We start from the raw sequence: 230686 nt of genomic DNA on the forward strand, positions 1-230686 counted from the left end.
TACCGCTAACACAAAAGAAACTGCTTTGTTTTCTCTTAAAAATTGAATAACCATATCTTCCTCCTAAAGTTGTAATTAAGTTAGTTACAGATAATATAATAACATTAGTTACTTATTTTTCAAACGTTAATTATGAATAATCCGTGACATGTGTATAAAACATTAAAAACTAACGTTTATATAGTAACTTTTATTACCTGTAAAAACTTGAACATATCATACCATAAGTGATAATGGTTTTCATTGAAGAAAATGTAAAAAAAATGTGAGTTAAATGTGAAACACGTTTATTCGAATATAGAATAAACGTGTTTCACACTACTTATATAATTGAAATGTATGTGTCTCTTTATCAATTAACCGTGCTTCTTCAAAAGCCTCTCCTAACGTTTTTTCATGGTTAATAAGCCCGTAAAATAAGCGTATTGTAAACATAAGTGCTGCATTCCCATCTACATAATCTATTGATCCAATATACGATTTTGCGCCACTACGTAAGAAAGATTCTGCTAATTTTCGCTCCCCTAACGTACACCCACTATTTACAATATTTACATTATGCAATTTTGCATATTTATAAATTTCTGCTGCACCAAAGTATCCCCGCGGTTCATCTTGTTCATATATATCTTCACCTAACTCTTCCATGACAAATTTTCCTTCCTCGCCATGGAAGCAAAAGACAACATAATCGATATCATTATATAAACCGTTTCCAGAAAGAATATCGACGAACTCTTTCGGTCTACCGATCCAGTACGTTATAACTTTCGCCCCAAAATATTCAAGTGATGCTCTGATTGATTGCGCCTCTAAATCCGAATTAAAGCCAACTACTAGTGCAACATTCAACATACACCCTCCATCCTATCATTAGATCTCCTCAATCCAACTTTTAAGGGATACATCCATTTCATATATACCCGTTTCTTGCAAAAAATCAGCTCTAGTTAAAACGACCTTCTGTAAATATTTCCTATATGCTGTAATTGTCCCGTCGTGAGATACAATGCAAACTCTTTCCGCACCGAGCTCATAACATAAAAGAAGAAATTCATCTACTATTTGCTGAAAGCTATGTTCTGAAATAGTATTTATACCTTCCGTCCATAACTGCTGATTTGTGTTTTTCTCTATCGAAAAATGTGGAAATGAATTTGTTATTATTCCCTGATCTACTATGTGATCACATGGTAATGTTTTCGCTCCTTCTCGATAAGGAAAAATACGCGGGGATACATATGGATGGACAATTTTTTGACAAGCTACCTTCTCACTCCATATCGCCGCCGTTTGCAAAGTTCTAAGTGTAGGGCTAGCGATTAATATATCCGTTTCTTGCAAGGGTACATTGCATTGAAGTAATTTAGCTTGATTCCTTCCCTCATCTGTTAATGATGGATTCAACTTTTGTAAACTTGCCGGCAAATCTTTTGTATGTTCTCCTTCACCGTGCCGAACAAAGACGAATTTCATGCCCATCCTCCTCTCACTATGAAATTCTCTCACATATTTCTTCCCTATTTGATCCTTTATTCCTGCTATATACAAAACCGATATGTAAAAAATATTTGACATAAATAATTGGAAAACATTACAATTGTATATGTCAAATATTTTTTACAGGGGAGAGGAGAAGCATACATATGAAATGGATAACCATCTTAATTGGCATGATTATATGGGGATATATAAACGGATTTTTCAGCAGTGATAAAACTGCTAATCCTTGGATTACAGATGATGAACGGGAAACAAAAATTAAACAGAAAGCAATTATTGCAAGCTGGTCTGGTGTTTTTATGTTTTGTACCATTAACCTCTTAAACAAATGGTTAGGTGCAGGAACGAGCGATACATCACCTTACTTACCATCTTCTATCGCAACTATTTTAAAAGAAAATGTAGAATTACAAATTTTATTTATGCTATTTATTACGTATGGTATATTTTACGTATACTATCGAAGAAAACTAAGTGCTTAACTTTCATCTCATGATTATCCTCCTAAATGGTTATAGTAATTAGGACGAAATGAAAGGAGCGATAGAAAAATGAGTAACTCGAATGATTTTTTAGATACACTGCATGAAAAACAAGCAAAAGATGAACAGAACAGAAAGCGTCAGGGAAACGGCAACCCAGCGAAAAAAAAGCCAAATAAAACGCATAAATAACCAATAAAAAATGTGCCTAAAATTATCTTTTAGGCACATTTTTTATTCTTCTTTTACCGAGATAACATTTCCCCAATTCCATTTCTCATAATACCACTCTGGTACATCTATATTTTCAATCCACTTCATTTCATGCTTTCCATCTCTATGAGCAAGCCATACATCTGCTTTCTTACGGTCTGAACGTATCCATATTAATTGATTGCTCTTCTTCATAAAGATTGGATGATAATCACCCTGCTTATGAGGTGGCTTTGTGATTCGATGCTGTACATTGCTTGTACTATCAACCTCATATAAAGATGGTAGTGGCCTTTTTTCTGGCAATGTTTCAAATCCTCCCTCTTTTGCTCGAGAGACGATAATTATGTTATCGTTCTTCCATGCAAAATCCCAATCGACATATCCTTTCGGCGTAAAAGTATTTTGCTGAAGTGCCGGCAGTTCTTTTACTTTTAAATGTTTATTCTCTAACGCAACTCTTCCGCTCCCTTCAATATAAGCTAATATATTTTTTGATGGTGACCATTGAAACCATTGTGCGTTTAATAACATTTGATCTACTTTTTCAAACCGACTGCCATCTGCACGAACTAAGCAAAGCGTATTACTATCAGCTGACCATGAAGCTGTCGGTACTGCTAAAAATGAAATCCACTTTTGATCTGGTGACCACTTAAAGCCACTTGCAACTAGCGCTAGGAAATCATCATGTTCATTTGGCAATGCATACAAATGTTTCATTTTATGAGGGTTCATATGGGCATCTTTTTGCACTTCATATAGCTGTGCTCCTGTCCATCCTGTTGGAAGTAAGTGTGCTTCAGAGGATACAAAAAACTTCTTTCCATCAGGATACCATGCATAATCTCCTACACCTGCCGATACATTTTCAAAATCCACATTCTTTTTTTGAACATCAAACGTATTTAACGTATTCGCAAATACAAATGCAATTGTATTCTCTTTCGGTGACCATTGATAATTTGATACTTCAGATTGCAATGGCCTAACTTTTTTTCCATCTTCCAGTCGGTACAATTCCAAGGTGTTTTGTTTCTTCCCTTTAACATAGGCAATCCATTCTCCATCATGAGACCATTTCGGCCCTATTATGTATTCACCTTTTGTTATTTGTTTTTCCTTTCCATCAATTTTAATCCAAAGGTCATGATGACGAACAAAAGCAATTTTCACACCACTATTTTCTGCTTTAATAATAGTAATTGAACTTAAAAATATAAATAATACTACGATGGCACTTACTATAACCTTTTTCATAACACCCCTCCATTTCCTTCCTAGCATTCCTCAATGTCCACCTACAATATGTAAAAAATACCTATTCGACATAATCAGAAAAAATTTCCCAAGAAATTTCAAATTCATAGAGGATTGGTATGAATTATGTCGAAAATATAGTTTAGCTAACATCCGATTATGTAATTCGGGATAAAGTGAAACTTTAATCAGTGGGGGTTTTCTTCATCCCCCACTGATTATTAGTTGAACCAATCGGACTTTTATGGGCAGCCCGGCCCCCACCTAACTTCTTTGCTTTCGCTGCATTTTGAGGTGGGGGTCTTACTGCCCATTAAAGTCGGATAAATTTGCAAGGTTATTTTTCTGAATATTAGCACTTTTTATCAGGGGGAGTTTCAATGAAAAAAACTACATCTACACTATTAAGTATGGCGCTCGTCTTTTCCAGTTTTGGAGCTTTAAGCGCACATGCTGAATCACTGCAAAAGGAGAAGCAATTTAGTCCACAACTAAAAACAACGATTGAACAGTGGGGAGAAAATAAAATTGCGCAAAATGTTGAAACAAAAACTGCAAAAGAAATTTCAGTCATTGTAGAATTGCAACATGCACCTCTCGCAGCACAAGGTAATATTCAGCATGCTCCAGATTTACAAAGTAATCATGCACAGTCTTATCATGCCGAGCTAAAAAAAGCACAAGAAGATACGACTAAGAAAATAAAAGAAAAAGCACCTGGTGCAAAAATTAAAGAAGTGTATAATACGTTATTTTCCGGATTCTCTATTTCAGTTCCTGGAGATCAAATTACTGCTCTTGCTTCTTTACCTGAAGTAAAAGCAGTCTATCCGAACTTAACATATAAACTACATGAAACATCAAAAAGTACTACTAATGAAGAAGCACCAAACATCGGCGGACCGACAATTGGTGCAACTGAAGCGTGGAATTTAAAAGACCCATCTGGCAAACCTCTTGATGGAAAAGGGATGAAAGTAGCAATTATCGATTCTGGCGTAGACTATACACATCCTGACTTAAAAGCAAATTATATTGGTGGATATGACACAGTCGATGAAGATAATGATCCTATGGATGGTAACGTACATGGTACTCATGTAGCAGGAATTATTGCTGGTAATGGAAAAATTAAGGGCGTTGCTCCAAACGCTTCTATTTTAGCCTATCGTGTCATGAATGACGGTGGAACTGGTACAACAGACGATATTATTCAAGGTATTGAACGAGCAATTCAAGATGGTGCTGATGTGTTAAATCTGTCTCTTGGACAAGATTTAAATGTACCTGATCAACCTGTAACTTTAACGTTAGAACGTGCAGCAAAGCTTGGGGTTACTGCAGTCGTTTCAAATGGAAATGATGGCCCAAAACCGTGGTCTGTTGATGCCCCCGCCAATGCAAGTAGTGTTATATCAGTTGGAGCATCTACAGTTTCTATCCCGTTTCCAACATTCCAAGTAGCTGGTTCTACCAAAACATATCAAGGATTACCGTTATCAAGATCGGATTTCCCAATAGGTAATGATTCTCCACTTGTATATGTTGGCTATGGTAATCCAAGCGATTATGCAAAACAAGATGTGAAAGGAAAGTTTGCACTTGTTTTACAAGGTACTTCAAGTACGTTAGTAAAAGCTGAACAAGCGAAACAAGCTGGTGCAATTGGTGTACTATTAATTTCTAACGAAAAAGAAATCAATATTATGCCTGAATACTTTGCACGAGAAAATCTAGCTCTTCCAGTTATGCAATTATCAAATTCAAATGGTGAAGAGCTAAAAAACTTAATTACAAAGCGCAAGAAAAATATAAAAATTGGACAACCAGTTCCAACTGAATTAATTGGTAACTTTAGTTCTAGAGGACCATCACAAGGTAGTTGGCTTATAAAACCAGATATCGTTGCACCAGGAGTACAAATTACGAGTACTGTACCTAGAGGTGGCTATGAGTCTCACAACGGAACCAGTATGGCTGCCCCTCAAGTAGCTGGAGCTGTTGCTTTATTACGTCAAATGCACCCTGATTGGACGCCAGAACAATTGAAAGCATCTCTTGCCAATACAGCAAAAACTTTAAAAGATGTAAATGAAAATACATATCCTGTCATGGCGCAAGGATCTGGTTTAATTAACATCCCGAAAGCAGCTCAAACAGATGTATTAGTCAAACCTAACAATGTGAGCTTCGGTCTTATTAAGCCAAACAGTGGTAAAGTAAAACTGACGCAAAATATTACGTTACAAAATCTATCTAGTAAAAAGAAAAGTTTTTCAACTCGTGTGGAATTGCTAGATGCAAACACAAAAACAAAAGTAAAAACTTCTGTACCTTCATCGATTAGCATACAGCCGAATAGTAGTACCGAAAAACCATTTACTATCACTGTCGATAGTTCGCTACCCCAAGGTGTATATACTGGAAATGTGTATGTAAAAGAACAAGGTAAGAATGAAGAAACTCGCATTCCATTTACATTTAGTATCGATCCTAAAGATTACAAACGTATAGATGGACTCGAAATTATTAATTCTACTTTTAGTCCAAATGGTGACCAAATATTAGACGATAATCTCATCAACTACTATTTAGTTGCACCTGTAGATGATGTAACATTGCATGCAAATTTAGTTACAAAAGAACGTGTAACGTACCAAGGGATTATCCATCAAGCTAAAAATGAAACAGCTGGATACAAACCTTTCAAATGGAATGGTACAAAAACAGATGGTACTCCGTTAGCTGACGGTCTATACCAAATCGAAGCAGTTGCCTCTAATTCTGGTGGGGAAACGAAACAAACAGCTGCTGTATTTCTTGATCGAACTGCACCTAAGTTAACATACGAAGTTGACCAAGAAAACCTTGTAATTACAGGAAAAGTGGATGATATCCTGCTAGATTGGATGACAGAATCTGGTTGGGTAGCACCTGGTATTCCAGTGAGAATGCAATATGAAATCAACGGAAATGGTGTATGGGAAAGTGTGTTCCTAAATCCTTGGGAGAAAAATTACAGCATTTATTTCGATCGTAGTCAATTACAAGAAGGAAAGAATACAATTCATATTGTAGCAACTGATGCAGCTGGAAATACATCTAATTTAAATGTTGATTTAGATGTGAAATAAAAAATTATTGTTGACAATTTTTTTAATATAGTTTTATAATACAAAACATAGTTTAGTTGAACGAATTATATATCGGCTTTGAAGGAATACTAGTAGCGACTTATATCCCTGTCTCAGAGAACTGATGGTTGGTGCAAATCAGTACATATACAAGCGTGAATTACAATTCTGGAGCTTCTTTCCCGTAATGCTTTTTATGCATGAAGAGAAAGACGGATCTTTCCGTTATCTTAAAGTGAGTGGTAAACAATTACTTGTTTACAAATAGGGTGGTACCGCGATTTTTATCGTCCCTATCGGATTTTCCGATAGGGACTTTTTTGCGTCCATCCTTTTACATAATTTCATAATATACGCGTTGAAAGAATCGCAGTAGTGTCTTATATCCCTGTTACAGAGAGCTAATGGTCGGTGGAAATTAGCACATATATAAGTATGAATTACAATTCTGGAGCTTCTTTTTCGTAGTGCTTATAGGCATGAAGGAAAAGACGGAGTTTTTCCGTTATCATTAATTGAGATGTAAGTATATTTTCACTTACAAATAGGGTGGTACCGCGATTCTTTCGCCCCTATCGGATTTTCCGATAGGGGCTTTTTCTATTTCTCACAGAAACAAATGTTAAATAATTCCGAATCTTATGATAAAATTTTATAAGCGCTTACAATTTTGAAAGGGGGTGATACAAGCTATACGAAACCGATACTTAATTTTATTTAAAAAAAGGAGGATGTCTAAATGACAAAGAAAACAGAAATTCCATCGCATTTAAAACCATTCGTATCCACACAGCATTATGATCAATATACACCGGTGAATCACGCTGTGTGGCGTTACATTATGAGACAAAATCATAGTTTCTTAAAAGACGTTGCTCATCCAGCCTATGTGAACGGATTACAATCATCTGGTATTAATATAGATGCAATTCCAAAGGTAGAAGAAATGAATGAGTGTTTAGCACCAAGCGGCTGGGGTGCTGTAACGATTGACGGGCTTATTCCTGGCGTAGCCTTCTTCGATTTTCAAGGACACGGATTATTACCAATCGCAACAGATATTCGCAAGGTAGAGAATATCGAGTATACACCAGCTCCAGATATTGTACACGAAGCAGCAGGACACGCACCTATTTTACTTGATCCTACATATGCAAAATATGTGAAACGATTTGGACAAATTGGTGCAAAAGCTTTCTCAACAAAAGAAGAACATGATGCATTCGAAGCTGTTCGTACATTAACAATTGTAAAAGAAAGCCCTACTTCTACTCCTGATGAAGTTACAGCTGCTGAGAATAATGTACTTGAAAAACAAAAGTTAGTTTCTGGCTTATCAGAAGCGGAACAAATTTCACGTCTTTTCTGGTGGACAGTAGAATATGGATTAATCGGAAATATAGATGTTCCAAAAATATATGGTGCTGGTCTCCTTTCTTCTGTTGGCGAAAGCAAACATTGCTTAACAGACGCTGTAGAAAAGGTTCCATTCTCTATAGAGGCATGTACAAGTACAACTTATGACGTAACAAAAATGCAACCACAACTATTTGTTTGCGAATCATTTGAAGAATTAACAGAAGCACTTGAGAAATTCTCTGAAACGATGGCCTTTAAAACAGGTGGTAAAGAAGGATTAGAAAAAGCAATTCGCTCTGAAAATCATGCAACTGCTGAATTAAATAGCGGATTACAAATTACAGGCACATTTACCGAGACAATTGAAAACGATGCAGGTGAATTGATCTACATGCGAACGAGTTCGCCAACAGCATTAGCAATTCACAATAAACAGCTAGCGAATCATTCTACGTCTGTACACAGTGACGGGTTTGGAACACCAATTGGATTACTCACTGAAAATATTGCATTAGAAAATTGTACAGATGAACAATTACAATCATTAGGAATTACAATTGGAAATGTTGCTGAGTTTACTTTTGCAAGTGGTATTCATGTAAAAGGAACAGTGACTGATATTGTAAAAAACGATAAAAAAATTGCGCTTATTTCCTTTATCAGTTGCACAGTTACTTATAACGACCGCGTTTTATTTGATGCTTCATGGGGCGCATTTGATATGGCTGTTGGTTCAACAATTACTTCGGTATTCCCAGGTGCCGCAGATGCTGCAGCATTTTTCCCAACGGATGAAGAAGTTCAAAAAATACCTGCTCCACTTGTACTGAATGAACTTGAACGTATGTATCAAACCGTTCGTGACATTCGAAATGAAGGTATTTTACACGACGCGCATATCGAGCAATTAGTAGCAATTCAAGAGGTATTAAATAAATTGTATCCGAAAGAATGGTTACTTCGCCTTGAAATATTAGAATTGCTTTTAGAACATAACAAAGGGCATGAAACATCAGAAGCATTATTACAACAACTTTCTACTTTCACAACTGATGAAGCTGTGACACGTCTTATTAACAATGGTCTTACGCTACTTCCAGTAAAGGATGTGAAAAATGATGCTACGATTAACTGAAGAAGAAGTTCAAGAGGAATTATTGAAGTTAGATAAATGGGTAGTAAAAGATGAAAAATGGATTGAAAGAAAATATATGTTTTCCGACTACTTAAAAGGAGTCGAATTTGTCTCTGAAGCCGCCAAACTATCAGAAGAACATAATCACCACCCATTTATCCTTATCCAGTATAAAGCAGTCATTATTACTTTGTCATCTTGGAATGCAAAAGGTTTAACGAAACTCGATTTTGAGCTTGCGAAGCAATTTGATGAGCTATTTGTCCAAAATGAAAAAGCCATTATAAGAAAGTAAAAAGGAGAAGCCTTTATTAGGCTTCTCCTTTTATTTTGAAATGGATACAATGTCCAAATGGATCCTCTACTTGTAATATTCCATCTTTGTACGTAGCAATCTTGCCAATATTTTTTAAGCTTTCACATACTTGCTCTTTTTGTTTTTCATTTGCTAATACAATTGTGAAATATTTCAAGCCAACGGAATTTGGCATTTGCGGTAGTATTCCTTCACCTTGCCACGTATTTAAACCGATATGGTGATGGTAGCCACCTGCCGATACAAAGAGCGCCCCATTACGAGCTGGGATCGTTACTTCAAAACCAAGACCATCCACATAGAAACGTTTCGCTTCTTCCAAATCAGCTACATGGAAATGAATATGTCCCATCACAGTACCATCTGGAAATCCGTTCCATGTACTTCCTTGCTGCAATAATTCTTCACCAGCTAACGGGTTACTAACAAATGGTAGCTCTCCATTCTCATCACGCCAAACTTCTTTTTGACGATCATGATAAATTTCAATCCCGTTTCCATCTGGATCAGCTAAATAAAGGGCCTCACTAAAGTAATGGTCAGCTCCGCCGTGCAGTGGATATACCATTTCTACAAGATGACGAAGGATATTCGCTAAATCCTGTCTGCTCGGTAATAAAATTGCGTAATGATATAAACCCGTTCTCCCTCTTTGCTTTGGTAAGGCTTCTTTCTTTTCTTCAATGATCAGGAGTGGTTCGTTATTTTCATTCCCAAATGTAACGACCATTTCATCTTCTTTTAGTATTTTCATACTTAGTACTTCTGTATAAAACTCTAGTGATTTCTTTATATTTGATACATATAAATGAACAACATCAAGTGTTGTATCGGGATGAAGTTGAAAACTCATCTTGTTAGCCTCCCATTTAAATTAGTTCTTCTTTGACATTTTCTCTTTTAAGAAATTATCTACAAAACCATCCACTTTCGCAACAAATAAGTAAGCACCCATTGCTAACAATGCAAGCTCTAATTCGAAGCCAGGATTTTTTCCATCTCCTAATAAACCAGCTGACCATTTTACTTTTACAATTGCTCCAACCATAACTAGTGCAAATAATAATCCAATATATCTTACACCTAAACCTAGAATTAATAATAGACCGCCAACTAATTCAACTGTTGCTACACCGTATGCAAGTCCTCCTGGTAAACCAATGCTTGTGAACCACCCTGCAATATTGTCAATCCCTGATTGGAATTTTGTTAAACCGTGCATAAAGAACGTTACCCCTAACACGATACGAATAATTAAGTTACCAATATGTTGATTCATTTCTTTCTCTCCTTTATAGTTTTCTTATACAAAACTTTTATTTACATTACAAAACATACACTAATTTTTTTTATTCGTCAATTCATTTTCACTGGGAAAATATATATTTTTTTTGCTATGATACAAATAGTTGTTTATAAAAAGGAGCTTGATTTTATGAATATTGGTTCTGCAATACGTGAAATTCGTCAGCGTAGAGGCATAACAATCGCGCAAATTTGTGAAGGAACAGGTCTTTCTAAAGGGTTTATGAGTCAGGTTGAAAATAATAAAACATCACCATCTATCTCAACTTTAGAAACGATCTCCAATTTTTTAAACGTTCCTCTTCCCTATTTATTGTTAGAACAAAAAGATCGATTGAAAGTTGTCAAAAAGGTAGAACGTAAATATAGTGTATACGGAAAAGATGAACAAAGAATTGAGCATGTTGCAGAGCAAGGTGGCCTTCGCCTAAATCTCGTAGAAATTCCTGCTGGGTTTCCGAAAGAAAACACACCAAATGCCCATGAAGGGGAAGAATGTCACCTTGTATTACGTGGAAAACTAGAAGTTCAACATGGAGAAGATGTTGCAATTGTAGAAGAAGGAGATTCTTTCTCCTGGAATGCATGTGTTCCTCATATCGTTCGTAATATAGGAGAAGAAACTGCATTATTACTCATCTCTAGTCATGCAGAAAATCGAAAACGTGTTTATTAAACAAAAAGAAGCCTGTAAATCAGGCTTCTTTTTATCCTCTTATAACTCCATAGCTTGTCCCAACTAGTACAGTCTTTTCGTGTTGATTGCGATAAACTGACTCGATTGAAACCTTTTTGTATCCTTCCATTTGTTCAATATTTGTTAAAGTTAATTCACAAGTGATCGTATCTCCTGTAAAAACTGGTCTAATAAACTCACTTACTAATTCTCTTGCTATGTAATGTAATTCTTCGCCTACTTTCGTTCCAATACTAGCAGTCAATAAACCATGAACCATTAAACGTCCATTTTCATCATATTCCATATGATGCCTGCCTTTATCCCCTGTAATATTTGCAAATTCAAAAACCTCTTCCTCAGTAAATCTTCTTTCATATTTAAATACATCCCCAACTTTTATACTCATTTTTATCCCCCTAATAATAAACAGAATTTTCTTTCATTTTATCATAAAATGAGTCTCAATTCATTTTCTATTATAAAAAGAACGAAAAATACTTATAGCTGTACTATTTCCTTACTTTTCGCTCCTTTACCGATGCCCATCTCTTTTTGCAGCTTGGTATCCATAGTACGCACATGTTCCATTTCTCGATAATTCTCTCACCTCAAAACCACAACTTCTATAAAAATCAAAATTACTCGCAGAAGTATGCGCAAACCAGTCACCATGTGGCAATTTTTGCAAACAAAGAGCAACAAGTTTCTTACCTAATCCCTTCCCTCTATATTCACATTTCACAACTAAATTTACTATGTTGGCGACCATGATTCCATCAGAAATGACCCTAACCATCGCAATCATCTCTTCTTCATCCCAAATTGTGAATGCCCATGTTGAATTTTCAAATGCTATCGTGAATTTTTCAATTTGCCAAGAAGGGATATTATCATTGCTCCAACCGGCATCTTCGAATAAAGTTTTAATTGCATATGCAGGTACACCATTCGTTCCCTCACGAATAATAAGTCCATTATGATAAATGTACATGTAATCCCCCCTTTATTTTTATATACCATTCTTCAAAAGATGCAATTAACCTTTTTTCATCCAATGCGCCTAATGGAATAAACGAGAACATCCATCCCATGAAATGAAGTTGTTTTCTCATAACTAAGCCCCGTTTTTCTAGCAACAAAGATTGAGGCGGGGTGATCCGGATTAATAAGAGAAATTAATTTATTCATTCGTAACGCTTGGAAGCCATAATCTCGAAATGCTGCCGCTGCTTCTTTCGCATACCCTTTTCCCCAATACCGAGGTAATAACCAATAACCAATTTCAATTTCCTCTTTTCCATCTATTTGCTGCTTTACTAATCCTGCATGACCAATTCGTATTCCCGTTTCCTTTTCAATCAATACAAATAAACCGAGACCGTTTTTATAGCTAGGAATCACCCACTCTTCCAAACTTTTTTTACACTGCATATATGTTTTTAACGTCCCATTTCCAATATAGCGCATTACCTTCTCATTTCCCCATAATGAAGCGTAGAACTGTAAATCATCCATTGTATATTTACGAATTTGTAAACGATCTGTATGAAACATTTCTGCACTCCTTCCCACGAATTTGTACTTACCTACACGATCATGTTTTGGATATATACTTAATGTTACTATCTATTATAAAGGAACTAAAGGCAAAATACAGAATATTCAATCTATAAACGTTTTAAAAAAGGCAGTAGACAAATATTGTCTACTGCATCCATATCATAACTAGCATAAAGAAAACTACAATTGAGGGGGGGGTAGGCTTTTCAAATATACTAGATACTTATCCCGTTCTAACGGGCGGTAAACTTTCCAATTATATGAAAGTGAAAAGTTTACCGCACATAAGAACTTTGGCGATCATTAAGAAAGCACCATTAAGTAGTCAAATACACGCTGTGCTTTTTCTCCGCCCATTCTTGCATGTTGAAGAAGAGAAATACCATGAGGGCCAGATGCACGTAATGCTTCTGGTTGTGCTACTAAAATAGCTTGTACAACTTCTAATTCTCCAAGCATAGCGGCCGCGAAAATATCCATTCGAGCACCCTTTTCTAATAAATAAAGAGCAATATCTTTACGCCCTACATGTGCCGCTGCTCCTAACGCACTTTCCCAATCTGATCCGCCCCAATTGTAAGAGGCATGAAGTAAACTTGGCGATTCAGCCAACAGTTCTTGTACTTTTTCTAAATCTCCGTGAGCTGCCATAACAAATTCCCTTACTAACTCAGTGGTAATACGTTCTTCTGTTCGCATCTTGCTCCTCCTTTTTTAGAAATTCGCTTCGGTGTAAAAAATGGCTTGTCGCTTCCTTGAAAAATATCTACATCTATGCCAAATACATGTTGAAACATTTCATGACATAACACTTCTTCTGGTATACCGTCATACTGAAGCTTCCCTCGCTTTAATACGAGTAAACGATCACTATATTGAGCCGCTTGGTTAATATCATGTAAAACCATTATAATTGTCATGCCAAATTCCTCGTTTAATCGTTTCACAAGTTCCATTACTTCCAACTGATGAACGATATCTAAAAAAGTTGTTGGCTCATCTAATAATAAGACGTTCGTACGTTGTGCTAGCGTCATTGCAATCCAAGCACGTTGTCTTTCCCCTCCTGATAAAGATTGTAAAAGACGATATTCATACCCTTCAAGATTTGTAACAGACAATGCCCAATCAACAATTTCTTCATCTTCTTTATTTAAGCGATCTCTCCATGATTTATGAGGGCCTCTTCCAAATTCAATTAATTCTTTCACTGTTAAATCTAATTGATGATCATGCATTTGTGGTAACATCGCTAATTGCTTCGCTACATCGGCACTTTTCATCGTATGAATACTTTTTCCATCTAAAACGATATCCCCTTCGCTTTGTTTAAGTAGTCTTGCTATTAAACGAAGCAAAGTAGATTTCCCAGATCCATTCGGTCCAATTAAACTAACGACCTCTCCAGCTTTAATATGTACATTCATATTTTGCATTTGAAATCTTTCAGGATGTGCGTAAAACACTTTATTAACGGAAATCACGCTGTTTCCCCCCTCTATGAATTAAATATAAGAAGAACGGACCGCCTAAGAAGGATAATAAAATACCGACAGGCAATTCAATTGGATCAAACCAACTTCGAGCTATCGCATCCGCGAAAACAAGTAATATCCCTCCACCAAGGCATGATAATGGCAGTAAATATTTATAGTCATTTCCAACTAATAAACGTAACATATGTGGTACAACAAGGCCGACAAATCCAATAAGACCAGAAACACTAACTGCTATTCCAGCTAATAATGTGCTTACTACTATTAAATAAAAACGGCTTCTCTCCACGTTATGACCTAATAATTTCGCCATTTCATCTCCAAGCATTAATACTCGAATATGCTTGATACCGAAGAAGGCCAATATAATAGCGAATATTGCATAATAAATAATCATGTTTAAATGTGCCCAACTTACACCGCCAATACCACCCGCTAACCACGGTAACACGGATTGTACTTTGTCACTATGTAATAACATTAATGCTGACGTCGCTGCACCTATTAATGCATTAATTGACACACCTACTAAGACAATTCTTGAAGGTGGTGCCCCTTTTTGCCATGATAAAGCATAAATGATCATCGCCGTTATGAAAGCTCCTAAAAACGCACCAAGTGGTAAAAACGCCATATGCTGAGGGAATAAAATCATAATTACAATTGCGACAAGGCCTGCTCCAGATGACACCCCGATAATACCAGGGTCTGCAAGAGGATTTCTCATCACTCCTTGCAGCAGTGCACCAGATGCAGCTAAACATGTTCCTACTATAAATCCAACGAGCACTCTCGGTATACGAAGGTCCCATACAATTCGATGAACTGTCGAACCCTCATCTTGTATCCCTGTTACAATATCTCGTAAAGAAAAGGATAGGCTTCCTGCGAAAAGACCGTAAAAAAGACATAAAACCGTTAATACAACTAAAGTAACTGCTATTCCCCCTCTTTTTTTCGCAAAAGGATGTTCCTTTTCCCTTACTACTTCACTACTTTCCATACTTATCATTTCCTTACATCTTGTATACTTTTATACATAAAGTCCATCGCTTCTGTAACTTTTGTTCCAGGATTTGATCCAAATAAGTCTGGTGGCAAAATAACTACGCGATTTTGTTTTACTGCATCTAAATTTTTCCACGCTTCATTTTTCATCATTTCGCCTTCAAATGCTTTTTTAACGCTATTTGGATCTCCATGTGTAATTAAATAAATTACATCAGGATTCGCTTCAATAATGCGTTCTACACTTAGCTGTGCATATTGCGGATATTCCTTCATTTCTGGAAAATCAGCTGCAATATTTTTCCCACCTGTTTTTTCTAAAATATCACCTGATAAAGAGGTTGGTAATGCTGCTAAATAAGTACCAGGTGCTCCATACACTAGCAATGCTTTCACATCACTCTTTTTCTCATATGTCTTCATTTGATTCGTAATTTTTTGGTTAAGTTCTTTCGCTTTATCTTCTTTCTTCATTATCGTTCCGTATAGTTCAATATTCTTTTGAATATCTTGTACAGAATTCGCAGAAGAAATCATTACTTTCGTTCCTTGCCCTTCAACCGTTGGAACATTCTTTTGGAACCCATTATTAGCAATAAGTACATCGGGCTTTAAGCTAGCAATTTGCTCAAAATTCGGCTGATGTGCATTCCCGATTACTTGTACTTTCTTTATATCCTCTGGAAGAGTTATTTTTGCATCCGGACGACCCACTATTTTTCCGCCTAAAGCATGAATAATATTCATGTCTCCCATACTTAATGTTGCAAAACTCTCTGGCACTTTATCGAATGTTACCTTTCTTCCTGACAGGTCGGTAACTTCTATTTTCTCTTTTCCTTTTTCTGTTTTTGTTGCCGCTGCTTTTTCGTCTCCTTTTGCACTGCAACCTATTAATAAGAAAAAAACAGATAAAATCGCTGTAAATAGCGTAATAGATTTTTTCATTCTTCCACCTCTAATTGATAATGATAATCATTAACTACTATTCTACTTTAATTGATAAGGATTATCATTGTCAATATAAAACGCATACATTTTCTAGAAAAAAACAAAAAGCGTTACAAAAAAGATTCCTTCTTTTTGTAACGCACTATTTATCAATATTATTCGCATTCGTTTCCCTCTAACTTGTCTCGCATCACTTTCACACGCTGAAAGAAAAAGAAAGATAAACTTAAAAATATAACGATGCTCCCCATCATAACAAAAAATTGTATCGTTTCTTTTGCTCCAGTCGGAATCAATAAGCCAACCATTAACAATGTACTGACAGCGAGAAGAATTTGTCCGAACCGAGTATAATCTTCTATCTTTTCTTGTAATTCCTTCATTATATTCTCACTCCTCCATCTCACTGTATCATATTCTATTAAACTGAAAGACAAGTAAATACAGCCATTCTGGGAGATGTTTTCCAAAAGAAAAAGAGCCGCTTTATGGCGACTCTTTCATAATCATTACTCACCTTTATATGCTTTCATATAAATTTCTTTCAGCTCTGAAATGAGAGGTAATTTTGGGTTAGCTGTTGTACATTGATCTTCAAAAGCTCTTTCTGCCAATAATCCAACAACCTCTTCAAATTGGTCTTTAGCAACTCCTTGTCCTGCAATACTCATATTTATATTTAAACTTTTTCCGAGCTCAATAATTGCTTTGACAAGTGATTCCACACCTTCTGCAGTCGAACTTGCTGGAAGCCCGAGCATTCTCGCAATATGTGCATAGCGTTCATCGGCTACAAAGTGCTCATATTTTGGGAACAATGCGTGTTTTCTTGGCTTAATAGCATTATAGCGAACTACGTGCGGCATAAGAATTGCATTCGCACGCCCATGTGGAATATGAAATTCTGGTCCAATTTTATGTGCTAAGCTGTGATTAATACCTAGAAAGGCATTTGCAAATGCCATTCCTGCGATTGCAGAAGCATTGTGCATTTTTTCTCGTGCTTCTTCATCATTTCCATCTTTAAATGCTCTTGGTAAATATTTAAATACGAGATCAATGGCCTTTAATGCTAATCCATCTGTATAGTCATTCGCTAAAACAGACACATACGCCTCGATTGCATGCGTTAATACGTCCATGCCAGTGTCTGCTGTTACATGTGGTGGTACTGTCATTACAAATTGTGGATCAACAATTGCTACATCTGGCGTTAATTCATAATCCGCGAGTGGATACTTTATATTATTTTTCTTATCTGTAATAACCGCAAATGGTGTCACTTCTGATCCTGTTCCAGATGTTGTTGGAATGGCAACAAACTGCGCCTTACTTCCTAATTCCGGATATTTACATGTTCGTTTTCTTATATCTAAAAACTTCTGTTTAATTCCATAGAATGTTGTTTCTGGATGCTCATAGAAAAGCCACATCCCTTTCGCGGCATCCATCGCTGAACCACCACCAAGTGCGATAATTACATCTGGCTGAAAACTTCTCATCATTTCTGCACCTTTAAACACAGTTTCATCTGATGGATCCGGCTCAACCTCAAAGAAAACTTCAACTTTCACATCATTTACATGTTTACGTAAATAATGCGTGACCGTATCTACATATCCGTGCTCAACCATTCCTGGATCCGTTACAATAAATGCACGTGAAATGTTAGGCATATTTGCTAAATATGCTGTCGCATGTTTTTCAAAATAAATTTTTGGTGGTAATTTGAACCATTGCATATTCTTTTTTCTATTTGCCAACCTTTTTATATTTAATAAATGCGTCGCTGTTACGTTTTGAGAAATCGAGTTTTTCCCGTAGGAACCGCAGCCAAGCGTAAGTGATGGAATAAATCCATTATATATGTCACCGATTCCACCTTGTGATGAAGGGGCATTTACAATAAGGCGGCAAGCTTTCATACGTAATCCAAATTGCTTTTGCACTTCTTTATTTACAGAATGGATAACTGCTGAATGTCCTAAACCACCGAGGTTTAACATTTCTTCACAATATGTAAATCCTTCTTCTAATGAATTTGCTTTTACACAAGCTAATACTGGACTTAACTTCTCACGAGATAGTGGATATGCGGCTCCGATGCCTTGTATTTCAGCTACAAGCATTTTTGTATTTTTAGGTACAGTAATTCCAACTAATTTGGCAATATACTGTGCGGATTTCCCTACAATATCACTATTTACTGCACATGTATTTTCATTAATAACAAGCTTTTCTAATTTACTTCTCTCTTCCTCGGTTACAAAATAACAATCATTTGCAATCATTTCTGTTTTCACATCATCATAAATTTCCTTGTCTACAATAATTGCTTGTTCTGATGCGCAAATCATACCATTATCAAATGTTTTAGATAAAATCAAATCATTAACCGCTCGTTTTATATGCGCTGATTTCTCTATATAACATGGTACATTACCAGGACCTACACCTAGCGCTGGTTTTCCAGTAGAATAAGCTGATTTCACCATACCAGCCCCTCCAGTTGCCAAAACAAGCGCAACACCTTCATGGTTCATTAATTGTTTCGTTGCTTCGACAGAAGGCTTTTCAATCCACTGAATACAATATTTTGGTGCCCCCGCCTTCACCGCTGCATCGTATACTGTTTTCGCAGCTGCAATAGAACAGTTTTGTGCGGAAGGATGAAATGCGAAAATAATTGGATTTCTCGTTTTTATCGCAATTAATGCTTTAAACATTGTTGTCGATGTTGGATTCGTTACTGGTGTTACCCCAGCTACTACACCGACAGGCTCCGCAATTTCTATTATTTCTTCATGAGGATCTTCGTGAATAATCCCTACTGTTTTATCTTTCTTTATGCTATGCCAAATATATTCAGTAGCAAAAATATTTTTAATACATTTATCTTCGTATACACCACGACCTGTTTCTTCAACAGCCAACTTCGCAAGTGGCATATGTTGATCAACACCTGCTAATGCCATTTCATGAACAATGTTGTCAATTTGCTCTTGTGTAAAACTTTCTAATGCTTGTAAAGCCTTTCGACCGTTATTCACTAACGTATCAATCATCTCTTTTACTTCCTGCATTTCATTTACAATTTTCTCTTTGACTACCATGTAAATTCCTCCTATTCTGCTATCTTGGACTAAATAAGGCCCTATAGGTCATAATTAGTCCCGATTAGCGTAAAAAAATAGAATTGCTTTCCTACATGAACTTCATTGTTTGTGAAACATTTCACAAGTTTGTTCGTGAGTAACACTTCATGAATTCAATATACATGAAATCATTTTATTTGTGTATGTCTATTTTGTGAAATATTTCACAAAATAATGTAGTAAAAATGCACTGCCTATACTAGCAGTGCATCTTTACTACGCTAACGCTTGTGCTAAATCTTCAATTAAATCTTCTCCGTCTTCAATACCGACAGAAATTCGAATTAATGTATCTGTAATTCCTAATTCTTTGCGACGATCTGCTGGGATTGATGCATGCGTCATTTGAGAGGGGATAGAAATTAAACTTTCTACTGCTCCTAAACTTTCAGCCAGCGTAAAGTATTGTAATTTCTCAAGCACTTTATTTAATGTTTCTTCGCTATCTACATCAAATGAGATAATAGCACCAAATCCATTTGCTTGTTCTGTTGCCAGTTCATGGTTTTGATGTGACTCAAGGCCTGGGTAATATACTTTATTTACTTTTGGGTGGTTATTTAAAAACTCAGCAATTGCACGTGAATTCGTTTCATGCTCTTCCATTCGAATTCCTAATGTTTTTAAACCACGAAGTAGTAAGAAACTATCTTGCGGGCCAAGAATGCCGCCTGTTGAGTTTTGTACAAAGTGAAGGTCTTCTGCTAATTGCGGGCTATTTACAACTACTAGACCTGCAACTACATCACTATGACCTCCTAAATATTTCGTTGCACTATGAAGTACAATGTCTGCTCCTAAAGAAATCGGCGACTGCCAATATGGCGTCATGAATGTGTTATCAATAATTGTTAATAAATCTTTCTCTTTAGCAAGAGTAGATATTTTTTTAATATCAGTAATTTTTAGTAACGGATTCGTTGGTGTTTCTACATAAATCGCTTTCGTATTTGGACGAATCGCTTCTTCAACTTCCTCTAAGTTTGTTGTATCTACAAATGTATGCTCAATACCGAAGCGGTTTAATACTTTCGTAATCACGCGGTACGTTCCGCCATACACATCATCTGTTAAAATAACGTGGTCACCTTTTGAGAACAACATAATCGTAGCTGTAATAGCCGCCATTCCTGAACCAAATGCGAAACCAGCATGGCCGTTTTCTAATACCGCAATCATTTCTTCTAAAGCTGCACGTGTTGGGTTTCCTGTACGTGAATATTCATATCCTTGATGCTTACCAACTGCTTCTTGTTTGTACGTACTCGTTTGATAAATCGGTACATTTACAGATCCAGTTGAAGGTTCTCCTATGCGAATACCATGAATTAACTTTGTCTTTGCTCTCATTTTTTATTCCCATCCTTTGTATATGTCTTTACTTAAATAGCGCTCACTACTATCAGGAAAAATCGTTACAATATTTGTACCTGGCGCCGCTTTCTCTGCTTCAAGTAAACTTGCATGAAATGCTGCTCCTGAAGAGCTCCCAACAAGAAGTCCTTCTTTTTGCGCTAATTCTTTCACTCGTAAAAATGCATTTCGATCAGAAATCGTATGAATTTCATCAAAATAAGATGTCTTCAAAAATGGCGGGATAAATTCCAGTCCAATTCCTTCGGTCTCATGTGAACCAGCCTTACCACCATTTAAAATAGATCCTTCTGGCTCTACGATAACTGTTTTAATATCTATATTTTTTTCTTTCAAGTAAGATGCAGTCCCCATAAACGTACCGCCAGTTCCTGCTCCAGCAACAAATATGTTAATCTCTCCATTCAATGCGTCCCACAGTTCAGGTCCTAATGTTTTAAAATATGCACGAGGATTCGCCTCATTTGCGAACTGACTTGGAGAGTATGAATTCGGTATTTCATTTACTAACTCTTTTGCTTTTGCAATTGCACCGGTCATTCCTTGCTCAGTCGGCGTATGCACAACCGTTGCGCCTAGTGCTTTCATTAATTCTTGTTTTTCAATGCTAAATTTCTCTGGTACACAAACGATAACGTGTAAATCATGTTGTAACGCTGCGAGTGCCAGTCCAATACCAGTATTTCCAGCTGTCGGTTCAATAATTGTTCCGCCCTCTGTAACAAGCCCTTTTTCTAGCGCATCTTCGATTAATTCTCTTCCTAATCGGTCCTTAACGCTTCCGCCTGGGTTATAAAATTCCAGCTTTGCAAATAAACGGACCCCTTCTGGAAGTGAAAAACGAGTAATTTCCACAATTGGTGTATGACCAATTAACTCATGAACTCCACGATATACATTCATCGTGTTCTCCCCCTTATTTGCCAATAAAGAAAAGGCAACTGTATGTATTTTCTTTATATGAGACAGTTGCCTTTTTGTTACATTACTTTAACTCTTCTAGTACTTTTACGATAAAGTTTGTAGAATGAAGAGCTGCTTGATCTAAAAATTGATCAAATGAAACATTTGATTCTTTACCAGCAATATCAGAAAGTGCACGAATGATAACAAACGGAACTTCATATTGGTGGCATACTTGTGCAACAGCTGCTGCTTCCATTTCTACTGCATAAAGGTTTTCAAATTTATCACGAATTGCTGCAACTCGGTTCGGATCACTCATAAATGAATCACCTGTTGCAATCATACCTTTTACAACTTGAATATTTTCTTCTGCCTGCATACATTTTTCAGCTAATGCAACTAATGCTTCATCAGCTTTAAATCCAGGCGGCATTCCTGGTACTTGCCCATACTCATAGTTAAATGCTGTTACATCTACATCATGGTGACGAACTTCTGTTGAAATAACGACATCCCCAACATTTAGAGAATGATGGAATCCACCAGCTGAACCAGTATTAATGACTTTTTCAGGCTTATATCTTTCTAATAAAATTGTCGTTGACATCGCTGCATTTACTTTACCAATACCAGACTTTAACAAGATTACTTCATGTCCTGCTAATTGTCCTTTCGTAAATTCACAACCCGCAACCGTTTCTGTTTCTGCTTGTTCTAATTTATCACGTAAAATACGTACTTCTTCTTCCATTGCTCCAATTACAGCAATTCTCAATCTAATCCCTCTTTCTATTGCTTAGTTGCCTCCATTACCCAAACGAAATGATTTAATCTCGTAAACGTTACATGGAAGCCATTGTTTTCAAAAATAGTCTGCATAATTGGAATACGTGTATAGTATTCTGTTTGCAAATCATTTGCTAACTCATGAAAACCTCTTTGTTTTGCTGCTTCAACAGTTTTATCATATGCATCTTGATCTGCAAATATCGTATCAGCAAACACTATTTTACCACCTTTGTTTAGCAATTGACTATACTTCGCAATCGCTACATTTTTTTCATCATCTGTTAAATGATGAAATGCATAGGTGCTTACTATGGTATCAATGGAATTCGGGACTTCAAACGAAAGAAAATCACCTTCTGTAATGGAAAACTCTTTTGGCAATTTCTCTTTTGCAATCATGCGCATTTCACGTGACGGTTCTATACCGTAAACTGTGCGGCCAGCAAGTAATAATTTATTTGTTAAATTACCTGTACCGACACCAAATTCTAATACGTTACCAAATGACTTGTTAACTACATCCTCTAGAATGTCCTCATAATGGGCGAAAACTTCTTTATATTGTATATCTTCGCCTTGTACAAATGAGTCGTACGTATGAGCCCACTCATCAAATAAACCATTAAATTCTGTACCCATAAAAATTCCCCTTTTTCTTATCGGTTTTATCAGTATGATATTCCCTCTTTCTAAAAATGTCAATTGAAATGTACATGGTATTTCCTTCTTTTCTTTGTTACACTATAGTTGATTACATAGGAGAGGGGCCGTCTTCATGTCATTTACCTTTGAAATGTTAGAAGATAAAGTAGAATTTTTTGAAGCGGGAGACTTAGCTTCTTTAGAACGAAAAATCAGTGAACAAATCGATAATAATAAAGCACTTATGCTTGAAGTTCATCACATCTCGCATCAAATGGTTATGGATCCTGAAAGTAAAAGACCATATTATAGCGCGGTTGTTCATTTTAAATTAAAGAAATTACGCTAACTAAAAAAGAGAAGCTCCTAAGGAGCTTCTCTTTTTTAGTTTAGAGTTTGAACAAGTACTGGTTTCCAGCCTTCATTGTCTACCCAATCAATATTTACATAATATCTTTTACCTGTTTGTTTATCTTGTACGTTACCGTAAGCTTTATTCTTACCGTTATTTCCGATTCGATGAATAATTAATTGCTCTACTGGAACGTCAATTGCAGCTGAAATCGCTTGATTCATCTCATTCCAATCTGCTGTACCTTTTTTAAACGTCATCGCAGGTGTTGCACCTTGCTCTGTGCCTACTGGCTTCCAAGAAGGTTTCGTATAAGCGTCAGTTGCCTTTGGCTGTGTTTTTTCAGCTGGTACTTTCTCGTTAGCTTTCGCTTCTTCTTCAGCTTTTTTCTGTTCTTCTTCAGCCTTTAGCTTCTCTTCTTCTTCTTTCTTCTTAGCCTCTGTTTTCTCTTGTTCATTCTTCTTCGTCTCTTCTTTGCCTTTAGCTTTCTCAGACTTATTCTCTTTCGTTGTTTGCTGAGCTACCTTTTTATCGCTAGAAGACGCTTGCTCTTTCGTGTCAGGAACAAACAATTGATATGCTACAATAGCTACTGCTACTAGTACAATAGCGATTGCAATATTTAAAACACCGTTTTGACGACGTTTTTGTTGTTTCTGTTGGAATCTAGATCCTCCTGCCATTCTTCAAACCTCCATGCAGTTTTTCATACTTGCTATTGTAACATTAAATCTAGAAAGGTTGAACATTTACAATAATATTTTCATGAAATGAAAACATTTTACTATAAATTGCAAGATTACTTTTCATTCTCTAATCGATAGATTGATTCTACGATAGATTTGAAAATAGGTGTAACTTTATTTACATCGCTATTCGTTTCTATATCCACGACAACTAAAGCATACCTTGGATTTTCATATGGAAAATAACCTGCAAACCATCGATTCTCTTTCGTTCCTTTTCCTGTTTGTGCTGTCCCAGATTTTCCAGCGACACTTAGTGGTAACGACTTGAATGCTGATCCTGTGCCTTTTTCCGTTGTTACAACGCTCCTTAATAACTGTTGTAATGTTTTCACTGTTTCATATGAAAGCTGTTTTCCACCTAATGTATGGTCTTCAAATGTATAAAAATCCGTTCCATTTTTATACATTATTTTTTCAACAGCTTTCACTTCCATCTTTTCTCCCCCTCTAGCAATCGTCGCCATCATATTTGCAATCGCTAGAGGTGACATACGTACATCTTTCTGTCCAATTGCTGTTTGCGCTACCGCTTTTTTACTATTCTTATTTCCTTCACTCCCCCAAATCGTAACACTTTTCTCCTCTGGCATTTGCTCAAAATGAGTTGTATGAAATACAGAACCTCTCCATCCAACCTTCTCAGCGCCTCCTAAAGCCGCTACATAAGTTTCTAACACCATCTTATCCTTTTGTATTAGCTCATTTCCTAACTCTGAGAATGTCCTGTTACAGCTTCTAGCAAAGCTCTCTTTAAAACTAAGTGTCCCCATCTTAACTTGTGGGTGATCTTCACCATATAAATCTTTATTACAATTAAATACGCGATTAAAAACATTTTCATTTTGATCAATCGCTGCCGCCGCAATTATTGTTTTAAAAACAGAACCGGGAAAGTGTGGTGTTAACATTTGATTTTCAAGTGTAGTTTTATATAAACTCTCATCTTTCACCTGTACAGATGGTTTGCTAACCATTGCTAAAATTTCATTTTTCTTTACATCAAGTAGCACTACTCCTCCCTTCTTAATCTCACTTGCTTCAACTACTTCTTCTGCTTTTTTCTGTAACTCGTTATGTAAAGTAGTTTGAATCGTCACTGGATAAAACGGATTTCCAGGCGATGTATATTTCGCTTGTTTTCCAAATATCGGTTCTCCTTGCCGATCCACTTGATACAATACTTTTGCCTCTCCATCGGTCAAAAGAAATTCATCAAATGATTGCTGCAATCCTGAAATGCCAATCGGTGTTTGTTTTGAAATTTTTCTAACTTCTCCGTATCGTTTTTGAAATTCTCGTTCATTCTCACCCACATTGCCAATTAAATGATTCATCACGCTAGTTTGCCGCAAACGAACTTCAGCTGCTACAATGCCTAATACATTTAATTGATTCACCTTCTCCATCTGCTCTCGTCCCAAGCGAAGTGGTTCATTTCCTCTTTGCAGGATAAATGCACTTTTCTTATGTTTCATTTGACTTTCAATCTCTTGTCTCGACATACCAATGATATGCGCAATTTTCTCCAACATGTCATTTTTTAATTGTAGAAATGGAAAAACAATTAAAACAGGATACTTTTTCTCACCTATCTCCTTACCATTACGATCTATAAAATGGCCGCGTCCATCATCTACTGTAATGGATTGCGTCCGTTGTGTAACACTTTTTTCAATTAAGTTAATCTTACGATCCGTAAATGATTCCGTATCTATAATTTGTATTTGAATTAAACGACAAAGCAACATAAACATGACACATATAAAACAAATTAAAACAATTGTAATTCTCTGTTTTATTTTCATAAAAAAAACACCTCGTCTACTATAGTTTGGACGGAGTGTTTCATTTTTTATACAAATAAAGTGAAACTTTAAGCAGCCCGACCCCCACCTAACTTCTTTGCTTTCGCTGATTTTTGAGGTGGGGGTCTTACTGCCCGTTAATGCGGGATAAAAAAATCACTCGCTTTTACACGAGTGATTTTTAATTATTTTACAGAGATAATCTCTACTTGCATTTCTCCACCTGGAGTTTGGATTGCTACCTTTTCGCCAATTTGCTTACCTAATAAGCTTTTTGCGATTGGAGAATCGTTAGAAATTCTTCCTTCAAATGGATCTGCTTCTGCGCTACCTACGATTGTGTAAGCTTCTTCATCTCCATCTGGTAGTTCTTTAAATGTTACTGTTTTACCTAATGTAACAACTGTAGATTCTTCACCGTTATCTGTGATGATAACTGCGTTACGAATCATGTTTTCTAATTGTGTAATACGTCCTTCTACGAACGCTTGCTCATCTTTCGCTGCATCATACTCAGAGTTCTCAGAAAGATCTCCGAAGCTACGTGCAATCTTAATGCGCTCTACAACTTCTTTACGTTTTACCGTTTTTAAATCCTCAAGTTCGTTCTCTAGCTTTTGCTTACCCTCTTGCGTCATAGGGTATGTTTTTTCTGTTGCCATATTTTCCACTCCTTTTATATACCAATCCCCCGAAAAAAAGAGGAGTTCCATATGAAAACTCCCCCGCTTATATGTAAAGCGGAGGTTTCTAGCACGCCTGTACTAGCGGAGTTGTCACATACAACCCCGTATTCCCAATTCTTCTTTATATAAAGAAGATATGTATGGAAAGTTGATATAAATATGCCCTCACCTATATATAGATGAGGTTGCATGTTTCATTGTATTCGATAGGAAGGGAAAAAATCCCTTCCTATCGTATATCTTTTACTATGCTATTACAAATTTACTTTTTGTTCAAGAATTGTTGCAATTTTTGTAACCATAATATCAATTGCAACGTGGTTTTGTCCACCTTCAGGGATAATAATATCCGCAAATTTCTTAGAAGGCTCAATAAATTGATTGTGCATTGGACGTACAACATTTACATATTGATCAATAACTGAATCCATCGTACGACCACGTTCTTTAATATCACGCTGCATGCGGCGTAAAATACGAAGGTCAGCATCTGTATCAACGAATAACTTAATGTCCATTAACTCACAAAGACGTGGGTCTTCTAAAATAAGAATTCCTTCTAAAATGATTACATCTTTCGGCTCAACTGGAATAATTTCATCTGAACGCGTATGCAATGTATAGTCATATACAGGTTTCTCTACTTGTTTATATGCAAGCAACTGCTGCAAATGTTCAATTAACAAATCATTATCAAACGCTAATGGATGATCATAATTTGTTTTTAAACGCTCTTCCATTGGTAAATGGCTTTGATCTTTGTAATAATAATCTTGCTCTAAGATTAAAATGGAATGACCTTTAAAATGGTCAAAAATCGCTTTCGTTACACTTGTCTTACCTGACCCTGAACCACCAGCAATTCCAATTACAACAGGCTTATTCGTCCCCATTCGACTATCACTCTTTCTTATTGAAGTATGCTTTTGCGCATCATATTATTCACATACACTGGTTGATCCACTTTGAATTTCACGATTTGCAACGGATGTCTCGCTGCATCTAATTCGTTTCCATCCTCATCCCAAATTTTCTCCACCGTTTGCGTAAAGTTTTCTATTTCTGGCCCAAAGAACTCCACTTCATGTCCTGGTTTGAAATGATTACGTTGCTCAATCGTTACGATGCCCGTTTCTTCATTATAATCTAACACTAAACCAGCGAAATCATACGTTGTTTTCTTACTATGATTTCCAAACATTTGCTCTTGATGTCCTGGAACCCCTTCAAAGAATGCAGGAGCTGTATCACGATTTGCACATTTATCAAGCTCATCTAACCATTCTTGTTTAAACTCAAAGTTATCAGGATCCGCACAATATGCATCAATTACTTTACGGTATACTGTCGCTACAGTCGCTACGTAATGGATTGATTTCATACGTCCTTCAACTTTTAAGCTATCAATTCCAATTTCAATCATTTTCGGAATTGATAAAATTAAATTTAAGTCTTTTGGACTCATTGCAAAGTGAGCATCTTCTTCTTGGAATAGAGGAAGCTCTTTTGCATCTTTATGTTGTGATACTGTTTGAACTAAATCATAATCCCAGCGACAAGATTGACAACAACCACCACGGTTAGAGTCACGCGCTGTCATATGGTTACTTAGCGTACATCTTCCTGAATATGCGATACACATTGCACCATGGACGAATGCTTCAATTTCAATATCCACTTTTTCTTTAATCTCTTTCATTTCTTCATAGCTTGCTTCACGAGCTAATACAAGACGATGTAAACCTTCTTCTTTCCAATACTGTGCTGCTTTCCAGTTGGATAGTGATTGCTGTGTGCTTAAATGCACCTCAACAGAAGGCGCTACACGTTTACAAGTCTCAATGATAAGCGGATCAGCAACGATAATTCCCGTTACGCCAGCTTTTTCAATCCCTTTTAAATATTCCTCTAGCCCGTCCATATTTTCATTATGTGCAAAGATATTTGTTGTTACATATATTTTTGCTCCATATTTCTTTGCAAATTCCACACCTTCTGCCATTTCTTCCAGTGTAAAGTTACCTGCATTCGAACGAAGACCAAATTCTTGTCCACCTAAATATACAGCATCTGCCCCGTAATGGATAGCTACTTTTAATTTTTCTAAGTTACCCGCAGGGATTAACAGTTCAGGTTTCTTCACAATAACGCGTTTGCCATCGATCACTCGTGAAATTTCTTGTACAGTCATTTCCTACACCCTCCTCGTTTAGTAAACCGTCTCTTTAAAGAAGAATCCTGTATCTAACGGACGATTCACCGGTTGCATTTCTTCTATCTCTTTATATAAGTCGTCTTTCACGTCGTAATACGCATCACGATCTTCTACACATAAATCAATTGCTTTACGATATTTCTTCGTTACCTCAATAATGTATGCAGAGCTTTTTAGTACACCATCAACTTTTAAACTATCAATTTCAGCATCAATTAGCTCTTCTAACTCATCGATGAAACAAATATCATTTGGACTCATAATGTGAGTACCATTTTCATCTTCATAAATTGGATATTTATTGTTACGCTCTGGGTCATATAAGAACATATTCTCTTCATATTTTTTCTTTTCGATATCAAGATGACGTCCTTGATACTCAAAGTAGTTTCCTACTAACGAACGCTTCGATTGGAACATACAAGTCATACCGTGAATTTGCACTTCAAGTTCCACTTCAGCATTTTCTTTTAATTCAACAATTTCATCTAAGCTAAGCTCGCGAGCTAATACAGCACGTTTTGCTCCTCTTTCTCCCCAGTAGTTACAAGTAAACCAGTTTGTTGCTGTTGTTTCTGTGTTCCAGTGCAATTGCATATTTGGCGCTACTTCGCGAACCGCCATTAATACTGCTGGATCTCCGAAAACAATTGCATCTACATGTACTTCGTTTAAAAATGCAACATAGTCCGTTAATTCTTCTACTTTATCGTTGTGGAACATAGCGTTCATTGCTACGTATACTTTTACACCATTTTCATGTGCAATCTTCACAGCTTGTTTCACATCTTCACGTGAAAATTCCCCTGCTAAACGTAAACCAAACTTTTGCTCACCGATCATTACCGCATCTGCTCCTGCTTTCGCAAGAGGTTCGATATCCGCCACTGCTTTTGGCGTTACTAACAATTCTGGTTTCTTCATACCTTGGTCACCCTTTCTTTTTACTAACAGCTACTCCATCACCAATTGGGAAAATCGTTGTATCATATCCTTCATGGTTCATAAGCCATTCATTGTACGTCTTAATACGACGGATTAAACCACGTGTACGTCTGTTTTCAATTTTCTCTTTCGTCGTTACAAGGCCATGGTACATAACATTATCTGAAATAATTACGCCACCAGGATTTAATAACGGTTCATATAAGTCAAAAAAGCGACGATATTGTCCCTTTGCTGCGTCAATAAAAATAACGTCAAATGTTCCATGTTCTTCTACTTGCTCGCCTGTTTCTAACGCATCACCGTAAATAACGGAAATACGCTCTTTAACTGGTGAACGTTCTATATATTCAAGTGCTTTTTCATATCGATCGCGATTGCGCTCAACTGTCACAATGCGAGAATTTGGAATAGCTTGCATCATACGAATACTAGAATAGCCAATTGCTGTACCTAGCTCTAAAATGCTCTTCGGTCCAATTAAACGTAAAAATTGCAACATAAATTCCATTCCAAGTCGATCCATAATTGGCACATGATTTTCTTTCGCATAGTCTTCCATTTCAAGAATTAATTTATCTTTCGGATCAATAAATGATAATAGGTACTCGTTAACTGCATCCTCCATAATGGTCCTCCTTATTTACATGGAGAAGTGCCTCTATGACGTCTTTTCACACATAGAATGCAATAAAAATACAAGCCAGCTTTACCCTTAGCTTGTACGTCCCGTTTTGATATTAAAAACGATTCTTCTGCCAGTTTTTAACCCGATATATTTTACCACAAAAAAGAGGGATGTGCGACCTTTTTCGCTATCCCTCCCCATTTCACTGTTTTTTCGTAATATATTTTTGCTTTAGTGCATTATGCTCTTCCAATGTTTTCGCATAGTACACTTCACCAGTTGGTGCAGCTAAGAAATAATAATAATCTGTTTGCGCAGGCTCTAGCGCTGCTTCCACTGAATGTTTACCAGAGTTTGCAATCGGGCCCACCGGCAATCCTTTCACAACGTACGTATTGTACGGTGAGTTTATCTTTAAATCTTCGTATAATACACGTTGTTTATGCTTTCCAAGTGCATATAATACCGTTGGATCCGTTTGCAGCGGCATACCTTTTGCTAAACGATTATAAAAGACACTAGAGATCTTTTGACGATCTGTAAAGCCTGTTGCCTCTTCTTCAATAAGTGAAGACAATGTTAAAAGCTGATGAACATCCCAGTTTTTCGCTTTCATTTTTGCTTCGTTTTGAACAATGATTGCATTCGTTTTCTCAAGCATTGGAATGACAATTTCTTCTAACGTCGTATCTTTTTTATAGAAAGAGTACGTCGCAGGATATAAATAACCTTCTAATGGATATTTAATATTGCTATCAAAGATTTTATCCGTCAACAGCTTGGGATACTTTTGCTGCATTTTTTGAATAAATGCTTTATCGTTTAATTGACGTACAACATCATCTTTATTCCACTTTAATTCGTTTGCAACCGTTTCTGCAATTTCAGTTACTTGTGCCCCTTCTTTTACCGTCACTTTATAAAGAGCTGGACGATGTACATTACCAGATGACATTTGCTCAATAACATCTTTTGCACTCATTGAAGGATTTAATAAATATGTACCCGCTTGTAAATTTTTAGATTTAGCCTTTGTATAAAAACTAAAAACTGTACCGTTTTTCACAGCACCTTTTCCTTCTAAAATCTCACCAATTTTACTAGTAGATGATCCCTTTGGAATTTCTACTTCAATCTCTTTTTTATTCCCGCTATCAACCGGTCCTAATGCGGATGAAATATACGCATAGACTGAACCACAAACTAAAAGCAGTGCAATTATCGAGAATAAAAAAATGCGTCTACGCTTCTTTTTCACTTGATTCTCTACCAAAACTCTTCCTCCTTATTCAATTGTAGGCCATATGTACATCTTTCTATACAACACGATAAAAAATCACAATACATTTACCTATCATTTTTGACAGATACTTTATTTTCTACAATCCGTCTCATTATACTACAAAGGATTACGCAGTTTCGACAAAAAATCTTTCATTTTACATATAAAAAAGGCGGACGATATACCGTCCACCTTTTCAGTACTTATTATTCAGCTTCTTGCTCATCAGCTAGAGTGTTGAACATTTCTTGTACCATTTCCCACTCTTCTTCAGATTCGATTGGAAGTAAAGTTCCGCCCTCTTCTTCATTTTGCTCATAAGCCATTGCATCATAAATTTGGTCTCCATCTTCGTCTACTTCACCGATTGGAGAGAAGACTACGTATGATTTTTTGCCAAATTTTTCAGCGTCAAAAGTGAAAATAATTTCACATAAATGTTCGTTACCTTTTTCGTCTACAATTGTAATTTGATTTTCTTCCATTTTGGTCACCTCTTATTTACTATCTAAAAATCCTTGTAAGATTACGACTGCAGCCATCTTATCAATTACTTGCTTTCGCTTCTTACGGCTTACATCGGCCGAAATGAGTAGACGTTCCGCTGCCATCGTTGACAAACGCTCGTCCCACATTACAACGTCTAATTGTAACAGCTCTCGTAGGTTTTCTGCAAATTGTTGGCATGCTTCACCACGTGGGCCAATTGTACCATTCATATTTTTAGGTAAACCTACTACTATCTTGTCCACATCATACTGTTTTACTAACTCAGAAATGCGGTCAAAACCAAATTGACCTCGTTCTTCGTTAATCTTGATTGTTTCAAGCCCTTGCGCTGTCCAGCCCATTTCGTCACTAATTGCAACTCCGACTGTTTTTGTACCTACATCTAAACCTAATATCCGCATAAATTACTCCTCACGATGATGTTTCAAGTAAGACTTCACAAGCTCTTCAATTAATTCATCACGTTCAAGCTTGCGAATGATGCTTCGCGCATCTTTATGGCGAGGTATGTATGCTGGGTCTCCACTTAATAAATAACCGACGATTTGGTTAATCGGATTATAGCCTTTTTCTTGAAGTGCATCATACACAGTTAAAAGTACATCATTTACATGGACACTCTGTTTTTCATCTTGAATGCTAAACTTCATTGTTTTATCAAAACCGTCCATTTCAAGCACCTCACTTATATAGTAAGTATAGGGAGAAGAACTTCTCCTCTCCCTACCATTGTACACTACTATCTCTTTATTTTGAAACAGATTTAACGTACTCTTGTACAAACGCTAAAGCTTCCTCAACTTGCGCTGGGTTTTTACCGCCCGCTTGTGCCATATCAGGACGGCCACCACCGCCACCGCCACAACGAGAAGCTACTTCTTTCACAAGTTTACCAGCATGGTATCCTTGGCTAATTAAATCTTTCGTTACGCCAGCTAAGATGTTTACTTTATCATCATTTACAGACGCTAATACGACAACTGCAGATTGTAATTTATTTTTTAGGTCATCCATCATCGTACGTAAGTTGTTCATGTCTGCAACATTTACTTTTGCCGCTAATACGTTCACGCCATCAACTGTCATTACTGAATCAGTTAAGTTTCCAGCTTCAATATTGCTTAATTTTGCTGCAAGAGATTCGTTTTCTTTTTGAAGTTGTTTTACTTCAGCAAATAAACCATCTACTCTTGTTAAAATGTCTTTTGGATTTGTTTTCATTTTTCCAGCTGCTTCTTTTAATAAACCTACTTGATCGTTCATTAATTCATAAGCAGACTTACCAGTTACTGCTTCAATACGACGAGTTCCTGCACCGATACCAGACTCAGCAACGATTTTGAAAATACCGATAGAAGCTGTGTTATCAACGTGACAACCACCGCAAAGCTCTAAGCTATAGTCGCCAACTTGTACGACGCGTACAACATCACCGTATTTTTCACCGAATAATGCCATTGCGCCCATTTCTTTCGCTTCTTCGATTGCTTTTTGAGAAATCTCAACATCAATACTTTCCCAAATTTTCTCGTTTACGATACGCTCAATTTTTTCTAATTCGTCAGCTTGTACTTGACCAAAGTGAGAGAAGTCAAAGCGTAAACGTTCAGAAGTTACAAGAGAACCCGCTTGGTTAACGTGCGTTCCAAGTACGTCTTTTAACGCTTGGTGTAGTAAGTGAGTTGCTGTATGGTTCTTCACAACACTACTACGGTTTTTCGTATCGATAATAGCTTTTACAGCCGCATCTTTCGTTAATGTACCTTCTTCAACTACAACTTTGTGCAAGTTTTGGCCGTTTGGTGCTTTTTGTACGTCTTTTACAAGAACTTTCACGCCGTCAGCAAGAAGGTAACCACGGTCTGCAATTTGTCCGCCGCTCTCAGCATAGAATGGTGTTACATCAAGCATTAATTGTCCTTCTTCACCTGCTTGCAAGCTGTCTGCGTATTCACCGTTTTTCACAAGTGCAACAACGTTACTTTCTGTTGCAACCGTACCGTAACCAACGAACTCGCTCGCTACTTTCACTTCTCCAAGGACACCGCCTTGAACTTGCATAGAATCAACGTCTTGACGAGCAGCACGTGCGCGCTCACGTTGTTTTTCCATTTCATTTTCAAAGCCTTCATGATCAACTGTCATACCAGCTTCTTCTGCATATTCTTCTGTTAATTCAATTGGGAAACCGTATGTGTCATATAGACGGAACGCATCTACTCCAGAAATAACAGTTGTTTTTTCTTCTTTCGCTTTTGCAATAACTTCAGCTAAAATTGCTTCACCATCATGAAGTGTTTCGTGGAAACGCTCTTCTTCATTTTTCACAACTTTTGCGATGAAATCTTTCTTTTCAAGTACTTCTGGATAGAAGTCTTTCATTACTTCTCCAACAACCGGTACTAATTCAAACATGAACGGACGGTTAATGTTTAATTTCTTAGAGTAACGAACAGCACGGCGTAATAAACGACGTAATACATAACCACGGCCTTCGTTAGATGGAAGAGCGCCGTCACCAACAGCGAATGTTACTGTACGGATATGGTCAGCGATTACTTTAAACGCCATATCTTTTTCTAAGTCACCATTACGATATTTCTCGCCAGAGATTGTTTCTGTTGCACCAATCATCGGCATGAATAAGTCCGTGTCAAAGTTTGTAGGTACATCTTGAACGATAGATGTCATACGCTCTAGACCCATCCCTGTATCGATGTTTTTCTTAGGAAGTGGTGTATATGAACCATCTGGATTATGGTTAAATTGAGAGAATACAAGGTTCCATACTTCTAAGTAACGCTCGTTTTCTCCGCCTGGATATAATTCTGGGTCACTAAAGTCATTACCGTAAGCTTCTCCACGGTCATAGAAAATCTCTGTATTCGGTCCACTTGGTCCTTCACCGATATCCCAGAAGTTTTCTTCTAAGCGGATGATACGCTCTTTTGGAACACCCATTTTCTCATTCCAAATTGTGAATGCTTCTTCATCTTCTGGATGGATTGTAACGGATAATAATTCTTTATCGAATCCGATCCATTTGTCGCTCGTTAAGAATTCCCAAGCCCAAGTAATTGCCTCTTCTTTGAAGTAATCGCCGATTGAGAAGTTCCCTAACATTTCAAAGAATGTATGGTGACGAGCTGTTTTCCCTACGTTTTCAATATCGTTTGTACGAATTGATTTTTGAGCATTTGTAATACGTGGATTTTGCGGGATTACACGTCCATCAAAATATTTTTTTAATGTTGCTACACCACTGTTAATCCATAAAAGAGATGGATCCTCATGTGGAACTAGTGATGCACTAGGTTCTACTGCATGTCCTTTTTCTTGGAAAAAGTCTAAAAACATTTGACGAATTTGTGCGCCTGTTAGTTGTTTCATTGTATTTTCCTCCTTAAATATAAAAAACTCCCGTCCCTATAAAAGGGACGAGAGTTAACTCGCGATACCACCCTAATTATGAATTGATTGCTATACGAATCAATTCATCACCTCATGGTGCCGTAACGTGGCAAGACGGCAGTGATTAGCTGCTCTCAGGATTAGCTTTCTGTTACCCTTCATTTAAAGCTTCTTTCAGCCATATGGAAGCTTCTCTCTATAAATGGACTGTAACGTACTTGTTCCGTCATTGATTTAATGTATTATATGACTAAATATAATAGAATTCTCTTAAGTTTGTCAATGTAGATAATCATTTTACACATCTTCTTTTTTCCAAAGAGGCCTTACATGAACGATTACTGTACGAATAACCGCTAAAATAGGAACTGATATTAATAACCCTACAATTCCTCCCACTTCTCCCCCAACTAGTAGTGCAAGCATAATAATGACAGGATGCATGCGAAGGGACTTACCAACGATATAAGGGGATAAAATGTTACTTTCTACGAATTGCAAAATAGCAATCGCAATCCCCGCTTTAATGAGTAAACTTGTTGATACCGTTGCCGCAATCATTAATGTCGGAATCGCCCCTAAAATAGGGCCAAAGTACGGTATTATATCCGTCACCCCAATAATAATACCGAGTAACAATGGATATTTCATACCGATAAACCAAAAGGAAAGAGCAGATACGCCCCCTAATACTAAACAAACAAATAACTGTCCTCGAATATAACTTCCAAGTGATTTATCAATTTCTTTCGCCAGCATTTGCCCCGTACTACGCCACTTACTCGGAACTAGTTTCCAAAAAATATGATAAAACTCGCCGTAATCTTTTAATATGTAAAATACAATGAACGGAATTAAGAAAATAATGAGTAACGAATCCAGTACACCGCGAGCTGTGCTCATCACTTTATTTAAAAGTGCTTGTATCTTCGTCTCTACTCCAACAAAAATTTGTTTCACCTTTTCATGAATAAATGACGGGAAGTTTGCTGTTTGTTCTGTAACACCATCCATCCAAGAATCATACATTTTTGTAAACTGCGGGAATTGTTCATTGATTTCTTGTAATTGCTTAATCACAACCGGCGTTCCTTTATAAATTCCATAACCAATTCCGCCAAAGAAAAGGATGTAAATGAGCAAAATAGCGAGTGTGCGCGGCATCCCTTCTTTATGAATTTTTTCAATTAAAGGATGCAATAAATACGCAATAAAACACGCGATAAGAAACGGTGTAATGGCCACTTTACATACAAAAATAATCGGTGCCCATAGCGGCTTAATTTTTAAAAAGACGAGCAAACAAAGAAAGACAAGTAACAATAATCCTAAACGGTATATCCAAATGATTTTAAGATTCTTCACACGAAAAACCTCCTCCACCTTTATTGTGAAAATAAATAGGGTAGGTTATGTGCAAAAGTTTTAAAATCTTTTTGTGCAGACCATACTGTTTTGTAAAGACGCACATATATATACATAACAAGGACAACCACCCCTGAGAACGCAGCGTGAAACAATTTAATCAGGAGGGCTCATAATGGTTTTATTTATGCTCGTATTATCAGCACTTTTTATGATTCTTGAATGGATTTGTATCGGGTTTGGTATTTGGAAAGGTTTCTTTATTCGTTCCTCACGAAAAGAAAGAGCGAAACATTTATTTCATTACGGAATGCTTGGCGTTGGATGTTACGGCCTATCTTATCTCTTCTCTGAAATTGGACTTTTATATTTGCATACAAATGCATAAAAAAACTCCCTTGTTGATGAAGGGAGTTTTTTACGCTTATAAATAAGATTTAATCATCTTACGTGCTTTTTTCATATTGCGTTTTGAAAAGACATCTTGTTTGCGAGCATATTGATATGCTGCCGCTCCAACACCTAATGCGATTAATGAATTGCGTAGATTCAAAGTAAATCCCCCTTTTCGTTATCCGATCGTTCTTTCATTCTCATCAAATAAATCATCAAGAGAACTTAACGAACCATCTTCTTCTACTTGATGCGTATGGATTTTCCCCTTTGAAACCGATAATTCGATATAACAATTCCAGCAATAAAATTGGTTGACACCTATTTTCCCAATGTCTTTTCCTTTGCAATTTGGACAAATAAACATATGGCGTTCATCTCCTTACAGTCTCCCGGATTCTATTCGCCATTATTTCCAAACTGCATTCATTTATACATTGCTGGAGCCTTTCAACGTTATACGTTTGAAAGTTTCACTATATAATTTCACCTTTTTACATGAAATCATACGGTGAAATGTTTTCCACGTCCATTTCTTCGCCATTCACTGTTACCATCTGTACTTCTCCTTGCGATTCCTGCAATCGACTCGCTAAAGTCGTTTGACGCATTGCATCATCAAGGCGATTTACACCAGACTGGAAAGCAGCTTCCTCTCCGCAAATAATAAGGAACTTCTTACTTCTTGTAATACCAGTATAAATTAAATTACGACGTAACATACGATTATAACTTTTTACTATCGGCATAATTACAATCGGAAACTCACTACCTTGTGATTTATGAATCGAACAGCAATAGGCATGTGTAATTTGATTTAAATCTGGTTTTGTATATGTTACCTCAATTCCATCAAATGAAACGATAATCATATCTTGTTGCTCAACGTTTTCTTTCGCATAAAACACCGAAACAATTTCTCCGATATCACCATTAAACACTTGACTCTCCGGCTGATTAACGAGTTGCAAAACTTTATCGCCTCTTCGATATACAACATCACCATAAGCAATTTCTTTACTCTTTTCCCTTTTCGGATTAAATACTTCTTGCAACGCTTCGTTTAGTACATTAATACCGGCCGGTCCACGATACATCGGGGCCAATACTTGTACATCTCTTGCGCTAAAACCTTTTGTCTTAGCATTTTCACAAACCTTCTTAACAACCTCAACAATTTGAGCTCCTGTGCAGCCGATAAATGAACGATCTTTTTGATTTTTCGCTAAATCTGGTGGGAGTGTTCCATTTTTTATCGCATGAGCAAGTTGAATTACTGATGAACCTTCCGCTTGACGATAAATTTCAGTAAGCTTTACAGTTGGAACTGCACCTGCATTCAATAAATCTTTCAATACTTGTCCAGGTCCTACAGATGGTAATTGATCTTCATCACCTACAACGATAACTTGAATGTTCGTCGGCAATGACTTAAACAGCTGATTTGCAAGCCAAATATCAACCATTGAAAATTCATCAATAATAAGCAATTTCCCTTGTACCGGATCCGTTTCATTACGCTGGAAAGACCCTTCTGGCGTCCAGCCAAGTAAACGGTGAATTGTACAAGCTGGAAGTCCTGTCGATTCACTCATTCGCTTCGCTGCCCTTCCTGTTGGAGCCGTTAATAATATCGGAAATGGATTATCATCACTGTATTCATTCGGATTTAACGATAGCCCGTGAAGTGACGCATACATTTCAACAATTCCTTTAATAACTGTTGTTTTTCCTGTTCCTGGTCCACCTGTCAATAACATCATCGGTTTATGAAGTGCCGTTTGAATTGCTTCTTGCTGAAGTGGTGCATACTGTACGCTCAGTTGTTCTTCAATTTCACCTAATGTTTTTAACACTTCTGCCTCTGGAAATGAAGGTGTTTCTTCTTGATTCATAAGCCTGCGAATGGACTTTACAACACCTTTTTCAGAGTAGAATAACGTTGCTAAATACACTCGCTCTTCTTCTATGATGACTTTCCCTTCACTTTGCATCGTTTCAATACAACCTACAATATCTTCCTCAGTCACTCTTCCTTCTTGATTGTTTAAAAGTGACATCGTTTCTCTTACAAGTTGGTCTTTCCTCATATAAACGTGACCAAGTTGTAATGAGACATTCTCTAACGTGTAAAAACATCCTGCGCGTACACGGTCGTCGTGATTACCCGATATCCCTAACGCACGCCCTATATCATCCGCTCTTCCAAAACCAATCCCGTCCACTTCTTCGATAAGTTGGTACGGGTTATTACGAATCACTTCTAATGTCATCTCTTTATATTGCTGGTAAATCTTAATAGAAAGTTTCGTTCCAAAACCGTAGCCATTTAAAAAGCTCATTACTTTCTCTAATCCTTGATGTTCAACAATTGTCTCATATATCTCCTGAGCCTTTTGTTTATTAACAACACCATTTAATGCCTCAGGGTCATCCATAATTTTAGAAATAGCATGTTCTCCGAGATGATCTACAATTTTTTCAGCTGTACGCTTTCCTATCCCTTTAAATAAATCACTCGCTAAATATTGCACCATACCTGCTTTTGTTTGCGGCAATTCTTTCTTAAACGTTTCAACTAAATATTGTTTCCCATACTTCGGATGGTCTTTAAAATGCCCTGTCAACGTAAACACTTCATCTTCATGCATGCGGGGAAAATGACCGTTTATCATCACTTTTTTTTCGTCGTACGTTTCATTCGTTTCAATGACTTTCATACTGACAACGGAATAGAGGTTTTCTTCGTTGTGGAAAATGGTATGAAGAACTTGCGCTTTTATAAACTTTTTCTCTTCCTCAAACAAATCCATTGCATGTTGATTTCCCATCTTTCCTCTCCTTTCCGGTTTCGCTTCACTTTAATGAGCAGTACATCCCCCACCTATTTAGATGAGGGATAACTACCCATTAAACTACATTTTTCTTATTCAGCTTCTTGCTCTAATAAACGAACACCATTACCCGCTAAAAAGTGATCTGGCTGAATTTCAGTTGCTTTCTTAAATAAAGCGAGAGCCTTCTCATTTTTTTCCTCAAATACGTAGGCAACACCTAAATTATAATACGCATCTGCATGCTCTTCATCCATTTCTAATACCTTTTCAAAATAAGGTTTCGCCTCTTGAATATGTTCTAGTCGCGCAAAGCAAAGTCCGCACTGGAACAAAGCTTCTACATCGTTTTCATCTAATTCTGTTGCTCTTTGTAAAAACGGCAGTGCAAGACGATCATTTCCAAGTTGCACATGTGTAATACCTAACATAAACGTTACATCAGCTGATTGTAATCCAGCTTGCATCGCTTGTTCAAATACAGCTTTAGCCTCTGCAAATTGCTCTTGACCGTAATATACGTTTCCTAATCCATAATAAGCAGCCGCAGATTTATCATCTAACTCTAATGCACGTTTATAAAATAAAATTGCTTTCTCACTATCACCTAGTACATCTAATAAGTTTGCAAAGTTAATATATCCAAGCGCATCTTTCGGATTTTCTTCGATTGCTTCTGTGAAATTTTTAGCAGCTTCTTCCCAGTTTCCTTCTTGCATATATTGAATACCTGTTTCAAGTTTGTTTGACATGTCCTTCACCTCTACAACAAATTATAACAAAGAATGTATTTTCCAAGCGAACGAAAATTCGCCTTATGTAAAAGAAACCTCTAACCGCGAATCGGTAGAGGCTTCTCGTTTTATCCTAAATAATCCAATTTCTTACCGCTACGGTACACTTCATCAATTGTAGCACCGCCTAAACACTCATCTCCATCATAGAAAACAACTGCTTGTCCTGGTGTAATTGCACGAATTGGCTCGTCACAAAGAATACGAACTGTATTTTCATCAACGATTTGAACCGTTACTTTATTATCTTCTTGACGATAACGGAATTTCGCTGTGCACTTAAATTCTTTCTCTTTCGCTTTATTACTTACCCAGCCAACATTTGTAGCAATAACTTCGTCGCCATATAGAAGTTCGTTATGGAATCCTTGATCAACATATAAAATGTTTTCTTTCAAGTTTTTCCCAACAGCAAACCACGGATCACCGTTACCACCAATACCAAGGCCATGACGTTGTCCAATTGTGTAGTACATTAAACCGTCATGCTTTCCTTTCACTTCGCCAGATAATGTTTGCATCACACCTGGTTGTGCTGGTAAATAGTTACTTAAGAAATCTTTAAAGTTACGCTCACCAATGAAGCAAATACCAGTACTATCTTTCTTCGCCGCTGTCGCTAAACCAGCTTCTTTCGCCATTTCACGAATTTGTGGTTTCTTCAGTTCACCAAGCGGGAACATTGTTTTTGATAATTGCTCTTGGCTTAATTGATTTAAGAAATACGTTTGGTCTTTATTGTCATCAACGCCGCGAAGCATTTTATATTCGCCGTCCATATAAGCAACGCGTGCATAATGACCTGTTGCTACATAATCAGCCCCGAGCGCAATGGCATGCTCTAAAAATGCTTTAAATTTAATTTCTTTATTACACATTACATCTGGGTTTGGTGTACGACCAGCTCGGTATTCATCTAAGAAGTACGTAAATACTTTATCCCAGTATTGTTTTTCAAAGTTTACTGCATAATACGGAATACCAATTTGGTTACACACTTCAATTACATCATTGTAATCTTCTGTTGCTGTGCAGACACCATTCTCATCTGTATCATCCCAGTTTTTCATAAAAATTCCGATTACATCATAACCTTGCTCTTTTAATAAAAGAGCCGCTACAGATGAATCGACGCCACCGGACATCCCGATGACAACGCGTGTTTCGTGAGGTAGTTTGTTCATCATGTCACCTCCCATGCTAATTTTGTGTTAATCGCTTCACGATTTTCACTGTTTCGTACGCCGCTTTCTCAACTTGCTCTTTCGTATTTCCAAGTCCGAAACTAAAACGTACGGATGAACGTATTTGATCGGAGTCTTTTCCGAACATCGCCACTAATACATGTGATGGATCAATCGAACCAGCTGTACAAGCCGAACCACTTGATACTGCAATGCCAGCTAAGTCTAAGTTCACAAGAAACGGTTCAATGTTCATTCCTGTAAAACTAATATTAAGCACATGTGGTAATCGATATTCTAAGTTTCCGTTTACCTCGAAAGTAATGTCTTCATTTTTGAAGACAGATACCATTATATCTTTAAACTCTTCATATTGGGCATTTTTTTGCTCACGAGTTTTTTCAGCTAGCAAAATTGCATGTTGCAACCCAACGATGCTCGGCACATTTTCAGTACCAGCACGGCGTTTTCTTTCTTGCTCCCCACCTATTAATAACGGTTCAAATTTCACGTCTGCACTAGCGTATAGGAACCCGACACCTTTTGGCCCGTTAATTTTATGAGCCGAAATTGATAATAAATCAATACCAAACTCTTTCACATCAATTTCTACTAAACCGTAAGCTTGTACCGCATCTGTATGGAAATAAGCTTGATGCTCTTTTAGCAGCTTACCTATTTCCGCAATTGGTTGCATCGTCCCAACTTCATTATTCCCAAACATAATAGATACAAGAATTGTCTCTTCTGTTAATGCCTTTTGTATGTCAGAAACTTGAACACGTCCTGTTTCATCAACAGGTAAATATGTCACTTCAAACCCTTCACGCTCTAACAATTCACACGTATGCAAAATTGCATGATGTTCAATTTGCGTCGTTATAATATGGTTACCTTTATGACGGTTCGCACGCGCTACACCGATAAGTGCTAAATTATCAGCTTCCGTACCACCGCTCGTAAATATAATTTCATTCGGATTCGCATGAATGCTACGTGCACATGCGCGTCTCGCCTCATCTACTGCATGGCGCGTTTGACGTCCATAAAAGTGAATACTAGACGGATTTCCGAATGTTTCTGTCATATATGGAATCATCTTTTCGACCACTTCCGGGTGAGTCGGAGATGTCGCAGCATGATCTAAATAAATGCGTTCCATTAAATCTCCTTCTTTCCAAATCGTTTCACAAGGAATTAAATGTAAAACATATAGCCCCCGTGATTTTCTTCCTCATAACGTACTAAATCTTCTAACGTTGTACTATCTAACACTTCTTGCACCGCATCACGAACACGCATCCATAATTGGCGTTGTGCTGGTTCTTCTTCTTCTATCATTTCTACAACACTAATCGGACCCTCTAATACACGGATTACATCCCCAGCTGTAATGTTAGCTGGCTGATCTGATAATACATACCCGCCATATGCTCCGCGTGTACTCTTTACTAGACGCGCGTTACGAAGTGGTGAAATTAATTGCTCTAAGTAATGTTCCGATAAATCATGTGCCTGCGCAATTGATTTTAAGGAAATTGGACCTTCACCAAACTTTTTTGCAAGATCGATCATAATTGTTAAGCCGTAACGGCCTTTCGTTGAAATCTTCATCTATTTTGCACCTCTTTTCAAATTTTCACTTCTATTGGTTATATCTTATTTATAAAAGAACACAATTTAAAATCCTATGAAATTATAGCATAATATAGTATTATAAGAAATTTCAACTTGTGTATCAAAATGATAACATAAAATCACATTGAAAAACTCGGAAATTATTACAATTGAAAGAAAAATGAAAATATTAATATTCATTTTTCCCACAAAACAGCATCCTATTTCAAATTCCACTAAAAAAAATGATACGATAGAAAGAGATTATATATTAAGGGAGACGGTAAAAATGAAACAACCACTCGCACATCGAATGCGCCCTACAAATATTCAAGAAATTATCGGACAACAACATTTAGTTGGTGAAGGAAAAATTTTATGGCGAATGGTCCAAGCAAATCATTTTCAATCTATGATTTTATATGGTCCTCCAGGCACTGGAAAAACATCCATCGCGAGCGCAATTGCAGGAAGTACCGGAACCCCTTTTCGCCTATTAAACGCTGTTACTCACAATAAAAAAGATATGGAAGTTGTCGTACAAGAGGCAAAGATGCATCGACACCTCGTTTTAATTTTAGATGAAGTACACCGTCTAGATAAAGCAAAACAGGATTTTCTATTACCTCATTTAGAAAGTGGACTCCTTACCTTAATTGGTGCGACGACGAGTAATCCGTTCCATGCTATTAATTCTGCTATTCGAAGTCGGTGTCAAATCTTCGAATTACACGCATTAACAGAAGATGATCTTTTAATTGGCTTAAAACGAGCACTTGAAGATAAAGAAAAAGGTCTTGGGGAATATGATGTAACTGTTACACCTGAAGCATTACATCACTTCGCAAATGCATCAGGTGGAGATATGCGTTCCGCTTATAATGCACTGGAGCTAGCTGTTTTATCTAGCTTTACAACTGATGACAAAGCTGCGGAAATTACGCTGGAAATCGCCGAAGAATGCTTACAAAAAAAGAGCTTCGTTCACGATAAAGGCGGAGATGCTCATTATGACGTATTATCAGCATTTCAAAAATCAGTGCGCGGAAGTGATGTAAACGCAGCACTTCACTATTTAGCACGTCTTATTGAAGCTGGTGATCTGCAAAGCATCGGTAGACGTCTTCTTATTATGGCATATGAAGATATTGGACTTGCTAGCCCGCAAGCTGGACCGCGTACGCTAGCAGCTATAGAATCAGCTGAACGCGTTGGATTCCCAGAGGCGCGCATACCACTTGCAAATGCCGTTATTGAGCTTTGCCTATCACCAAAATCAAACTCAGCTTATAAAGCACTTGACGCTGCCTTACACGATTTACGGAACGGGCAAACAGGTGACATCCCAAGTCATTTAAAAGATAGTAATTACAAAGGCGCAGAGGCACTTGGAAGAGGCATTGGCTACTTATATCCACACGACCATCCAAATGGTTGGGTACAGCAGCAATACTTACCTGATAAAATAAAAAACAAACAATATTATAAACCGAAAATGACAGGGAAATTTGAACAAGCACTTTCTACTGTATATGAAAGATTACAAAGTTCGAATAAAACGAAAAATAAAGGGTAACATAAGCGAAAACGTCACCATTATGGAGGCTTCGCTTATGAAAACACGTCAAGATGCATGGACAAAAGAAGACGATCTCCTTTTAGCAGAAACTGTTTTACGACATATTCGCAGCGGCAGTACACAAATAAAAGCATTCGATGAAGTCGGCGATGCTTTAAACCGCACTTCCGCAGCTTGCGGTTTTAGATGGAACGCTGAAGTAAGACCGAATTATGAAGATGCGGTACAGCTTGCGAAAAAACAACGTAAAGAATTAAAGCGCTCTGAAGCTAAAATAGAAAAAGATCAGTTCACAAAAACGAAACAACTCGTAATCGATGCTGAGTTTTCAGAAGATATTGTACCAAGTAAACAAGAACTTACAATGCAAAATGTCATCTCGTTTTTGCAAAACTTGGAGCACAATAATCCTTCACTCGCAAAGTTACAAACTGAAAATGAAGTATTACAAACTCAGCTCACTTCCTTGCAAAAAACGAATGATGAGCTCGAAACTAAATTAGCTGTACTCACAAAAAAACAACAAGCAATCGAAGAAGATTATGCGATGCTCGTTAGAATTATGGACCGCGCTCGAAAACTCGTTTCAGTTGAAGAACAAGAAGAGCAGATCGCTCCCATTTTCAAGACAGATCAAAACGGAAATTTAGATATTATTTATTCTGCAGAGAATTAAAAAAGATGTCACCTAGCCCTATTTTCCGGCTAAGTGACATCCTTTTTTTGTTTCTTCGATGGATAGCGTATTGGTAAATGAAATTATATCGGCGATTTTTCGAATATATCCGTAACTTACAATATATCAACGATTTTTTAATTATATCGACTATTCGACAAGGAATATCGATTTACCGACAAATATTTACAAAATAAATAGACCTGCTATACAAAGAACTCCCTGAATCAACTGGATATTTTTTACTTAAATGTTACTATAAACATATACGATTGAAAGGAGCTGATTGCCATTTCATTAGTAGCCTTCAAAATAACACTCAGTATTCTCGTTCTAACGTTAGGCCTTTTTACGATTCATAGTTTAAAAAAGACCTCAGGTTATAAATCAGACAAATATGATTATTACTTACTGGCCTTGCTTACATTTGAACTAGTAGCAATGCAAATACCCCTATTTTTTTAGCACATATAAAAAAGCATATATCCGAAATGGATATATGCTTTTCTTTTATTCTTGCCCTACACGTTTCACTTCTACGTTTTTAATGCGTTCACGTACAACGTGACTTGCCATAATTAAGCCTGCCACAGATGGTACGAATGCGTTTGATGAAGGTGGTAATTTCGCTTTACGAATTTTTGCATTTTCGTCTGGTACGATTTCTTTACGTACTTCTTCACGAATTACGATTGGGTTTTCGTCAGAGAAGACAACTTTTACACCTTTTTTAATACCCTCTTTACGAAGCTTCGTACGAATGACTTTCGCAATTGGATCTGTATGTGTTTTAGAGATGTCCGCAATACGGAAACGAGTTGGGTCCATTTTATTTGCTGCACCCATACTTGAGATAATTTTAATTTTACGACGTAAACATTGTTTAATTAAATGAATTTTGAACGTAATCGTATCAGATGCATCCACTACAAAGTCTAAACCGTGTTTAAAGAACTCTTCATATGTTTCATCTGTATAAAACATTTCTAGTCCAATTACTTCACACTCTGGGTTAATGTCTGCAATACGCTCTTTCATTAATTCTACTTTTGAACGTCCTACAGTAGATACTAAAGCGTGAATTTGACGGTTTACGTTTGTAATATCTACAACATCTTTATCTACTAATACGAGACGCCCAACTCCAGAACGTGCTAACGCTTCAGCTGCAAAAGAACCTACGCCGCCAATTCCTAAAATACCGACTGTACTATTTTTTAATATTTCAAGTCCTTCTTTACCGAAGGCTAATTCATTACGTGAAAATTGATGTAACATTCAGCTCTACACTCCTATTACAAAAATGGTCTACCATGTATTCTAGCGTTTTTCCGACTATTTGTATAGAAAAAGTTATAGAATTCCTAAAAATACATATTTCGAAAATAAAAACATAGTGTAAACCGGGATTTTGTTTCTTCCTAAATGCACGTTTAAAAAGAAGGATTCAGAGAGCCGAACAGATCGAGGCGCTGAAGCCAGGAGGAGCGCAGTGTAGCGTTACTACTCGAGCACCGGGCTAGCATACGTAACGACGAGATGCGACAGCCATCTGAACCGGACTTTTTAAACAACCTCTCAAAAAAAGTCTAGACGGCTATAGTATAACCATCTAGACTTTTTTCTTACTTCTCTTCTTTCACGTTCAACTTTAAGTTCAGTTCTTCAAGCTGTGCTTCTGCAACTGGGCTTGGAGCTTCTGTTAATAAGCAGCTTGCGCTTGCTGTTTTTGGGAATGCAATTGTATCACGAAGGTTTGTACGACCTGCAAGTAACATAACAAGACGGTCTAAACCTAATGCAATACCACCGTGTGGTGGAGTACCGTATTCGAATGCTTCTAATAAGAATCCGAATTGCTCTTGCGCTTCTTCTTGTGAGAATCCAAGTGCTTTGAACATTTTTTCTTGTACGTCACGCTCGTAAATACGAAGTGATCCACCACCAAGCTCGTAACCGTTTAATACAAGGTCATATGCTTGTGCACGTGCTTTTTCTGGTGCTGTTTCTAATAGCTCAACATCTTCACGGAATGGCATTGTGAATGGGTGGTGAGCTGCGAAGTAACGATCTGCATCTTCATCATACTCAAGAAGCGGCCAATCCGTTACCCATAGGAAGTTATATTTACTTTCGTCAATTAACTCAAGCTCTTTACCTAGACGTAAACGAAGTGCACCTAAGCTATCTGCAACAACGCTCTTCTTATCTGCTACGAATAGTAATAAATCACCAGCAGTAGCTTCTAATGTAGTCATTAACACGTTTGCATCTTCTTCACCGAAGAATTTCGCGATCGGTCCTTTTAAGCCGTCTTCTTCCACTTTAAGCCAAGCTAAACCTTTTGCACCGTATACTTTTACAAATTCAGTTAATGCATCGATGTCTTTACGAGAGTACTTGCTCGCAGCACCTTTTGCATTAATTGCTTTTACTTGTCCGCCGCTTTCTACAGCACTTGTAAACACTTTAAATCCACAACCTGCTGCAAACTCAGATAAGTCTGTTAGTTCCATTTCAAAGCGTGTATCTGGCTTATCAGAACCGTAACGAGCCATTGCATCAGCGTAAGTCATACGAGGGAATGGTGCACTAATCTCTACACCTTTCGCATCCTTCATAACTTTCGTCATCATGCGCTCCATCATATCTAAAATTTCTTCTTGTGTTAAGAATGAAGCTTCAATATCGATTTGCGTAAATTCTGGCTGACGGTCCGCACGTAAATCTTCGTCACGGAAACAGCGTGCTACTTGATAGTAACGCTCAAATCCGCCGACCATAAGAAGCTGTTTAAATAGCTGTGGAGACTGTGGTAACGCATAGAATTCACCGTCATGTACACGGCTTGGTACTAAATAGTCACGAGCCCCTTCTGGCGTGCTCTTCGTTAAAATTGGTGTTTCTACTTCTAAGAACTCTTCTGTATCTAAGAAATTACGAATTGTTTTTGTTACGTCATGACGCATTTTGAATGTATTGAACATTACAGGACGACGTAAGTCTAAATAACGATATTTTAAACGCACATCTTCTGATGCATCTGTATCATCAGCAATAATGATTGGCGTTGTTTTCGCTGCGTTTAATACGTTTACCTTTGTTGCTTGTACTTCAATACGACCAGTTGCCATATTGTCATTAATTGCGCCTTCACCACGCTCAACAACTGTACCTTCTACGTGTAATACGTATTCGCTACGAATTGTTTCTGCTACTTCTAGCGCTTCTTTTGATGTTTCTGGGTTAAATACAACTTGTACAATACCTGTACGGTCACGTAAGTCGATAAAGATTAACCCACCTAAATCACGGCGTTTTTGTACCCAACCTTTTAATTGAACTGTCTGTCCAACTGCTTCTACTGTTACTTTTCCACATGCATGTGTTCTTTCAGCCACTGTAAGTTCCCCCTATATTAATTTCTCTGCTACGTATGAAGCAAATACATCTAACGCTACTTCTTCTTGCTCGCCTGTTGCCATATCTTTTAAGTTAATGATGCCTTTATCTAGCTCATCTTCCCCTAATACAGCTACAAATTTCGCTTTTAGACGATCTGCTGATTTAAATTGTGCCTTCATTTTGCGGTCTAAATAATCTTTTTCAACTGATAATCCAGCTTTACGAAGATCAAACGCAACTTTTGCAGCATGGTCTTTCGCTTTTTCACCAAGCGCCACAACGTAACAATCAATACTATGTTCGATTGGCAATTCAATGTTTTCAGCTTTTAGTGCCATAATTAAACGTTCAATACTCATCGCAAAACCGATACCTGGCATTTCTGGTCCACCGATTTCTTGTACAAGTCCGTTGTAACGTCCACCACCGCTTAATGTAGTAATAGCACCGAAACCTTCTGCTTCACTCATAATTTCAAAAACAGTGTGCTGGTAGTAGTCTAAACCACGTACTAAGTTCGGATCTTTTTCAAATGGAACATCCATCATCGTTAATAGTTCTTGAACTTTTTCGTAGTATACTGCTGAATCTTCATTTAAGTATTCTGTAATAGATGGTGCTGTTCCCATTAATTCATGGTTACGGTCCTTCTTACAATCTAAAATTCGAAGAGGGTTCTTTTCTAAACGAGATTGACAGTCAGAACAGAATTCGCCGATACGTGGCTCAAAGTGTGCGATTAATGCATCACGGTGTGCTTGACGGCTTGCTGCGTCACCTAAACTGTTTAATACAACTTTAATATTTTTCAAGCCCATGCCGCGGTAAAACTCTACAGCAAGTGCAATGACTTCTGCATCAATTGCAGGGTCGTTACTACCGATTGCTTCAATACCAAATTGTACGAATTGACGATAGCGACCTGCTTGCGGTCTTTCGTAACGGAACATTTGACCGATATAATATAATTTCGTTGGTTGTGTTGCGTCACCGAACATTTTATTTTCAACGTAAGAACGTACAACAGGTGCAGTACCTTCTGGACGCAATGTTAAACTACGCTCTCCACGATCTTGGAATGAGTACATTTCTTTTTGTACGATATCTGTCGTATCACCAACACCACGTAAAAATAGCTCAGTGTGTTCAAAAATTGGTGTACGAATTTCTTTATAATTGTAACGACGGCAAATTTCGCGTGCTTGCCCTTCGATATACTGCCATAACTCAACAGTGCCTGGAAGAATATCTTGCGTTCCGCGTGGGATTTGAATAGACATATTCAGTTCCTCCTCAAATTGTTTTAATCTTAATAAAAATAAAAAAACTCCCGCCTCTACTGTTTGAACAGTAGGGACGAGAGTATTATACCCGTGGTGCCACCCTAATTGAAGCACGTATGCTTCCACTTTTTTAATAACGCTTAAATGTGCGTTCATCCCTACTAAGCGTATATGCCGTTCAAGTTGAAACCTCTAGAGTGTCATTCAATTAGTCATCATGTAGAAATGTTTTCAGCCTAAGACATTTCTTCTCTTTCCATGTGTGTCTCATTTACTCTTCTCTATCAACGGTTATATTCATATGTAAATATAAAATTACTATACGTTTGTTGAGTAGGATTGTCAAGTACTCTAAGAGCGTTCAATCTGCTTCTTTAGGCGCTTTACATCTTGAAGAGAAATGCCAAACTCAGAAGCAAGCTCCATCGAAGTATTGTTTTGCTCTTTTGAAATAAAATCATGAAAATTTACGTTAAACAGTTGATTTGCACCATTTGTAACAGAATGCCCTTTTTCATTCATACGCATACGTATATCCCTCACATTCAATATGGATGTTTTACTTTTTATTGTTCCATATTGATTAGAGAGTTATACATAACTGAAACAGCTATTAATTCTAAAAATAAGAATCCAAATAGCGGGATAAATGAACAAAACATACAACAATGTATAAAAAGAGAGGATGATATCACCCTCTCTTCTTCAGCAACACTATTTACTTTCCACAATTAAGGTCACCGGACCATCATTGATTAAAGAAACATCCATCATTGCTCCGAACTTCCCTGTTTCTACATGCAATCCTTGCTTACGTACTTCTTCATTAAAGAAATCATATAAACGCTCTGCATAGTCAGGTTTAGCTGCATCCATAAAGTTTGGACGTCTTCCCTTGCGGCAATCTCCGTATAATGTGAATTGCGAAATGGATAGAACTTGTCCTTCTACATCAAGTACAGAATGGTTCATCTTTCCGCTCTCATCTTCAAAAATACGTAAGTTCGCAATTTTTTCTGCAATGTAAGTTGCATCTTTTTCTGTATCTTCATGCGTAATGCCAACTAGTAATGTTAAACCGAACGGAATTTGTCCTACGATCTCACCGTCTACTGTGACAGACGCTTCCTTTGATCGTTGTAAAACAACTCTCATCTTTTCTACACTCCCTATTAATGCATCATGCGTCGTACTGCATAAATTTCTGGAACACGTTTAATGCGTTCTACTACTTTTTTCAAGTGCTGTAAGTTACGAATAGAGATTGACATATTAATTGTTGCCATCTTATTACGGTCACTTCTACCAGAAACTGCCGAAATGTACGTTTTCGTCTCTGTAACAGCTTGTAATACTTCGTTTAATAAACCACGACGATCGTAACCTGAAATTTCAATATCAACGTTATACTCAATTTCTTTTTCAGGGCTACCTTCCCACTCTACTTCTAATAAACGTTCTATAGCTTCTTCTGTATGAACATTTACACAGTCACGACGGTGAATCGATACGCCTCGGCCTTTCGTAATATATCCAACGATATCATCGCCAGGAACTGGGTTACAGCATTTTGATAAACGAATTAATAAATTATCTGCACCACTTACTTTAACGCCAGAGTCCCATTTTCGAATTTTCATCGGTTTACGAACTTCTTTAACTTCAACAATCTCTTCTTCTTCACGTTGCTTACGGAACTTGTCCGTTAGTCGCGTAACAATTTGCGATGCAGTGATGCCATTATATCCAACTGCCGCAAACATATCTTCTTCATTTGCAAAGTTGAATTTTTCAGCAACTCGTTTTAAATTGTCAGGAGCTAACACTTCTTTCATCTCATACTCTAGGCTACGCACTTCTTTCTCAACAAGTTCACGGCCTTTTTCAATATTTTCATCTCTACGTTGTTTCTTAAAGAACTGACGTATTTTGTTTTTTGCATGAGATGTTTGAGCAAGTTTCACCCAATCTTGACTTGGTCCATACGAATGCTTCGATGTTAAAATCTCAATGATGTCACCTGTTTTTAATTTATAATCAAGCGTCACCATTTTCCCGTTTACTTTTGCACCAATTGTTTTATTTCCAATTTCTGAATGCACACGATATGCAAAGTCAATTGGAACAGATCCAAGTGGTAATTCCATTACATCGCCTTTCGGTGTAAAGACGAATACCATGTCAGAGAATAAATCAATTTTTAATGACTCCATAAACTCTTCTGCATTAGAAGCTTCATTTTGCCATTCTAATATTTGACGGAACCATGTAAGTTTCTTCTCTAATGTACCTGCTGTTTCTGCTGTTTTTCCTTCTTTATACGCCCAGTGTGCCGCGATCCCGAATTCTGCGATCTCATGCATTTCTTTCGTACGAATTTGTACTTCAAGCGGATCACCTTTCGGCCCAATTACAGTCGTATGAAGAGATTGATATAGGTTTGCTTTCGGCATTGCAATATAATCTTTAAAACGACCTGGCATCGGCTTCCAGCACGTATGAATAATTCCAAGTACTGCATAGCAATCTTTAATACTATTTACAACGACACGTACAGCTAATAAATCGTAAATTTCATTGAACTGTTTATTTTGCAGTGCCATTTTACGATAAATGCTGTAAATATGTTTTGGTCTTCCAGAAATTTCAGGTTGAATTGCAACTTCATCTAATTTCTCACGAATACCAGTCATTACTTCCTCTAAATACTCTTCACGTTCTGCACGTTTACGCTTCATTAAATTTACAATACGATAATATTGCTGTGGATTTAAGTAGCGAAGTGACGTATCCTCTAGCTCCCATTTAATAGTACTAATTCCGAGTCTATGTGCTAAAGGTGCAAAGATTTCTAACGTTTCATTCGCAATGCGACGCTGCTTCTCTTGAGGCAAATGTTTCAATGTACGCATGTTATGAAGACGATCAGCTAGTTTAATTAAAATAACTCGAATATCTTGAGCCATTGCAATAAACATTTTGCGATGGTTTTCTGCTTGTTGTTGCTCATGAGATTTATATTTAATCTTTCCAAGCTTTGTCACACCATCGACAAGCATAGCAATTTCTTTATTAAATTCCCGTTCAATATCTTCTAATGTAATCTCTGTATCTTCTACTACATCATGTAAGAAACCTGCTGATACTGTAGCTGGATCCATGTGTAAATCAACTAAAATACCTGCAACTTGAATTGGATGAATAATGTATGGTTCACCCGATTTTCTGTATTGTTCGCTATGCGCATCGCGTGCATATTCATAGGCACGTGCTACTAGCTCAATATCTTCATCCACTAAATATTGACTTGCTTTCTCGAGTACCTGTTCAGCTGTTAGTACCTGCTCATTTGCCATCGAATCACCTTTTATTGAAAATTGACTTTATCTTTATTGAATAGAATAAATTATATTCTATCATTATAACCCAATGATTGTGAATTGTGAAAAGGAAAAGATTTTACTGACATTTCACTATAATTTTTTGTTCAATTATACAAAAGTACCCGCTCCTCTCCAAGAGATTCACGGGTACTTTTTATCACCGTAGTTTTACCTATATAGTGATTAGTATTTTTCTAATACTAATACATCGTAACCATCTAACATTTTACGACCATCTAAGTAAGTAAGTTCTACTAAGAATGCAATTCCTGCTACAACTCCGCCTAGCTCTTCAACTAACTTAATTGTCGCTTCAATTGTTCCACCTGTAGCTAATAAGTCATCTGTAATTAATACGCGTTGACCTGGTTTAATTGCATCTTTATGGATTGTTAAAACATCTTTACCATATTCTTTACCGTAGTCAACTGTAATTACTTCACGTGGTAATTTTCCTAATTTACGAACTGGCGCAAATCCTACTTCTAATGCATAAGAAACTGGGCAACCGATAATGAAACCACGCGCTTCTGGTCCTACTACAAGATCAATGTTTCTTTCTTTTGCATACTCAACGATTGCATCTGTTGCTGCTTTGTATGCTTTACCGTCGTTCATTAACGGTGTAATGTCTTTAAACACGATACCTTCTTTCGGATAATCCGGTACAATTGCGATATGTTGCTTGAAATCCATATTTCTGAATCCTCCTCAGATCTAAAAGGTTTGTAAATACAAATCCTTTACCCTAACTGTTCTACTTCTTTATGATTACGAATCGTTTCAAACCATGTATATAGTTGCTGATATGTGCTATAAACCAATTCTTTTTCTAATTGTAAGTGGTTCATTTTCTCACGATATGTGTTCGATTCAATTAAATCACGCTTTTGTTTTTTGTCTGCCATAAAAATGACGCCATCTTTTATTGTAACAAATTCTAACTCAAAAAACACCTGTGTCATGAAATTTACTGTATCTTTTGACCAACCTTTATGTTGACATAGTTGTTCTCCATATTGTCTTAAAGAAAATGGTGATTTTTGGCTCAAGAACGAATAGTACCATTTAAAATGTTCTCTCGTTGGAACAGTACTAAATAAATGATTATTCTCTTGATAAAATAGTGTATAAATTCGCGACGGGAATCCTACTTTAAATAGCTCTCTTAATTCATCTGTCCCTTTTGGTAAATCAAGTAATACGATGTATTGATCATCTAACTCGGTCACTTCTGATGCATGCATCATATGCTCTTTATAGTCTTCTAAAGAAAATTTATTCAATACCTCTTCAGAAAAATACACCATCGTGATTTTCCCTTTCGGAAGTTCTGCTAAATTTGCTTCTACGTTACGCATACTACGCCAATCGAATAATTGCCATGCCTCTACAGCAATATCTTGTACCATTAATTGCGGCTTCTTAAAATTATTCCATTCATTGATAGACGCTTCTCCTATTACAGATACTTTTGCAACTGGAGAAATTTCTTTCGCGTACGCACCAAAACCGAATCCAATTGTATCCAATGTTGCTTGTCCATCACGAAGAGACATCTTTAAATGAGAACCATCTGATCCGATTGCACGAATACTTTCTAGCTCCGCATCTTTCACTGCAATACGTGGCTTTGGATTGCCAACACCAAATGGCGCTAACTTTTGCATATCTTCAATTGCTGCAAGTGTTACGTCCTCCACTTTGCAAAAAGCATCGACAGCTGTAATTGGAATAAAATCTTCTTCTGTTAAAATTGTATCTGCCTGTTCATTTAAACGGCGGCGTAATTCATCTACATCATTCATATGTAGCGTCATTCCCGCTGCCATCGGATGTCCTCCGAAGTGTGGCAATAACTCTCTACAATCTGACAAGTTTGCAAACAAATCAAATCCTGCAATACTACGCGCTGAACCTTTTGCAGTTTCTTTTACAGGATCAATGCATAATACAATCGTTGGACGATAAAAACGTTCAACTAATTTAGAAGCGACAATTCCAATTACACCTGGATTCCATCCTTCTTTTGCAAGCACTAATACTTTATTGTCTTCAGGAGGGAAATTCGTTTCCACTTCAGCGATAGCTTCTTCTGTAATTTGCTTTACAATATCTTTTCGCAGTTTGTTCAGCTCATCAATTTCTTCAGCCAGCTCTTTCGCTTCTTCGGGATCCTCTGATAATAAAAGATGTACAGCCGGCGTTGCATCTTCTAAACGTCCAACTGCATTAATACGAGGTGCGATTGAGAAGCCAATACTCTCTTCTGTAATTTCACTTTGCGAAACGTTAGCAACTTTAAATAGCGCTTTTAGTCCGATATTTTTCGTCATGCGCATATGTTTTAAACCGCGCTTCACTAGCAATCTATTCTCACCGTGAAGTGATACTAAATCGGCTACCGTACCAATTACTGCAATTTCTAATAAATGTTCTGGTACACGGCCCAGTAGTGCATGCGCAACTTTAAACGCAACACCTACACCAGCTAAATAGTGAAACGGATACACACCGCCATCTAATTTCGGGTGAATAATCGCAAGTGCTTCTGGCAATTCTGGTGGTGGCTCATGGTGATCTGTAATAATTAGATCTATCCCAAGTTCCTTCGCTACCTTCGCTTCATGTACAGCTGCGATACCAGTATCGACAGTAATAATGAGTGAAAATCCTGCGCTATGCGCCCAACGAAATGCTTCTTCATTCGGTCCATAACCTTCTGTAAAACGGTTTGGGATATAAAATTCTACGTCTGCACCTAATTCTTGTAAGGCAATATATAAAACAGTTGTACTACTTACTCCGTCCGCATCGTAGTCACCAAATATTAATATTTGCTCTCCATTTTGAATCGCCTTATTTACACGTTCTACCGTTCTATCCATTCCTTCTAATAAAAACGGATCATGAAATTCTTGATTTTCTGTATTTAAAAAATCTAAAATCTTATCTTCTGTATCTAGTCCTCTACCGAGGAATAACGAAACGACAAGTGGTGATAATTGTAATTTACTTGCTAATTCACTCACTCGCTCGCTATTATATTCTTTTTCTTTCCAACGCGTCTTCGGTTGTAACACGAAATCACCCCTTAACCTGTTCATTATACAAGACAGATTAAGGGGTGACAATATCATGCAAACTACGATGTAATATCTGTATACTAAAATGTTACTAATGTTTAATTTGGAGAATACGGATTTATATGTACAAATACATTTTGTACGTTATCTTGCAGCATAAGCGTTTCTTTCACACGCTTTCCAATGCGATGCCCTTCTTCTACAGTAATATATGGATCTACAGAAACTTTAATATCTACAATAACGTAATGACCATGCTCCCTTGCATATAACGAACCGATTTTTTTCACACCATCTATTTGAAGTATTGCTTCTCTAAGCGGAATAACATCTTCCTCATGAAGAACATGATCAAGCGTTGCATGAATTGCTTCTGCCCCAATACTCCATGCCATTTTTGCAACAAGAAGTGAAACAAATAATCCTGCAATTGGATCGGCATACACAAGCCAATCTAACCCGAACTTACCACCAATAATCGCTGCACAAATACCGATTAAAGCTGCAATTGAAGAAAATACATCCGAACGGTGCTCATATGCATTTGCAATAATTGCATCGCTATTTACCCTTTTCCCTAATCGAAATTTATATTGAAACATTCCTTCTTTCACAATAATCGAAAGAACAACAGCAAAAATCGTAATTCCCTTCGGCGGTTCTAGTTCCTGCGAAAAAGCTTTTATGGACGAAATCGCTATCTCGATTCCCACAATAAATAATAATACTGCAACAATAATCGCTGAAATCGATTCCGCTTTACCGTGACCATACGGATGATCTTCATCGGGCGGCTGCTTCGCTGCTCGTAATCCAAACAGTACAGCTAGCGAACCAATTACATCTGATGCAGAATGCACAGCATCCGCTAATAGCGCTTTACTGTTTCCAATATAACCAATTACCGCCTTTACAATCGCTAATATAATATTACCAACGATCCCGACAATAGCACCAAACTCGGCCTGTTTAAAACGTTCATCTTTTTCCATTATTAAAATCCCTTCTTTTCTTAACCTATCTTTTTATCCCACTTTAATGGGCAGTAAGACCCCTACCTCAAAATTCAGTGAAAGCAAAAAATTTAGGTGGGGGTCGGGCTGCCCATAAAAGTCCGATTGGTTCAACTAATAATCAGTGGGGGGATGAAGCCCCCCCACTGATTAAAGTTTCACTTTATTGTAACAAAAACAGCGATACCATCACCACTTTCTTCCATTTCCCATTTCAAAGTCGCTATCTTATTGTATCCACAAACGAAAAAAGAGATGCCTCATAAAGAGACATCATCTTTTTTATACTTGCGGTTCAGATTCTACTTTCTCAACCTTTTTCTTGTTTTTGCCCTTTTTCAAACGACGGTTTTCAAGCATTAACCAAATTTGAGAAGCAACGAAAACAGAAGAATACGTACCTACAACTAATCCAACAAGTAACGCAAACGAGAAGTTACGTAGTGACTCACTACCGAAGATAAGCAATGCAATTACTGGGAATAGCACTGTTAGTACAGTATTAATCGAACGACCAAGCGTTTGACGAATACTTGCATTTACGATTTCTTCTAAGTCTTTTATATCACGTACTCGTTTTTTCTGTTTGTATAATTCACGGTTTCTATCAAATGTAACGATCGAGTCATTAATAGAATAACCAATGATTGTTAATACCGCAGCGATAAACGTTAAGTCTACCTCTAACTGGAAAATACTAAATATAACAATCATAACGAATGCATCATGTAATAATGCAAGTACTGCAGATAATGCATACGTAAATCGGAAACGAATACTTACGTATAAAATGATAACCGCAGAAGCAATTAATACTGCGATAAATGCATTTCGTGCAATCTCTTTCCCGATTGTTGGTGAAACTGTACTTACGTTTGGATCTGTACCATATTTATCGTGGAAGAATGTTTTTGTTTTCGCAATTTCATCTTTTGATAGAACACCTAATGTACGAACTGCGAATCCTTTATTGTCATCTCCAGTCGGTACAATATTTTCTTCCTTCACGTCAATGTTCAATTCTTTAAAATCTTTATGAACATCAGACACAGTAACTGCTTGTTTTGATTGCAAGTCGATACGTGTACCACTCGCAAAGTCAATACCAAGATTCAATTTGAAAATTGGTAAAATAATTGCACCTGCAATTACAACTACCAGCGAGAAGATAAGGAATTTATGACCGACATTTACGAAGTTAATACGATCAAATCTTGTCGGTGGATGTACTACACCTTTTGTTAATGGAATAATATCCTTTTGTTTCACACCAAAGTATCCTGGTTTTTTATCGAAGTAACGGCTCTTTACAAGTAAACTTAGTAAGAAACGAGTACCGAATACGTTCGTAATAAAACCGACTAAAATACTTACGATTAAACTTGTTGCGAACCCTTTTACAGAGCTATTACCATAAACGAATAATACACCAGCTGCTGCAAGTGTTGTAATGTTCGCATCTAAAATGGTTGCTAATGAACGATGGTTACCAGCACGGAATGCCGACATCATTGACTTACCAATTTTCAGCTCTTCTTTCAGTCTCTCGTACGTAATAATATTCGCATCAACCGCGATACCTACCCCGAGCACTAACGCCGCAATACCTGGCAACGTAAGAACTGCATGCATCCAGTTAAAGACAAGTAATGTAACGAAAATGTATAAACCTAACATAATAACCGCTACAAGTCCTGGTAAACGGTAGAATACAAGCATAAATAAGAAAATAAGAGCGATACCAATCGCACTAGCGAAAATTGTTTGCTCTAACGCTTGTTGACCAAACTTCGCTCCAACAGATGTTGAATACATTTCTTTTAAATCAACAGGAAGTGCACCTGCATTTAATAAAGATGAAAGTTGTTTCGCGCTTTCAACTGTAAAGTTTCCACCCACGATAGATACTTCAGCTTGGTTAAACACTTGGTTTACTGTTGCTGCTGATAAGAACTTCGGATTCGGTTTTGCAGATTCTGCTTTGTACGAATCTTTTCCTTCTTCAAAATCAAGCCAAATTACCATTAAATTCGTTGGTGGTGGCATTTTTGAAATTTTTTCAGTTACTTCACGGAATTTTTCAGCGCTTTTTAGTGTAAGACCTACACTCGCACGACCTTGCTCATCAAATGTTTGCTTCGCTCCGCCGCCTTTTAAATCCGTTCCATCCATAAGAAGGTTGTCATCTACATCACGGAATGTTAATTTCGCTTGTGTTGATAACATTTCACGTGCTTTTTGCTGATCTTGTACACCAGCAAGCTGTACACGAATTCGGTCTTGCCCTTCAATTTGAATGTTCGGTTCACTTACACCAAGTACATTGACACGATTTTCAAGAGCACCTACTGTACTTACAAGTGCCTCTCGGTCAATTTTATCACCTTTTTTGGCTGGTTTTACTTCATAAAGAATTTCAAAACCACCGCGAAGGTCTAGTCCTAGACTAATTCCTTTTGCTATGTCTTTTCCTGCCGCACCAATTACTCCACCGATTAATAAAACGATGAGGAAAAAGGCGGCAATTCTCGTACCACGCTTTGCCATATGTACCCTCTTTCCGCTACTAACACTTCAAATAAATCTTTTACGATTCACCTTCACACGTGTGCATACGCCTAGTTAGTAGACTTCCTTTCTATAATTTTGCTAGTTCCTCACCAGCTGTGTCGGTAAGTTTTTCACATTACCTACACTTTCATTATTTGTTTTCTCTCTTCACTACCTCCTTTATATATGATCTTAGACATAATTATTTCCTCATTATCAATACCTATCATTATACTGCAAAAGGAAGAACAAACCAATTGCAGTCGGTTATTTATTTTCATATTCATCAAATGACCAAAGCGGGGCTTGATATGCTTCAACAGTTAAATACGTCATATATTCATTAGCTGTTACTGTTAATACATCATTAACTAATTCATACAATCTAACGTCACTGTCTATCTTCTTCCACTTTTTCACTTTAAGAAACTTCCAAATGTCATCATCTGTTACTCGGTCGTAGCCGAACATTTGGAACTCTTCTACTTTACTTTCTAAAACGACTTGTAACTGTCCGCGGTATGATTCTACCAAAGCCTCTCTATCTAACATATATAACATCTCCTTCTTATTTCAGCACGAAAAGTCGCTTTTAATCCCGCTCTAATGGACAGCAATAACTACTTTCAAGAGTACTCTCTTAAATGCTTGTCATTCTTGTCTCGTACGTGCATATAAATTATTGTAAATCATTCCACTGATTTTGAGAAGGTAGGAGAAGACCATGACGAGACAAAGCTTTTTAAAAGGCGCATTTATTTTAATGATAGCCGGCTTTATTACCAAAATTCTAGGATTTATTAATCGTATTGTAATGGCACGTATTTTAGGAGAAGAAGGCGTTGGCCTTTATATGATGGCCGTCCCTACATTTATTCTAGCAATTACATTAACACAAATCGGTCTTCCTGTCGCAATCGCAAAATTTGTAGCAGAAGCAGAAGCTGTGAATGATAAACAAAAAGTTAAAAAAATATTAACAGTATCATTAGCTGTTACATCTGTTATTAGTATCATTTTAACAATTGGAATTATGCTCCTCACACCTATTTTAGCAAAAACATTATTAACTGATGAACGAACGTACTATCCATTAATGGCCATTTTGCCTGTCGTTCCTGTTATTGCTGTTTCTTCTGTTTTACGTGGCTATTTCCAAGGGAAACAAAATATGAAACCTAGCGCTTACGCCCAAGTGATAGAACAAATTGTCCGCATTACAATTATCGCTATATGTATTCAATTATTTTTACCTTACGGCGTAGAATATGCTGCAGCTGGTGCTATGTTATCAGCCGTTCTCGGTGAAGTGGCATCGTTATTATTTTTACTCACTTTATTCCAGCGCGAAAAACATTTATCTATACGCTCGGGATTTTTCACTACTGTAAAGGAAAGCAAGGGGACATTTTATTCTCTTATGGATATTGCACTTCCAACTACAGGAAGTCGTTTAATCGGTTCCGTTTCCTATTTTTTTGAACCTATCGTCGTTATGCAAAGCTTAGCGATTGCCGGCGTTGCTGCCTCCGTCGCAACTCAGCAATACGGTATATTAAACGGGTATGCATTCCCGCTTCTTTCACTACCAGCCTTTATTACATACGCTCTTTCGACAGCACTCGTTCCATCTATTAGCGAGGCAATGGCAAAAAGACAGCATAAATTAGTAGAACACCGCTTACAACAAGCTCTTCGGATCTCACTCATTACTGGCGGGTGGTCAGTCGTTATATTATACGTATTTGCTTCTCCTGTTTTAACTCTTATGTATGGATCGGATAGTGCAACAGCGTTCATCCAGCTTCTTGCACCTTGCTTTTTATTTCATTATTTTCAAAGTCCACTTACCTCTGTTTTACAAGCTTTAAACTTAGCACGTGCGGCCATGATGAATACGTTTATTGGTGCAATCGTGAAATTAATCGTTATTTTCGTACTAGCTTCAAGGCCAGAGTTTCAAATGATGGGGGTTGCCCTTGCAATTGCAGCAAATATCGTAACGGTAACATTTCTTCATTATGCTACTGTTTTAAAGAAAATTACATTTACCATTTACGCAAAAGACTATATTTTTGGCGGACTTGCCATCGGTATCGCAGGCTCCTTCGGTTTTTACCTTCATAAGTATATAGTTTTCTCTCATTCACTTGGCATACAAACATTATGGGAAATCGCTTTAACAACACTCGTTTATATTGTGCTCCTCTTCATTTTCAAGCTCATTCGAAAAGAAGAGTTAAGTCGTCTCCCTATCATTCGAAAACTTTCATTTTTGAAGTAAATAGGCTTACTATTCCATATAGTAAGCCTCTAGTTTTCTTTCAAATCAACAAAAAATTGTCCATTTTGAAAGCTACAGTATAAAATTTTTGTTACATCGTTATAGCCTAAGTTTTTTAATTTTTCAACGAGCCACTCATCTGTATGTTCAATCATTTGTAAATGATTCGATTGAATTTCGCCATCGATAATAAGAGGAAGCGTAAACTGCAATGCATCCTGCCCGCCTTTTTGTTTTTGAAAGACAGATAACTTCCCAGATGGTTCTAAAATAGCGTATTCTACATCCCGGATGTCTCCAACTCCTTGTTCCCTTAATTGCATCATTAAATCATCTATATTATAACGTTGCTTTCTCATCTTCTTTTCATCAATCTTTCCCGCATTTACAAGAATAGCCGGCTCACCTTCTATTAAATGCCGAAATCGTTGATACTTTAACGAAATAACTGACAAAATAATTTGTATACACATAAGAAAAGTCATTGGAACTAATTGGTGCCAAAGTGATTTATCGGTATTTTCAATTGCGACTACTGCCATTTCACCAAGCATAATGAATACGACTAAATCTAATACACTTAGCTCTCCAATTTCACGCTTACCCATAAGACGAAAAATAATTAAGATGATGATATACAAAAGCATCGTCCGGCCAATGATTGATACCCATTCCATTTCTACATCTCCTTTTTACGTATAGACTCCCCTATAAAAAAGAAAATAGTCTAACTTAGGCAAAAGGAAAATATGCTTGTATTAAAAAGGGGGAATGTATAAATGGATGGAACGAAAAAATTATCAACTGCAATCGGCTTCGGTATCGTTATCCTATTAATTCTCGCAACAGTTACTAGCATGATTATGGCTCTTTTATTAAAATTTACAGATATGAATGAAGGAACATTAGCTGTTACTATTTTTATACTAGCACTTTTGTCTATGCTTATATCCGGGTTTTCTGCCGGCAAAAAAGCACAAGGGAAAGGTTGGCTAGTAGGCTTCACAACAGGACTTACATTCACTATACTTGTTTTTCTAGTTAACTATTTAGGTTTCTCTCAAACTTTATCGAACTCACAGTTACTTTACCAATTAGCATTAATGGGCGCGAGTACACTTGGTGGCATTTTCGGTGTAAATATGTCCAAACAAAATAACTAAAAAAAGGCCCTGCACATTTCATGCAGGGCCTTCCTCATTAGTTTTTCACAACTTCACGAATCGCATTACGATCGAAAGTTAAGTGTGAACCACCAGATTTAATAACGATTTTCGTCTCATCTACTGATTCGATTGTACCGTGTAAGCCACCGATTGTTACGATAGCATCACCTTTTTTTAACTCACTTTGCATTTGAGCAACTGCTTTTTGACGTTTTTGTTGCGGGCGAATTAATAAGAAATAGAAAATCGCAAACATCGCAACGATCATAACGATATTCATCATACCTGGATTCATCTTTTGTTCCTCCTTTTAAATTATGTATTAGAAGTTTTTAGCATTCGGTTTATTAAAGCCATACTGTTCAAAGAATTCTTCGCGGAAATCGCCAAGACGGTCTTCACGAATAGCTTGTCTCACCTGCTCCATTAAGTTTAACAGAAAATGAAGGTTGTGATAAGACGTTAAACGAATTCCGAACGTTTCATCACATTTCATTAAGTGACGAATGTACGCACGAGAGTAATTTTTACATGTATAGCAATCACAGTTTGGATCAAGCGGACCGAAGTCTCTTGCGAATTTCGCATTTTTGACAACTAGACGGCCTTCACTTGTCATACATGTACCATTTCGAGCGATACGAGTTGGAAGTACGCAGTCAAACATATCGATACCACGAATTGCACCATCGATTAATGAGTCAGGAGAACCTACTCCCATTAAGTAACGTGGCTTATTGTCTGGAAGAAGTGGTGTTGTAAACTCAAGTACACGGTTCATAATATCTTTCGGCTCACCTACAGATAAACCACCTACCGCGTAACCAGGGAAGTCCATTGAAACAAGGTCTTTTGCACTTTGACGACGAAGCTCTTCGAACTCCCCACCCTGTACAATACCAAATAAACCTTGATCTTGTGGACGTTCATGCGCTTTTAAACAACGCTCTGCCCAGCGGCTTGTACGCTCTACAGACTTCTTCATATATTCAAAAGTAGCTGGGAATGGAGGACATTCATCAAATGCCATCATAATATCTGATCCTAATGCATTTTGAATTTCCATTGCTTTTTCTGGTGATAAGAATAATTTATCTCCATTTAAGTGATTACGGAAGTGAACGCCTTCCTCTTCAATACGACGGAAGTCACTTAAACTGAATACTTGGAAACCACCAGAGTCCGTTAAGATTGCACGATCCCAGTTCATAAATTTATGCAAACCGCCTGCTTCACGAATGATTTCGTGACCTGGACGTAGCCATAAATGATACGTATTACTTAAAATAATGCCAGAATCCATTGCTTTTAATTCTTCTGGTGACATTGTCTTAACTGTTGCAAGTGTACCAACTGGCATAAATGTTGGTGTATCAAATGAACCGTGCGGCGTATGCACACGTCCTAAACGGGCACCTGTTTGTTTACAAGTTTTAATAAATTCATAACGAATTGCTGTCATAATTTACTCCTTTTATTTGTTTCCCATTTTAGCGTGAGAGGCAACGAACATTGCATCACCAAAGCTAAAGAAACGATATTTTTCTTTTACTGCTTCATTATAAGCATGAAGTACATTATCTCTGTTTGCAAATGCACTTACAAGCATAATTAATGTTGATTTCGGTAAATGGAAGTTTGTAATTAAACCATCAATTGCTTTAAATTCATAACCTGGGTACATGAAAATGTCTGTCCAACCAGAAGCAGCACAAAGCTTGCCGTCATGATCTGTCGCAATTGTTTCTAACGTACGAGTTGAAGTCGTACCTACCGTAATAATACGTCCACCATTCTCTTTTACACGGTTTAATAATGCCGCCGTCTCTTCAGACATATGGTAATATTCTGCGTGCATATGGTGTTCTTCAATCGTATCAGCAGAAACTGGTCTAAATGTTCCAAGCCCTACGTGAAGTGTAATGAAAGCTAACTCAACGCCTTTTTGTTTTAACTTCTCCAGTAACTCTTCTGTAAAGTGAAGTCCTGCTGTCGGCGCTGCTGCTGAACCGATTTCTTTCGCATATACTGTTTGATAGCGATCGCGATCTTCCAGCGTTTCCTTAATATATGGAGGAAGTGGCATTTCTCCAAGTTCATCTAAAATTTCATAGAAGATGCCGTCATATGAAAATTCAAGCTGACGTCCACCTTGATCTGCAGTTCCTGTGCAAGTTGCTTTTAATTTTCCTTCGCCAAAAGAGATAACAGTTCCTTCTTTTACACGTTTCGCTGGCTTAACAAGCGTCTCCCACTTATCGCCTTCTTCTTGTTTTAAAAGCAGTACTTCAATGTGTGCGCCTGTATCTTCTTTCACACCGTGCAGACGAGCAGGCATTACTTTCGTTTCATTTAAAACTAAGCAATCCCCCTCATGTAAGTAAGAAAGAATGTCCGTAAAATGTTTATGCTCAATATCGCCTGTTTCACGGTCTAACACCATTAATCTTGATGTTTCACGCTCTTCTAATGGGACTTGTGCAATAAGTTCTTCTGGTAAATGAAAATCAAACAGATTAATATCCATAACTATATCCACCTATTTCTTATTTGAATCGATTTATTATATACATAATAAAAGATAATACAATACTTAACACAATACATGTAATGATAGGAAAATAAAAGGTAACGTTTCCTTTTTTCACAAAAATATCGCCTGGAAGTCTTCCAATGAACTTCCAAGCTAAGCCAACAACGATAAGTAAGATCCCTGCTGTAATAAGCATTTTTGGCATCTCCGTCATACTTTTGGCATCTCCATTCCGAAATGCTCATATGCAAGTGGCGTTACAATTCGACCCCTTGGCGTTCGTTGTAAAAAGCCAATTTGTAATAAATACGGCTCATACACATCTTCAATTGTATGAGATTCTTCTCCAATCGTTGCCGAAACCGTTTCTAATCCAACTGGACCACCACGGAACTTCTCAATAATACCAAGCAATAATTTATGGTCAATATGATCTAGACCTAATTTATCTACTTGCAGCAATTCTAATGCCATTTGTGTAATTTCCATCGTAACCGTTCCGTTACCACGAACTTGTGCAAAATCTCGTACACGTCGTAATAAACGATTTGCAATACGAGGTGTACCACGAGCACGTCTTGCAATTTCTAGTGCGGCTAACGAGTCAATTTCAACTTCGAATACTTCTGCTGTACGTTCAACAATCTCAGAAAGCTGATCTACTGTATAATACTCTAATCTTGAAAGCACACCGAAACGGTCACGAAGCGGCGCTGATAACGCACCTGCACGCGTCGTTGCTCCAACTAATGTAAATGGCGGTAAATCTAAACGTACAGACCGTGCTGAAGGTCCTTTTCCAATTACAATATCAAGGCAAAAATCTTCCATCGCAGGATATAGTACTTCTTCAATTGATCTATGCAAACGATGAATTTCATCAATAAATAATACATCCCCTGGTTGAAGCGATGTTAATACAGCTGCTAAATCACCTGGTCTTTCAATTGCCGGTCCTGAAGTTGTTCTAACATTTACGCCCATTTCATTGGCAATAATATTCGCAAGCGTCGTTTTACCAAGACCTGGTGGTCCATATAAAAGCACGTGATCTAACGTTTCTTCACGCATTTTCGCCGCTTCAATAAACACCTCTAAATTATGTTTCGCTTTATCTTGGCCAATATACTGACGGAGCGTCTGTGGCCGTAATGAATATTCTAAATCCGCATCTTCATATGCAGATTCCCCTGAAAGGAGACGTTCGTCCATTATACTCACCTCTTACCATTTAGTAAAAGACTAAGTGCCTTTTTAATATACTGATCCGTCGTTAATGATTCTTTTAATAACTCTGGTACAACGCGAGAAACTTCTCGTTCCGCGTATCCAAGTGCGCGCAGAGCTTCCAGCGCCTCATCAAGCTCCGCTGACGAACCTTTCTTCTCATCAAAACGTTCTTCGTCTGAGAATAAATCAACAAATGCATCTGGTACAACGTCTGCTAGTTTTCCTTTTAAATCTAAAATCATTTGGCGCGCTGTTTTCTTTCCTACGCCCGGGAACTTCACTAAAAACTTCTCGTCTTCATGTTCAATCGCTTGAACGACCTGTCCTGTTTGACCAGAAGCTAATATTGCAAGAGCGCCTTTTGGTCCAATACCAGACACACCTAACAACTTTGTAAATAATAAACGCTCTTCACGTGTTTTAAACCCGTAAAGCGCCATAATATCTTCTCTCACATAATGATATGTATAGACACGGATTTCTTGCTTACTTCTTTGAAATACATACGGATTCGGTGTGAAAATTTGATAACCAATTCCATTATGATCAATTACGACATATTCCGGTCCTACATACTCCACGTAACCTGTAACATATTCAAACAAAATACAATCTCTCCCTCTTAAATCATGTATTCCATTTTAACATATTTAATGATAGAAAAGCGAGACTGCCCCAACAAATGTTCTCTATTTGAAACTTCTGTTATTTTCCTACGAAAGCTTTCAATCCAATCGGAAAAGATATGCTAATCGATGAAATCGTAAAACAAATTTTAGATAAAAATAAATAAGAAAAAAAGCAGCTCACTATGAACTGCTTTTTTTCTTATTTTGCACTGCATATTGTTTCATTTTTTCAATCGTCTTCACAAAACCTTCTTTTGATTTAATACGAATACCACGTTTCAATTTCGCACGCTCATAACTCTCAAGCTTTTTCATATCAATTTGAAAGAAGGAATGAATCGCATTATCGCTTTTCGGTACACCTTTGAAAATTTGTAATATCCCTTCCTCTGACACTCCAAAATAACCGCTCGTTTTTAATAACGGAGAAATATCGTCAACTTTCTTTTGTAATACGATTTGTACATCATCACGATCAACGAGCTGCCATTCTTTATACTGCTGTAAAAACTTTTCTAAGTTTGCTACTTTTTCTGTAAAGATTTCCTCACTTACTTCTCCATCAACATACATTCGCTCTAATAAAATTGTAACTTGAGGGTCTTTCTCTGTTACTTCTGGTACTGGCCCTTCCGCCTTCGCATTCGTTCCATAAACGAAACAAAACATCATAACGAAAGCTTGCATCGCAATCAGTATCCATTTCATTTCCGTTCACCTCTTTTAGGCAAGATCATACTTTCATTAGTAGTTTTTCCGGAAATGGGGGTTTTATCCCATGCCCATCAACTTAAGAACGAAAACAAAATGAACTTTCGTTCAAACAAACTAAAAAACACGTAATGTACTTTTGGTATTGAAAAGTACACACACCAAATAAACTCTAACGAGTTTCATTTTAAAAATTATGCAGCTTTCTTTTGTTTTCCAAACCCATTATACTCATAGACAACACCCATAATATCAAAGATAGTTTTCTTCTCATATCGATGAGATTTCCGTCCATTCTTCTGTAGGAGGTCGAACAAACGGATTAAAATCTTTGTTAGATTTTGGGTGTTTCTCTGTATCGCTTGATATAACAGCGATACATGATCTTGAATCATCCCAATGGCTTTATATTCACTTAATTCTCTTTTGTTCTTTTGCAAAAGAAGTTTACGCATCTTAAACATCGTAGAAGAACAGATAAAGATGGCAATAAGTCTTCCATACACATGACATTCTAATCGCTCTTTTTTGATAGTTTGCCAATGATGAATTTGAAATAAGGATTTCCACGTTTTAAAAATAATTTCTATTTGCCAGCGAAGGGAGTAAAAGTCATGTATTTGTTCCATCGGAACAACTCCTTCAGGCGTATTTGAGACATATATGTTGATACCCGTTAATCGTTTACTCTTTTCTGAAAATGTAATACCCTTTTTACTTTCAGTGTAACTTTGTTTTTTTCTACGTTCCTGTATCTGTTTGTCTGTTAAACGATAGATAATTACACGTGTGAATAGTTTTTGATTCTTTCCAATGTAAGCTTCTTTTATTTCGTATGTTTGACCGGGTTTTAAATTGTTCATAATATGTTCTAAATCAACTTGGATATACTGTGATTGCTTTTTTACGGTTCCGTTTCGAAAGTATTCTGGAAACGGATTTTTTACATACACGGTATGGTTTAATTTTAATCTGGATATATAATAAGCACCTCGTTGATCCATTTGATCTAAGTCTTCTAATGAAAAATAACCTAAATCACGGATACATAAATCGCTTGGACGTAATGTGTCTAAGCATTCTGTTCCAAAGGTCTTATCATTATTTTTTCCTGGACCTATCTGAAAGTTTAGAAACTGTCCGCTATGTAAGTCATATTCTAATTGAATCTTGATACCCGCTGTTTGTGCACAACCACCTGATCCAGGATATACATGGGCTAAATGTTTTGGTACTTGGAAAATCGTCGCATCTAAAATACGAATTCGTTGAAAATACGTGAGCGCCGCGCTTGAAATGGCCGATGTTTCACAGATTTTACTTTTCCATAATGCCGAAAAAATATATTTCAAAAATTCAACCGCTTTTTTATCAAAGCGTTTATTGAGTCCTTCTGGACTCATAAGAGTGCCTGTGGCCGCATGTAATTGACTGCATAGTCGAACAAGCGAGTCACTCGCTGTACGTTGACTTACCCAAATACATATGGTAGCTAATTCATTTCCAGAAAACTTTCGTTTTCTTTTTACAAAACCTAATTCTTTTGCGAGTTCTTCCAAAAGAGAAGGGGTTAAATGACGATACAGTTCTTCAGAAAATAGTTGTAATTCATCTTGAATCGAAAGATTCATAAAAAATGTCACCCTTTCTAGCTAGCTTTTTAGAAAGAATAACGTTTTTTGTCACTTGGGGGTAGTGAAAATTCTTAAGTTGATGGGCATGGGGTTTTATCCCTAATTCATAGATTACTCTCATTAAGACTTATAGAGTCCAATGATTTCTACCTATTTCGAAACATATTGATTACTTGAAAGCTTTTTTATATCTTTATTGGATTGTACCGTCGCTATATAGACTCCAATTAATACGATTGCCATTCCAACTATTTGTTGCCACGTAACAGCTGCTCCATATAGGACAACTGATATACAAGTAGCTACAATAGGAGTTAGATTTAAATACATACTCGCTTTGCTTGCACCTAACTCTTCTACTCCTTTATTAAACACGATATATCCAATTAACGTCCCGCATATGACCATATACAACATTTCTATCCATCCCTGTAAAGAAAACGTCCCAACCTTTCCCCATCCATCTTCATATAGAGAAAGGCCTGCTAAAAACACAGTACCCAATACCGTCATACTCATTGTAGTTAATAAAGGGGAGACACCACTCATAACTTTTTTTCCTGTTAAGCTATATAACACCCCACTGATTAAAGCAGCTATAAATAAAAGATCGCCCTTATTAAATGACAAAGACATAAGTGTATTCATTGAACCGCTCGTAATAACAACTATTACACCGATAAGAGACAACATTAAACTTATTCCGACTTTTATACTCCAAGACTCTTTAAAAAATAATATTGCTCCTAAGGTTACAAAAACGGGCATTGTAGCAATAATAAGCGAGCCATTCAAAGTGGAAGTATAGTTAAGTCCCATAAAGAAAAAAACATTGTAGCCAAAAATACCTGTTAATGATACAAATAACAGCCCTTTCCAATTCTTTAATAACAAACTTGTATTCCACTCAGATTTCATAAAAACTATGCCCATTAAAATACAACCCGCTAAACCAAAACGAATTGTTGCCGCTGTAATCGGTGGAATTTCAGTAATAACATGCTCTGCTGTTGCAAAAGATCCACCCCAAAATAAAGGAACAAGTAACATAATGACATACATACGATTTATTCTGTTCATTTTTATTACCCCTTTCAAGTAAACAAGTTTAAAAGTTTAAACTTGTTTACTTGTTAGTTAAAAAAAATTAATAATTCGATTCTATTGCTTGAAGTAAATCCTTCACCTGTTTTAAAAATTCTCCGGCTATTATAGAATAAAAAATTTCTTTTCCATGTCGATCCGCTACAATTAGTTCTGCTTGCCTTAAAATTTTCAAATGATGCGAAACAGCTGGTCTAGAAATCCCCATTTTATCTGTTATTTGCGTTACATTCATCTGTTTGTTTTCTAATAACAGCATAATAATTTGTTGACGATTCTCATCTCCTAATGCCTGAAATATAGGTGTTACAACCTGAAATTTCTCTAATACAACTTCTGTATTTCTACATTCAAAATTCTCCATATCCTATTCATCCCAACCTTATATATAAAACATGTAATATATTACCATTAAATAGTAACTCTTTCATTCGCAGTTGTAAATAACTTTATTTTCAGGCTCTTTTTCGATAAAAAAAGGAAGATTGGATTCCTCCACTCTTCCCATTACATTCATATAAAATGAAAGACGCCTGCAAAGCAGGCGTCTTGATGCGTTTACGGCGAGAGACCAGGCGACCACATTCGCGTGTTTAGCACTTAAGCATATCTCTCGTCTTACGTAAATTAGCTCATCGCTTTGCTAATATAACATTAATAAAGTATAAGTGCAACATGTTTATAAAAATATTTTATTTCCTCTTTCATCCAAACAAATTATATGTAAATTATAAATTGATAAATGCAATATATATGTTACAATTAATATAACAGCAAAATCATCATAAACAGGAGATGGATATTGTGAAAAAAATAAAAGATGAACGTCTCATTCTGCAAACATTAAAAAATATACGTATTGCCTTTCTTTTTCAATCACTTGGTATAATTGGAATTTTAGGCTATATCGGATTCACTGAAGGACTAGATCAAATGACGAAATCTCCATTATGGCTATTATTTATTCTTACGAGTATTGTGCTTAGTTATTTACAGTTAAGCGTTTCAATTGATGTGGAAGAAAGTGAAAAAGAAATAAAGTTAACTCCTTATTACAAACTTGTTTTACGCTCTCTTATTGTAGGAATCGTTATGGCTATTATTTATATCATTTTCAGTCCAGAAAGACCTCTCTTTGAAGCTATTTTAACAGGCAGTATTCTCTTCATATGCTTTTTAGTATCTTACTCCGTTAGTTATTTTATAAAAAAGCGTCGTTTACAAGACGACGATGAATAAAGAGGAAGGGCTACCCTTCCTCTTTTGTTTTGCTATCGCACTGTACCAGTTAAACCGTAACGAATATCTCGGAACATATTTACTATGTCACGATTAAAGTCGTTTGTAACTGTACCGTTACGTAAGCGTGTACTCATTGCATCGACACGAGTAAACATGTCATTTCTTACAGAAACATATACGTTTCTGTTTCCAACTTCATTTGCAACAGCTTGACTAATTTCGTTCGCCATCGCCGTTTCATTTGTCACTGTATTACGTGGTTTTACTGCAATCGCTACATCGTTTCCATATACAACTGTAGACACGCGGTCCACGTTATTCATACGTTTCACACGATTCGTAATTCTTTCTGCAGTTTTACCATCATTGTTAATGTATGAATTGTTCATTGTAATATTACGTGTTGGATGCGGATTAGCAATTTGACCGTTGTAATTTACATCACGGTAATAGTTGTATCCTGTATCGTTACGACCATTTCTATATGTTACATAGTCTGTATAACGATCGTTACGCGTCACATTATCACGATACTGGTGAGTATCATTATAAGATGTACGCTCGTAATTGTAGTTACGTCCATCCATTGCATTGTTTTTTGGTGTACCACATGCAGCTAATGCACTAGTAACTAACAAAGAAGCAGCAATCACTTTTACTTTCGTATTCAATAGAAAAACCCCCTCTGTTAGAATGAGCTTCTCTTCTGAAAAGCTCCCTCTTATGATGAGTAACAGAGCAGGTTTTTACACTGTTAATATTTCACTGGGAATTTTCTAACATTTGATATAGCTCTTCCGTTTTCAGAACGACTTTACATACAAAAAAGGTGGGAATAATCATCCCACCTTTTTTTAAACTTCTTCTTCATCCTCTTCTTCTGAAACTGGCTCCCCAAATACATTTGGTGGATCTGGTTGATAATACATCGTTCCTGGCTGTGGTGCATATGCTGATTGAGTTGGTTGATAATATAAAGGATTCGCGTATTGCGGCCCTCCAGGTTGTGGACTATATAGCCTACTCTCTCCACCGCATCCACAATCTTCCTCTCCTTGCACAAGCGGCGGCATATTATTATCCATCGGCATCATATTTGGATTTGGCATAGACGTATACTGTGGTCCAAACGGCGCTCCTTGCTGATACGGCATACCATAGTATGGATTTTGTTGTTGATAATACGGATTCGGCGGCATCACATTCGGTGGTTGATTATTATCCATGATCGGCATCATATTTGGCATTTGATTGTTATCCATGATCGGCATCATATTCGGCATTTGATTGTTATCCATGATTGGCATCATATTTGGCATTTGGTTGTTATCCATGATCGGCATCATGTTCGGCATTTGGTTGTTATCCATGATCGGCATTATGTTTGGTATTGGGTTATTATCCATGATTGGCATTATATTTGGTGGTTGATTGTTATCCATGATTGGCATTATATTTGGTGGTTGATTATTATCCAACATTGGCATTATGTTTGGTGGTTGATTATTATCCAACATTGGCATTATGTTTGGCACTTGAATATTTGGCGGTATTACTTGCGGAATAACTACATTGTCTTTCGATACATTTGGTGACACTATATTTCCTACATTTTCTTTCTTCACTTGCGGCGATACTATATTTCCTACATTTTCTTTCTTCACTTGCGGTGACACTATGTTTCCTATATTTTCTTTCTTTACTTGCGGTGATACTATATTTCCTACATTTTCTTTCTTTACTTGTGGTGATACTATATTTCCTACATTTTCTTTCTTCACTTGCGGTGATACTATATTCCCTACATTTTCTTTCTTTACTTGCGGTGACACTATGTTTCCTACATTTTCTTTCTTTACTTGCGGTGACACTATATTATCTTTTTTCGTTTGCGGAGAAATGATGTTATTAGGTTTCATTTTATTAATTTGAGGAGCAATTAACTCGCTTCCCTTTTTAATTACATCTGAAATTTTATATTCTTTTTTCGTTTTTATTGGTGGTTGCGGCGGTTGCGGTAACACATTTACCGAAAACTTCGTATTTTCTTTTTCCGCTGGTTTTTGTTTTTCTATAACAGGTGGTTTTTGAATAACAGACGGTTTTTCAACTGGTTTTTCCTTTTGAATTGGCTGTTCTTTTTGCACCTCTTTTTGCGGTTTCACCTGTATTTCTTTTTGCGGCTTCACTTGTATTTCCTTCTGTGGTTTTACCTGTACTTCTTTTTGTGGTTTCACTTGCATTTCCTTCTGTGGTTTCACTTGCATTTCCTTCTGTGGTTTCACTTGCATTTCCTTCTGTGGTTTTACTTGCACTTCTTTTTGTGTTTGTTGCATGGCAGGCTCTTGTGTAATTGGTGCTGATTGATACGTAACTTCTTCCTCGTCTTCTATTCCAAGCGGCGTTGGCGTTGCTGCAAATTCTTTTTGTTGCACTTCTTTTACGTATTGTTTTGGAGGTGCTGAACCTGCTCCAGCATGCTGTTTTACGTGTACACTGTTTGATGGTACTTTAATTTTCATACCTGGCATAATTAAATCTGGATTGCTAAGTTGTGTATTTGTTTTTTTCAACGTATCAAAATCCACTCCGTACTTTTTCGCAATTTTCCAAAGGGTATCCCCTTTTTGCACGATATGAATTTTCAAATTTTCCCCCTCCTGTATAACTTATCTATAAGTAACAAATCTCATGAAGTAACCCTTTCTAAATAACGTTAACCTCTTTTCACTTGTATCACTTCTTCGATTTTCAATATCATTAGAAGCGGAATAAGTATAAGATAATCGCAATGATTTCTTCAAAACAATGTATGCCCATTTTGTTCTCGTTATGATTATATGTACGAAAAAAAGCAACGGGAATCCGCTGCTTTACACACGCTCTAACATACGATTTAATGCAACAACTGCCTCTTCAGTCACTTGTTTATCTACGCTAATAACGTTAATTTCTCCTCCTTTTTCTATCGTTTCAAGTGCCCATAATAAGTGCGGTAGGTCAATTCGGTTCATCGTTAAACACGGACACATAAACGGATTAAGTGAAACAATTTCTTTATCTGGATGTTGTTGAATAATTCGGTTCACTAAATTCATTTCTGTACCAATCGCCCATTTACTTCCGGATGGAGCCGCTTCAATCATATCAATAATGTATTTCGTTGAACCTGCATAATCCGAAGCAGCTACAACTTCGTAGCAACATTCTGGATGTACAATAATGTTCATGTCCGGCTGATTTTTCCGTACGTTCTCAATGTTTTTCACTGTAAAATTTTGATGAACAGAACAATGTCCTTTCCATAAAATCACTTGAATTTCTTCTATATCTCCCTCGTACTCTAATGAATCTGTATACGGATCCCATACTGCCATTTTATCTAACGGGATACCTAAGTCGTACGCTGTATTTCTTCCTAAATGTTGGTCCGGTAAAAAGACGAGACGCTCTTTTTGTGTAAACGCCCAAGATACCATTTGTTTTGCATTAGAAGAAGTTACTGTCGCTCCGCCATTACGACCGCAAAACGCTTTAATTGCAGCTGTAGAGTTTACATACGTTAACGGAATCATCGTATCTCCAAATAATTTTGTGAGCTCTTTCCACGCTCTTTCTGTTTGTTCAATATCTGCCATATCTGCCATCGAACAACCTGCACGCATATCTGGTAAGATAACGATTTGATCATCTGTCGTTAACATATCTGCTGTTTCTGCCATAAAGTGTACACCGCAAAATACAATATATTTCGCCTTTTTATTGCTCGCTGCAACTTGCGCAAGCTGAAGTGAATCTCCTGCTGCATCAGAAAATTGTACCACTTCATCTTTTTGGTAATGATGGCCTGGAATAAATAGTGTTTCCCCCATTTTTTCTTTAATTTCACGAACCCGCTTTTCCATATCTTCTGTTGACATCGTGTAATAACGCTCTGGTAACATCGTTTCAATCGGTTGTACTTTTTCTAAAATACTCATATTCCTTTCTCCCCCTCTAAGCCACTTTCCTTACGCCTCAATATTGAAACTAATATCAAGTGCTTTCACTGAATGTGTTAACGATCCAAGTGAAATATAATCTACCCCTGTTTTTCCGTATTTCGATAAATCTTCAATTGTAATGCCTCCTGATGCTTCCGTAACGATGGCACTTGGTACAATCTTTGAAAACTCCCGAATCTCATCTGGTGTACGGTTATCAAACATAATAATATCTGCACCAGCAGCTACAGCTTCTCTCACTTGCTCCTCTGTTTCTGTTTCCACTTCTACTTTCACCATATGCCCTACTTTTTCTTTCACCGATGTAACAGCTTTCGTAATAGAACCAGCAAAAGCAATATGATTATCTTTGATCATGACACCGTCATATAGGCCGAAGCGGTGATTAAATCCGCCTCCGCACACGACTGCATACTTATCAAACATGCGTAGCCCTGGCATCGTTTTTCGCGTATCACAAATGCGTGTATGGCTGCTATCTAAGGCACGAACAGCCTCGTATGTCATTGTCGCTATCCCGCTCATACGCTGGATAATGTTTAATATAACGCGCTCTGCCGTTAATAACGATGCGATTGGTCCTTGGACAGTTGCAATTATTTCGCCTTTTTCTACAAGATCTCCATCTTTTTTATGAAGCTCCACTTCAATTCTCTCATCAATTAATTTAAACCCTTCTTCAATGACTAAACGTCCCGCAAAGACCCCTGTATCCTTTGCAAGAAACGTTCCTTTTGAAAGTAAATTATCTGGAAAAATAAGCTGAGATGTTACATCTCTTTCTCCTATATCTTCTAGAAAAAATCGATTTAATGCTTCTTTAACCTTTATCGTATTCATAAAGCCCCTCTTCCCCTCATTACACAAGTTGTAGTTTTCTTTTCACTCGAACGATTTCTTTTTTCACGCTATTTCTATGTGGATAATCACTTCGATAATGGCCACCAATGCTTTCTTCTCTTTGCAAAGCTGATACGACGATAAGCTCACAAACTGTTAACATATTCACAATCGTTATCTCTTCATTTGTAAGAGCATCATGTTGCAATATCATATTTCGAACACCGTATTTACTAAGCCATCTCTTTGCATAAGATAAACTTTGTTCTGTTCGCACAATCCCAACGTATTTCATCATACATTCTTGTATTTCTTCTTTCGTCGGCAAATGATTCAGAACGATAAACTTCTTTTCCTTCTCAGCAAAGTTGTTCAATCTGTCTTTTGTCGCTTTCGTTAAAATATGTTGTCCTATTCTTTTTCCAAACACAAGACCTTCTAATAATGAATTACTCGCTAATCTATTGGCTCCATGAACACCGTTACAAGCTACTTCACCAACCGCATATAAATGTGGAATGGACGTCTCTCCATCACAGTTTGTTTTCACGCCGCCCATATGGAAATGAGCACCAGGTACGACCGGAATGCGTTTTTCATTTATATGAACACCATTCTTTTTACACAATGATGATACAGTTGGAAAACGTTCTTCAAAATTTTGGATAGACTCAATGTTCAAATACACTTTTTCACCCGACAAAAGCTGTTCATGAATCGCTCTTGCCACTACATCACGCGGAGCGAGATCGTGGTCTGGGTGTATATCCATCATAAAACGCTGCCCTTTTCCATTTATAAGGACAGCCCCTTCACCGCGGACCGCTTCAGAGACGAGGCCACAGCATCGCCCGCCCGCATATAACATCGTTGGATGGAATTGTACAAATTCTAAATCTACAAGCTCCCCACCCGCGCGGTACACCATCGCAAGTCCATCACCCGTAATTGTTTTGTCATTAGAAGTAAAGGCATATAAACCACCAATCCCGCCTGAGGCTAACACCGTATAATCTGCATCGTAACGCTTCAACTTCCCTTCACTATCTCGCGTTAAAACTCCAGCACATTTTTCGTTTTCTATAATAAAATCAAGCACCATTTCCTGTTCCACTACCGTAACGTACGGAACTACTTCTTGAATGAAATGCTCTAATAAATTCTTTCCTGTTGCATCGCCACCTGCATGTAAAATACGACGCTTCCGATGTGCACCTTCTTTTCCAAGGTGAGGGCCCGTTTCATCTCCATCAAATTTCATTCCATTTTCAATGAGATGATTCATTTCATTCGGCCCTTCTTCAACTAAATAACGAACCGCATCTTCATTGTTATAATGACATCCTGCTACTAACGTATCTTCAAAATGATCATTTGGATTGTCATATGTAGCTATCGCTGCGGCAATTCCACCTTGCGCTAAATATGTATTATTATTACGATTCGTTTCCTTTGTGATAATAATCACATTATTTTCGTGACAAATCTCTTTTGCAACACGAAGTGCCGCAACGCCACTTCCAATAATTAAGACATCTGCACTTGGCATAATTGTTGCCTCCTACTTTACACTTTTCAACTGTCTTGACACCTATATTTACATAGTTTTAAAATAATGACAAGAGTTTTTTTATAATTCTTATTTTCACTACCATTTAAAAAATAAAAGAAATGTAACTCTTACTAGAGAGAGGAACTTACATGATGATATATCTTGATTATGCAGCTACTACACCTATGAGCGCGGAAGCATTACAAACATATATGAAAGCAGCATCGCAATACTTCGGAAATGAACAAAGTTTACACGATATTGGAGGAACGGCCTCTTCTTTATTACAAGTTTGTAGAAAAACATTTGCCGAAATGATTGGCGGAAAGGAACAAGGAGTATTCTTCACGAGCGGTGGGTCAGAATCAAACTACCTTGCGATTCAGTCCCTTCTCAATGCCCAAAATAAGAAGCATATTATTACGACACCTATGGAACATGCATCCATTCGAAGTTATTTTCAATCCTTACAATCAAAAGGGTATACAATTACTGAAATTCCTGTTGATAAAAATGGACTCATTCGTTTAATAGATTTAGAAGCAGCTATTACAGAAGATACTGTTCTAGCAAGTATACAGCACGGAAACTCTGAAATCGGAACCGTTCAAAATATCGCAGAGATCGGGGCACTTTTAAAAAAATATAACGTTTTATTTCATTCAGATTGTGTACAAACCTTTGGTAAACTTCCTATCCATGTTTTTGAGATGGGGATTGATAGTCTTTCTGTTTCAGCACATAAAATATACGGACCAAAAGGTGTCGGCGCTTGCTATATCAATCCGCAAGTTCGCTGGACGCAAATATTTCCGGGGACTTCTCACGAAAAAGGATTTCGTCCAGGTACAGTGAACGTTCCTGGCATCGCAGCTTTTTTAACAGCTGCTGAGAATATATTAAAAAATCAACAAGAAGAAAGTTTACGTTTTAAAGAGTTACGATCTTACTTTTTAGAGCAAATACGAACACTTCCGCTAAAAATTGAAGTAGAAGGTCATTCTACTTCTTGTTTACCACATATTATTGGGGTTACAATAAAAGGAATAGAAGGCCAATATACAATGCTAGAATGTAATCGCCGCGGTATTGCCATTTCTACCGGAAGTGCTTGCCAAGTTGGTAAACAAGAACCTTCGAAAACAATGCTTGCAATTGGAAAAACGTATGAAGAGGCAAAACAATATGTCCGCTTCTCTTTCGGACAACAAACAACGAAAGATCAAATTGATACTACTATTCATGCACTACACACAATTGGAAATCAATTTTATAGAGGTGTTAAATCATAATGAAACAAAACGAACAAAAAAAGATTTTAGGTGAAGAAAGACGACAGCTTATCCTTCAGTGGCTTCTCGCTGCAAATGAACCGTTATCCGGGAATGAGCTATCGAAAAAAACGAATGTAAGTAGACAAGTTATCGTGCAAGATATTTCCTTGCTTAAAGCACGAAACGAACCAATCATTGCGACTGCTCAAGGCTATTTATATTTAAAACCACAAGAGAAACAACAAGCTTTCGAACGCGTAATTGTATGCCAACATAAGCCAGCAGAAGTACGTCAAGAACTTACAATGCTTGTTGACCACGGCGTTACAATTAAAGATGTAAAAGTTGAGCATCCTGTATACGGTGACTTAACAGCATCCATCATGGTAAGCAATCGCTTTGATGTAGAGCAATATTTACAAAAAATTGAAAACACAAATGCTTCCTATCTATCGCAACTAACGGACGGTATTCACTTACATACTATTGAGGCAGATTCAAAAGAAAAGTTAGATGCAGCTTGCGAGGCACTAGATAAAGCCGGTTTTCTCGTTTATTAATGTAAAGCACAGAGTTTTTATCATTCTCTGTGCTTTTTTAATGCTATAATATTGTAATCAATCGTAAAGGAGATCAAATATGGGAATTGAACTCGTACACTTTAGTATTGGCAAACCGAAACAAATGAAATATAGCGAAGATAAAGAAATGATTACCGGTATATGTAAAGAACTTACCGAAGAAGCTTTCCTATCAAAAGATGGCTTCCTTGGTGATGATGTAGCTGATTTAAAACACCATGGTGGACCTGATCGCGCCGTTTGCGTGTATCCACACGAGCATTACGCACTATGGGAAGAGGAATTTCAAACAACACTCCCAGCTTCTGCATTTGGCGAAAACATTACCGTAACAAATATGTTAGAGCGTGATGTATGCATCGGAGATACATACAAATTAGGTGAAGCAATCATTCAGGTGACACAAGCAAGAGTACCTTGTAGTACGATTTCAAAACGCCTCGGCATTCCTGGCATACTGCCGCGCATTGTAGCAACTGGATTTACTGGCTACCTATGCCGCGTTCTTCAGGAAGGTACTGTACGTAAAGATTCAAAAATCACATTACTAGAGCGTCAACCGAGTAATGTTTCTGTCTTGTTCTCTAACGAAATTTATTTTCATAATAGAAAAGATAGAGATGGCATCGAAAAGATTCTTGCTGTTCCAGCACTAGCTGACGTTTGGCGTGATCAATTAGAAGATCGTCTTGCGAAGTTAAAATAAAGAATCCCACCATTTATAGGTGGGATTTTATTGATCTATCACACGGTATAACCTAACTCCCCCTTATAACCAATAAGAAGAATAACTCCCCAGCACCGTAACAGAAAAACCAAGTGCTTCAAGTTCCATCGTTACGCCTGGCAATAATACGTCATCGTATGCTTTATCGACATCGATTAAGAAAAAGTAATTTCCAAGTCCTGTTTTCATCGGGCGCGATTCGATTTTAGATAAGTTTAATTTTCTCCATGCGAAAGCTGATAACACTTGATATAGTGCCCCTGCATAATCAGCAGGTAACGTTATCATAAGCGTCGTTTTCTCTCCGCGGTTTTCTCCATTATTTGAGAGTATTGCTTTCTTTTTCTTATGGAGCACTAGGAAACGTGTATGATTATTTTTATGTGTATGAATACTTCGTCTTACGATCGTTAATCCGTATTTCTCTGCAGCCGCTTCATTTGCAATAGCCGCAATTTTTTCTTCAGGATGTTCTTTCACATATTGCGCTGCAGCACTTGTTGATGTCATATCTCGAGCAGTTATCCCTTTTAATTCTTCATTTAAAAACTTATGACATTGCGCAATAGCGTGTGGATGAGAATGCACTGCATATACTTCTTCCCACACTTCTGCATACTGCGGATGTACAAGTAAATGTTGCTGAATGGGCACTGTAATTTCTCCTACAATAGAAAGTGGTTGCTCATGTACAAGATAATCAATCGTTATATTCACTGAACCTTCTATGGCATTTTCTAGTGGTACCACTGCATAATCTACATTTCCATTTGCAGCTGCATCCATACAATCTGGAATCGTTCGATACGGTACATGCTCTGCTTCCGGAAAAAAACGACTCACCGCCATATTTGTAAATGTTGCTTCTGGTCCTAAATATCCTACTCGAATCATCGTCTTTTCCCCTCTTTTTCGTTTTCTTACTGTTATACCATACTTTTTTATATTCTTCTATGCAAATTTCGAATATTAAAAAAAGACTAGCATTTGCTAGTCTAAATGTTTCCTATATTCTCTTTGGGCGAAGAAGAAATAAATAATGCATGCAGCAATGTAGAACAAAATAAATACGCCTACTTTTCTTAATGATCCGTCCATAAAGACCGTATTATGAAACGTATATAACGCAACTGCACTATGCATACTCCCTACTATAATTGGTGCAAAAAATAGCATACACAATTGCCAGCGAGAAATCTTCCACACTTCTTCTTTCGTCATTCCAAGCTTAGATAGCGCTTCGTACTGCTTTCTATCTGATGAAATATTATGAAACCATTTAAAATATACAATACTACATGAAGTAAGAAAGAATAATATACTAATGAATGAGCCTACAAATAGAGTAATATCGCCGAACTCTTTCATATTCACATATAACTCCATATTACTTCGAAATGCGTTATTATCATCTTGTTTTATATGTTTCCGTAAAGCTTCATTTAATTTTTTCGTATTTTCGATATTGGGTAATGTGTAGCCTCGATATATCATTTTTTCAGAATCCGGAACCTTATTTGCTATACTGTCAAAATCTTCATCATTCATAACGAAGAACAGACCATTAATGTGCGAAGGATGATGGTTAAATTGAACCCCTTCTTTCTGACCGTTAAATCCGAATTGATATGGTTGATTCATTACTTGCAATTGAATCTCTTTTTGATTATATACATTCGAATTATTGTATTTATTATAATAAACAAGTGTAACTGTTCCTTTTTTAGGATGATACGTTTTCTGTTTTTGTTTTCGCGCCTCTTGATTGTACTCACTTTCCTTTATAAGCGGCGCTACTTCTGTTTCTCCTTTATTGGACTGAAAAGATGCATACACTCCAACAAAACTCATAAGTTGAAAATCATCATATCCATATTGGTGCAATAATTGTTCAACCGTGCCCTCCGCAAAGACTTCATGAGAAGAAGCACCTTTTTCTATGTAAGAAAATGAGTGCACGCCCCCGCCACGCCACATATCTTGCATACCAGAAAAATATAAGAACACCGTACCTGTTGCTGTAACTACAAATGTCGTTGCCATAGAAAGCATAAAGAAAAAGCGACCATTTTCCTTCATTCGATGTGATAATTGATTCACTATAAATAAATACGGATATGTATACATAATCTTTTTATTTCGTTTAATCATTTCTAACAATTGGATTGTACCGTGTGTAAAAGAAAAGTATGTTCCGAAAAAAACAAGTATAGACACAGGGAAAAAGTATAACGCTATCGTTGGCATCGTCGCTTGCAACGCTAACGCATATCCTATCCCTAAACAAATAAAACCGAATATACAAAGCCACATTGATGTTTTCTTCTCTTTTTTATCTGCTCGAAATTCTTTCAATAACCGAATGATTTTTATATTCCATATACGTAAAGCACTTATAAAAGATAACAAAATAAAAACGACCATATATGTAATAAATGTTACACCAATCGCCCTTACGTCAAATATGACAGGGAGTTCTTTCGGAAGCCCCAGTAACATACTAAACACCATAAAGAAGAGCTTTAAAAAGATCATGCCAAGCCCAATGCCAAAAATATTAGCAAATACTCCGATCAACATTTGCTCGGTCATAATTACGCCAATTACGTTAGATTTCGTCGCTCCCATTAACATATATAATCCTAATTCTTTCTTACGTGCCTCTATGAAAATAGAAGTAGAGTACAAAATAAATATGACGAAAAAAGAAATGATAATAACATTACATATGATCAGTCCCCAGCGTACGTTTTGATACCACATCGTCTCCTGCATATACGGATGTACAATGACAGACATGTATGCAAAAGACGCAAATATTGCAAAACAACTACTTAAGAAAAACACTTTATAATTACGCCAATTTCCTTTTATATTTTGCAGCGCTAGTTGCCGAATATTCATCTATCGTCCTCCTGTAACTTACTACATAGGCAAAAAGCTAGAGGTTTCTCTAGCTTTGCACGTGTTTTAAATATCCTCTTTGCGCGATCATAAAGTAAATCGCAGAAGCTAAAATGTATGCTCCAATTACAAGCGCACCTGATTTCCATAAATCGAGATAAAGCATTTTTCCTAACGTATGAAGAGCAAATCCACTATGAATGGCACCAATTACAATTGGGATAAAGAAGATAACGCCCATTTGTCGAATTGCAATTTTACGAATTTCTTTATCTGTCATACCGATTCTCTTTAACGATTTAAATTGAATACGATCTTGCTCTTTATCGTTAAACCATTTAAAGTATGTCATACTACAAGCGAAGAAGAAGAATAGTACTGCTACGAAGAAACCGATGAACATTGTAATTGCTCCACCTTCTCTTATATCCTTATACGCAAACACTGAATTTCTCAATTCTCCTTGCTTTTCTGGTGCAATTTCATTTTTCAAATCTAATACAAGATTTTCTGTATTTTTCCAATCCTCGATATAATAACCGTAATATTTCGTCTTTTCTTCATCTGGTACGAGCTTTGCGTATTTCTCAAAATCTTGATCATTCACAATAAGATATTCGCTATCGTTAAAAACAGAATATGACGTTGGCTCGTTTAATTGAACAGACTGCTTTTGTCCGTTAATCTTAAATTCATACGGTTTCGTACGATCTATTTTCATAAGTTCATTTGCTGCATCAACCATAACCATCGTCGCGCTACCTGGTGCATTATGAACCTCTGTAATTTGCTCTTTCTTTTGTTTACGCACTTCCGCGTTATATTCTTTTTCTGAAATAATCGCCATTGGTACTTCACGTTCACTGTTAAACAACATTATTTTCTGTGTTGCAGGTAGTTTTACATAGGTTACTTTTCGTGCATCTTCAAACCCATTTCTTTTTACAATCTCTTGTACTTTTTCTTCATTAATAAGGCTATGCGTATTTAATCCCTTTTCCTCATATGAAATAGCATGTGGCGTAAGCTCTATCGTTTTCGCACTCATATTTTCAAAATATACATAAAGCGTACCAACTGCTGAAGATACTACCGCCGTAATGATAGAAATTACAAATAAAAAACGAGCATTATCCTTCATTTTATAAATAAGATTGCTAAGTACGAACATATTTGGATATGTATAAAAAGATTGTTTTCGTTTTTGCAATGCTTTTAATACAACTGTACTTCCTTGTGTAAATAGTAAATACGTTCCGCCAATGGTCAATCCTACAATTGGTAAGAAATATATAATAAAATTCATAATGGTTACTTGGAAACAAAGAACATATGCAGCAATAATACATCCTATACCGGCTACACATAACCATGTAAATGCAAAAGGCTCTACTTTTTGCTTTCTTGCTTCTCTTAATAAATCAATAATTTGCAAGCGTCCTACTGTCCAAACGCTAAACAATGATAAGATTAAAAATAAAATAAAGTATACACCCGCTGTAATCAAAACCGCTTTACTATTCCATACGAGTGGAAGTGTTTTATCTATTTTCAATATTACGCTTAATGCTTGGAAGAATAATTTGGAACAAAGCATACCAAGTCCAATACCTACTACAATTGCAATACTACCTAACATAAGCTGTTCTAATATAATCATTCGGCCAAGCTGAGATTTTGTTCCGCCTATTAATGTTAATAGACCAAACTCTTTTTTCCTTGCTCGTAAAAACGTTGAATTTGCATATAAAATAAAGAGTGCTGAGAAGATGACTACAATATAATTCATCGATTCTAACCCTTTTGAAATCATCTCCCTCATACTAATATTACCGCCTACAACATCTGGATGATAAATGAAGGAAGCATACATGAAAAATACGACTATCGATAAACAACTGCTTATAAGAAACGCTTTATAGTTACGCCAATTTCCTTTTACATTATTAAGCGCGAGCTGGCGAAAGTTCATGATATTCCCCTCCTAGCATCGCAAGTACGTCCAGAATTTCTTGGAAAAAGGCTTGTTTCGTTCTTCCCTTATGTATTTCTGAGAAAATCTCTCCATCACGTATGAAAAGAATACGTTCGCAATAACTCGCCGCTACTGGATCATGCGTTACCATTGCAATTGTTACTTTCTTTTGTTCATGCAAATCTTGCAACGCGCTCATTAATGATTTTGCCGACTTAGAATCTAAGTTTCCAGTTGGCTCATCTGCTAAAATTAACGTCGGTTCATGAATGATCGCTCTCGCAGCTGCTGCACGTTGTTGTTGGCCACCTGATACTTCATATACCTTTTTATTTAAAATGCCCTCGATATTTAAAAACTTTGCAATCTCAAGCACTTTTGCATCGATTTCATTTACAGATTTCTTCGCCATTACAAGTGGTAAAATGATATTTTCTTTAATCGATAACGTATCAAGTAAGTTAAAATCTTGGAAAATGAATCCTAAATGTGTACGGCGAAACTCTGCTAATTTTGCAGCACGCATTTGATTAATTTCTTCCCCATTTACAAGCACATGCCCTGAAGTTTGCTTATCAATTGTTGCTAATAAATTTAAAAGCGTTGTTTTCCCGCTCCCTGAAGGACCCATAATCCCTACAAATTCGCCTTCTTCTATTTTAAAATTTATATCGTTTAAAGCAGTCGTCGCTACTGAACCTTTTGATTGGTACACCTTCGTTAATCCTTTTACTTCAAGAACACTCATTTCTAATCCCCCTATGTGTTTTCTTCTTACATTTACTATAAGAAAAATAAGAAAAAGAAACGAGTGATTTCCCTTACAAAACGTTTTGTTATCTTACAGTTTTGTCATTTTTCTCATTAATGTATGATATTCTTCATCTTTTGCAAATTGGAACGTGAATGTTGTCCCTTCCCCTTCAGCCGATTGCACATACATACCGTGATGTAAATTATCACAAATTTCCTTCGTAATATATAAACCCATTCCAGTCGCTTCTCTCGTTTTCCGGCCATTTACCCCTGTAAAGAATGGATCAAATATACGCTTTACATCTTGCTCTGGAATACCGATTCCATTGTCCTTAATATGTAATAACACCTTTTGATCTTTCTCTTCAATTTGAAATTGAATTTCCTTTTTCTCTGCTTCCGAAATTTTTGTATACTTAATTGCATTTACAACAATTTGTCCTATAGCAATACTAAGCCATTTTCTATCAGAGGCAACCATACAAGTATCTTCCTCAAACATCACTTTCGGAAATACAGACGATTGAATGAAGGACTTTCTATTTTCATTAATAATACCTCTAATAATATCTATCACATTTACTACTTCTACTTTATAATCTTTCGCAAACTGCTCTAACCTTGCCATATGTAACGCTAAATCTAAACCATTTAGTATGCGATTATTTTCTTCACGAATACTTTCAACTGTCGCTCTTGCTTCACGATGCTCTTTACCAAACTTCTGTAATAGCAACTCAATAACAGATACCGGTGTTTTCATTTGATGAATCCATTGGTTCATAAATATCATTTGCTGTTGTTCTTTTGCATGTTGTTTATGAACTTCATTCATATATTGCTGTCTTAATAGCGTAAACGATTCAACGACCATCTCTTGCTCTGCCGTATAAGAAGTATCAATAAGTAAGGAATCATGTAATGTATTTCCGCTAGTAACATATTTTTCGATCCTCCTTAAAAATACACTCCGTTTTCGGTAATCGTAAATAAGGTATACAGTAAACACAACTATCCCTAATAAAAGTCCGTATAACCATGTATTCCAATCAATAGATCGCTTTTCTAAAAGACTTTGCAACTGCAAAACGAGCCCAAATAAACAGAGGCTAATAATGTAAGAAAGAATTAAAGAAAAGCGGTCCATAAGGTAATCTTTAACCTTCATGTCCTTCTCCCCACTCTGTAAGAAGCGCATAACCGTATCCACGTTTCGTTACAATTGCATTTTTAATGCCGAGCTCCTCTAGTTTCTTCCTTACACGTTTTACATTTACGGTTAATGTATTATCATCAACAAAAGCTACCTCATCCCAGAGGGCTTCTAACAATTCTTCGCGCGTTACATATTGATTTGCTTGTTTCATTAAACACTCTAATAAGTAAAATTCATTTTTTGTCAGTTCTGTTTGTTGTCCTTGCCACTCAACAACGTGCTGAGATGGGAATAACAACAGTCCATTTACACCTAAACAATCGCTTTCTGCCGCAGAAGCATACTCACCATACCCACGACGAAGTGCACTTTTCACCTTAGCCATTACAATGTCTAAATGGAATGGCTTCGTAATGTAATCATCTCCGCCATTTTCAATTGCCATTACTTGATCCATTTCCCCCGTTCTTGCAGAAACAAAAATAATTGGTGCATTCGATACAGTGCGGATTTGACGACACCAATAGAAACCATCAAAATACGGTAAATTAATATCAAGTAACACGAGATGTGGATTTACTTTTACAAACTCATCTTTTATATGCCGTAAATCACTCGCTCTAAATGACTGATAGCCATACCTTTCTAAATGTTCCTCTAATATCCCCGCGATTTTCTCATCATCTTCTACGATTAATATTTTATACATGTTCACTTTCTCCCCATAAAAAGTTCTTATAAAACCACTTCTTTTTCTATTATAAATTGAAAATTTAATTAGTGGGGATTTTTTCCTGTATAAATCAGACTTTTACGATATAAAGTGAACCTTTAATCAGTGGGGGGTTTTTCTTCCCTCCACCTAACTTCTTTGCTTTCGCTACATTTTGAGATAGGGGTCTTACTGCCCATTAAAGTGAGATAAAAAAAGACTGCCGTATTTCGGCAGTCTTAGTCGATAAATTCAAATTCATATTCAAGAATTTTTACAATATCTCCGTCTTTTGCGCCACGTGCACGAAGCGCTTCATCAATACCCATTCCGCGCATTTGGCGAGCGAAACGACGTACAGATTCATCACGTGAGAAGTCTGTCATCTTGAATGTTTTCTCGATATCATAACCAGAGATAACAAACGTGCCATCACTTTCACGTGTAATGTCAAATTTAACACCTTCAGTCTCAAGTTTGTACATTACACTTGTATCAGACTCATCCGCTACTTCATGTATTGGGAATTCAGGTGTTGTTTCTAATAAGTTCGCTACTTCAAATAGTAAATCACGAACACCTTGTTTCGTTACAGCTGAGATTGGGAAGATTTTTACTTCGTCTCCCACTTTCTCTTTAAATGCTTGTAAGTTTTCTTCTGCATCTGGCATATCCATTTTGTTTGCAACAACAACTTGTGGACGCTCCGTTAGGCGAAGATTGTATTCTTTTAATTCATTATTAATCGTTACGTAATCTTCATATGGATCACGGCCTTCTAAACCAGACATATCAATTACATGCACGATTACACGTGTACGCTCAATATGACGCAGGAATTGATGACCAAGTCCGACGCCAGCATGTGCGCCTTCAATTAGTCCAGGAAGGTCAGCCATAACGAAGCTGCGGTTATCACCAGTTTCAACAACACCAAGATTTGGAACGATTGTTGTGAAGTGATACTCTGCAATTTTCGGACGTGCTGATGATACGACAGATAATAATGTAGATTTACCTACACTTGGGAATCCAACAAGTCCAACGTCTGCTAGTACTTTAAGTTCTAGAATGACATCACGCTCTTGACCTGGTTCCCCGTTCTCAGCGATTTCTGGCGCTGGGTTCGTTGGAGTAGCAAAACGTGAGTTACCACGACCACCACGGCCACCTCTTGCAATAACAGCTGATTGTCCATGTGTTACTAAATCCGCAAGAATTTGGCCTGTTTTTTCATCTTTTACTACCGTTCCAGGTGGAACTTTAACGATTAAATCTTCAGCTTTACGACCGTGCTGCCCTTTACTCATTCCGTGCTGACCACGATCAGCTTTGAAATGACGTTGGTAGCGGAAATCCATTAATGTACGTAAGCCTTCTTCAACAACGAAAACAACATCTGCACCTTTACCACCGTCGCCACCTGCTGGGCCACCTTTTGGAACATACTTCTCACGACGATACGCAACCATTCCGTTACCACCGTCGCCGCCTTTTACATATATCTTGACCTGATCTACAAACATTATTTCACCACACTTTTTTCAATTGGTTGTAATATAACTGAGACTTCTTCGTCTCTTACTGTATAAGAAATGGAATACCATTTATTGTTTTGGTTCGCAAGCCAATTCTGTAGTTCTTCTACACTCGTTAGCTTACCACGAAAATCAAAAAAGAAACGAGCATTCTCCGCGTCACATTCAATTGTGATACAAACATAATTTTCAACATATACGTCTAAACTATGCTGAAGCATTGAGAAAAATTGATTCGTCCATGTACATACAGTCTCATCTAAGTGAGATAAGTTATGTAAATTCCCTAATACTTCGTACTCCAATAAGCACGGCTGCTGTTTCCAATTATATGTTAAAATCCACTCTGAAAATAAAGGCATTGATAGCCCCATCAGATTGGATTCTTGTCTCGCTTCTTGGACAAAACGATCGATGAGACTATGAATTTCTTCCACTTTTCCAAGGGAAAGGTTTCCTTTCACCATCTGCATACGATTGAGCCAATCATGTCTTGAATGGCGCAATGCATCTATAATTGTCCATTTTTTATTCATTTAGATACTCCTTAATATAGAAAAACTCTAACCTGCACTCAGGTTAGAGTTTTCCGTGAGTTCTTATGCTTCTTGAGCAACAGGATATACGCTCACTTGTTTGCGGTCACGGCCAAGACGCTCGAAGCGTACTACGCCGTCAACTTTCGCGTATAAAGTGTCATCGCCACCACGACCAACGTTAACACCTGGATAAATTTTTGTACCGCGTTGACGGTAAAGAATTGAACCACCTGTAACCGTTTGACCATCTGCGCGTTTAGCACCAAGACGTTTTGACTGAGAGTCACGACCGTTCTTTGTACTACCTACACCTTTCTTAGATGCGAAAAACTGAAGATCTAATCTTAACATACGTTACACCTCCTGCACTTTTTCTATTAAACGGATATACTTTCCGTAATCAAGTTCGATCGTCTTAAGCGAAACAACCAATCCTTCTAAAAGTATCTGTGCTTTTTCTGCTGTATGAACGTCTAAATCATTAGGCAATTCATACGTTAAGAATCCACCATCACTTCCGAGTTCAATAGTTGCCTGCACATTACAAAGTTCTTCCACAGCATTTATGGAACCAAACACAACCGCTGTAGTTCCAGCACAGACAAGATCTTGTCCATGTGGCGCATAATCGGCATGTCCAGTCATTTTAAATGATTGGATACTTCCTAATTTCGTGCGACTTATCGTAATTTTAATCATGTTAACCAGAATTAAGCGTTGATAGCTTCAACAACTAGCTTAGTGTAAGGTTGACGATGACCTTGTTTCTTACGATTGTTCTTTTTCGCTTTGTATTTGAAAACGATGATTTTCTTAGCGCGACCGTGTTTTTCAACTTTCGCAGTAACTGTTGCACCTTCTACAACTGGGCTACCAACTTTCACGTTTTCGCCACCAACGAAAAGAACTTTGTCAAAAGTAACAGTTTCACCAGCTTCAACATCTAATTTTTCAATGTAGATTTCTTGACCAGCTTCAACTTTGATTTGTTTTCCACCTGTTTCGATAATTGCGTACATACTTGCACCTCCTCTTAATTACTAAGACTCGCCAAAAACGAGGTAGACATAAATGCCTTTAAGGAACCTGTCTTGTGCGGTTGTAGCATATAGCCGTTTAGGTGCTATAAACTATAACATAAAGATGTTATCATGAATCATAGACTATTGTCAATGAAAGTTCTAATAACTATTTTTTCCGTTCTATAATTTCTTTTTTACTTCCAAAACGGATAATAGCGTACTTTTCGATCATATCATCTTTGAAATAAATTTCAAATGGAATATTTTTTTGTAATTCTTTTTGCAAAAATTGTTTTTGTAATTCTTTAGGTGCAGAGATTAATACTGCCTCATCTTCTATATTGCCATATGAAATTAGCTCTCTCTCTAGCTCATACGCAATCGTTTCATACGACATGACATAGCCTGTCGCTTTGCACGGTGCACACTCTTCAAGTAATACGTCGCGTAAAGAATGTTTTTTACGTTTACGTGTCATCTCTAAAATCCCTAACTCTGTGAACCCGAGCACTCTTGTATATGTTCGATCATTTTGCATAGCAGCGATGAGACATTCTCTTATCTTTTCTTTATCTTCTCTTCTTTTCATATTAATAAAGTCAATTAATATCATACCACCAATATCACGGAGTCTTAATTGACGCGCTATCTCTTCAGCTGCTACTTCATTTGTACGAAGGACTGTATCTTGTAAATTCTGTTTTCCAGTAAACTTACCCGTATTCACATCAATTACAGTCATCGTCTCCATTTGTTCCACAATTAAATAAGCACCATTTGGGAGCCAAACAATTTTTTGAAGTGCTTTCTCAATCTCACGCTCTATGCCAAAATGGTTAAACATTGAAGACTTTTCATTATAAAAAGATATTTTTTCTTTACCGACTTTTTCTTCTAATTCTTTTACTATACTTCTTGTATCTACAACTACTTTTTCAATCGTTTCAATTGGGTTCTCTTGAAATACACGATCTAAAAAGGTTGCTGGTCGATGGACTAGTAACGGTGCCTTTCCTTGTCCCTCTTTTCTTTTTAACTCTTCATATAACTGCTGTAACCTTTGCATTTCAGCTTGTATTTCTTCAATTTCTCCTTTTTCAGAAGCTGAGCGGAAAATATAACCTCCTTTCCCTTCTACTTCAATTTGGAGTAATTGTTGCCTTCTTTTATTGTTTTTTATTTTCCGAGAAACCGCACGCATTTCATCATATGGCATATAAACGACATATTTCCCGGTAAATTCTATATTTGCTGTCAATTTTGGCCCTTTCGTATCAATTGCCTCTTTTACAACTTGTACGAGTACCGCTTTTCCTTCATGTATATGATAAGAAGATGGTACATCATCGTACGAAAGATAAGCATGTTTTTCTAAACCTATATTTACAAAAGCTGCATTCATTCCAGCAATCGTTCTTACGATACGTCCAACATAAATATGCCCAACAATCTCTTGTTCTTCATTTCGTTTCCATAAAAACTCAACAATTTTCTTCTTCTCTTCAATTGCAACGCGTTTTTCCGATCCAGCGTAGTTCATATATAACGTTTTCAAAATACTTTCCTCACTTTATAATCTTCTTTGCTTTTACAATAATAAAAGGTTAGTGCTAACGTCAACACTAACCGATTAATTCTTCAACAGATGAAGTTGTTCGTTTTTCAGTAAAATACGCATAAAGCAATTCATTTTCATCCAATGTGTAATGTTCTTTATATTTTCCGCGGACGATAATAGAATGCTTATAGCCTCTACGAAATTTTGTGAATATCTTATATAAATGATCTTCTGATTGCACCTCAATCGGTGCAATCTTTTCAATTCCTCTTTTGTTCCCATAATAACGTTCTAATAAAAAACGCATAAAGGCATACCGTCTTTGCTTCCATTCTTGATATAACGACACCGCTAAAAATATGAGTAGTACCCACATCATAATATTGTTACTATTCCAAAGTAACTGCCCTCCTAGTATGACACTAAAAAAAACACATGATAATTTCATCATCTTTTCATGTGCTTGTAAATAAGGAAAACGATATGATAGTACGTTAAACAATACTTTTCCACCATCAAGAGGCCAAATAGGTAGTAAATTAAACGCTAAAATAATTATATTATTCCACATAAAGAAATAATATAATTCCGCATGAAGCCAACCAGCTTCAAACAACATATAGCCTACCGCCATCATCCAAATATGTTGAATAGGTCCTGCAATTACAACAACTAGTTCCTCTTTCAATGATTTATTCCCATGTTCCTCAAGCTCAGCCACACCACCAAACGGCAAAAGTTGAATCTTCTTAATACGCCAATTATAGTGTGCCGCTGCAAAAGCATGCCCAAGTTCATGGATGAGAACGATACAAAATAACAGTAGTAACTCTTTAAAACGTGCCGTGAAAATACCAATGACAATAATAACCCAAAACAACGGATGTACTGAAATCTTTGTTAAAACATCTCTATATTTAATCAAATGAAATCACCTGAATCGGATCAATAAATTTTTCGTCCTTTTTTATTGCGAAATAAAACTTACCATTTTTATTATTCGCATCATTATTCACTGTTCCAATTTTTTGTTTCTTTGAAACATAATCATATAATTTCACTGACATATCATTTAAATTTGCATACCATGACTCCGTACCATCTGCATGCTGAATTTGAACTGTATTACCAAGTTCCTCTTTCTTGCCCGCAAAAACTACTAGCCCTTCATTCACTGACTCAACAGTTGCATTTGTAGCTGTTTGTACAAATACACCTTGGCCATTTTTTTGAAACCCTTGCATCACCTTTCCGGAAGCAGGAATGGCATAATCTTTTTGCTGAATCGTTTCTTCTTTTTTCTCATTAGGCGAATAGAACACGAGCGGTTTTCCAAACTGTTTTTCGTACCATTTCGCTACAGTAGCAAACTGAAACTCTTCTTTCATCACTTTTTCTGTAACAGCTTTAGCACCGTCGAAAGAAGCTGGTGCATTCTTATATAAAATAGCGACAGAAAGAACTAATATTGCTGATAACAATACTTTGAAGAAAAACACTTCTTTTCGAAATAAAGGATGAATTTCCTTTTCTCCATCTTCAATAAAGACTGTTTCACTATCAAAATTCCCTCCAGCAAAATACTGCTCTTCCTCCATCCTTTCTTGCTCTGCCTTCCTCTTCGCAATCCGTTTTTTAATTTCTTCTACACGTCTATTCTTCATACTGTCTCCTTTCTTTCGTTAAGCTAATGTACATAGAAACAGTTGTATACAGTTTGTACATATGTATGAGCTAGGTATGGAAGATATTCGTGTGAAGAAAAAAGAAAGCACTCCGCAAATATGCGAAGTGCTTTTAACGGATTCCAAAGAAGTTTTTCACCTTTGTAAATACCGATACCTTTTCTTGTTCAAATGCTTGTAATGGGACATTCTCACCCAACAAACGTCTTGCAATATTACGATAAGCTAACGCTGCTTTTCCGCTCGGTTGCAACGCTACAGGCTCACCTGTATTTGTAGCACGAATAACTTCATCATCATCTTCGACAACACCAAGAAGCTCGATTGACAATGTACGTACGATTTCATCAACATCTAACATATCCTGTTCATGAAGCATATGACTACGCACACGATTAATAACAAGTTTCGGTGGTTCAATATCCTCTTTTTCTAAAAGCCCGATAATACGATCCGCATCGCGCATTGAGGATACTTCTGGCGTCGTAACAACAATTGCTTTATCCGCACCAGCTACCGCGTTTTTAAATCCCTGCTCAATCCCCGCAGGACAATCAATTAATATGTAATCATAATCTTGACGTAATACTTGTATTAATTCATCCATTTGTTCAGGTGTTACCGCTGATTTATCACTCGTTTGTGCTGCAGGTAATAAATAAAGATCATCAAAACGTTTATCTTTAATAAGAGCCTGAGGTAAACGGCAACGCCCTTCAACGACATCAACAAGATCAAATACAATACGATTTTCCAGCCCCATTACTACGTCTAAGTTTCGAAGACCGATATCTGTGTCAATTAAGCACACTTTCTTTCCAGATAACGCTAGGGCTGTCCCAATGTTCGCAGACGTTGTAGTTTTACCTACACCGCCTTTTCCAGATGTAATTACTATTGCCTCTCCCACAGCTATACAATTCCCCTTTCTAACTTTGTTAAATTAGGTCTAAGATGAGTGAGAAGTTGCAGTCGATCGACAACAATGTGATTGTTCTCATTAATATACGCACATTCTGCCGCCTCCGCTCCGTCTTCTTTCTCTTCCGGAGCCCGCATTGCCACATCACTAATTCGAAGTTGCATCGGGTTCATAACAGATGCAGCGATTACAGCATCTGAATCCCCATAATACCCCGCATGTGCAATTCCTCTTAATGATCCTACGACAAAAATATTCCCCCCAGCGATAACCGTTCCGCCTGGATTAACATCACCAATTAACAATAAATTTCCTTTTACATGTAAAACTTGTCCAGAGCGAACAATTTTGGAAATAGGGACGATTTCTGTTTCTTCTTTCCAAGCTATTGCTTCCTCTTTCGTTATAACATCACTTTCAATCGAATCCACAACGAGATTCTTTTTATTACGAATTAACGTACGAATCTCTTCTTGTTGGACTTCTGTTAAATAACGGTTTCCTACTTTCACATGCACTTCAATTAAAGAGCGTCCATCACCATCATAGTAATGTGTAGAAAGCTTTTCATCCAATTCCTTCAATAATTCAGAGAATGAACAACAATCATCTAAATGAAGGGTTATTCCGTCTTTTGTCCCTTTTATTGTTACATTTTGTTGCTTTTTTTCTTCCACTAAAGTTCACCCCACCGATTCAATTCGACATAAAATTAGAAAATCCTTTTTTCTTTTTCTTCCATCGCTTTTGAAAGACGCACTAAATATCGTCTCAGTGGGAAACAAACTATCAATAAGAAAATTGCATTTAGCAATAAAGTAGACAGGAGACGATCTGTGAAAAAGACATACGCCGACATATGAGTACGTCCTAACAAAGTTAAAAATCCATACACATAATACTCTAATGCTACTATGCTAGCTAGTACGATAGAAGTAACAATAAATAAATTCAATTGTAGTACCTTCATCACACTATAAACTAAATAAACTAAAATCGGATACGCAAAAATATATATACCAACAAGTTCCGTGTATACGGTATCAAATAAGAAACCAAATAATAGTCCGTAATAAATCCCTTGGACCGGACTATAGTACACAGTAATAAAACATAACACAATGATAAAGAAATGAGGTGATGCTATACTGTCTTTCCAAAAAACCTCTGTTGGAACAATAGTAGCAAACATATTTTCAAATAAAAAAGCAAAAAGGAGCAAAAGAGGAAGAGCTGCTCTTTTTAAAATCTTCATCATCTCTTCTCCCCCTCCTATTCTAATGGCGCTGAAGGCGTTTCACGTTTCGCAACTACAACATGCTCTACGTCATTTAAATCAGCGGCTGGCTTTACATAAGCTGTTTTTGTTAAACCATATGGATCCGGCTGAACATCAACGATGGTTCCAATTACAAGACCTTTCGGGAAAATATCACCAAGTCCAGATGTTACAACTAGTTGATCGGTCTTTACATTTGCATCAGAGCCAATCTTTGTGAACAGAAGTAAGTGTTTTTCTTTGTCGTACCCTTCAATCAATCCAAAGATTTTCTCATCACCTTGTACGATAGCAGAAACACGATTTGTTCGGCTCATAGAACTTAACAATTCTACTGATGATGTAAACTGAGATACACTTTTCACTCGTCCAACTAAACCTTGTGGAGTTAATACAGCCATATCTTTTTTAATTCCTTGCTGTGCCCCTTTATCAAGTCCAACTAAATCGTACCATTTATCTGGATTACGAGAAACAACAGTCGCTGGAATTTCAGTATAACCGCTATTTAACTTATCTTTACCCGTTAACTCTTGTAGTTTCTTTTTATCATCTTCTAATTGTTTTACTTTCCCTGATAGACCTGCATAATTGTCTAATTTTGCTTTTAATTCTTTATTCTCTTCATACGTGCGCTTTACATCCTCTACATTTTCGAAGAATCCAGCTACGTATTTCGCTGGCTTTTGGAATACACGTTCTACAACACCGACAGTGTCTTTAACAAACTGCTCTGGCCATGTTAAACTGTTCCGTTCTTTCAATGAGATTCCAATCAATGCCACGAGAAGAATAATACTAACTAACAAAACAATTAATCTTTTGTTTAAGAAAAACTGTGGCACGTTCACACCCTCTTAATTTCATTGATTTTTATTTTGCAATATTATCGAGCAGCAGTTTTGAAAAGATCGATATTGTCTAATGCTTTACCCGTTCCAATTGCTACGCAATCTAATGGGTCTTCTGCAACAAGAACTGGCATATTTGTTTCTTCACTAATTACTTTATCTAAATTACGTAGTAATGCTCCGCCACCTGTTAATACGATACCACGGTCCATAATATCTGCCGCTAATTCAGGTGGAGTTTTCTCTAACGTATTTTTAACAGATTCTACAATGGCATCTACTGTATCTTTTAATGCATCTGCAATTTCTTCTGGTTGAATTAGTACTGTTTTTGGTAAACCACTTACTAAATCACGACCGCGAATTTCCATAGGCTCGATACCTTCTGGCTCGCCTGCAGAACCGATTTCTAATTTTAATGCTTCAGCTGTTCTTTCACCGATCATTAAGTTGTAGCTTTTCTTAATGTACTGAATGATTGAATCATCCATATCATCACCAGCAACACGAACTGATTGACTTGTTACAATACCACCTAAAGAAATGATTGCAACTTCTGTTGTACCGCCACCGATATCAACAACCATGCTACCAGTTGGTTCCCAAACAGGTAAGTTTGCACCAATTGCTGCTGCAAATGGTTCTTCGATAGGATAAGCATCACGAGCACCAGCTTGACGAGTCGCATCAATTACTGCACGTCTTTCTACAGCTGTAATACCAGATGGTACACATACCATTACATAAGGCTTACGTGAGAAGAATCCATTTGATTTTTGAGCTTGTTGAATGTAATATTTCATCATTGTTGCTGTTGTTTCGTAATCAGCAATTACACCGTCTTTCATCGGGCGAAGTGCCACAACGTTTCCTGGTGTACGACCAATCATTTGTTTTGCATCGCTACCTACAGCAACGATTTGTTTCGTATCAGTTTGTAACGCTACTACTGAAGGTTCACGTAAAACTACACCTTTTCCCTTTACATATACAAGCGTGTTCGCAGTTCCTAAGTCTATTCCAAGATCGCGAGTAAAGCCACCAAATCCAAACATATTATTTATCTTCCTTTCTTGTTTTCACGGACTCATTTTTTCTTACTTTATATTATAAAAACAGTACGTTTTTTATATCTTTATCCTTTTTGTAGATAATTTTCTACAAAAAACTCATAAATCACATTATAAAACAAAATAAGTAAAAAGCATAGTCTTAAATATGACCTTTTTCCTTTAAACTCACGAATTTATGGTCACCTATTATAATATGATCGAGCACTTCAATTCCGATAATTCGGCCGCATTCTACTAAGCGTTTTGTTACTTCAATATCTTCTCGGCTCGGCGCGGGATCTCCTGAGGGATGGTTATGAAGACATATGATAGAGGCTGCTGCACGGCGAAACGCTTCTTTAAAAACTTCCCTTGGATGTACAATTGATGAGTTTAAACTTCCAATAAAAATCGTCTGCCTATGTATAACTTGATTCTTTGTGTTCAAATATAGACATACAAAATGCTCCTGCTGCAGGAAGCGCATTTCTTCCATCATATATGTGGCGCAATCTTCCGGGCTTCGAATGCTGTATCTATTTTGATATTCTAAACGCACCATTCTTCTACCGAGTTCAAAAGCAGCTATAAGCTGAGTTGCCTTCGCAACCCCGACACCATGTATACTGACAAGCTCTTCTAACGTTGCATCTTTCAACATACGTAAACCATCAAAATGATGTAAAATTTTATCTGATAACTTCAAAACTGTTTCTTCTTTAGAACCTGTTCTAAGTAACACTGCAAGAAGCTCCCGATTGGATAAACTTCCAGCCCCTTCTAACAATAAACGCTCCCGTGGCTGTTCTTCTTTGACAACATCACGAATACCGTTCATTTCTCCACCCCTTTATTTGTTCTCTCAAAGAAAATCCCATGCAATTTTACGCATGGGTTACATCAATATTAAATTGTTTTAATTCCCGAACAAGACGTGAAATTGGTAACCCAACTACACTATAGTAGTCTCCTTGAATATGTTGAACAAAAATAGATCCTTTACCTTGAATCCCATAACTTCCTGCTTTATCCAAAGGCTCTTTCGATGCAATGTATGCATCAATTTCCTCTTCTGTTAATTCCCAAAACGTAACTTCTGTACGCTCGTAAAAAGTGACTGTTTTGTCCTTTGCTATAATTGCAACACCAGTATACACTTCATGTGTTTTCCCTGATAATAATTGCAACATTTCTTTCGCCTCAGCCTCATTAGACGGCTTTCCAAGAATACGCGACTCATATGTAACAATTGTGTCTGCACCTAACACAATATGATCACTGTTATTTTCTGCTACCGCAGATGCTTTTTGCAGGGCAAGGGACATAACAATATCAGAAGGCGATGAATACGCACCAATCGTTTCTTCTACTTCACTTACAACAATTTCAAATGGCACACCCGCTAACTCAAGCAATTCCTTCCTGCGAGGTGATCCTGAAGCTAAAATAATTTTTTTCATATTTTCTCCTTCCTTTCTCACATGAAGCAGAATCATTTATATCAATCGTATCAAAGGAATAGTTTGTCCACAAATAAAAGAAATATTATTTTCTCTAAACAAAATAATACTTCCTTACTAAAACACGATTATATTCCTGTCATAGAGAAAGCACTTTACTCTAAATTCAAAAGAAAAGAAAGAAGCATCTACACTTCTTCCTTCGTCATTTCATTATCCTATTATTTCACCTTTTGTGAAACAATTTTTTCGTATGAAAGTATACCATCAATGATAACTTGATTTAATTTCGCTAAAGATTCCTTATCACCTTTTCCGTCCTTCACTGTTTGCACAGCTACTGACGTGTACATATACAATTTCTTCGCTTCTTCCTGCTTCATACTTTTCCCTTCTTTTTCAATCGCTTTCCACTCTTTTTCGATTGCACTTATATCTTTTGCATTACTTTTTTCACTAGCTTGTACGCTAGAAGCATATTTTGCTAAATGAGTATATAATGGCTGTACTTTTGTTAAAAACGCCCCAACTTCTTTATCATCTTTAAGTAACGCTTTATCTGTTATATCCCAGTCCTTTTTCAATACGGAGACATTATCATTTTTATACTGCGTCATTAATTGGTTTATGCCTTGTTCATCGCTAGCAATACCAACAACTAATGCATACTTATCACCGCTCGGTTTTAAGGCTGCTACACCTCCATTACCTTTCCACTCTTCAAGAGCGGCCTGTCCCTTTTCTTCAGAAGAATAGATTCCTCCTTGAACAAAAAATAATTTCATTGGATCTAATGACGTTCCTGTCTGTGCTTTTGTCTTTTCCTCTTTTGGTGCTGGTGTTTGTTCTACCGTTCCGCCCACCTTTGATTCTTCCTTTCGCATCTGCTTCGAAGCTGTTACTTCGCTTCCTCCTGTCGCACCTTGTCCTTTCAGTAACTGTAGCATCCCCATCCCAAACGCCGTACCAATAATAATTGCAGTTGCAACGATTGCAATTAACGTATTGCTCCACTTCTTTCGATTTTTTTCCGTAGACGCTACTTTCGATTTTTGAAACGGAACAACGTTTTTTGGCCTTTCACTTTCTACTACCATCCAGTCAAATTCATCTTTCTTCTTCTCCTCATACTTCGCTTCTGTTCCATTCACTTTCACTGAGATCGTTCGTGATTGCTTGTCCATACACTCACACCTCACCTCTTATCGTTGTCCGCATCATATCATATTCATTTCACAAAAAAACGAGATATTTGTCAGAGGAATTCGCCAAATAACCCTATATATTTATCTTATATGTATGCATTTGACTTCATTTGTAGAACAAAAAAACTAGATAGCAAAGACTATCTAGTTTTTTTCGCGAATATATTTTCGAACTTCCGAAATGAAATAAAGAGAACCTGTTATGATAAAAACATCATTTTCTCCAAGCATTTCAACCTTCGTATCAATTGCCTCTTTCCAATTTTCAAAAACTAATTTTGACTCTTCCTTTGCATACGATGCAAGTTTGTCAGCAGAAATAGCACGATCAAAGGCGAATGTTGTAAAAATAATTTCATCGGCGATGCTTTCTAATTGACCTACCATATTGTGCAATTGTTTATCACCAAGGGCAGTAAATAAAACTATTACATTTTTATCTTTGTAATGTGATTCTACCGTTTTCACAAGACTTTCAATACCTTCTGGGTTATGAGCACCATCTATAATAATATCCGGATTACTTTGCAGTTTTTCAAAACGCCCCACCCAATACGCTTCCTGTAATCCCGTTCTTATTTCTTCTTCCTCAATTAAAAATGATAAGTATGTTTTTACATACATGACTGCCATAAGCCCAAGTGCTGCGTTTCCTACTTGATGGCTGCCTTTCATTGAAATTCGCACATCTTCAAAAGAGGCGAAAGGACAAGTGAAATCGAAATGTTCTCCATCTTCGCTAGACTGTTTATGTAACGATGTAAAATGGTTGCCCATCTCGTATAAATTTGCATGATTTTCCTTTGCAACTTTTTGAATGACTTGCAGCGCTTCCTCATCTTGCACACCAGTAATAACCGGAACACCAGACTTAATAATTCCCGCCTTTTCATATGCAATTTCTCCTAATGTATTACCTAAAATATGCATATGATCGTGACCGATATTCGTAATAATCGTGAGAACTGGATGAATCACATTCGTAGAATCAAAGCGCCCTCCAAGTCCTGTTTCAAATAAAACAACATCACAGAAATTAACTTTACCGAAATAACAAATTGCCATAACAGTAATAATTTCAAACTCAGTCGCTTCCCCTAAATCCGTCTCATCTAGTTTTTCAACGACTGGCTTTACCATCTTTACAAGTTCAGTAATCTCTTCATCTGCAATTGGTGTTCCATTCACACTAATACGCTCGTTAAATGTTTCAATATAAGGGGAGGTAAATGTTCCTACCTTATATTTTGCATTTTCTAACATGTAACGCATATATGTTAACGTTGAACCTTTTCCATTTGTACCAGCAAGATGAACACATTTTATGTGACGCTCTGGATTTCCGAGCTCTTCTAGCATCCATCTCATTCTTTCTAATCCTGGTTTAATACCAAATTTCAACCGGCTATGAATCCAGCCTATCGCTTCTTCGTATGTATGTATCACGTATGCTTTCCCCTTTCAAAAGACAACCTTCATATTCCTATTATACGCAAAGAAAAGAGACTCACCAATATAGTGAGTCTCTAAAAAGTATTTTATTTCTCAAGATCCGCTAAACGTTGGCGAACTGCTTCGCGTTTTTCTAGGTAATCTTGCTCTTTCGCACGCTCTCCTTCAATAACTGCTGCAGGAGCTTTCGCTACGAAACCTTGGTTTGAAAGTTTCTTCTGTACACGTTCTACTTCTTTATCGAACTTCTCAAGTTCTTTCTCAAGACGCGCTCTCTCTTCATCAAGATTGATAAGATCAGCTAACGGTAAGAATAACTCTGCACCTGTTACGATTGCAGTCATCGCTTTTTCTGGCGCTTGTAAATCCGTTTGAATTGTTAACTCGCTTGGGTTACAGAAACGCTCAATGTAAGAGCTATTTTTCGTAAGCTGAGCAAGTACAGCCTCATCTTTTGCTTTAATTTGCATTTGAACTTTTTTGCTCATTGGCGTATTAACTTCTGCACGGATGTTACGAACAGAACGAATGATATCAACTAGAAGGTGCATTTCTGCTGCAGCTTCTGCATCTTGTAAATCTTCGCGTACTGTTGGCCACGCTGCTACTGTAATAGATTCGCCTTCGTGCGGTAAATGTTGCCAAATCTTCTCTGTTACGAATGGCATGAATGGGTGTAATAGACGCATTGTTTGATCTAATACGTAAGCTAAAATAGAACGAGTTGTTTTCTTAGCTGCTTCATCTTCACCGTATAGAGGAAGTTTCGCCATTTCAATGTACCAGTCACAGAAATCATCCCAGATGAAGTTGTATAATGAGCGACCAGCTTCACCGAACTCATATTTATCCATGTTACGTGTTACGCTTTCGATTGTTTCATTTAAGCGAGTTAAAATCCACTTATCTGCAACTGATTTTTCACCAGTTAAATCGATTTCTTCATATTTCATGTCATCCATGTTCATTAATACGAAACGTGATGCATTCCAAATTTTATTAATGAAGTTCCAAGTAGATTCTACTTTCTCCATGCTGAAGCGTAAATCTTGACCTGGTGCACTTCCTGTTGATAAGAAGAAACGCATTGCATCTGCACCGTACTTCTCGATAACTTCCATTGGGTCAATACCGTTACCAAGAGATTTACTCATTTTACGTCCTTGCTCATCACGAACTAAACCGTGAATTAATACATCTTTAAATGGACGCTCGCCTGTAAACTCTAAACCTTGGAAAATCATACGAGATACCCAGAAGAAGATGATGTCATAACCAGTTACTAGTGCATCAGTTGAATAGTAACGTTTGAAGTCCGCTGCATCTTCATTTGGCCAACCAAGTGTTGAGAATGGCCATAACGCTGAACTGAACCATGTATCAAGTACGTCGTTATCTTGATTCCAATTTTCAATATCTGCTGGCGCTTCTGTACCTACGTATACTTCACCAGTTTCTTTATGATACCAAGCTGGAATGCGGTGTCCCCACCATAATTGACGAGAAATACACCAGTCGTGAATATTTTCCATCCAACGTAAATATGTGTTTTCGAAACGATCTGGTACGAACGTTACTTTCTCTTCTTCTTTTTGCTGAAGCGCTACTGCCTTCTCAGCAAGCGGAGCCATTTTTACGAACCATTGTGTTGATAAGTAAGGCTCAACAACTGCACCACTACGCTCACTATGACCTACTGAATGCATATGAGGCTCGATTTCTACTAATACGCCCGCTTCTTGTAAATCTTTCACTAACGCTTTACGACACTCGAAACGATCCATGCCGTTATACTTACCAGCTTTTTCGTTCATCGTTCCATCTTCGTTCATTACTAAGATACGTGGTAAGTCATGACGGTTACCTACTTCAAAGTCATTCGGGTCATGAGCTGGCGTAATTTTTACAACACCTGTTCCGAAATCTTTTTCTACGTACTCATCAGCAATAATCGGAATCTCACGGCCTACGATTGGAAGTGTAACTGTTTTTCCGATTAAATGCTTGTAACGATCATCTTCTGGATGAACCGCTACCGCTGTATCACCAAGCATCGTTTCTGGACGAGTTGTTGCAAGACGAATGTGACCAGATCCATCTGTTAACGGATAGTTCATATGGTAGAATGCACCTTGAACTTCTTTATGAATTACTTCGATATCAGAAAGAGCTGTGCGTGTTGCCGGGTCCCAGTTGATAATATATTCACCGCGGTAAATTAAGCCTTTTTCGTATAATTGAACGAATACTTTATTAACCGCATCAGATAAACCTTCGTCTAATGTGAAACGTTCGCGAGAATAGTCTAGTCCTAAACCAACTTTCCCCCATTGTTGACGAATGTGAGAAGCGTATTCTTCTTTCCATTCCCAAGCCTTTTCAAGGAATTTCTCACGGCCAAGATCGTAACGTGAAATACCTTCTTCACGAAGTTTCCCTTCTACTTTCGCTTGTGTTGCGATACCCGCATGGTCCATTCCTGGAAGCCACAATACATCGTAACCTTGCATACGCTTCGTACGAGTTAAAATATCTTGAAGAGTTGTATCCCATGCATGACCTAAGTGTAACTTACCAGTTACGTTCGGAGGTGGAATTACAATTGTATACGGTTGTTTCTTCTCGTCTCCTGTTGCTTCAAAATATTTGCCTTCTAGCCACCACTGATAAAGGCCTTCTTCAACGGACATATGATCATATTTAGTTGGTAAATTCTTTTCCGTGTTTGACATTATTTTCCCTCCTTAAAATAAAAAATGCCCCTCATCCAAAAAAAGGACGAGGGACATCGCGGTACCACCTTTATTTACAAACAAATTCAGGAATTTGCTTATACTCTTAATTTGATAACGGACAAATCCGTCTTTTCCTAATGAGAACTACTCCGTTCAGAAAAGATGCTCCAGGGCTACCTTCTAACATAACTATCTAGAGAATCTCCCAGCTAATGATTCTCCTCTCTGAAGACGTTTCTTGTTATACTCTTCCCCTTCAAGGCATTTATATGATTGTTAATTATTATATACAATAGTGTAAAAAACGAAACCTTATTCGTCAAGATAAATTTAAGACTACAGCTTTTTGAGTAAAAAAAGAAGATAAGTAGCATCCTCTACTTATCTTCTTTATCCGTTCCCTTGCTGGGCAGCTTGTAATTGCGAAAGAAAATATTCTATATTACTAACGAGCCAATGCGCTTGTTGCAAACTCTTTACTCCGAGAAGTTCATTTCCCTCATTACGCCGCTCTCTTCTTTTCTTATAAGACTGGATTTGCCGAATAAATTGCGATGGATACGTCATATACGCAAACATGAGTAGTTGCTCTTCTTTCGTAAAAGGGAAATTTTTTTGATACATTTGATACCATTCAAACCGATCACTTCGCGCAATTGGATATGTGTTTAACGACCGAGAATAAAACCCTACAATATCTTGCACAGGTGTTGCAAACTTCGATTTTTCTAAACTAATAAAATAGCCATTCCGTTCATAATCAAATAAAAAATGATTAAGCGATACGTTACCATGTACAAAAGTAATGCGCGTTGTTTCTTTTTCTTTCATCGCATCGTTCCACTCATTTAATTGCTTCGTTGCAAACTCACGCGCCCTCATTACATGATGATAGTACGTACAATACTGCAATTCAAACGGAGACATATACCACTTCGCTTCCGATTCTACAAGAAACTCTTCTAACATCTCTCCATCATTTTCCCAGCGATCGGATATATTTGTATAATGTTTTTCTAAATCCTCTTCTGTATACGTTTCTTCTTTTACCGTTTTTTGGTGCAACGTTCCGAGAGTCTGAAACATTTTATGGTATTGATCATTATCCTCGCCGTTCCCTTCCGCACGCTCTAACCAAGGCATTAAATAATAATTATACGTACCATCACTTAAAATATAATTTCCGTCCGTCGCATGGTATATAGGTACATAATTTGAAAAACCTTTCTCCTTCAAATATTGAATATGATGCAAAAAGTTATTCCGCTCTAACTTCCTGCCTTCTATTTTCTTGAGCGCATATGGACCTTGATTCGTATAAATTTTCGTCACACTTCCGTGCTCTTCCATATGCTGCGTATCCAATCTATATTGCCTTACAATGGGTTCATAGCGATTTCGTAATTCCATATCCATACGAATAACCCTTTCTATTCAAAACATAGCCTTTAGAAAAATAAGTGAGTGCAAACACTCACTTATTTCGCTTTTGCTCTTGAAACAGGAATATAAATAATTTGTCCTGTAGTTAAATATATATCTTCTGTTTGATTGACACGGTATAAGTTTTGTACAGATGTTTCATAACGTTCTGCAACAGATTCGATCGTATCTCCTTCTTGCACAAAATACATTCGTAACTTTGTAAATTCTTCTTCCGGTTCTTTCGTAAATAATTTCGTTAAATAAAGCGCATTTTCATCCCGCTGTGAATACGTTTCCTCTTCTTGTACTTCTTGTTTTTTCGCTTGTTCTTTCTTAAAATCTTTTCTTCCGAACAATTCAAATTGCGGCGTTGTTTCTTTCTCCTCTTCACGCTCTACAAATTCATGTTCTTCTATTTCCTCTTCTTCTACTTCCTGCTCTTTTCTTTCTTCTAGTTGGAACGGTTCAAATGCGTAATCTTCCCACTCATCTGATTCCTTATAGGCTGGCTCTTCGACTTGTGGCGTTGGTCTAGTAGTTTCATGCTCTTGCGCAGAATCATCCTCTAACTCAGCATACGCCGTTTCTTCCTCTTCATCCTCAATTCTTTCTTCATCACATAAACCTGTAATAGATATATCCGCTAATAATTGTAAGCAACCATTTTCCTTTAGTTCATAATCAAATTCCTCGATAGATACATATAGTTCTTCAATTACTTTCACACGGTTTCTTGGGATTGATATTTCAAGCGGGAAGGAATGAACAAGTTCATTAACCCCATCTTCTCTTGTTTCTACATAATCAATGGACTTCGCTGGCGATAGATCTCTTAATGAATAAGCTGAATCATCTTTTCGTGCAACATACTCTCCCGTTAAATCTAATTGCCCTCTCACAATTACCTCATGATCAAGCTCTTCTATCTCAACGTCTGGATCTAACGAAATTGACAAAAGTTCTTCGACTTCCTGTCCTTTTTGGAACCAAACAGATTCTTTTAATGAAAAACGTAATGAATGATCTGTTGCCACTTCTTTTCCCCCTCCCAAACTATATGTCATTACAGATTTATGTACGGAAAGCTGACTTTATGAATAAAAAAAATCGCCCCCCTTACGGAGAGCGATTTTCTTTATTCAATTAAGCTTTTAATTTTGACATTGCAATTTCAGCCGCTGCAATTGTCGCCTCAATATCTGCATCACTATGTGCTGTCGATAAGAATAAACCTTCAAATTGGGATGGCGGTAAAAATACACCTTGTTCTACCATTTCACGATAGTAAGCCGCAAAGAACTCTAAGTTTGAAGATTTTGCTGCGTCGTAATTAATAACTGGTTCATCTGTAAAGAAGATACCAATCATAGAACCCGCACGATTGATATGATGCGGAATGCCATGTTTTTCAGCCGCTTTACGTAAGCCAGCTTCTAGCATTTCAGCTTTACGCTCAAATTCTACATACGATTCTGGCGTTAACTGTACTAACGTTTCATAACCTGCTGCCATTGCTAGTGGGTTACCTGATAAAGTACCTGCTTGATAAATTGGTCCGCTCGGTGCAACTTGGCGCATAATTTCTGCTTTACCACCGTATGCTCCTACCGGTAATCCACCACCGATTACTTTACCTAAACAAGTTAAATCAGGTGTTACACCGTAATAACCTTGTCCACAATTATATGCAACACGGAATCCTGTCATTACTTCATCAAAAATAAGCAATGCACCATTTTGCTCTGTTACTTCACGAAGACCTTCTAAAAATCCTGGTTGCGGAGGAACAACACCCATATTCCCTGCTACTGGTTCTACAATGACACAAGCAATATCATCACCGAATTGTTCGAAAGCGTATTTCACACTTTCTAAATCGTTATACGCTACTGTAATCGTATTTTTCGCTACACCTTCTGGTACACCAGGGCTATCTGGTAAACCTAGCGTCGCTACACCAGAACCCGCTTTAATCAATAACGAGTCACCATGACCGTGATAACAACCGATAAATTTCAAAATTTTGTTACGGCCTGTATAACCACGAGCTAAACGTAGCGCACTCATTGTCGCTTCTGTTCCAGAGTTAACCATACGCACAATCTCAATTGATGGAACACGCTCAATAACAAGTTTTGCTAATTTATTTTCAATTTCCGTTGGAGCACCGAAGCTCGTACCTTTTTCAGCAACAGCTTTTAAAGCCTCAACAACACGATCATTTGCATGACCATGAATTAAAGGACCCCATGATAATACGTAATCGATGTATTCATTTCCATCGATATCATATACTTTAGAGCCTTTTCCACGCTCCATAAACAACGGATTCATACCGACAGACTTAAAGGCACGAACTGGGCTATTTACGCCACCAGGCATTAAATCTTGAGCCTCTTCAAACGCTGCAATCGACTTATCAAACTTTTTCATTATTTAGCGCCTCCTTCTTGTAACCATCTTGCTGCATCTTTCGCATGATACGTAATAATTAAATCTGCTCCTGCGCGTTTCATACTAATTAATTTTTCAAGTACAACTTCTTTTTCATTAATCCACCCATTTTGCGCTGCCGCTTTAATCATTGAATATTCACCGCTTACGTTATAAGCAACGACTGGTAAGTTAAAGTTATTTTTCACATCACGAACGATATCTAAGTAAGAAAGAGCTGGCTTTACAATTAAGAAATCTGCCCCTTCCATTACATCTGATTCTGCTTCACGGAATGCTTCCATGCGGTTCGCTGGGTCCATTTGATATGTTTTACGATCACCAAATTGCGGTGCACCGTGCGCAGCATCACGGAATGGTCCGTAAAATGCTGATGAATATTTCACAGCGTATGACATAACTGGTACATGTCCAAAACCATTTTCATCTAATGCGTGGCGAATTGCTGTTACGAATCCGTCCATCATGTTTGATGGCGCAATAATGTCCGCCCCTGCTTTCGCTTGACTTACAGCTGTTTTTGCAAGAACTGCAAGAGACTCGTCATTTAAAATAATACCATCTTCAATTACACCGCAATGACCATGGCTTGTGAATTGACATAAACATGTATCCGCAACTACTACTAGATCAGGGAATTCACCTTTAATTTGCTGAATCGCACGTTGCACAATTCCATGATCACAATATGCTGATGATCCAACTTCATCTTTTTCAGCAGGTAAACCAAATACAATAACAGAACGAATACCTAAATCAACAACTTCTTGCATTTCAGCTTGCAATAAATCTAAAGATATTTGATATACGCCTGGCATAGAAGGCACTTCATTACGAACATTTTCTCCTTCTAATACAAAAATAGGGTAAATAAAATCTTCCGTATGTAAAAACGTTTCACGCACAAGCGCACGCATGCCCCCGCTTTGTCTTAAGCGACGATGACGATTAAATTGTAAAGAGTTCATAGATTTCTATCCCCATTCTTTTATTTTATAGATTCACAAACACATTGTAGTAATGCTTCTACAGTGTACTCTTTCGGCATAATAATATGCGGAAAATAAAGGCTCGCCTCTTTTTCCGTAATAGGCCCTATACAAGCAATTGTACATTTTTTTGTCCATTCTCTCCAGTTTGTACCCTCAAGTAAACGAACAAAACTAGTAACAGTGGAAGGGCTCGTAAATGTAATAATGTCTACTTTCCCTACTTCTAACGCTTCTATAAGCTCTTGCTTTTTCTCTACATTTTCTTTCGTACCATACACGATTAGCTCATCTAGAGAAACACCCATTTCACGAAGCGCAACTGGAATTACGTCTCTTGCTAAATTCCCTTTCGGAAATAAAATGCATTCGTTTCCACTTAGTCTTTTTACAAACTCTTCTGCAAATACTTCTGCAACAAATGAAGTTGGAACGAAGTCCACTTCATAGCCTCGCTTTTCTAACTCTAACTTTGTTTTCACACCTACTGCAGCAATTTTAGTCGTTACAGGTAGCTTCTGTCTCAAACGATCTAGAAAAAAAGCTACCCCATTTTTACTCGTAAAAATAACCCAGTCATACGAATGTAACTGCCCTGCTATATGTTGAATTTGCCTATGAGACATACCTTCCATACGCAAAAGCGGAATTTCCAATGGAATTCCGCTCTTTTCTTTCACCGCTACACTCATTTGTTTTGCTTGATGCTGGGCACGCGTAATCAATACCGTTTTGCCAGCGAGAGCGTTCATACTTATTGTTGCCCCTTATTTGCAGCAAGAATAAGTTCTTTTGCGCCTTGTTTTATTAAACGGTCCGCAGCCTCTAATCCTACTTTCTCTGGATCAGTTCCTACTACTGTCTCTTTCAATAAAATAGAACCGTCCATAGACCCGACAAGAGCTGTTAATTCGATTGCATCGTTTTCTGTAAGAGTTGCATATCCTGCGATCGGCACTTGGCATCCACCTTCAAGTTTATGAAGAAATACGCGTTCTGCTGCCACTGTTTTTTCTGTTACTCCATCATTCATATGAGCTAACAACTGCAGTAAATCTTTATCATCCTCACGACACTCAATCGCTAATGCACCTTGTCCTACAGCAGGTACACATAACGTCTCATCTAAATGTTCTGTAATAACTTCATTATCCCAGCCCATTCTTTGTAATCCCGCTGTCGCTAAAATAATTGCATCGTAATCTTCTTCTTTTAATTTGCGTAAACGTGTATCGATATTTCCGCGAATCCACTTCACTTGTAAGTCTGGTCTCGCAGCGAGTAGCTGTGCACTACGTCTTAAACTACTCGTACCTAAAATAGCGCCTTCTGCTAACTCTTTAAACGACGCTCCGTTTTTTGAGATAAAAGCATCACGAGGGTCAACACGCTTTGGTGTACAACCAATCATTAATCCTTCTGGAAGTACGGCCGGCATATCTTTCATACTATGTACAGCCATATCAATTTCTTTCGTAAGTAGCGCATGTTCAATCTCTTTCACAAACAAGCCTTTGCCACCTACTTTTGAAAGAGTAACATCTAAAATAACATCGCCTTTTGTAACGATTTCTTTCACTTCAAATTCATATGGTAAACCTAGCGCTTTTAACTGATCAATAAACCAATTTGTTTGCGTTAATGCTAATTTACTCTTTCGTGACCCTACAATAATTTTGCGCATAATTTTCTCTCCTCATTATAAATACCAAAAGTGGAAGTTGGATAAACTGCTTAATAGAAAAATATTAATTAGCATTACGAGAAATGCTCCGATGTTCCACTGCACGATTTTCTTCCCTTGCAACACATCTGCCGCTCGTAAATATAGGCCAGCACAATATACAAATAGAACGACAAAAGACCCGATTACTTTCGTATCATACCAATGGAAATTGTCCAATTTTGTATATCCCCATATGCATCCTAATAAAATAGCTAGTAGGAAAAATGGAACAGAAAATAAATTTAATCCGTAAGACATCGATTCTAGCTTCGGTAAATTCCCTAACCTTCTTAATCTCGCATTCCATTTTTTCTTTTTTAATAGGCGATATTGCAATAAATACATAATAGAAAAAATGAACGATACAGTAAAAGTTGCATAAGAAATAATAGCCATACCGACATGTACGTATACAAGCTCCGAAACTAATTGCTCTGCAAGTACCGGCGACATCTTTCCAAGCGGCGTAAAAATAGAAAAAGCGCTTACGCCAAATGCAACAACATTTGTAAAAAAGACTAAAAAATCGATTCTCATAAATCGATTAATGACTAACGACATCGTAATCAATAGCCAAACATAAAAATAAATGCCTGATAATAAGGTTAAAAGAGGGTTCGTTTCTGAATCTGTAGCTCTAAGTAACATAAAAATAGAATGCAGAACCCATACAATCGAAAGTAACCAAAAAGCAAATCGGTTCGCCTTTCGGTTACTTTGGAAATAATCTATAAAATATAAACTAATGCTACAAGCATATAAAATAATTGCAATATGATAAATAATACTGTTATTTAAAAAACTCATCCGATCATCCTTCCAAATTATAAAGATGGAACGGATGGTGTCCACGCTCTTTTATGTTCTACTTCTTCCGCACGACTCTCTACGTCTTCCATTTCTAAATCGAAAATCTTTGCAAATAACGCTAATTTTTCGTCTGCTCCCTCTTCAGCAGCTATTTCTTTCGCTACTAAAATTGGGTCTTTTAATAATTGATTAATAATACTTTTCGTATGCTTACTAATTACTTTTCTCTCACGATCACTAAGAGTTGGTATTTTTCGTTCCAAACTTTCCATCGTTTCACTTTGAATAGCAAGTGCCTTATCACGAAGAGCTGATATTAACGGAACGACACCAAGTGTACTTAACCACGTTTTAAATAAAACAATTTCCTCTTCAATCATAAATTGAATTTTCTCTGCTTCTTTCAAACGCTCAGCACGGTTCGCTTCTACTACTCCTTGCAAATCATCAATGTCATACAAGAAAGAACCTTCTAGCTCATCAATTGCTGGATCAATATCACGCGGCACTGCAATATCAACCATAAATAATGGACGACCAGAGCGCATTTTCTCTACCTTTGTCATCATCTCTTTCGTAATGACATAATCCGATGCACCAGTTGAACTAATTAAAATATCAGCTTCTAATAATGCACATTGTAATTCACTTAAAGGTTTTGCATGTCCCATATATTTCTCAGCCATTATTTCTGCTTTTGAAAGCGTTCTATTCATGACTGTTACTTTACGAGCACCACTTCCATATAAGTTTTGCAGTGCAAGTTCACCCATTTTACCAGCTCCGAGAATAAGCACGTGACAATCTGTTAACTCGCCGAATATTTTCTTCCCAAGCTCAACAGCAGCATAACTAACAGACATCGCACTTTCACCAATTGTCGTTTCTGAGTGAGCACGTTTCGCTAATGTAATGACTTGCTTAAACAATTCATTAAAAATTGTCCCTGTTGCTTTTACTTGCTGCGCTTCTAAAAAGCTATCTTTTATTTGACCTAAAATTTGCGTCTCTCCAACTACCATAGAATCTAAACCGCACGTTACGCGGAATAAATGATCGATTGCACCATCTTGTTCAAAAATAGTTAAATATGGTGCGACTTCTTCTATTTCAAGCTGAAACCAATCAGCTAAAAACTTCTTAATATAATACCGTCCCGTGTGTAATTGATCGACAACAGCGTAAATCTCAGTGCGATTACAAGTTGATACAATGACATTCTCTAACACGCTCTTTTGCTTTTGTAATGTCGTCATTGCTTGCTCTAGTTCTGCTGCCTGAAATGTGAGTTTCTCACGAAATTCTACAGGGGCTGTTCGATAATTTACACTAACAACAAGAATATGCACGCAGCATGTCCCCCTTCACCCGTTTTATCACTTTATCTACTATCATAATACAACTTTCCTCTTATGAATCTGACAATCGTGTGAACAACCGATTATTTTTTTATTTATTCTCCATATGTAAGAAAGGAGATTCAGTAAAATGAATAAAAGCTTTCTACTTTATAATGATTATAAAATAATAACTCTATTTGTACGTTACCAAAAAAAGTCCTCATAATCAAGTGATGGAAACTATTCCATATGAATTATAACATCATCTTTCCTATCTTCTTTCATCATGAAGGAAAATATGTATGATTGTGCCAAATTGTAGCACAAACTTTCTCAATACAATGTATTTGACATTGTATTTCTTTTCCGTTATATTGATTTTACAAAATTAAATTGTGCACAACTTAACGAGAAAGGAGTTATGTATGGTAGATAATTCTTTACATCTAGATAACCAACTTTGTTTTTCTATTTACGCCTGTTCTAGAGAGGTTACACGCTTTTACCGACCGTATTTAGAAGAAATGGGCATTACGTATCCACAGTACATTACTTTACTCGTACTATGGGAGCAAGATGGACTAACAGTAAAAGAAATTGGAGAACGTCTATTTTTAGATTCAGGTACGTTAACACCTATGCTAAAACGAATGGAATCATTAAACCTTGTAAAACGCGTTCGTTCCAAAGAAGATGAGCGAAAAGTATGTATTGAATTAACAGAACAAGGTAAAGATTTACAAGATAAGGCTTGTTCATTACCGACAACAATGGCTACAAATTTAGGAATTACAGAACAAGAATATCGTTCTTTATTAATTCAATTAAATAAACTAATTGAAACAATGAAAACAATTAATGATAGAAAAGGGGAATAAACATGGATAAATTATATACTGCTTCAGTAACTGCTACAGGTGGAAGAAACGGAAAAGTAGTTTCAGATGATGGCATATTAAATCTTGATGTAAAAATGCCGAAAGCACTAGGTGGTGCAGGCGGAGAGGCAACAAATCCAGAACAACTATTTGCTGCTGGTTATGCTGCTTGTTTTGATAGTGCGTTACAACTTGTCATTCGTACAAAACGTGTGAAAGTAGAAAGCACAGAAGTAACTGCTCACGTTTCTATCGGAAAAGATACAGACGGTGGTTTCGGCCTATCCGCTGTGCTTGATGTACATGTTGCCGGCGTCTCACATAGCGAAGCACAAGAACTTGTAGAAGCCGCTCACGGTGTATGCCCTTACTCTAAAGCAACACGAGGAAATATTGAGGTTACATTAAACGTACGCTAAAAAAATTAGTAAAACAAAAAACGCGCGACATTCGTCACGCGTTTTTTGTTTTTGTAAATTTATGAATTGCTTTCCATGCTTCTTCTTTTCCAAGTCCTGTTTCAGAAGAGAATAGAACGACTTCATCGCCACTTTCAATATCAAGCGTTTCTTTAACAACTTTTAAATGCTTTTGCCATTTCCCTTTCGGAATTTTATCGGCTTTCGTTGCAATAATAATTGTTGGGATGTCATAATGCTTTAAGAAATCATACATCATTACATCATCATTTGTTGGTTTGTGACGTAAATCAACTACTAGTACAGCTGCGTCTAATTGCTCACGTGTTGTAAAGTACGTCTCAATCATTTTACCCCAAGCTGCGCGCTCCGTTTTAGATACTTTCGCATATCCGTAACCTGGAACATCCACAAAGTGCATCATCTCATTAATTAAGAAGAAGTTTAATGTTTGTGTTTTCCCTGGTTTAGAAGAAATACGCACTAACTTTTTACGATTTAAAATTTTATTAATAAATGAAGACTTCCCGACATTGGAACGACCCGCTAATGCGATTTCTGGTAAGTCACCGTCTGGATATTGTTCTGGTTTAACAGCACTAATTACAATGTCTGCTTTTGTTACTTTCATTGTTTCACTCCTACTAATGCGTGCTCCAATACTTCATCTAAATGAGATGCAAGCACAAACGTAAGGTTTTCTTTTACGCTCTCTGGAATATCATCTAAATCTTTCTCATTTTCCGCCGGTAAAATAATCTTTGTTAAACCTGCGCGGTGAGCACTTAATGTTTTTTCTTTTAAACCACCAATCGGTAATACACGACCACGAAGTGTAATTTCACCTGTCATCCCCACTTCTTTACTTACAGGAATACCTGTTAGTGCAGAAATAAGTGCTGTTGCCATCGTAATACCTGCTGACGGTCCATCCTTTGGAACTGCTCCTTCTGGAACATGAATATGAATATCATTTTTCTCATGGAAATCAGGATCAATCTGAAGCTCTTCTGCACGAGAACGAATATAGCTAAACGCTGCTTGTGCGGATTCTTTCATAACATCCCCAAGTTTCCCTGTTAAAATTAATTTCCCTTTACCTGGCGCTACGGACACTTCGATCGCCAGTGTATCGCCACCTGCTGCTGTATACGCTAAACCTGTCGCCATACCAACTTGGTCTGTTTTTTCAGCTTGCCCATAACGGAATATGTGCTTACCAAGTAAATCAACAACATTTTTCTCTGTTACTACAATACGCTTACGTTCTGCTGTAACGATAATCTTTGCTGCTTTACGACAAACTTTTGCAATTTGGCGCTCTAGTGTACGAACACCAGCCTCACGTGTATAATAGCGAATCATTTCAAGAAGCGCTTCATCACGTACTTGTAAATTACCTTTTCGTAAACCATGCTCTTTTAATTGTTTCGGCAATAAATGTTCACGAGCAATATGAACTTTTTCAAGTTCTGTATACCCAGCAATCGAAATAATTTCCATACGATCAAGTAATGGGCCTGGAATACTGGAAAGTGTATTTGCAGTTGCTACAAACATAACCTTGGATAAATCATATGGTTCTTCAATGTAATGATCACTGAAGTTATGGTTTTGTTCTGGATCTAACACTTCAAGTAATGCGGCTGATGGATCTCCACGGAAATCGTTAGACATTTTATCAATCTCATCTAATAAAAAGACTGGATTAACTGATTTCGCCTTTTTCATACCTTGAATAATGCGTCCTGGCATTGCTCCAACGTACGTACGGCGATGACCACGAATTTCAGATTCATCACGTACACCACCAAGGGATACACGGACAAAATTACGATTTAATGATGTTGCAATGGAACGCGCTAACGAAGTTTTTCCGACCCCAGGAGGTCCTACTAAACAAAGGATAGGTCCTTTTAATGAATTTGTTAACTTCTGTACCGCTAAATATTCAAGTACGCGCTCTTTCACTTTCTCAAGACCGTAATGATCTTTGTTTAAAATCTCTTCAGAATGAGCAAGATCAATCATATCCTCTGTTGCTTCTGTCCACGGAAGCGCTAATAACCAATCGATATAATTTCGAATTACACCGCTCTCCGCAGAACTTGCTGGTAACTTTTCATAACGATCTAATTCTTTCAGCGCAGCCTTCATTGTTTCTTCAGGCATTCCTGACTGTTCAATTTTCTCACGAAGTTCTTCAACTTCCCCGCCCTTACCTTCTTTATCGCCAAGTTCAGTTTGAATCGCCTTCATTTGCTCACGTAAGAAATATTCTTTTTGCGTGCGCTCCATTGAACGTTTCACTTTTTGTCCAATTTTCTTTTCTAAACTAAGTAATTCTTGTTCATCTTGAATAATTGAAATAAGTGTATGTAATCGTTCTTTCACAGATATAATCTCTAAAATCTCTTGTTTCTGCTTCGTTTTAATTGGCAAGTGAGAAGCAGTTAAATCAGCTAATCTTCCTGGCTCTTCTACATCAGCTACCGTTGCAAATGTTTCATTTGAAACTTTTTTCGAAACTTTAATATATTGTTCAAAATGCTCCAGTAATGTACGCATAAGGGCTTTCTCTTCTAAATCAGCTTCCACTTCTTCCGTTATCGTTTTAATAGAAACTTGCACTACATTTTCTTCTTCGATAAACTCTACTACTTCTGCTCTATGTAAACCTTCTACAAGGACACGAAGCGTACCGTTAGGCAATTTTAACATTTGCTTCACTTTCGCCACTGTACCTACACTATATATGTCATCTTCTTTCGGATCATCGATATTCATTTCTTTTTGCATTGCTAAAAAGATGATATTTTCATCCATTGCCGCCTGCTCTAGTGCTTGTATCGATTTATCACGTCCTACATCAAGATGCAGAACCATCGTTGGATATACGAGAACGCCTCTTAATGGTAGGAGGGGCACGATTCTTTCATTCGTATTCATACTAGACATAGCACCTCCATAATAAATTAAACTCCTGTTCAACTATTTTATATTACAATACATCTAGATGCAATTGCAGAGATTCTCCGCAACTGTAAATCCCTCGTTTTTTCTCCCTTATAAAAGAAAAAAGACTCCGCTTAAGCATACAAACTTAAACGAAGTCTGGCAAATACTATTATCGTTCATTCTCACATTGATTGTGCATCTGTTTCGTCTATCGTAGTATGTACATCAAGCTCTCGATGTATATTTTCCTGTATAAACGTTAGCTCAAATACTTCCTTCAACTTCCGAACAGGAATAATTTCAATTCCTTTTATTGTATACAAAAATGGTTGCATGTTTTCAGCAGGAATGATAACTTTCTTAGCTCCTGCCTTTTTCGCAGCTTTTATTTTTGCGTACACACCACCGATAGGTTTCACTTCCCCGTGTATACTTATCTCACCAGTCATCGCTACTTCATTATTCACATACGTATGATGCACTGCTGAATACACGCCTGTTGCCATAGCAATTCCCGCCGAAGGCCCATCAATCGGGATACCACCTGGAAAATTAATATGTATATCGTACCCTTCTGGCAACACATCTAGAGATCGAAGTACTGTTAATACATTATCTACAGAACCTTTCGCCATACTTTTACGACGAATGGATTTCGTTTGACTACCAATACTTTCCTCTTCAACAATTCCGGTAACATTTACCGATCCTTTATCTTTCGCCTTGATTGCTGTTACTTCAATTTCTAATAATGCGCCTGTATTTGGTCCGTATACAGCAAGTCCATTTACAAGACCGATTCTCGGAATAGGGTAAATGCGTTTTTCATACTTCGGTGTGAGCTGACTAGAGTGAACAACCCACTCTATATCTTCATCTTTAATGAAAGGACGTTCTTCATTTATTGCCATTCCAGCAGAAATTTGTACAAGATTAATCGCTTCTCGCCCATTTCTCGCATACATCCCAATCATTTCAATACCATTTTCACCGATTTGCATTTCCACTTTGTCAGCCGCATTCTTCGCTACTTTTTGAATTTCTTCTGTATCTAACTCACGGAAGAACACTTCTAAACAGCGCGACCGAATAGCAGGAGGTATCTCATCTGGCGAACGTGTCGTCGCCCCAACTAAGCGAAAATCGGCTGGTAAACCTTTTTGAAAAATATCATGTATATACGTTGGAATCATCGTATTTTCTTCACTATAGTATGCACTTTCCAAAAACACTTTTCGATCTTCTAGCACCTTTAACATTTTGTTCATTTGAATCGGATGTAGTTCACCTATCTCATCAATAAACAAAATACCACCGTGAGCATCTGTTACCGCACCTTTTTTCGGTTGCGGAATACCTGCTTGCCCCATCGCACCAGCACCTTGATAAATTGGATCATGCACCGAACCAATTAAAGGGTCTGCAATACCACGTTCATCAAACCGAGCTGTCGTCGCATCCAGTTCAATAAATGTTGCATTTGTGCGAAATGGAGATTTTGGATTTCGTTTTGCTTCTTCTAATACAAGACGCGCTGCCGCTGTCTTTCCGACACCTGGCGGACCATATATAATCACATGTTGCGGGTTTGGACCACAAAGAGCCGCTTTTAACGACTTAATCCCGTCCTCTTGCCCCACAATATCTAAAAAGGATGTAGGACGCACCTTTTCCGCAAGCGGCTCTGTTAAAGAAATCTCACGCATTTTACGAAGCTGTTCTAATTCTTTTTTTGATTCTCGATCAATTGAAACTTTTTGTGTTCGCTGATTTCGAAGTAAATGCCAAAAATACAATCCGACAATTACACCAAAAACAAGTTGAACAAGTAAAAATATATTTGTCCAGCTCATCATTTATTTCCTCCCGCAATGTTTTATCTCTTAGTATTTCCGCGGAGGAACATAGCTAAACATAAAGAAAAACAGCAATTATAAAAATTGCTGTTTCCCCTTCGCATTATGCAGATGTTTTTGTATCAAGTACAGTACCGTCTTGTAACACCAATTTTGGCGCTGCGTTATCAGCTACTGTTTCTTTTGTAAGAATACACTTCTCGATATCTTTGCGAGATGGTAGCTCGAACATTACCTCAAGCATTAAGCCTTCAATAATAGAACGAAGTCCACGAGCACCTGTTTTACGTTCAATTGCTTTTTTCGCAATCTCAATTAGTGCGCCTTCTTCAAACTCTAACTCAACATCGTCAAGCTCCAATAGTTTTTGGAATTGCTTAACAAGTGCATTTTTCGGTTTCGTTAAAATATCAACAAGAGCATCTTCATCAAGCGGCTCTAGGTTCGCAATAACTGGAAGACGACCGATAAACTCTGGAATTAAACCAAATCTTAAAAGGTCCTCTGGTAATACGTGAGATAAAACATGCTTCTCATTTACATCAGCATTTTTCTTCTCAGAACCAAATCCAATTACTTTTTCACCAAGACGACGTTTAATAATTGGCTCGATGCCATCAAACGCTCCACCACAGATGAATAAGATATTCGTTGTATCAATTTGAATAAACTCTTGATGCGGATGCTTACGGCCACCTTGAGGTGGAACGCTTGCTACAGTACCTTCTAAAATTTTCAGAAGTGCCTGCTGCACACCTTCACCAGATACATCACGTGTAATTGATGGATTTTCGGACTTACGTGCCACTTTATCAATCTCATCAATATAAATGATTCCTTTTTCCGCTTTCTCTACATCATAATCAGCTGCTTGGATTAATTTAAGTAAGATATTTTCTACATCTTCCCCAACGTACCCAGCTTCAGTTAAAGATGTTGCATCCGCGATTGCAAATGGAACATTTAAAATACGCGCTAACGTTTGTGCCAGTAATGTTTTACCACTACCTGTTGGCCCGATAAGTGCGATATTACTCTTCGCTAATTCTACATCATCAATTTTGCTGTTAGAATTAATGCGTTTGTAATGGTTATATACCGCTACCGCTAGTGCTTTTTTCGCGTTATCTTGTCCGATGACATACTCATCTAAGATTTCACGAATTTCTACCGGTTTCGGTACATCTTTGAATTCTACTTCTTCGTCTTTCGCAAGCTCCTCTTGTACAATTTCAGTACAAAGTTCGATACACTCATCACAAATGTAAACACCTGGACCTGCAACTAACTTTCGAACTTGCGTTTGTGTTTTACCACAGAAAGAACATTTTAATTGCCCTTTTTCATCATTAAATTTAAACATATTTTCACACCCCTTACAAAGTGCTAACCTCTTGCCTTCGTATGTACACGATAAATGTATCGTATGTAAATACATATTATGTCACTACGTGGCGAGAAATACAAATAATATGACTAGTTATGTACAAATAAAAAGTTTTTAAAACTTTTGAAATATGTATATTCGACTCATTAAGGAAGTTTTCCTTCTTCATCGAAAAGTTTTATAAATATATTTCTATATTTATAAAACAAGGCACGATTAAAATCGCGCCTTGTTATTTTATTATGCAGCGTTTTCTACTAAGAAGTCTACAGCTTTACGAACTTTAAGATCTTCAGCTAAAGCGTCTACGCTTCCAAGAGCTTGCTTGATAGCGTCTACTGGCATACCGTACATTTCAGCCATTTTTTCAACTTCTGCAGTTACTTCTTCTTCAGTAACTTCGATGTTTTCAGCTTCAATGATAGCTTCAAGAACAAGGTTGATTCTTACGCGTTTTTGAGCGTCTTCTTTCATTTGCTCTTTTAACTTGTCAGCATCAGTACCTGTGAATTGGTAGTAAAGCTCAAGGTTCATACCTTGTTGGCTTAAACGTTGCTCGAATTCACGAACCATACGATCTAACTCAGTGTCGATCATAGCTTCTGGAATGTCGATTTCAGCGTTAGCAGCAGCTAATTCTACTACTTCGTCACGTACTTTGTGCTCAGCTTCGTGCTTTTTGCTTTCTTCTAAGTTTGTGCGAAGTTTTGCTTTTAATTCATCAAGAGTTGCAACCGCTTCGTCAGCTTCTTTAGCGAACTCGTCGTTTAACTCAGGAAGTTCTTTTGTTTTGATTTCATGAACCGTTACTTTGAATGTTGCTGGTTTGCCAGCTAATTCAGCAGCATGGTACTCTTCTGGGAATGATACTTCAACGTCTTTAGACTCACCAGATTTAAGACCAATTACTTGCTCTTCGAAACCTGGGATGAATGTACCAGAACCGATTGCTAGAGAGTAGTTTTCGCCTTTTCCGCCTTCAAATGCTTCGCCATCAACGAAACCTTCGAAGTCGATTACAGCTGTATCACCGTTTTCAACAGTTCCTTCTTCTTTAACAACTAGCTCAGCTTGACGCTCTTGTAAAGATTTTAATTCGTTCTCTACATCTTCGTCAGTTACAGTTGTTTCAACTTTTTCTACTGCTAAACCTTTGTACTCACCTAATTTAACTTCAGGTTTCACTGTAACTTTTGCAGTGAAGATAAGGTTAGCATTTTTTTCGAACTTCTCGATGTCGATTTCAGGATGAGCAACTGGGAAGATACCAGCTTCATCGATTGCTTCACCGTATGCTTTTGGTAAGATGATATCTAAAGCATCTTGGTATAAAGATTCAACACCAAAGCGTTGTTCGAATAACGGACGAGGCATTTTTCCTTTACGGAAACCTGGTACGTTGATTGTTTTTACTACTTTTTTGAACGCAGCGTCGATAGAGTTGTTTACTTCTTTAGCATCAACTTCGATTGTTAAAACGCCTACGTTACCTTCTAATTTTTCCCATTTTGCAGCCATTTATTCTTTCCCTCCAACTATAATAATGTATGCACATACCTCTATAGATTAAGATCTTCATTATCTCTTTTTTGAAATAACAAAAGTACAAATAATCCTCTAGCAAAAGCTTTCAGATATAATGTTCCAATCTACTAATTGCCTAAAAGACAACTACGGTATATTTTGTTCGAGAATAATATGAAACATATTAAGTAAGAGAATTACACTTCTCTTCTCTTACAAACAGGCAGATTTCTGCCTTTTGCAACCCTTACATTATAACATAGAATATGCTCGTTTCAAGAACCGAACGATTCTTTTTCATAATTATACGGGCAAATATCCTTCTCTTTCAACACGTAATAACCATTGATAGGCAATATGAAACTCTTCTAATTCAATATTATACGCTGTCATAAGCTCTTCTTCATCAATAGTCAACCCGAAACGCTTTCTACCAATTCTCTCTAAAACAGCAGCCCAAATCTCCACTTTATCCATTAATAGAGCGAATGGGAAAATGCTAATTTGCAATTCTTTCCAATATGTAACCATCGCATCAAATATATCAGGATAATTTTGCTCTAATCGACTTGATAATCTATGTATAATGTTATCGGATTGCTCCTCATTATGACCTGTAAATGCCGGAATTACCTTGATCGTATTCCCAAACTTTTCTACCTCTATCTCTTCTTCTATTTGATTTTCTATCATTTTATATAAAATAGAAGTTTTCAAATAAGGGTGCTGTTTTTCGTCTATTAAAAATTTCTTTAAAATAGGTAATGCAAGATCCAAATCTTTTAACGAAAGTTGCTGAATCGCTCTTAGCTTTTGCCCAAAGTTTTCTCCAAATATTTCATTAGTAAATTCATCTAACTCAAAATTCGAATCAACTCGTGATGTATCTACTTCATTTAACATACCTTCTGCAAATAAAGCGAGCTGTGCTAATTTTTCCTTTTGCTCAGGCATTACATCTTTCGTTTGCAAAACTTTTTCAACAGTTTCAATAACGCCTTCATAATCATTTGTTTGAACTAAAATTGTCACATACGTTTCAAGAATATCACCAAATAAGACAGCTCCTGTTTCCAGTAACTGTTCACATTTCTCTTTCGCTTCTTCCATATGTTTTAATTCTAACAAACAAATAACCGAAGCTAGTTCCGTTTGTTCCGTTTCTGCATTATACTGACGTAATATTTCAAAGCAGCGCAATGCATCTTCGAATTTCCGCTCTTTCAGCGCTAAAAAACCTTCATCAATATAGCGCTCTGATAGTTGCGGAAACAATACGACCGTATTTTCTTTTTTATCCATACGTCCGCCTCTTTTTCTAGATTTTAATTATCTTTAAAGTAAATATATCAAATGAGTAATGAGAACACAACATCCCGAAACCCTTTGTTTGAAATATAGAAATATTTAATTTTTACATTTCAATACAAGTGAATTCCTACTCAAAATTAAAAATATGCAAATAAAAACCCTCAGCAATTCAAGCAGAGGATTCATCATTAATGGAAAGCTTTTATAATAGTGGGGTATATAACAAGGGTAATAATTTGGAGAACAATAATTGCCATAACAATCATGCTAAAGTAGAAGATTGGTTTACTTCGCTTCATTAAAAACATAATGATGAGCATCGTACAAGCAAACAAACTTAAGAAGAACAAACTCGTTGTCGAACTAAGTATACCACTTGGGACAAAGAACAATAACACAACACTACAAGTACCTATAATTCCAAATAACCATTCCATTCATTCACTCATTCCCTTTCCCTCTCATGGTAGTTTCCTCTACGCGATTAAATGTTTTACAACATCAACTACATACGTTAATTTCTCATACGCTACAAATCCAAAAGCAACTGTTAAACCCGTTACGATTAATCCCTTCATTATTTCTTCCTCCTCGTTTTATCGTTGTTACCTTCATTATAGAGGATTAGCAATTTGTTACCATCGAACTACCTTACAGTTACCTTACAGAATTGTAAGATTTCAAAGAGAGATTGAAAAAACACCTCATATCACTTGTGGTGCTTTCACGGAATTTCTCTATAATCACTTGCAAAATTAACTTTTTTCTCTTGTTTATTTTTCGGAGAATCCACTCTTAAACTAATAGATTTACTAAATAATTTGGGATTGAAATAATAACAACAATCCGTTTGAGGACAATATACACAATACACATCTATTTCTTCTTTATTCACTTCTTTTGTAGCGACTCCGCTTGCTGTAGAATAACTAGATCGGAATCTTACTTCCAGTATCCCTCTTGCATTCAACTCTCTATATTTCACTTGCACCCTTTTAAATACCCCGCCTTTATACACTACAAGATCAAAGGGCGAATGCTCTGTTTGTGGTATTAAAATCATATATCCTTTTTCATACAAATCAACTTGTGCCTTTAAAACAGCTAAATCTCCTTTTGTTTTTGTATGATGGTACACTTTTTCTCAGCACCTTTTTACATATTTTCAAAATAATATTCGTTCCTTTTCTTAACTTACCTCCCAACATTTTCTCATTAAAAGAAAACTCTTTGTTAAAACCATGTTAATATATTTTTGTATAATTAAGAATTTAATTTACAAGGGGGATTATATATGTTCAAAAAAGTAGCTGCTGATGTTTTAGGGTTAAGTGATGTAGGTTCTGTCATTACACCGAAAGATTATGACAAGGTCGATGCTGATGATTACGTAATGCATGAAGATGGAGAGAAAATTTATTTTCTAATTAAATCGAAATCAGATGAATATTGCTTCACAAACAAAGGATTACTTCACCTAGATGGTACAAGTGCGACAAGCAAAAAACGTACACTACGCCGCTTTAGCTATAGTAAATATCAAATTAAAAACGTAGCGCTTGAAACTGCGGGAACGATTGATTTAGATGTAGAAATTAAATTTCAAATGGGAGATGAACATTATTCAATTGATGTTCATAAAAAACATATCGAGGAATTAAAAGATTTATATAAAGCTTTACTTAAAATCGAAGAAATTTCATACGACAACGATATTACATTGCAGTATGCACATAAAAGTTTAGATATGGCATCTAACGCTTTTAGCCGTATTTCAAATGCACAAGTAAATTTAGCAGAGCAATTTAAAGAAATGAACGAAATCGCCTTTAACTGGCTCGTTGATACGAAGAAACAATATAATGTGAAAGATTATGGTTTTGTATTTGAGAAGTTTATTAATAACTAAACAGAAAACCTTGTTATCAAAAGATAACAAGGTTTTTTCAGCGTCCCAGGAGAATTTCGAGCTCCCACTCCGCCCATTTCCGTACTATTTTATATATTTTGATCGCAGTCTTAATATATCTTCCTCTTCTCGAATACCTGCCGATCCTTTCCTCACATTTTTTACGATAGTCCAATCTGGGTTAGTTTCATCACCGATGTTCTGTACTGTAAAGTTGCCATCACCGTATTTTCGGTGACCTTCTGCCAATTTCTCCGTTAAATCGTTCTCATTTGATCTCGCCATCTTTGCGCCATCTCCCTTTTTTATACAACCTTCTTAAACTGTCTAACCAATCACAGGTCTAGTCAATTGGAGATTCTCGTTTTCCGCTTCTATTCATTGTAACACACTAACGGGGATAAGTTTCGATAACGGTTGCTCAATCGTACAACGGTGGTAAAAAGTTTTATAATATTGTAAGTGAACAGTTAGGAGAATACGATGTACGACGTGTTATAGAAGGTGTTGATCCCGATACTGGCGAAAAACTTTCATGGTGGGAACGCACTGGTGCTGGTGTCATGTTTTTCGCGGGACTTACACCTGTTGGTAAGGGAATAAAAGTAGTCAAAGGTGCAAAAAAAGTTTCCAATGCAATAGATGCAGCAGCCACACTAGAAAAACAACGGAAAACTTTAAAAGCTAATAGCTTAGCAGGTAAAGAATACGAAACAAAAATGTTCGAGGTTATAAAACAACAAAAACCTAAATCTGAATTGAATGAACAAATAACCGTACAAACAAAATCGGCGTACGCACTCGTATAGATATAGGAGGCAAGGACGCAAATGGTAAGATTGACTTAGTAGAGTTAAAATCTTCACCTACTGCACCTCTTACTAAAAATCAGAAAAAAGCCTTCCCTGAAATTGCAGAATCAAGTGCAATAGTTAAAAGTAGGAACAAACCACCATTTGAAATTACTAACAGGGAGAATGAATGCAATTAGTTACATAATTGAAAATAAAATCGTTACACAAATGTTGAGAAATATTGAAATTCAATTTCCATCAAATTCTATTCTTGCTATCATTATTTATAAGAATATTCAAAAAGGGAGGGAATTTTATGGACGTTCTAATAAAGGGGAATGCACAAATTTCAAAACTACTTAACGAATGGTACAAAGAAATACGTTCACGTAATATAGATAATGCCCATTGTTTAAAAGAAGAAATTAATTCTATCATTCACAATAACGAAGCAGACTCAAACTTGTTACTCTACTATCACCTGTTAGATTTCGGCTATAAATATTTAGTGGATAATTTAAGTATTTCAAAAAATAGCTTTGATAAAATTGAATCCTTTGATATTCCCACAGATAACTTTTTATCTTACTACTACCATTTTTATAAGGCTATTCATTCTAACGCAGTCGGTAATTATAACCTTGCTAAAGAACAGTATGATAAAGCAGAACTTTTACTTAAACACATTCCTGATGAACTTGAAAAGGCGGAATTTCATTACAACTTAGCAACATATCATTATCATATTTATCAAGCACTTTTAGCCATTAAGCATGGTACAAAAGCTAGGGACATATTTTCTAAACATGAAAGCTATGAATTAAAAACAGCTTATTGTGATAATTTATTAGGATTAGCTTGTACGCATTTAAAAGAATTTGAACTAGCTGAAGAATACTTTGTTACTGCAATGAACACATTCCAAAAACAAAAAAATGAGAAAGCAATCTTACTAGTTCGTCATAATTTAGGCTTAATGTATGCGAGTCAAAATCTTTCTAGTTCGGCAATTCGATACCTTTCAGAAGTAGTTGAAAAGAAACCTCATCATTATAAAGCTATTTTTGTTAAAGCAAAGGAACATGTTAAGCTAGGTGAAAAAGAAATTGCATGTCAACTCATTGAAAAAGGTTTAACTATCTGCAATGAATTAGGGAATCAAGAATATCAATACCGTTTTGCAATTCTGAGAGAACTAAATAAAAAAGCTGCTGCTGACAAATTAGAAAAAGCAGTACTGGCAGGAATGGACTACTTTAGAAACGAAAGATTATGGGAATATGTTCAAGAATACATGGAAGCATTAGCGGTCCAATTTCATAGCGAAGGAAACTTTGAACAAGGAAGTAAATATTTCTACTTAAGTTATGAAGCTAAGAAAGAAATTTTTAATAAGGAGGCGTTAAAGTGAAGAAAGTATTATTAGGAATGCTATTGATTACACTTGTAACGATAGGCACGCATACTTCAGTTAACACTCAAGCAGCTATTAATATTATACAAGGTTTAGCTGATGGTGATACAGGTTGATTTATTAAAGACGCAGGACGCTTACCTACTCTTAGGGTGGCGTTCTTTTTTATCTAACTTTAACGAAAGGGTTGAACTACAAAAATGTTTGATGGATTATCATTAGAGACAATAAGCAAAATTCCACCTGCTTTCACTACAATTATAGCCACCTTACTTATACCAGCTGTATTATATAGTGTTAATCAACTTGTAATAGCGGCAACAACTAAGGAAATTGACAAATTGCATTTAAATAAAGCCACACAAGTAAAATTAAATTTTGGAATATAATTTTATTTACACTGTTAAGTGCTATTTTATATCTATTTGCTACTGTGTTTTTTAACTTTGGAGTATATGATAACCTTAATAAAACTTGGAGTAACAGCGAAAAAGTTTGGTACATCGGAGGAACTTTAATTATTAATGTTATTCTATTAGTTGTACTATATTTTCTGTTTTTGTTTTCTCTGCATAAAAACAAGAAGTTTAATATTATTCTTAAGGTTTTAATTTCCCTTCAAATCATAAGTAGTGTAATTATTTTTTCCTATCTCATTACTATTCAAATTTTTAGGAAATGGAATTATGAAATGCTACCTTCCATAAAAACATTCGTTAAATCTTCGCTAATCGTTAAAGAATCACGTCTTTTTGACATAAAAAAATAAGCCCCCTAACTCTTTGGCGACCGCACATTGTACGATTCAACTTACGAATTAGAGAGCTTATATATTGCGGATTTTGACGTCACCGCAAAGGTTTTCTTAGCGTCCCAGGAGAGATTCGAACTCCCGACCGACGGCTTAGCTTACCACCATAGCTTTCGCTACCAGCAATTACTGTTTGTAGTCTGGACTATATCTTCACCATTTCAGGTGCGACACGTGTAGTCTCTACGGAACCTCACGATGATTTTCATCATACTTCAGAGTCTTTACCATTAAGTTTCACTTAATCATTCAAAACTCCTTAATCTTTTTCAAGATCGTAAGTTTCCTCGGTATTACCATCAGCCGAACTGTTAAGGCTTCACCGATATAGTGTCGTCCACTTTATAGGTTCTTGTTTCCCTATAAAGGCTCCTATTTTTCTTGAAGGCCGTTGCTCTATCCTGCTGAGCTACTGGGACATGGAGCGGGTGAAGAGAATCGAACTCTCGACCAGAGCTTGGAAGGCTCTTGTTTTACCACTAAACTACACCCGCATATGTTATTTTATTTTCATTCGTTAGCGCCGTTGCCCTATCGACAATATTTATTATATGTATAACCATACATAAAGTCAACACCTTTTTTAAAAGAGGATAATTTTTCTTATCCTCTTTTAAAAACTGCTTGTTCAACTAGCTGTCCGTCTAGTGTTTCAAAACGAACTTCCATTTGATTTTCATCCATTTCTAATAAAGCAAATGTCTTTTCTACACGCTGACGCGGTAATAAAATACTGCCTGGATTAATAAATAAGACGCCGTCGATTAATTCCGCACCTAATACGTGAGAGTGTCCGAAGCATGCAACTTGCGCCCCTACCTCTTCAGCACGGTACGCTAATGTTTGTAACGTCATTTTCACGTTATGACGATGTCCGTGCACAACTATGAAACGAATACCATCTACATCCGTTACAATTTCGTCTTGAAAGTTAGCATAATCACAATTCCCTTTTACAACATGGAAACCTTGCAGCTCTTCATGAGCAGGCGTTAGCTCTGAATCACCGCAATGAATCATGATATCTACTTTTCCTTCATACTTCTCTTTTAACTGCTGTAATTCCTTCACAGAGCTATGACTATCGCTTACGATTAAAGCTTTCATCAATCTCTCTCCCTTATTCTCCTAAAAACCATTCAGGGATTTTTTCTTCTAGCTTACGTAGAGCACGTCCGCGGTGACTAATAGCATTTTTCTCATCTGAGCTTAGTTCGGCCATCGCTTTTTTATATTCTTCCACATAAAAAATCGGATCATATCCGAAGCCGTTTTCCCCGCGGCGTTGTTCTAAAATAAACCCTTCGCACGTCCCATTTACAATGACAGGCTTTTTATCCCCTTCAGGGAAAGCCACTGCTAATGCACAGTAGAAACGAGCTTTACGCTTTTCAAACGCTACGTCATTTAATTCTTGTAAAACTTTATCAATATTTGCTTGATCATCTTTCGGCTCTCCAGCAAAACGTGCTGAATACACACCTGGTTTCCCGTTTAAAGCATCTACAATAAGACCTGAATCATCCGCAATTACAATTGCATTCAATTGTCTACTCAAACTGTCCGCTTTTAAGATTGCATTTTCTTCAAATGTTTCACCAGTTTCTTCGACTTCTTCAATATGAGGAAAATCGTGTAATGATTTCACTTCTAAATCAAATCGCTCAAATAACTCAGCAAATTCACGTACTTTCCCCATATTTTTTGTCGCTACAACAACTTGTTTCATACTTTCCACCTCTACTCTATATGAGATACGATGTCACCTAACGCTTCTTTTTGCATGTCAATCAGTTGGAAAATGCCTTGTTCCGCAGCATCAAGTAATTCATTTAACTGCGCTCTACTAAACGTCGCTTCTTCTCCAGTTCCTTGCACTTCAACGAACTGACCTTTTCCAGTCATAATCACGTTCATATCAACGTCTGCTTTAGAATCTTCTGCATAGTTTAAATCTAAAACAACACCTTGTTCTTCAACAATTCCTACTGACGTTGCTGCTAAATAATCTTTTACTGGAATTTTAGATACTTTTTCTGCTTGTAATAACTTCTCAAACGCTAATACCATTGCTACATATGCACCTGTAATAGAAGCTGTTCTCGTTCCACCATCCGCTTGAATAACATCACAATCAATCCAAACCGTTCTCTCACCAAGCGCTTCTAAGTCAACTACCGCACGTAATGCTCGTCCAATTAAGCGTTGGATTTCCATTGTACGTCCTGTTACTTTCCCTTTACTCGACTCCCTAATTGTACGTTGTTCTGTCGCACGTGGAATCATCGCGTATTCAGCTGTTACCCAGCCCTTTCCTTCGCCACGCATAAAAGGCGGGACACGCTCTTCAATTGTCGCTGAGCAAATTACCTTTGTATCCCCAACCTCAATTAACACTGATCCTTCTGGATGTTTTAAGTAATTCGTATGAATATGTATATGGCGTAATTCTGTTTTCTCTCTACCATCTACTCGCATAAAAATAACCTCCTCATAACTACTTGTTAGTATAGCCAAATTTAAATGTATGATATGTATACAATAAAAGAAGGGGAACCCAAAAAGCAATTCCCCTTTCTTACTTAAGTATATCAAATTATTGGCGATTAAAAACTACCTGTATTCACGTTTTCTGGACGATCTACAGGTTTTATTAACTTTCCGCCCTTTTCATCTATAAGATTCGCTTTACCATTTACTTCAATAGAAACGCTTTTCACGCCTTTCTTTTCTGTTAAAGATAAAACTAATGACTTCAATACGTAATTTGAAATCATATTTTTATCTGGGTTTATAAATATATTTTCATTAAAGTTTAATGTAAGATTTCCATCTTGTAATTTCGGATTCGTAATGAGCTTAACTCCTGGATTGAAATCGTTCAGAAGAGATTGATGAATCGGTCCTTTTACAAGTTCATCTACAATTGCTGCATAATCATTTTCTTTTCCTTCTACAACGCGGCGTGTTACTGGTACGTAGTATTGCTGTTTATTATTATTTTGTGCCATAAAATAAAGTGTTACTGGTTTTGTATTTGTTACATCCGCTACTTGCTCATCATCGAAGTTAATACCGTTCGCACGGCTCACCCCTTCACCAAGCGGTGTACCACCAACAGGCATCTTCGCTAATTTTTCACCATTTATTTGGAACTGCACTTGTTTTATTTCTTTAAATTGCGTCAACGTCCATGCAATAGATTCAACGATTTGACGTTCTTCCTCTTTTGCATAGTTTTTCATTTCTTTAGAAAAATCAATGACTGCCGTCCCATCTTTTTTCAAGTTTAGGGTCATCGATGTATTCGCCGGAATGACTGCACGGAACCCATTCGGTAACAAATTCGTTACCGGTCCATCTTTCACAAGGTACTCTAACGTTTGCTGAATAACCTCATTTGCTTTCGGAGTAGGTATAGCTAACGTTTGCGGTACAACATAGCCATTTTTATCAACAAGGTATAGTTCTCTATTCACCGTTTGTCCTTGCTTATCTTTCTTAGATACTTCTTTCTTTCCACCCTCTGTATACGTAACTTGTTTTGGCGGATCAATTTGCTCCGTTGCTTTCTCTTGATTTATAAAGCCACACCCTGTTAGTAAAACAGCGCTCACAGTAGCACCAACAACCCATTTAAAAGTGGATTTAGGCATGCCATTCCCCCCTAAAATCTAAGTTTGTACTATTATGTATACGAGCTGTTTCATGTTTTAGAACAAGCTGTGCTCCCTATAAACAAAAAAACTCCTGATTTCTCAGGAGTTCACTTATATGAATTCTATTATTATTCTTTTTCTAAATAAATATGTTTCACATTTTCAATCGGTTGACCGAACCATTTTGATGCAATTTCTTTAAATAGACCTATTTTCCCTGTTGTTAAGAAGAGATGATCACTTTGTTCCTCTCCCTCATTCAACATTTTACTATGGTATAAAATGGTACTTACTTCACGCGCCGTTTCATCACCAGAACTAATGAGTTGCACTTTATCTCCCATTACTTGTTTAATAACAGGACCTAAAATTGGATAATGTGTACAACCTAAAATAAGCGTATCAATATCAGTGTTTTTCAGCGGTTGCAACGTTTCTCTTACAACTTCATACGCCATTTCACTTTCGAAATTACCGCTCTCTACAAGCTCAACAAAAGGTGGACACGCTAAACTTTCTACCATAACACGATTATTAATAGACTTTAACGCTTCCTCGTATGCACCACTTTTCACCGTTCCAATCGTTCCAATAATCCCAACATGATACGTGTTTGTCATTTTTAAAGCTGTACGTGATCCTGGGTGAATAACTCCTACCACTGGAATTGGTAATTGTTTCTGCATCTCTTCTAATACAACTGCAGTTGCTGTATTACATGCAATAACTAACATTTTGATATTTAAATCTAGTAAATGCTCCGTCATTTCCCACGTAAATTGACGCACTTCTTCTCGAGAACGTGGACCATAAGGGCAACGTGCTGTATCCCCTAAATATATAATGCGCTCTTTCGGCAACTGACGAATTAATTCCTTCGCCACTGTTAAACCGCCAACTCCTGAATCGATAACACCGATTGCTCTATTCAACTTCATCACCCGTTTTCTCATTCATCATCTTATTTTATCATTATATTTTTCACACTTTAAGTTCGCTCACTTAAACTGCTTCTATATGAAAATTTTCATTTGTACCTGTATAGACTAGGACCTTTTTTATTTTGCTCCTTTTTTTCATAATTTGCAAGACAGAAAAATAACCGACCTTCTATATGAAAGTCGGTTTCTTCTATAATAAAGTACATCTTTAATGCTCCATCTTTTTTTGGAAAGAAGACATTCCTATTAATAAGAAGAAATGGGCAGAAATTGACATGACGATTAAAATAAAATTGAAACGATAACTATTTGTAGATTCCATAATTTTGCTCGCAACAGCTGGTCCAAATGCCATACCGAAAAAGTTAATTAAATTATATAAGCCAAGACCGACTCCAACTTTAGCTGCATGTAATGTTTTCGGTATAAATGTGTTCAATGATACTTGAATGGCAGAATAACTCATAAATGTCAAAATAATCGCCAATACAATAACGACTATACTTCCATTCGGAATAAACCCTAAAATTAAAAAGCCAACAATCATAATGACAGACGCTACATAAATCATATTCACATTTCCAAACGAAGGGACAATCTTTCCAGTAATAAAACTAGACACAATACCAAAGAGTGATGCAACAAATAATACAATTCCGATAACAAACGGAGACAATCCGTGCTCTCTTCCTAACAGTAATGGCAACAATAATAAATTAGCACATAACGCCACATTAATTATAAATCCGACTGTTATTAAACGAAGAAATGCTTTGTTCGAAAACAACTCAATATCGATAAATGGATGCTCCGCTTTCTTCATACGAACCGTGAATAAAAATAAAGAAATTATCGATAACACAAATAGCCAACTATTCGTATTGACACCTAATAAAACAGTCGTAATGAATGCAAATAGTAACGCCGCTCCAATGTAATCAAAATGAAACGCTTCATCCGTGTGCCGTGCTTCTTCTGGCATAAATTTTATAAGCAAGAAAATCCCCACTACTGAAATAACCATAAATAAAAATAAATATGGCCACCCTAGTGTATTTGTAATAGCCCCGCCAACTAAAGGGCCAATACCTACTGCTAATGCAATAGAAGAACTAATCATCGCTAACGCACCAGGCTTCTTATGAGGAACAACTAATTTCGCCACTGCAATCATACTAAGCGCAATAAACGCTGCACCCCCGCTCGCTTGCACTAATCTTGCAAGAATGGTAATCACATAAGATTGATTCATAAATCCAATAATAGAACCCACTACAAATATGATAATCGAAATAATTAATAGTTTTTTTACACTGTAACGATCAGCAAGCTTCCCATATATCATTGAACCAATACCGACAACTAAAGAATAACCTACTACAACCCAACTTACTTTCGATTGACTAATAGATAAATCATGAGCAATATCCTCTAACGCAACATTAAATAAAACCGCATTCATCGGTCCTAATAAAACGATAAAACATAATGTGAAAACAAACCATTTTGAATGATTACTTATATCTTCCCCCATGTGTAACACCTCTCCTGATTGTAGTAATTGAAAACGAAAAATGAAGTTGTTTAGCTCTTCTATTATCACTAGACAACTTCATCAAATGTATACATTTATCGCGCGACAAATTGAATTCGAAACGAAACATGTACGTTGTTCGATATTCATGGAACTATCATAGTTTCAGCATTACAGTTTGTCAACGAAAAAATATACAAAGTAAACTAATTTAGTGTTTTTAGTTTACTTTGTTCAAAAATTGTTATACACTAATTTCGAATCCGATATAAGGAGGACTGACATGGTTATTCAGATTTGCAATTTTTAACTTAATAAAATAATGAACTTATATATAGAAGAAACATTATAGGAGGATTATGATGAAGAAAAAAATGTTAGTTGTATTAACGAGCGTTGAAAAATATCCAAATTTAAATCGAGCTACTGGCCTTTGGCTTGGTGAGGCTGTTCATTTCGTTAAAAAAGTTGAAGAAGCTGGTTACGAAGTAGATTATGTTAGCCCACAAGGTGGTTATACACCGATTGATCCGCATAGTTTAGCAATGGCGGAGAGCATCGATTGGGAATGGTATCAAAAGAAAGAATTTATGAATCGCCTCGGTTCTACACTGAAACCGAGTGAGGTGAATCCGGAAGACTATACTGTTATTTATTACGCAGGTGGTCACGGTGTGATTTGGGACTTCCCTGAAAATAAAGAACTCCAAATGATTAGCCGTAGCATTTATGAAAATGGCGGAATTGTTTCCTCTGTTTGTCACGGAGCTGCTGGTTTATTTCATATTACATTAAGTAATGGGGAACGTTTAATTAGCGGTAAAAAAGTAACAGGATTCTCAAATGAAGAGGAAAAACTAGCTGAATTAGATCAATTCGTTCCATTTTTAACAGAAGATGAACTTATTAAAAATGGAGGACTTTACGAAAAAGCTACACAGCCTTGGGAAGCTTTCGCCGTAGAAGATAACCGTGTTATCACTGGTCAAAACCCAGCTTCAGGTGATCCAGTAGCTGAATTAGTATTACAACACTTAAAAAAGAACATGTAATAAAAAAAGCAGATTTTCCATTCATATAGGAAAATCTGCTTTTTTACGAAATCATTTGCAAAATAGCCATAACTTCTTTTTCAATTTCAGAATCATCAATCGCTTCTATATACTCCGGTTTAAACAGTTGATACTTCTTTAGTTGATAAAAATCAAGTATCGCTTTCTTTAACGTAATATCGTACTGAATACAAAAAGAATGATCTATAATACGTCTTAACATCACATCATCTTGCACCATAAATAATTGTGCGTTCATCTTATTAAAGTAGCCTTGTTCCATACCCGCTTCAAAAAACATTTGCAAATTATGATTACGATTTTGTTGTGCAGCGACTAACTGATCAGATAAGTGCGGATATGCCTCTTTCAAATCTTGTAAAAAGACATCTGAAATGTATGTCACACATTTTAAAGAGTGAATAAACGTCTTTTGGAAACGTTCTGCAAAAGACATACTTTCATCTTGATTATCCGCATCCCCTTCAAGAAGGTAGTTCATAAAATCTTCTACCACAGCTTCAATAATCTCATCTTTTGAAGAAAAACGTTTATATAAAGTAGCTTTACTAATATCCATATACTTCGCAATTTCATCTATTTTCAATTGACTAAAACTCGTTTTTCTAATAACGGGCTTTATTTTATTAATATAAGTATTTGCACACGCAACTTTTCTCATTAAAAGAGCCTCCCCTTTTGTCCATACAAAATAGTATAGCAAATTCACGATTAATTATAAATGAAGTCACTATACTCAATACATCTTTTTAGTTTAAGGGGGCATTTATAAGTAACGAGCACTTTTTCTATACTTTATTTACAGCTCTTCTTATAGCTTTCCCTATTTCCATACTAGACTGCGGATTTTGCCCTGTAATTAAACGCCCATCTACTACGACGTGCGGCGTAAAATTTGGAGCAACATAAAACAAAGCCCCTTCTTCTTTCAATTTACTTTCTAACAAAAACGGCACTCGCTTTTCTAAATGTACAGCTTTTTCCTCATCATTTGTATAACCTGTTATATGCTTACCCGCACTAAAAAACGAGCCGTCCTTATTTTTCACACCGACTAAAGAACTTACTCCATGACACACAGCCGCTACAATTCGGTTGTTGTTGTACATATTCACAATTAAATTTGCAACATATGGATTACCTGGAAAATCTACAATCGCCCCGTGTCCACCACCAAATAAAACTGCATCATAATCCGAAAAATGAACCGTTGAGATCGACTTCGTATTTTGCAATAAAGAAGCGACATGCTTAAATTCACGAGGTATCCCGTTCGGAATAGAAACTCTATCAATCGGCACTCTACCGCCCTGTATCGACACAATATCAACATCGAACTTAGCTTTTTTAAACAAATTATAAGGAGCTGCGAGCTCTTCCAGCCACAAACCAGTCGGGTGTCCATTCATATCATGAGCGCTTGTTGAAACTAACAATACCCTTTTCAACATATCCCCTCCTTACTACCTATTTATGTATGGAGTGTTCTTATCATTCATATAGAACAAGAAACAGACAGAAAAATAGCCGACTCTTCATTTAAAAGTCGGCTTTCTTTTTATAACTCGAGCTCTCCCATGCGAAGAAGCTCAACAACTGCTTGTGAACGTCCTTTAACCCCTAGCTTTTGCATTGCGTTTGTTATGCATAATTGTAGCTAGTAAAGACTACATTTCTATCCTGTAGACGATTTTTATATCCCCGTTCTCAAATATCTCAATCCTATCTATAATCCGCTTAAACTCTTCGTACAAGTTCTTATTTTCGTCTAACAAAGCAAAAGCTTTTCTAAATTCATCTTGAGTTCGTTTAACTTCGTTCTTATCTTCCATCGATACAAATTGAACTTCTTTTTCTTTTATAATCTTTTCTAATTCGTTACGACGACTCAAAAATTCTTCTTTTTCAATAAGTTCTTCCATATATAAATCAATCAGTTTTTTTCTTTTTTCTTCAATTCTCTGTATTTCTCTTTGTAATTTGTTTTTCTTATCTGCATTTGAAATTTCTTCATTCAAATTAAATTCCGTTTCTAACTGTTTTTCTTTTTCTTTCAAATTATCTAGTATAAACTCACGAAATTCACGATATTGAATTGGAGCGTGGCGTACACATTCGTCTCTTCCGTATCGTTTATATCTAGAGCATTTTAAGTATCTCCATTCTTCCTTAGTTCCATCTTTCTTTTTCTTAGCACTATATATAACTTGCATTGCTGAGCCACAATGCGCACAAAACATGATTCCTCGGAATTCATTCCATAATGCGGGCCTTCTCTTTTTAGCAGAACGTGGCTTATTTACTAATTCCCACTGCTTCTCAGATACAATGGCCGGATGATGATTTTTAAATATTGTCCATTTTTCTTCAGGATTTTTTATTTGTTTCTTACGCCCTGAAATCTTTACTGTAGTGTACTGATTTAATATATAGTCACCTTTATAAATTGGATTCTTAATAATCCTTTGCACAGAAGACATTTGCCATTTACCGCCAGTTTTTGATGGAATGCCTCTTTCATTTAATATTTTTGCAATTCCTATATACCCAATTCCTTTTGAATACATATCATAGATTTCTCTAACAATCTCGGCTTCTTCCTCGTTAATTATATACTTCTTATCCCGATCAGAGTAACCAAAAGGCAAACGCCCACCTGTATGCTCGCCTCTCCTAACTTTAGCTGATAAAGCTGCCGATATAGATACGGATAAAGTTTTCGGATATTGCGATGCGAACATAGCAAACATTTCAAACTTCATATCGTTTTTTCCTTCATAATGGCTATCGTATCCCTCTTCGATTGTGACTAATCGAATTCCATTAGCGATAAGTATTTCTTTAATCTCTAGAGCATCTTTTAAATCACGTGCTAAACGATGAATTGATTTGAATAATACCATCTGTAATTCACGTTTTTTCGCTTTCTCTAGTATAAGTTGCATTGCATGTCGTTCTAATAAAACCGTGCCTGTAATACCATCATCAAAATATATTGAGTTTTCATCCCAATCATACCCATGCTGATCTAACCAATATCGACATACATCGATTTGATTTTCTACAGATGAGACTTGTTCGTCCCTGTCTGTAGATACCCGAACATAAACTGCATACTTCAATCAAATCACCATCTTTACTAGTTATAATTACTCATATCAATAAAATGTGAATGATTAAAGTATACAAACAAAATCTCATCCCTACAATCCTTTTTACTTATTCTGTAAGCCAATCATATAAGGCGTCTCTACACTCTTTTCTTCTTTCCACTACAAATTTACTTTCAACAATCCTATAAAAATAACCTTCAAAAGTGCTTCTAATTTTATTTGCTTTTTCTGCGAAAACAGTTTCTTTGAATGCTTGGATGGCTTGATTTATCACTTGTTCAATAGGCTTGTCTATTTTTGAACGTTTATAAGCCATTAATACTCGATGATACAGTTTATAAATTTTATCTGCTGATTTGAAGAATGGAGCTACCTCATCTCTAAATTGGCTTGGTACATTTTCTGGTGTAAAAGTTTCATCCAGATCCTCTAATTCGATTTCTTTAGATTCCCTTGCTGACGTTTCTTTTACGTTTAATTCGTTTTTTAATTCTTCTAGAGGGTGTGATTCAGAAAGTTTAGCTTCCTTGTCCGTTTTTGTATCTGAAACCTTTGATTCTGTAAGGTTTTCTTCATCTTGTCGCTGTGACATTTTCGGTAGGACATTCGGTGTGACACTATATTTTTTTAGAAGGACATAGACGTTATGTCCGTTCCCTCCACGTAATTTTCCTTCCGTTCGAATTGTTTTATGTCTAGTTACTACTTCAAAATCCTCTAATACTTTTAGTACCCTGCGAACAGTTCGATCACTTATATTTAATGCCTCCGCAATTGTCCCTACCTTCAAGAAAGAGACACCTGGGATTTTACAAGAGTGCCTTGCTAGAAATTTCAATACTTTTATTGCTGATTCGGATAATTCATGTGTATGTTTGTATAAAAAAGAACAAATCGCTTCATTCATCTCTTCTACTGATCGGAATGATTGTAATTTTTTATATTGCGTATAGTTTGCTGAGCTAAGCATTTTCTCCCCTCCTTATATAAGAGCAATAATCATATCGATTAAAAATAAAATCGTAGATATACTGAAGAAACCATAAAACCAAATGCAATCTGATTTACTTTCTAAACCAAAATAATCATTTACTCGATTCATAATTGTTCCTCCTTTTAAGTTCAACTAAATTAGTTCAACTATTTAAGTTGAATTATAACTCTCTAATTATTCAACGTCAATAGTTGAACGAAAAAAGTTTTACTAATTTCGATTGATGTTGTAAAATGAGTACAAGATAACCAGTGCTGCGGAGGAGAATAAAATGAAATTCACACTCGGAAATTCTTTAGATGAATTGGGGATCACCAAAAATAAGTTATCTACAGAATCCCAAGTAAGATACAACACGATTAGTGATTTAGTGAATGGTAACGCTAATGCTGTTCGTTTTGATTCGCTTGAAGCTATCATTGATGCTTTAAATACCATTGCTGCAGAAAAAGGGATTAATAAAATTTACAAAATAGACGACGTAATACAATACATAAAAAAGAGCTAATCATTCGAAAATGATCAGCTCTTTTTTTCATCATTAAGTAGCAGCGATTACATATACTTTTACAAACACATTATATTTATTTGCCAGTTCTTCTAATTTCTTTTCTCTATATTTTGTGATTGTAAAGAAATGAATAACTGGCACTTTCCCGTTATGCTTCTGTTTATAAATCTGCGTTAACTCCTCATATTTTTTTAATTTTTCATCGTTTACTATCATTTTCTGAGTACGATCTATTTCTACAGCATGAAGTATTCTGTCCTCATCACGAAATTTCACATCTGGAATTATTTTTTTCTTTTTATTATCCTTTATATATTTAATTTCCGTTTCTACTTGCCAATCATCTGGACAATATAAATTTAACCAAGCTTCATTACGTAAAAGAGCGTGTGCAACTTTACCATGATGTACAACTTTCCCTTCGCCAAACAACTTATGTCCTGATTGGTTTAAATAATATACATGCTCTTTATTGTAAACTACCTTACTTGTATAAGTAGATAAATCTTTCATAATTCGATTTGCATTTCTTATTCCGCCCATTTCATGAACACTCATTAAATGCCTTCTCGTTGCAAACTGTAGCTTTCTAATCGTCGCAAGTATCGCCATTTGGCGGTTGATTTGCATATGTGTTTGCATCCTCATGTTTCTCCACCTCATATCCTTTTAAATGCTCCCACATCATCTCGTTACTAATGTAAGGCACTTGTATTTCTGTAAGTCTATCGGTTTTGAAAATTGCGCGTCCGGGAATGCTTTCTATCGTTTCTAATCCTGCTTCATCTATAACAACACTTGAAGCTGTTTGAGTCGGTAATCTAAAGCCTAATTTCGCATCACTATTTTGTTTCACTTGGCGCGGTAATGTATCCCCTGTCGGGTACTGTGTACAAAAAATCAATCTAAACCCTAAAGCGCCCCCTATGCGTGCTATATGAGAGAGCATTTGTTGACATGCTCCCAATAACCTTTGTTGTTCTTTTTTCATACTTTTATCTGGGCAAAGTTCAGCACCTTCATCTACTATAATGAAATAGCGCTCTTTGATATTTGTTTCTACAACGTTTGTATAATGTCTATCTTTCATGTATTTCATTTTCTCTTCCATCTTCTCAAGAATATTATTTAGTATCATAAAAGCTTCTGTGGGCTTTTCAGCAATAGAAACTATTTGTTTTAAATTCTTATACGGCCCAAACTCCAAACCACCTTTTAAATCAATAATGTATAAATTAATATGTTCTGGTTGTGCTGTAATAAGAGAGGTAACGACATTTTTCAAAAAGACTGTTTTCCCCATCCTCGTTAATCCACCTAACGTCATATGAGGCGTTTTATCAAAATCATGATAAATAAGTTTTTCTAAACTTTGGCCCATTGGAACACACCAGTTTCCTTCTGCCACCAAATCTTTAGACCATGACCATTTTTTCGGTATATCTCTATGAAACACACGAATATTTAACTTGTAATTATCATAATCAATTCGGACAGGTTTACTTAGCCCTTCAGAGACAACATCCTCGACCTTCTGAATAATTTTACTTGGCATTCCTACAGGCAAACGATATATATAAGTTGTACTTCGATCATCCTCTTTTTGTTCAAGAAAAACTGGATACTGTAATCTGTCCTCTCTGCGTATCGCAATTCCGCTTACTTCAAAAAAAACTTGTATTTTCTTTCGATCACTCTCTCTTTCTTTGAACCTTTCGCCAAATATAGCGAAAATTAAACCTGCGAATGGTACTGATAATAACTCCAGCATAAAATCACTCCTTATATCCCTCTTATAGAGGGTATATATCCCTGTTTCAAGGAATACGTGCATACAAGCTAAACTCCTTATGGCATAAGGGATAAAAAGTTTCCACATCGTATTCCTTCATAGAAATAAAACGAGAACATAACGTAGAAGGTATAGGAACGAGCCTGTAAGTGTTGTGTACAAGGTGACACGTGGAAGCCAATGTGGAACACTTTTCCCCATTTTTTCTGCAACCTTCATCGTAATGACTGACAAGCCTGTCGCTGTCCAAATAATTACCGCTTCCCCTGCAAGTGTCATGATTATTCCTCCTCTTCCTTTTCACGAAAGGCAATACCTTTTCTTGTAAGAACCACATCATAACAATCCATTAAAATTTCCCAGTTTAAAATATCTTCTTCCTCACCATATAGATCTTCTTCTAATGCCTGCGACAAACTGAAATATCCTTTATATTCTTTTCGATCATAAACTTCATGATTTTTCATGTGATTTAGAATAGATTCTGTTTCTTTTGTAGACCTTGATTCGTTATACATTTGACGTAATTCTTTTGAAGGATGTAAATATGGAGTTGTGTTTAAATGATTATACTGCCAACGCATATAGACCTCTCCCCTTTTGTTGTCTCTTCTTCCTTGTAGCCTTCCAAGTGGAAGTAATATAGGTATATGAACTAGAAAACAAAAACTTGTTTGTCCAACAACAAAAAATCAAAAGGTTTTTCAAAAGATTGATTGAATGTTTTAAAGGGAGGGATTTTATGGAGTGTAAATTAAAAATAATTTTAGCTGATAGAATGATTAAACAATCTGCATTAGCAAAAAGAGCTGGCATAACGGATCAAACATTAAGTATGATAGTTAGAGGGAAAAGCGAACCGACATTACGAGTTGCTATGCGTATAGCAAAAGCGCTTGATATGAAGGTTGAGGATATATGGAAAGACATTGATTAAGTTTTCAACTTTTGCATTGTTCGGTATGATTTATTTAATTTAAGGAGGCTATTTTATGGAGTTACGTAAAACTGCTGACGGGGAAACCTTTATTATCGAATTACAAGAAAAGAAAAGTTCTGCCGGTAATCAATTAAAAAGATTTATATATTTCTCAATCGGCATATTCGGTCTACTTATCTCAGTAGCATTATTCTTTACTATCATCGGAATTTTACCTGCTATCGGTTTAGCGTTTTTCTCAGTTATTTTCATGTATAAAGCGATGGGGAAACAACTTGTGAAATGTCCTAACTGTAGTAAAAAACAAACTGTTATACATAAAGCTGAAGCTTTTATTTGTCATAGATGTAATAAACGTACTTTGATTGAATGGAAATAATAAAAAAAGAGGGATTCCCAATAAGTTGGGAATCCCTCTTTTCACTTCACATACACATAGGCTTCATTTGCTGTAATATAGTATGTCGTCCCTTTACTATTGTGCACTTTGTATTGTGAGGAACCATTTACCGTTACCGTTGCATCAATTGTAAAGCCTAATCCAGTATCTACAGTACCTGCGACATACTTATCTTCCCACGATGGAGCGCTGTAAAATCTGAGATTATTCACTTTCGACACTACACGTTTTCCAGCAACTGAACTTACAGACTCTTTCTTTTCAAATCGGATATACGATGGATTATATTTTACCCACTGATCTCCACCTAAATTTAACCATCCGTCCTTTTCTCCCCAAACTTTATAAGCCTCTGGTTTATTTAATTGACGAATAACAGAATAGCTTGCATCTGGACCTTTGCGTAAATTTACACTATATCCTTCAATGTAAGCTACACCTTCTACATTGGCTGTTGGTTTTTCCGCTGGTTTAGAAGGCTGTTTAGGAATAGAAATATCTGTATTATTATAAGCACGTTTTACATCCGCTCGGAATTGCGCTTCAGATACACCGTGTTTTTTTAGATAATCCAGTGGATCAGTGTGAGTTGTTCCACCAAGATATTTCCTTACGTCATCATGTGTCCATAATCCTTTTTCTACTGAAAGTCCACGATCACGTAAAATTTTCGCTAGTAATTTTACATACTTGTCATAGCTTCGCTTAAACTTGCTATAATCTGAAGTCTCGCAAAGTTCAACATGTACAAAACGTGCGTTAGCAGCTGGCCCAGCGCCATACGCAATATAACGTGTATCTGCAATTTGAATGACTTCATCCCAATCAACTGCATAATGTACAAATGCATTTCTCCAAGTACGTGTTTCATAACGTTGGATATTGATTGCTGGAGCTTCTGGAGTCGCTGTACTATGTGCAACTACACCTTCATACGCTCCTACTCCATTTCTATATCCCTGTTTCGGTAAATCAGGAATGATTAATATTCTGTCAGCAAAAGCACTTGTTGTAATGGATAACGCTAGAATAGCTGTAAGAACTATAGAAGAAATGTGTTTTAATGTCTTTTTCATTTTACATCAGCATCCTTTTTCATAATTTTTGTGTGGTCAAACAGTCCACTTGCTGACAGTCCGATGATGATTCCTTGAAATACATTTGTTTTGACATCTCCATCCAAAAATAAAACGCCTAGCACAATGCCAAGCGTTAAATTTAATAACGGAACATATTTTGTTTGTAATCCAACTGTTTTTACGATTTGTGAAAGACCAACTACAATACCAATCATTACAGCTAAACTAACCATTACATACCACCTCCTTTCATTAAGAAAGTGAGAATACCACCAATAATTCCACCAACTATAAGTCGTAAAATCCAAGTAGTATTGGCGCTGATTTTATCTAACTGTTTGTTGATATTAATAATGTCTTTTTCGTTACCTGTTGTGCGTATTTCTAAGCTTTTCACTTCTAATCTTATTTCCTTAATTTCTTGCTTGATTTCTTGAACATCACTTCTTACTTCTTGTAATCCTTCCACTTTGATCACCTCTTTTTAGACAATAAAAAAAGACCAGCTTATGGCTGCTCTGTTTGCGTTGTATTTTCTGTTGTTGGTGTTTCATTCATCAATTTTCTTACCAATTCTTCTAGTGCCGCGATTCGATTATCTTGATCCACCTCCTTAAGTTTTTGCGCTTCAAGTTCTTGCCTTTGTACCTCAAGTTCCTGCTTCAACATACCGTGATCAAATCGAAGATTTTCAACTTTAAAGTCAACTTCTTGTATTGCTTGAATAGAAATTGCAACCGAGCTATAAAGTGTTACAGCGTCTTTCTCTGGTGTGGTGAATACATCGTCAGAGTCCTCCGCAATCATACCGTAATTAATTGGAAGTGTAATAGACTCCCCTGACTCAAAGCGTTCAACATCTCTTATAAAGTGATACTGTTTAATGTTTACAGAGTTGATTTTATCTAAAGCGGAGAATGGAAGGTCTTCTATGTTCGTTTTAAGCGTACGAGAAGAACTAGGGATAAATTCTTGCGCCCACATACGCCCTGTAGCAGATATATTTTCTTTAGCTCGCAGTGTTCTTAATTCTATATCTTTCCACCCTTGACCCATCATATCTTTAATCTGCAAGCCGTTGTTATAACCTTGTACAAAACTTGATCTTATCATTGCATTACCCATGACTAAATCATGATCGGTGGCGCCGTTTATGAAATGTATTTTATAGTCACTGCCTTTTCTTTTGAAAGTAAACTGCCCCGAGTTATTTGTAAAAATATGCGGTTCAGTTGTAGTTACAGAGAAGTAACCATATCCTGGAGCCCATCCTTCAGATTCAAAAATAATATCATTCAAGTTTTTAAAACGAAATTGTCCATCTGAATATACGCTCAGATGTCCACCGTCATTCTGCATTTGAATATAATTTGACCATATATTATTCCCTTCTGCATTTTCCCCTTTAGAAATCCCAAATTTTGCATACGCTTTAGAAGGTTGCTCAACACCATCTATTCGGGGTATCGCTTGATACATATAGAATGACCCTGTACCTCTATATTTAGTATTGTCAGAACCCAGAACGATGGACGGTTGAATACTTCCATCTGTCGTCTCCATAAATCCCATATAACCGCGAGGTTTGTTTGCATCAAAAATCTTAAAGTTTTGCTGGTTTATTTCAACAAATCTACTTCCAGTAGTTCTAAGTGTTACTCCTTCTAAAACTTGCCCTTTGATATGGTCTGCTGTAATAAAACCTCTTAGGTTAATCTTGTTCGCATTCAAAGTAATGTTTTCTTTACTCATATTGAATGCTGCGATTACATCATTTTCTTTTACAGATATGCTAACACCCTTTTCAGTTAACTGAAGACGGGTTTCCATATCTCTTACATAAGAATCTTTTGCAAATTGCCCATCCGCTTGCGTCTTCGTATATACCTCTGTCTTTTTTGCTGCGGCATTGATACCCTGTTCATTGATAGTAAAACGGTTATCAATCAGAGTCATCTTCTGGTTAAATTGCTCAGTTGCAAGCTTATTAGCTAATTCATCTAATAAATCTTGTTTATTCTGATTAACTGTTTGCTTCAACTCAGGAATCTTAAACCCAGCGACATAATCCTCCACTTGTTTAAGCTCAACTTTACCTTCAAGTGCTTTTGCAGTATTTTCCCATCCAGCCTTTGCCTCTTGTAATTGTCTTCCTTGTTCTGTCTGCGTATTTTGTATTAAAGAGACATTTTGTTTAATAGCAGTTGCATCTTTTTCTACAGTAGCAACACGCTTATCAAATCCACTTTGATTATTTTCTACTTTTGTTATCGTTTCTTTGATACCATCTACACTTCTTGTAATTTCAGTGGTTTTCTTGGTGAATTCATCGGTTGTTACCTGTTCTTCAGGCGCTGGCGTCCAATCCTGTGGTTTATTCCCTTTATACAGGGCAACCCATTCTACAGTTGCCTTTGTAGTATTACTTGGATAGTTATATAAGCTTAACTTTCGTTCATTCCCACTTGTAGTTGCAACAGCTTTAAAGGTTACATACGTTATTCCATTCGCATAAACACTTGTTGCATATCCAACGTTATTCGAACCACCATTCTGCCAAATCCCAAATTTCTGACCTTGTGGGACACTCCCCTTAATTACAAAGGTATATTCCTCACCTGTAAAGAAATTTTCAGTTAGAGAATATTGATTGATTAGATAATCTGTTTTTTCATACTTAATATTTGAATCTAATACAAGATTACGTCCTCCAGCTTTATCGTTATTAACCTTTGTTTCTACACTTGTCAACTTTTCGGTGATTTTCCCTGCTTGTTCTTTAAGTTCAGTTGTTGTTTGCTTTAGTTCACCTGTTGTTTGTTGCACGTCAGAAATAGTCTTTTTTGTGCCTTCCACAGTTTGCTCTACTGTATTTAATTTACTGCTTATTTCAGTATCTTTTTTCGTTAACGTTTCGATAGAAGTTTTAAATCCATTAGAATCCTGTTCAAACTGAGTTACTTTCTTGTCAATTTCACCTTGTTTGTTTTCGATATTAGAAATTGTACGACTGACACCCTGTAAACCTTCCTGTACTTGATTGAATTGTCCTGTAGCTTGATTCTGTGCTTCTTGAACCTTTTGATTTAATTCTGATTTTGTGGACTCAATATCTTTATTAACCTGCTCAAGTGTTTCTTTCTTAACTGATTCAACATCTGGTACAACCGATTCCCAAGCTGTACCTGTCCATATTTTTAAAATGCCGGGCTTTCCGTTACTAATATCACGCCAAAGCGTTTTATTAGGTTTAAGACCTGTTGTCGGTGGATTCTTAGCTTCTATAATTTCAACAGTATTATTTTTAATATTCTCTTGTACCTTTTCGGCAAGTGTTTTCGCTGCTTCTGATTCTTTCTTAGCGTTACTTGCTGTTTCATTGGCTTCTTTCACTAATTTATCTAGCTGATCCAACATTTCTTGTTTCTCACCGAATTTACTAAGGATTCGATTGTAAATCTTTCTTAGTTCCTCGTTTGGGTCTACTATCTCTCGATAATCCCCAAATTCGTATTTATCTTGTGCAGGATCAGTGAATGATTCGTCACCAGCAATAACACGAGCTTCAAGATATAGCTTAGGTATGAAGCCTGTATCTTTGATTCGGATTGTATCGCCTTCATTGATTAGTTCATGTGCTAGTCCGAAAATGCGACCAATCGATTGTGCCTCTACTTCATACGAAATTGAAGAATTAATACGTTTTTTCAGTTCTATTTCCATTAATGTCATTAAACGTTGCGGAGTCATATTTAACTCTTCTGTTTCTGGCGTATAAAAACCAAACTTATGCTTACCACGTTCGTTCCATCGTTGAAATGCATCATTATCAACAATATACGGAAGTCCCCTGTTAATACCTTCAATGGTAATTACATTATCGCCTTCACCTTTTACAAATCCGACTAGTGCTGTACAAATATCTCTTGAATGTTCAATACGTGTAACACCTATCAAATCTTTCCCCAACTCTATTTCTTTACCAGTATCTCGGCCACGCCTTTGAATCATATCAACATACCATCCAACTATTTGTGACCCTTGAACCTCAACGCGATATTGAATTTCTAATTTGAATAAAGAAGCTATTTTCTTTAAAAAAGTTAACGGATCCATAAATTCATCAATGGTCATAGTGTGAAAACCTGCATAATCTGTTTTTCCACGTTTCCATTTCATACCTACAAGAGCCATATCAATGAATTCGTTTACTGTTTTACCTTCTATCCTTTGTGGTTTTATAATGCCTGATTTAGCAATTTGAACCCAAGCTCCTGAAGCATATGTGGTAATGGATCGTTTGTCTGAATTCTTCTCTGTTTCTGTAATGACATATGGTACAACTCTTCCATCGCGAACTTCTTTTAGAACAAGATTTTGTTGTTGTAGTGTAGCTGAATGAGTAGTTCCATCAAAAACAGTGAAATCCAGCATATCAACATTGTTTTTTAGTTCCCAACGCCTATTATCATCCCAATAGTCATTTGGCTGAATAGCTGCAACGATTTGATCTGTTTTGAAATCCACAACATGCAAAATCCCGCTTGGTGTTCTCATCTGTATCTCTCCCTATAACTAACAGTCGCTTTAACATCTGGTGGCATTATATCAATACGATTCTCACCACGTATGATATTTGGAAAATTACTAAAAATGTCTTTTAAATTAATCGCATTTTTACCGTTAATGGTTACAAGACTTTTTTCTGTATCAATTATAATCTTGTCTCCCGTATCAAAAATGTAAGGCGGATTATTTTGAGTATTTAAATTCACTTTCCAAAACTTTAAATCTGAAACGGTCATCGCTTCTACTGGCGGTACATCTTGCCATTGCATAATACTGATTTGAATTTGCGCCGCTTTTTCCATGTGATAGTTATTTTCATCCGTCCACCGCACAAATCGTTCAGAATCATCTTTTTCCGTCCCCGGGAGGAATTTCGAAATATACGCTTCCCATACATTTCCTGTTCTAGCTATCCACAATCGCCCTTGATACTGGTTCCAAGTGTTTGGATAATCTCCACTTTCATGAATTAAACTTCTTCTTCCTGGTTTATTATCATAACCGATCACCATTGTTCCGAAGTTTTGTTCAGCTTGCCAAAATACATCAGTCATAGCTATTTTCGAAAGCACTTTACTGTTTTCATCTAATATCGCTATTTCCACTCGACCCATCTCATTGATACGTTTACTTTTACATGTAACATAAGCCTGCATAATAAAATCTTGCACTGGCCCATTAGGTATATTTTTTTTAACAGCTGCACCATTCCATCCTTTTCCTGTCCCTGTACCATAATTAGAGCAATAAAATTGATAACCGTCTGATTTCATTTCACCGACTGGGTTGCCATCTTCCATTGAACTTACTTTACTCCACCCAACAGTGGTAGTCATTTCATCCCATATCAGCCTTTGATTTCTCTCTACAGGTAGTTGCTCTGTTTTCAACGGATAACCGATTCTAAAATAATCACGATTATACGGATACTCACCAAACCATACATCTAAAAATGTACTCGGTTTCTTGGCCTCAATCTCAATAATTGGAGGCGCTTCTACATTACCTTGATTGACGAAAGAAGTAGTGATTTCAGTGGACCAGTTTTGAGTAAACGTATGAGTATTTTGTTTACCTAATTTATACGGCATTGGACAAACAAAAGTAATAACACCTCTACCTCTATTGACTATTTCGTCCAAATCAACAGAACCATCAATTAATGCTAAATAAGTCCTGTCTAACTCATCATCAAAAATAAGTTCAGCTGGTTGCTCTGTATATAGCCAATCTGCTAAATCTTCTTTTATCTTTTGCAAATCCGCCATATCTTTTTTTGCTTTAATGACAAGAGGAACATCAATACGACGTTCCTCCGTTTCTGTATTAATAAAAAGAGCCCCTGCACGATGAGGGACTCTTACTAATTTTCTTTTAACTGGAGCCCATGAAGGACGTTTTCTTCCAACCAGCATTTGAATATAATCTTTTCTAATATTATTAAAAGTAAAACTAAGTTTCCCCAACGTGCTCACCACCCTTAAAATTCCGCTCTTCTTTTTTGTTCACGATCTTGAAGTTTTGTAGTGTAGGTGTAACTTCCATTTGCAAGCTCTTTCCCATCTAAAACATTTGTCATATTTACAGTTAATTTCAGTTCTTGCTCTCCACCCGCTCTATCTGGGAATATAGTTTTAGCCATAGATTGGTTGTTATAAGCTAATTGCGGTTGCGTGTATCCGCTAAAATTGCCAAACGTATTTTGTGGGATACTATATTGATTTGTTTGGAATCCAAAATCAAAAATAGATGGCATATTCCCCATCTGCTTCTTAACGGTTCCGACTACATTTTTCGCTGCATCAACAACAAACCGTTTTCCTTTATCCATACCAACCCCAACACCTTCTGGAACTGCGCTACCGACTGGAATCATCACTTTAGACGGACTGTTAATTTCTAGTGCTCCAGAAATAGTCTTTTTAATCTCTCCAGCAATGCTTTTCGCCTTACTATATAAACCACCTGTCGCATCATCCAACCCTCTTCCAAGACCTTCTATAATTGATTTACCAATGGAACGTAAATTTATAGAACTGAAAAATTTTTCAACTGTATTCCATTTTTCTTCGATACCGCTTTTCACTTCGTTCATCTTATCTTTTACCGCTTGGACTTTTTCACCAAATTTTCTCGAAACTGTATTTTTTATTTCCTCTACCTTGTTACTTGCAGAGTTTTTCATATCTTCATATTTGTTGGTAACATCTGACCACGTTTCTTTCATTTTTCGGACAACATCATCTTTCATAACTTGATATTTCGATTTTACTTGGCCCGTTTCCCAATCTACCTGATTTGCATGTTCACCAGCTTGCGCTTTTGCTTCACTCACAATTTCTCGATGTTTATCTTTTGCTGTAGAAACCGTGCTATTATATTGACGATTCGCTTCCGCAATAGCTGCATCCGCTTCTTCTTTATTAAGTGTTCCTGACTCATCTCGTAAACGTATAGCATACGCAATTTTATCATCACGAGTTTTCTTTGCATCTTCAATAACCTTATCTCTTGCTTTAGCACTATTTTCAACAACTTCGGCTGCTTGTCTAGCTGTAATTTCGCTAGCTTGCACCCGCATATTTTCATAAATAACTTTTTGCTCCATTTGATTTTTAGACATATGTTGGATAGCTGTTCTATCCATTTCATCTTGTAAAGCTTGTAAAGAAATTCTTTCAGATGTAGTAAATTCACGTTTTTCATTTGCTGCCGTTTGAATAATTTCTTTAATTTTATTTTCTTTTTCTTGCGTCTTTAACTTTTCTTGTTCGTAATGTTGATTCATTTGTTCAATCCGCTTATTTTCTTCTTCTGCAGTTAATACATAAGAATCCGCAAAAAACTTTTTAAGTCCTTCGACCTCTTTTTGTTGTCTTGCATTTGTTTTTTCTATAATCGTATTACCTAATTTGTCGTATTGACCAATCAACTTCTGCGACTGTTCTTCTGTTATTACTTCATGATTCAATCTAATTTCAGTTAACTTTTGTCTAATACCATCGGACAGTTTAAAATACTCGCCAAGAACCTTCTTTGTTGAGGAGCTTACTTTCCCTTCTGTATTTGTAGCAAAACGATCTACTGAAGCGATACTGTCTTCAGTTGCTTTTTGATATGCTTTATATGCAACTACTCCAGTTCCGATAAGAGCCGCTGCTATTAAACCAACAGGCCCAAGAAGTACTCCTAATGCACTTCCTAAAAATCCAACCGCAGCACCAGCAAGACCTGCAGCGCCACCAGCAATTCCTAATGATGTTGCTAGCGCTCCAATCCCTGACATAACCATCCCGACTGCCGCTAAAACTACACCGATTGCAGCGGCTACCGCTGTTAAAGCAAGAACAATACCACCTGTAATTGCTATTGCCTTTTGTACAGGAGCAGGTAAAGAGTTAAATCCATCAACAAGTTTTTGTAAACCCGCAACAAAAGCACTCACTACAGGAGCAAGTGCGTCACCAATTGTCTTTTTCATAGTAGAAAACGCTGAATCTAATAATGTAATTCGTCCTTGTAGAGTATCAATTTTAGTCGCTGCAACATCAGCAGCCGTAACTTTAGACATGGCATCCCACATCTCATTGACACCTTTTGCTCCTTCTTTAAAGAGAATAGTCGCACCACGTACCGCATCCGAACCAAATAATGTTTCTAAAGCCATGCTTCGTTGCTGGTCTGTCAAATCTTTCATTGATTCATGAAGTGTCCCTGAAATATTTTCTAGACTTTGAATATGCCCTTGTTGATCGTAGAATTTTGATGATAAGAAAGCTGAACTTGTTGCTAATTCACGAAATGTTGTATCACATTTATCATTCCATTTCGTTACACCTTCTGTTTTCATTACATATTGTTCTAAAGCTACTTCTATATCCCCTACATTTCTGGAAGCTGGTTGAATACCGTTTTTAACTAAGAAATCAAAACCAGCCTGCGCATTATAAGTAATAAGTCCTAAATCTCTCATTTTGTTATATGCTTCTTTTGTTGAAGGATTTAAACGCATGAGCATTGTTTTTAAAGATGTTCCTGCATCTGATCCCTTTAGACCATTTTGAGCAAACACTGCCAGAGTCGTAGCTGTATCTTTAAACGTCATCCCTGCTCCTGCTGCTACTGCTGAAGATGCCGCTAAACCATATTTCAGTTCACGTACATCTGTAGCCGATGCGTTTGCTGCACCTGATAAAATGTTAGCCGCATCCGCTACTGATAGATGGTCTGCTTTAAACGCATTTAAGGCTGTCGATGCAATTTCTGCCGCTTCACCTAAATCTAATTCTCCAGCAGTGGCTAGGTTCAGCGCACCAGATAGACCCCCATTAATAATATCTGTTAAACTGACACCAGCTTTTATTAATTCTTCAATACCTTTTCCTGCTTCTACAGAAGAATATTTTGTTGTTTCACCCATATTGACAGCTAATTCACTTAATTTCTTCATTTCTTCTCCAGTAGAACCAGATACTGCTTTAACATTAGCCATTTGCTGTTCAAAATTCATCGATTCTGTAACTGCGGACTTTAAACCACGACCTATTGCATATGTCATTCCACCAAAAACAATACCAATTTGACTTCCTGCATTTTGCAAATGATTCCCCAGTGTTTCCATGCGATTCCCGAAATTCAGTAGTCGATTCCCTTGTTGCTCAAGTTCATGATTTGACTGACGTAATCCTTGTTCAAATCGATTTAATTCAGCAGTGGCCCTATGAATTTGTTCTGCGTAACGTTGCGCTGATTGACTCGCTTCTCCTTCCTCGGTTTTAGCGCGATTATAAGCTGACTGAAGCTCCCTAATTTTCTCTTTTTGCTTATCTACCATACGAGATAGAACATCAATTTTCGCTCGTGTCTGTTCAGTCGCATTGGTGTACCCATGCATCCCCGTTGTAACCGCTTGGAATTCAGCTTGTAAAGATTTCAATGAATTATTTAATTTATCCATTGCTGTTTGTTGCGCCTGACGATTCACTTGTTTGAGTTCATTCTCAAATCGATTTAAATCCGCAACAGCCTTATTAACTTGTGCAGCGTACCGCTGAGTTGCAGCATCATTTTCACCTAATTTAGCTTTGTTCTGATCATAAGCTTGACGTAATGCCTTAACTTTTTCTTTTTGGGCTTCAATGAGTCTGCTGAGCGTATTCAATTTTGCCTGTGTTTGCTGACTAGCGTTGGCAAAACCGCCCATCCCTGTGCTTACAGATTTCAACTCATTCTGTAACGTCCTGACTGCACGCCCTGAATTTGAGATACCTTGTCGAAAGTTTACATTATCAAGGGAAAGTCTAACGACCAGATTATTTATTTCGTTCGCCATAGTCTCACCTCCCTCGTTAAATAATGTTTTCAGCTGGCACTTCTACTTCATTTGAATTAGATCCTTCGTGATTTTCATTTCCGTTTTCATGCATTTTGCGATTAAGCCTCAAATAATGCCAAATATCCATCTCATTATCAATGTGATGGTGTTTGTACCCTTGTTGCAATAAAGAGAGGTAGAGTTCATCCATAAACTCGCCGAATGTCAACCCTCCTCCCTCTATACGTTTGGGTTTTCTACTCCATCAGCTACAGGATTAGCGCCCGCTGCTTCTACCGTTTCATTAACTAGAGCATTAATTACATCTGTTGTCGTTAGTAAAAATTTCCGAGCGTCTATACCGTCCCAATACTGATCTACTGTAAATTGTTCACCGTAAACCTGTACAACATATTCCACCATCTTATCTAAATCGGAAGCTTCAGGATTATTTGGAATGTCTGCAAGTTCAGGAGCTCGGCGAATTAAACGAGCTGGGATGAATGCTGGTAAGTTAAAAGTTTTTTCTTCGTTATTGATTCGTAAAGTTAATTTCATAATTTATTCCTCCTTAAATAATAAAAAGAGAGAGCATTTGCTCCCTCTTATTTTCCTGCTGGTGGTTGTGCGACTGGTTTTTCATATACTTTATTAAACCAATTATCTCCAACTGATTTTGTAAACGTTGGCTCATCTTCATCCGCTGTAAATTTCGTTCTATCATCAAAATCACGTTCAATAAAGGAACCTTTCAATTTTGTTGTTTGGAAATTCGGTTTATCTTTTTTCGTTTCAGCCTCTTCTTCCTCTTGTGAAAGTTTCCCTTTTAATAACCAAACATATCGATACTTACCATTGGCTTTTAAGAATCGGAAACCAATAGCTAAATATGGTTTCTCACCTTCACGTTTCTCATCTAAAACTCCATCTTTTACTTCTGGAAACCCTTCAATGTCAGCCTTTGTTGATAGAGAAATACTTCGAAGTTCGATTTCCACTTCAGTTTCACCATCAGATTCTGCAATCTCTGATTTTCTGTTATCGCTCCACATAACCTCAGAAGATACTTTTTTAGTTAATTTAACCTTTACTGCACCTTCCATTTTTTTAACCGTGCTGTAATCAACACCAGTTGCATCATCTTTTAATGACTTCGCATAAACTAGGTTATCTACACCGACAGTCGAACTAATTTTAATAACTTCTCCAGCCATCTATAACTCCACTCCTTTTGCGAATCGCATCGCGTAATGAAATATTTCTGTATCATCTTCATATAAATCAGCAATCGCATAACGTGAGAAGCCGATACTTTTCATGACTTCATTCACTTTTTGATGAATTGCTGTTGTACTACCCTTTGCCCAAACATCAATTTGAAACAAGACTTCACTTTCAATTTCTCGATTATCTGCAAATCCATCTGGCCTATTATCTAATTCAAAATACGTAATTCGCGGAAACTCTTCTGCTTTCTTTGCTTTACGGTAATAAATTCTTTTTCCACCTAACAATGAAACAAGCTCTTGATTATTCTCAAGAGCTTGTAAAATATCAGGTCTTAGATTTATCACAGGTTCAACCTCATTTCGTTCTTTAAAATATCTGTCATAGCACGTACAGCTTCCGCTTTTGAAGCATTAAAACCCGGCTCTATAAATGGATGTGCTGGCATTTTGGATGTACCCCACTCTAAAAACTTTCCATAGAAATATGGAGAACGATCCGCTTTGTCTATTCCAATCTTAATCGTTTTCACACCATTTTCCATTCGTGCCTTCGTAACTCGTATATTATCAAGCAAATGTTGGCCCGTACGCCAAGGTTCACTTTTGGAAGGTTTCTTAGGACTTGAACTCCTCGGTTCACTTCTTTCTGCAATAGCTTTTCGAATTTGTTCACCACCGGATGCAAGAGCTTTATCTTCAATTTCCTCTCCGCGTAACCCCATTTGATTTAATTCAGTAACTAAACGATCAAAACCTAACAAATCTACACCATCAGCCATTCATTTCACCACGCTTCCACATGATTAATAAAGTATGATCTTGAGTTGGAATAACGGAAACAATATCATAAATCACGTTTTTGTAATTAATTTTCATATCTGCACTTACATCATCCCGATTTCTGATTTCTGTTTCTCCTTGAACCTCACTATTAGCAGCCGCTGCCTCAAAGTATTTCCTTCCTTTTAAATAAACGAAAGAGCCCCATACAGTAAAAGCATCTTTATAGCCATCTATTGGATCACCGTCAGGCCCTTTTGCATTTTCATCTTTTACTTGAAATGTAAGCCTTTTATCTAATTTTGCAGGATTCATTTGCTTTCCTCCTGAGGTTCTGGAGCATATTGGAGCTGTAATATCATACTCTGAACAATAGTTCTGATTTTTTCACTGGCTTTTTCCCCTACAAGCAATCGGTTTTCATACCAATCGGCAACCAAAAATAAACAAAGCAACTTAGCATCTTCATTTGTTTGAGTAAATGTTTTGCCAGTTGCTTTGTAAATATATAATTCAGCCGCTTTAATTAACATAGTGATAGTTTGGTCATCGTCCCCATCCACTCGAATCCATTCTTTAGCTTCTTCTAAGGTAACAAGCATTCAAATGCCTCCCTAACTTACCCTTGAGGTTGTTCAACAGGAGCGCTTAAATCGATTTCTCCGTAAACTGCTGCTTCGTTATCCCACATTTGTACATCATCACGTTGAATTGCACGTAAGTCTAATGTATTACGAGTGAATGCTTTACCACCTACATCTGTAGAAGCAAGTTCCATATCTTCACGTTTAAATAAAACAATAGCTTCCTTTAAATCCCCAATAATAAGTGGAGCTTTTTTATTTGTAGTTCCCTTTGTTTTTAAAAAACGATTTGAAACAACAACAACTGGATTAGTACCAGCAAATAGTTTTTTGTTTTTTTGCGTTGGGTCTGACTGTAAAATATATTTTCCGTCTTTATCTTTTAATTTATCTAAGTAATTAAACCCATCTTGATTTGTAAGTAAAATTGCATTGGGAGAAATCGCTGGGTCTAATTTAACATTTAATACATCTTTAATATCATCCAGAGATTTGATTGCTTGCTTTGTTAACTTTTCGATTACATTCAAGATTAACACATTACGTGTAACCTTAGATTTTTTACCTAGCCAGTTAATTACATACTTTAGGATGTTTTGGTCACTATCTTGAAGCAATGAACGAGATAACGGTAAAATACCTGCTCTGTCCTTCACTGCATATTGTACATTTGAGAATTTCGGGTTATCAGTTTCTGGAATTTCGCCCATTTCAGTGATTTCAACAAACGGAATCATTTCTGAATTTTTCTCTAATACTCTTGATCCTGAACGTGTACGCACTGGCTCAACAGTTACATATTGCTCAAGTGCATCAAATGAACGAGCTAATTCATTGATTCGTGTTTGAATATCTTGAGGGATAACCAGCCCTCCATCTTCCCCAGTTAATCCAGACATTGCGCGTTTTTCTAAATCATCCTCAAGAAACTCACGTTCTTCAGCATTTAATGGTTTATTACGTAATGCTTTCATAAATACATCTCGGTATTCCATTTCACCATCTACATTACGTGTTTCAACTTCTCGGCCATTGTTTCGTTCTTCCGCTTCCGATTCATCCAATGAGCGTTGTAAATCAACTTTTTTCTGAAGTGATCGCACTTCTTCCATCATTTGTTCTGCTTCTGCCACTTTATCTTCTCTCATGAGAGAGCGTACTTCTTCCTTTTTCCCTTCTAATTTAGCTAATAATTCACGTAATTCTTTTGACATTCAAATCACTCCTTAAATTTATCAATAAAAAAAGAGCCTTATATAAGCTCTAGTTCGATTTGTAATTTTCTTTTCCTAAATTCATCAGCTACTCGCTTTTCTCCAGCTTTAAACTCATCCAATGAACGTACACTTACTTCATTCGTGGGATATGCCGGAAATGCAACCGGTGATATTTCATATAGTTCGGCATTCAAAATCGAACGCTTATAAAGCTTTCCATTTTCACGTTCTTCCGATGACCATTTGTCTTTTGTAACTTTCATCCCAAAAGAAACTCCATCAACATCTCCACGCTTAATCAATTCCCATGCGTCATTCCCGACAGTTGTATTAGGAATATCTAATTCAAACCGTAATTCTTTCTTGTCATTTTCGATTCGTAAAGTTTTACTTTTTGTATTTCCTAATACTTGAGATGTGTCGTGAGACCATAAACCTACAACATCACGAACTTTTAAACTTTCATCAAAAGCCCCTTCAGCAATCTCTTCTACGAAAGAATCGCCCCACCAGTCACGCATTTCAGCACTTTCATTGTTATATTTTATCGATCCAGAAATTGTTCGTTTTCCATCGTCCTCATTAACTTCACGGACTTCAATAGTCATTGGTAAAGCTCTAATTTCCTTCATTTCCTTCTTTGCTGACTTCTCCACTAGTATCACCTCCCTTCAAATACGCTTGTCCAGCCATATCAATCGGTAGCATATTCCCATTAACAAGTAAGCGATCCCCACCAACTTCTGGTGGTAAATCTTCTTTACTTCTAGCCTCGTTAGGTTTGAGGAAACCACCTTGAATACCTGTCCTATAAGCTTCATATCTCGTTTTAATATCCGCCCGTAGAATAGCATCTACATTGAATTTCGAATAAAAGCCTTTATCCAACTCACTGTCTAAAAATAGCTTATAAGTCATTTCTTGCTCATACATCGTTAAAGTAGCTTGCAATGTATCGGTATAAAATTGTTGTTGCTGCTGCTCAATATTATTTAAAGTCGCTTTACTCAAATCGTTTAATTGATGCATTTTAATGCCGAATGCAGTAGCGATTTGCCTAATAGTAAGCTCAGTATTTTCAAGGAATTGAGCATCTGACATATTTAAGGATATAGGCTGAAATTGGTATCCTACTGGCATTAATGCAATACGATGACTATTTTGAAGACCGCTAGACATTGATTCAAAATTTTCTCGGAAAACCTTTTTCGCATCTTCACTTAAATCACCGACATATTGAACTAATCCCTTTACCTGTAAGCCTTGTTTGTAAAAGTTATTTATGAATTTATCAGCTGAAGCTGAATTTTCTAATGTTGACTTTAAATATTCCATTGTAGGAACACCAACAAGACCATCAAGAGTTATTCCGTTTTTAAAGTGCAGTATCTCTTCAGACTTTAACACTCTTTGCTGTCCATTCGTATTTACTACATACCACATTTTAGTTTTGGAATTTAATAAACCGACGTCATCAATGTACACCGTCACTTTAGAAGCATCTATCGGCCATAACGCTTGAACTTTACCTTTTCTATCAAATTCTATGTTGGCGTAGCTATTGCCATATAAATTTTTTTGAGCTTCTAATGCCCCAAAAAAATTCATGCTAGACATATACGGGTTAGGCCTTAGTCTCAATACATTGTTGAGATAATGCTTAGTCCCGCGTTGGATTCCATATTCATCTTCCTGATAAATTTTCAATGGTAACTTTGATACAGATTCAGATAGTATCTTGGTACAAGCAAAGACTGTAGCAACTTTTAAAGCATTTTTTCCTTTAACACTAATATCACTTGGAGAAATCCCTAACCATTCTAATAATTTCTCATCGTCTTTATTTAACTCTATTACCTGCGACGTTTGACGTTTTTCAAAATTAAAGAACTTTTTAACTGAATCCACTATTTTCACATGTTCACCCCCTCCCTAGTTCCATAACTTGCCTAGAAAGTCTTTATTCGCAAATTCAGATACATCAAACCTGACACTTGCTCCATACATAGCCCTAGCAAACGCATTTAATACCGCTGCTGCTGGATCAATACGATTTTTACTTATTTTTTTCGAAATCATAATGTTTTCCTGATCATCCATTTTAACAACAGCATTATTAAGCGCCCAAAAAAGGACTGGGTCTCCATTATGTTTAACTTTCTTTTCGTATACTTTTTCACGAAAAGTTTTAGTCGGAATGGATAAATTAGCAATCCTTTGAGGGATTTCTACACAAACAAATCCTTTATTCTCTAAATTTTGTGCTAGATGCAACGCATTCCATTTATCATAATCAAACTCTTGGATTTCTTTATCTTTTGAAAAGTTTTCTATCCAAGACTCGACAATTGTATAATCAACCATTTCACCGGGCGTTAAAGTCAAATATCCTTGTTCGGCCCATAAATCATACCGCACCTTATCTATAGCCATTTTTTCTTTCAAACGTGCTTCAGGCATAAAAGAATGTTGTCCAACAATAAAATCACCTTCATCATCCATTCCAACCCAACCGACACTTGTTAAATCCGTTGTCATTGATAAGTCGCCACCTATCCAAAGAGTTGCACCTGAAAAATCAAGGTTATCTACTTCACATTTTTGCCATTTTGACATATCCATGTATCCGTTGTCCTTTTTATCGACCCAGATATTCATGTTTTTCGTTAAAAAGGCCCTCATCTTCTCAGGTCTATCAAGAGCAACTTTCAAATCTGAACGTATGCCTTCCAAACCTTCTTCATATGTTGCTACGATTGGGTTTGCTTTTATCCAATTCGACTCATCTTTGATATCATCGTTCTTTTCCAATTCGCAGATCATAACGAAATAATCATCGTTTTCTACATTTTTTGACGGGTCTAAGATATCACTGACATACTCATACTCCCTATAACAAGGTCTTGATAAGTCGAAACCAGCTGTTGTTATGATAAACATTAACGGCTCTTTCCTTGCCACCATACCAGACGATAAAACGTCATAAATTTCATCAGTTTCATGTGCGTGATATTCATCGACAATTCCAAGAGACGGGTTTTTACCATCACCAGTTTTTCTAGCTTCTTTTGAAAGTGGGACTACCACTGAACCATTCTTAAATATTTCAATGGTACTATAAGCTTCTTTCCATTTCCCTTCTAACAATTCACTAGAACTAATCCCTGTTTTTACAGCTTCATAAACTTCAGATGATTGGTCTCTTGTCCATCCGGCAATATAAGCACGTTGTTTTTCATCTCCAAGAAATGTACAAAAAGCTGCTACAATAGCAAGAAACTGAGATTTAGCATTTTTACGCGCTAACTGAATAAAAGCCTTTCTAAATCGCCTAGCTCCATTTATTTTCTTTTTGAATCCGAATATATTAGCCGCTAGAAACAATTGAAAATCAGTTAATTCTACGGATTCACCTGCCAAAATCCCTTCAACATGCTTAAATTCCTTTGCAAACCAGTAAAAATCCTCCGCTATCTCTCCATCAAAATAAAAAGGACTGTCTTCACTTTGACACTCCTCATAATCCCTTATAAATCGTTCGATGGCCCAACGATGTTTTTTGCAACTATTTATTTTGCCACTTAAAATATCCTCGCAATATGCAAAAACCCGTTCCATTATCCAGTTCATATACGATCACCAAAACGCTTTTGCGCTTCACTTTGCTTTTGTTGTGAAGTATCTGCTTCTGGAATAACTAATTTTAAGCGGGATGTAATGGTCAAACCCAAATCACTAGCTGAAGAACGGCATTCATTAAATAAAAGATTTTTACTTCTTTGCATTTGAGAATACAATTTAAAGTCATCTGAAGCTTTTGTTTTTCTTAGAAGACGAACCATTTTTATATATTGGTCTTTAGAATCAACGTACCTTGCTAAACTGTCAACATCTAAGTTGCTGAAAATTTTCAGCCTGACTAATTCAGCAGCTAAAGCATCGAATTCCTTTTTTTGTGCTGCGGTCAAATAAGAAGGAGCTTCAATTTTATCAGTATGCCCTCGTAATGCTTCTTCTTGTTTTTCTCGTCTGTTTTTCTCACTTTTTGTAATGTGATTTGATCTACCTTTTCCCTGTATAACAGAGAGTGGTTGTTTATTTCTTCCAGCCATGATTACACCCCCTTAAAAAAATATGCAAAAACGGATTTTTCTGCGAAGTTGGGGGGGCGGCGGTACGGGAAGACCGTCCTGAATGTTTTTCGACCCACCCCTACCCGTACTTCTTTTTGTCTTCTGCTGTTTTCCTGTTGTGACATGGATTACAAAGTGATTGTAAGTTTTCTAATTTAAGTTTTAAACTTGGATCAACTTTTATTGGAATGATATGGTCAACCATATCTGCAACTTTAATCTTTCTATTGTTCTTACAGTGTAGGCACAAACCCTTATCTCTCATTAGTGCCTGCTCTCTTAACCTTTCCCATGCCTTTGATTTATAGAAAGCCGTGCTCTCCTTGTCTCGTTTGAATCGGTCATAGTATCTATTCTTATCCTGCTGCGTTTCCTTTTCTTTGTACCTATGTTCATCACAATACCTTTCGCGTGTGAGATTATAACAATGGAATTCGCAGCACGGTCTAAGCGGCTTCCTCATCTCTCCTCACTCCTTACCTTATCTCAACAAACAAGACGCTCCATAATTTACAGTAGCGCCTACAATAATCAAATTTGATTTGAACATTTTATATCTAATTTATTCGCTTGTAATTTAATGAAGTCTGCTGTCTGTTCAATTGTGGATTGAGTAATCGATTTTATATCGAAAGATACTTCAGCCATTTCAGTTTGGACTTTAAATTTATTCATCACCTTTTCCAACTTCTCCAACGCATCTGCACATTCATTAGCAGCTTCCGTTACTTCCTTGATCCCTTCTAATGCTTTTGTTGTATCTACACTAACTTGTATTGTTAGTTCACTATTCTTATTTTGATTTACTTGCTTCTCGACTGGATTATATGGTTTCTCTATTGTCGGGCCACCACATTTAACACAGTTCATTCCTTCTAAAAAATGACCGAACATTACTGTACGACATTCGTTATCTCTACATTCCAATTGCATTTTATATTTCATTCTTCATCCTCCTCCAAAATAAAAAGCACCATCACTTGGCGCTTTCTTTTTTCTTATTCACCTGTTGCAACGTCATTGGCCCGTTGCAATGAGGACATTTCCAACCGTCACGTATCTTATGAGAAGTCTCTTCAAATCCGCAGTTTCTATCTAAGCACCAATGTTTTGTTAATGGCATTTTCAAACTCACTTCACCTCTCACTTTCCCCTTTCAAACCTCTTCCTTAATCGTTTCATTTCATCTTCTATAGCAAGATTCTTTTTATTAATCCGCTCATGACACTTTGCTATATCTGCTTGATACTTACGAATCTTATCATTCACGTACGCAGCTACATGTTCATGATTACAATGAGGACAAATAAAGAAACACTTCTCAATACGATTATGAAGTTGTGTTACTTGCGGATGCATGTCATAACTTTTATCACACTCAGAGCAATAAACTTGCATTCCCTTTCACCTCATTGATCTATTGATTCTTACTTAATGAATCAATTAATATCTCACGTGTTAATTCAAATGACTGCTCTTCGTTAAATCCCGCTTCTTTAAATTGCGTAAAGGCAGCAAACATCATTTTAGCGGCCAAAGCAAAATCTAACATAGCGTTTCCTACTTGTTCATTTTGCATATCGTTAACGATTTTATTAAATCCGTTCATTCAGTTATTCTCCTTTCCATATTCTTTTTTAAATTTCTTTAATGCACGTTTGAACTTCCAGATAAAATACTTATCTTTTAACCGCACAAAAAAAGAAGGACAAAACTGTTTGTAGTTTTCTTTATCCTTCTTCAATAATTCTTCTAATGATGTCCTAATAAGATAGTCATTTGAGTATGGCATAAAAACATGTTTATACATTTTGTAGTGGGTGAAACGTCTTGCATCTAATCCTACATCTTCCCGAACTTTAAGATACCTGACATATATTGATTCATCTATAGGGAGTAAACCAAGAGCAACGATTTTCTTTTTTAAATCGTCATTCATAATCCTCACTCCTTACTCTCTAAAAACTCATCAATCGCTTTCCCTAGTAAACTAATCGTCGCTTCCCTACGTTCTTTGGGAGTTGTATTATCAAAGAGCTCATTATGGATGGCAGTTGCTTGCGCCAACTTCTGGGGATCAATATGTTCATTAACTATTTTCTCACCAAGCGTTGAAACACAATATGTCATTACAGCTGCTAGTTCTTGTTTAGATAACTTCTTCAATTCTAATCACTCCTGTATCTTTTTCATTGTTTCTTCTGCTACCAATTCCATCACACCGTTATCGATTTTCTTTACTAAGTACTCGCCTTGTATCCTAAATGTGGATACACCACTTTTACTTTATCGCCTTTTTGTATAGTAGTTTGACCTAGCGCATCTGCCTTCGTTTCTACCTGACGCACTTTCTGTTCTAGATATTCTAATCGCATTGACAACTCTTGAATGTCCATAGTTCATTTTCCTCCAAAATAAAAAGCACCTATTACGAGTGCTTTAATGATTCGATATGTTTATTAACACGTTCATTCCCTAACTTCCAATACTCTTCATCCATTTCAAATCCAATGTAATTACGATTTGTATTGATACATGCTATAGCAGTCGTGAATGACCCCATACAGTTATCTAAAACGATTTCGCCTTCTTTTGTATACGTCTTAATCAAGTACTCAAATAAAGCTACAGGCTTTTGTGTTGGATGAAATGTCTTGCTATCACGCGGAAAATCAATCACAGATTTTGGATAATTAGTGTATTTTTTAACATGTACTTTATTTAATGATTCATTGTTTCTTTTACCGAGTATCTTCATTCTACGTATTTCTTTCTTTTGAATCGGTTTATCTAATAAAATTAAATCTTGCGGATAATATTTAGGCAGTTTTTTGTAGAATACTAATATGTTTTCATGATTTTTGAGCGGCATTCTGTTTGCATTCGGAAAACCTGTTGTATGATTTCCCTTCTTCCAGATCCACTCATAACGAAACAATTTAATATTTGAGGCAATCAACTTAGTAGTGAAAGGTTGGCTTGCTGTTAAAAGGATGGCCCCATTATCTTTTATAATTCTTTCGTATTGTTCCCATAGCAAATCGAACGGAATAATATTGTCCCATTTACATGCAGTAGTTCCATAAGGTAAATCACAAAGAATCATATCGATGGATTTATCTTCAATCATTTTCATACCTTCTAAACAATCCATATTAAGTACTTGATTCAGCATATGTTATCCCATCCATTTCTACAATTAGAGTATGTTGAACGTTGTTAATATCCTAAATTATTCTGGTATGCAACTTTTGAAATCCATAAACTACAAAAAAAGAGCAACCGTGCACCAGTTGCCCTTCTGCTAAAATTGTATGCTATCAATATAAATCATTTTTTCAACCGTTTCGATTCATTTTAGGAGTGAACCTAAATGATACCTTCACGCTCCACGAACTTAATCAGTCGAACAAGTTCAGCATGTTTCTTTTTGATATGACTAGAACTATAATTTACTACCTCTGCTATTTCTTCTAACGTCATACCATCCACATATTTCAATTTGAGTATCTGATTTTCTAATCCTCTAAACTTACTAATTAACTTTTTTAATTTATACATATCGTTCATCTTATGTGCTAATTCATATTCAATCGCTTCAATACGGTTTTCAACTTTTGCACCTTCAGATTCTGCCGTTAAACGTACTTCTCTCAAATCACCACTAACCCAGCGTCTTAATTCGGCTTTTGTTTTATCTAAGTTGTATTCCAGATAGGCTATGTCTTCTTCTAACTTTTGGTAATCTCTCAGCCAGTTAAACAAATGATGATTCACCTACTTTCATATTTCCAGATCAACAACCACATTTCCGATTGTCGATAGGTGTCAAAATGTCTTGTTGTTTATTCTTACAACTTGTACATTTGTTTTGCTATAATGGATTTACATTGCCATCTGGAAAAGTGACTTGCCCCATCGAGTTGCTTTTCCTTTTTTATTTTATGATTCCTGATTTCACAAAAATATTTCTCCAAGCTGCAGCAGTCCGTTCTTTATCAATTTCCTTTTGACGATTCAAAATTGCTCTTTTTACATGTTTTTTCTTTCCAGTTCTCATTTTTTATACTCCCTTTCTTAATAAATTCATTCTAATTTCCGCACAACACGTATAACAGGTTTGTACGCTCGAATAAGAGCTTTTTTATTAATAAGGTCTTATGATATTCAGTAGGTTGTTATCGTCTCACAATGAGCAATCTGAGGAGTTAACTTATTCGAACTTTTGTTCTCCGCTAACATTTATCTCACTAACTTCATTTATAATGACTCCTTTGTCTACTAAATCATCCTCAGTTCTTTTTAAACGTTTGATTGTATTAATAACTTCTTCTGTTGACTCTGCTTCAACGACAGCTTCATACACTTTTAATTCTGTGAAAGTCACATTAAATGTTTTCATTCTTTCTACTCCCTTTCTATTCAAATAGCGTTTTTGTTCAAAATAATACTCCTATCCATTTGGACACATTTACCAGTATTTTTACCAAAAAATTCATGATATAGTTATTTAGTCGAGTACGTCATTACTTGACAATTACCCTTAGGAACTCCGCAGACAAACGGGGTTTCTTTTATTTAAATAACGATTTTGTTTAATTTCTAACTTTTATCACATTAGTTTTAAATGCTTCACCCTTACGGTTAAAAGATACAATATTCATACCATGATAATCTCTGTGCCACCGGAAAGTTGGATCTAATCTATTATTAAACTCTCCATCAAACTTTCGTATCGTTGAAATTTTGATATTCTTCATTCCCATAAAATTTTCTTCACCTATTTTTGTCATTTGTCTATTTCTTGTATGTCTCATCCGTTCCATTCCCCTCCATATCTTTTATCACTAAATGTAAATATTAAGTTGTAAATTTAATTTACTTAGTGCTATAATTCGAGAGATCGATAGTTACATTCACTGATCAACCTCATGTAATTTTAATAAAAGTTCTCGAGATTCAGCCCCTAACAGCGCACCGTTAGGGGCTGAATTCTTTCCAAATAAAGATTTTATTTAATTCCCATTCATCTTTTAGATTTCTTTGAATACATTAATATCATAAGAAATTCAATATGGTGCTCTGGTCCAGTTACCTTGAATTTCTTGCAGACCTTGAGAGAAGAATCCGTTTATAGCAAACGGGTTCTTTTATTTTTGGTCATACAATAAGAATTTTGTTTTAATACTCTACGCAATCCTCACACCAATACAAAATTTTGTTTTTATAACTCCAATCATTTATGCCTCGGATCTGGTTTATATTTAATTTCTTGTCACATAAGTAACAAGTTTTAACTTTTGTTTTTCTCCATCTTTGTTTCTTCATCGCCGCTCCTCTTTTCTTATTCGAATAACTATTTTGTTTAAATTTCATCTTCGATTTCTATCTTTACAAAATCGACTGATTCAGAATAATATCCGTTCGATTACCCTAACCAACGAAGCGTTACGTATCCCTTGATTGTCGCTAATTTATAAAACGTCCAAGTGCTACTTCCCCAATCATTATCTGGGCCATCTTGACTAACTTCTTCTGCCATTGTTATAGGCGAACCAATAAGATCATCTAAATCCCCGATAATTTCTTCAATTCCAACTGACTCGCAGCAATCTTGTTGGTGATATATCTTGTAAATTTCCCCATCAGAAGTATAGAACAACAATTCATCTGGAACGTCTTGTTTAATTTCTGTTAAAACTTTTCCTTCTAAAATATCAAATGATACATAATCCATTTCTCATCCACCCTTTCTATTCAAATAACGCTTTTGTTTAATATTGCCCTAGAAGTATTTTCTTCACATTTTCAAACGCTTCTTTCTTACCTTGATAATGAAATACATCATTCCAATCGTCTCTTTTTTCAGCATCTTTTATCCAACCATTTGCATTTGCGATAAGACTATCTAACTGCGCCAATAACTTCTCTTTATCCAAAATAACCCCCCATTTCTTAATAAAATTCAAATTGTATTAGTATCCATTGCTTTGACGTTCATGATTAACCTTGTTTTTCTCAATATATTCGTATTCAATTTCTTCTAACGAAAAGCCTAACAATTCCCCTAAACCAAGATAATGAGCTAATAAGACGTCTGCTCTAAATGCTGTCGGTTCTTCTTTTAATCGTATTGCTAGATGATACAATTCGAAAAACTGTTCTGTAACTGTCTCGCAACGCATAGAAGCAGGAAAGTTGATTTCTGTTTTCAAATCTATGCAAAGTGTAATCCGTCAACGTATTCTTCGAGAAGTGGATTTTTATAAACTTCTACTTTACACCCATCATCTAATACTTTGACCTGCCCTGTAGGTATGCTAGTTCTCGGTTTACGATCATTGCTCCAAAACTTAAATACTCGCCATTCCTTCATGCATTCGCCTAATTCATCTAAAAACGCTAGTATTCTAAATTCAAATACTTCTTCTCTAGAAAGATTTTTTGACTCTAAAACTCTTTTATCCAAAACGTTCTGCATTGCAAACAACTTTTTAATATCCATTAAGAACACTCCTTTTTTAATCGATGACTGGGTGAAACGCCTATTCACTTTCTTTCGTTAAAAAAATGCAAGTTGTCCATCTGGCCGTTGTAATAACTTAACCTCTTCTTTAGTTTTTTCTTCTATATTGTGACTTTGAACTGGTACAAAATCGGTAAACCAATGCATCGGAAAACAACCACAAAATTTCTTGCGCTCCCGATCATGCCAAAAGTAGCAATGTTTTCCCCTCGGCTGTACGATGTAATCTTTAAGTGGTTTATCTTTATATCCCTTTTTTCGCCAAATCAACTGAGCTCTATAGAATAAACTTGTATTTAACTCTGGCAGATTCGGTTCAGGTTCTGGTGTCCATACTTCCTTTTCCGTGATTTGAAATCTTTCAGCTTGATAGCAACCGAAATGTGCTCCTTTACGATTAAACCTGCTTACGTAGTAATGATTTGGTTTAGCAGGGAATAAAAAATACTCTACTTTCTCCTTTAACAAATCTGAGTGATCTACATCGATACAAACTCCCTTTGTAACACTCAATCTTGAAGCCCTCCTTCTTTACCAAATTGAGTAGCTCTTTGATTAATCTTTGCTAATATACGGCTAATTTGTACCTGACTGTATCCCATTTGATTTGCAATGTTTTGTTGCGTCATATTTTGTAAATGCATATCTAAAACAATGTATTCTTTAGGAGCTAGTGCAGCTTTAAATTCTCTTATTACAACTCGGTTAATGGTGGTTTCTTCAATGTCTTCCACTTTAGTATCTTCTAACATTCTTTCTAATGTTACATCCTCATTAGATCCAGATGCATACACTACTTTATTGAGAGAATCTGTACTTGGCTGATACTTTAGGGCCATCTTTACTAATGTTACTGGCTCGTTTAAAATGTCCGCTATCTCTTCTGGCTCCTTATCTGCTAACTGTTGATTTAAAATTTTCCCTTTTACACTATATACACTTCTTTGCACTTTCACTTTCTGGTTGTCTCGAATTGCTCTTCCTATTTCCCCCATAATTTTAGGAACAGCATATGTTGAAAATGCACATCCAAATTCAGGGTTAAAATTGTCTCTTGCTTTTATCAAACCAATCATTCCATATTGTGTTAAATCCTCAATATCTAAATTTGTGTCATGTTCTATACTGGTCTTTTTTTTCGCATATCTCTTCCACACACAATGATGTACAAGCCTTTCATATTTCTCCATAAACTCATCATCTGACATTCCACGAACATTGACTGTTTCCTTAGCTTGTACCTTTTCTTTAGTCATTTTTGCTCTCTCCTTTATCAAACTTAGGAAAGTGCTTTTCTTGCAATCTAAGCAAAGCCTCCGAAAACTCCTCTTTTGCTGAATGTTTATTTTCTGTTAACATTACTTTAAAATCGTCTAAAAAATCTCTTACTCTTCCATCGGTTTTTGCTCTGTTTAACAGCTCCCATAATAACTCTTTCAATCCTTCAAGTATTTCCCCGTTTTTATTAGCCATTTCTCGCACTCCCTGCCGTAATTGTAATTTTATAACACCCTTCTCTTAACCGATCTAAAATACGTCCACCTTGTAAATGACCTAAACGTTCCTGCAATTCCTCATTGCTGCAGTTACTTGTAATGATCATTCGTCTCCATGTACTGTATCGATAATCAACGATTGTATATAAAAATTCAGCTGCAAATTCTGACGGCTTTTCTGCTCCTAAATCATCCAGCACTAATACATCACATTTCATTAGTAATGCCATAATTTCCGCTTTACTTTCTTTGTCACTGTTAAACGTAGAGCGTATTCGGTCTAATAATTGTGTTACGTTATATACAATGACATTTGTCCCCATGCTTTCTAAAGTATGTTTAATGGAATAACACAGTCTTGTTTTCCCAGATCCGAATCCACCTTGTAGAAACAACCCTTTTTCTTTCTTTTGGGATATATTTTCAATAAAGTACCTCGCCCCTTTAACCGCCTTCTCCACACCTGCTCTCATTTCAAAATTTTCAAGTGTAGCATCAATGTATCTTTCTGGCGTCGGCATTAAATATCGATTTTGTTCCCCTTGCTGCATTCGTTTTTGTGCTGCCTCTACAATATCTTGATATCGAACTTCATCTTTTTCGGCCGAAGGCTTTCTATAACATTTAGGACATACGGGTTGCACTTTCCCAGTTGAATTAACACCTGGTACTTTCGCTCCTTTTAAATGTTTTAATAAATAAATAGGTAGTTGCATCATCGGAATGAATATTTTACAAGTTTTACACCATGCACCTTCTTCAAGGGACATAGCTTTCATTAATTCCTCGACATTAACAGAATTTCTTACCTCGCGTTTGCTACTAAACACTTTTTCGAATAACTCTTCTCTCCCCATTTAGCACACCCCTAAAATGGTAAATTATCTTGCTCAGCTGCCACTTGTTGGAAATGTTGTAATCGTTCATCCGCTGACATTTCCGAGTGCTGTCGTGCTTTGGGTTTACTATTTAAATAGCTTTCGAATTTCGTACCGAATAATGTCTCTGGGCGTAAATACTCTTCCATCTTCGAATCTTTGAACCAATGAGATTTTTTTATATCAATTACTTTCTTAAATTGTTCAACTGTATAGCCCTCAGCTAACCTTGCTTTGATTAATGTTTGAGTTTTTTTAGTATTAGGACGATAATTTTTATTGCAGGTGATGTTGAGATAGTTTACTATCTCGACTATATATTCTTTAATCTCTGTAGATAGTCTCTGTGTATTCTCTGGTATTGGTTTGGTCAACTTGTCCTGTAGCATCTGGTCATCTTTGCCACTTCTCCTAGTCAACTTGTCCATATCGTCTGCGGATTCGAGCAAACGTAGTTTTTCATAATCAATGGAATACCATTTTGTTTTATCGAATTTCGCTTTGTTATAATTACCCGTTAGTAATACCTTTGTTTCCTCTAGATTTTTTAAAATACGTCTAATTGTCTTTTCGCTCCAAAATGGAAATTGTTTGGACCATTCAGCAGCACTGTTGTATATCCAACGCCTTCCATCAAAAAAATGATTAGAACGATTTAACCAATAATGTATTTGTTGTAAAAAAACAGCTTCATTTAGTCCAATACTTTTTGCTAATGACGGAAGAACTAATAATGGCTCTTCATTTATGATTAATTTACTCATATAGGCACCTCTTATATTTAAGTGGTCATATTCATGCCCCTCTTTTCATAAACTGGACATGTATGTTATATTTCTAATAAGTATATTTTTGTAAGTATTTTTATTTAGTAGCTTGTTGGCGCAAGTTACTTTTTTTGTCTATAAATCTTTGTAATATTGATCATTGGACTGGCTTTAAATATCTTGGTTTAGGTTTTTGAACTTCTTGAGTTTCTCCAGTACGATTATTTATTAACTTTTGTTTACCTTGGAGATCAGTATGCATCGTATAAGTATCCATTCCTGCATCCTCAAAAAACTCTTCTGCCAATGACTTTTTCCCTTCTGCTCGTCTGAGCCTGCTCATAATAGTCATTGAACTAACCGTAAAACATGTCATATCCCAATTTTCATAATCATAAAGAAATTCTAAGATGTTCTCCCCTATAGGAGTGTCCATCCCGATTTCTTTAGCGCGATTCATGGTAAAGAAATAATCTTTCTCTTCCCATTTATCTCCGTCATAAGATTTTGTGATCGGGAACATATTTATAAATTCTCTTGGGGTTATCTTTTTCATCAATTCTTGTAAGTAGCCAATTAATTGCAGCTTGTCTTTTAAATATTCATAATTTGATGTATCACTTTTTGTATATCTAATAAATTTCACACCCGTAAATATTGTTTTTTTGCATAAATCTTGATTGAATACCCCTGTATTTTTCACCTTTTGTAGCAACTCGCGTAGATTTTTAGAAAACATCCGATGATATATCTCTACATAATCTGGTTCGATTCTTTTGATTCCATCAACCACTTGTAACTTATCCATTAATTATTGCTCCTTTCTTTCCAATGCTGAAACATCGGTAAACAGATTTTTCATTACCTCAAAATACATATCGTATCTCTGCATCCTCATTAGCGAAAAATACGTTAGTGCTTCCCTGAGTGCCATCCACCAATTCAACTCATATATTTCATAAAAACTCTCTGCATCTAAACGAATTGCATCTGAAAATAACGTAAGAGAATTCACTTTCTTTTTAGCCGCTAAGGACTGTAGTCTTTCCCAAGATATTAAAGATTCTGCTCTCTCTTCATCTACTACAACTTGTAATACTAGCCACTCCAGCCCATTTATTCCTTGTTTGAGTTTTTCCTCAATAATTTCTTGTTCCAAAAGTATTGTTGCGGATATTGGATCAATTTTCATGGAGTACCTCCTTGTTTTAAATCTGCGCTACATTTCTGTGAAATTCATTTGTGCATTTACAAAAGAAATTTCTTCGCTTAATACAATCGGAAGTGTATATTCTTCAACTATTTTCACTGCTACATTTAAGTGACAACGTTTAATCGCTTTATGACTTTTGACTCCGAATTCACGGTATAGTTGGTTGTAAATGTCACGATAAACCTTCCCTCTTAATCCGCGATCTCTATAGGCATTCGACTGTTTCCCGCCTAGCAATACGACTCCTTGGCGTTTTACTGCATTAGAAATTTCATCACATTCGATTGCGAATAACGGAGTATTGTCTTTTAAGTCTTGTACATCTGACTTTATCTCTTCAATTTCTTGTTTCTGACCTTCTAATGCTTGAAATGTAAGTTTTAAAACATCCATTGGATCAGTAGGAAGCCGTTGTTGCTCTCGTGCATTGAAATAGGTTTCTTCTAAGTAATCGAATTGTTCCCACGCTTTGTCTGTATCGAGAATCTTACAATGCCTATTCGCCCCTCGTTCTGTCCACAAATATAATTGATTTACGTTGTTTGGCACGAGGTAGATATTATCTACTTTGTACTCATTTATGTTGTTTTCCGCGAGGTGAATATTATTCACCTTGCGCTTAAAAGCCCTTAATTCTTCGCCTTCTAAAAGGAAGAAATGCTTTCCTTTTTCAAATTTTGATTTATGATTATTAAAATTTTTCTTTACATTATCAGTCGTTGTCTCATAAATGAATGCTAATTGCTTAGTCGTTAAAATCCTTTCATTGTTGAACTCCAATACTGTTAACTGATCCATCTTATTCCCTCCTAAACTTATAAACTTGGAATTACACGAGTTGCACTAGTAAAACGGTGTACCAAATGCATTTCTCCATCCGCTTTCTTGAAAACCAACCAATTATCAGGATTTAAGCTATATGATTTAAGATGCATTTTTTCGCGTTTAGTCAATCTTTTTCCGTTTTTCATTCATTACTCTCCTTTCAGGCTTGTCCACTACATATCCTCACTTCATTAAGCTACGCTCAATGAAGCTTAAAGCCTACTTTTCTTGTTCAGTTGCAACTGAGCTTGGATTTTTTCTTGTAACTTTTACTTTTATGCCAAATCGCAACTGGTATAGTTCTTCAAACACATCTTCAATTCTTTGGTCTCCATAGACTTCTTCAATAATTCTTAATTTCGTTTGTTTAACCACCAACCTCATCACCTCTTGATAACACCATATGATTCATTTTCACTGAGACAACACTCAAATTTTTTACAAAAATATTCCCTTAGGGAACATTTTAGACTAAAAAAAATCGACCTGCTCCTCAAACAAATCAACTACATCTGATTTCAAAACATTCGCCATTCTAGAAGCTAAGTTATAAGAAATTTTCTTCTTATAATGGTGGTTATTAATGAGCTTGTAACAATAACTACAAGAAATACCAAGTGCATCAGCTAATTCGTGATATTTATATCCAGAATTTTTAAATGCTGTTTTCAGTTTTGTTTCTTCTACATTTGTTTTCATTTGATGACTCCTTCCTATATCTGTGTAAATTACCTTAACATTCCCTTAGGGAAAATTCAAGACATATTTTTTCGCATTTTATTAAATAATCGACTGTTTTATATCATTGATTTTCCCTACAGGAAACATTATAATAAACTCAACAAACCACTTATATGAGGTGATTATTGTGGAGTTTAAAGATCGACTGCGTCAATTACGAAAAGAGCGTAAGTTAACTCAGACCGAGGTCGGCAAGGCAATTGGCGTTACTGCTGGCAGTGTTTCTAAATTCGAAACAGGTCTTAAACCAGCTTCTCGCGAAACCGTGGAACGTGCTGCTAATTTCTTTGAAGTACCTATTGATTTTATCTTAGGAAGGTCTGACTCTCGTGAAGTAGATGAGGATTTTAACAAGAAATACCACGGTATAAAGTCTCGATTAGAACAATTACCTGAAGAACATCAAGAAATCGTTCTACAAAACATGCTATCGATCATGGAAAGTCTTGAAAAATTAAATAATCCAACTGAAAAATAGTGGTGGCAACTGGATCATCACTATTTTTTAGTTTGTTTTAATATTAAATGCTGTTTCAATGTATCGTTGTATATCTTCTTCATTTTGAGAAGCTTCAGCAATACATTTTAGGAACGATTTTAATATCTCTTCTGTTCCCATAAATATATCCCCCTTCCGTTCTCTGTAGGTATATAATAACATTTCCCCACGGGAATATTCTGAAAAGTACATCACTTTTCATTTTTTCATTTTAGTTGACCAAAAAGAAAAAGACTGAGATTTTTCTCAGTCTTTCATTCCAACGATTTAACCACCGGGCTTAATCGTTTCTTGCATATATGTTATCGTTTCATTTTGTTTGTAGTGATCTGGTTTCTCTGTCGTATATCCGCTCCACACTGTGAATACTGTTAATGCAATTAAGATTGTAGAAGCTATCTTTTTCACTGCAAAACACTCCCTTTCCTATGTTCCCCTTAAAATTCATCATCGATTTAATTAACCCCGATTGATCTCCTCTTTTGTAAATCTCTTTTGCAACCAAACTTGTAAAAAAATAATTAGATTGCAGCAGAAACTTTTGAAAACATTCATATATCTCATTCGGTGAATTGCTTACAATTCCTTTATAGTATACCAGAAAATCCTCTTCTTCCCCATCATATAGGGATTCTTGAAGCAATTTTAACATTTGAGTATCTGGGCTATTTTGAAATTGTATCAAGTGAGGGTCTGAATCCTTCGCTAAAGGTTCGCCTAAATATATCTTAGCAAAATCTAAATTATAACGCACCTCTTTTTCGTATGTTTTGTCTCCTACCTTTTTAAATAGCGTGTAACTATCCTCAAAGTAGTTGAGGCTCTTTTCCTTGTCCTCGCCTAGATAAGACATTCCTAGTATGTACAATGCGTCTGAGATGGTCTTTTCGCTGATATTAGCGTCTATTATCATATTAGCAAATCTTCTAGCTAAATCTAAATGATTATAGTGTAAATATACTGGGGCAAAAATTTCTGCCACTCGATATATATAACATTCTTTAATATAAGATTTTCTATCGCTATCAACAGCCTCAACCTGAGCTTCGATCTCTTGGATTAATTCCAACATTAAATTGTACTTCTTTAAGTGGAAATAATTGTAACACTTCATTATATCCATAAGAATGTTTAAAACTTTATCTTTGGGTTGTCCAACTTTTTTCAGTTGGTTAACTATTTCCGTCCCATGAACTTCTCCGATGATATATTGATACAAGATTCCATATACAGAAACATATTCACGTATAGTTCCTGATTCATCTTTATGCTTTGTAAGTAATTTCCCTAAAAGATTAATATTCCGTGTTACACAAGCATATTCAAAACTTTGTTTTATGGCCTCAGTAGTATCTAGTTCTAGACACCATTCGGCCATTGTTTCTTTGAATGTTTTATCTTTCTCACTTAATATATGTGACAGCTTAACGAGCTGACAAAATCCAATTGCGCCTTTATTTTTAAATTTTGACATGTATTGTCTAGAAACTCCGATTTGTTCTGCTACATAGCTTAGGCTTAAATCTTCCCGATCTTCAATTATTCCGATAATCTTTTTGTGAAATCTCAATTGAAAAGCCCCCTTCATCTCAAACAAATAACGTCTTCTCCCTGTATTTACAAAATATTCTACCATATAAATGAGAACATGTATTCTCCCATTCTTCTGAAAAATATTGAGAAAGTTTTTATAACTGTGATTACTAGTTACAATTATACATTTCATTTGAGATGTGGTTACGAACTGTCTTTTCACTTATAAAAAGTTCACCTGCAATTTCCTTCGTTGTTTTATCTTGAACCAGTAATTCAAATACTTCTCTCTCTCTCTTTGTGAGTAAAGGTTTAGATTGATACGCTTTTTCCTTCAACTGGTATAACCCTCCTTGCTTAAGCCAGAGCTGTGTATGTGTAAGTTGGGTGTTTATTTAGTCAAGATATTGTATGAACGAAATGTGCGGGTGGTGAATGAAAATGGGCTTTATTTCACATGTTATTTTAGACTTTTATACAGTGCAGACACTCCTTGCATCTACTCACTTTTCAGTACGCCATATTTGTTCTAGCAATATACTTACAACAGTACCTACAAATAAACCATTTCCGAATATATATTGCATAACAGATGGCAATGATTGGAGTGCTCCAGACGGTAGAAACATAACGCCGCTGCCAAATAATACTGCAACGCCTAAAATTGTTACATTCCTTTCATTAAGCTCCACTTGTTTTATATTATTGAATCCAATTCCAATTAGCTGTACGAATGAAGCCATTAAAACCGCAGATGCGACGGCCGATGGTAAAGATGCTAAATAACGAATAATACTTGGGAACATCGACATTACGACTAGTAACATACATGCTAGTAAGAACGATCGTATATATTTTTGTTTCGTTAAACGTATAAATCCTGCCGTTGCTGGTAACGGCACGACACCTACAGTTGAAAATACGGAAGAGATGATATGCGAAATGCCTCCAACCCATGTCCCATCCTTCAACTGCTTCCGCTCAATAGTCCCTTTTTGAATAGTAGCTTGATTAATCGCTATAATAGCTGCCACTGTATTTGAAACTAAAATACATACCATAACGAAACTCGATACAGCCATACCTGTATTCCATTTTGGAAGTCCCCAAGCAAATATTTGCGGAAGTTGCACAAAATGAGTTACTTGAGCTGGAATCGTCACTTTTCCTGCAATGAGAAAAAGAATCCATCCACTAATTAACCCTATTAAAACTGCATAACTTTTGACAAAACCTTTTCCGAAGTTAGATAGTATAATAACAAAAAGAAATATGCTAAACGCAATTACCGCTGTAAATCCATCGATTTGAGAAACAGTAGCAGTAATTCCTAGCATTCCTTTTAAAAATACACCGCTTAATTGTAAGCATAATAAAAGTAAAAACGTCCCTGTCACAAGCGGCGTAAATAAAAATAAAATACGTCCTATAAAACCAGTTACTCCTAATCCTATTAAAATAATACCAGAGATTATCATTCCTAATTCTAAAATTTGCAGTGTACTATGTAATTGATCTTGTCCGGCCGTTGCGTAAGCAAGTACGGTAAATACTCCAACCCAAGACCCAGCTGGCCCATCCGCAATTGGCAGTCTATGCCCAATCCACCCTTGTAAAAAAGATGATATACCAACTACAAAAAATGTACGCTGCATTAAATAAAATATTTCTTCCATCGTAAGATGAAATAATCCGCCAACGACAATTGGTAATGCGATTGAATTCGCTAATAAAAATATAAACCATTGCAAGGTTCCCATAATATGATTTTGGTTATGTTGATTGTCCAATTTTTTCATCCTTCCTAGTAACCTATAAGAAATATATTTCAAACATAAAAAAGAAGAGTTCTATACTCACAATTAGAACCCTCCCAAAACATTTAAACGATTCTTTTACACAAGATTATTTAATTCCACCTCATTTAAACTTCCAACAACAATATTCCCTTTATGCACAACTAAATGCTTCTCTGTTTGACGCGCTACTGCTTCAGCGACGCATGTTGCATTCGTCAAAACAAAACTCGCTTCATCTCCTACATTCGGCCAAGCTCGCTTTCCTGCACTGTTTAACGTTTCTTTTCCTCCCGTAATAAAGCGAAGTGCTTTTCCTAACGATCTTTCATCACTCCATCCAAAACGTTCCGCTAATCGATTTGCCTTTTGCAACATATCACCTGTTCCAAACGGTGACCAATGATCTGTAATACTATCATTTCCTAATGAAACTTTCACACCTTTTTTATCTAATAATGGAATTGGGATTACTTGTTTCCCAATTGGTACTGTTGAAGTAATATCAATGTGTAAAGCTGCTAGTCTTTCCGCCACTTCTTCAGCTTCTTTATCTGTAACACCACCAAGTCCAAGCGCATGACTAATCGTTACGCGACCTTGCCATCCCGCTTCTTCTGTTAAACTTGCCAATCTCTTCATCGTAAACGTCCCAAGATTATTCGCATCATGCAGATGAATATCAACGTCCGCATTAAATTCTACTGCGATATCCATAATGGTATGTAATGATTTTTCAATATCATTATCCACTGTAGCTGGATCCACTCCACCGACTAGATGCGCACCCATACGCATCGCATCTTTCACAAGTTGCACAGAATTACTGCGCAATAATCCATGTTGCGGAAAAGCAACAATTCTACCAGAAACCTGTTTTTTATATGTTTCCAACGCCGCTAACGTCGCCTCCAAATTACCAAGTCCAATAATCGGATCAACATTACAATGCGTTCTTATATTCGTTGCACCATTTTGAAGCAATAACGCTAGCATATTTTCCGCCCTATCTTGAGCAGTTGCTAATTGCTTCGGTAAAATTTCCTCTTCTTCATGAAAACGTGTAAAAATACTTTCTGCTGGCATACAAGCTTTCCAAGGACCACTATAATATGTTTTATCAATATGAATATGCATCTCTTCGAAAGCAGGCAAAATTAATAAACGATTGGCATCAAAAATTGATACCCCTTCCTCTTGAATAGCCCCTGTTATCATTTTTTTAATTCTTCCATCTTCAATGAGTAAACTACATAACTCTGTTTCTGTTTGAGAAATTCTACCCTCTTCATATGTATACCCTGATTCAAGCATTACATTAGTCAGCCAATATACTGTCATCTCTATCCCTCCCACCCTTTATTGAAACTCACCTCATGATATAATTTTAATATCCACTGAAAATTAAGACAATTAATACGACTGTTTTCTAAAAAAAAATGTAATACAACCTCATAGTCTTCTCATAAATTTCCATATAGAATAGAAGTATATAGCTTGTCATAAAAAGGAGTGGATTGGAAGATGTCAAAAAGGTTATGTAAATCCGAAACTGATAAAATGCTATTTGGTATATGCGGTGGTTTAGGAGAATATTTTGATATTAGCTCTACTCTCATTCGCATACTTTGGGTCATTGCAGTTTTATGTTTTGGGACGGGGTTTTTAGTTTATTTTATTTGTTTATTACTTATGCCACGCTCTTACTAATAACATTCTTTCGTATATTTAAGCATAGTGTATACAAAATCCCCTATAGATTTTTCTATAGGGGATTTTTTCATGAAGAATATTTCATCGTTAAATGTAATACCGCCACTTCATCTTCTTCATTCTTATAACTATGTTTCTTATTCGCTTCAAATTGAATCGAGTCGAACTCATTTAATTCGTATACATCGCTTTCTACTTGAATCAATACTTTCCCTTTCATTACCGTTACAAGCTCAATAGCACCTTCATGATGCGCTTCTGGTTCATATATACTATTCGATCGTAAACAAGCACGGTGCATTTCCATCCCCGTTTCTTTCGTATAACGGAACATTGTTTCTAAATGCCATGCTTGTCCTACATCTACTGCAAATCCTTCTCCGCAGCGCGCAACAGCTACAGGTTCTCCAACAACCATCAATCTCGATAAAGGAATTGATAATCCTTTCGTTATTTTCCAAATGACGGCTAACGTCGGATTCGTTTCGCCTCTTTCAATCTTTCCTAACGTTAATTTACTAACTCCTGTTTTTTGAGCTAATTCTTCTAAACTTAATTTTTGCTCATTTCGAATTTGTCTTAATAACTGACCTACTTGCTGAATGACTTCTTTCGTTTGCATATCTTCATGTTCTTTCATCTATAAAACCACCTTAAAATATAAAATAGTTTACTTTTATACAAATAAAGTATATTATACTATACATATTCTTTAAATTTCGAAAGGAGTGCTATACTTCATGCGCGCAATTTTATTAGGCCTTTTATCATCAGCCTTTTTTTCCGCAACCTTTATTATTAATCGAGCAATGAATGTATCTGGAACGAGCTGGGCTTGGACAGCTTCCTTCCGTTTTTTATTTGCTCTCCCTATTTTATTCCTTATCGTTTTATTTCGCAAAAACTTAAGGGGGTTATGGGAAGAATCAAAGAAACATCCATTGGCTTGGATCGGGTGGGGGTCTGTTGCTGGTATTGGTTTCTATTCTTTATTAAGTTTTGCAGCTGTCTTTTCTCCCGCTTGGCTCGTTGCTGGAACTTGGCAAGTTACTATATTAGCAGGTTTACTACTCTCGCCATTATTTTTCGTTAAAATAGAAACAAAATCAGGTACGAAACTTGTACGCGGAAAAATTCCACTTCGTAGTTTATATGTCGCATTATTTATTTTACTTGGTGTAATTTGTATGCAAGCAACTGCAGCAGGTCACATTACAATGACTCAGTTCATTTCAGGATTTTTACCTGTCGTGTTAGCTGCTTTCTTATATCCATTCGGTAACCGAAAAATGATGGAACTTGTTGGCGGGCGTCTTGATACATTCCAACGTGTATTAGGAATGGCAATAGGCAGTCTTCCTATAACAATTTTACTTGGTATATTCGGATTTTCTACTACGGGTATTCCAACATCAAGCCAAATGCTGCAAGGATTTTTGTTAGCATTATGTTCTGGCGTTATAGCGACAATGACATTTTTCTTTGCTACTGACTTAGCCAAAGATAATCTCGCTCTACTTGGAGCTGTTGAAGCAACGCAAGCTGGAACGATGGTCTTTACCGTGCTTGGCGAAATTGTTTTCTTAAATGGTTCATTTCCTGGCGGGCTTTCCCTACTTGGAATGATTATTATTATGTTAGGAATGGTTGCAAATAGCATTTTAAACCGTTCTGTTCCAGTCGTTAAACAGAAAAAAACAGCATAAAAAAAGAGTATGGTTCTGTGACAAAGAACCATACTCTTTTTTTATTGTCCCCCTATTGCGCCTTATCAGAATAGTATTTCATTAACGGTTTATACTAAAACCTATGTTATAATACGGTTCATGCGCAACAATAGGAGGTAAATTATGTTAAAAAAAGCAATCGCTGAATTTATTGGTACATTTGTACTAGTATTATTCGGAACTGGAGTAGCTGTCATTGGCGGCGGAATTGAAGGAATTGGAACATTAGGAATCGCTATGGCTTTCGGTCTATCTATTGTGGCTATGGCATATAGCATCGGAACAATTTCTGGATGTCACATTAACCCAGCAGTATCAGTAGCTATGTTCATCAATAAAAGAATGAACGCTATGGAACTTTGTTATTATGTATTAGCTCAAATTTTAGGTGGTTTATTAGGAACTGCAACGTTAGTAACAATTTTAAAATCTGCTAAAACACCTTTAGATAATTTAGGTCAAAACGGTTTTGGAACTCTTGGTTTATCTGGAGCATTTCTAGTTGAATTTATTTTAACTTTCGTATTCATTTTAGTAATCGTTGCTGTAACAGGTAAAAAAGGAAGTTCTTCTCTAGCAGGATTAGTAATTGGTTTCACATTAGTTTTAGTTCACTTATTAGGTATTCCGTTAACTGGAACTTCTGTTAACCCAGCTCGTAGTATCGCACCAGCTTTATTCGCTGGCGGAGAAGCACTTTCTCAACTATGGGTATTCATCATCGCACCAATTGTTGGTGGTATCGTAGCAGCTATCGTAGGTAAATTCATTTTAAATACTGAAAAATAAAATTTTCAATATTTCTAAATAAAAAAAGGCGAGCCCTCATTATGAGGATGCTCGCTTTTTTACTCTTTCATTTTAGACTTTAAATTTGTAACTAATTGATCTACTGTTACATTTGCAAGTACATTTTCCATCGCTTCTTGCGCTTGCATTAAAATAATTTCTAATACTGATTGAATATTAGCTCCTACTGGACATTCAATGTTGGGATTTTCATGGAAGGAAAATAGCTGTCCTTCTTCTACAACTTCCACTGCTTTATATACATCAAGTAATGTAATTTCTTCTAAATCACGAGCAAGTGTCGTACCACCTTTACCAGCTTGTACATCAACAAGTCCTGCTCTCTTCAACATTCCTGTAATGCGACGAATCACAACTGGATTTGTATTCACACTACCGGCAATCCATTCAGAGGTACAGCGAGAGTTTCGATCTATCGCAAGTAATGTCAACATATGAACACCTACTGTAAAACGACTACTAATTCCCATCTGCACACCCTCCTTTTTATTCATTCTATTAAAAGACGACTCTTATTATTATATACTATTTTTAATTTATACATAAAGAAAAAGCATGATTTCAACAGGAAATCATGCTTTTCTCTCATTATTGACGCTTTATAAATTTCGCTAAATCTTTAAATTTCACTTTGTCTGAGTAATTCATTACACCATTTACGTAAATGCGACTTGCAAGCATATTGACGATAGCAATAGTCACCAATAAAATGACTAAAGTCACAATAATCTCTACAGTTCCTGCTTCACCCGCTACAAGCCTTGAAAATGTAACCATAGGTGTAAAGAATGGAATATACGAACTAACTACAGCTAATGTACTATTAGGATCAAATAGTGATTTAATACTAATGAAAAATGCTGCTATACCTAACATTGTAATTGGGAACGAAAGAGATTGCACATCCTCAATTTTTGATACAACAGCACCAACCGCTGCATATAACATTGCATATAGTAAGTAGCCTGTAACAAAATATACAACGAACATACTAATTACTACAGCATCCAACTTGGAAAAGTCTAGTACAAGTCCTACTAAAGATGCATTTTCTAGGTCTACCCAACCTAATAAATACGGTACAAGAAAACCGAGAGAAGCAGTAATAAGTAATAGTAAAGCACTAGAAACAATTGCTAAAATTTTAGCATGTAGCATTGTTAATGGTTTTACTTTCGGAAGCATTAACTCCATAACACGGGATGATTTTTCGGATGCTATCGTCGTCCCAATTGCAGTTCCAAACACAATAATAAACATATATAAAGCAAACGAGAAAATATAGCCAATTCCAAAGGAAGATGCATGATCTTTTACCGCCTCTTGCTTTAACGGAATTTCCATCTGTAACTGTTTTGCTACTTCGGCAGATACGTTATTTTTTTCAATCATTACCGCTGTATACTGTTCCTTCAAATAACTTGCCATAAGTGTAGCCGTTGATTGACTCGGAAAACCACTATACATATACGTCACTTCTGGGATACCATTCTTTTCTGTAATACGGAATAAACCGTCTAAATCCCCATCTTCTACTTGCTTACGTAGTTTATTAAACTTATCCTTATTTTCTACCGTTACTTTAGCAGACGGAAGTAACTTTGTTATATCACTTTCTTGCACTTTATACGTATCGCTTTCTGTTACTACAGCAAATTTATCTTTTCCTTTATCGTTATCAGCTGTGAAATGATTAAATGCGAAAAGCCCAAACACAACTAAAAACAAAATCGCACTCGTAATTAATGATTTTTTAGATAAAAATGCTTCCCTAAAATAAAATGAAAATACGTGAGAAAATTTACGCATCGTTATTTCGCCCTCTCTACAAAGATTTCGTTTAACGTCGGCTCTAACATTTTAAATTGTCGTAAGGTAATACCTTGTTCTTGTAATTGTTGTAAAATGTTTAGAGCTTCTGCATCGTCTTGTACTTTCACATAAAGAAGGCCTTGTTGTTTTTCATACGATACATGAATAGCTTTTAATCCCTTCTCATTCTCTTCTGTATCTTCAATCGTTAAATTACGGAAACCATATTCTTTTTTAATATCACTTAATTGACCTTTTACGACTGCTTCACCTTTTTTCAAAATACATACATGTTGGCAAAAAGCCTCCACTTGTTCCATACGATGACTAGATAAAATAATTGTCTTTCCGTTCTGTACTTGTTCTTCAATAATGCTAGCTAACATCCCCGCATTCACTGGATCCAGTCCGCTAAATGGCTCATCTAAAATGAGAAGTTCAGGGTTATGAAGAAGAGCAGCAATTAATTGGATTTTTTGCTGGTTCCCTTTTGAAAGCTCTCCTGCCGTTTTAAATTTATATTCCGGTATTGCTAATCGATCTAACCAGTGATCAATAGCAAGATCTACTTCTTTTTTCGTCATGCCTTCTAATCTGCCAAAATATCGCAACTGGTCTACTACTCTACTTTTTGTATATAAGCCTCTTTCTTCTGGTAAGTACCCTATCGTTACTCCACTAGTCCCAAATGATTTTCCATCCCATGTAATAGACCCTTCATTAGGCGTTAATAATCCGAGAAGCATTTTGATTGTCGTTGTTTTTCCTGCACCGTTTCGTCCAAGCAATCCTAACACTTCACCTTTTGGTAATGAAATTTGCAAGCCGTTAACTGCTTTTGATTCCCCAAATTGTTTCGTTAAGTTTTGAATTTGTAAACTCAAAGTATAAAGCCTCCCCTTTACTATCATTCATACTCTCTTTCAAAGACTATGTTTATACAAGATAAAATATAGCACTACACTTTATCCTCTTAATATGTAACACCGCCTTAATCCATCATTTGTTCTATTTAGTTAAAATTGTAAATATTATCATATGATTTGTCAATTATTATTGTCATTTCGACAATTAAACTTGTCAAAATAATTCCCATCATTTTTTCTCATCTTTCTAATATAGGACATACTACTACATATACAAAAGACAATATGCAAATGTTCATAAAAAAAATTTATATTTTAATATATAATATAAGATGATTTTTTAACATCAAGGAGGATACATATGAAGATGAAGAGGGGCATTACCACTTTATTATCTGTAGCGGTTCTATCTACATCGCTTGTAGCATGTTCAGGAACGCAAGAGAAAACAGTGGCGAAAGAAGAGAAAGTAAAATTAACAGACCAGCAATTAATGGCTGATTTATGGTATCAAACAGCCGGTGAAACGAAAGCATTGTACTACCAAGGATACAATATCGGTCAATTGAAGCTTGATGCAGCTCTTGCAAAAGGAACCGAGAAAAAACCCGCTATCGTACTTGATTTAGATGAAACTGTTTTAGATAACAGTCCTCATCAAGCAATGAGCGTAAAAACAGGAAAAGGCTATCCGTATAAATGGGATGATTGGATTAATAAGGCTGAAGCTGAGGCCCTTCCAGGTGCAATTGATTTCTTAAAATATACAGAGTCTAAAGGTGTAGATATTTACTACATCTCAAATCGTAAAACAAACCAACTAGATGCAACAATTAAAAACCTTGAGCGTGTAGGCGCGCCTCAAGCAACGAAAGAACATATATTACTACAAGACCCGAAAGAAAAAGGAAAAGAAAAACGTCGTGAACTCGTTTCTCAAACACATGATATCGTTTTATTCTTCGGTGATAACTTATCTGACTTCACTGGTTTTGATGGAAAGTCTGTAAAGGACCGAAACCAAGCAGTCTCAGATTCAAAAGCACAATTTGGGGAGAAATTTATTATTTTCCCAAATCCAATGTATGGCGATTGGGAAGGCGCTTTATATGATTATGATTTCAAAAAATCAGATGCAGAAAAAGATAAAATCCGCCATGACAACTTAAAATCATTTGATGCAAAATAAAAGAGGATGGCATGTGCCATCCTCTTTTATTGCAAATTTCTCGTTAAAGGTAAAATAAACACTTCTACACGTCTATTTTTCGCTTTTCCTTCTTGCGTATCATTTGGAGCAATTGACCGGTATTCTCCGTAACCAACTGCACTAAATTTTCCTGGTTGTAATTCTTTATTTTGCAGTAATACTTGCATAAAATTAACTGCCCGCTGCGTACTTAATTCCCAGTTCGATGCAAATTGCGCATTTGCAATAGGAACATTATCTGTATGTCCAGATACTGTGATTTCACGAGGTGATGCTGAAACAAGTAAATTAGACATTTCTTTCGCAATACTTAACGATTCTAATTTTACGTCCGCTTTCCCAGAATCAAATAGTACATTTTCTAATATCGTTACCTTCAATCCCTTTTCTGTTAAATCAGTTTTAAAAGAAGAAGATAATCGATTTTCCTCAATATACTTATCAATACCTTTTTGTACCGCTTTTAATTCGTTCATTTCTTGTTGCTTTACTTCAGCTTCAGCATTCTTTTTAATCTTCTCAGACTCTAAACTACTTGCTGATAATTCCTTTTCATCATTTGGCTTCTGATCACTTAAAAATTCTTTGTTACCTGTTCCACCAGCTAATTCACTTCGAAAAGCAACAGCCATCTGTTTAAACTTAGCAGCATCTATACTGCTCATTGCGAATAAAACGATGAACAATGCAAACAACAACGTTAACATATCAGAATAAGGGATTAGCCAAGTTTCATCGATATGTTCTTCGTGTTTTTTCTTTTTACTTCTTCTATTTTTTTTACTCCGCATTTTTTTCTGCCCCTTTTTCAAGCTTTTTGCGCTCAGTTGCAGAAAGTGCACCTAAAATGCGGTTCTTCATAATAAACGGATATGTACCTTCTTGTAACATTAATAGACAATCAATAATTAAACGTTTTTTCTCTAATTCAGCTGCAGATTTTTGCTTTAATTTATTTGCAAATGGATGCCATAGTATATAACCTGAGAAAATACCAAAAATCGTTGCAATAAATGCACCCGAAATAGCGTGACCTAACTTTTCGATATCAGTTAAATTACCAAGTGCAGCTACAAGACCAATAACAGCACCTAAAACCCCTAATGTTGGTGCATATGTACCAGCTTGAGAAAAAATTGCTGCTCCCTTTGCATGCCTTTCTTCAATTGCTTCTAATTCAGCTTCTAAAATTTGTTCTAAATCTTCTGCAGATACGCCATCAATCACAAATTTCATACCACGCAAAAGAAATTCATCTTGAATTTTGTCTAATTGCTGCTCTAAAGACAAAATACCGTATTTTCTACTTTCAGATGTCCAATGAACAAACAATTCTAGCAACTGTTCATAACTTAAATCTTTTTTATTAGAACCAAAAAGAACTTTAAATAATTTTGGAATCTTTTTTAATTGATTCATTGGAAATGCTATACATACTGCAGCAAATGTACCAACGAAAATAATTAATGCTGCGGCAGGATTAACTAAGGCCATTACGTCAGCGCCCTTGACGACCATTCCTACTACTACCGCCACTACTCCTAAAATAATTCCAATAAGTGTTGCAAAATCCATTCCCATTCACTCCTAGTCTATACAAGAAGTTTTTTATTCTCGATAATCGCTACATCTTCTTATGTGTATATATTACATAAAAAATGAATTTCATGAAAGACAAGAAATGAATTATATAAAAAAATACTACAATTTCACACATTTTCTGACATTTTCTTTGCATTTCTATTACGTTACGACTCTTATATTTCTTTTTCATTAAACTAGACTTATAATAAGAAACGATACACATTTTATTAAGAAAGGACTGTGATTACAAGGCATCATGAAAAAGATAATTATTATTTCTGCCACTACTATTGTAATCGGTATCACTTCTTTCGCTTACTTTAGTTCTAAATCACCACTACAAAATAATGCGAAAGCTGTCGAAAGTCAACAGCATAGTAACCACCAAAAAGAAGAGATTCCTGCTTTTCCAAAAGCTGATCATAATGCAAAGAAGCTAGACAATGATTTTTCCGTTGTAACAAATCCAGAGTCTAATCTTGTATTAGTTAATAAACATCGAAAACTACCAGACGGATACACACCTGAAGACTTAACGAGACCAAACGTACCATTTACTAGTCCAAAAGATAAAGAAAAAACATTGCTGCGCAAAGATGCTGCAGATGCGCTTGAAAATATGTTTGAAGCGGCAAAGAAAGAAGGACTTGAACTTACAGCTGTATCTGGTTATCGTTCATACAAACGCCAAAAATCATTACATGATACATACGTTAGACGTCAAGGAAAAGCTGAGGCGGATTCAGTAAGTGCCATTCCCGGTACGAGTGAACATCAAACTGGTTTAGCAATGGATATTAGTTCAAAATCTGCTAAATTCCAATTAGAGCCTATTTTTGGAGAGACAAACGAAGGTAAATGGGTTGCAAAACATGCTCATGAATTTGGCTTTGTCATTCGTTATTTAGAAGATAAAACAGAAACAACAGAATACTCATATGAACCGTGGCATTTGCGCTACGTTGGAAATCCATACGCTACATACATATATAAACATCATTTAACATTAGAAGAGGCGATGGAAGACAAAAAATAAGAGAGCAAATTGCTCTCTTATTTTTCTTTCACTCTATCATTGTATTAATTTTTTCTTCCACTCTTCAGGCCACGGTTCGCCTCTTCCCGTTTTTTTCGACGCTTGGACCATCATTCCACGACCAACTAAACAAACTTCTCCTTCTGCATTCTTCACCATATAATGCAAATCTAATGAAGAATTTCCAACTGATCCAGCTTTTACATACACCTTCAACTGTTCATCAAAATATATTTGCTTAATAAAATTACATTGTAAATCCGCAACAACAATCATCGTTTCTGAAGATTCATGCGTCCATTCTTGCATAAATCCAAGTTCTTTAAACAATGCGATACGTGCTTCTTCAAAATAGGTAAAGGCAACGACATTATTTACATGTCCAAACATATCTACTTCACCAAAACGAACCTTTACAGGATTGTAAAACGAAAAACCACTTTCCCATTGCTCAAAGTCTTCAATATAAGAAATCCTCTTCATTGTTCCCTCTCCTTTTCACTTCAAAATAAACAGAATAAACAGAATAATACAGTTATAAATATTGCCCCTTCGAAATGAAGAGGCAATATTTTTTAATAGTTATTGTCGCTACCAAAGAAATCTTTGAACGATTGAATTGTTGTATCACGGTTTAACGCCGCAATTGAAGTTGTTAACGGAATACCCTTTGGACATGATTGCACACAGTTTTGAGAGTTACCACAGTTTGCAAGTCCTCCATCACCCATAATTGCACGTAAGCGATCTGCTTTATGCATTTCACCCGTTGGATGTGAGTTGAATAGACGAGCTTGTGATAACGGAGCTGGTCCAATAAAGTCCGATTTACTATTTACGTTTGGACATGATTCTAAGCAAACACCACATGTCATACATTTTGAAAGCTCATAAGCCCATTGACGTTTCTTCTCAGGCATTCTTGGTCCTGGTCCTAAGTCATACGTACCATCAATTGGAATCCAAGCTTTAACACGTTTTAGAGCATTAAACATGCGACTACGGTCAACTTGTAAGTCACGAACAACCGGGAATGTCTTCATCGGTTTTAAGCGAATTGGTTGTTCTAATTGATCGATAAGAGCTGTACATGATTGACGTGGTTTTCCGTTAATCACCATCGAACATGCACCACATACTTCCTCTAAACAGTTCATATCCCATGCAATCGGAGTTGTTTTGTTTCCTTTTGCATCGACAGGATTACGACGAATTTCCATAAGCGCCGAAATAATATTCATATTAGGACGATACGGAATTTCAAACTCTTGGTCAAACGCTTGCGCATCTGGTCCGTCTTGTCTCGTAATGATGAGGCGGATTGTTTTCTCAGACATGTTGTTTATCCCCCTTCTCTTCACTCTTAGCAGCTACATCGTGTTTTGAAGAATAATCACGTTTACGTGGTTTAATTAATGAAATATCCACGTCTTCGTAATGGAATGCCGGTGCATTTCCTTCTCCTTCAAATTTCGCCATCGTAGTTTTTAAGAAGTTTGCATCATCACGATTTGGGAATTCAGGTTTGTAATGCGCCCCACGGCTCTCATTACGGTTATATGCGCCAATTGTAATAACACGTGCTAATTCAAACATATTTGCAAGTTGGCGTGTAAATGAAGCACCTTGGTTGCTCCATCTCGCTGTATCGTTAATGTTAATACGTTTGTAGCGAGCCATTAACTCTTCAATTTTTGCATCTGTTTCTAATAATTTTTTATTTTCACGAACTACTGTAACGTTATCTGTCATCCATTCTCCAAGCTCTTTATGAAGAACATACGCATTTTCGTTACCATCAAGCGTTAAAATATTGTTAAATTTCTCTGTTTCGATTAATTCATTTTGTTCATACACAGTAGATGAAACGGCATCTGATGATTTAGAAAGACCTTTCATATATTCAATTGCATTTGGTCCTGCTACCATACCACCGTAAATTGCTGATAACAGTGAGTTCGCGCCAAGACGGTTACCACCGTGCATAGAATAATCACACTCACCTGCTGCAAATAAACCTGGAATGCTTGTCATCTGCTTATAATCAACCCATAGCCCGCCCATTGAATAGTGAACAGCTGGGAAGATTTTCATTGGTAGTTTACGAGGATCGTCACCTGTAAATTTCTCATAGATTTCAATAATTCCACCAAGTTTAATATCTAGTTCTTTCGGATCTTTATGAGAAAGATCTAAGTACACCATGTTTTCACCGTTAATACCTAGTTTTTGCTCTACGCAAACATCAAAGATTTCACGCGTTGCGATATCACGAGGTACAAGGTTTCCGTAAGCCGGATATTTTTCTTCTAAGAAGTACCATGGTTTACCATCTTTATATGTCCAAACACGTCCACCTTCACCACGTGCAGATTCACTCATTAGACGTAATTTATCGTCTCCAGGAATTGCCGTTGGGTGAATTTGAATGAACTCACCGTTTGCATAATATGCGCCTTGTTGATATACAGCAGAAGCTGCTGTACCTGTATTGATAATGGAGTTTGTTGATTTTCCGAAGATGATACCAGGGCCCCCTGTTGCCATAATCACGGCATCAGCTCGGAAACTTCTAATCTCCATAGTTTGTAAGTCTTGTGCAACGATTCCTCGGCACACACCTTCATCATCAATAACAGCTCGTAAGAAATCCCAACCTTCATATTTCGTTACAAGTCCTGCTACTTCGTGACGACGTACTTGCTCATCTAATGCGTATAGTAATTGCTGTCCAGTTGTTGCACCAGCAAATGCTGTACGGTGATGTTGCGTTCCACCAAAACGACGGAAATCAAGAAGTCCTTCTTCCGTACGGTTGAACATAACACCCATACGGTCCATTAAATGAATGATACCAGGTGCTGCTTCACACATTGCTTTAACTGGTGGTTGGTTCGCTAAGAAGTCCCCACCATAAATTGTATCGTCAAAGTGGATCCATGGAGAATCCCCTTCACCTTTCGTATTTACGGCACCGTTAATTCCACCTTGGGCACATACAGAATGCGAACGTTTTACTGGTACTAAAGAGAACAGTTCAACATTTACTCCTGCTTCCGCCGCTTTAATCGTTGCCATTAAGCCAGCCAAGCCACCGCCGACTACTATAAGTTTCCCTTTCATGCTCTCCCACTCCTTACTGGTTTGCTAGCTGTGGATCGATGAACGCTAATAATGCACTCACACCTACATAAGATAGACCTAAGAAAATAGCTAATGTTACATAAGTAGAGATTCTTTGTGAACGTGGAGATACTGTAATTCCCCAGCTGATGCAGAATGTCCATAGTCCATTTGCAAAGTGGAAAATTGTTGAAACAACACCAACTAAGTAGAATGCAAACATAGCTGGATTGTTTAAAATATCTGCCATCATATCATAGTTTACCTCTTTACCTAACGCTGCTTGAATACGAGTTTCCCAGACGTGCCAAGAAATGAAAATCAGTGTAACGATACCTGAAATTCTTTGGAAGACGAACATCCAGTTACGGAAATAACCGTAAGAAACCGCATTGTTCTTAGCTGTAAATGCAATATATAAGCCATATATAGCATGGTACAGTATTGGTAAAAAGATAATGAAAATTTCTAGCGCATACCGGAATGGAAGGAGCTCCATAAAGCCTGCAGCTTTGTTAAAAGCCTCTGCTCCTCGTGTTGCAAAGTTGTTTACAATTAAATGTTGCGTCAAAAAGACACCAACCGGGATGACCCCCATTAATGAGTGCCACTTACGAAACGTATACTCGCGGCCTTTCATGTCCCCATTACCCCCCTTGAATGATTGACTGCTGTTTTCAGATTAGTTTATGGCAATAATGTTTTTTCACTATTGGCATAAGAAAAACTGAAAAAATTATTCGAAATATTTCAGCATAATTTGATACCAAGTTCATTTTACTCCTATTTTTGTCGAAGCGTCAAGAAAACGTATACATAATTTGCATATAATTTGCCAATTCTTTTTTTCTTCTTATATATTCAGATTTTCCCAAAGAAAAATCTGTTTTTATAAATGAGAAATGTTATATAATAATCCCTATAGAAAGAGGGGAATATTGTGAGTAAAAATACAATCGATACAACATCTTTAGAAGATGTTTCATTGAACGCCTTCGCTTACGAATTGCTACGTGAAGAATTACTACCTGATTTAATCGGTAACGATCTAGATGGTATTTTATACTGGTCCGGTAGAAACCTTGCAAGAAAATATCCACTAGACACAATTGAAGAAGTCATTCAGTTCTTTGAAAAAGCTGGCTGGGGCACTTTAAGCATTATTGAACATAAGCGTCGTGAAATGCAGTTCCAACTTAAAGGCACACTCATCGCTGAACGTCAAAAACAAAAAAGACATTCTTCTTATCAATTAGAAGCTGGGTTCATCGCTGAACAAATTCAAAAGCAACGAAACGTCGTTGCAGAGTCCTACGAAGAAAAGAAAAAACGTTCAGACTCTATTACATTTCTTGTAAAATGGGATATAAAAGATCTCATTGAAGTGTAGCATTACCCGCAGTCAACTAGACATATCAGTTTAGTTGACTTTTTGCATTTTCATTCATTTGAATTTATTTTAAATCTTCAGAAATTATACCAAAAAATAGAAGACGTTGTAAACTACAACGTCTTCTTATCCGCTAAATAAGTATAAATCGTCTCTGCGACATTTTTCGGCATACCCGCTTCGACAAATTCTGTTACAGAAGCCTCTTTCATCTTTTTTAGCGATCCGAAATGTTTTAACAATATCTTTTTTCGTTTATCTCCAATTCCAGGAATATCATCGAGTGCCGATTGAATGACAGATTTCCCATGTAATTGACGATGGAATGTAATTGCAAATCGATGCACCTCATCTTGAATGCGCTGCAATAAATAAAATTCTTGGCTATTTCTCTCAAGCATCACAGGTTCAGGTGGATCCCCAATAATTAAATGGGATGTTTTATGTTTGTCATCTTTCACAAGACCTGCCATCGGAATATATAAACCGAGCTCATTTTCTAGAATATCACTTGCAGCCGCCAGATGGCCTTTTCCGCCATCAATAATGATTAAATCTGGTAAAGGTAAGTTCTCTTTCAGTGCCCTTGTATAACGGCGTCTCACAACTTCTCTCATAGACTCATAATCATCTGGCCCTTGAACCGTTTTAATTTTATATTTCCTGTATTCTTTCTTAGCTGGTTTCCCATCAATAAAAGCAATCATTGCAGAAACAGGATTTGTGCCTTGAATATTTGAGTTATCAAACGCTTCAATACGATGAGGCGTTTCAATTCCGAGCTGCTTCCCTAAATTCTCTACAGCTTTAATCGTTCGCTCTTCATCGCGCTCAATTAAATAGAATTTCTCTTCAAGAGCAATCTTCGCATTTTTATTTGCCAGTTCTACAAGATCTTTTTTCTTACCGCGTTTCGGCTGTGTCGCTTCCACTTCTAAAAAGCGTTCTACTAATTCTGAATCGATACTTCCTGGAACGACGATTTCCTTCGGCTTAAAATGACTGCTGTTTTCATAAAATTGACCGATAAACGTTAAGAATCCCTCTTCTGGTTCGTCGTAGATTGGAAACATAGAAACATCACGTTCGATTAGCTTTCCTTTTCGAACGAAGAAAACTTGAACACACATCCACCCTTTATCAACTGCATACCCAAACACATCACGATCCACTAAATCACTCATAATCATCTTTTGTTTTTCCATAATCGCATCGATATGAGCGATTTGATCACGTAACTCTTTTGCACGTTCAAACTCTAGTTTCTCTGAAGCTTCATACATTTTTGTTTCTAATTCTGAACGAACTTCTTTATGCCCACCATTTAAAAACTTAATAATTTCATCTACAATTTCTTTGTTTTGTTCTTCCGTCACTTCTTTCACACAAGGCGCTAAACATTGACCCATATGATAATATAAACAAACTTTATCGGGCATATTTGAGCACTTACGAAGCGGATACATACGATCTAGCAGTTTTTTCGTTTCATGAGCTGATTGTGCATTCGGATAAGGGCCAAAATACTTTCCCTTATCCTTTTTTACATTTCTCGTAATAAGTAATCGTGGTTGTTTCTCAGCTGTAATTTTAATAAAAGGATATGTTTTATCATCTTTTAATTGAATGTTATATTTTGGATCATGCTTTTTTATTAAGTTCAACTCTAAAATGAGAGCCTCTAGATTTGAGGAGGTTACAATATATTCAAAATCTACAATTTCTCCTACTAGCCGAAGTGTTTTCCCGTCATGCGAACCAGTAAAGTACGAGCGCACACGATTTTTAAGCACCTTTGCCTTTCCGACATATATAACCGTTCCTTGCTTATCTTTCATTAAATAACAACCAGGTTGATCTGGTAAAATAGCCAATTTCTCTTTTAAATGTTCGTGCACTCGTTACCCTCCATTTCTACATGCTTAGCATTTTTATTTTCACATGAAAACATACTATGCCAAAACACCCAACATACGTTCTTTTATTGTAACGGAAAGGTGTAAAAAAGAAAAATAAAAAAAGCTACCAAATGGTAGCCCTTTTATTTTAGAAGTGTTTAGAAACTAATTCCACTAACGCTTCTTTCGGTTTGTAACCTAACGCTTGATCAACTACTTTACCGTCTTTTAATACGAAAAGAGCTGGAATGCTCATTACTTCGAATTGACGAGCAGTTTCTTGATTTTCATCCACGTCTACTTTTACTACTTTTACTTTTTCGCCTAGTTCTGCATCAATTTCCTCTAATACAGGAGCGATCATTTTACAAGGTCCACACCAAGGTGCCCAGAAATCTAATAATACAACACCTTCGCTAGTTTCAGCTGCGAAGCTTTGGTCATTTGCGTTTACAATTGCCATTTTATTTCCTCCTTCAAGTATATTCTACCAAGAGTATATCATTAACTTATATACGTGGCGAATAATATGTATCGTTATGTATTGTAACAAAAAAGTGTTCCTTTATACTATATAAAAATACGGATTACATACTAAAAAGATGAGAGACAGGGGATCTCTCACCTTTTTCTATATATAGGGGTACTTCACTTGGAACTCAAGGGTACTCAAATCATGAATGTACTTTTAACTTTTTAAACTCTTCTGTTAAAAGAGGTACAACTTCAAATAGATCGCCAACAATACCGTAGTCAGCTACTTTGAAAATACTTGCTTCTGGATCTTTATTGATCGCAACGATTATTTTTGAGTTAGACATACCAGCTAAATGCTGAATCGCACCAGAAATACCACATGCAATGTACAGGTCTGGTGTAACAACTTTACCAGTTTGACCAATTTGTAATGAGTAATCGCAATACTCAGCGTCACAAGCACCACGAGATGCTCCAACAGCGCCGCCTAATACGTCAGCTAACTCTTTTAATGGCTTGAATCCTTCTTCACTCTTCACACCGCGTCCGCCAGCGATAATAACTTTTGCTTCAGAAAGATCAACGCCCTCTGCCGTCTTACGGACGACATCTTGAATGATTGTACGTAAGTCTTTCACATCTACTGTAATAGAAGACACGTCACCACTGCGAGACTCATCTTTTTCAAGCGTTGCGATGTTATTTGGACGCACTGTCGCAAATAACATGCCGTCTGTTACAATCTTCTTCTCAAACGCTTTACCAGAGTAAATTGGACGAGTAAAGATAACATTTCCACCTTCAACTTCTAAAGCAGTTACGTCAGAAACTAGACCAGCTTCAAGCTTCGCTGCTAATTTTGGTGATAAATCTTTACCAAGTGCTGTATGTCCAAATACAATACCTTCTGGATTTTCTTCAGCATATACAGCTAAAAATGCTTGTGCATACCCATCAGATGTATATGATTTTAATTTATCATTTTCAACTGTCACAACGCGATCTGCACCGTAATGAATCAACTCATTTGCAAAAGAGGCAACGCTGTCTCCAACTAGAAGACCTACTACTTCACCGCCTTCTGCAATTGTTTTTGCTGCTGCTACCGCTTCAAATGAAACGTTACGTAGCGATCCATCACGAACTTCACCCATTACTAATACTTTACGAGCCATAGATTTTCCCTCCTGCATATATAATTTCGTATTTTATTAGATTACTTTCGCTTCTGTATGGAGCAACGATACAAGTTCTTTTACTTGATCTTGCAGCTCGCCTTGTAACACTTTTCCTGCATCTTTCTTAGGAGGCAAATAGATTTCAATTGTTTTTGTCTTTGCTTCCACATCATCTTCTTCTAAATCTAAATCATCTAATTCTAATTCTTCTAGTGGCTTTTTCTTCGCTTTCATAATACCTGGAAGCGATGGATAACGTGGTTCATTTAAACCTTGTTGTGCTGTTACTAATACTGGCAATGAAGTTTCAATCACTTCTGTATCGCCTTCAACATCACGCTCAATCTTCACGTTTTTACCGTCAATTGCAAGTTTTGTAATTGTCGTTACATACGGAATATTTAACGCTTCAGCTACACGCGGGCCAACTTGTCCAGATGCACCATCAATTGCAACGTTTCCGCCTAAAATTAAATCTGCATCTTTATCTTTTAAATATTCAGCAAGCACTTTTGCAGTCGTGAACTGGTCACCATTTTCTACATCATCTTCAATATTAATTAATACCGCTTTATCGCAGCCCATCGCTAACGCCGTACGAAGTTCTTTCTCGCTATCTTCGCCACCAACTGTTACGACAGTAACTTCTCCACCTTGTGCGTCTCTTACTTGAATTGCTTCTTCAATTGCATATTCATCGTAAGGGTTGATGATGAATTCCGCTTCGCCATCGTAAATTGCACCGTTTTTAATTACGATTTTTTCTTCTGTATCAAATGTTCGTTTCATGAGTACGTAGATGTTCATTCCATTTACCCCCTTGTTTTTCAGAAAGATTCTATCAATTCTAATTTTCTGTTAATTTATATTAAAAAAATAATTAAACTACCTGCCGCTAAATGAAGGCTTACGTTTTTCTAAAAACGCTGCTACACCTTCTCTTCCATCTTCACTCGTAAATACTTCACCAAAGATTTGAGCTTCGCGTTGTACACCTTCATAATAATGAGACGATTTCGTCGTTTGCAATAACTCTAGTACAGCACGAGTCGTCGCTGGGCTTTTTCCAGCAATCTGTTTTGCAACTTTAAGCGTATCATCTAAAAATGTTTCTTCAGCAAAAACTCCGTTAACTAGTCCCCATTTTAATGCTTCTGCACCAGTAATCGGTGTACTTGTTAACATCATTTCACAAGCTTTCGCTTTCCCAACATAACGTGGTAATCGCTGTGTACCTGCAAATCCAGGAATTAATCCAAGTGTTAATTCAGGTAAACCAAGTTTTGCACTTTCAGTTGCAAAGCGCATGTGGCAAGACATAGCAAACTCAAGGCCGCCGCCAAGTGCCGCTCCATGAATTGCCGCGATAACTGGTTTTGAACATTTTTCAACGCGCTCAAACGTAACTTGTCCAAGCTGCGCTAATTCAGTCGCTTGCTTCGCTTCAGTAACAGATGTAAATTCTTTAATATCTGCTCCCGCCGAGAAGAAACGCCCTTCACCGTGAATAACAACAACACGAATGTTATCATCCTTCTCCACTTGATCAATTAATTCAGTAACGTCATGCATAACTTGTGAAGACATCGCGTTAGCTGGCGCATGATTTAACGTAGCCACCGCGATATGATCTTCAACTCTTACAGATAGGAATTTCAACATGATCCCTCCCATTATTGACGATAACCACAAGCTGCAATAAGTAGCCCATGTACCGTTTTTGAAAGTGCGACCAGATCATACTTATGATCGCTCATTACCCAATTGGTCACAACTTCATCTACTGTTCCAAAGATCATTTGTCTTGCCACGCGAACATTTAAATCCGCTCGAAATTCACCTTGCTTTATACCTGTCTCTAAAATCTCATCCATAACTTGTAAGTAGCCTTTTAATACTTCATTTATTTTTAGGCGTAATTCTTGATTGGACTGTCTTAGCTCTAATTGCGTAACGATAGCAAGAGGATCATTTTGTGACAACAGCAAGAAGTGCGTTTCTACCAACATGAATAACTTCGATACAGCGCTTTCAATTCCTGCTGTTTTTTGGCGAATTGTTTCGACAAATTCTCCCATCTTCTCTTGGAATAAGGATATTAATATATCTTCTTTATTTTTAAAATATAAATAAATCGTGCCATCCGCTACCCCAGCTTGCTTTGCTATTTTAGAAACTTGCGCTTGATGGTACCCATTCTCCGCAATCACAATGACTGCCGCATCAATAATTTGATTGTATTTCGGTCTATTTTTCTTCACTTTACTGTCCCCTTCAAGAAGATGACTGAATGAATAGTCATTCATATTCTTATAATACTGACTATTTAGAAAAGTGTCAATCCTATTTTTTCAAAAAGAAAGGGCCTTAGCCCGTTTGCTCATCCTCATTCTTTCTTTTCTCTTCATCAATTAGGACACGGCGTAAAATTTTTCCGACTGTCGTTTTCGGCAGTTCACCTCTAAACTCATATACTTTCGGCACTTTATAGGCCGCTAAATATTTACGAGCAAACTGATTTAATTCTTCCTCAGAACACTCTGTACCTTCTTTTAACACAACAAACGCTTTAACTGTCTCTCCTCGGTATGGATCGGGAACTCCAATCGTCACTACTTCTTGCACTTTTTCATGCTCATATAATACTTCTTCTACTTCACGAGGATACACATTAAATCCACTCGCAACAATCATATCTTTCTTACGATCTTTCACATAGAAAAAGCCATCTTCATCCATATAGCCAACATCGCCTGTATGGAGCCATCCATCTTGCAGTACAGCTGCTGTTTCTTCTGGCTTATTCCAATATCCTTTCATAATTTGAGGACCTTTTACTACAATTTCACCGATTTCTCCCGGTGGTAATGCCTCACCAGTTTCAAGCGACATAATCATTGCTTCTGTATCTGGCCACGGAACTCCAATGCTACCTGGCACTCGCTTTTCCCATAAAAAATTACTATGTGTAACTGGAGATGATTCTGTTAAACCATATCCCTCTACTAGTTTGCCCCCTGTAACTGTTTCGAACTTTTCCTGTACTTCTACTGGCAGTGGTGCTGATCCACTAATACAAGCACGAATAGAAGATATATCGTATTCTTTTAAAAGCGGGCTATTTAAAAGAGCGATATAAATAGTTGGTGCCCCTGGAAATAATGTCACTTTATGCTTCTTAATCGCTTCAAAAACCATTTTCATATCAAATTTTGGAATAAGAACCATTTTGTATCCTTGCATAATACTTAAATTCATGACAGCCGTCATGCCGTATACGTGGAAAAATGGAAGAACCCCAAGAACGACTTCTTCTCCTTCTTTGCAATTATATAACCATTGAACTCCCATCAAAGTGTTAGAAACGAGGTTTTTATGCGTTAACATAACACCCTTCGGAAATCCAGTTGTTCCTCCTGTGTACTGTAAAAGAGCTAAATCATTTTCAGGATCACAAGGCACTTCAACATCCGTATTCACTTCTTTTTCTACTGAGTTCCAAAGATGAATCGTTTCACTCTCTGATACTTTCACAACTAAATTCGACTGTTTTTTCTGCACAAATGGATACAATAGATTTTTAGGGAAGGGTAAAAAGTCCGCAATACGCGTTACGATAATATGCTCAAATTTTGTAGCAGATTGAACATTCGTCACTCTTGGAAATACTAAATCGAGGCAAAGAATGACTTTTGCTCCCGAGTCATGAAGCTGATATTCTAATTCTCTTTCTGTATATAGTGGATTTGTTTGTACTACGATACCTCCTGCAAGTAATGTACCGTAATAACCAATTACAGCTTGCGGACAGTTCGGCAACATAATAGCAACTCGATCACCCTTTTCCACACCGAGCTTTTGAAGATAATTTGCAAATCTCTTCACCTTATCATGAAAGTCTGAAAATGTAATATCCTTCCCCAAAAAGTGAAGCGCTTTCTTTTCTGGGTAGCGAGAAGCCATCTGTTCTACATATTTATGAAGCGGCTGAATATCATAAGAAATTGTACTTGGAATTTCCTCTGGATAATTTTTCAACCATGGTTTTTCCATCTTCATTCCCCCTTCAAATACATAAAAATAAATGAATGTTCATTCATGAGGTTGTTTTCATTATATTATAGTCACCATAACGTTACAATCATAATATTCTGACTTTTGTATAACTATGCTTTACTTCATTAACTTCTTATTATATGTATAAACTCTCCTAATCTAAAAAAGTAAGAGAGTTATTATTTAGCTTAATCTTATTATCGTTAACACAGCTCCTGGTGTAGTTGTTGATAATGTTGCAACAGCTAACAAACCAAATAGTTGCAAACTAATAGCATCTCCTGCTGCAAGAGTTGTAATAATTGTTGCGCTAAATGATGTAGTTGCTAACGCAGGAGAATTGATCGTTCCAGCAAGTGGTGCTCCATTAATTGTAATACGAGAACTGACTAATAATGAAGCCGTTATATTAATCGTATATGAAATATAATAATTCCCAGCATTTGCAACCGTAAATACTGTATTTCCACCAGAAACAGTAATTCCTGGACCGATGTTTTGATTATTTGGAAGCGGGACATTCGTTCCACCAAGAAGTACCGATATCGCTGAACCCGACGTATTATTTGCAAATGCATACGTCGCCGTGATACTTGTACCTGTTATTCCCGTTGGGCCGGTTGAACCTGTTGAACCCGTCGCTCCGGTTGGACCTGTTGCTCCCGTTGGACCCGTTGCTCCCGTTATTCCTGTTGCTCCGGTTACTCCCGTCGCTCCGGTTGGACCCGTTGAACCTGTTGCTCCCGTTATTCCTGTTGCTCCGGTTACTCCCGTCGCTCCGGTTGGACCTGTTGCTCCCGTTGGACCCGTTGCTCCTGTTATTCCTGTCGCTCCGGTCGGACCTGTTGCTCCCGTTATTCCTGTTGCTCCCGTTACTCCCGTTGAACCTGTCACTCCGGTTGGACCTGTTACTCCGATTGGACCTGTTGCTCCCGTTACTCCCGTTGAACCTGTCGCTCCCGTTGAACCTGTCACTCCGGTTGGACCTGTCACTCCGGTTGGACCTGTTGCTCCCGTTATTCCTGTCACTCCCGTTGGACCTGTTGCTCCCGTTGGACCTGTTGCTCCCGTTACTCCCGTCACTCCGGTTGGACCTGTTGCTCCCGTTATTCCTGTCGCTCCCGTTGCTCCCGTTGCTCCCGTTATTCCTGTCGCTCCCGTTGCTCCCGTTGCTCCCGTTGCTCCCGTTATTCCTGTCACTCCGGTTGGACCTGTTGCTCCCGTTATTCCTGTCACTCCGGTTGGACCTGTTGCTCCCGTTGGACCTGTTGCTCCCGTTATTCCTGTCACTCCGGTTGGACCCGTCGCCCCAGTTGGACCTGTCGCTCCCGTTGGACCCGTTGCTCCCGTTGGACCTGTCGCTCCCGTTGGACCCGTTGCTCCCGTCGGACCAGTTGGACCTAGCTTAGGCACTGTCCCATCGCAACTAAAACAACACGAATCAACATGTACACCATTTTGATTATTACACTCACAATACCCATTTATATTATTGCGCCATGAAGACATGTTGATCCCCTCCTTCAAATTCAATCTTTTAAGTATAAGCAACAAATAAAAAAACACCTATCAAATACCCCAGAATAACTTTACTCCGTACATTCTAATAATTATTACATGCGATTTTTACCCCTTTTGCTTGTACTTTTGCCTTCTTACTCAAACGAAATTCTTTTTCTTAATAAAACCACTTGATGTTCTCGTACTTGGAGCACCTTATTTCTTATAGTTGATGAGGGAGAGTGGGAAGAAAGTTAATAAAAAAGAGGCTTCTTGTTTAATCTGTACCCTTTGTAAAGGACATTTTAAAAAAAGTTAGGCGGCATCAAGAAGATGGTTTCTGTATTCGACAGGAGTCATCTTCTTTAAATTCCACTGATATCTGTGCTGATTATAGTATTTCATATAGTCTTTAATTTCTTGTTTTAACTGTGTGAAAGATGTACAAGTTTTGATGTGTGCTTCATCTTTAAAGTGCCCGAAAAAAGATTCTTGTGGGGCATTATCCCAACAGTTTCCTCGCCTTGACATAGATTGTCCCAGCTTTAATTTTTTGACTAATTTTTGATAGGTAGGACTTGTGTAATGAGCACCTTGATCAGAATGAATATAGGCATCTTGCGTTAATCGTACCTTCTTATTCTTCTTTAGTTTGTGCAGCGTCGTCGTTGCGATATCTAAGGTAAGTCGTTCTGAAACATGATACGCCAAAACTTCATTCGTAGACCCGTCTAGAATAGTAGATAAATATCCTTTTTGATTCTTACCATAAAACAGGTATGTGATATCTGTAAGAAGTACCTTTCCCGGTACACCTTGCCTAAATTCGCGTTTTAATCGATTGGGTACCACGAAGTGTTCTTTCGTCGCTTTCAACATTTTTTTATAGGGATTTTCTCTACGAATAGGACAGATTATCCCATATTTTTTCATGATTCTACGGATGCGTTTCAAATTGTAGACAACTTGAAATTGACCCGCCAATGTCATTTTGATCTGACGAGCCCCCTTTTTTCGGTTTTTAAATCGAAATGCCTTTAATATAATCTCTTTCACTATTTCATCTTGATGTATTCTTTTCTCTCGCCGACTTTGAGAAATGGCTAAAAAATAATTATAGTATCCAGAACGTGAAACGCCTGCGACCTGACACAAATATCTCACCATATTTTTCAGGCGGTATTTTTCAATGATAGAACGAATTAATAGGTACTTTTGACTAGCGTGTAACGTTATTTCTTTCCCATCCTCCCTTCCATAAATTTGATCTTTTTTAACAGTTCATTTTCAGCTTTTAATAAGTTTCGTTCCGCTTCCAAACGTGCATATTTCTCCTCTAATGTAAGTTCTCTTTCTGACTTTCTTCCTGAGTTTTCCTTACGTGTGTCTCTTAAGCCCCATACACCGTTTTGCTTATAGGACGTACGCCATCTATTTCCTGATGACACAATACGTTGTAGACCGATGATATCTATATCAAAACCACATTCTTCAAAAATAATACGAGGTGGTTTACCCTGTTCATTTTCCTTAATAAAAATACGCTTGAATTCATCGGTATAGGTAATTCCTTTTTGGCTTACCGATTTTACGTATCGATTTTTTGATAATATTTGAATTTCCTTTTCTGTAAGCAATTTTTTCGTCATTTTGAAATTTCTCCGATTCTCATTTTTCTCTCATTATACAAGAAATACCCTATAGAATAGACTTTTTTTAAGTGTCTATTCTATAGGGTACAGTTTAGTTAGGAGTCTTCTTTTTTATTTGTTCTTATAGGCCAAAAGGAAACTATCTTTTTTTCACGAATGTAACCTATGAACATAACTAGGAGGGATAACTATGTACCAAACAATTGAAGGCTTCTTGCAATCATGGACATACGAGACTGAGTCTACTCAAAAAATGCTCGATGTACTAACAGATGAATCTTTGTCACAAGAAATCGCTCCTGGGCACTGGACGTTAGGAAGAGTCGCTTGGCATATCGTGACGGCAATTCCTGTTATACTATCTGGCACAGGGCTAAAGTTTGAAGGAGAAACGAAAGATTATCCCGTACCAACTTCAGCAAAAACAATTGCAGGTGGATATCGTAAAGTGAATACAGCTTTTGTTGAAGCACTTCAAAGCGAATGGACGGATAAAGACTTAACTACTATTAATGACTTCTTTGGCCGCCCTATGCCAAATTCTATATTTTTAATGACACTCATTAATCATCAAAATCACCACCGCGGACAAATGACAGTTTTAATGCGCCAGGCTGGCTTAACAGTTCCTGGCGTATATGGTCCTGCAAAAGAAGAATGGGCTACAGCTGGAATGGAAGCTCCTAAAATGTAACTACAGAAAAAGACAAGGTGTTTACACATCTTGTCTTTTTCTGTAACTTGTTTCATGTGAAACTATTTTACGTATTCTTATCATACAGTTATATCTTCCTTCTCTATATTTTTAATTCCGTAATATGCAATGGCAACTCCAATTGCTGCCAATGCTAGTTGAAGGGGAAGAAAAGTTGCCGTTGAAAACATTGGGGTGTTATTAATTGCAATTGATACAACGATAATTGATGAAACAATTGTAGTTGGCACTGAACGTTTACGCATTCCGAAATATAGTGGGATTAAACTTATTCCCGCAGTTGCAACGGCTAAAGGAACAAGGTTTATCCCTTCTTGCATCAATTGATCTACTGTGAATGAATGAGGAAGAATTGAAAAATAGCTATCTATCCAAAAGAAAACTCCTACTACTAAAATATTAGATAAAATAACTGTTATAAATGTTAATGTTGCTGTAATAATCAACTTACTAACCATCATTTTCTTTCGGTTAATTGGATAAGAAAACATAAGTAGTATTGTTTTGTTTTTATATTCACCAATTATTAACCTTGCGATTAACACACTACCAAAAATAATAAACGTTGCTCTTACTAATGTACTAGCCATTAACAAAACCATCTGTGGATCTCTTATTTCTGGATCGCCTTCTATTTGAGAAACGATGCTCGTAAAGATCAGTAATGTCAGTATAGCGATATTTGCAATAATCGCTCCCCTTACATACCATCCAAGCTTAAACTTCTTCATTTCTAGCTTCATAAGACGTAGCATAATAGTCCTCCTTTCATTTGAAATTTAATCGATATAAATCGCTCCTGTTTTACTTAAAATCTTCATTTCGTTTTTCGCATCACCAATGGTTCCTGCTTTTACATGTTCTGTATTTTTATCTTTCTTAAGTCCTTTTACATTCACCATTACGTCAGACGAATTACTTTTAGCCGTAAGTTTTAAAGAAGTCGGAACACCTTTATACCGTACGCCAATATCTCCTGATTTTGTTTCTACAAATAACGATTTTCCTTCTTTCATATCCTTCAGTAATACTTCTCCCGATGTTGAAGTGATGTTCATATTTGAGTTACTTACATTTGTTATATAGTTATCACCAGTCGTAGACTTTATATTTAATTCTTGTACTGAACTATCTTTTACAGCTAACTCTCCACTTTGCGATATGAATTCACCTTTCTCAGCTGATAGTCCTACAACCATTTCATCTCCAGACTTGCTTTTTGTCACGATACTTTTTACTACTATATCGCTTATTTTCACATCACCCGATTTATTATTTAATACAATTTTATCTATTTCTTTCTTCGGAATAGCTATACATATACTATTTTTCTTCCTAAACGTGAAACCATTAAAAAATCTGGTCGCCTTTTGTTTTTGCTTAACTATAACTTTATTCCCTGCCTGTTCTATTTCGACAGGATCTACCTCTTTATCTAAACGTTTACCTTGAGCCGAAATGACTATTTTGTTAGCTTCTGTACTTTTAAATTCAATATCCCAGTTTTCATTGTCCACTTCTATTTCTTTTATATTATTTATCTCAAAAGACTTTTCTTTCTTAAAATCTTTCCCCTGAAATACTTTAAAACAAAAAAACGCACTAGCAATTGTAATGAATAATATTGCAATTACTATTATTTTTTTCACTATTCATACCCCAGTTCGTTATTGTTTTATGCTACATCGATCTTGTCGATTTTACGATACGATAAATAACTAATAAAAATTCCTAATAAACAGAGTACAATTGGGATAAATATAAAATCATACATACTTACTTGACCGCTTCCAGGACCTACGTTACTGTTCATTAGCATCCCAATTATTACTGCAGAAGTAATTGTTGTCGGTGTAGATTTCTTTCTCATCCCAAAAAATAAAGGAATTAAGCTTATACCAGATATCATAAATGCACTTATAAAGGTAGCTGGAACAGTAGCTATTATTTCACCCATCGTAATAGGTGTTTCAATTAACCCCATCATTGGGTTCATAAAAAATATGAGCAAACTAATAGTGAACGTAGCAATAATCATGCTAATAAAACAAAAACTAAAAACAATTGTTAATTTCGCCCTCATTAGCAATTTCCTTTGTAATGGGTACATAAACAATAGTTGCATTGTTTTGTTCTTATATTCATCAATTACTAAACGCGATAAAATGACTGCACTAAAAATAAGAAATGTCATTCTTATAAAAATGTTTGCTAAAGTCATATATTTTGTGAAATCAGTGAGGGCTGCGTCTACTTCACCTTTCACTCCCATCCCCATAAGACTTACCGCAGCAAAAATTGCTATAATACAAATTGCTACCCCTTTAAAATAACTAGATAATTTATGTTTCTTCCATTCAAGTTTCATCAATTTAAACATATAAACCAAGCCTCCATTACTGACATAACTATCTCTATGCTACTAACATTCTAATTCCAGCAGTAACTACGCTCATCATTCCTATCACTATTATAATTAACAACCATTTCCGCTCAGGTTTTCTATAATATAAAATTGCACTTATAAACATTACGATTAATCCACTCACTAGATTCACTAACAATCCATTAAGCATGAATGCCCTCTCCATCCATTACATTTAAGAAATACTCTTCTAAGGAACTATGTTTCTTATTCATACTTTCTATTTCCACATCGTTCATAATAAGTGCTTTTGAAATAGCCTGCTGCGTCGCCTTCAATTCATACACGCGAATCATATTTCCACTCATTATTTTGTAATTTTTTATACCGAGTTTATCTTCTAAAATATAAGCTGCACGCTTCACATCAGGAACAGTAATTTCAATGTACTCTGTTTGTTTTCCGTTAATACTCTGCATTGAAACTTCTTTTATTAGTTTTCCATTTTGAATTACACCAATTGTATCCGCCATTAGTTCCATCTCACCTAAAATATGACTAGAAACTAATAACGTAATGCCATATTCTTTGCAGAGCATTTTAAATAAGTCTCGTAACTCTTTAATACCAATTGGATCTAAACCGTTAATTGGCTCATCTAAAATGAGTAATTCTGGCTTTGTCATGATCGCCCTTGCAATACCAAGTCGTTGCTTCATCCCTAATGAAAAATCTTTTACTTTTTTATTATCGATCCCTTGCAATTTTACTAAATGTAAAGCATGGTCAATTGCGTTTTTATCGTAATAGCCCATATATTCACAATGTAATTCTAAGTTTTCTTTCGCCGTTAATTTATCATAAAAGATTGGATATTCGATAATTGTCCCCATGCGCTTTAATACTTCATAAGATGTATCCGTTAACTTCTCACCGAAAATTTCAATATCACCGCTCGTCGGTTTTATTAAATTTGTGATCATTTTCATAATCGTTGTTTTACCAGCACCATTCGGTCCTAAGAAACCGTATATCTCTCCTTTTTTCACATGCATGTTAACGCTAGAAATAACTTCTTTCCCCTTAAACACTTTCGTTAACTGATTCGTTTTTAATATATATGTCATGTCGTTTTCTCCTTTCGCACTACTTTATACTTCTATAATAGACAACGGAAATCTCTTTTTTCTTACCCGTTCCTTACAAATTCCTTACGCTGAAAAAAAGCTTGTAGAATCTACTTCTCTACAAGCTAAAACTGCATCTTTGTTAATACAATTGTAAAAATTGTTTTTTCATACGGCTTACTAAAAAGATGTATTTCTCCGTCCATCGCTTCTACAAGCCTTTTCGTAATCGTTAAACCTAGACCGCTTCCTTGGTACAATCTATTTCTGGAATCTTCAAGTGTGTACATACGCTCAAACACTTTATCAATATGAGATTCATCAATTCCTTTTCCTGTATCCCATACATCTATATACACATTCGTTTCATCATCTCTTAACGTCATACCGAGCGTCTTTCCATCATCTCCATATGTAATTGCATTTGATATTAAATTATTCAATACTCTACCTAATACTTCTACATTTCCAAGTGCATATATATTTTTTTCTGGTATATTAATATGAACATGAAAACCTTTCGTCGTCACTAAATCATAAAAAGATAAAATTTTCTCACGGCAAACTTCATTCATATTTACTTTTGTCATCTCGATTGCCTTGTCACCAGATTCTAGTTTTGCTAAATCAAAAAACTTATGAATCAGTTCCATTACTTCTAATGTTTTCACATGCACCTTTTCAAGTAATATTTGTTGTTCTTCTTCATTTATCGTTTTATCCTTATTTAACATTTCTGTATATCCAAGAATAACTGTTAGTGGTGTTTTCAAGTCATGTGAAATATTTGAAAGCATTTTTCTCATCGAAATTTCTACTTTCGCATGATCTGCATTCGTTTTCTGTTTCGCATCTAACAATTGATTAATTGCCACTAACAACTTTTGCAATTCTAGATCATCTGTCATAACGAGTAACTTCTCGCCTGTTTTTTCATTAACAATACTTTCTAATTTTTCATATGTGTATCGCAAATTTTTGCTATTATTTTTCCTCATTTTATATTGTAGATAAATGACACATAACAATATAAAAATAATACCTATTAACAAATTGACCATATTACATCACGTCCAGCTTATAACCGATACCCCATAACGTTTTAATGTATTCTGGATTAGATGGATCACTTTCGATTTTCTCACGCAATCTTCTCATATGAACATTAATAACGTTATCGTCACCGTAATACTCTTCGTTCCAAATTAGCGTATATATTTGCGCTTTCGTAAATACACGATTTTGATTCTTTACAAACAGTTTTAAAATCTCAAATTCTTTTAAAGTAAGTTTGAGAGGCTTCCCGTTTTTTTCCACAGTAAAATTAATTGGATCGATTGTTAAATCGCCAATTTGAATCATCTTTTCTGTTGTTTCTGTAGCTGAATATTTCGTAGACCTCCGAATACCCGCTTTTACACGCGCCGCCAATTCAATCATAGAAAACGGCTTACAAATGTAATCATCTGCTCCTAGTCCTAATCCAACAGCTTTATCAACATCTGTATCTTTTGCCGACATCATTAAAATCGGTACTGCACTTTTTTCTCGAATAATTCGTACAACCTCTAAGCCATCTAACTTTGGCATCATAATGTCGAGGATAATCAAATCAAATGAACCTTGTAAATATGTGTTCACGCCTTCCTCTCCATCAGACGCGATTGTAACTTGAAAGCCCTCTTTTATTAAATACTTCTGCACCATCTCTTGAATTGAAATATCATCTTCCACTAATAAAATATGATGTGACATATATCTATCCCCTTTTTTACAAACATTAACATTTTAATTGTATCGTAACTACTACAGACTGGAAACAATTATATGAATTTTCAAACCAACTTCCCTTCCTTCCATAACAATGATATGATGAAATTTACTACGATAGTTCATAATTAACTTTATATAAAGGAGACTTATCATGTCAGAAAACAAAAAAGTAAGCTTAGCTGATTTAATGCGTGAACAACTTGCAAAGAAAAAGCAAGGTAACGGTAATGGTCAAAATACAAAAAACCAAAGCCAAGAAACAAAAAAACTACAAAACCAACAAACAAAGAAAACAAACAACCAACGTAGACGTACAGGTGTATAAATGAACGGACAAAAACGTTCTAATATCGTACCCGGCCTTGAAGTTGATATTGTATTAAAACAAAATCAACGAACTGGCAAATTAACACGTGGCATTGTAAAAGATATTTTAACGAACTCCCCTTCTCATCCGCATGGCATTAAAGTGCGCTTGCAGGACGGGCAAGTCGGCAGAGTACAAAATATCGTTCAATAAGAAAAGGAGCTCAACTAAACTCGAGCTCCTTTTTCTTTATTACCCTTTAATTTTCTCAATGAAAACTACTTTTAAATAGTCTCCTTCTTTAAATTGATCGATTGTACGGAAATCTTCTGGTAAAGAATGTTCTTCTAATATTTTATATTTGCCATTCATTTCTTTAAATGCTGTATCGATAAAGCCTTTAAACTTTTTCATATCGAATGCGCTACAATTTGTTGAAGCAACGATAATCCCGTTATTTTCTGTAATGGCAATTGTTTCTTTTAATAAGTTTTTATAATCTTTCGCTGCACTAAATGTATATTTTTTTGAACGCGCAAAGCTTGGAGGGTCAAGTACGACCATATCAAATTTCATTTTTTTCTTCGCTGCATATTTGAAGTAAAGAAATACATCTTCTACAATGATATCTTGCGCTTCATAATCAACTTCATTTACACTAAACTGCTCAATCGTTTTACTTAAACTACGATTTGCAAGGTCGACACTCGTCGTTTTGCTCGCTCCACCAAGCGCTGCAAATACAGAAAAGGCACCTGTATAAGAGAACATATTTAACACTGTTCTTCCCTTCGCATACTTATCACGAATTTGTTTTCGTACGTTACGCTGATCTAAAAATACCCCAACCATCGCTCCGTCATTTAAATAAACAGCAAAGTTCACACCATTCTCTTTTACGATAAGCGGGAACTCACCGCGCTCTCCTGCTACGAAATCATCGCCTTCAATGTATTTCCCTTTCGTATCAAAACGCTTCTTCTCATAAATACCTTTAAAATTTGCTACTTTTTGAAGAGCTGCTATAATCTCATCCCTGAAAGTATAAATCCCTTCGCTATACCAACTAACTACATAATAACCATCATAATAATCGATGATTAAGCCTCCAAGCCCATCACCTTCACCGTTTAGGGCGCGGAATGCTGTCGTATCACTTGATTTGTAAAATTGTTTTCGTTTATGTAAGGCAGATTTAATTTTACTTTCAAAGAAAGATTGATTAATTTGTTCACTCTCTTTTCTCGTTAAAATCCAGCCGTATCCTTTATTTTGTTTTCCATAATAACCTTTTCCGACAAAGTGGTTTTTCTCATCTACCACTTTAATGATTGTTCCTTCTTCCTGAACATCATTTAAATTTTGAATCGCATCTTTTAAAATAAGCGGATATCCACTTTTAATTTCTTTTATAAATTTCGGTTTTATTTTTACAGTTACTTCTGATCGCATATAATAACTTCCTTTCCATTTGCATGCTTTCTCTATAGGAAGCATTTGAAAAACGAGACTGAAAAAACAGCCTCGTTTCACTATACCATATTATTGCTTTGCTAGTACAACTCACTCATTCTCTCGCTTAACCGCCACCTATTTACTACATTTTGAAATGGAAATCTTACTGTCCAACATAATAGAAAAAATACTTATATATTTCATATTTACCATTGACAATGATAATGATTTTCATTATCATTTAATGTATATGAGTTCTCGAAAATAAAGGCTACAACTTATAGGAGGAATAAACATGATTATTGTTACAAATACAGCTAAAATCACCAAGGGAAATGGACATAAATTAATTGATCGTTTTAATAAAGTAGGTCAAGTCGAAACAATGCCAGGATTTTTAGGATTAGAAGTTCTTCTAACGCAAAATACAGTTGATTATGATGAGGTAACAATTAGCACGCGCTGGAATGCAAAAGAAGATTTCCAAGGTTGGACAAAGAGCCCAGCATTTAAAGCAGCTCACTCACATCAAGGCGGAATGCCAGATTATATTCTCGATAATAAAATCTCTTACTATGATGTGAAAGTTGTACGTATGCCAATGGCTGCAGCACAGTAAAAACTGTTTTTTTAAAAGTATAGAATATGAGAAGCGTTACCACTTCTCATATTCTATACTTTTTATTTACTGTCTTTTTACTAGTTTCGCGTGTACGACTAATCTTCCTGCTTCTGGATCAAGTGCATAGTCACATGTAGAAAGTGTTATAATTTCATCATTAGCCGTCAATTTCGTATCCGTTTTGTAAAGGGATTTATCTTGAATTTGCTTTAAGAACGCTGTATACGCTGCATCGCTTTCAAAATCCGTTTCAATGTAATAAAAGTCCGTCGTTGTCGTATATACTGAAAAAACTTCAACGTCGTATCCTTCAAATAATGTATCGTAATACAATTTACGATGGGACATGAAGAAATCTTCATCCAACATCTTTTTTAAACTTCCAAACATAGAACCGTCCTTCATACGATGACCATATAAAATAGTATTTCGGTTTTGAGATTTCACATCATTACGATAATCCATAAAAATACTTCCCGCTCTCATATCCTCGCCTTTATAATTACGAAATAAATAGTAATCATTATCCTTCGCTTGAACGATTGGATAATTGATTTGTGTATCATCCATCGTAATCCATCCCACTATTTCTGGATTAATTTTTTGGAGAGCTTGAAACTGTTTACGTACTTCCCCATCTTCTGATTTTTCTTCCATTGGACTTCTCTTATAAATATGTTGCGCTTCAGCCATTACTTTACGATTTTCATAATAATCCATGAAAATCCCACCCAATTCATACATTGAATAGAAAAAGATTCCTAAAAATACAATTGTAAGTATTCGTTGAAAAAAAGAATTCTTTTTCCGTTCTTTCTTACTATTCAAATTATCACCTCAAAACGGATTATGCCCATCCTTTAAATTCCCATTGGTACCATGTATAACCCTGTATCTTCGTCTTGTTTCACAACGACATCTACACCATATATTGCTTTAACCATTTCTTCTGTTATTACCTCATTAGGATTACCTTTCGTAACAATTTCCCCATCTTTCATAACGATAATATGATTACTATAACGAATGGCTTGATTAATATCATGTAGTACCATCACAATCGTTAATCCATACACTTCATTTAATTCTTTCACTAACTCTAATATTTCTAGCTGATAATAAATATCTAAATATGTTGTCGGTTCATCTAAGAAAAGCATTGGTGTACTTTGAGCTAATGTCATCGCAATCCAAACTCGCTGTCTCTCTCCGCCCGATAAAGCATGAATTGGCTTTTCACGCTTACTTTGCAAATTCGTACATGTTAGTGCACGCTCAATTGCTTCTCTATCTTCATCAGTTTGCGAAGAAAAAACATTTTTATATGGCATACGCCCAAAGCTTATTAGTTTTTCCACTGTAATATCTGCTGGCGCCTCATTTTGTTGATGGACAACAGCTAATTTTCTAGCAAACTCTTTCGGTTTATACTCACTAATCGCCTTTCCATCAAGTATTACTTCCCCACTATTAGGAGCATGATTTCTAGACATAACACCAAGTAATGTTGATTTCCCGCAACCATTCGGACCAATAATTGTTGTAATTTTCCCAATTTCTATTTCACTACTAACAGACTTTAAACGATTTGTTACATTATCGTATGAAAAGGTTACATTTTTAATTTCCATGAACTTTATCACTCTTTCTAAGCAAGAATATTAAGAATGGGCCACCAATAACTGCCATAATCGTCGCCGCTGGAATTTCGTTAGGTGGCACAATTAACCTTCCAATCGTATCCGCCGTCAAAATTAATAACGCTCCTGCAAGTGCAGAAAATGGAATCAACACTTTATGGTCTGAACCAACTAGTTGTCTCGAAATGTGCGGAACAAGTAATCCTACAAAAGCAATAACACCTGCAATCGCTGTTGATACTGCCGCTAAAAGTACTGCAATAGCAGAGATAATAAGACGAACTCTCGTCACGTGCAAGCCTAAGTTTTTCGCAGTCTTATCTTGTAGTGATAATAAGTTACACCAAGCTCCTACAAACAGAGCAAGAATAAGACCAATTGTTCCATACGTAACCATTATTTCTACATCACCCCACGTCTTCATCGTTATATTAGAAGTCGTCGTTTGCTTAATACTCTTTATGAAATATCCACAAATCGTAATGAATGATTCATTTAATCCAGTGAACATCGCATTAATAGCTATACCAACTAAAATAATGCGAAGTGGACTTAACCCTGACTTCCATGAAAAGGCATAAACGAGATAACATGCAAATGCACCACCTAAAAAGGCAAATACTGGTGTCCAGAAAAAGAATTGCGGGAATAACGTAATAATAACAAGTGTCATAAAACTTGCTCCTGAAGATATACCGATCACTCCAGCATCAGCGAGTGGATTTTTCATAACAGCTTGAAAAAGCACACCTGAAACTGCAAGAGCCGCCCCAGTGAACAGCGCAATAATAATACGCGGGAAACGTAAATCTTTAATCACTTCCACATCTTCATTAGCCCCTGTAAATATTCCTTGTACAAGGTCTACTATCCCTATTTCTAAACTCCCTTTCATTGCTGACAATGATGTCATAACAATAAGTAATACAGTAACAATGAAGAAACTCCAAGTTTTTTTATTCATTCCACTCTTCCTTTATATGAAAATGCATCACGGATACATCATTTTCTTCAATTCATCTAACGCTTCCATTGCCTCTAAATTTCCCGTCGTTCCAAATAAACGCTCTTCTAAATCGTAAACACGGTTATTCTTAACTGCAGCGAAGTGTTTCCAAATATCATTTGTTTTAAATTCTTTATCAAACATTTTTACAACTTCATCAGGCATACCATGTGCTGCTCGTAAAATAATATCTGGATCAGCTTTCTTTAAATACTCTGTATTAGAGGCTAAATACTCTACTTTCTCACCTTGTATAATGTTTTTACCACCTAATTGTTTCACCAAATCTCCAATATAGGAATGCTCAGTTGCTACTAAATAGCTCCCTGGTACACCTAATAAAATAAGCACTGTCGGTTCTTTCTTTCCTTTTACTTCTTTTTGAATGCTAGCAACCTTTTTATCTAACTTCGTTACAACTGCTTCAGCCTGCTTTTCGCGTCCATATTGCTTACCTAAATTACTAATGGAATTTTGCATATTTTTTAAACTAGTTAAGTCCACAAAATTTGCTTTCATACCTACACCGTCAAACACCGGCTTTAATTCATATTCAAGTGTTGTCACGGATAATACTTCTGACGGCTTTAACGACTTTACTTTTTCCATATCAGGGCTCATCGGATTCCCGACTTCAGCTAAACCTTTATATCTTTTTGGTAAATCTTTCGTACTCGTTGGCACACCAACTAAATCTACTTCTAACGCATCCATAATTTCAGTAACAGCGACGGTCGTTGCAACAACCCTCTCTTTATTTTCACTCTTTGCCGGCTTCGCTGTTTCTTTTTTTTGTGGGGAGCAACCAGCTATACTCACTAATAAAATGATAGCCATTAGTACACTTGCAATTTTCTTCACTCTTAATCACCACTCCTTTCCAAACAATATGAAACAAGTCTTGATGCGCCCGAAAACGCATCAAGACTCCCAAAATTACAATCTACCAGCTCTATATTTACGAACTAGTAAAGCGAGTGACCCAAGCAGTAGCACCATGTATAAACCAAGCTGTGCTGTATCTGCAGTTTTTGAGTTTTTCTCTTTTTTCGCATCATTATTTGTAGCTTCGTTTTTCTTTTTACCATCTGCATTTCGGTTAAAATCAGGAGTTCCTACTGTTTTTACATTATCTACTTTCGGTGTAGTTACTGGATTTTTCGGATCATTCTTCGGATCTTTTTTTTGATCCTCTTTAATCGTTCCTAACGCACCAATATTATTTGTATCAAATTGGATTTGTACATCGTAGAAATGATGGTAGTTCATTTCGTTAATATCTACTTTTACTTTTGCATTTAATTTTGCAAATAAATCACTTACTTCAAATTGCACTACTCTCGTATTTGCATTTTTATCTTCGCTCACTATTTTCGCATCAGCAAATAGACCATTGTTTTCTGTTTGGAATTTCGTAATCCACGCACTATTTTTCAGCGTCATCTCAATGTACTTTTTACCATCTTTAACGATTAATTTTGCTGGATGCACAGTATAGTCATGCATCTTTGAAAGTTCATTTGTTTTGTCTTTTAACACTTTAAATGGAATATCGTATTGACCATCTACTAAATTTTTCGGATCAACGATTACTTTCGGCTTATTATCTCCTTCTTGGTTATTGTTTCCACCTTGGTTGTCATTTCCACCTTGGCTATTGTTTCCGCCCTGGTTGTCATTTCCACCTTGGTTTTCGTTTCCGCCCTGGTTGTCATTTCCACCTTCGTTGTTGTTTCCATCTTCGTTACCTGAAACTTTAATACTATTTTGATCAAACACAAATTGAACATCGTAGAAATGGTGATAATTCATCGCATCAATATCTACTTTTACTTTTGCATTTAATTTTTTTGATAAATCATCTACTTCTATTTCTACTACCTTTGTGTTTTTTTCTTTGTTCTCACTTAACGCTTTCGCGTCAACGAAAGAACCATTTTTTTCATACTCAAACTTTGTAATCCACGCACTATTCGTTAATGTAAACGATACATACTTCTTACCATCTTTTACTTTTAATACACCTGGACTCTTTGTATATGTGTTCATGATTGAAATTTCTTCTGTTTGATCTTTTAAAACTTTAAAACCAATGCTATATTCACCATCTTTAAGAGCTTTTGGATCAATGGTTGTGTTATTGCCTTGGTTATTGTTTCCACCTTGGTTTTCGTTTCCGCCTTCGTTGTTGTTTCCGCCTTGGTTTTCGTTTCCGCCTTCGTTGTTGTTTCCACCTTCGTTATTGTTTCCACCTTGGTTTTCGTTTCCGCCTTCGTTGTTGTTTCCACCTTGGTTTTCGTTTCCGCCTTCGTTGTTGTTTCCACCTTGGTTTTCGTTTCCACCTTGGTTTTCGTTTCCACCTTCGTTGTTGTTTCCACCTTGGTTTTCTACTGGCTGAATGCTATCTTTATCAAATGCAAATTGGATATTGTAGAAATGATGGTAATTCATTGAATCGATATCTACTTTCACTTTTGCATTTAACTTTTTAGATAAGTCGTTTACTTCTACTTCCACTACGCGTGTATCAGCCTTTTTATCTTCACTTAATACACTTGCATCAATAAACGAACCATTTTTCTCAAATTCAAACTTTGTAATCCATGCACTATTCGTTAATGTGAATGATACGTATTTTTTACCGTTTTTCACCTTTAACACGCCTGGACTCTTTGTATACGTGTTCATCATTGAAATTTCTTCTGTTTGATCTTTTAAAGCTTTGAAATTGATACTGTATTCACCGTCTTTAATTGTTTCTACATTCGGCTTTTCTGCTTCTGGCTTTTTATCTTCATCCGGTTGTTTTTCTTCATTCTTAATTGGCTTGAGTTTTTCTTGGTCAAATGAAAGCTGTACCTCATGCGTTTGTTTATAATTTCTTGATGCCACTTCAATAAATATTTTTGCATTTAACTTTTTAGATAAATTGTCTACTTCGAATTCTACTACTCTTGTATTTTTCTCTTTATCTTCACTTACTATTTTTGCATCAACAAATGAACCATCTTTTTCCGTTTGGAAATTTTTAATTGATACGTTGTCTGTTAGTGTTACAACCGCTTTTTTCTTACCATTTTTTACTTTTAATACTCCTGGATTTACCATGTAAGTATTCATTCTAGATTCTTCATCTGTCTTATCTTTTAACACTTTAAATGGAATACTGTACTCCCCATCTGCAATTGTGTTAGAATTTGGTTGTTGATCTGGGTCAGGCTTTTGGTCGGGCTTCTGACTTGGATCCGGTTTTTCATTTGGATCTGGCTTATTTGCTGGATCCTCTTTTTCATTTGGCTTTTCTGCCTTAATTAGTGTAATACTACTTGAATCAAATTTAATGCGAACGTCAAAAATATGATGGTAATCCATCGCATCAATATCTACTTTTACTTTTCCATTTAAAAGGTTTGCTACATCGACTATATCGAATTCCACTACTCTAGTATTCTGCTCTTTATTCTCACCAATTACATTTACATCAACAAACTGACCATTTTTTTCTGTTGTAAACTTCGTAATCCACTCACTATTCTTTAAAGTGAATGAGACCTTTTGTTTGCCATCTTTTACTTTTAAAGTAGCTGGACTTATAACATAGTCATTCATTTTAGATACTTCATCCGATGTATCTTTAATAACCTTAAAACCGATTGAATATTCACCGTCAGCTAATTGAGTTGCTGCTTGAACTGCAAGAGGTTGTAATGTTGATACGAATGTAAATATCATTAAAAACATCGCAACAACAATTTTAAAATATCTATTCAATGGAATACCGCTCCTTTATTTAGTTTTGACGTACTTTACGAATGAAGAAAACTCCTGAAATAAGGATTAACGCTGCAAATAATCCAATACGTGCTTCATCGCCTGTTTTTGGGTTATCTGTTTTTTCAGCTTTACCACTTTCATTTGTTCCTTTGTTCGCTTCTTTATTTGCTTCTTTACTCTCTTCTTTTTTCACTTCTTCTTTTACTTTTGTATCTGTTTTTGTTTGATCGTTATTCTTTGTTACAGCTGTTGCTTTATTTTCTCCACCTACCGCTTTTACATTTGCATCAAATGCAAAGCGAATTGTGTAGTTATGGTCATAATTTACGTTTGGTACAACAACATGAATTTTTGCAGCTGCTGGTTTAGATAAATCATCTATTTTAAACTCTACTGTTCTTTTATCTGTCGATTCATCTTTACTAACAACTTTTGCATCAACAAAATTCCCGTTCTCAGGTGCTTTAAATTCTGTAATCCAAGCACTATGATTCATCGGGATTTGCACTCTCATCTCACCATTTTTCACAACTAGCTTAGCTGGTTTTTCAAAATAATCATTTGCCATTGAAGCTGAATCATTTTCCGCTTTTTGAATGACATAGTTAATATCGTAAGTACCGTCAGCTAGTTGTGCTGCAACTTTCCCATATGGCATGACAAGAAAAGCTAGCATACATACGAACGTTATAATAAAAGCGGGTAATACAGAAATCTTTCTCATTTGGCTTACTTCCTCCTTGTTTATCTTTCATCCACACTTTTTGAAAATGATAATTATTCTCATTATATTAGAAAAAATAATAATCTTCTATCCTTATTTAATTGTAATTTGTTTATGTAATACAGATATTATTGATTATCATTCTCAATGAATGTTAAAAATAATATCCCTCTCTATTCTTTATAAAGAGCGATTCTTATTTTAACATAAGTCCCTATTTATTTCGTTGATTATCATTCTCAATGAATCTCAAAAAAAATAAAACTATCCATCTTCCTACTTGATCACCTCTATCTACAAAAATAATATTGTTATAGAAAACCTTATACCTTTCACTCCTCACTTTCCTTCCAATATTTCCACAACTAAGTCAATCTTAGCCTACTCATAATTTTTTTGTCAACTATATTACGTATAAAATTTTAAATATCTAAATTTCTCTATATGCGGCTTTTTCTACAAAAAAAGAGGCTTTCTTTCATAGAAAGCCTCTTTTCTCTATTTTTCTACAGCAACTTCTTGCTTTTGAAACAAAGAAATAATATATCCAATTACAATACCTACTAGAGCAGGAACGAACCAACCAATCCCTACACTATATAATGGAATTTTATTTAAAATTGGTGTTAATGCTGCAATCTCAAGATTTGCATTGTGTAACCCATCAAAGAAACTAATCATGAATGCTCCTACAATACCACCTACATACATGACTAAAGGAAGACGAATATAGTTTTCAACAAGTGATAATACAATAAGCACGATACCAATTGGGTAAATTGCAATTAAAATCGGTAATGCTAATGCATTTAACTGAGTTAATCCAAGATTCGCTACCATAAATGCTAATACGCAGAAAATGAAAACAACCTTTTGATAAGAAAGTTTTGGTAATAAAGAAGAGAAATATTCTCCGCAAGCTGCAACAATACCTACAGAAGTTGTTAAACATGCTGCTGTAATTGCGATTCCTAATAATAGAGTTCCGTAACTACCGAATAAATGATTTACAACGTTTGTTAAAATAATGCCTCCGTTGGCGCCCATTCCAAGAGAGACACTAGAAGCTCCAAGATAAGCAAGTGCCAAGTAAACTAGTAGTAAACCAAGTGCCGCAATAAATCCTGCAAAAATTGTTACTTTTGCAATGCTATTTTTATTTGTAATACCTTTTTCTTTTAACGCATGAATTACAACATTTCCGAATACAAGTGCTGCAAGTCCATCTAAAGTTAAATATCCGTCAATAAAACCTTTAAATAGCGGAGCACTATATGCTTCTGTTGGTGCACCAAATTCACCCATTGGTGTAATAAGTGCTTTCACTACAATAATTGCAATAACAGCTAATAAAATCGGAGTTAATACTTTACCGATGCGGCCCACTAATTTTGATGGGTTTAAAGCTAAATAGAAAGTTACAGCAAAGAAAATAAATGTAAAGATAACAAGTGGATACGATTGACCAGCTATTTCACTTGGTAAAAACGGTGCAACACTCATTTCATAAGCAACAGTTCCTGTACGCGGCACACTTACGAATACGCCTAAGCATAAATAAATTGCAGTAATAAAAACTAGTGCGAATATAGGATGTACACGCCCTGCTAGCTCATTAATATCTCCCTTTAAAGCTATAACGATAACTCCTAATAAAGGCAATCCAACGCCTGTTACGACAAAACCAAATAGCGCGATCCATACATCTGTTCCAGCGCCTTGTCCTAATGCTGGTGGAAAAATCATATTACCTGCACCGAAAAATAGTGCAAATAACATTAAACTTATTGCAAACATCTCAGAAAACTTTAAAGATGATTTCATTTCTACTAACCTCCTACATAATAATCATAAATTAACAAAATATTCTGAATCAAAATCCGTCACATATCCTCTTTCAAGCATACTTCCCCGTAAAAGAACGCAAAAAACACCCGTCCCTAACAAAGGGACGAGTGTTGAAATCGTGGTTCCACCCTTATTCTAATAAAATGAATTTATAACGAAATAAGCTCATTTTATAGCTCGTGTAAATTGATAACGGTTTTATCCGCCAAGAATTACAATGCATCATGCAGTTCACTCTTGAAGTTTAGAGGTGGTAAGTCTGTCTTTTCGTATTAGGAAGCTCACAGCCTAAGGCTTCCCTCTCTGAGAATCGTAAAAAACAACTCATGTCCTCATCATTACTTTTATAAAATATCTTGTCGAAACTTGTTGTTTTTTATTATATGGGCTATTTTTTAAAAAATCAATAGTTTTATTTTTTCTGACAAAAAAATATAGGGAGAAAATTTTTCCTCCCTATAGCTGCCCTATTAATATTTCTAATTCCCCATCTGTAATGTTTCGCCATTTTCCCACTTCAAGATCGTCTAGCTCTATATTCATAATGCGTTCTCTCTTTAACTTTGTTACAGTAAACCCGAAAGCCCGACTCATTCTACGAATCTGTCTGTTCATTCCTTGCGTTAAAACGATTCGAAATGTAGACTGATCAACCCTCGTCACTTTACACGGCTTCGTCATCCCATCTTTAATCTTTACACCGCTGGACATCTCATCAATAAACCAATCTGTAAAAGGTTTATCGACTGTGACAACGTATTCTTTCTCATGCTCATGATCACCGTGTAAAATTTGATTTGCAATCGCACCGTCATTCGTTAATAAAATAAGGCCTTCTGACGCTTTATCTAATCGTCCAACAGGAAAGATACGCTCAGGGTAATTAATATAATCAATAATATTATCCTCAATATGATCAGCTGCTGTACAAGTAATACCAACTGGCTTATGAAAGGCGATATACACCTTTTTTTTTTCTTCTTTTGCAATAACCTGCCCATCAATCGTTACAACATCACCATCACCCACGAGTGCACCGTGCGTACATATTTCACCGTTAATCGCCACGCGTCCAGCTTTAATAAGGCGATCTGTTTCACGTCTTGAGCAAGATTTTGCTTCGCTTATGTATTGGTTGATTTTCATGGCTTATTCCTTTTCATATATATTAAAAGCGTCAATCTATGGCAATATCATTATGCCACGATTGACGCTCGTTTACTTCGCAAAAACAACTAAATAAATAACCCCAATCACCAAAAATATTCCGCAACAAGCTAACAATACTTTTGCAAGTTTGTCCATAAACATATAATGGTTTCCCCTTTGTTTCGTTGTTTTCTATTTTAATTCGACAACTGTTACGCCTAGGCCTCCCTCGCCCATATCACCGTAACGGAATGTTTTCACACCGCGATGCTTCTTCAAGTAATCTTGTACACCTTGGCGAAGTGCTCCTGTTCCTTTACCGTGAATGATTGATACGCGAGGATAGCTTGCAAGCTGGGCATCGTCTAAATATTTCTCGACGCGCGCCATTGCATTTTCAAATCGTTCTCCACGAAGGTCAAGTTCTAAAGAAACGTGATAGTCTCTACCTTTTACTGTTGCAACTGCTTTTTTCTCTGTTTGCTTCGGTGTGTTAATGTATTCCATATCGGATTCTTTTACTTTCATCTTCAGAATACCGATTTGTACGCTCCACTCTGTATCGCTTACTTTTTCAAGTAATTGACCTTTTTGACCGAACGTTAATACTTTTACTTCATCACCTGCGCGCAACTGTTGTTTCGGCGCAGTGTTTTTCACGTTTACCTTTTGTTTCTTTACAAGCTCTGGCGCTGCGCCTTCTAGACGGCTCTTCGCTTCAATTAGCTCGTGATCTTTCACGTTTGCAAGCTGTGCTTTGCGCAATTGACGAAGTTCTTGAATAATGCCTTCTGCTTCTTTCTTTGCAGCTTCGACTTTTTCTTCCCCTTCTTTTTGCGCTTTTAATAATCGTTCATCACGTTCTTCGTTAAATTCAATAATTTGACGTTGTAATTCGCGATGCAGTTTTTCCGATTGCTTGCGAAGCGCTTCTGCTTCGTTCCAGTCACGCTCTGCATTCTTTTGACTTTCTTCTAGCTTCGCAATCATATTTTCAATTTTGTTTGTATCTGTACTAATGTGGTTACGCGCTTGTTCAATGACGCGATCAGATAATCCAAGACGTTTCGAAATTTCAAAGGCATTACTACGTCCTGGTACACCGATTAATAATTTATACGTTGGGCTTAACGTGTTTACATCAAACTCAACGCTCGCATTAATAACTTGCTCACGGTTATATCCGTATGCTTTTAATTCTGGATAATGCGTCGTAGCAACAACGCGAGCACCACGATTACATACCTCATCTAAAATGGAAATGGCTAGTGCAGCCCCTTCTTGCGGGTCTGTTCCAGCACCTAACTCATCGAATAAAACTAAGCTTTCAAAATCAGCTTTTTCTAAAATATCAACAATGTTCACCATATGTGAGGAGAACGTACTTAAACTTTGTTCAATCGATTGCTCATCACCGATATCAGCAAAGATATTTTTGAATACACAAATCTCTGACTCATCCATTACTGGAATGTGAAGACCTGATTGCGCCATTAATACACAAATACCAACTGTTTTCAGCGTAACTGTTTTACCACCTGTATTCGGTCCCGTAATAACAATTGTCGTGAAATCTTTCCCTAACATAATGTTATTTGGCACGATAACTTCTGGATCAATAAGCGGATGACGTGCCTGTCTTAAATCCATATAACGCTCGTTATTTACGATTGGCTTCGTTGCTTTAATACGCTTCGCATAAAAAGCTTTCGCAAAGATGAAGTCAAGATTTGCAACTACTTCTACGTTTGATAAAACGATATCCGCTTCTACTGCCACTTCTTCTGTTAACATTAATAAGATGCGTTCGATTTCTTGTTTTTCTTTCACACGTGCTTCTTGAAGCGCGTTATTTAATTCTACAATGACTTGCGGTTCAATAAATAACGTTTGTCCAGAAGCCGATTGATCGTGAACAATACCGCCATATACGCCGCGGTATTCTTGTTTTACTGGGATTACGTAACGTTCGTTACGAATCGTTACAATCGAGTCAGACAGCATCTTTTGCGCGTTTGAAGAACGCGTCATATTTTCTAACTTTTCACGAATACGGCTTTCCGCAGTACGAATTTGAGTACGAATACCGCGCAGTTTATCACTTGCGCTATCGACTACTTCCCCGCCATCACCGATACAATTTGTAATTTTCTTTTCTAAATCATATAAAGATACAATTTGAGCAACATGCGTTTCTAAAATGGGAAGCTCGACACCATTATCAACCATATCTTCAATGAAACGTTTCATATTGCGACTACCATACATCGTATTCGCAATATCAAGTAGTTCATTTGGACTTAACATACTTCCAATCTTTGCACGCTTCACATTGGAGCGAATATCCGTAATACCACCTAATGGTGCACTACCTTTTAAACGAATGACTTTCGCTGCTTCATCCGTTGTATCTTGCATTTCTACAATTTCTTCAAAATCAGTGCTCGGCACTAAATGCTTCACTTTGTCACGACCAAGTGAAGATGCTGTATGTTCAAGTAATTGTTCTTTTACTTTATTGTATTCTAATACACGCAACGTTCTTTCTAACATGTTGCAGGTCCCCCTTGTGTTACTTATTACGTTTAATATAGTCTAATAAACGTTCAATATCCCACGTGTTAATCACGTTATCTTTTTGAATCCAACCTTTACGCGCTGCCGCTACACCTGTTTCCATATCTTCTAACATTTCAAGTGTATGAGCATCCGTATTAATCGCTACTTTTACACCAGCATCTTGTGCTTGTTTTAATAATTTCGCGCTTAAATCTAGACGGTTTGGATTTGCATTTAATTCTAAAACTGTATTTGTTTCTTTTGCGAGTTCGATTAATAAGTCTGTATCTACATCATAACCTTCACGGCGTCCAAGAAGACGTCCTGTCGGATGAGCAATCATTGTGACATGCTTATTCTCTAGCGCCGCACGAAGACGTTTCATAATCGTTTCACGGTCTTGTGAGAAGCTCGAGTGAATTGCTCCAATGACATAATCTAATTCTGCTAATACTTCATCATCAAAATCAAGCGAAGCATCCGGTAAAATGTCCATTTCAATTCCGCGTAAAATTGTAATGTCTGGATACTTTTCGTTCATACGTTCAATTTCTTTCGCTTGTTCACGAAGGCGCTCTTTCGTTAAACCGTTCGCTACTTTCAAGTATTGTGAGTGATCCGTAATTGCCATAAATTTATATCCACGAGCACGGCATGCTTGTACCATCTCTTCAATAGAAAAAGCACCGTCACTCCATGTTGTATGCATATGTAAATCACCTTGTATGTCAGAGAACTGAATTAAGTTTGGATACTCTTTAATTAATTCAATTTCTTTTCCATCTTCACGCACTTCTGGCGGGATAAATGGAAGACCGAAATGAGCAAAGAATTCTTCTTCCGTCTCAAATGTTTTCACTTCACCTGTTTCCAAGTTCTCCACGCCATATTCACTAATTTTCTCGCCTTTATCTTTTGCGATTTGACGCATTTTTACGTTATGGTCTTTTGATCCTGTGAAATGGTGAAGAGTTGTAATAAACTCTTCTGGTTTTACTAAGCGGAAATCAATCGAAATATCATATTCATATTGAAGACGAACAGAAACTTTCGTATCCCCGCTCGCAATTACTTCAATCATATTATCGAATTGTAGTAAATGCTCACGTACTGCAGCTGGTTCTGTCGTTGCAATAATAAAGTCTAAATCTTTCACTGTTTCACGAACACGGCGCAAACTACCAGCGCGCGAGAAACGAATTACCTCAGCAATATTCGACAATTTCTCCTCTATTTCCCCGGCAATAGGCAATACCATCGCGATTGGTAAACGCTCCGGACGAGATCCTACTTGATCGATTGCTTCTAATATTTTCTCTTCTGTCTTCTTACCGAAACCAGCTAAAGCTTGTACTTTATTTTCCTCACAAACCGCTTTTAGCGATTCCATATCAACAACACCAAGTTCTTTATATAACTTAGCTACCTTTTTACCACCAAGGCCTGGTAATTTTAATAACGGTAATAAGCTACTTGGCACTTCTTTTTCAAGCTCTTGTAATACTTCAGATGTTCCCGACTCTATATATTCTTGAATAACTGCTGCTGTTCCTTTTCCAATGCCAGGAATCTTCGTGAAATCTTCAATCTCAGAAAGACTACGATCATCACTTTCTAATGCTGCTGCCGCTTTACGAAACGCCGATATTTTAAATGGATTCGCGCCCTTTAGTTCCATAAAAAGCCCGATTGTCTCTAATAATTTAATCACTTGTTTTTTATTTACTTTCATCATTGTCCCGCCTTTCTTTCATAGAAAAAAACTTCTCTTTCCGAAAAAAGAGAAGTTATACTCTGCTACCTGTCTGCCATAGTTCCTTCACCTTTTCAGAGAGAATCGGTGTATCGTCTACAATTATTTTGCTAATTGATGATTGTTGTAATGGTGTTTGTAATTGTTCAATCGGAAGAATGTTCCCAATGATAATTAAGACAAACAAAATAATATATACTTCTAAAAATCCGAGGATTGCCCCCGCAAACGCATTTACTTGCTTTAAAACCGGTATTTCTGCAAACATATTTAACAAATTACCAAGTAATGAAAGTGCAATTTTTGTGATAATAAACAATATGATAAACGCAAGCGCTTGATAAAATACTGTCTCAATATTATTTGCATCAA

Annotated in this window: 243 protein-coding genes, 1 tRNA gene, 4 pseudogenes and 7 other annotated features (2 of these 255 running past the window's edge); of the genes and pseudogenes, 38 read left to right on the plus strand and 210 right to left on the minus strand. The window is 36.4% G+C overall.

Going from position 1 to position 230686, the window contains the following annotated elements:
• The 3 genes from MKY00_RS21665 to MKY00_RS21675 form a co-directional block, all read right to left on the minus strand.
• Nucleotides 1–54, minus strand: partial view of a DoxX family protein gene (locus MKY00_RS21665; protein ID WP_000236600.1) — the start only. 447 nt of this gene lie to the left of the window's left edge; 54 of the gene's 501 nt are visible here — the first part of the coding sequence; it begins with the start codon at nucleotides 52–54; its stop codon lies off the left edge, out of view.
• A 264-nt stretch (nucleotides 55–318) separates the two neighbouring features.
• A complete protein-coding gene (locus tag MKY00_RS21670; RefSeq protein ID WP_000935628.1) occupies nucleotides 319–855 on the minus strand; it encodes a hypothetical protein in 537 nt (178 codons plus the stop codon).
• A gap of 18 nt (nucleotides 856–873) precedes the next feature.
• Nucleotides 874–1578 carry a histidine phosphatase family protein gene (locus MKY00_RS21675; RefSeq protein ID WP_141114900.1) on the minus strand — a complete coding sequence of 235 codons (705 nt, stop codon included), beginning with the start codon at nucleotides 1576–1578 and terminating at the stop codon, nucleotides 874–876.
• Nucleotides 1579–1646: 68 nt separating this feature from the next.
• Between MKY00_RS21675 and MKY00_RS21680 the strand changes: the two genes are divergently transcribed.
• Together MKY00_RS21680 and MKY00_RS21685 are read left to right on the plus strand one after the other, a co-directional pair.
• Entirely contained in the window at nucleotides 1647–1985 is a 339-nt protein-coding gene (locus MKY00_RS21680; protein WP_014893505.1) for a hypothetical protein, read from the plus strand.
• A 69-nt stretch (nucleotides 1986–2054) separates the two neighbouring features.
• Nucleotides 2055–2177, plus strand: coding sequence for a DUF4023 domain-containing protein (locus MKY00_RS21685; RefSeq protein ID WP_000071861.1), 123 nt, complete (start codon nucleotides 2055–2057; stop codon nucleotides 2175–2177).
• Between the two features lie 42 nt (nucleotides 2178–2219).
• Here MKY00_RS21685 and MKY00_RS21690 read toward each other — a convergent pair whose 3' ends face one another.
• Nucleotides 2220–3458, minus strand: coding sequence for an eIF2A-related protein (locus MKY00_RS21690; protein ID WP_000756046.1), 1239 nt, complete (start codon nucleotides 3456–3458; stop codon nucleotides 2220–2222).
• A 380-nt stretch (nucleotides 3459–3838) separates the two neighbouring features.
• On the opposite strand from MKY00_RS21690, the gene MKY00_RS21695 reads away from it, so the two are divergent.
• The 3 genes from MKY00_RS21695 to MKY00_RS21705 all read left to right on the plus strand — a co-directional run bounded on the left by MKY00_RS21695 (nucleotide 3839) and on the right by MKY00_RS21705 (nucleotide 9381).
• Complete coding sequence (locus tag MKY00_RS21695) at nucleotides 3839–6592, plus strand: S8 family serine peptidase (RefSeq protein ID WP_016718512.1); 2754 nt, start codon at nucleotides 3839–3841, stop codon at nucleotides 6590–6592.
• A gap of 69 nt (nucleotides 6593–6661) precedes the next feature.
• Nucleotides 6662–6890, plus strand: a binding site (T-box leader).
• Between the two features lie 51 nt (nucleotides 6891–6941).
• Nucleotides 6942–7169: a binding site (T-box leader), on the plus strand.
• Between the two features lie 162 nt (nucleotides 7170–7331).
• The gene (locus MKY00_RS21700) at nucleotides 7332–9086 is read left to right on the plus strand and encodes an aromatic amino acid hydroxylase (protein WP_016718513.1); all 1755 of its coding nucleotides are present in this window, start codon (nucleotides 7332–7334) and stop codon (nucleotides 9084–9086) included.
• Entirely contained in the window at nucleotides 9067–9381 is a 315-nt protein-coding gene (locus MKY00_RS21705; protein WP_000979541.1) for a 4a-hydroxytetrahydrobiopterin dehydratase, read from the plus strand. Before MKY00_RS21700 ends, MKY00_RS21705 begins: the two co-directional genes overlap by 20 nt.
• A 16-nt stretch (nucleotides 9382–9397) precedes the next feature.
• On the opposite strand, the gene MKY00_RS21710 is transcribed toward MKY00_RS21705, so the two are convergent.
• Nucleotides 9398–10255 (minus strand): VOC family protein, encoded by an 858-nt coding sequence (locus MKY00_RS21710; protein WP_016718514.1) that lies wholly within the window; start codon nucleotides 10253–10255, stop codon nucleotides 9398–9400.
• 21 nt (nucleotides 10256–10276) lie between these two features.
• Nucleotides 10277–10681, minus strand: a complete 405-nt coding sequence (locus MKY00_RS21715; RefSeq protein WP_001071559.1) for a DoxX family protein — start codon at nucleotides 10679–10681, stop codon at nucleotides 10277–10279.
• A 156-nt stretch (nucleotides 10682–10837) separates the two neighbouring features.
• On the opposite strand from MKY00_RS21715, the gene MKY00_RS21720 reads away from it, so the two are divergent.
• Entirely contained in the window at nucleotides 10838–11383 is a 546-nt protein-coding gene (locus MKY00_RS21720; RefSeq protein ID WP_001020702.1) for a helix-turn-helix domain-containing protein, read from the plus strand.
• Between the two features lie 31 nt (nucleotides 11384–11414).
• On the opposite strand, the gene MKY00_RS21725 is transcribed toward MKY00_RS21720, so the two are convergent.
• From MKY00_RS21725 to MKY00_RS21785, 13 genes are all read right to left on the minus strand, one after another.
• Nucleotides 11415–11792, minus strand: coding sequence for a MaoC/PaaZ C-terminal domain-containing protein (locus tag MKY00_RS21725; protein ID WP_000025009.1), 378 nt, complete (start codon nucleotides 11790–11792; stop codon nucleotides 11415–11417).
• A 126-nt stretch (nucleotides 11793–11918) separates the two neighbouring features.
• Nucleotides 11919–12377: a GNAT family N-acetyltransferase gene (locus tag MKY00_RS21730; protein ID WP_000276115.1), complete on the minus strand. Its 459-nt coding sequence runs from the start codon at nucleotides 12375–12377 to the stop codon at nucleotides 11919–11921.
• 56 nt (nucleotides 12378–12433) lie between these two features.
• On the minus strand, nucleotides 12434–12940 hold the full coding sequence (locus MKY00_RS21735) for a GNAT family N-acetyltransferase (protein ID WP_000469130.1): 507 nt from the start codon (nucleotides 12938–12940) through the stop codon (nucleotides 12434–12436).
• A 309-nt stretch (nucleotides 12941–13249) separates the two neighbouring features.
• On the minus strand, nucleotides 13250–13645 hold the full coding sequence (locus tag MKY00_RS21740; RefSeq protein WP_001258459.1) for an ankyrin repeat domain-containing protein: 396 nt from the start codon (nucleotides 13643–13645) through the stop codon (nucleotides 13250–13252).
• Complete coding sequence (locus MKY00_RS21745) at nucleotides 13612–14430, minus strand: ABC transporter ATP-binding protein (protein ID WP_016718515.1); 819 nt, start codon at nucleotides 14428–14430, stop codon at nucleotides 13612–13614. Before MKY00_RS21745 ends, MKY00_RS21740 begins: the two co-directional genes overlap by 34 nt.
• Nucleotides 14417–15445 carry a FecCD family ABC transporter permease gene (locus MKY00_RS21750; protein WP_016718516.1) on the minus strand — a complete coding sequence of 343 codons (1029 nt, stop codon included), beginning with the start codon at nucleotides 15443–15445 and terminating at the stop codon, nucleotides 14417–14419. Before MKY00_RS21750 ends, MKY00_RS21745 begins: the two co-directional genes overlap by 14 nt.
• Nucleotides 15446–15450: 5 nt before the next feature.
• Entirely contained in the window at nucleotides 15451–16398 is a 948-nt protein-coding gene (locus MKY00_RS21755) for a helical backbone metal receptor (protein ID WP_000748489.1), read from the minus strand.
• A 158-nt stretch (nucleotides 16399–16556) separates the two neighbouring features.
• On the minus strand, nucleotides 16557–16784 hold the full coding sequence (locus MKY00_RS21760) for a YrhC family protein (protein ID WP_000661450.1): 228 nt from the start codon (nucleotides 16782–16784) through the stop codon (nucleotides 16557–16559).
• 126 nt (nucleotides 16785–16910) lie between these two features.
• A complete protein-coding gene (adhE, locus tag MKY00_RS21765; protein ID WP_000260443.1) occupies nucleotides 16911–19514 on the minus strand; it encodes a bifunctional acetaldehyde-CoA/alcohol dehydrogenase in 2604 nt (867 codons plus the stop codon).
• Nucleotides 19515–19772: 258 nt separating this feature from the next.
• Nucleotides 19773–20906, minus strand: a complete 1134-nt coding sequence (locus tag MKY00_RS21770) for a bifunctional cystathionine gamma-lyase/homocysteine desulfhydrase (protein WP_001201908.1) — start codon at nucleotides 20904–20906, stop codon at nucleotides 19773–19775.
• A 3-nt stretch (nucleotides 20907–20909) separates the two neighbouring features.
• Nucleotides 20910–21833: an O-acetylserine dependent cystathionine beta-synthase gene (locus MKY00_RS21775; RefSeq protein WP_001103854.1), complete on the minus strand. Its 924-nt coding sequence runs from the start codon at nucleotides 21831–21833 to the stop codon at nucleotides 20910–20912.
• An 82-nt stretch (nucleotides 21834–21915) separates the two neighbouring features.
• Complete coding sequence (mtnN, locus tag MKY00_RS21780) at nucleotides 21916–22611, minus strand: 5'-methylthioadenosine/S-adenosylhomocysteine nucleosidase (protein ID WP_001217039.1); 696 nt, start codon at nucleotides 22609–22611, stop codon at nucleotides 21916–21918.
• A 14-nt stretch (nucleotides 22612–22625) separates the two neighbouring features.
• Nucleotides 22626–23264, minus strand: coding sequence for a class I SAM-dependent methyltransferase (locus tag MKY00_RS21785; protein WP_000536318.1), 639 nt, complete (start codon nucleotides 23262–23264; stop codon nucleotides 22626–22628).
• Between the two features lie 136 nt (nucleotides 23265–23400).
• Here MKY00_RS21785 and MKY00_RS21790 point away from each other — a divergent pair, with 136 nt between their 5' ends.
• Nucleotides 23401–23616, plus strand: a complete 216-nt coding sequence (locus tag MKY00_RS21790; protein ID WP_000010984.1) for a YrzA family protein — start codon at nucleotides 23401–23403, stop codon at nucleotides 23614–23616.
• A 35-nt stretch (nucleotides 23617–23651) separates the two neighbouring features.
• Here MKY00_RS21790 and MKY00_RS21795 read toward each other — a convergent pair whose 3' ends face one another.
• From MKY00_RS21795 to MKY00_RS21855, 13 genes are all read right to left on the minus strand, one after another.
• The gene (locus MKY00_RS21795; RefSeq protein ID WP_000897107.1) at nucleotides 23652–24302 is read right to left on the minus strand and encodes a YrrS family protein; all 651 of its coding nucleotides are present in this window, start codon (nucleotides 24300–24302) and stop codon (nucleotides 23652–23654) included.
• 116 nt (nucleotides 24303–24418) lie between these two features.
• On the minus strand, nucleotides 24419–26173 hold the full coding sequence (locus tag MKY00_RS21800) for a peptidoglycan D,D-transpeptidase FtsI family protein (protein ID WP_016718517.1): 1755 nt from the start codon (nucleotides 26171–26173) through the stop codon (nucleotides 24419–24421).
• A 185-nt stretch (nucleotides 26174–26358) separates the two neighbouring features.
• Complete coding sequence (greA, locus tag MKY00_RS21805; RefSeq protein WP_000179963.1) at nucleotides 26359–26835, minus strand: transcription elongation factor GreA; 477 nt, start codon at nucleotides 26833–26835, stop codon at nucleotides 26359–26361.
• A gap of 278 nt (nucleotides 26836–27113) precedes the next feature.
• Entirely contained in the window at nucleotides 27114–27752 is a 639-nt protein-coding gene (udk, locus tag MKY00_RS21810; protein WP_000537087.1) for a uridine kinase, read from the minus strand.
• Nucleotides 27753–27769: 17 nt separating this feature from the next.
• Nucleotides 27770–29050, minus strand: a complete 1281-nt coding sequence (locus tag MKY00_RS21815; protein WP_000217969.1) for a peptidase U32 family protein — start codon at nucleotides 29048–29050, stop codon at nucleotides 27770–27772.
• Between the two features lie 18 nt (nucleotides 29051–29068).
• Nucleotides 29069–29998 (minus strand): peptidase U32 family protein, encoded by a 930-nt coding sequence (locus MKY00_RS21820; RefSeq protein ID WP_016718518.1) that lies wholly within the window; start codon nucleotides 29996–29998, stop codon nucleotides 29069–29071.
• Nucleotides 29999–30005: 7 nt separating this feature from the next.
• Nucleotides 30006–30647 carry an O-methyltransferase gene (locus tag MKY00_RS21825; protein ID WP_000389089.1) on the minus strand — a complete coding sequence of 214 codons (642 nt, stop codon included), beginning with the start codon at nucleotides 30645–30647 and terminating at the stop codon, nucleotides 30006–30008.
• A gap of 202 nt (nucleotides 30648–30849) precedes the next feature.
• On the minus strand, nucleotides 30850–31920 hold the full coding sequence (mltG, locus tag MKY00_RS21830) for an endolytic transglycosylase MltG (protein WP_000230089.1): 1071 nt from the start codon (nucleotides 31918–31920) through the stop codon (nucleotides 30850–30852).
• A 215-nt stretch (nucleotides 31921–32135) separates the two neighbouring features.
• The gene (locus MKY00_RS21835; protein WP_000392247.1) at nucleotides 32136–32414 is read right to left on the minus strand and encodes a DUF1292 domain-containing protein; all 279 of its coding nucleotides are present in this window, start codon (nucleotides 32412–32414) and stop codon (nucleotides 32136–32138) included.
• Nucleotides 32415–32426: 12 nt separating this feature from the next.
• Entirely contained in the window at nucleotides 32427–32840 is a 414-nt protein-coding gene (gene ruvX / locus MKY00_RS21840; RefSeq protein ID WP_001221197.1) for a Holliday junction resolvase RuvX, read from the minus strand.
• Nucleotides 32841–32843: 3 nt separating this feature from the next.
• Nucleotides 32844–33110 (minus strand): IreB family regulatory phosphoprotein, encoded by a 267-nt coding sequence (locus tag MKY00_RS21845; RefSeq protein ID WP_000348590.1) that lies wholly within the window; start codon nucleotides 33108–33110, stop codon nucleotides 32844–32846.
• Nucleotides 33111–33186: 76 nt separating this feature from the next.
• Complete coding sequence (gene alaS / locus MKY00_RS21850; RefSeq protein WP_000811832.1) at nucleotides 33187–35829, minus strand: alanine--tRNA ligase; 2643 nt, start codon at nucleotides 35827–35829, stop codon at nucleotides 33187–33189.
• Nucleotides 35830–35869: 40 nt separating this feature from the next.
• Nucleotides 35870–36089, minus strand: a binding site (T-box leader).
• 58 nt (nucleotides 36090–36147) lie between these two features.
• Complete coding sequence (locus MKY00_RS21855) at nucleotides 36148–37215, minus strand: AI-2E family transporter (RefSeq protein WP_016718519.1); 1068 nt, start codon at nucleotides 37213–37215, stop codon at nucleotides 36148–36150.
• A 175-nt stretch (nucleotides 37216–37390) separates the two neighbouring features.
• On the opposite strand from MKY00_RS21855, the gene MKY00_RS21860 reads away from it, so the two are divergent.
• Entirely contained in the window at nucleotides 37391–37603 is a 213-nt protein-coding gene (locus MKY00_RS21860; protein WP_000242550.1) for a hypothetical protein, read from the plus strand.
• 36 nt (nucleotides 37604–37639) lie between these two features.
• On the opposite strand, the gene MKY00_RS21865 is transcribed toward MKY00_RS21860, so the two are convergent.
• The 7 genes from MKY00_RS21865 to cymR all read right to left on the minus strand — a co-directional run bounded on the left by MKY00_RS21865 (nucleotide 37640) and on the right by cymR (nucleotide 44034).
• Nucleotides 37640–37768 (minus strand): YrzQ family protein, encoded by a 129-nt coding sequence (locus MKY00_RS21865; protein WP_001053553.1) that lies wholly within the window; start codon nucleotides 37766–37768, stop codon nucleotides 37640–37642.
• 18 nt (nucleotides 37769–37786) lie between these two features.
• Nucleotides 37787–37975, minus strand: coding sequence for a hypothetical protein (locus MKY00_RS21870; protein ID WP_000469281.1), 189 nt, complete (start codon nucleotides 37973–37975; stop codon nucleotides 37787–37789).
• A gap of 127 nt (nucleotides 37976–38102) precedes the next feature.
• Nucleotides 38103–40439 carry an SF1B family DNA helicase RecD2 gene (gene recD2 / locus MKY00_RS21875; protein WP_016718520.1) on the minus strand — a complete coding sequence of 779 codons (2337 nt, stop codon included), beginning with the start codon at nucleotides 40437–40439 and terminating at the stop codon, nucleotides 38103–38105.
• 95 nt (nucleotides 40440–40534) lie between these two features.
• Nucleotides 40535–41194, minus strand: coding sequence for a tetratricopeptide repeat protein (locus MKY00_RS21880; protein WP_016718521.1), 660 nt, complete (start codon nucleotides 41192–41194; stop codon nucleotides 40535–40537).
• Nucleotides 41195–41304: 110 nt separating this feature from the next.
• On the minus strand, nucleotides 41305–42420 hold the full coding sequence (mnmA, locus tag MKY00_RS21885) for a tRNA 2-thiouridine(34) synthase MnmA (protein WP_001038008.1): 1116 nt from the start codon (nucleotides 42418–42420) through the stop codon (nucleotides 41305–41307).
• Nucleotides 42421–42436: 16 nt separating this feature from the next.
• Nucleotides 42437–43582: a cysteine desulfurase family protein gene (locus MKY00_RS21890; protein ID WP_000439905.1), complete on the minus strand. Its 1146-nt coding sequence runs from the start codon at nucleotides 43580–43582 to the stop codon at nucleotides 42437–42439.
• A 35-nt stretch (nucleotides 43583–43617) separates the two neighbouring features.
• Nucleotides 43618–44034, minus strand: a complete 417-nt coding sequence (cymR, locus tag MKY00_RS21895; RefSeq protein WP_000704116.1) for a cysteine metabolism transcriptional regulator CymR — start codon at nucleotides 44032–44034, stop codon at nucleotides 43618–43620.
• Between the two features lie 292 nt (nucleotides 44035–44326).
• On the opposite strand from cymR, the gene MKY00_RS21900 reads away from it, so the two are divergent.
• Together MKY00_RS21900 and MKY00_RS21905 are read left to right on the plus strand one after the other, a co-directional pair.
• The gene (locus MKY00_RS21900) at nucleotides 44327–45613 is read left to right on the plus strand and encodes a replication-associated recombination protein A (RefSeq protein ID WP_016718524.1); all 1287 of its coding nucleotides are present in this window, start codon (nucleotides 44327–44329) and stop codon (nucleotides 45611–45613) included.
• Nucleotides 45614–45650: 37 nt separating this feature from the next.
• On the plus strand, nucleotides 45651–46292 hold the full coding sequence (locus tag MKY00_RS21905; RefSeq protein ID WP_000857700.1) for an RsfA family transcriptional regulator: 642 nt from the start codon (nucleotides 45651–45653) through the stop codon (nucleotides 46290–46292).
• A gap of 510 nt (nucleotides 46293–46802) precedes the next feature.
• On the opposite strand, the gene MKY00_RS21910 is transcribed toward MKY00_RS21905, so the two are convergent.
• The 11 genes from MKY00_RS21910 to MKY00_RS21960 all read right to left on the minus strand — a co-directional run bounded on the left by MKY00_RS21910 (nucleotide 46803) and on the right by MKY00_RS21960 (nucleotide 61564).
• Complete coding sequence (locus tag MKY00_RS21910) at nucleotides 46803–47570, minus strand: tRNA threonylcarbamoyladenosine dehydratase (RefSeq protein WP_000903177.1); 768 nt, start codon at nucleotides 47568–47570, stop codon at nucleotides 46803–46805.
• A gap of 347 nt (nucleotides 47571–47917) precedes the next feature.
• On the minus strand, nucleotides 47918–49693 hold the full coding sequence (gene aspS / locus MKY00_RS21915) for an aspartate--tRNA ligase (RefSeq protein WP_016718525.1): 1776 nt from the start codon (nucleotides 49691–49693) through the stop codon (nucleotides 47918–47920).
• A gap of 12 nt (nucleotides 49694–49705) precedes the next feature.
• Nucleotides 49706–50977 (minus strand): histidine--tRNA ligase, encoded by a 1272-nt coding sequence (gene hisS / locus MKY00_RS21920; protein WP_000027087.1) that lies wholly within the window; start codon nucleotides 50975–50977, stop codon nucleotides 49706–49708.
• A 69-nt stretch (nucleotides 50978–51046) separates the two neighbouring features.
• Nucleotides 51047–51277, minus strand: a binding site (T-box leader).
• Between the two features lie 54 nt (nucleotides 51278–51331).
• Nucleotides 51332–51508: a hypothetical protein gene (locus MKY00_RS21925; protein WP_001242605.1), complete on the minus strand. Its 177-nt coding sequence runs from the start codon at nucleotides 51506–51508 to the stop codon at nucleotides 51332–51334.
• 186 nt (nucleotides 51509–51694) lie between these two features.
• A complete protein-coding gene (locus MKY00_RS21930; RefSeq protein WP_001266956.1) occupies nucleotides 51695–52135 on the minus strand; it encodes a D-tyrosyl-tRNA(Tyr) deacylase in 441 nt (146 codons plus the stop codon).
• A 17-nt stretch (nucleotides 52136–52152) separates the two neighbouring features.
• The gene (gene relA, locus MKY00_RS21935; protein ID WP_001262814.1) at nucleotides 52153–54336 is read right to left on the minus strand and encodes a GTP diphosphokinase; all 2184 of its coding nucleotides are present in this window, start codon (nucleotides 54334–54336) and stop codon (nucleotides 52153–52155) included.
• A 210-nt stretch (nucleotides 54337–54546) separates the two neighbouring features.
• Nucleotides 54547–55059 (minus strand): adenine phosphoribosyltransferase, encoded by a 513-nt coding sequence (locus tag MKY00_RS21940; RefSeq protein ID WP_000346219.1) that lies wholly within the window; start codon nucleotides 55057–55059, stop codon nucleotides 54547–54549.
• A gap of 47 nt (nucleotides 55060–55106) precedes the next feature.
• Nucleotides 55107–57446, minus strand: a complete 2340-nt coding sequence (gene recJ / locus MKY00_RS21945) for a single-stranded-DNA-specific exonuclease RecJ (RefSeq protein WP_016718526.1) — start codon at nucleotides 57444–57446, stop codon at nucleotides 55107–55109.
• A gap of 101 nt (nucleotides 57447–57547) precedes the next feature.
• Nucleotides 57548–58441, minus strand: a complete 894-nt coding sequence (locus MKY00_RS21950; protein WP_016718527.1) for a cation diffusion facilitator family transporter — start codon at nucleotides 58439–58441, stop codon at nucleotides 57548–57550.
• Between the two features lie 303 nt (nucleotides 58442–58744).
• Complete coding sequence (secDF, locus tag MKY00_RS21955; protein ID WP_016718528.1) at nucleotides 58745–61009, minus strand: protein translocase subunit SecDF; 2265 nt, start codon at nucleotides 61007–61009, stop codon at nucleotides 58745–58747.
• A 270-nt stretch (nucleotides 61010–61279) separates the two neighbouring features.
• A complete protein-coding gene (locus MKY00_RS21960) occupies nucleotides 61280–61564 on the minus strand; it encodes a post-transcriptional regulator (RefSeq protein WP_000886980.1) in 285 nt (94 codons plus the stop codon).
• 172 nt (nucleotides 61565–61736) lie between these two features.
• Between MKY00_RS21960 and spoVB the strand changes: the two genes are divergently transcribed.
• Entirely contained in the window at nucleotides 61737–63296 is a 1560-nt protein-coding gene (spoVB, locus tag MKY00_RS21965) for a stage V sporulation protein B (RefSeq protein WP_016718529.1), read from the plus strand.
• Nucleotides 63297–63325: 29 nt separating this feature from the next.
• Here spoVB and MKY00_RS21970 read toward each other — a convergent pair whose 3' ends face one another.
• Nucleotides 63326–63973, minus strand: a complete 648-nt coding sequence (locus tag MKY00_RS21970) for a DUF421 domain-containing protein (RefSeq protein WP_000455381.1) — start codon at nucleotides 63971–63973, stop codon at nucleotides 63326–63328.
• 102 nt (nucleotides 63974–64075) lie between these two features.
• Between MKY00_RS21970 and MKY00_RS21975 the strand changes: the two genes are divergently transcribed.
• Entirely contained in the window at nucleotides 64076–64459 is a 384-nt protein-coding gene (locus MKY00_RS21975; RefSeq protein ID WP_016718530.1) for a TIGR04086 family membrane protein, read from the plus strand.
• A gap of 37 nt (nucleotides 64460–64496) precedes the next feature.
• On the opposite strand, the gene yajC is transcribed toward MKY00_RS21975, so the two are convergent.
• The 10 genes from yajC to MKY00_RS22025 all read right to left on the minus strand — a co-directional run bounded on the left by yajC (nucleotide 64497) and on the right by MKY00_RS22025 (nucleotide 72667).
• Nucleotides 64497–64757 (minus strand): preprotein translocase subunit YajC, encoded by a 261-nt coding sequence (yajC, locus tag MKY00_RS21980; protein WP_001068066.1) that lies wholly within the window; start codon nucleotides 64755–64757, stop codon nucleotides 64497–64499.
• A 27-nt stretch (nucleotides 64758–64784) separates the two neighbouring features.
• On the minus strand, nucleotides 64785–65924 hold the full coding sequence (gene tgt, locus MKY00_RS21985) for a tRNA guanosine(34) transglycosylase Tgt (RefSeq protein ID WP_000125362.1): 1140 nt from the start codon (nucleotides 65922–65924) through the stop codon (nucleotides 64785–64787).
• A gap of 12 nt (nucleotides 65925–65936) precedes the next feature.
• Nucleotides 65937–66989 (minus strand): tRNA preQ1(34) S-adenosylmethionine ribosyltransferase-isomerase QueA, encoded by a 1053-nt coding sequence (gene queA / locus MKY00_RS21990; protein WP_000354028.1) that lies wholly within the window; start codon nucleotides 66987–66989, stop codon nucleotides 65937–65939.
• Between the two features lie 19 nt (nucleotides 66990–67008).
• Nucleotides 67009–67209, minus strand: coding sequence for a DUF2905 domain-containing protein (locus MKY00_RS21995; protein WP_016718531.1), 201 nt, complete (start codon nucleotides 67207–67209; stop codon nucleotides 67009–67011).
• The gene (ruvB, locus tag MKY00_RS22000) at nucleotides 67206–68207 is read right to left on the minus strand and encodes a Holliday junction branch migration DNA helicase RuvB (protein WP_000344461.1); all 1002 of its coding nucleotides are present in this window, start codon (nucleotides 68205–68207) and stop codon (nucleotides 67206–67208) included. Before ruvB ends, MKY00_RS21995 begins: the two co-directional genes overlap by 4 nt.
• 5 nt (nucleotides 68208–68212) lie before the next feature.
• Entirely contained in the window at nucleotides 68213–68830 is a 618-nt protein-coding gene (ruvA, locus tag MKY00_RS22005; protein ID WP_000464508.1) for a Holliday junction DNA helicase RuvA, read from the minus strand.
• A 204-nt stretch (nucleotides 68831–69034) separates the two neighbouring features.
• Entirely contained in the window at nucleotides 69035–69562 is a 528-nt protein-coding gene (locus MKY00_RS22010; protein ID WP_074585705.1) for a BofC C-terminal domain-containing protein, read from the minus strand.
• Between the two features lie 197 nt (nucleotides 69563–69759).
• Complete coding sequence (locus MKY00_RS22015) at nucleotides 69760–71196, minus strand: IS4 family transposase (RefSeq protein WP_001053964.1); 1437 nt, start codon at nucleotides 71194–71196, stop codon at nucleotides 69760–69762.
• A gap of 153 nt (nucleotides 71197–71349) precedes the next feature.
• A complete protein-coding gene (locus tag MKY00_RS22020) occupies nucleotides 71350–72279 on the minus strand; it encodes a DMT family transporter (RefSeq protein ID WP_016718533.1) in 930 nt (309 codons plus the stop codon).
• A 67-nt stretch (nucleotides 72280–72346) separates the two neighbouring features.
• Nucleotides 72347–72667, minus strand: coding sequence for an ArsR/SmtB family transcription factor (locus MKY00_RS22025; RefSeq protein WP_000426920.1), 321 nt, complete (start codon nucleotides 72665–72667; stop codon nucleotides 72347–72349).
• A gap of 431 nt (nucleotides 72668–73098) precedes the next feature.
• Here MKY00_RS22025 and MKY00_RS22030 point away from each other — a divergent pair, with 431 nt between their 5' ends.
• Nucleotides 73099–73542 carry a branched-chain amino acid ABC transporter substrate-binding protein gene (locus MKY00_RS22030; protein ID WP_073529878.1) on the plus strand — a complete coding sequence of 148 codons (444 nt, stop codon included), beginning with the start codon at nucleotides 73099–73101 and terminating at the stop codon, nucleotides 73540–73542.
• A gap of 32 nt (nucleotides 73543–73574) precedes the next feature.
• Here the strand turns inward: MKY00_RS22030 and MKY00_RS22035 are convergent, their stop codons facing one another.
• The 5 genes and pseudogenes from MKY00_RS22035 to nadB all read right to left on the minus strand — a co-directional run bounded on the left by MKY00_RS22035 (nucleotide 73575) and on the right by nadB (nucleotide 79938).
• Nucleotides 73575–74216, minus strand: a complete 642-nt coding sequence (locus tag MKY00_RS22035) for a YhcN/YlaJ family sporulation lipoprotein (protein ID WP_016718535.1) — start codon at nucleotides 74214–74216, stop codon at nucleotides 73575–73577.
• Nucleotides 74217–76036: 1820 nt separating this feature from the next.
• A pseudogene (gene safA, locus MKY00_RS30240) lies at nucleotides 76037–76193 on the minus strand (SafA/ExsA family spore coat assembly protein); the annotation flags it as partial.
• Between the two features lie 225 nt (nucleotides 76194–76418).
• Entirely contained in the window at nucleotides 76419–77525 is a 1107-nt protein-coding gene (nadA, locus tag MKY00_RS22045; RefSeq protein ID WP_016718537.1) for a quinolinate synthase NadA, read from the minus strand.
• Nucleotides 77526–77555: 30 nt separating this feature from the next.
• Nucleotides 77556–78389, minus strand: coding sequence for a carboxylating nicotinate-nucleotide diphosphorylase (gene nadC / locus MKY00_RS22050; protein WP_016718538.1), 834 nt, complete (start codon nucleotides 78387–78389; stop codon nucleotides 77556–77558).
• Between the two features lie 19 nt (nucleotides 78390–78408).
• Entirely contained in the window at nucleotides 78409–79938 is a 1530-nt protein-coding gene (gene nadB, locus MKY00_RS22055) for an L-aspartate oxidase (RefSeq protein ID WP_016718539.1), read from the minus strand.
• 152 nt (nucleotides 79939–80090) lie between these two features.
• On the opposite strand from nadB, the gene MKY00_RS22060 reads away from it, so the two are divergent.
• The 3 genes from MKY00_RS22060 (at nucleotide 80091) to MKY00_RS22070 (ending at nucleotide 82502) form a co-directional block, all read left to right on the plus strand.
• Nucleotides 80091–81233 carry an IscS subfamily cysteine desulfurase gene (locus tag MKY00_RS22060; RefSeq protein ID WP_016718540.1) on the plus strand — a complete coding sequence of 381 codons (1143 nt, stop codon included), beginning with the start codon at nucleotides 80091–80093 and terminating at the stop codon, nucleotides 81231–81233.
• Nucleotides 81233–81775, plus strand: coding sequence for a transcription repressor NadR (locus MKY00_RS22065; RefSeq protein ID WP_000812272.1), 543 nt, complete (start codon nucleotides 81233–81235; stop codon nucleotides 81773–81775). Before MKY00_RS22060 ends, MKY00_RS22065 begins: the two co-directional genes overlap by 1 nt.
• A gap of 79 nt (nucleotides 81776–81854) precedes the next feature.
• The gene (locus tag MKY00_RS22070; RefSeq protein ID WP_016718541.1) at nucleotides 81855–82502 is read left to right on the plus strand and encodes an MOSC domain-containing protein; all 648 of its coding nucleotides are present in this window, start codon (nucleotides 81855–81857) and stop codon (nucleotides 82500–82502) included.
• A 63-nt stretch (nucleotides 82503–82565) separates the two neighbouring features.
• Here MKY00_RS22070 and pheA read toward each other — a convergent pair whose 3' ends face one another.
• The 32 genes from pheA to hemA all read right to left on the minus strand — a co-directional run bounded on the left by pheA (nucleotide 82566) and on the right by hemA (nucleotide 116077).
• Complete coding sequence (gene pheA / locus MKY00_RS22075; protein WP_000621719.1) at nucleotides 82566–83417, minus strand: prephenate dehydratase; 852 nt, start codon at nucleotides 83415–83417, stop codon at nucleotides 82566–82568.
• A 96-nt stretch (nucleotides 83418–83513) separates the two neighbouring features.
• Entirely contained in the window at nucleotides 83514–85427 is a 1914-nt protein-coding gene (locus MKY00_RS22080; protein ID WP_016718542.1) for an ABC transporter permease, read from the minus strand.
• Between the two features lie 49 nt (nucleotides 85428–85476).
• Nucleotides 85477–87399, minus strand: coding sequence for an ABC transporter permease (locus MKY00_RS22085; RefSeq protein ID WP_016718543.1), 1923 nt, complete (start codon nucleotides 87397–87399; stop codon nucleotides 85477–85479).
• Entirely contained in the window at nucleotides 87374–88150 is a 777-nt protein-coding gene (locus MKY00_RS22090; RefSeq protein WP_000114533.1) for an ABC transporter ATP-binding protein, read from the minus strand. Before MKY00_RS22090 ends, MKY00_RS22085 begins: the two co-directional genes overlap by 26 nt.
• Before the next feature lie 93 nt (nucleotides 88151–88243).
• Nucleotides 88244–89326: a HAMP domain-containing histidine kinase gene (locus MKY00_RS22095; RefSeq protein ID WP_016718544.1), complete on the minus strand. Its 1083-nt coding sequence runs from the start codon at nucleotides 89324–89326 to the stop codon at nucleotides 88244–88246.
• On the minus strand, nucleotides 89316–90023 hold the full coding sequence (locus MKY00_RS22100; protein WP_000276717.1) for a response regulator transcription factor: 708 nt from the start codon (nucleotides 90021–90023) through the stop codon (nucleotides 89316–89318). Before MKY00_RS22100 ends, MKY00_RS22095 begins: the two co-directional genes overlap by 11 nt.
• 242 nt (nucleotides 90024–90265) lie before the next feature.
• A complete protein-coding gene (gene obgE / locus MKY00_RS22105) occupies nucleotides 90266–91552 on the minus strand; it encodes a GTPase ObgE (RefSeq protein WP_000497114.1) in 1287 nt (428 codons plus the stop codon).
• Nucleotides 91552–92100: a sporulation initiation phosphotransferase B gene (locus tag MKY00_RS22110; protein WP_001037006.1), complete on the minus strand. Its 549-nt coding sequence runs from the start codon at nucleotides 92098–92100 to the stop codon at nucleotides 91552–91554. The genes obgE and MKY00_RS22110 overlap by 1 nt, the downstream gene beginning before the upstream one ends.
• Nucleotides 92101–92163: 63 nt before the next feature.
• Complete coding sequence (rpmA, locus tag MKY00_RS22115) at nucleotides 92164–92454, minus strand: 50S ribosomal protein L27 (protein ID WP_000944958.1); 291 nt, start codon at nucleotides 92452–92454, stop codon at nucleotides 92164–92166.
• A gap of 3 nt (nucleotides 92455–92457) precedes the next feature.
• A complete protein-coding gene (locus tag MKY00_RS22120; protein WP_001993153.1) occupies nucleotides 92458–92802 on the minus strand; it encodes a ribosomal-processing cysteine protease Prp in 345 nt (114 codons plus the stop codon).
• Between the two features lie 11 nt (nucleotides 92803–92813).
• The gene (rplU, locus tag MKY00_RS22125) at nucleotides 92814–93122 is read right to left on the minus strand and encodes a 50S ribosomal protein L21 (RefSeq protein WP_000270908.1); all 309 of its coding nucleotides are present in this window, start codon (nucleotides 93120–93122) and stop codon (nucleotides 92814–92816) included.
• 14 nt (nucleotides 93123–93136) lie between these two features.
• Nucleotides 93137–93214 (minus strand) — a sequence feature (ribosomal protein L21 leader region).
• A gap of 77 nt (nucleotides 93215–93291) precedes the next feature.
• Nucleotides 93292–94680: an Rne/Rng family ribonuclease gene (locus tag MKY00_RS22130; RefSeq protein ID WP_016718545.1), complete on the minus strand. Its 1389-nt coding sequence runs from the start codon at nucleotides 94678–94680 to the stop codon at nucleotides 93292–93294.
• Nucleotides 94681–94747: 67 nt separating this feature from the next.
• Nucleotides 94748–95608, minus strand: a complete 861-nt coding sequence (gene spoIVFB / locus MKY00_RS22135; protein WP_000599048.1) for a stage IV sporulation intramembrane metalloprotease SpoIVFB — start codon at nucleotides 95606–95608, stop codon at nucleotides 94748–94750.
• Nucleotides 95601–96347, minus strand: a complete 747-nt coding sequence (spoIVFA, locus tag MKY00_RS22140; protein ID WP_000797468.1) for a stage IV sporulation protein SpoIVFA — start codon at nucleotides 96345–96347, stop codon at nucleotides 95601–95603. The genes spoIVFB and spoIVFA overlap by 8 nt, the downstream gene beginning before the upstream one ends.
• A gap of 133 nt (nucleotides 96348–96480) precedes the next feature.
• A complete protein-coding gene (gene minD / locus MKY00_RS22145; RefSeq protein ID WP_000503311.1) occupies nucleotides 96481–97278 on the minus strand; it encodes a septum site-determining protein MinD in 798 nt (265 codons plus the stop codon).
• A 2-nt stretch (nucleotides 97279–97280) separates the two neighbouring features.
• Nucleotides 97281–97967, minus strand: a complete 687-nt coding sequence (gene minC, locus MKY00_RS22150; protein WP_000391517.1) for a septum site-determining protein MinC — start codon at nucleotides 97965–97967, stop codon at nucleotides 97281–97283.
• A 35-nt stretch (nucleotides 97968–98002) separates the two neighbouring features.
• Nucleotides 98003–98548, minus strand: a complete 546-nt coding sequence (gene mreD, locus MKY00_RS22155; protein WP_000975746.1) for a rod shape-determining protein MreD — start codon at nucleotides 98546–98548, stop codon at nucleotides 98003–98005.
• A 14-nt stretch (nucleotides 98549–98562) separates the two neighbouring features.
• Nucleotides 98563–99414 (minus strand): rod shape-determining protein MreC, encoded by an 852-nt coding sequence (mreC, locus tag MKY00_RS22160; protein ID WP_001135480.1) that lies wholly within the window; start codon nucleotides 99412–99414, stop codon nucleotides 98563–98565.
• 41 nt (nucleotides 99415–99455) lie between these two features.
• Entirely contained in the window at nucleotides 99456–100475 is a 1020-nt protein-coding gene (mreB, locus tag MKY00_RS22165; protein WP_000466737.1) for a cell shape-determining protein MreB, read from the minus strand.
• A gap of 157 nt (nucleotides 100476–100632) precedes the next feature.
• Nucleotides 100633–101310: a DNA repair protein RadC gene (radC, locus tag MKY00_RS22170; RefSeq protein WP_001013385.1), complete on the minus strand. Its 678-nt coding sequence runs from the start codon at nucleotides 101308–101310 to the stop codon at nucleotides 100633–100635.
• A gap of 46 nt (nucleotides 101311–101356) precedes the next feature.
• On the minus strand, nucleotides 101357–101932 hold the full coding sequence (locus MKY00_RS22175) for a Maf family protein (RefSeq protein WP_000720486.1): 576 nt from the start codon (nucleotides 101930–101932) through the stop codon (nucleotides 101357–101359).
• 221 nt (nucleotides 101933–102153) lie between these two features.
• Complete coding sequence (locus tag MKY00_RS22180) at nucleotides 102154–103116, minus strand: hypothetical protein (RefSeq protein ID WP_016718601.1); 963 nt, start codon at nucleotides 103114–103116, stop codon at nucleotides 102154–102156.
• A gap of 165 nt (nucleotides 103117–103281) precedes the next feature.
• Complete coding sequence (locus tag MKY00_RS22185; protein WP_016718602.1) at nucleotides 103282–104583, minus strand: bifunctional folylpolyglutamate synthase/dihydrofolate synthase; 1302 nt, start codon at nucleotides 104581–104583, stop codon at nucleotides 103282–103284.
• A gap of 92 nt (nucleotides 104584–104675) precedes the next feature.
• The gene (locus MKY00_RS22190; protein WP_000072228.1) at nucleotides 104676–107321 is read right to left on the minus strand and encodes a valine--tRNA ligase; all 2646 of its coding nucleotides are present in this window, start codon (nucleotides 107319–107321) and stop codon (nucleotides 104676–104678) included.
• Nucleotides 107322–107360: 39 nt separating this feature from the next.
• Nucleotides 107361–107593 (minus strand) — a binding site (T-box leader).
• Between the two features lie 121 nt (nucleotides 107594–107714).
• Nucleotides 107715–108740 (minus strand): spore coat protein YsxE, encoded by a 1026-nt coding sequence (gene ysxE, locus MKY00_RS22195; protein ID WP_000366999.1) that lies wholly within the window; start codon nucleotides 108738–108740, stop codon nucleotides 107715–107717.
• 62 nt (nucleotides 108741–108802) lie between these two features.
• Nucleotides 108803–109783: a stage VI sporulation protein D gene (gene spoVID, locus MKY00_RS22200; protein WP_016718603.1), complete on the minus strand. Its 981-nt coding sequence runs from the start codon at nucleotides 109781–109783 to the stop codon at nucleotides 108803–108805.
• A gap of 109 nt (nucleotides 109784–109892) precedes the next feature.
• Nucleotides 109893–111182, minus strand: a complete 1290-nt coding sequence (hemL, locus tag MKY00_RS22205; protein ID WP_000712926.1) for a glutamate-1-semialdehyde 2,1-aminomutase — start codon at nucleotides 111180–111182, stop codon at nucleotides 109893–109895.
• Nucleotides 111182–112171, minus strand: a complete 990-nt coding sequence (gene hemB / locus MKY00_RS22210; RefSeq protein WP_001087058.1) for a porphobilinogen synthase — start codon at nucleotides 112169–112171, stop codon at nucleotides 111182–111184. The genes hemL and hemB overlap by 1 nt, the downstream gene beginning before the upstream one ends.
• A gap of 20 nt (nucleotides 112172–112191) precedes the next feature.
• Complete coding sequence (gene hemD / locus MKY00_RS22215) at nucleotides 112192–112944, minus strand: uroporphyrinogen-III synthase (RefSeq protein ID WP_016718604.1); 753 nt, start codon at nucleotides 112942–112944, stop codon at nucleotides 112192–112194.
• A 2-nt stretch (nucleotides 112945–112946) separates the two neighbouring features.
• Entirely contained in the window at nucleotides 112947–113876 is a 930-nt protein-coding gene (gene hemC / locus MKY00_RS22220; protein WP_016718605.1) for a hydroxymethylbilane synthase, read from the minus strand.
• A 15-nt stretch (nucleotides 113877–113891) separates the two neighbouring features.
• Entirely contained in the window at nucleotides 113892–114725 is an 834-nt protein-coding gene (locus MKY00_RS22225) for a cytochrome C assembly family protein (protein ID WP_000008996.1), read from the minus strand.
• Between the two features lie 17 nt (nucleotides 114726–114742).
• Nucleotides 114743–116077: a glutamyl-tRNA reductase gene (gene hemA, locus MKY00_RS22230; RefSeq protein WP_016718606.1), complete on the minus strand. Its 1335-nt coding sequence runs from the start codon at nucleotides 116075–116077 to the stop codon at nucleotides 114743–114745.
• Between the two features lie 416 nt (nucleotides 116078–116493).
• On the opposite strand from hemA, the gene MKY00_RS22235 reads away from it, so the two are divergent.
• Both MKY00_RS22235 and MKY00_RS22240 read left to right on the plus strand, forming a co-directional pair.
• On the plus strand, nucleotides 116494–116946 hold the full coding sequence (locus MKY00_RS22235) for a MarR family winged helix-turn-helix transcriptional regulator (protein WP_000228198.1): 453 nt from the start codon (nucleotides 116494–116496) through the stop codon (nucleotides 116944–116946).
• Nucleotides 116947–116948: 2 nt separating this feature from the next.
• Entirely contained in the window at nucleotides 116949–117365 is a 417-nt protein-coding gene (locus tag MKY00_RS22240; RefSeq protein ID WP_000359781.1) for an organic hydroperoxide resistance protein, read from the plus strand.
• Nucleotides 117366–117399: 34 nt separating this feature from the next.
• Here MKY00_RS22240 and ysxC read toward each other — a convergent pair whose 3' ends face one another.
• From ysxC to MKY00_RS22280, 8 genes are all read right to left on the minus strand, one after another.
• Entirely contained in the window at nucleotides 117400–117996 is a 597-nt protein-coding gene (gene ysxC, locus MKY00_RS22245) for a ribosome biogenesis GTP-binding protein YsxC (RefSeq protein WP_000869113.1), read from the minus strand.
• Nucleotides 117993–120323, minus strand: a complete 2331-nt coding sequence (lon, locus tag MKY00_RS22250) for an endopeptidase La (protein ID WP_000097298.1) — start codon at nucleotides 120321–120323, stop codon at nucleotides 117993–117995. Before lon ends, ysxC begins: the two co-directional genes overlap by 4 nt.
• Nucleotides 120324–120505: 182 nt before the next feature.
• A complete protein-coding gene (lonB, locus tag MKY00_RS22255; RefSeq protein ID WP_029141203.1) occupies nucleotides 120506–122176 on the minus strand; it encodes an ATP-dependent protease LonB in 1671 nt (556 codons plus the stop codon).
• 106 nt (nucleotides 122177–122282) lie between these two features.
• On the minus strand, nucleotides 122283–123542 hold the full coding sequence (clpX, locus tag MKY00_RS22260; protein WP_000472282.1) for an ATP-dependent protease ATP-binding subunit ClpX: 1260 nt from the start codon (nucleotides 123540–123542) through the stop codon (nucleotides 122283–122285).
• 264 nt (nucleotides 123543–123806) lie between these two features.
• Nucleotides 123807–125084 carry a trigger factor gene (gene tig, locus MKY00_RS22265; protein WP_016718608.1) on the minus strand — a complete coding sequence of 426 codons (1278 nt, stop codon included), beginning with the start codon at nucleotides 125082–125084 and terminating at the stop codon, nucleotides 123807–123809.
• Nucleotides 125085–125393: 309 nt separating this feature from the next.
• Nucleotides 125394–126392, minus strand: coding sequence for a hypothetical protein (locus MKY00_RS22270; protein WP_000358269.1), 999 nt, complete (start codon nucleotides 126390–126392; stop codon nucleotides 125394–125396).
• A 197-nt stretch (nucleotides 126393–126589) separates the two neighbouring features.
• Nucleotides 126590–126838, minus strand: coding sequence for a hypothetical protein (locus MKY00_RS22275; RefSeq protein WP_001983650.1), 249 nt, complete (start codon nucleotides 126836–126838; stop codon nucleotides 126590–126592).
• A 287-nt stretch (nucleotides 126839–127125) separates the two neighbouring features.
• Nucleotides 127126–127539, minus strand: a complete 414-nt coding sequence (locus tag MKY00_RS22280; RefSeq protein ID WP_000274735.1) for a group I intron-associated PD-(D/E)XK endonuclease — start codon at nucleotides 127537–127539, stop codon at nucleotides 127126–127128.
• A gap of 156 nt (nucleotides 127540–127695) precedes the next feature.
• Between MKY00_RS22280 and MKY00_RS22285 the strand changes: the two genes are divergently transcribed.
• Entirely contained in the window at nucleotides 127696–128310 is a 615-nt protein-coding gene (locus tag MKY00_RS22285) for a PH domain-containing protein (RefSeq protein ID WP_000475206.1), read from the plus strand.
• 84 nt (nucleotides 128311–128394) lie between these two features.
• On the opposite strand, the gene MKY00_RS22290 is transcribed toward MKY00_RS22285, so the two are convergent.
• Nucleotides 128395–128595: a hypothetical protein gene (locus MKY00_RS22290; protein ID WP_000124456.1), complete on the minus strand. Its 201-nt coding sequence runs from the start codon at nucleotides 128593–128595 to the stop codon at nucleotides 128395–128397.
• Nucleotides 128596–128774: 179 nt separating this feature from the next.
• On the opposite strand from MKY00_RS22290, the pseudogene MKY00_RS22295 reads away from it, so the two are divergent.
• From MKY00_RS22295 to MKY00_RS22310, 4 genes and pseudogenes are all read left to right on the plus strand, one after another.
• Nucleotides 128775–129301: pseudogene (locus tag MKY00_RS22295) on the plus strand (pre-toxin TG domain-containing protein); the annotation flags it as partial.
• Nucleotides 129302–129420: 119 nt separating this feature from the next.
• The gene (locus MKY00_RS22300) at nucleotides 129421–130515 is read left to right on the plus strand and encodes a response regulator aspartate phosphatase (protein WP_016718609.1); all 1095 of its coding nucleotides are present in this window, start codon (nucleotides 129421–129423) and stop codon (nucleotides 130513–130515) included.
• Nucleotides 130512–130634 carry a hypothetical protein gene (locus tag MKY00_RS22305; RefSeq protein ID WP_016718610.1) on the plus strand — a complete coding sequence of 41 codons (123 nt, stop codon included), beginning with the start codon at nucleotides 130512–130514 and terminating at the stop codon, nucleotides 130632–130634. The genes MKY00_RS22300 and MKY00_RS22305 overlap by 4 nt, the downstream gene beginning before the upstream one ends.
• Nucleotides 130635–130718: 84 nt before the next feature.
• The gene (locus MKY00_RS22310; protein ID WP_016718611.1) at nucleotides 130719–130907 is read left to right on the plus strand and encodes a hypothetical protein; all 189 of its coding nucleotides are present in this window, start codon (nucleotides 130719–130721) and stop codon (nucleotides 130905–130907) included.
• 842 nt (nucleotides 130908–131749) lie between these two features.
• Here MKY00_RS22310 and MKY00_RS22315 read toward each other — a convergent pair.
• The 7 genes from MKY00_RS22315 to MKY00_RS22345 form a co-directional block, all read right to left on the minus strand.
• Nucleotides 131750–131823, minus strand: a tRNA-Gly gene (locus tag MKY00_RS22315).
• 109 nt (nucleotides 131824–131932) lie between these two features.
• The gene (locus MKY00_RS22320) at nucleotides 131933–132436 is read right to left on the minus strand and encodes a metallophosphoesterase (RefSeq protein ID WP_016718612.1); all 504 of its coding nucleotides are present in this window, start codon (nucleotides 132434–132436) and stop codon (nucleotides 131933–131935) included.
• Between the two features lie 13 nt (nucleotides 132437–132449).
• The gene (locus MKY00_RS22325) at nucleotides 132450–133058 is read right to left on the minus strand and encodes an XTP/dITP diphosphatase (protein WP_000815935.1); all 609 of its coding nucleotides are present in this window, start codon (nucleotides 133056–133058) and stop codon (nucleotides 132450–132452) included.
• Between the two features lie 11 nt (nucleotides 133059–133069).
• Nucleotides 133070–133807, minus strand: coding sequence for a ribonuclease PH (gene rph, locus MKY00_RS22330; protein WP_001261765.1), 738 nt, complete (start codon nucleotides 133805–133807; stop codon nucleotides 133070–133072).
• 128 nt (nucleotides 133808–133935) lie between these two features.
• Nucleotides 133936–134985 carry a spore germination protein GerM gene (gene gerM, locus MKY00_RS22335; RefSeq protein ID WP_001126762.1) on the minus strand — a complete coding sequence of 350 codons (1050 nt, stop codon included), beginning with the start codon at nucleotides 134983–134985 and terminating at the stop codon, nucleotides 133936–133938.
• 131 nt (nucleotides 134986–135116) lie between these two features.
• Nucleotides 135117–135926 (minus strand): glutamate racemase, encoded by an 810-nt coding sequence (gene racE, locus MKY00_RS22340; RefSeq protein WP_000773996.1) that lies wholly within the window; start codon nucleotides 135924–135926, stop codon nucleotides 135117–135119.
• Between the two features lie 211 nt (nucleotides 135927–136137).
• Nucleotides 136138–137463: an MFS transporter gene (locus tag MKY00_RS22345; RefSeq protein WP_016718614.1), complete on the minus strand. Its 1326-nt coding sequence runs from the start codon at nucleotides 137461–137463 to the stop codon at nucleotides 136138–136140.
• A gap of 362 nt (nucleotides 137464–137825) precedes the next feature.
• Between MKY00_RS22345 and MKY00_RS22350 the strand changes: the two genes are divergently transcribed.
• The gene (locus MKY00_RS22350; protein WP_016718615.1) at nucleotides 137826–138515 is read left to right on the plus strand and encodes a type 1 glutamine amidotransferase domain-containing protein; all 690 of its coding nucleotides are present in this window, start codon (nucleotides 137826–137828) and stop codon (nucleotides 138513–138515) included.
• Nucleotides 138516–138558: 43 nt separating this feature from the next.
• On the opposite strand, the gene MKY00_RS22355 is transcribed toward MKY00_RS22350, so the two are convergent.
• The 6 genes and pseudogenes from MKY00_RS22355 to MKY00_RS22380 form a co-directional block, all read right to left on the minus strand.
• Complete coding sequence (locus MKY00_RS22355) at nucleotides 138559–139197, minus strand: TetR/AcrR family transcriptional regulator (RefSeq protein WP_001233021.1); 639 nt, start codon at nucleotides 139195–139197, stop codon at nucleotides 138559–138561.
• A gap of 127 nt (nucleotides 139198–139324) precedes the next feature.
• On the minus strand, nucleotides 139325–139987 hold the full coding sequence (locus MKY00_RS22360; RefSeq protein ID WP_016718616.1) for a type 1 glutamine amidotransferase domain-containing protein: 663 nt from the start codon (nucleotides 139985–139987) through the stop codon (nucleotides 139325–139327).
• 107 nt (nucleotides 139988–140094) lie between these two features.
• A pseudogene (gene gerE / locus MKY00_RS22365) lies at nucleotides 140095–140181 on the minus strand (spore germination transcription factor GerE); the annotation flags it as partial.
• Between the two features lie 22 nt (nucleotides 140182–140203).
• Nucleotides 140204–141658, minus strand: a complete 1455-nt coding sequence (locus MKY00_RS22370; RefSeq protein WP_061129364.1) for a recombinase family protein — start codon at nucleotides 141656–141658, stop codon at nucleotides 140204–140206.
• A gap of 97 nt (nucleotides 141659–141755) precedes the next feature.
• Complete coding sequence (locus MKY00_RS22375; protein WP_061129365.1) at nucleotides 141756–142619, minus strand: helix-turn-helix domain-containing protein; 864 nt, start codon at nucleotides 142617–142619, stop codon at nucleotides 141756–141758.
• A gap of 12 nt (nucleotides 142620–142631) precedes the next feature.
• Nucleotides 142632–142751 carry a DUF3961 domain-containing protein gene (locus MKY00_RS22380; protein WP_001983109.1) on the minus strand — a complete coding sequence of 40 codons (120 nt, stop codon included), beginning with the start codon at nucleotides 142749–142751 and terminating at the stop codon, nucleotides 142632–142634.
• Nucleotides 142752–142914: 163 nt separating this feature from the next.
• Here MKY00_RS22380 and MKY00_RS22385 point away from each other — a divergent pair, with 163 nt between their 5' ends.
• Nucleotides 142915–143151, plus strand: coding sequence for a helix-turn-helix domain-containing protein (locus tag MKY00_RS22385; protein WP_000673258.1), 237 nt, complete (start codon nucleotides 142915–142917; stop codon nucleotides 143149–143151).
• 33 nt (nucleotides 143152–143184) lie between these two features.
• Here the strand turns inward: MKY00_RS22385 and MKY00_RS22390 are convergent, their stop codons facing one another.
• From MKY00_RS22390 to MKY00_RS22405, 4 genes are all read right to left on the minus strand, one after another.
• Entirely contained in the window at nucleotides 143185–143802 is a 618-nt protein-coding gene (locus MKY00_RS22390; protein ID WP_061129366.1) for a replication-relaxation family protein, read from the minus strand.
• Nucleotides 143744–144925: an FtsK/SpoIIIE domain-containing protein gene (locus tag MKY00_RS22395; RefSeq protein WP_061129367.1), complete on the minus strand. Its 1182-nt coding sequence runs from the start codon at nucleotides 144923–144925 to the stop codon at nucleotides 143744–143746. The genes MKY00_RS22390 and MKY00_RS22395 overlap by 59 nt, the downstream gene beginning before the upstream one ends.
• Before the next feature lie 117 nt (nucleotides 144926–145042).
• A complete protein-coding gene (locus MKY00_RS22400) occupies nucleotides 145043–145225 on the minus strand; it encodes a hypothetical protein (protein ID WP_061129368.1) in 183 nt (60 codons plus the stop codon).
• A 2-nt stretch (nucleotides 145226–145227) separates the two neighbouring features.
• Entirely contained in the window at nucleotides 145228–145530 is a 303-nt protein-coding gene (locus tag MKY00_RS22405) for a hypothetical protein (RefSeq protein WP_061129369.1), read from the minus strand.
• A gap of 158 nt (nucleotides 145531–145688) precedes the next feature.
• Between MKY00_RS22405 and MKY00_RS22410 the strand changes: the two genes are divergently transcribed.
• Nucleotides 145689–145883, plus strand: a complete 195-nt coding sequence (locus tag MKY00_RS22410; RefSeq protein WP_061129370.1) for a helix-turn-helix transcriptional regulator — start codon at nucleotides 145689–145691, stop codon at nucleotides 145881–145883.
• A gap of 55 nt (nucleotides 145884–145938) precedes the next feature.
• On the plus strand, nucleotides 145939–146265 hold the full coding sequence (locus MKY00_RS22415; RefSeq protein ID WP_061129371.1) for a hypothetical protein: 327 nt from the start codon (nucleotides 145939–145941) through the stop codon (nucleotides 146263–146265).
• Nucleotides 146266–146306: 41 nt separating this feature from the next.
• On the opposite strand, the gene MKY00_RS22420 is transcribed toward MKY00_RS22415, so the two are convergent.
• From MKY00_RS22420 to MKY00_RS22640, 44 genes and pseudogenes are all read right to left on the minus strand, one after another.
• Nucleotides 146307–147362: an N-acetylmuramoyl-L-alanine amidase gene (locus MKY00_RS22420; RefSeq protein ID WP_061129372.1), complete on the minus strand. Its 1056-nt coding sequence runs from the start codon at nucleotides 147360–147362 to the stop codon at nucleotides 146307–146309.
• Complete coding sequence (locus MKY00_RS22425; RefSeq protein ID WP_061129373.1) at nucleotides 147359–147598, minus strand: hypothetical protein; 240 nt, start codon at nucleotides 147596–147598, stop codon at nucleotides 147359–147361. The genes MKY00_RS22420 and MKY00_RS22425 overlap by 4 nt, the downstream gene beginning before the upstream one ends.
• A complete protein-coding gene (locus MKY00_RS22430) occupies nucleotides 147598–147834 on the minus strand; it encodes a hemolysin XhlA family protein (RefSeq protein WP_000398745.1) in 237 nt (78 codons plus the stop codon). Before MKY00_RS22430 ends, MKY00_RS22425 begins: the two co-directional genes overlap by 1 nt.
• Before the next feature lie 38 nt (nucleotides 147835–147872).
• Complete coding sequence (locus MKY00_RS22435) at nucleotides 147873–151922, minus strand: phage tail spike protein (protein ID WP_061129374.1); 4050 nt, start codon at nucleotides 151920–151922, stop codon at nucleotides 147873–147875.
• Nucleotides 151919–153400: a distal tail protein Dit gene (locus tag MKY00_RS22440; RefSeq protein ID WP_074543756.1), complete on the minus strand. Its 1482-nt coding sequence runs from the start codon at nucleotides 153398–153400 to the stop codon at nucleotides 151919–151921. Before MKY00_RS22440 ends, MKY00_RS22435 begins: the two co-directional genes overlap by 4 nt.
• Nucleotides 153401–153414: 14 nt before the next feature.
• Nucleotides 153415–157266, minus strand: a complete 3852-nt coding sequence (locus MKY00_RS22445) for a phage tail tape measure protein (protein ID WP_061129375.1) — start codon at nucleotides 157264–157266, stop codon at nucleotides 153415–153417.
• A gap of 16 nt (nucleotides 157267–157282) precedes the next feature.
• The gene (locus tag MKY00_RS22450; protein ID WP_061129376.1) at nucleotides 157283–157477 is read right to left on the minus strand and encodes a hypothetical protein; all 195 of its coding nucleotides are present in this window, start codon (nucleotides 157475–157477) and stop codon (nucleotides 157283–157285) included.
• An 11-nt stretch (nucleotides 157478–157488) separates the two neighbouring features.
• Nucleotides 157489–157806, minus strand: coding sequence for a phage tail assembly chaperone G (gene gpG, locus MKY00_RS22455; RefSeq protein WP_061129377.1), 318 nt, complete (start codon nucleotides 157804–157806; stop codon nucleotides 157489–157491).
• Nucleotides 157807–157853: 47 nt separating this feature from the next.
• Nucleotides 157854–158462 (minus strand): major tail protein, encoded by a 609-nt coding sequence (locus MKY00_RS22460; protein ID WP_016718561.1) that lies wholly within the window; start codon nucleotides 158460–158462, stop codon nucleotides 157854–157856.
• Complete coding sequence (gene gp17 / locus MKY00_RS22465; RefSeq protein ID WP_061129378.1) at nucleotides 158463–158822, minus strand: tail completion protein gp17; 360 nt, start codon at nucleotides 158820–158822, stop codon at nucleotides 158463–158465.
• On the minus strand, nucleotides 158819–159256 hold the full coding sequence (locus tag MKY00_RS22470; RefSeq protein WP_061129379.1) for an HK97-gp10 family putative phage morphogenesis protein: 438 nt from the start codon (nucleotides 159254–159256) through the stop codon (nucleotides 158819–158821). Before MKY00_RS22470 ends, gp17 begins: the two co-directional genes overlap by 4 nt.
• Nucleotides 159249–159572 carry a phage head closure protein gene (locus tag MKY00_RS22475; protein WP_061129380.1) on the minus strand — a complete coding sequence of 108 codons (324 nt, stop codon included), beginning with the start codon at nucleotides 159570–159572 and terminating at the stop codon, nucleotides 159249–159251. Before MKY00_RS22475 ends, MKY00_RS22470 begins: the two co-directional genes overlap by 8 nt.
• Entirely contained in the window at nucleotides 159569–159859 is a 291-nt protein-coding gene (locus MKY00_RS22480; protein ID WP_061129381.1) for a head-tail connector protein, read from the minus strand. Before MKY00_RS22480 ends, MKY00_RS22475 begins: the two co-directional genes overlap by 4 nt.
• 17 nt (nucleotides 159860–159876) lie before the next feature.
• Nucleotides 159877–161055 carry a phage major capsid protein gene (locus MKY00_RS22485; RefSeq protein WP_061129382.1) on the minus strand — a complete coding sequence of 393 codons (1179 nt, stop codon included), beginning with the start codon at nucleotides 161053–161055 and terminating at the stop codon, nucleotides 159877–159879.
• A 38-nt stretch (nucleotides 161056–161093) separates the two neighbouring features.
• Entirely contained in the window at nucleotides 161094–161714 is a 621-nt protein-coding gene (locus MKY00_RS22490; protein ID WP_061129383.1) for an HK97 family phage prohead protease, read from the minus strand.
• Nucleotides 161677–162975, minus strand: a complete 1299-nt coding sequence (locus MKY00_RS22495; RefSeq protein WP_080444289.1) for a phage portal protein — start codon at nucleotides 162973–162975, stop codon at nucleotides 161677–161679. Before MKY00_RS22495 ends, MKY00_RS22490 begins: the two co-directional genes overlap by 38 nt.
• A gap of 15 nt (nucleotides 162976–162990) precedes the next feature.
• Nucleotides 162991–164688: a terminase large subunit gene (locus tag MKY00_RS22500; protein ID WP_061129384.1), complete on the minus strand. Its 1698-nt coding sequence runs from the start codon at nucleotides 164686–164688 to the stop codon at nucleotides 162991–162993.
• The gene (locus MKY00_RS22505) at nucleotides 164685–165170 is read right to left on the minus strand and encodes a phage terminase small subunit P27 family (RefSeq protein ID WP_042513014.1); all 486 of its coding nucleotides are present in this window, start codon (nucleotides 165168–165170) and stop codon (nucleotides 164685–164687) included. Before MKY00_RS22505 ends, MKY00_RS22500 begins: the two co-directional genes overlap by 4 nt.
• A 100-nt stretch (nucleotides 165171–165270) precedes the next feature.
• Nucleotides 165271–165654 carry an HNH endonuclease gene (locus tag MKY00_RS22510; RefSeq protein ID WP_061129385.1) on the minus strand — a complete coding sequence of 128 codons (384 nt, stop codon included), beginning with the start codon at nucleotides 165652–165654 and terminating at the stop codon, nucleotides 165271–165273.
• A gap of 68 nt (nucleotides 165655–165722) precedes the next feature.
• Complete coding sequence (locus tag MKY00_RS22515) at nucleotides 165723–166136, minus strand: hypothetical protein (protein ID WP_061129386.1); 414 nt, start codon at nucleotides 166134–166136, stop codon at nucleotides 165723–165725.
• Between the two features lie 198 nt (nucleotides 166137–166334).
• On the minus strand, nucleotides 166335–166589 hold the full coding sequence (locus MKY00_RS22520) for a hypothetical protein (RefSeq protein WP_061129387.1): 255 nt from the start codon (nucleotides 166587–166589) through the stop codon (nucleotides 166335–166337).
• Nucleotides 166590–166608: 19 nt separating this feature from the next.
• On the minus strand, nucleotides 166609–166800 hold the full coding sequence (locus MKY00_RS22525; protein ID WP_001982927.1) for a hypothetical protein: 192 nt from the start codon (nucleotides 166798–166800) through the stop codon (nucleotides 166609–166611).
• A complete protein-coding gene (locus MKY00_RS22530) occupies nucleotides 166801–167130 on the minus strand; it encodes a hypothetical protein (RefSeq protein WP_061129388.1) in 330 nt (109 codons plus the stop codon).
• 5 nt (nucleotides 167131–167135) lie between these two features.
• Nucleotides 167136–167357: a hypothetical protein gene (locus tag MKY00_RS22535; protein WP_080444290.1), complete on the minus strand. Its 222-nt coding sequence runs from the start codon at nucleotides 167355–167357 to the stop codon at nucleotides 167136–167138.
• A 74-nt stretch (nucleotides 167358–167431) separates the two neighbouring features.
• Nucleotides 167432–167587: a hypothetical protein gene (locus MKY00_RS22540; protein WP_235589766.1), complete on the minus strand. Its 156-nt coding sequence runs from the start codon at nucleotides 167585–167587 to the stop codon at nucleotides 167432–167434.
• Between the two features lie 32 nt (nucleotides 167588–167619).
• Complete coding sequence (locus tag MKY00_RS22545; protein ID WP_061129389.1) at nucleotides 167620–168366, minus strand: DNA-methyltransferase; 747 nt, start codon at nucleotides 168364–168366, stop codon at nucleotides 167620–167622.
• A gap of 194 nt (nucleotides 168367–168560) precedes the next feature.
• A complete protein-coding gene (locus MKY00_RS22550) occupies nucleotides 168561–168956 on the minus strand; it encodes a sigma factor-like helix-turn-helix DNA-binding protein (protein ID WP_061129390.1) in 396 nt (131 codons plus the stop codon).
• Nucleotides 168957–169128: 172 nt separating this feature from the next.
• Nucleotides 169129–169251 carry a DUF3983 domain-containing protein gene (locus tag MKY00_RS22555; RefSeq protein WP_001258960.1) on the minus strand — a complete coding sequence of 41 codons (123 nt, stop codon included), beginning with the start codon at nucleotides 169249–169251 and terminating at the stop codon, nucleotides 169129–169131.
• A gap of 153 nt (nucleotides 169252–169404) precedes the next feature.
• A complete protein-coding gene (locus MKY00_RS22560) occupies nucleotides 169405–169593 on the minus strand; it encodes a hypothetical protein (RefSeq protein WP_061129391.1) in 189 nt (62 codons plus the stop codon).
• A 193-nt stretch (nucleotides 169594–169786) separates the two neighbouring features.
• Nucleotides 169787–170008, minus strand: a complete 222-nt coding sequence (locus MKY00_RS22565) for a hypothetical protein (protein WP_001216585.1) — start codon at nucleotides 170006–170008, stop codon at nucleotides 169787–169789.
• A 611-nt stretch (nucleotides 170009–170619) separates the two neighbouring features.
• Nucleotides 170620–170928, minus strand: coding sequence for a DUF7448 domain-containing protein (locus tag MKY00_RS22570; RefSeq protein WP_341035253.1), 309 nt, complete (start codon nucleotides 170926–170928; stop codon nucleotides 170620–170622).
• 37 nt (nucleotides 170929–170965) lie between these two features.
• A complete protein-coding gene (locus tag MKY00_RS22575) occupies nucleotides 170966–171130 on the minus strand; it encodes a hypothetical protein (protein WP_181365330.1) in 165 nt (54 codons plus the stop codon).
• 36 nt (nucleotides 171131–171166) lie between these two features.
• Nucleotides 171167–171696: pseudogene (locus MKY00_RS30245) on the minus strand (dUTP diphosphatase).
• A gap of 57 nt (nucleotides 171697–171753) precedes the next feature.
• A complete protein-coding gene (locus tag MKY00_RS22590; protein ID WP_061129234.1) occupies nucleotides 171754–172230 on the minus strand; it encodes a hypothetical protein in 477 nt (158 codons plus the stop codon).
• Nucleotides 172227–172973, minus strand: coding sequence for a sigma-70 family RNA polymerase sigma factor (locus MKY00_RS22595; protein WP_061129233.1), 747 nt, complete (start codon nucleotides 172971–172973; stop codon nucleotides 172227–172229). The genes MKY00_RS22590 and MKY00_RS22595 overlap by 4 nt, the downstream gene beginning before the upstream one ends.
• Nucleotides 172966–173190 carry a hypothetical protein gene (locus MKY00_RS22600; RefSeq protein ID WP_061129232.1) on the minus strand — a complete coding sequence of 75 codons (225 nt, stop codon included), beginning with the start codon at nucleotides 173188–173190 and terminating at the stop codon, nucleotides 172966–172968. Before MKY00_RS22600 ends, MKY00_RS22595 begins: the two co-directional genes overlap by 8 nt.
• On the minus strand, nucleotides 173183–174070 hold the full coding sequence (locus MKY00_RS22605) for an ATP-binding protein (protein WP_061129231.1): 888 nt from the start codon (nucleotides 174068–174070) through the stop codon (nucleotides 173183–173185). Before MKY00_RS22605 ends, MKY00_RS22600 begins: the two co-directional genes overlap by 8 nt.
• Before the next feature lie 11 nt (nucleotides 174071–174081).
• Nucleotides 174082–174855, minus strand: a complete 774-nt coding sequence (locus tag MKY00_RS22610; protein WP_061129230.1) for a conserved phage C-terminal domain-containing protein — start codon at nucleotides 174853–174855, stop codon at nucleotides 174082–174084.
• Between the two features lie 160 nt (nucleotides 174856–175015).
• The gene (locus tag MKY00_RS22615; RefSeq protein WP_061129229.1) at nucleotides 175016–175666 is read right to left on the minus strand and encodes a hypothetical protein; all 651 of its coding nucleotides are present in this window, start codon (nucleotides 175664–175666) and stop codon (nucleotides 175016–175018) included.
• A gap of 3 nt (nucleotides 175667–175669) precedes the next feature.
• Complete coding sequence (locus MKY00_RS22620) at nucleotides 175670–176050, minus strand: hypothetical protein (RefSeq protein WP_061129228.1); 381 nt, start codon at nucleotides 176048–176050, stop codon at nucleotides 175670–175672.
• A gap of 27 nt (nucleotides 176051–176077) precedes the next feature.
• Complete coding sequence (locus MKY00_RS22625) at nucleotides 176078–176869, minus strand: ORF6C domain-containing protein (RefSeq protein ID WP_061129227.1); 792 nt, start codon at nucleotides 176867–176869, stop codon at nucleotides 176078–176080.
• A gap of 17 nt (nucleotides 176870–176886) precedes the next feature.
• Nucleotides 176887–177042, minus strand: a complete 156-nt coding sequence (locus MKY00_RS22630) for a DUF6906 family protein (protein WP_175574666.1) — start codon at nucleotides 177040–177042, stop codon at nucleotides 176887–176889.
• A 73-nt stretch (nucleotides 177043–177115) separates the two neighbouring features.
• Entirely contained in the window at nucleotides 177116–177271 is a 156-nt protein-coding gene (locus tag MKY00_RS22635; protein WP_201027207.1) for a hypothetical protein, read from the minus strand.
• 96 nt (nucleotides 177272–177367) lie between these two features.
• Nucleotides 177368–177595, minus strand: a complete 228-nt coding sequence (locus tag MKY00_RS22640; protein ID WP_044798152.1) for a helix-turn-helix domain-containing protein — start codon at nucleotides 177593–177595, stop codon at nucleotides 177368–177370.
• Nucleotides 177596–177764: 169 nt separating this feature from the next.
• On the opposite strand from MKY00_RS22640, the gene MKY00_RS22645 reads away from it, so the two are divergent.
• The gene (locus MKY00_RS22645; RefSeq protein ID WP_000394560.1) at nucleotides 177765–178115 is read left to right on the plus strand and encodes a helix-turn-helix domain-containing protein; all 351 of its coding nucleotides are present in this window, start codon (nucleotides 177765–177767) and stop codon (nucleotides 178113–178115) included.
• 331 nt (nucleotides 178116–178446) lie between these two features.
• Here the strand turns inward: MKY00_RS22645 and MKY00_RS22650 are convergent, their stop codons facing one another.
• The 4 genes from MKY00_RS22650 to MKY00_RS22665 all read right to left on the minus strand — a co-directional run bounded on the left by MKY00_RS22650 (nucleotide 178447) and on the right by MKY00_RS22665 (nucleotide 182806).
• The gene (locus MKY00_RS22650; protein WP_065107367.1) at nucleotides 178447–179706 is read right to left on the minus strand and encodes an AimR family lysis-lysogeny pheromone receptor; all 1260 of its coding nucleotides are present in this window, start codon (nucleotides 179704–179706) and stop codon (nucleotides 178447–178449) included.
• Nucleotides 179707–179839: 133 nt separating this feature from the next.
• The gene (locus MKY00_RS22655) at nucleotides 179840–180007 is read right to left on the minus strand and encodes a helix-turn-helix domain-containing protein (RefSeq protein ID WP_000659485.1); all 168 of its coding nucleotides are present in this window, start codon (nucleotides 180005–180007) and stop codon (nucleotides 179840–179842) included.
• A 165-nt stretch (nucleotides 180008–180172) separates the two neighbouring features.
• Nucleotides 180173–181468: a purine/pyrimidine permease gene (locus MKY00_RS22660; protein ID WP_029141205.1), complete on the minus strand. Its 1296-nt coding sequence runs from the start codon at nucleotides 181466–181468 to the stop codon at nucleotides 180173–180175.
• Nucleotides 181469–181564: 96 nt separating this feature from the next.
• Nucleotides 181565–182806: an amidohydrolase family protein gene (locus tag MKY00_RS22665; protein WP_074585833.1), complete on the minus strand. Its 1242-nt coding sequence runs from the start codon at nucleotides 182804–182806 to the stop codon at nucleotides 181565–181567.
• 183 nt (nucleotides 182807–182989) lie between these two features.
• Here MKY00_RS22665 and MKY00_RS22670 point away from each other — a divergent pair, with 183 nt between their 5' ends.
• The gene (locus MKY00_RS22670) at nucleotides 182990–183175 is read left to right on the plus strand and encodes a PspC domain-containing protein (RefSeq protein ID WP_000044337.1); all 186 of its coding nucleotides are present in this window, start codon (nucleotides 182990–182992) and stop codon (nucleotides 183173–183175) included.
• Between the two features lie 70 nt (nucleotides 183176–183245).
• On the opposite strand, the gene MKY00_RS22675 is transcribed toward MKY00_RS22670, so the two are convergent.
• Entirely contained in the window at nucleotides 183246–183818 is a 573-nt protein-coding gene (locus tag MKY00_RS22675) for a helix-turn-helix domain-containing protein (protein WP_000658050.1), read from the minus strand.
• Between the two features lie 100 nt (nucleotides 183819–183918).
• Between MKY00_RS22675 and MKY00_RS22680 the strand changes: the two genes are divergently transcribed.
• Together MKY00_RS22680 and MKY00_RS22685 are read left to right on the plus strand one after the other, a co-directional pair.
• Nucleotides 183919–184884 carry a DMT family transporter gene (locus tag MKY00_RS22680; RefSeq protein WP_016718618.1) on the plus strand — a complete coding sequence of 322 codons (966 nt, stop codon included), beginning with the start codon at nucleotides 183919–183921 and terminating at the stop codon, nucleotides 184882–184884.
• A 144-nt stretch (nucleotides 184885–185028) separates the two neighbouring features.
• Nucleotides 185029–185694: an MIP/aquaporin family protein gene (locus MKY00_RS22685; protein ID WP_000913199.1), complete on the plus strand. Its 666-nt coding sequence runs from the start codon at nucleotides 185029–185031 to the stop codon at nucleotides 185692–185694.
• A 59-nt stretch (nucleotides 185695–185753) separates the two neighbouring features.
• Here MKY00_RS22685 and MKY00_RS22690 read toward each other — a convergent pair whose 3' ends face one another.
• The 3 genes from MKY00_RS22690 to MKY00_RS22700 all read right to left on the minus strand — a co-directional run bounded on the left by MKY00_RS22690 (nucleotide 185754) and on the right by MKY00_RS22700 (nucleotide 188411).
• Nucleotides 185754–186185 carry an Rrf2 family transcriptional regulator gene (locus tag MKY00_RS22690; RefSeq protein ID WP_000512998.1) on the minus strand — a complete coding sequence of 144 codons (432 nt, stop codon included), beginning with the start codon at nucleotides 186183–186185 and terminating at the stop codon, nucleotides 185754–185756.
• 118 nt (nucleotides 186186–186303) lie between these two features.
• Nucleotides 186304–187524 (minus strand): ABC transporter permease, encoded by a 1221-nt coding sequence (locus MKY00_RS22695; protein WP_016718619.1) that lies wholly within the window; start codon nucleotides 187522–187524, stop codon nucleotides 186304–186306.
• 2 nt (nucleotides 187525–187526) lie between these two features.
• Nucleotides 187527–188411 (minus strand): ABC transporter ATP-binding protein, encoded by an 885-nt coding sequence (locus MKY00_RS22700; RefSeq protein WP_000058127.1) that lies wholly within the window; start codon nucleotides 188409–188411, stop codon nucleotides 187527–187529.
• Nucleotides 188412–188754: 343 nt separating this feature from the next.
• Here MKY00_RS22700 and MKY00_RS22705 point away from each other — a divergent pair, with 343 nt between their 5' ends.
• A complete protein-coding gene (locus tag MKY00_RS22705; protein ID WP_000782777.1) occupies nucleotides 188755–189582 on the plus strand; it encodes a 5'-nucleotidase, lipoprotein e(P4) family in 828 nt (275 codons plus the stop codon).
• 26 nt (nucleotides 189583–189608) lie between these two features.
• On the opposite strand, the gene motB is transcribed toward MKY00_RS22705, so the two are convergent.
• Together motB and motA are read right to left on the minus strand one after the other, a co-directional pair.
• Nucleotides 189609–190394 (minus strand): flagellar motor protein MotB, encoded by a 786-nt coding sequence (gene motB, locus MKY00_RS22710; RefSeq protein ID WP_001256752.1) that lies wholly within the window; start codon nucleotides 190392–190394, stop codon nucleotides 189609–189611.
• Complete coding sequence (gene motA, locus MKY00_RS22715) at nucleotides 190384–191178, minus strand: flagellar motor stator protein MotA (RefSeq protein WP_000344868.1); 795 nt, start codon at nucleotides 191176–191178, stop codon at nucleotides 190384–190386. The genes motB and motA overlap by 11 nt, the downstream gene beginning before the upstream one ends.
• Before the next feature lie 265 nt (nucleotides 191179–191443).
• Between motA and MKY00_RS22720 the strand changes: the two genes are divergently transcribed.
• Nucleotides 191444–192223, plus strand: coding sequence for a M15 family metallopeptidase (locus tag MKY00_RS22720; protein WP_016718620.1), 780 nt, complete (start codon nucleotides 191444–191446; stop codon nucleotides 192221–192223).
• Between the two features lie 36 nt (nucleotides 192224–192259).
• Here MKY00_RS22720 and MKY00_RS22725 read toward each other — a convergent pair whose 3' ends face one another.
• The 4 genes from MKY00_RS22725 to sdhC all read right to left on the minus strand — a co-directional run bounded on the left by MKY00_RS22725 (nucleotide 192260) and on the right by sdhC (nucleotide 195986).
• Complete coding sequence (locus MKY00_RS22725; RefSeq protein ID WP_000822739.1) at nucleotides 192260–192706, minus strand: acyl-CoA thioesterase; 447 nt, start codon at nucleotides 192704–192706, stop codon at nucleotides 192260–192262.
• A gap of 92 nt (nucleotides 192707–192798) precedes the next feature.
• On the minus strand, nucleotides 192799–193560 hold the full coding sequence (sdhB, locus tag MKY00_RS22730; protein WP_001291825.1) for a succinate dehydrogenase iron-sulfur subunit: 762 nt from the start codon (nucleotides 193558–193560) through the stop codon (nucleotides 192799–192801).
• Nucleotides 193553–195346, minus strand: coding sequence for a succinate dehydrogenase flavoprotein subunit (gene sdhA, locus MKY00_RS22735; protein ID WP_000676735.1), 1794 nt, complete (start codon nucleotides 195344–195346; stop codon nucleotides 193553–193555). The genes sdhB and sdhA overlap by 8 nt, the downstream gene beginning before the upstream one ends.
• Nucleotides 195347–195359: 13 nt before the next feature.
• On the minus strand, nucleotides 195360–195986 hold the full coding sequence (gene sdhC / locus MKY00_RS22740) for a succinate dehydrogenase cytochrome B558 (protein WP_000678352.1): 627 nt from the start codon (nucleotides 195984–195986) through the stop codon (nucleotides 195360–195362).
• A 300-nt stretch (nucleotides 195987–196286) separates the two neighbouring features.
• On the opposite strand from sdhC, the gene MKY00_RS22745 reads away from it, so the two are divergent.
• Nucleotides 196287–196736 carry a YslB family protein gene (locus MKY00_RS22745; RefSeq protein WP_000042220.1) on the plus strand — a complete coding sequence of 150 codons (450 nt, stop codon included), beginning with the start codon at nucleotides 196287–196289 and terminating at the stop codon, nucleotides 196734–196736.
• A gap of 113 nt (nucleotides 196737–196849) precedes the next feature.
• Here MKY00_RS22745 and uvrC read toward each other — a convergent pair whose 3' ends face one another.
• From uvrC to MKY00_RS22790, 9 genes are all read right to left on the minus strand, one after another.
• The gene (uvrC, locus tag MKY00_RS22750) at nucleotides 196850–198634 is read right to left on the minus strand and encodes an excinuclease ABC subunit C (protein WP_016718621.1); all 1785 of its coding nucleotides are present in this window, start codon (nucleotides 198632–198634) and stop codon (nucleotides 196850–196852) included.
• A 148-nt stretch (nucleotides 198635–198782) separates the two neighbouring features.
• Nucleotides 198783–199097: a thioredoxin gene (gene trxA / locus MKY00_RS22755; protein WP_001018943.1), complete on the minus strand. Its 315-nt coding sequence runs from the start codon at nucleotides 199095–199097 to the stop codon at nucleotides 198783–198785.
• Between the two features lie 211 nt (nucleotides 199098–199308).
• A complete protein-coding gene (gene etfA, locus MKY00_RS22760; protein WP_016718622.1) occupies nucleotides 199309–200286 on the minus strand; it encodes an electron transfer flavoprotein subunit alpha in 978 nt (325 codons plus the stop codon).
• Between the two features lie 36 nt (nucleotides 200287–200322).
• Nucleotides 200323–201096: an electron transfer flavoprotein subunit beta gene (gene etfB / locus MKY00_RS22765; protein WP_001029026.1), complete on the minus strand. Its 774-nt coding sequence runs from the start codon at nucleotides 201094–201096 to the stop codon at nucleotides 200323–200325.
• A 78-nt stretch (nucleotides 201097–201174) separates the two neighbouring features.
• Nucleotides 201175–201951 (minus strand): enoyl-CoA hydratase, encoded by a 777-nt coding sequence (locus tag MKY00_RS22770; RefSeq protein WP_000911295.1) that lies wholly within the window; start codon nucleotides 201949–201951, stop codon nucleotides 201175–201177.
• Between the two features lie 11 nt (nucleotides 201952–201962).
• Complete coding sequence (locus tag MKY00_RS22775) at nucleotides 201963–202550, minus strand: TetR/AcrR family transcriptional regulator (RefSeq protein WP_000742224.1); 588 nt, start codon at nucleotides 202548–202550, stop codon at nucleotides 201963–201965.
• A gap of 106 nt (nucleotides 202551–202656) precedes the next feature.
• Nucleotides 202657–204342, minus strand: coding sequence for a long-chain-fatty-acid--CoA ligase (locus MKY00_RS22780; protein ID WP_062822087.1), 1686 nt, complete (start codon nucleotides 204340–204342; stop codon nucleotides 202657–202659).
• A gap of 186 nt (nucleotides 204343–204528) precedes the next feature.
• Nucleotides 204529–205854 carry a BclA C-terminal domain-containing protein gene (locus tag MKY00_RS22785; protein ID WP_229147265.1) on the minus strand — a complete coding sequence of 442 codons (1326 nt, stop codon included), beginning with the start codon at nucleotides 205852–205854 and terminating at the stop codon, nucleotides 204529–204531.
• A 306-nt stretch (nucleotides 205855–206160) separates the two neighbouring features.
• A protein-coding gene (locus tag MKY00_RS22790; RefSeq protein WP_085966774.1) for an IS3 family transposase occupies nucleotides 206161–207494 on the minus strand; the annotation gives its coding sequence in 2 pieces (ribosomal slippage) (nucleotides 206161–207107 and nucleotides 207107–207494; 1335 coding nt in all).
• A 193-nt stretch (nucleotides 207495–207687) separates the two neighbouring features.
• Here MKY00_RS22790 and MKY00_RS22795 point away from each other — a divergent pair.
• Complete coding sequence (locus MKY00_RS22795; protein WP_014893493.1) at nucleotides 207688–208191, plus strand: DinB family protein; 504 nt, start codon at nucleotides 207688–207690, stop codon at nucleotides 208189–208191.
• 80 nt (nucleotides 208192–208271) lie between these two features.
• Here MKY00_RS22795 and MKY00_RS22800 read toward each other — a convergent pair whose 3' ends face one another.
• The 7 genes from MKY00_RS22800 to MKY00_RS22830 form a co-directional block, all read right to left on the minus strand.
• Nucleotides 208272–208967 (minus strand): ABC transporter permease, encoded by a 696-nt coding sequence (locus MKY00_RS22800; protein ID WP_016718625.1) that lies wholly within the window; start codon nucleotides 208965–208967, stop codon nucleotides 208272–208274.
• A 24-nt stretch (nucleotides 208968–208991) separates the two neighbouring features.
• The gene (locus tag MKY00_RS22805) at nucleotides 208992–209861 is read right to left on the minus strand and encodes a DUF4097 family beta strand repeat-containing protein (RefSeq protein ID WP_000720985.1); all 870 of its coding nucleotides are present in this window, start codon (nucleotides 209859–209861) and stop codon (nucleotides 208992–208994) included.
• Nucleotides 209862–209887: 26 nt separating this feature from the next.
• Nucleotides 209888–210592, minus strand: a complete 705-nt coding sequence (locus MKY00_RS22810; RefSeq protein WP_000475537.1) for an ABC transporter permease — start codon at nucleotides 210590–210592, stop codon at nucleotides 209888–209890.
• A 34-nt stretch (nucleotides 210593–210626) separates the two neighbouring features.
• Nucleotides 210627–210788, minus strand: a complete 162-nt coding sequence (locus tag MKY00_RS22815; RefSeq protein ID WP_000931764.1) for a hypothetical protein — start codon at nucleotides 210786–210788, stop codon at nucleotides 210627–210629.
• On the minus strand, nucleotides 210781–211704 hold the full coding sequence (locus tag MKY00_RS22820; RefSeq protein ID WP_016718626.1) for an ABC transporter ATP-binding protein: 924 nt from the start codon (nucleotides 211702–211704) through the stop codon (nucleotides 210781–210783). The genes MKY00_RS22815 and MKY00_RS22820 overlap by 8 nt, the downstream gene beginning before the upstream one ends.
• 125 nt (nucleotides 211705–211829) lie before the next feature.
• The gene (locus MKY00_RS22825; protein ID WP_014893492.1) at nucleotides 211830–212765 is read right to left on the minus strand and encodes a HAMP domain-containing histidine kinase; all 936 of its coding nucleotides are present in this window, start codon (nucleotides 212763–212765) and stop codon (nucleotides 211830–211832) included.
• A 1-nt stretch (nucleotide 212766) separates the two neighbouring features.
• Complete coding sequence (locus MKY00_RS22830) at nucleotides 212767–213459, minus strand: response regulator transcription factor (RefSeq protein WP_000018053.1); 693 nt, start codon at nucleotides 213457–213459, stop codon at nucleotides 212767–212769.
• A 169-nt stretch (nucleotides 213460–213628) separates the two neighbouring features.
• Here MKY00_RS22830 and MKY00_RS22835 point away from each other — a divergent pair, with 169 nt between their 5' ends.
• Both MKY00_RS22835 and MKY00_RS22840 read left to right on the plus strand, forming a co-directional pair.
• Nucleotides 213629–213802, plus strand: a complete 174-nt coding sequence (locus tag MKY00_RS22835; protein ID WP_001293581.1) for a hypothetical protein — start codon at nucleotides 213629–213631, stop codon at nucleotides 213800–213802.
• Nucleotides 213803–213997, plus strand: coding sequence for a YwbE family protein (locus tag MKY00_RS22840; RefSeq protein WP_001014318.1), 195 nt, complete (start codon nucleotides 213803–213805; stop codon nucleotides 213995–213997).
• A gap of 39 nt (nucleotides 213998–214036) precedes the next feature.
• On the opposite strand, the gene MKY00_RS22845 is transcribed toward MKY00_RS22840, so the two are convergent.
• The gene (locus MKY00_RS22845) at nucleotides 214037–215236 is read right to left on the minus strand and encodes a class I SAM-dependent rRNA methyltransferase (RefSeq protein WP_001255958.1); all 1200 of its coding nucleotides are present in this window, start codon (nucleotides 215234–215236) and stop codon (nucleotides 214037–214039) included.
• Nucleotides 215237–215534: 298 nt separating this feature from the next.
• Here MKY00_RS22845 and isdG point away from each other — a divergent pair, with 298 nt between their 5' ends.
• Nucleotides 215535–215858: a heme oxygenase gene (gene isdG, locus MKY00_RS22850; protein ID WP_000587815.1), complete on the plus strand. Its 324-nt coding sequence runs from the start codon at nucleotides 215535–215537 to the stop codon at nucleotides 215856–215858.
• Nucleotides 215859–215924: 66 nt separating this feature from the next.
• Here the strand turns inward: isdG and srtB are convergent, their stop codons facing one another.
• From srtB to MKY00_RS22905, 11 genes are all read right to left on the minus strand, one after another.
• Nucleotides 215925–216689: a class B sortase gene (srtB, locus tag MKY00_RS22855; RefSeq protein WP_001086113.1), complete on the minus strand. Its 765-nt coding sequence runs from the start codon at nucleotides 216687–216689 to the stop codon at nucleotides 215925–215927.
• A 32-nt stretch (nucleotides 216690–216721) separates the two neighbouring features.
• Entirely contained in the window at nucleotides 216722–217492 is a 771-nt protein-coding gene (locus tag MKY00_RS22860) for an ABC transporter ATP-binding protein (RefSeq protein ID WP_016718627.1), read from the minus strand.
• Complete coding sequence (locus tag MKY00_RS22865) at nucleotides 217482–218465, minus strand: FecCD family ABC transporter permease (RefSeq protein WP_001036817.1); 984 nt, start codon at nucleotides 218463–218465, stop codon at nucleotides 217482–217484. The genes MKY00_RS22860 and MKY00_RS22865 overlap by 11 nt, the downstream gene beginning before the upstream one ends.
• Nucleotides 218466–218492: 27 nt before the next feature.
• Nucleotides 218493–219368 carry a heme ABC transporter substrate-binding protein IsdE gene (gene isdE, locus MKY00_RS22870; protein ID WP_016718628.1) on the minus strand — a complete coding sequence of 292 codons (876 nt, stop codon included), beginning with the start codon at nucleotides 219366–219368 and terminating at the stop codon, nucleotides 218493–218495.
• Between the two features lie 75 nt (nucleotides 219369–219443).
• A complete protein-coding gene (locus tag MKY00_RS22875) occupies nucleotides 219444–222278 on the minus strand; it encodes an NEAT domain-containing protein (protein ID WP_341035261.1) in 2835 nt (944 codons plus the stop codon).
• 19 nt (nucleotides 222279–222297) lie between these two features.
• On the minus strand, nucleotides 222298–223005 hold the full coding sequence (gene isdC / locus MKY00_RS22880) for a heme uptake protein IsdC (protein WP_016718629.1): 708 nt from the start codon (nucleotides 223003–223005) through the stop codon (nucleotides 222298–222300).
• 498 nt (nucleotides 223006–223503) lie between these two features.
• On the minus strand, nucleotides 223504–224829 hold the full coding sequence (gene brnQ6, locus MKY00_RS22885) for a branched-chain amino acid transport system II carrier protein BrnQ6 (RefSeq protein WP_016718630.1): 1326 nt from the start codon (nucleotides 224827–224829) through the stop codon (nucleotides 223504–223506).
• 120 nt (nucleotides 224830–224949) lie between these two features.
• Nucleotides 224950–225201: a binding site (T-box leader), on the minus strand.
• A 108-nt stretch (nucleotides 225202–225309) separates the two neighbouring features.
• Nucleotides 225310–225999: a 23S rRNA pseudouridine(2604) synthase RluF gene (locus tag MKY00_RS22890; RefSeq protein WP_074585616.1), complete on the minus strand. Its 690-nt coding sequence runs from the start codon at nucleotides 225997–225999 to the stop codon at nucleotides 225310–225312.
• Between the two features lie 195 nt (nucleotides 226000–226194).
• Nucleotides 226195–228555 (minus strand): endonuclease MutS2, encoded by a 2361-nt coding sequence (locus MKY00_RS22895; RefSeq protein ID WP_000893733.1) that lies wholly within the window; start codon nucleotides 228553–228555, stop codon nucleotides 226195–226197.
• 19 nt (nucleotides 228556–228574) lie between these two features.
• A complete protein-coding gene (gene polX, locus MKY00_RS22900; RefSeq protein WP_000867537.1) occupies nucleotides 228575–230293 on the minus strand; it encodes a DNA polymerase/3'-5' exonuclease PolX in 1719 nt (572 codons plus the stop codon).
• Between the two features lie 55 nt (nucleotides 230294–230348).
• On the minus strand, nucleotides 230349–230686 hold the 3' portion of the coding sequence (locus MKY00_RS22905) for a CvpA family protein (RefSeq protein ID WP_000565408.1). The gene runs 202 nt beyond the window's last position; the window shows 338 of its 540 coding nt (coding positions 203–540); its start codon lies beyond the right edge, outside the window — the gene reads right to left on this strand; its stop codon occupies nucleotides 230349–230351.

Origin of the sequence: Bacillus sp. FSL R9-9834, from assembly GCF_038006905.1 — a bacterium.
Taxonomy (GTDB): Bacteria; Bacillota; Bacilli; order Bacillales; family Bacillaceae_G; genus Bacillus_A; species Bacillus_A pacificus.

Excerpts from the sequence above, each read along its gene's own strand:
- MKY00_RS21670 (WP_000935628.1), bottom strand. The coding sequence starts at position 855 with ATGTTGAATGTTGCACTAGTAGTTGGCTTTAATTCGGATTTAGAGGCG.
- MKY00_RS21675 (WP_141114900.1), bottom strand. The coding sequence starts at position 1,578 with ATGTCAAATATTTTTTACATATCGGTTTTGTATATAGCAGGAATAAAG.
- MKY00_RS21680 (WP_014893505.1), top strand. The coding sequence starts at position 1,647 with ATGAAATGGATAACCATCTTAATTGGCATGATTATATGGGGATATATA.
- MKY00_RS21685 (WP_000071861.1), top strand. The coding sequence starts at position 2,055 with ATGAGTAACTCGAATGATTTTTTAGATACACTGCATGAAAAACAAGCA.
- MKY00_RS21690 (WP_000756046.1), bottom strand. The coding sequence starts at position 3,458 with ATGAAAAAGGTTATAGTAAGTGCCATCGTAGTATTATTTATATTTTTA.
- MKY00_RS21695 (WP_016718512.1), top strand. The coding sequence starts at position 3,839 with ATGAAAAAAACTACATCTACACTATTAAGTATGGCGCTCGTCTTTTCC.
- MKY00_RS21700 (WP_016718513.1), top strand. The coding sequence starts at position 7,332 with ATGACAAAGAAAACAGAAATTCCATCGCATTTAAAACCATTCGTATCC.
- MKY00_RS21705 (WP_000979541.1), top strand. The coding sequence starts at position 9,067 with ATGATGCTACGATTAACTGAAGAAGAAGTTCAAGAGGAATTATTGAAG.
- MKY00_RS21710 (WP_016718514.1), bottom strand. The coding sequence starts at position 10,255 with ATGAGTTTTCAACTTCATCCCGATACAACACTTGATGTTGTTCATTTA.
- MKY00_RS21715 (WP_001071559.1), bottom strand. The coding sequence starts at position 10,681 with ATGAATCAACATATTGGTAACTTAATTATTCGTATCGTGTTAGGGGTA.
- MKY00_RS21720 (WP_001020702.1), top strand. The coding sequence starts at position 10,838 with ATGAATATTGGTTCTGCAATACGTGAAATTCGTCAGCGTAGAGGCATA.
- MKY00_RS21725 (WP_000025009.1), bottom strand. The coding sequence starts at position 11,792 with ATGAGTATAAAAGTTGGGGATGTATTTAAATATGAAAGAAGATTTACT.
- MKY00_RS21730 (WP_000276115.1), bottom strand. The coding sequence starts at position 12,377 with ATGTACATTTATCATAATGGACTTATTATTCGTGAGGGAACGAATGGT.
- MKY00_RS21735 (WP_000469130.1), bottom strand. The coding sequence starts at position 12,940 with ATGTTTCATACAGATCGTTTACAAATTCGTAAATATACAATGGATGAT.
- MKY00_RS21740 (WP_001258459.1), bottom strand. The coding sequence starts at position 13,645 with ATGCGAACAGAAGAACGTATTACCACTGAGTTAGTAAGGGAATTTGTT.
- MKY00_RS21750 (WP_016718516.1), bottom strand. The coding sequence starts at position 15,445 with ATGGAAAGTAGTGAAGTAGTAAGGGAAAAGGAACATCCTTTTGCGAAA.
- MKY00_RS21755 (WP_000748489.1), bottom strand. The coding sequence starts at position 16,398 with ATGAAAAAATCTATTACGCTATTTACAGCGATTTTATCTGTTTTTTTC.
- MKY00_RS21760 (WP_000661450.1), bottom strand. The coding sequence starts at position 16,784 with ATGAAGGAATTACAAGAAAAGATAGAAGATTATACTCGGTTCGGACAA.
- adhE (WP_000260443.1), bottom strand. The coding sequence starts at position 19,514 with ATGGTAGTCAAAGAGAAAATTGTAAATGAAATGCAGGAAGTAAAAGAG.
- MKY00_RS21770 (WP_001201908.1), bottom strand. The coding sequence starts at position 20,906 with ATGAGAGCAAAGACAAAGTTAATTCATGGTATTCGCATAGGAGAACCT.
- MKY00_RS21775 (WP_001103854.1), bottom strand. The coding sequence starts at position 21,833 with ATGAATGTATATCGTGGAGTTCATGAGTTAATTGGTCATACACCAATT.
- MKY00_RS21785 (WP_000536318.1), bottom strand. The coding sequence starts at position 23,264 with ATGGGTACAGAATTTAATGGTTTATTTGATGAGTGGGCTCATACGTAC.
- MKY00_RS21790 (WP_000010984.1), top strand. The coding sequence starts at position 23,401 with ATGTCATTTACCTTTGAAATGTTAGAAGATAAAGTAGAATTTTTTGAA.
- MKY00_RS21795 (WP_000897107.1), bottom strand. The coding sequence starts at position 24,302 with ATGGCAGGAGGATCTAGATTCCAACAGAAACAACAAAAACGTCGTCAA.
- MKY00_RS21800 (WP_016718517.1), bottom strand. The coding sequence starts at position 26,173 with ATGAAAATAAAACAGAGAATTACAATTGTTTTAATTTGTTTTATATGT.
- greA (WP_000179963.1), bottom strand. The coding sequence starts at position 26,835 with ATGGCAACAGAAAAAACATACCCTATGACGCAAGAGGGTAAGCAAAAG.
- udk (WP_000537087.1), bottom strand. The coding sequence starts at position 27,752 with ATGGGGACGAATAAGCCTGTTGTAATTGGAATTGCTGGTGGTTCAGGG.
- MKY00_RS21815 (WP_000217969.1), bottom strand. The coding sequence starts at position 29,050 with ATGACTGTACAAGAAATTTCACGAGTGATCGATGGCAAACGCGTTATT.
- MKY00_RS21820 (WP_016718518.1), bottom strand. The coding sequence starts at position 29,998 with ATGAAGAAACCAGAATTGTTAGTAACGCCAAAAGCAGTGGCGGATATC.
- MKY00_RS21825 (WP_000389089.1), bottom strand. The coding sequence starts at position 30,647 with ATGGAGGATGCAGTTAACGAGTACCTATTATCATTTATTGATCCGAAA.
- MKY00_RS21835 (WP_000392247.1), bottom strand. The coding sequence starts at position 32,414 with ATGGAAGAAAATCAAATTACAATTGTAGACGAAAAAGGTAACGAACAT.
- ruvX (WP_001221197.1), bottom strand. The coding sequence starts at position 32,840 with ATGCGGATATTAGGTTTAGATGTAGGTACAAAAACAGTCGGAGTTGCA.
- MKY00_RS21845 (WP_000348590.1), bottom strand. The coding sequence starts at position 33,110 with ATGGACGGTTTTGATAAAACAATGAAGTTTAGCATTCAAGATGAAAAA.
- alaS (WP_000811832.1), bottom strand. The coding sequence starts at position 35,829 with ATGAAACAACTAACAGGCGCACAAATTCGTCAAATGTTTTTAGACTTT.
- MKY00_RS21860 (WP_000242550.1), top strand. The coding sequence starts at position 37,391 with ATGGTTTTATTTATGCTCGTATTATCAGCACTTTTTATGATTCTTGAA.
- MKY00_RS21870 (WP_000469281.1), bottom strand. The coding sequence starts at position 37,975 with ATGTTTATTTGTCCAAATTGCAAAGGAAAAGACATTGGGAAAATAGGT.
- recD2 (WP_016718520.1), bottom strand. The coding sequence starts at position 40,439 with ATGGGAAATCAACATGCAATGGATTTGTTTGAGGAAGAGAAAAAGTTT.
- MKY00_RS21880 (WP_016718521.1), bottom strand. The coding sequence starts at position 41,194 with ATGTCAAACAAACTTGAAACAGGTATTCAATATATGCAAGAAGGAAAC.
- mnmA (WP_001038008.1), bottom strand. The coding sequence starts at position 42,420 with ATGAACAAACTACCTCACGAAACACGCGTTGTCATCGGGATGTCCGGT.
- MKY00_RS21890 (WP_000439905.1), bottom strand. The coding sequence starts at position 43,582 with ATGGAACGCATTTATTTAGATCATGCTGCGACATCTCCGACTCACCCG.
- cymR (WP_000704116.1), bottom strand. The coding sequence starts at position 44,034 with ATGAAGATTTCAACGAAAGGCCGTTACGGCTTAACAATTATGATCGAT.
- MKY00_RS21900 (WP_016718524.1), top strand. The coding sequence starts at position 44,327 with ATGAAACAACCACTCGCACATCGAATGCGCCCTACAAATATTCAAGAA.
- MKY00_RS21905 (WP_000857700.1), top strand. The coding sequence starts at position 45,651 with ATGAAAACACGTCAAGATGCATGGACAAAAGAAGACGATCTCCTTTTA.
- MKY00_RS21910 (WP_000903177.1), bottom strand. The coding sequence starts at position 47,570 with ATGTTACATCAATTTTCACGTAATGAATTAGCCTTCGGTAAAGAAGGA.
- hisS (WP_000027087.1), bottom strand. The coding sequence starts at position 50,977 with ATGTCTATTCAAATCCCACGCGGAACGCAAGATATTCTTCCAGGCACT.
- MKY00_RS21925 (WP_001242605.1), bottom strand. The coding sequence starts at position 51,508 with ATGCGTATGAATGAAAAAGGGCATTCTGTTACAAATGGTGCAAATCAA.
- MKY00_RS21930 (WP_001266956.1), bottom strand. The coding sequence starts at position 52,135 with ATGAGAGTTGTTTTACAACGATCAAAGGAAGCGTCTGTCACAGTAGAC.
- relA (WP_001262814.1), bottom strand. The coding sequence starts at position 54,336 with ATGGCAAATGAGCAGGTACTAACAGCTGAACAGGTACTCGAGAAAGCA.
- MKY00_RS21940 (WP_000346219.1), bottom strand. The coding sequence starts at position 55,059 with ATGGATTTCAAGCAACATATCGCAATTGTACCGGATTATCCGAAAGAA.
- MKY00_RS21950 (WP_016718527.1), bottom strand. The coding sequence starts at position 58,441 with ATGGAAAAAGATGAACGTTTTAAACAGGCCGAGTTTGGTGCTATTGTC.
- secDF (WP_016718528.1), bottom strand. The coding sequence starts at position 61,009 with ATGGCAAAGCGTGGTACGAGAATTGCCGCCTTTTTCCTCATCGTTTTA.
- MKY00_RS21960 (WP_000886980.1), bottom strand. The coding sequence starts at position 61,564 with ATGTTAGATAGAGAGGCTTTGGTAGAATCATACCGCGGACAGTTACAA.
- spoVB (WP_016718529.1), top strand. The coding sequence starts at position 61,737 with ATGACGAGACAAAGCTTTTTAAAAGGCGCATTTATTTTAATGATAGCC.
- MKY00_RS21970 (WP_000455381.1), bottom strand. The coding sequence starts at position 63,973 with ATGGAATGGGTATCAATCATTGGCCGGACGATGCTTTTGTATATCATC.
- MKY00_RS21975 (WP_016718530.1), top strand. The coding sequence starts at position 64,076 with ATGGATGGAACGAAAAAATTATCAACTGCAATCGGCTTCGGTATCGTT.
- yajC (WP_001068066.1), bottom strand. The coding sequence starts at position 64,757 with ATGAATCCAGGTATGATGAATATCGTTATGATCGTTGCGATGTTTGCG.
- tgt (WP_000125362.1), bottom strand. The coding sequence starts at position 65,924 with ATGACAGCAATTCGTTATGAATTTATTAAAACTTGTAAACAAACAGGT.
- queA (WP_000354028.1), bottom strand. The coding sequence starts at position 66,989 with ATGGATATTAATCTGTTTGATTTTCATTTACCAGAAGAACTTATTGCA.
- MKY00_RS21995 (WP_016718531.1), bottom strand. The coding sequence starts at position 67,209 with ATGACGGAGATGCCAAAAATGCTTATTACAGCAGGGATCTTACTTATC.
- ruvB (WP_000344461.1), bottom strand. The coding sequence starts at position 68,207 with ATGGACGAACGTCTCCTTTCAGGGGAATCTGCATATGAAGATGCGGAT.
- MKY00_RS22010 (WP_074585705.1), bottom strand. The coding sequence starts at position 69,562 with ATGAAATGGATACTGATTGCGATGCAAGCTTTCGTTATGATGTTTTGT.
- MKY00_RS22015 (WP_001053964.1), bottom strand. The coding sequence starts at position 71,196 with ATGAATCTTTCGATTCAAGATGAATTACAACTATTTTCTGAAGAACTG.
- MKY00_RS22020 (WP_016718533.1), bottom strand. The coding sequence starts at position 72,279 with ATGAACAGAATAAATCGTATGTATGTCATTATGTTACTTGTTCCTTTA.
- MKY00_RS22025 (WP_000426920.1), bottom strand. The coding sequence starts at position 72,667 with ATGGAGAATTTTGAATGTAGAAATACAGAAGTTGTATTAGAGAAATTT.
- MKY00_RS22030 (WP_073529878.1), top strand. The coding sequence starts at position 73,099 with ATGGATATTGTGAAAAAAATAAAAGATGAACGTCTCATTCTGCAAACA.
- nadA (WP_016718537.1), bottom strand. The coding sequence starts at position 77,525 with ATGAGTATTTTAGAAAAAGTACAACCGATTGAAACGATGTTACCAGAG.
- nadC (WP_016718538.1), bottom strand. The coding sequence starts at position 78,389 with ATGAATACGATAAAGGTTAAAGAAGCATTAAATCGATTTTTTCTAGAA.
- nadB (WP_016718539.1), bottom strand. The coding sequence starts at position 79,938 with ATGCCAAGTGCAGATGTCTTAATTATTGGAAGTGGCGTTGCGGCACTT.
- MKY00_RS22060 (WP_016718540.1), top strand. The coding sequence starts at position 80,091 with ATGATGATATATCTTGATTATGCAGCTACTACACCTATGAGCGCGGAA.
- MKY00_RS22065 (WP_000812272.1), top strand. The coding sequence starts at position 81,233 with ATGAAACAAAACGAACAAAAAAAGATTTTAGGTGAAGAAAGACGACAG.
- MKY00_RS22070 (WP_016718541.1), top strand. The coding sequence starts at position 81,855 with ATGGGAATTGAACTCGTACACTTTAGTATTGGCAAACCGAAACAAATG.
- pheA (WP_000621719.1), bottom strand. The coding sequence starts at position 83,417 with ATGATTCGAGTAGGATATTTAGGACCAGAAGCAACATTTACAAATATG.
- MKY00_RS22080 (WP_016718542.1), bottom strand. The coding sequence starts at position 85,427 with ATGAATATTCGGCAACTAGCGCTGCAAAATATAAAAGGAAATTGGCGT.
- MKY00_RS22085 (WP_016718543.1), bottom strand. The coding sequence starts at position 87,399 with ATGAACTTTCGCCAGCTCGCGCTTAATAATGTAAAAGGAAATTGGCGT.
- MKY00_RS22090 (WP_000114533.1), bottom strand. The coding sequence starts at position 88,150 with ATGAGTGTTCTTGAAGTAAAAGGATTAACGAAGGTGTACCAATCAAAA.
- MKY00_RS22095 (WP_016718544.1), bottom strand. The coding sequence starts at position 89,326 with ATGAAGGTTAAAGATTACCTTATGGACCGCTTTTCTTTAATTCTTTCT.
- MKY00_RS22100 (WP_000276717.1), bottom strand. The coding sequence starts at position 90,023 with ATGTATAAAATATTAATCGTAGAAGATGATGAGAAAATCGCGGGGATA.
- obgE (WP_000497114.1), bottom strand. The coding sequence starts at position 91,552 with ATGTTTGTAGATCAGGTCAAGATATATGTAAAAGGCGGCGACGGTGGT.
- MKY00_RS22110 (WP_001037006.1), bottom strand. The coding sequence starts at position 92,100 with ATGAATAAAAAATGGACAATTATAGATGCATTGCGCCATTCAAGACAT.
- rpmA (WP_000944958.1), bottom strand. The coding sequence starts at position 92,454 with ATGTTAAGATTAGATCTTCAGTTTTTCGCATCTAAGAAAGGTGTAGGT.
- MKY00_RS22120 (WP_001993153.1), bottom strand. The coding sequence starts at position 92,802 with ATGATTAAAATTACGATAAGTCGCACGAAATTAGGAAGTATCCAATCA.
- rplU (WP_000270908.1), bottom strand. The coding sequence starts at position 93,122 with ATGTACGCAATTATCGAAACAGGTGGAAAACAAATCAAAGTTGAAGCT.
- spoIVFA (WP_000797468.1), bottom strand. The coding sequence starts at position 96,347 with ATGAAGAATAGACGTGTAGAAGAAATTAAAAAACGGATTGCGAAGAGG.
- mreD (WP_000975746.1), bottom strand. The coding sequence starts at position 98,548 with ATGATGAAGATTTTAAAAAGAGCAGCTCTTCCTCTTTTGCTCCTTTTT.
- mreB (WP_000466737.1), bottom strand. The coding sequence starts at position 100,475 with ATGTTTGGATTTGGTGGCTTTACTCGCGATCTTGGAATAGACTTAGGA.
- radC (WP_001013385.1), bottom strand. The coding sequence starts at position 101,310 with ATGAACGGTATTCGTGATGTTGTCAAAGAAGAACAGCCACGGGAGCGT.
- MKY00_RS22175 (WP_000720486.1), bottom strand. The coding sequence starts at position 101,932 with ATGAAAAAAATTATTTTAGCTTCAGGATCACCTCGCAGGAAGGAATTG.
- MKY00_RS22180 (WP_016718601.1), bottom strand. The coding sequence starts at position 103,116 with ATGGACAAGCAATCACGAACGATCTCAGTGAAAGTGAATGGAACAGAA.
- MKY00_RS22190 (WP_000072228.1), bottom strand. The coding sequence starts at position 107,321 with ATGTCAAACACGGAAAAGAATTTACCAACTAAATATGATCATATGTCC.
- ysxE (WP_000366999.1), bottom strand. The coding sequence starts at position 108,740 with ATGGATATGGAATTACGAAATCGCTATGAACCCATTGTAAGGCAATAT.
- hemL (WP_000712926.1), bottom strand. The coding sequence starts at position 111,182 with ATGAAAAAGTTTGATAAGTCGATTGCAGCGTTTGAAGAGGCTCAAGAT.
- hemB (WP_001087058.1), bottom strand. The coding sequence starts at position 112,171 with ATGAACTCTTTACAATTTAATCGTCATCGTCGCTTAAGACAAAGCGGG.
- hemD (WP_016718604.1), bottom strand. The coding sequence starts at position 112,944 with ATGAACGCTCTCGCTGGCAAAACGGTATTGATTACGCGTGCCCAGCAT.
- hemC (WP_016718605.1), bottom strand. The coding sequence starts at position 113,876 with ATGCGCAAAATTATTGTAGGGTCACGAAAGAGTAAATTAGCATTAACG.
- MKY00_RS22225 (WP_000008996.1), bottom strand. The coding sequence starts at position 114,725 with ATGAGTTTTTTAAATAACAGTATTATTTATCATATTGCAATTATTTTA.
- MKY00_RS22235 (WP_000228198.1), top strand. The coding sequence starts at position 116,494 with ATGGTAGATAATTCTTTACATCTAGATAACCAACTTTGTTTTTCTATT.
- MKY00_RS22240 (WP_000359781.1), top strand. The coding sequence starts at position 116,949 with ATGGATAAATTATATACTGCTTCAGTAACTGCTACAGGTGGAAGAAAC.
- ysxC (WP_000869113.1), bottom strand. The coding sequence starts at position 117,996 with ATGAAAGTAACAAAAGCAGACATTGTAATTAGTGCTGTTAAACCAGAA.
- lon (WP_000097298.1), bottom strand. The coding sequence starts at position 120,323 with ATGTCTAGTATGAATACGAATGAAAGAATCGTGCCCCTCCTACCATTA.
- lonB (WP_029141203.1), bottom strand. The coding sequence starts at position 122,176 with ATGAGCTGGACAAATATATTTTTACTTGTTCAACTTGTTTTTGGTGTA.
- clpX (WP_000472282.1), bottom strand. The coding sequence starts at position 123,542 with ATGTTTAAATTTAATGATGAAAAAGGGCAATTAAAATGTTCTTTCTGT.
- tig (WP_016718608.1), bottom strand. The coding sequence starts at position 125,084 with ATGGCTGCAAAATGGGAAAAATTAGAAGGTAACGTAGGCGTTTTAACA.
- MKY00_RS22270 (WP_000358269.1), bottom strand. The coding sequence starts at position 126,392 with ATGGATAAAAAAGAAAATACGGTCGTATTGTTTCCGCAACTATCAGAG.
- MKY00_RS22275 (WP_001983650.1), bottom strand. The coding sequence starts at position 126,838 with ATGGAATGGTTATTTGGAATTATAGGTACTTGTAGTGTTGTGTTATTG.
- MKY00_RS22285 (WP_000475206.1), top strand. The coding sequence starts at position 127,696 with ATGTTCAAAAAAGTAGCTGCTGATGTTTTAGGGTTAAGTGATGTAGGT.
- MKY00_RS22290 (WP_000124456.1), bottom strand. The coding sequence starts at position 128,595 with ATGGCGAGATCAAATGAGAACGATTTAACGGAGAAATTGGCAGAAGGT.
- MKY00_RS22300 (WP_016718609.1), top strand. The coding sequence starts at position 129,421 with ATGGACGTTCTAATAAAGGGGAATGCACAAATTTCAAAACTACTTAAC.
- MKY00_RS22310 (WP_016718611.1), top strand. The coding sequence starts at position 130,719 with ATGTTTGATGGATTATCATTAGAGACAATAAGCAAAATTCCACCTGCT.
- MKY00_RS22320 (WP_016718612.1), bottom strand. The coding sequence starts at position 132,436 with ATGAAAGCTTTAATCGTAAGCGATAGTCATAGCTCTGTGAAGGAATTA.
- MKY00_RS22325 (WP_000815935.1), bottom strand. The coding sequence starts at position 133,058 with ATGAAACAAGTTGTTGTAGCGACAAAAAATATGGGGAAAGTACGTGAA.
- rph (WP_001261765.1), bottom strand. The coding sequence starts at position 133,807 with ATGCGAGTAGATGGTAGAGAGAAAACAGAATTACGCCATATACATATT.
- gerM (WP_001126762.1), bottom strand. The coding sequence starts at position 134,985 with ATGCCTAAATCCACTTTTAAATGGGTTGTTGGTGCTACTGTGAGCGCT.
- racE (WP_000773996.1), bottom strand. The coding sequence starts at position 135,926 with ATGAAGTTGAATAGAGCAATCGGTGTTATCGATTCAGGAGTTGGCGGT.
- MKY00_RS22345 (WP_016718614.1), bottom strand. The coding sequence starts at position 137,463 with ATGGGGGAAGATATAAGTAATCATTCAAAATGGTTTGTTTTCACATTA.
- MKY00_RS22350 (WP_016718615.1), top strand. The coding sequence starts at position 137,826 with ATGAAGAAAAAAATGTTAGTTGTATTAACGAGCGTTGAAAAATATCCA.
- MKY00_RS22355 (WP_001233021.1), bottom strand. The coding sequence starts at position 139,197 with ATGAGAAAAGTTGCGTGTGCAAATACTTATATTAATAAAATAAAGCCC.
- MKY00_RS22360 (WP_016718616.1), bottom strand. The coding sequence starts at position 139,987 with ATGTTGAAAAGGGTATTGTTAGTTTCAACAAGCGCTCATGATATGAAT.
- MKY00_RS22375 (WP_061129365.1), bottom strand. The coding sequence starts at position 142,619 with ATGCTTAGCTCAGCAAACTATACGCAATATAAAAAATTACAATCATTC.
- MKY00_RS22380 (WP_001983109.1), bottom strand. The coding sequence starts at position 142,751 with ATGAATCGAGTAAATGATTATTTTGGTTTAGAAAGTAAATCAGATTGC.
- MKY00_RS22385 (WP_000673258.1), top strand. The coding sequence starts at position 142,915 with ATGAAATTCACACTCGGAAATTCTTTAGATGAATTGGGGATCACCAAA.
- MKY00_RS22390 (WP_061129366.1), bottom strand. The coding sequence starts at position 143,802 with ATGAGGATGCAAACACATATGCAAATCAACCGCCAAATGGCGATACTT.
- MKY00_RS22395 (WP_061129367.1), bottom strand. The coding sequence starts at position 144,925 with ATGCTGGAGTTATTATCAGTACCATTCGCAGGTTTAATTTTCGCTATA.
- MKY00_RS22400 (WP_061129368.1), bottom strand. The coding sequence starts at position 145,225 with ATGACACTTGCAGGGGAAGCGGTAATTATTTGGACAGCGACAGGCTTG.
- MKY00_RS22405 (WP_061129369.1), bottom strand. The coding sequence starts at position 145,530 with ATGCGTTGGCAGTATAATCATTTAAACACAACTCCATATTTACATCCT.
- MKY00_RS22410 (WP_061129370.1), top strand. The coding sequence starts at position 145,689 with ATGGAGTGTAAATTAAAAATAATTTTAGCTGATAGAATGATTAAACAA.
- MKY00_RS22415 (WP_061129371.1), top strand. The coding sequence starts at position 145,939 with ATGGAGTTACGTAAAACTGCTGACGGGGAAACCTTTATTATCGAATTA.
- MKY00_RS22420 (WP_061129372.1), bottom strand. The coding sequence starts at position 147,362 with ATGAAAAAGACATTAAAACACATTTCTTCTATAGTTCTTACAGCTATT.
- MKY00_RS22425 (WP_061129373.1), bottom strand. The coding sequence starts at position 147,598 with ATGGTTAGTTTAGCTGTAATGATTGGTATTGTAGTTGGTCTTTCACAA.
- MKY00_RS22435 (WP_061129374.1), bottom strand. The coding sequence starts at position 151,922 with ATGAGAACACCAAGCGGGATTTTGCATGTTGTGGATTTCAAAACAGAT.
- MKY00_RS22445 (WP_061129375.1), bottom strand. The coding sequence starts at position 157,266 with ATGGCGAACGAAATAAATAATCTGGTCGTTAGACTTTCCCTTGATAAT.
- gpG (WP_061129377.1), bottom strand. The coding sequence starts at position 157,806 with ATGAAATTAACTTTACGAATCAATAACGAAGAAAAAACTTTTAACTTA.
- MKY00_RS22460 (WP_016718561.1), bottom strand. The coding sequence starts at position 158,462 with ATGGCTGGAGAAGTTATTAAAATTAGTTCGACTGTCGGTGTAGATAAC.
- MKY00_RS22470 (WP_061129379.1), bottom strand. The coding sequence starts at position 159,256 with ATGGCTGATGGTGTAGATTTGTTAGGTTTTGATCGTTTAGTTACTGAA.
- MKY00_RS22475 (WP_061129380.1), bottom strand. The coding sequence starts at position 159,572 with ATGAATCCTGCAAAATTAGATAAAAGGCTTACATTTCAAGTAAAAGAT.
- MKY00_RS22480 (WP_061129381.1), bottom strand. The coding sequence starts at position 159,859 with ATGCTTGTTACCTTAGAAGAAGCTAAAGAATGGATTCGAGTGGATGGG.
- MKY00_RS22485 (WP_061129382.1), bottom strand. The coding sequence starts at position 161,055 with ATGTCAAAAGAATTACGTGAATTATTAGCTAAATTAGAAGGGAAAAAG.
- MKY00_RS22500 (WP_061129384.1), bottom strand. The coding sequence starts at position 164,688 with ATGAACTGGATAATGGAACGGGTTTTTGCATATTGCGAGGATATTTTA.
- MKY00_RS22505 (WP_042513014.1), bottom strand. The coding sequence starts at position 165,170 with ATGGCTGGAAGAAATAAACAACCACTCTCTGTTATACAGGGAAAAGGT.
- MKY00_RS22510 (WP_061129385.1), bottom strand. The coding sequence starts at position 165,654 with ATGAGGAAGCCGCTTAGACCGTGCTGCGAATTCCATTGTTATAATCTC.
- MKY00_RS22515 (WP_061129386.1), bottom strand. The coding sequence starts at position 166,136 with ATGAAATATAAAATGCAATTGGAATGTAGAGATAACGAATGTCGTACA.
- MKY00_RS22520 (WP_061129387.1), bottom strand. The coding sequence starts at position 166,589 with ATGCAAGTTTATTGCTCTGAGTGTGATAAAAGTTATGACATGCATCCG.
- MKY00_RS22525 (WP_001982927.1), bottom strand. The coding sequence starts at position 166,800 with ATGAACGGATTTAATAAAATCGTTAACGATATGCAAAATGAACAAGTA.
- MKY00_RS22530 (WP_061129388.1), bottom strand. The coding sequence starts at position 167,130 with ATGAATGACGATTTAAAAAAGAAAATCGTTGCTCTTGGTTTACTCCCT.
- MKY00_RS22540 (WP_235589766.1), bottom strand. The coding sequence starts at position 167,587 with ATGGACATTCAAGAGTTGTCAATGCGATTAGAATATCTAGAACAGAAA.
- MKY00_RS22545 (WP_061129389.1), bottom strand. The coding sequence starts at position 168,366 with ATGCTGAATCAAGTACTTAATATGGATTGTTTAGAAGGTATGAAAATG.
- MKY00_RS22555 (WP_001258960.1), bottom strand. The coding sequence starts at position 169,251 with ATGAGAACTGGAAAGAAAAAACATGTAAAAAGAGCAATTTTGAATCGT.
- MKY00_RS22560 (WP_061129391.1), bottom strand. The coding sequence starts at position 169,593 with ATGAAAACATTTAATGTGACTTTCACAGAATTAAAAGTGTATGAAGCT.
- MKY00_RS22565 (WP_001216585.1), bottom strand. The coding sequence starts at position 170,008 with ATGAGACATACAAGAAATAGACAAATGACAAAAATAGGTGAAGAAAAT.
- MKY00_RS22570 (WP_341035253.1), bottom strand. The coding sequence starts at position 170,928 with ATGGATTATGTATCATTTGATATTTTAGAAGGAAAAGTTTTAACAGAA.
- MKY00_RS22595 (WP_061129233.1), bottom strand. The coding sequence starts at position 172,973 with ATGACTAAAGAAAAGGTACAAGCTAAGGAAACAGTCAATGTTCGTGGA.
- MKY00_RS22600 (WP_061129232.1), bottom strand. The coding sequence starts at position 173,190 with ATGGCTAATAAAAACGGGGAAATACTTGAAGGATTGAAAGAGTTATTA.
- MKY00_RS22605 (WP_061129231.1), bottom strand. The coding sequence starts at position 174,070 with ATGGGGAGAGAAGAGTTATTCGAAAAAGTGTTTAGTAGCAAACGCGAG.
- MKY00_RS22610 (WP_061129230.1), bottom strand. The coding sequence starts at position 174,855 with ATGAGTAAATTAATCATAAATGAAGAGCCATTATTAGTTCTTCCGTCA.
- MKY00_RS22615 (WP_061129229.1), bottom strand. The coding sequence starts at position 175,666 with ATGGATAAGTTACAAGTGGTTGATGGAATCAAAAGAATCGAACCAGAT.
- MKY00_RS22620 (WP_061129228.1), bottom strand. The coding sequence starts at position 176,050 with ATGAAAATTGATCCAATATCCGCAACAATACTTTTGGAACAAGAAATT.
- MKY00_RS22625 (WP_061129227.1), bottom strand. The coding sequence starts at position 176,869 with ATGGATCAGTTAACAGTATTGGAGTTCAACAATGAAAGGATTTTAACG.
- MKY00_RS22630 (WP_175574666.1), bottom strand. The coding sequence starts at position 177,042 with ATGAAAAACGGAAAAAGATTGACTAAACGCGAAAAAATGCATCTTAAA.
- MKY00_RS22640 (WP_044798152.1), bottom strand. The coding sequence starts at position 177,595 with ATGAAAACAAATGTAGAAGAAACAAAACTGAAAACAGCATTTAAAAAT.
- MKY00_RS22660 (WP_029141205.1), bottom strand. The coding sequence starts at position 181,468 with ATGAAAAAATTGGACAATCAACATAACCAAAATCATATTATGGGAACC.
- MKY00_RS22665 (WP_074585833.1), bottom strand. The coding sequence starts at position 182,806 with ATGACAGTATATTGGCTGACTAATGTAATGCTTGAATCAGGGTATACA.
- MKY00_RS22670 (WP_000044337.1), top strand. The coding sequence starts at position 182,990 with ATGTCAAAAAGGTTATGTAAATCCGAAACTGATAAAATGCTATTTGGT.
- MKY00_RS22675 (WP_000658050.1), bottom strand. The coding sequence starts at position 183,818 with ATGAAAGAACATGAAGATATGCAAACGAAAGAAGTCATTCAGCAAGTA.
- MKY00_RS22680 (WP_016718618.1), top strand. The coding sequence starts at position 183,919 with ATGCGCGCAATTTTATTAGGCCTTTTATCATCAGCCTTTTTTTCCGCA.
- MKY00_RS22685 (WP_000913199.1), top strand. The coding sequence starts at position 185,029 with ATGTTAAAAAAAGCAATCGCTGAATTTATTGGTACATTTGTACTAGTA.
- MKY00_RS22690 (WP_000512998.1), bottom strand. The coding sequence starts at position 186,185 with ATGGGAATTAGTAGTCGTTTTACAGTAGGTGTTCATATGTTGACATTA.
- MKY00_RS22695 (WP_016718619.1), bottom strand. The coding sequence starts at position 187,524 with ATGCGTAAATTTTCTCACGTATTTTCATTTTATTTTAGGGAAGCATTT.
- MKY00_RS22705 (WP_000782777.1), top strand. The coding sequence starts at position 188,755 with ATGAAGATGAAGAGGGGCATTACCACTTTATTATCTGTAGCGGTTCTA.
- motB (WP_001256752.1), bottom strand. The coding sequence starts at position 190,394 with ATGCGGAGTAAAAAAAATAGAAGAAGTAAAAAGAAAAAACACGAAGAA.
- motA (WP_000344868.1), bottom strand. The coding sequence starts at position 191,178 with ATGGATTTTGCAACACTTATTGGAATTATTTTAGGAGTAGTGGCGGTA.
- MKY00_RS22720 (WP_016718620.1), top strand. The coding sequence starts at position 191,444 with ATGAAAAAGATAATTATTATTTCTGCCACTACTATTGTAATCGGTATC.
- MKY00_RS22725 (WP_000822739.1), bottom strand. The coding sequence starts at position 192,706 with ATGAAGAGGATTTCTTATATTGAAGACTTTGAGCAATGGGAAAGTGGT.
- sdhB (WP_001291825.1), bottom strand. The coding sequence starts at position 193,560 with ATGTCTGAGAAAACAATCCGCCTCATCATTACGAGACAAGACGGACCA.
- sdhA (WP_000676735.1), bottom strand. The coding sequence starts at position 195,346 with ATGAAAGGGAAACTTATAGTAGTCGGCGGTGGCTTGGCTGGCTTAATG.
- sdhC (WP_000678352.1), bottom strand. The coding sequence starts at position 195,986 with ATGAAAGGCCGCGAGTATACGTTTCGTAAGTGGCACTCATTAATGGGG.
- trxA (WP_001018943.1), bottom strand. The coding sequence starts at position 199,097 with ATGGCAATTGTAAACGCAAATGACCAAAGCTTCGCAGCTGAAACTAGC.
- etfA (WP_016718622.1), bottom strand. The coding sequence starts at position 200,286 with ATGGCTCGTAAAGTATTAGTAATGGGTGAAGTTCGTGATGGATCGCTA.
- etfB (WP_001029026.1), bottom strand. The coding sequence starts at position 201,096 with ATGAACATCTACGTACTCATGAAACGAACATTTGATACAGAAGAAAAA.
- MKY00_RS22770 (WP_000911295.1), bottom strand. The coding sequence starts at position 201,951 with ATGTTGAAATTCCTATCTGTAAGAGTTGAAGATCATATCGCGGTGGCT.
- MKY00_RS22780 (WP_062822087.1), bottom strand. The coding sequence starts at position 204,342 with ATGGAAAAACCATGGTTGAAAAATTATCCAGAGGAAATTCCAAGTACA.
- MKY00_RS22785 (WP_229147265.1), bottom strand. The coding sequence starts at position 205,854 with ATGTCTTCATGGCGCAATAATATAAATGGGTATTGTGAGTGTAATAAT.
- MKY00_RS22795 (WP_014893493.1), top strand. The coding sequence starts at position 207,688 with ATGTACCAAACAATTGAAGGCTTCTTGCAATCATGGACATACGAGACT.
- MKY00_RS22800 (WP_016718625.1), bottom strand. The coding sequence starts at position 208,967 with ATGCTACGTCTTATGAAGCTAGAAATGAAGAAGTTTAAGCTTGGATGG.
- MKY00_RS22810 (WP_000475537.1), bottom strand. The coding sequence starts at position 210,592 with ATGTTTAAATTGATGAAACTTGAATGGAAGAAACATAAATTATCTAGT.
- MKY00_RS22815 (WP_000931764.1), bottom strand. The coding sequence starts at position 210,788 with ATGCTTAATGGATTGTTAGTGAATCTAGTGAGTGGATTAATCGTAATG.
- MKY00_RS22820 (WP_016718626.1), bottom strand. The coding sequence starts at position 211,704 with ATGACATATATATTAAAAACGAATCAGTTAACGAAAGTGTTTAAGGGG.
- MKY00_RS22825 (WP_014893492.1), bottom strand. The coding sequence starts at position 212,765 with ATGGTCAATTTGTTAATAGGTATTATTTTTATATTGTTATGTGTCATT.
- MKY00_RS22830 (WP_000018053.1), bottom strand. The coding sequence starts at position 213,459 with ATGTCACATCATATTTTATTAGTGGAAGATGATATTTCAATTCAAGAG.
- MKY00_RS22835 (WP_001293581.1), top strand. The coding sequence starts at position 213,629 with ATGTCAGAAAACAAAAAAGTAAGCTTAGCTGATTTAATGCGTGAACAA.
- MKY00_RS22840 (WP_001014318.1), top strand. The coding sequence starts at position 213,803 with ATGAACGGACAAAAACGTTCTAATATCGTACCCGGCCTTGAAGTTGAT.
- MKY00_RS22845 (WP_001255958.1), bottom strand. The coding sequence starts at position 215,236 with ATGCGATCAGAAGTAACTGTAAAAATAAAACCGAAATTTATAAAAGAA.
- isdG (WP_000587815.1), top strand. The coding sequence starts at position 215,535 with ATGATTATTGTTACAAATACAGCTAAAATCACCAAGGGAAATGGACAT.
- MKY00_RS22860 (WP_016718627.1), bottom strand. The coding sequence starts at position 217,492 with ATGGAAATTAAAAATGTAACCTTTTCATACGATAATGTAACAAATCGT.
- MKY00_RS22865 (WP_001036817.1), bottom strand. The coding sequence starts at position 218,465 with ATGAATAAAAAAACTTGGAGTTTCTTCATTGTTACTGTATTACTTATT.
- isdC (WP_016718629.1), bottom strand. The coding sequence starts at position 223,005 with ATGAGAAAGATTTCTGTATTACCCGCTTTTATTATAACGTTCGTATGT.
- brnQ6 (WP_016718630.1), bottom strand. The coding sequence starts at position 224,829 with ATGAAATCATCTTTAAAGTTTTCTGAGATGTTTGCAATAAGTTTAATG.
- MKY00_RS22890 (WP_074585616.1), bottom strand. The coding sequence starts at position 225,999 with ATGAAAATCAACCAATACATAAGCGAAGCAAAATCTTGCTCAAGACGT.
- MKY00_RS22895 (WP_000893733.1), bottom strand. The coding sequence starts at position 228,555 with ATGTTAGAAAGAACGTTGCGTGTATTAGAATACAATAAAGTAAAAGAA.
- polX (WP_000867537.1), bottom strand. The coding sequence starts at position 230,293 with ATGAAAGTAAATAAAAAACAAGTGATTAAATTATTAGAGACAATCGGG.